At 65.8% G+C, this 220,987-nt stretch carries 244 protein-coding genes, 5 tRNA genes and 1 pseudogene (1 of these 250 cut by a window edge); 119 read left to right on the top strand and 131 right to left on the bottom strand.

The annotated features are described in order from the left end of the window. Positions 1-11: 11 nt before the first annotated feature. Positions 12-88, top strand: a tRNA-Met gene (locus tag CHB77_RS00005). Between the two features lie 137 nt (positions 89-225). Here CHB77_RS00005 and CHB77_RS00010 read toward each other — a convergent pair. The 25 genes from CHB77_RS00010 to CHB77_RS00125 all read right to left on the bottom strand — a co-directional run bounded on the left by CHB77_RS00010 (position 226) and on the right by CHB77_RS00125 (position 25,102). Then, the gene (locus CHB77_RS00010; RefSeq protein ID WP_089386136.1) at positions 226-2,184 is read right to left on the bottom strand and encodes a GmrSD restriction endonuclease domain-containing protein; all 1,959 of its coding nucleotides are present in this window, start codon (positions 2,182-2,184) and stop codon (positions 226-228) included. Positions 2,185-2,296: 112 nt separating this feature from the next. Next, the gene (locus tag CHB77_RS18750) at positions 2,297-2,428 is read right to left on the bottom strand and encodes a hypothetical protein (RefSeq protein WP_278185004.1); all 132 of its coding nucleotides are present in this window, start codon (positions 2,426-2,428) and stop codon (positions 2,297-2,299) included. 22 nt (positions 2,429-2,450) lie between these two features. Continuing rightward, a complete protein-coding gene (locus tag CHB77_RS00020; RefSeq protein WP_423212865.1) occupies positions 2,451-2,696 on the bottom strand; it encodes a hypothetical protein in 246 nt (81 codons plus the stop codon). Continuing rightward, positions 2,693-3,367 carry a YcbK family protein gene (locus CHB77_RS00025; protein WP_089386138.1) on the bottom strand — a complete coding sequence of 225 codons (675 nt, stop codon included), beginning with the start codon at positions 3,365-3,367 and terminating at the stop codon, positions 2,693-2,695. The genes CHB77_RS00020 and CHB77_RS00025 overlap by 4 nt, the downstream gene beginning before the upstream one ends. Positions 3,368-3,439: 72 nt before the next feature. Further along, positions 3,440-3,748, bottom strand: a complete 309-nt coding sequence (locus tag CHB77_RS00030) for a hypothetical protein (protein WP_017998490.1) — start codon at positions 3,746-3,748, stop codon at positions 3,440-3,442. A gap of 33 nt (positions 3,749-3,781) precedes the next feature. Then, the gene (locus tag CHB77_RS00035) at positions 3,782-5,704 is read right to left on the bottom strand and encodes a DUF2793 domain-containing protein (protein WP_089386139.1); all 1,923 of its coding nucleotides are present in this window, start codon (positions 5,702-5,704) and stop codon (positions 3,782-3,784) included. A gap of 21 nt (positions 5,705-5,725) precedes the next feature. After that, the gene (locus CHB77_RS00040) at positions 5,726-9,724 is read right to left on the bottom strand and encodes a baseplate multidomain protein megatron (RefSeq protein ID WP_089386140.1); all 3,999 of its coding nucleotides are present in this window, start codon (positions 9,722-9,724) and stop codon (positions 5,726-5,728) included. A gap of 9 nt (positions 9,725-9,733) precedes the next feature. Further along, positions 9,734-10,180: an NlpC/P60 family protein gene (locus tag CHB77_RS00045; protein WP_089386141.1), complete on the bottom strand. Its 447-nt coding sequence runs from the start codon at positions 10,178-10,180 to the stop codon at positions 9,734-9,736. Next, a complete protein-coding gene (locus CHB77_RS00050) occupies positions 10,177-11,061 on the bottom strand; it encodes a DUF2163 domain-containing protein (protein WP_089386142.1) in 885 nt (294 codons plus the stop codon). The genes CHB77_RS00045 and CHB77_RS00050 overlap by 4 nt, the downstream gene beginning before the upstream one ends. Then, a complete protein-coding gene (locus CHB77_RS00055) occupies positions 11,058-11,684 on the bottom strand; it encodes a DUF2460 domain-containing protein (protein ID WP_089386143.1) in 627 nt (208 codons plus the stop codon). Before CHB77_RS00055 ends, CHB77_RS00050 begins: the two co-directional genes overlap by 4 nt. Next, positions 11,684-14,146: a phage tail tape measure C-terminal domain-containing protein gene (locus tag CHB77_RS00060; protein ID WP_089386144.1), complete on the bottom strand. Its 2,463-nt coding sequence runs from the start codon at positions 14,144-14,146 to the stop codon at positions 11,684-11,686. Before CHB77_RS00060 ends, CHB77_RS00055 begins: the two co-directional genes overlap by 1 nt. Continuing rightward, positions 14,139-14,372, bottom strand: coding sequence for a DUF7697 family protein (locus CHB77_RS18845; RefSeq protein ID WP_425320180.1), 234 nt, complete (start codon positions 14,370-14,372; stop codon positions 14,139-14,141). The genes CHB77_RS00060 and CHB77_RS18845 overlap by 8 nt, the downstream gene beginning before the upstream one ends. Further along, positions 14,369-14,806, bottom strand: a complete 438-nt coding sequence (locus CHB77_RS00065) for a hypothetical protein (RefSeq protein ID WP_089386145.1) — start codon at positions 14,804-14,806, stop codon at positions 14,369-14,371. Before CHB77_RS00065 ends, CHB77_RS18845 begins: the two co-directional genes overlap by 4 nt. A gap of 2 nt (positions 14,807-14,808) precedes the next feature. Beyond that, a complete protein-coding gene (locus tag CHB77_RS00070; protein WP_089386146.1) occupies positions 14,809-15,747 on the bottom strand; it encodes a phage tail tube protein in 939 nt (312 codons plus the stop codon). A gap of 23 nt (positions 15,748-15,770) precedes the next feature. Further along, complete coding sequence (locus CHB77_RS00075) at positions 15,771-16,193, bottom strand: acyl-CoA transferase (protein WP_089386147.1); 423 nt, start codon at positions 16,191-16,193, stop codon at positions 15,771-15,773. Between the two features lie 12 nt (positions 16,194-16,205). Beyond that, the gene (locus CHB77_RS00080; RefSeq protein WP_131023301.1) at positions 16,206-17,054 is read right to left on the bottom strand and encodes an FRG domain-containing protein; all 849 of its coding nucleotides are present in this window, start codon (positions 17,052-17,054) and stop codon (positions 16,206-16,208) included. A 62-nt stretch (positions 17,055-17,116) separates the two neighbouring features. Beyond that, entirely contained in the window at positions 17,117-17,734 is a 618-nt protein-coding gene (locus tag CHB77_RS00085) for a DUF6441 family protein (protein WP_089386149.1), read from the bottom strand. Then, a complete protein-coding gene (locus CHB77_RS00090) occupies positions 17,731-18,045 on the bottom strand; it encodes a head-tail joining protein (protein WP_089386150.1) in 315 nt (104 codons plus the stop codon). Before CHB77_RS00090 ends, CHB77_RS00085 begins: the two co-directional genes overlap by 4 nt. A gap of 11 nt (positions 18,046-18,056) precedes the next feature. After that, complete coding sequence (locus CHB77_RS00095) at positions 18,057-19,079, bottom strand: major capsid protein (RefSeq protein WP_089386151.1); 1,023 nt, start codon at positions 19,077-19,079, stop codon at positions 18,057-18,059. Between the two features lie 28 nt (positions 19,080-19,107). Then, complete coding sequence (locus CHB77_RS00100) at positions 19,108-19,488, bottom strand: head decoration protein (protein WP_089386152.1); 381 nt, start codon at positions 19,486-19,488, stop codon at positions 19,108-19,110. Between the two features lie 41 nt (positions 19,489-19,529). Further along, positions 19,530-20,840, bottom strand: coding sequence for a S49 family peptidase (locus CHB77_RS00105; protein ID WP_089386153.1), 1,311 nt, complete (start codon positions 20,838-20,840; stop codon positions 19,530-19,532). Next, the gene (locus CHB77_RS00110) at positions 20,840-22,351 is read right to left on the bottom strand and encodes a phage portal protein (protein WP_089386154.1); all 1,512 of its coding nucleotides are present in this window, start codon (positions 22,349-22,351) and stop codon (positions 20,840-20,842) included. Before CHB77_RS00110 ends, CHB77_RS00105 begins: the two co-directional genes overlap by 1 nt. A 3-nt stretch (positions 22,352-22,354) precedes the next feature. Continuing rightward, positions 22,355-22,567, bottom strand: a complete 213-nt coding sequence (locus CHB77_RS00115) for a phage head-tail joining protein (protein WP_089386155.1) — start codon at positions 22,565-22,567, stop codon at positions 22,355-22,357. Next, positions 22,567-24,618 (bottom strand): phage terminase large subunit family protein, encoded by a 2,052-nt coding sequence (locus CHB77_RS00120; RefSeq protein WP_089386156.1) that lies wholly within the window; start codon positions 24,616-24,618, stop codon positions 22,567-22,569. Before CHB77_RS00120 ends, CHB77_RS00115 begins: the two co-directional genes overlap by 1 nt. After that, the gene (locus CHB77_RS00125; RefSeq protein ID WP_089386680.1) at positions 24,566-25,102 is read right to left on the bottom strand and encodes a hypothetical protein; all 537 of its coding nucleotides are present in this window, start codon (positions 25,100-25,102) and stop codon (positions 24,566-24,568) included. The genes CHB77_RS00120 and CHB77_RS00125 overlap by 53 nt, the downstream gene beginning before the upstream one ends. Positions 25,103-25,236: 134 nt before the next feature. Here CHB77_RS00125 and CHB77_RS00130 point away from each other — a divergent pair, with 134 nt between their 5' ends. The 3 genes from CHB77_RS00130 (at position 25,237) to CHB77_RS00140 (ending at position 26,450) form a co-directional block, all read left to right on the top strand. Further along, positions 25,237-25,452, top strand: a complete 216-nt coding sequence (locus CHB77_RS00130; RefSeq protein ID WP_036708719.1) for a hypothetical protein — start codon at positions 25,237-25,239, stop codon at positions 25,450-25,452. Between the two features lie 111 nt (positions 25,453-25,563). Continuing rightward, positions 25,564-25,791: a hypothetical protein gene (locus CHB77_RS00135; protein WP_089386157.1), complete on the top strand. Its 228-nt coding sequence runs from the start codon at positions 25,564-25,566 to the stop codon at positions 25,789-25,791. A gap of 95 nt (positions 25,792-25,886) precedes the next feature. After that, entirely contained in the window at positions 25,887-26,450 is a 564-nt protein-coding gene (locus CHB77_RS00140; RefSeq protein ID WP_089386158.1) for a DUF3489 domain-containing protein, read from the top strand. Positions 26,451-26,501: 51 nt separating this feature from the next. Here CHB77_RS00140 and CHB77_RS00145 read toward each other — a convergent pair whose 3' ends face one another. The 15 genes and pseudogenes from CHB77_RS00145 to CHB77_RS00210 form a co-directional block, all read right to left on the bottom strand. Further along, a complete protein-coding gene (locus CHB77_RS00145; RefSeq protein ID WP_074556146.1) occupies positions 26,502-26,699 on the bottom strand; it encodes a hypothetical protein in 198 nt (65 codons plus the stop codon). A 44-nt stretch (positions 26,700-26,743) separates the two neighbouring features. Next, positions 26,744-26,959, bottom strand: coding sequence for a DUF7220 family protein (locus CHB77_RS00150; protein WP_089386159.1), 216 nt, complete (start codon positions 26,957-26,959; stop codon positions 26,744-26,746). After that, a complete protein-coding gene (locus CHB77_RS00155) occupies positions 26,956-28,329 on the bottom strand; it encodes a site-specific DNA-methyltransferase (RefSeq protein WP_089386160.1) in 1,374 nt (457 codons plus the stop codon). Before CHB77_RS00155 ends, CHB77_RS00150 begins: the two co-directional genes overlap by 4 nt. Next, a complete protein-coding gene (locus CHB77_RS00160; protein WP_089386161.1) occupies positions 28,326-29,588 on the bottom strand; it encodes a DNA methyltransferase in 1,263 nt (420 codons plus the stop codon). The genes CHB77_RS00155 and CHB77_RS00160 overlap by 4 nt, the downstream gene beginning before the upstream one ends. 444 nt (positions 29,589-30,032) lie before the next feature. Then, positions 30,033-30,821 (bottom strand): hypothetical protein, encoded by a 789-nt coding sequence (locus CHB77_RS17910; protein ID WP_131023299.1) that lies wholly within the window; start codon positions 30,819-30,821, stop codon positions 30,033-30,035. Positions 30,822-31,258: 437 nt separating this feature from the next. Continuing rightward, positions 31,259-34,285: a type I restriction endonuclease subunit R gene (locus CHB77_RS00170; RefSeq protein ID WP_089386163.1), complete on the bottom strand. Its 3,027-nt coding sequence runs from the start codon at positions 34,283-34,285 to the stop codon at positions 31,259-31,261. Between the two features lie 9 nt (positions 34,286-34,294). Further along, positions 34,295-35,599, bottom strand: coding sequence for a restriction endonuclease subunit S (locus CHB77_RS00175; RefSeq protein WP_089386164.1), 1,305 nt, complete (start codon positions 35,597-35,599; stop codon positions 34,295-34,297). After that, the gene (locus CHB77_RS00180; protein WP_089386165.1) at positions 35,599-37,989 is read right to left on the bottom strand and encodes a type I restriction-modification system subunit M; all 2,391 of its coding nucleotides are present in this window, start codon (positions 37,987-37,989) and stop codon (positions 35,599-35,601) included. The genes CHB77_RS00175 and CHB77_RS00180 overlap by 1 nt, the downstream gene beginning before the upstream one ends. A 190-nt stretch (positions 37,990-38,179) precedes the next feature. Further along, positions 38,180-38,848 carry a hypothetical protein gene (locus CHB77_RS00185; protein ID WP_089386166.1) on the bottom strand — a complete coding sequence of 223 codons (669 nt, stop codon included), beginning with the start codon at positions 38,846-38,848 and terminating at the stop codon, positions 38,180-38,182. Continuing rightward, on the bottom strand, positions 38,845-39,417 hold the full coding sequence (locus tag CHB77_RS18565; RefSeq protein WP_242626504.1) for a DNA methyltransferase: 573 nt from the start codon (positions 39,415-39,417) through the stop codon (positions 38,845-38,847). Before CHB77_RS18565 ends, CHB77_RS00185 begins: the two co-directional genes overlap by 4 nt. 43 nt (positions 39,418-39,460) lie before the next feature. After that, positions 39,461-39,928: pseudogene (locus CHB77_RS18570) on the bottom strand (DNA cytosine methyltransferase); the annotation flags it as partial. 5 nt (positions 39,929-39,933) lie between these two features. Further along, positions 39,934-40,941: a helix-turn-helix domain-containing protein gene (locus CHB77_RS00195; RefSeq protein WP_089386168.1), complete on the bottom strand. Its 1,008-nt coding sequence runs from the start codon at positions 40,939-40,941 to the stop codon at positions 39,934-39,936. Then, positions 40,938-41,333 carry a VRR-NUC domain-containing protein gene (locus CHB77_RS00200; protein ID WP_089386169.1) on the bottom strand — a complete coding sequence of 132 codons (396 nt, stop codon included), beginning with the start codon at positions 41,331-41,333 and terminating at the stop codon, positions 40,938-40,940. The genes CHB77_RS00195 and CHB77_RS00200 overlap by 4 nt, the downstream gene beginning before the upstream one ends. Then, on the bottom strand, positions 41,330-41,569 hold the full coding sequence (locus CHB77_RS00205) for a hypothetical protein (protein WP_089386170.1): 240 nt from the start codon (positions 41,567-41,569) through the stop codon (positions 41,330-41,332). Before CHB77_RS00205 ends, CHB77_RS00200 begins: the two co-directional genes overlap by 4 nt. Continuing rightward, positions 41,566-41,814, bottom strand: coding sequence for a helix-turn-helix transcriptional regulator (locus tag CHB77_RS00210; RefSeq protein ID WP_089386171.1), 249 nt, complete (start codon positions 41,812-41,814; stop codon positions 41,566-41,568). Before CHB77_RS00210 ends, CHB77_RS00205 begins: the two co-directional genes overlap by 4 nt. A 622-nt stretch (positions 41,815-42,436) precedes the next feature. On the opposite strand from CHB77_RS00210, the gene CHB77_RS00215 reads away from it, so the two are divergent. After that, on the top strand, positions 42,437-43,039 hold the full coding sequence (locus CHB77_RS00215; RefSeq protein WP_089386172.1) for a hypothetical protein: 603 nt from the start codon (positions 42,437-42,439) through the stop codon (positions 43,037-43,039). A 3-nt stretch (positions 43,040-43,042) separates the two neighbouring features. On the opposite strand, the gene CHB77_RS00220 is transcribed toward CHB77_RS00215, so the two are convergent. Continuing rightward, entirely contained in the window at positions 43,043-44,314 is a 1,272-nt protein-coding gene (locus CHB77_RS00220) for a tyrosine-type recombinase/integrase (RefSeq protein ID WP_089386173.1), read from the bottom strand. A gap of 308 nt (positions 44,315-44,622) precedes the next feature. Here CHB77_RS00220 and CHB77_RS00225 point away from each other — a divergent pair, with 308 nt between their 5' ends. Then, positions 44,623-45,219, top strand: a complete 597-nt coding sequence (locus CHB77_RS00225) for a hypothetical protein (protein WP_089386174.1) — start codon at positions 44,623-44,625, stop codon at positions 45,217-45,219. Positions 45,220-45,258: 39 nt separating this feature from the next. Here CHB77_RS00225 and CHB77_RS00230 read toward each other — a convergent pair whose 3' ends face one another. Then, positions 45,259-46,200: a lysozyme inhibitor LprI family protein gene (locus tag CHB77_RS00230; protein WP_089386175.1), complete on the bottom strand. Its 942-nt coding sequence runs from the start codon at positions 46,198-46,200 to the stop codon at positions 45,259-45,261. Between the two features lie 591 nt (positions 46,201-46,791). Here CHB77_RS00230 and CHB77_RS00235 point away from each other — a divergent pair. From CHB77_RS00235 to CHB77_RS18850, 4 genes are all read left to right on the top strand, one after another. After that, complete coding sequence (locus tag CHB77_RS00235) at positions 46,792-47,118, top strand: helix-turn-helix domain-containing protein (RefSeq protein WP_089386176.1); 327 nt, start codon at positions 46,792-46,794, stop codon at positions 47,116-47,118. A gap of 112 nt (positions 47,119-47,230) precedes the next feature. After that, positions 47,231-48,136, top strand: coding sequence for a reverse transcriptase family protein (locus CHB77_RS00240; RefSeq protein WP_131023298.1), 906 nt, complete (start codon positions 47,231-47,233; stop codon positions 48,134-48,136). Between the two features lie 628 nt (positions 48,137-48,764). Continuing rightward, on the top strand, positions 48,765-49,157 hold the full coding sequence (locus CHB77_RS17915) for a hypothetical protein (RefSeq protein ID WP_131023297.1): 393 nt from the start codon (positions 48,765-48,767) through the stop codon (positions 49,155-49,157). A 36-nt stretch (positions 49,158-49,193) separates the two neighbouring features. Beyond that, positions 49,194-49,286, top strand: coding sequence for a VPLPA-CTERM sorting domain-containing protein (locus tag CHB77_RS18850; RefSeq protein WP_089386179.1), 93 nt, complete (start codon positions 49,194-49,196; stop codon positions 49,284-49,286). On the opposite strand, the gene CHB77_RS00255 is transcribed toward CHB77_RS18850, so the two are convergent. The 28 genes from CHB77_RS00255 to CHB77_RS00385 form a co-directional block, all read right to left on the bottom strand. Further along, positions 49,283-51,568, bottom strand: a complete 2,286-nt coding sequence (locus tag CHB77_RS00255) for a hypothetical protein (protein ID WP_089386180.1) — start codon at positions 51,566-51,568, stop codon at positions 49,283-49,285. The two genes, CHB77_RS18850 and CHB77_RS00255, sit on opposite strands and share 4 nt — an antisense overlap. Before the next feature lie 2 nt (positions 51,569-51,570). Then, on the bottom strand, positions 51,571-52,770 hold the full coding sequence (locus CHB77_RS00260; RefSeq protein WP_131023296.1) for a hypothetical protein: 1,200 nt from the start codon (positions 52,768-52,770) through the stop codon (positions 51,571-51,573). Between the two features lie 78 nt (positions 52,771-52,848). Then, on the bottom strand, positions 52,849-53,271 hold the full coding sequence (locus tag CHB77_RS00265) for a putative Ig domain-containing protein (RefSeq protein WP_089386182.1): 423 nt from the start codon (positions 53,269-53,271) through the stop codon (positions 52,849-52,851). A 2-nt stretch (positions 53,272-53,273) separates the two neighbouring features. Then, on the bottom strand, positions 53,274-53,780 hold the full coding sequence (locus CHB77_RS00270; RefSeq protein ID WP_089386183.1) for a hypothetical protein: 507 nt from the start codon (positions 53,778-53,780) through the stop codon (positions 53,274-53,276). After that, complete coding sequence (locus CHB77_RS00275) at positions 53,780-54,703, bottom strand: contractile injection system protein, VgrG/Pvc8 family (protein ID WP_089386184.1); 924 nt, start codon at positions 54,701-54,703, stop codon at positions 53,780-53,782. The genes CHB77_RS00270 and CHB77_RS00275 overlap by 1 nt, the downstream gene beginning before the upstream one ends. A 43-nt stretch (positions 54,704-54,746) precedes the next feature. Further along, complete coding sequence (locus tag CHB77_RS00280) at positions 54,747-54,956, bottom strand: tail protein X (protein ID WP_089386185.1); 210 nt, start codon at positions 54,954-54,956, stop codon at positions 54,747-54,749. Further along, on the bottom strand, positions 54,953-55,375 hold the full coding sequence (locus CHB77_RS00285; protein WP_089386186.1) for a phage tail protein: 423 nt from the start codon (positions 55,373-55,375) through the stop codon (positions 54,953-54,955). The genes CHB77_RS00280 and CHB77_RS00285 overlap by 4 nt, the downstream gene beginning before the upstream one ends. Next, entirely contained in the window at positions 55,368-57,401 is a 2,034-nt protein-coding gene (locus CHB77_RS00290) for a tape measure protein (RefSeq protein WP_089386187.1), read from the bottom strand. The genes CHB77_RS00285 and CHB77_RS00290 overlap by 8 nt, the downstream gene beginning before the upstream one ends. Further along, a complete protein-coding gene (locus CHB77_RS00295) occupies positions 57,394-57,522 on the bottom strand; it encodes a GpE family phage tail protein (RefSeq protein WP_089386188.1) in 129 nt (42 codons plus the stop codon). The genes CHB77_RS00290 and CHB77_RS00295 overlap by 8 nt, the downstream gene beginning before the upstream one ends. Before the next feature lie 26 nt (positions 57,523-57,548). Continuing rightward, the gene (locus tag CHB77_RS00300; protein WP_089386189.1) at positions 57,549-57,854 is read right to left on the bottom strand and encodes a phage tail assembly protein; all 306 of its coding nucleotides are present in this window, start codon (positions 57,852-57,854) and stop codon (positions 57,549-57,551) included. Between the two features lie 14 nt (positions 57,855-57,868). Next, a complete protein-coding gene (locus CHB77_RS00305) occupies positions 57,869-58,366 on the bottom strand; it encodes a phage major tail tube protein (protein WP_089386190.1) in 498 nt (165 codons plus the stop codon). 10 nt (positions 58,367-58,376) lie between these two features. Then, positions 58,377-59,561 (bottom strand): phage tail sheath C-terminal domain-containing protein, encoded by a 1,185-nt coding sequence (locus CHB77_RS00310; protein WP_089386191.1) that lies wholly within the window; start codon positions 59,559-59,561, stop codon positions 58,377-58,379. Between the two features lie 13 nt (positions 59,562-59,574). After that, positions 59,575-60,000, bottom strand: a complete 426-nt coding sequence (locus tag CHB77_RS18235; protein WP_089386192.1) for a hypothetical protein — start codon at positions 59,998-60,000, stop codon at positions 59,575-59,577. Further along, the gene (locus CHB77_RS00320; protein WP_089386193.1) at positions 59,997-61,001 is read right to left on the bottom strand and encodes a hypothetical protein; all 1,005 of its coding nucleotides are present in this window, start codon (positions 60,999-61,001) and stop codon (positions 59,997-59,999) included. The genes CHB77_RS18235 and CHB77_RS00320 overlap by 4 nt, the downstream gene beginning before the upstream one ends. Then, the gene (locus CHB77_RS00325) at positions 61,001-61,717 is read right to left on the bottom strand and encodes a phage tail protein I (RefSeq protein ID WP_089386194.1); all 717 of its coding nucleotides are present in this window, start codon (positions 61,715-61,717) and stop codon (positions 61,001-61,003) included. Before CHB77_RS00325 ends, CHB77_RS00320 begins: the two co-directional genes overlap by 1 nt. Beyond that, on the bottom strand, positions 61,714-62,601 hold the full coding sequence (locus tag CHB77_RS00330) for a baseplate assembly protein (protein WP_089386195.1): 888 nt from the start codon (positions 62,599-62,601) through the stop codon (positions 61,714-61,716). The genes CHB77_RS00325 and CHB77_RS00330 overlap by 4 nt, the downstream gene beginning before the upstream one ends. Next, a complete protein-coding gene (locus tag CHB77_RS00335) occupies positions 62,598-62,936 on the bottom strand; it encodes a GPW/gp25 family protein (RefSeq protein ID WP_089386196.1) in 339 nt (112 codons plus the stop codon). Before CHB77_RS00335 ends, CHB77_RS00330 begins: the two co-directional genes overlap by 4 nt. Beyond that, entirely contained in the window at positions 62,933-63,139 is a 207-nt protein-coding gene (locus tag CHB77_RS00340) for a hypothetical protein (protein ID WP_089386197.1), read from the bottom strand. Before CHB77_RS00340 ends, CHB77_RS00335 begins: the two co-directional genes overlap by 4 nt. Continuing rightward, entirely contained in the window at positions 63,136-63,567 is a 432-nt protein-coding gene (locus tag CHB77_RS18240; RefSeq protein ID WP_165456182.1) for a phage baseplate assembly protein V, read from the bottom strand. Before CHB77_RS18240 ends, CHB77_RS00340 begins: the two co-directional genes overlap by 4 nt. After that, positions 63,564-64,118 (bottom strand): hypothetical protein, encoded by a 555-nt coding sequence (locus CHB77_RS18245; RefSeq protein ID WP_165456181.1) that lies wholly within the window; start codon positions 64,116-64,118, stop codon positions 63,564-63,566. Before CHB77_RS18245 ends, CHB77_RS18240 begins: the two co-directional genes overlap by 4 nt. Then, positions 64,115-64,555: a phage virion morphogenesis protein gene (locus tag CHB77_RS00350; protein ID WP_089386198.1), complete on the bottom strand. Its 441-nt coding sequence runs from the start codon at positions 64,553-64,555 to the stop codon at positions 64,115-64,117. Before CHB77_RS00350 ends, CHB77_RS18245 begins: the two co-directional genes overlap by 4 nt. Further along, positions 64,555-65,001, bottom strand: coding sequence for a gp436 family protein (locus tag CHB77_RS00355; protein WP_089386199.1), 447 nt, complete (start codon positions 64,999-65,001; stop codon positions 64,555-64,557). Before CHB77_RS00355 ends, CHB77_RS00350 begins: the two co-directional genes overlap by 1 nt. A 158-nt stretch (positions 65,002-65,159) precedes the next feature. Beyond that, entirely contained in the window at positions 65,160-65,522 is a 363-nt protein-coding gene (locus tag CHB77_RS00360) for a hypothetical protein (RefSeq protein WP_089386200.1), read from the bottom strand. An 11-nt stretch (positions 65,523-65,533) separates the two neighbouring features. Beyond that, the gene (locus CHB77_RS00365) at positions 65,534-66,454 is read right to left on the bottom strand and encodes a Mu-like prophage major head subunit gpT family protein (RefSeq protein ID WP_089386201.1); all 921 of its coding nucleotides are present in this window, start codon (positions 66,452-66,454) and stop codon (positions 65,534-65,536) included. Between the two features lie 7 nt (positions 66,455-66,461). After that, positions 66,462-67,418, bottom strand: a complete 957-nt coding sequence (locus tag CHB77_RS00370) for a phage protease (RefSeq protein ID WP_165456180.1) — start codon at positions 67,416-67,418, stop codon at positions 66,462-66,464. 830 nt (positions 67,419-68,248) lie between these two features. Next, positions 68,249-68,833 (bottom strand): hypothetical protein, encoded by a 585-nt coding sequence (locus CHB77_RS00375; protein ID WP_089386203.1) that lies wholly within the window; start codon positions 68,831-68,833, stop codon positions 68,249-68,251. Beyond that, complete coding sequence (locus CHB77_RS00380; protein WP_089386204.1) at positions 68,800-69,816, bottom strand: hypothetical protein; 1,017 nt, start codon at positions 69,814-69,816, stop codon at positions 68,800-68,802. Before CHB77_RS00380 ends, CHB77_RS00375 begins: the two co-directional genes overlap by 34 nt. 86 nt (positions 69,817-69,902) lie before the next feature. After that, positions 69,903-69,979 (bottom strand) — tRNA-Arg (locus CHB77_RS00385). A gap of 98 nt (positions 69,980-70,077) precedes the next feature. Here CHB77_RS00385 and CHB77_RS00390 point away from each other — a divergent pair. The 9 genes from CHB77_RS00390 to CHB77_RS00430 all read left to right on the top strand — a co-directional run bounded on the left by CHB77_RS00390 (position 70,078) and on the right by CHB77_RS00430 (position 78,193). Next, a complete protein-coding gene (locus CHB77_RS00390; RefSeq protein ID WP_089386205.1) occupies positions 70,078-71,097 on the top strand; it encodes a LacI family DNA-binding transcriptional regulator in 1,020 nt (339 codons plus the stop codon). Positions 71,098-71,118: 21 nt separating this feature from the next. Then, a complete protein-coding gene (locus CHB77_RS00395; protein ID WP_242626503.1) occupies positions 71,119-71,943 on the top strand; it encodes a S49 family peptidase in 825 nt (274 codons plus the stop codon). A gap of 424 nt (positions 71,944-72,367) precedes the next feature. Further along, the gene (gene uvrC, locus CHB77_RS00400) at positions 72,368-74,230 is read left to right on the top strand and encodes an excinuclease ABC subunit UvrC (protein ID WP_089386207.1); all 1,863 of its coding nucleotides are present in this window, start codon (positions 72,368-72,370) and stop codon (positions 74,228-74,230) included. A 262-nt stretch (positions 74,231-74,492) separates the two neighbouring features. Further along, entirely contained in the window at positions 74,493-74,870 is a 378-nt protein-coding gene (locus tag CHB77_RS00405) for a hypothetical protein (protein WP_089386208.1), read from the top strand. Between the two features lie 69 nt (positions 74,871-74,939). Then, a complete protein-coding gene (pgsA, locus tag CHB77_RS00410; RefSeq protein WP_089386209.1) occupies positions 74,940-75,572 on the top strand; it encodes a CDP-diacylglycerol--glycerol-3-phosphate 3-phosphatidyltransferase in 633 nt (210 codons plus the stop codon). Next, positions 75,562-75,813 (top strand): molybdopterin converting factor subunit 1, encoded by a 252-nt coding sequence (gene moaD, locus CHB77_RS00415; RefSeq protein WP_089386210.1) that lies wholly within the window; start codon positions 75,562-75,564, stop codon positions 75,811-75,813. The genes pgsA and moaD overlap by 11 nt, the downstream gene beginning before the upstream one ends. Before the next feature lie 5 nt (positions 75,814-75,818). Further along, positions 75,819-76,253 carry a molybdenum cofactor biosynthesis protein MoaE gene (locus tag CHB77_RS00420; RefSeq protein ID WP_089386211.1) on the top strand — a complete coding sequence of 145 codons (435 nt, stop codon included), beginning with the start codon at positions 75,819-75,821 and terminating at the stop codon, positions 76,251-76,253. Next, on the top strand, positions 76,247-76,756 hold the full coding sequence (locus CHB77_RS00425; protein ID WP_242626502.1) for a hypothetical protein: 510 nt from the start codon (positions 76,247-76,249) through the stop codon (positions 76,754-76,756). Before CHB77_RS00420 ends, CHB77_RS00425 begins: the two co-directional genes overlap by 7 nt. Positions 76,757-76,822: 66 nt before the next feature. Next, positions 76,823-78,193 carry a glutamate--cysteine ligase gene (locus CHB77_RS00430; RefSeq protein ID WP_089386212.1) on the top strand — a complete coding sequence of 457 codons (1,371 nt, stop codon included), beginning with the start codon at positions 76,823-76,825 and terminating at the stop codon, positions 78,191-78,193. 6 nt (positions 78,194-78,199) lie between these two features. Here the strand turns inward: CHB77_RS00430 and CHB77_RS00435 are convergent, their stop codons facing one another. The 3 genes from CHB77_RS00435 to CHB77_RS00445 are packed head-to-tail and all read right to left on the bottom strand — an operon-like array spanning position 78,200 to position 80,895. Then, complete coding sequence (locus tag CHB77_RS00435; protein WP_089386213.1) at positions 78,200-78,919, bottom strand: outer membrane beta-barrel protein; 720 nt, start codon at positions 78,917-78,919, stop codon at positions 78,200-78,202. Continuing rightward, on the bottom strand, positions 78,916-80,379 hold the full coding sequence (locus CHB77_RS00440; protein WP_089386214.1) for a metal-dependent hydrolase family protein: 1,464 nt from the start codon (positions 80,377-80,379) through the stop codon (positions 78,916-78,918). The genes CHB77_RS00435 and CHB77_RS00440 overlap by 4 nt, the downstream gene beginning before the upstream one ends. Positions 80,380-80,385: 6 nt before the next feature. Then, positions 80,386-80,895 carry a hypothetical protein gene (locus CHB77_RS00445; protein WP_089386215.1) on the bottom strand — a complete coding sequence of 170 codons (510 nt, stop codon included), beginning with the start codon at positions 80,893-80,895 and terminating at the stop codon, positions 80,386-80,388. A 409-nt stretch (positions 80,896-81,304) separates the two neighbouring features. Between CHB77_RS00445 and CHB77_RS00450 the strand changes: the two genes are divergently transcribed. Further along, complete coding sequence (locus tag CHB77_RS00450; protein ID WP_131023295.1) at positions 81,305-81,676, top strand: hypothetical protein; 372 nt, start codon at positions 81,305-81,307, stop codon at positions 81,674-81,676. Positions 81,677-81,786: 110 nt separating this feature from the next. Next, on the top strand, positions 81,787-82,821 hold the full coding sequence (locus tag CHB77_RS00455; protein WP_089386217.1) for an SGNH/GDSL hydrolase family protein: 1,035 nt from the start codon (positions 81,787-81,789) through the stop codon (positions 82,819-82,821). Here CHB77_RS00455 and plsY read toward each other — a convergent pair. From plsY to ccmI, 7 genes are read right to left on the bottom strand one after another with little or no spacing between them, the layout of a single operon-like run. Then, on the bottom strand, positions 82,818-83,396 hold the full coding sequence (gene plsY / locus CHB77_RS00460) for a glycerol-3-phosphate 1-O-acyltransferase PlsY (protein ID WP_089386218.1): 579 nt from the start codon (positions 83,394-83,396) through the stop codon (positions 82,818-82,820). The genes CHB77_RS00455 and plsY overlap by 4 nt on opposite strands. After that, positions 83,393-84,664 (bottom strand): dihydroorotase, encoded by a 1,272-nt coding sequence (pyrC, locus tag CHB77_RS00465; protein ID WP_089386219.1) that lies wholly within the window; start codon positions 84,662-84,664, stop codon positions 83,393-83,395. The genes plsY and pyrC overlap by 4 nt, the downstream gene beginning before the upstream one ends. Beyond that, positions 84,661-85,641, bottom strand: a complete 981-nt coding sequence (locus CHB77_RS00470) for a DUF4268 domain-containing protein (RefSeq protein ID WP_089386220.1) — start codon at positions 85,639-85,641, stop codon at positions 84,661-84,663. The genes pyrC and CHB77_RS00470 overlap by 4 nt, the downstream gene beginning before the upstream one ends. Next, complete coding sequence (locus CHB77_RS00475) at positions 85,638-86,600, bottom strand: aspartate carbamoyltransferase catalytic subunit (RefSeq protein WP_089386221.1); 963 nt, start codon at positions 86,598-86,600, stop codon at positions 85,638-85,640. Before CHB77_RS00475 ends, CHB77_RS00470 begins: the two co-directional genes overlap by 4 nt. 59 nt (positions 86,601-86,659) lie before the next feature. Further along, positions 86,660-86,827 (bottom strand): DUF1289 domain-containing protein, encoded by a 168-nt coding sequence (locus CHB77_RS00480; RefSeq protein WP_089386222.1) that lies wholly within the window; start codon positions 86,825-86,827, stop codon positions 86,660-86,662. Then, on the bottom strand, positions 86,824-87,294 hold the full coding sequence (ruvX, locus tag CHB77_RS00485) for a Holliday junction resolvase RuvX (RefSeq protein ID WP_089386223.1): 471 nt from the start codon (positions 87,292-87,294) through the stop codon (positions 86,824-86,826). The genes CHB77_RS00480 and ruvX overlap by 4 nt, the downstream gene beginning before the upstream one ends. Next, positions 87,291-88,502: a c-type cytochrome biogenesis protein CcmI gene (gene ccmI, locus CHB77_RS00490; RefSeq protein ID WP_089386224.1), complete on the bottom strand. Its 1,212-nt coding sequence runs from the start codon at positions 88,500-88,502 to the stop codon at positions 87,291-87,293. Before ccmI ends, ruvX begins: the two co-directional genes overlap by 4 nt. Before the next feature lie 151 nt (positions 88,503-88,653). Here ccmI and CHB77_RS00495 point away from each other — a divergent pair, with 151 nt between their 5' ends. The 9 genes from CHB77_RS00495 (at position 88,654) to der (ending at position 98,509) form a co-directional block, all read left to right on the top strand. Then, on the top strand, positions 88,654-89,916 hold the full coding sequence (locus CHB77_RS00495) for a sarcosine oxidase subunit beta family protein (protein ID WP_089386225.1): 1,263 nt from the start codon (positions 88,654-88,656) through the stop codon (positions 89,914-89,916). Positions 89,917-90,007: 91 nt separating this feature from the next. Then, the gene (locus tag CHB77_RS00500; protein ID WP_089386226.1) at positions 90,008-90,229 is read left to right on the top strand and encodes a hypothetical protein; all 222 of its coding nucleotides are present in this window, start codon (positions 90,008-90,010) and stop codon (positions 90,227-90,229) included. Between the two features lie 152 nt (positions 90,230-90,381). Beyond that, the gene (locus CHB77_RS00505; RefSeq protein WP_089386227.1) at positions 90,382-90,732 is read left to right on the top strand and encodes a sarcosine oxidase subunit delta; all 351 of its coding nucleotides are present in this window, start codon (positions 90,382-90,384) and stop codon (positions 90,730-90,732) included. Next, a complete protein-coding gene (locus CHB77_RS00510; protein WP_089386228.1) occupies positions 90,729-93,659 on the top strand; it encodes a sarcosine oxidase subunit alpha family protein in 2,931 nt (976 codons plus the stop codon). The genes CHB77_RS00505 and CHB77_RS00510 overlap by 4 nt, the downstream gene beginning before the upstream one ends. Beyond that, a complete protein-coding gene (locus tag CHB77_RS00515; protein ID WP_089386229.1) occupies positions 93,652-94,170 on the top strand; it encodes a sarcosine oxidase subunit gamma in 519 nt (172 codons plus the stop codon). Before CHB77_RS00510 ends, CHB77_RS00515 begins: the two co-directional genes overlap by 8 nt. A 96-nt stretch (positions 94,171-94,266) precedes the next feature. Next, positions 94,267-94,866 carry a superoxide dismutase gene (locus CHB77_RS00520; RefSeq protein ID WP_089386230.1) on the top strand — a complete coding sequence of 200 codons (600 nt, stop codon included), beginning with the start codon at positions 94,267-94,269 and terminating at the stop codon, positions 94,864-94,866. Between the two features lie 124 nt (positions 94,867-94,990). Further along, positions 94,991-95,659: a hypothetical protein gene (locus CHB77_RS00525; RefSeq protein ID WP_089386231.1), complete on the top strand. Its 669-nt coding sequence runs from the start codon at positions 94,991-94,993 to the stop codon at positions 95,657-95,659. A gap of 43 nt (positions 95,660-95,702) precedes the next feature. Continuing rightward, positions 95,703-97,028, top strand: a complete 1,326-nt coding sequence (locus tag CHB77_RS00530) for a PQQ-like beta-propeller repeat protein (RefSeq protein WP_242626501.1) — start codon at positions 95,703-95,705, stop codon at positions 97,026-97,028. Then, the gene (gene der, locus CHB77_RS00535) at positions 97,025-98,509 is read left to right on the top strand and encodes a ribosome biogenesis GTPase Der (protein WP_089386233.1); all 1,485 of its coding nucleotides are present in this window, start codon (positions 97,025-97,027) and stop codon (positions 98,507-98,509) included. The genes CHB77_RS00530 and der overlap by 4 nt, the downstream gene beginning before the upstream one ends. Here der and CHB77_RS00540 read toward each other — a convergent pair. From CHB77_RS00540 to CHB77_RS00550, 3 genes are all read right to left on the bottom strand, one after another. Further along, positions 98,506-99,252 (bottom strand): hypothetical protein, encoded by a 747-nt coding sequence (locus CHB77_RS00540; protein WP_089386234.1) that lies wholly within the window; start codon positions 99,250-99,252, stop codon positions 98,506-98,508. The two genes, der and CHB77_RS00540, sit on opposite strands and share 4 nt — an antisense overlap. A 72-nt stretch (positions 99,253-99,324) precedes the next feature. Further along, positions 99,325-100,617, bottom strand: a complete 1,293-nt coding sequence (serS, locus tag CHB77_RS00545; protein ID WP_089386235.1) for a serine--tRNA ligase — start codon at positions 100,615-100,617, stop codon at positions 99,325-99,327. 67 nt (positions 100,618-100,684) lie between these two features. Further along, on the bottom strand, positions 100,685-101,032 hold the full coding sequence (locus CHB77_RS00550) for a thioredoxin domain-containing protein (RefSeq protein WP_089386236.1): 348 nt from the start codon (positions 101,030-101,032) through the stop codon (positions 100,685-100,687). Positions 101,033-101,096: 64 nt separating this feature from the next. Here CHB77_RS00550 and meaB point away from each other — a divergent pair, with 64 nt between their 5' ends. The 3 genes from meaB to rpmB all read left to right on the top strand — a co-directional run bounded on the left by meaB (position 101,097) and on the right by rpmB (position 103,606). After that, the gene (gene meaB / locus CHB77_RS00555) at positions 101,097-102,065 is read left to right on the top strand and encodes a methylmalonyl Co-A mutase-associated GTPase MeaB (protein ID WP_089386683.1); all 969 of its coding nucleotides are present in this window, start codon (positions 101,097-101,099) and stop codon (positions 102,063-102,065) included. 50 nt (positions 102,066-102,115) lie between these two features. Continuing rightward, positions 102,116-103,180 carry a bifunctional transcriptional activator/DNA repair enzyme AdaA gene (locus tag CHB77_RS00560; RefSeq protein WP_242626500.1) on the top strand — a complete coding sequence of 355 codons (1,065 nt, stop codon included), beginning with the start codon at positions 102,116-102,118 and terminating at the stop codon, positions 103,178-103,180. Positions 103,181-103,318: 138 nt separating this feature from the next. After that, complete coding sequence (gene rpmB / locus CHB77_RS00565) at positions 103,319-103,606, top strand: 50S ribosomal protein L28 (RefSeq protein ID WP_089386238.1); 288 nt, start codon at positions 103,319-103,321, stop codon at positions 103,604-103,606. A 155-nt stretch (positions 103,607-103,761) separates the two neighbouring features. On the opposite strand, the gene CHB77_RS00570 is transcribed toward rpmB, so the two are convergent. Continuing rightward, a complete protein-coding gene (locus tag CHB77_RS00570; RefSeq protein ID WP_089386684.1) occupies positions 103,762-106,017 on the bottom strand; it encodes a heavy metal translocating P-type ATPase in 2,256 nt (751 codons plus the stop codon). A 399-nt stretch (positions 106,018-106,416) separates the two neighbouring features. On the opposite strand from CHB77_RS00570, the gene CHB77_RS00575 reads away from it, so the two are divergent. Continuing rightward, a complete protein-coding gene (locus tag CHB77_RS00575; protein ID WP_089386239.1) occupies positions 106,417-106,977 on the top strand; it encodes a L,D-transpeptidase in 561 nt (186 codons plus the stop codon). 1 nt (position 106,978) lies between these two features. Then, complete coding sequence (gene mnmH / locus CHB77_RS00580; protein ID WP_089386240.1) at positions 106,979-108,028, top strand: tRNA 2-selenouridine(34) synthase MnmH; 1,050 nt, start codon at positions 106,979-106,981, stop codon at positions 108,026-108,028. Between the two features lie 62 nt (positions 108,029-108,090). Here mnmH and CHB77_RS00585 read toward each other — a convergent pair whose 3' ends face one another. The 10 genes from CHB77_RS00585 to CHB77_RS00630 form a co-directional block, all read right to left on the bottom strand. Then, entirely contained in the window at positions 108,091-108,891 is an 801-nt protein-coding gene (locus CHB77_RS00585; RefSeq protein WP_089386241.1) for a purine-nucleoside phosphorylase, read from the bottom strand. Next, positions 108,875-109,927: an ABC transporter permease gene (locus tag CHB77_RS00590; RefSeq protein ID WP_089386242.1), complete on the bottom strand. Its 1,053-nt coding sequence runs from the start codon at positions 109,925-109,927 to the stop codon at positions 108,875-108,877. The genes CHB77_RS00585 and CHB77_RS00590 overlap by 17 nt, the downstream gene beginning before the upstream one ends. Further along, entirely contained in the window at positions 109,927-111,024 is a 1,098-nt protein-coding gene (locus tag CHB77_RS00595; protein WP_089386243.1) for an ABC transporter permease, read from the bottom strand. The genes CHB77_RS00590 and CHB77_RS00595 overlap by 1 nt, the downstream gene beginning before the upstream one ends. 5 nt (positions 111,025-111,029) lie before the next feature. Further along, the gene (locus tag CHB77_RS00600) at positions 111,030-111,527 is read right to left on the bottom strand and encodes a hypothetical protein (protein WP_131023294.1); all 498 of its coding nucleotides are present in this window, start codon (positions 111,525-111,527) and stop codon (positions 111,030-111,032) included. Between the two features lie 62 nt (positions 111,528-111,589). Beyond that, entirely contained in the window at positions 111,590-113,203 is a 1,614-nt protein-coding gene (locus CHB77_RS00605; RefSeq protein ID WP_089386245.1) for an ABC transporter ATP-binding protein, read from the bottom strand. 1 nt (position 113,204) lies between these two features. Then, positions 113,205-114,188, bottom strand: coding sequence for a BMP family lipoprotein (locus tag CHB77_RS00610; RefSeq protein WP_089386246.1), 984 nt, complete (start codon positions 114,186-114,188; stop codon positions 113,205-113,207). Between the two features lie 79 nt (positions 114,189-114,267). Then, positions 114,268-114,687 carry a GNAT family N-acetyltransferase gene (locus tag CHB77_RS00615; RefSeq protein WP_089386247.1) on the bottom strand — a complete coding sequence of 140 codons (420 nt, stop codon included), beginning with the start codon at positions 114,685-114,687 and terminating at the stop codon, positions 114,268-114,270. After that, positions 114,684-115,271, bottom strand: a complete 588-nt coding sequence (gene tsaB, locus CHB77_RS00620; RefSeq protein ID WP_089386248.1) for a tRNA (adenosine(37)-N6)-threonylcarbamoyltransferase complex dimerization subunit type 1 TsaB — start codon at positions 115,269-115,271, stop codon at positions 114,684-114,686. Before tsaB ends, CHB77_RS00615 begins: the two co-directional genes overlap by 4 nt. Further along, the gene (locus CHB77_RS00625; RefSeq protein ID WP_089386249.1) at positions 115,264-115,821 is read right to left on the bottom strand and encodes a NifU family protein; all 558 of its coding nucleotides are present in this window, start codon (positions 115,819-115,821) and stop codon (positions 115,264-115,266) included. Before CHB77_RS00625 ends, tsaB begins: the two co-directional genes overlap by 8 nt. A 67-nt stretch (positions 115,822-115,888) precedes the next feature. Beyond that, positions 115,889-116,344, bottom strand: coding sequence for a universal stress protein (locus CHB77_RS00630; protein WP_089386250.1), 456 nt, complete (start codon positions 116,342-116,344; stop codon positions 115,889-115,891). Positions 116,345-116,497: 153 nt separating this feature from the next. Here CHB77_RS00630 and CHB77_RS00635 point away from each other — a divergent pair, with 153 nt between their 5' ends. After that, entirely contained in the window at positions 116,498-117,241 is a 744-nt protein-coding gene (locus CHB77_RS00635; RefSeq protein WP_423212864.1) for a sugar transferase, read from the top strand. Here CHB77_RS00635 and truA read toward each other — a convergent pair. The 10 genes from truA to tsaD form a co-directional block, all read right to left on the bottom strand. After that, complete coding sequence (gene truA, locus CHB77_RS00640) at positions 117,238-118,017, bottom strand: tRNA pseudouridine(38-40) synthase TruA (RefSeq protein ID WP_089386251.1); 780 nt, start codon at positions 118,015-118,017, stop codon at positions 117,238-117,240. The two genes, CHB77_RS00635 and truA, sit on opposite strands and share 4 nt — an antisense overlap. Before the next feature lie 6 nt (positions 118,018-118,023). After that, the gene (locus CHB77_RS00645) at positions 118,024-118,986 is read right to left on the bottom strand and encodes a 5-bromo-4-chloroindolyl phosphate hydrolysis family protein (protein WP_089386252.1); all 963 of its coding nucleotides are present in this window, start codon (positions 118,984-118,986) and stop codon (positions 118,024-118,026) included. 156 nt (positions 118,987-119,142) lie between these two features. Beyond that, a complete protein-coding gene (gene lpxK / locus CHB77_RS00650; RefSeq protein WP_089386253.1) occupies positions 119,143-120,129 on the bottom strand; it encodes a tetraacyldisaccharide 4'-kinase in 987 nt (328 codons plus the stop codon). Beyond that, positions 120,126-121,289 (bottom strand): 3-deoxy-D-manno-octulosonic acid transferase, encoded by a 1,164-nt coding sequence (locus CHB77_RS00655; protein ID WP_089386254.1) that lies wholly within the window; start codon positions 121,287-121,289, stop codon positions 120,126-120,128. The genes lpxK and CHB77_RS00655 overlap by 4 nt, the downstream gene beginning before the upstream one ends. Positions 121,290-121,318: 29 nt before the next feature. Next, a complete protein-coding gene (locus CHB77_RS00660) occupies positions 121,319-121,570 on the bottom strand; it encodes a DUF4170 domain-containing protein (protein ID WP_089386255.1) in 252 nt (83 codons plus the stop codon). 140 nt (positions 121,571-121,710) lie between these two features. Beyond that, a complete protein-coding gene (locus tag CHB77_RS00665) occupies positions 121,711-122,337 on the bottom strand; it encodes a VPLPA-CTERM sorting domain-containing protein (RefSeq protein ID WP_165456179.1) in 627 nt (208 codons plus the stop codon). Positions 122,338-122,717: 380 nt separating this feature from the next. After that, positions 122,718-123,140 carry an EVE domain-containing protein gene (locus CHB77_RS00670; RefSeq protein WP_089386257.1) on the bottom strand — a complete coding sequence of 141 codons (423 nt, stop codon included), beginning with the start codon at positions 123,138-123,140 and terminating at the stop codon, positions 122,718-122,720. Then, on the bottom strand, positions 123,140-123,415 hold the full coding sequence (locus CHB77_RS00675) for a YciI family protein (RefSeq protein ID WP_089386258.1): 276 nt from the start codon (positions 123,413-123,415) through the stop codon (positions 123,140-123,142). Before CHB77_RS00675 ends, CHB77_RS00670 begins: the two co-directional genes overlap by 1 nt. Further along, positions 123,412-124,353 carry an NAD(P)H-dependent glycerol-3-phosphate dehydrogenase gene (locus CHB77_RS00680; RefSeq protein WP_089386259.1) on the bottom strand — a complete coding sequence of 314 codons (942 nt, stop codon included), beginning with the start codon at positions 124,351-124,353 and terminating at the stop codon, positions 123,412-123,414. The genes CHB77_RS00675 and CHB77_RS00680 overlap by 4 nt, the downstream gene beginning before the upstream one ends. After that, entirely contained in the window at positions 124,350-125,420 is a 1,071-nt protein-coding gene (gene tsaD / locus CHB77_RS00685) for a tRNA (adenosine(37)-N6)-threonylcarbamoyltransferase complex transferase subunit TsaD (protein WP_089386260.1), read from the bottom strand. Before tsaD ends, CHB77_RS00680 begins: the two co-directional genes overlap by 4 nt. 67 nt (positions 125,421-125,487) lie before the next feature. Between tsaD and CHB77_RS00690 the strand changes: the two genes are divergently transcribed. The 5 genes from CHB77_RS00690 to CHB77_RS00710 all read left to right on the top strand — a co-directional run bounded on the left by CHB77_RS00690 (position 125,488) and on the right by CHB77_RS00710 (position 130,243). After that, a complete protein-coding gene (locus CHB77_RS00690; protein ID WP_089386261.1) occupies positions 125,488-126,150 on the top strand; it encodes a uroporphyrinogen-III synthase in 663 nt (220 codons plus the stop codon). Positions 126,151-126,240: 90 nt separating this feature from the next. Next, the gene (locus CHB77_RS00695) at positions 126,241-127,680 is read left to right on the top strand and encodes a hypothetical protein (protein ID WP_089386262.1); all 1,440 of its coding nucleotides are present in this window, start codon (positions 126,241-126,243) and stop codon (positions 127,678-127,680) included. A gap of 9 nt (positions 127,681-127,689) precedes the next feature. Then, positions 127,690-129,465 (top strand): heme biosynthesis protein HemY, encoded by a 1,776-nt coding sequence (locus tag CHB77_RS00700; RefSeq protein ID WP_089386263.1) that lies wholly within the window; start codon positions 127,690-127,692, stop codon positions 129,463-129,465. A 73-nt stretch (positions 129,466-129,538) separates the two neighbouring features. Continuing rightward, positions 129,539-129,614 (top strand) — tRNA-Thr (locus tag CHB77_RS00705). Between the two features lie 86 nt (positions 129,615-129,700). Beyond that, positions 129,701-130,243, top strand: a complete 543-nt coding sequence (locus CHB77_RS00710; protein WP_089386264.1) for a hypothetical protein — start codon at positions 129,701-129,703, stop codon at positions 130,241-130,243. A 59-nt stretch (positions 130,244-130,302) separates the two neighbouring features. Here the strand turns inward: CHB77_RS00710 and CHB77_RS00715 are convergent, their stop codons facing one another. After that, positions 130,303-131,193: a DNA adenine methylase gene (locus tag CHB77_RS00715; RefSeq protein ID WP_242626499.1), complete on the bottom strand. Its 891-nt coding sequence runs from the start codon at positions 131,191-131,193 to the stop codon at positions 130,303-130,305. A gap of 123 nt (positions 131,194-131,316) precedes the next feature. On the opposite strand from CHB77_RS00715, the gene CHB77_RS00720 reads away from it, so the two are divergent. Continuing rightward, positions 131,317-132,192 carry a DUF7687 domain-containing protein gene (locus tag CHB77_RS00720; RefSeq protein WP_176430297.1) on the top strand — a complete coding sequence of 292 codons (876 nt, stop codon included), beginning with the start codon at positions 131,317-131,319 and terminating at the stop codon, positions 132,190-132,192. On the opposite strand, the gene CHB77_RS00725 is transcribed toward CHB77_RS00720, so the two are convergent. The 3 genes from CHB77_RS00725 to metG form a co-directional block, all read right to left on the bottom strand. After that, positions 132,190-132,263, bottom strand: a tRNA-Leu gene (locus CHB77_RS00725). The two genes, CHB77_RS00720 and CHB77_RS00725, sit on opposite strands and share 3 nt — an antisense overlap. 201 nt (positions 132,264-132,464) lie before the next feature. Then, positions 132,465-133,385, bottom strand: coding sequence for an arginase (gene rocF / locus CHB77_RS00730; RefSeq protein WP_089386265.1), 921 nt, complete (start codon positions 133,383-133,385; stop codon positions 132,465-132,467). Further along, positions 133,382-135,100, bottom strand: coding sequence for a methionine--tRNA ligase (gene metG, locus CHB77_RS00735; protein ID WP_089386266.1), 1,719 nt, complete (start codon positions 135,098-135,100; stop codon positions 133,382-133,384). Before metG ends, rocF begins: the two co-directional genes overlap by 4 nt. 148 nt (positions 135,101-135,248) lie before the next feature. Between metG and CHB77_RS17925 the strand changes: the two genes are divergently transcribed. The 3 genes from CHB77_RS17925 to CHB77_RS00750 all read left to right on the top strand — a co-directional run bounded on the left by CHB77_RS17925 (position 135,249) and on the right by CHB77_RS00750 (position 136,442). After that, positions 135,249-135,572, top strand: a complete 324-nt coding sequence (locus CHB77_RS17925; protein ID WP_131023292.1) for a hypothetical protein — start codon at positions 135,249-135,251, stop codon at positions 135,570-135,572. Positions 135,573-135,676: 104 nt separating this feature from the next. Further along, positions 135,677-135,877, top strand: a complete 201-nt coding sequence (locus CHB77_RS00745; RefSeq protein WP_165456177.1) for a hypothetical protein — start codon at positions 135,677-135,679, stop codon at positions 135,875-135,877. Between the two features lie 76 nt (positions 135,878-135,953). Next, a complete protein-coding gene (locus CHB77_RS00750) occupies positions 135,954-136,442 on the top strand; it encodes a BLUF domain-containing protein (RefSeq protein ID WP_165456176.1) in 489 nt (162 codons plus the stop codon). 74 nt (positions 136,443-136,516) lie between these two features. On the opposite strand, the gene CHB77_RS00755 is transcribed toward CHB77_RS00750, so the two are convergent. Continuing rightward, positions 136,517-137,116, bottom strand: coding sequence for a GcrA family cell cycle regulator (locus CHB77_RS00755; protein WP_089386270.1), 600 nt, complete (start codon positions 137,114-137,116; stop codon positions 136,517-136,519). 115 nt (positions 137,117-137,231) lie between these two features. Here CHB77_RS00755 and CHB77_RS00760 point away from each other — a divergent pair, with 115 nt between their 5' ends. From CHB77_RS00760 to CHB77_RS00775, 4 genes are all read left to right on the top strand, one after another. Next, positions 137,232-138,065 (top strand): ABC transporter permease, encoded by an 834-nt coding sequence (locus CHB77_RS00760; RefSeq protein ID WP_242626498.1) that lies wholly within the window; start codon positions 137,232-137,234, stop codon positions 138,063-138,065. A 141-nt stretch (positions 138,066-138,206) separates the two neighbouring features. Continuing rightward, positions 138,207-139,373 carry an aspartate aminotransferase family protein gene (locus tag CHB77_RS00765; protein WP_089386272.1) on the top strand — a complete coding sequence of 389 codons (1,167 nt, stop codon included), beginning with the start codon at positions 138,207-138,209 and terminating at the stop codon, positions 139,371-139,373. Between the two features lie 154 nt (positions 139,374-139,527). Continuing rightward, positions 139,528-140,454: an ornithine carbamoyltransferase gene (gene argF, locus CHB77_RS00770; protein WP_089386273.1), complete on the top strand. Its 927-nt coding sequence runs from the start codon at positions 139,528-139,530 to the stop codon at positions 140,452-140,454. Between the two features lie 116 nt (positions 140,455-140,570). Beyond that, a complete protein-coding gene (locus CHB77_RS00775) occupies positions 140,571-142,589 on the top strand; it encodes a PhoX family protein (protein ID WP_089386274.1) in 2,019 nt (672 codons plus the stop codon). A 66-nt stretch (positions 142,590-142,655) separates the two neighbouring features. Here CHB77_RS00775 and CHB77_RS00780 read toward each other — a convergent pair whose 3' ends face one another. Then, a complete protein-coding gene (locus CHB77_RS00780) occupies positions 142,656-144,251 on the bottom strand; it encodes a phosphoenolpyruvate carboxykinase (RefSeq protein WP_089386275.1) in 1,596 nt (531 codons plus the stop codon). Between the two features lie 208 nt (positions 144,252-144,459). Here CHB77_RS00780 and CHB77_RS00785 point away from each other — a divergent pair, with 208 nt between their 5' ends. The 6 genes from CHB77_RS00785 (at position 144,460) to CHB77_RS00810 (ending at position 147,712) form a co-directional block, all read left to right on the top strand. Continuing rightward, on the top strand, positions 144,460-144,870 hold the full coding sequence (locus CHB77_RS00785) for an HPr kinase/phosphorylase (protein ID WP_089386276.1): 411 nt from the start codon (positions 144,460-144,462) through the stop codon (positions 144,868-144,870). A 32-nt stretch (positions 144,871-144,902) separates the two neighbouring features. Then, positions 144,903-145,907, top strand: a complete 1,005-nt coding sequence (rapZ, locus tag CHB77_RS00790) for an RNase adapter RapZ (RefSeq protein WP_089386277.1) — start codon at positions 144,903-144,905, stop codon at positions 145,905-145,907. Further along, positions 145,904-146,326: a PTS sugar transporter subunit IIA gene (locus CHB77_RS00795; RefSeq protein ID WP_089386278.1), complete on the top strand. Its 423-nt coding sequence runs from the start codon at positions 145,904-145,906 to the stop codon at positions 146,324-146,326. Before rapZ ends, CHB77_RS00795 begins: the two co-directional genes overlap by 4 nt. Continuing rightward, entirely contained in the window at positions 146,323-146,601 is a 279-nt protein-coding gene (locus CHB77_RS00800) for an HPr family phosphocarrier protein (RefSeq protein ID WP_089386279.1), read from the top strand. Before CHB77_RS00795 ends, CHB77_RS00800 begins: the two co-directional genes overlap by 4 nt. Next, entirely contained in the window at positions 146,602-147,216 is a 615-nt protein-coding gene (locus CHB77_RS00805; RefSeq protein WP_089386280.1) for a TetR/AcrR family transcriptional regulator, read from the top strand. It abuts the gene before it with no gap. A gap of 82 nt (positions 147,217-147,298) precedes the next feature. After that, positions 147,299-147,712 (top strand): DUF2852 domain-containing protein, encoded by a 414-nt coding sequence (locus CHB77_RS00810; protein ID WP_423212863.1) that lies wholly within the window; start codon positions 147,299-147,301, stop codon positions 147,710-147,712. Between the two features lie 31 nt (positions 147,713-147,743). Here CHB77_RS00810 and betC read toward each other — a convergent pair whose 3' ends face one another. From betC to CHB77_RS00855, 9 genes are all read right to left on the bottom strand, one after another. Further along, on the bottom strand, positions 147,744-149,237 hold the full coding sequence (gene betC / locus CHB77_RS00815; protein ID WP_089386688.1) for a choline-sulfatase: 1,494 nt from the start codon (positions 149,235-149,237) through the stop codon (positions 147,744-147,746). 1 nt (position 149,238) lies between these two features. Further along, the gene (gene choX, locus CHB77_RS00820; protein ID WP_089386282.1) at positions 149,239-150,168 is read right to left on the bottom strand and encodes a choline ABC transporter substrate-binding protein; all 930 of its coding nucleotides are present in this window, start codon (positions 150,166-150,168) and stop codon (positions 149,239-149,241) included. A gap of 88 nt (positions 150,169-150,256) precedes the next feature. Then, on the bottom strand, positions 150,257-151,132 hold the full coding sequence (locus CHB77_RS00825; RefSeq protein ID WP_089386283.1) for a 3-hydroxybutyryl-CoA dehydrogenase: 876 nt from the start codon (positions 151,130-151,132) through the stop codon (positions 150,257-150,259). Positions 151,133-151,276: 144 nt separating this feature from the next. Next, on the bottom strand, positions 151,277-152,203 hold the full coding sequence (locus CHB77_RS00830; RefSeq protein ID WP_089386284.1) for an electron transfer flavoprotein subunit alpha/FixB family protein: 927 nt from the start codon (positions 152,201-152,203) through the stop codon (positions 151,277-151,279). After that, positions 152,203-152,961: an electron transfer flavoprotein subunit beta/FixA family protein gene (locus CHB77_RS00835; RefSeq protein ID WP_089386285.1), complete on the bottom strand. Its 759-nt coding sequence runs from the start codon at positions 152,959-152,961 to the stop codon at positions 152,203-152,205. The genes CHB77_RS00830 and CHB77_RS00835 overlap by 1 nt, the downstream gene beginning before the upstream one ends. Positions 152,962-153,089: 128 nt before the next feature. After that, a complete protein-coding gene (locus CHB77_RS00840; protein WP_089386286.1) occupies positions 153,090-153,662 on the bottom strand; it encodes a cob(I)yrinic acid a,c-diamide adenosyltransferase in 573 nt (190 codons plus the stop codon). After that, positions 153,662-153,862 (bottom strand): twin transmembrane helix small protein, encoded by a 201-nt coding sequence (locus tag CHB77_RS00845; protein WP_089386287.1) that lies wholly within the window; start codon positions 153,860-153,862, stop codon positions 153,662-153,664. The genes CHB77_RS00840 and CHB77_RS00845 overlap by 1 nt, the downstream gene beginning before the upstream one ends. Before the next feature lie 27 nt (positions 153,863-153,889). Next, positions 153,890-154,708, bottom strand: a complete 819-nt coding sequence (locus CHB77_RS00850) for an SDR family NAD(P)-dependent oxidoreductase (protein ID WP_089386288.1) — start codon at positions 154,706-154,708, stop codon at positions 153,890-153,892. Beyond that, positions 154,705-155,196 carry an SH3 domain-containing protein gene (locus CHB77_RS00855; RefSeq protein ID WP_089386289.1) on the bottom strand — a complete coding sequence of 164 codons (492 nt, stop codon included), beginning with the start codon at positions 155,194-155,196 and terminating at the stop codon, positions 154,705-154,707. Before CHB77_RS00855 ends, CHB77_RS00850 begins: the two co-directional genes overlap by 4 nt. A 125-nt stretch (positions 155,197-155,321) precedes the next feature. Here CHB77_RS00855 and parC point away from each other — a divergent pair, with 125 nt between their 5' ends. Continuing rightward, on the top strand, positions 155,322-157,562 hold the full coding sequence (gene parC, locus CHB77_RS00860; protein ID WP_089386290.1) for a DNA topoisomerase IV subunit A: 2,241 nt from the start codon (positions 155,322-155,324) through the stop codon (positions 157,560-157,562). A 250-nt stretch (positions 157,563-157,812) separates the two neighbouring features. Here parC and CHB77_RS00865 read toward each other — a convergent pair whose 3' ends face one another. The 4 genes from CHB77_RS00865 to CHB77_RS00880 form a co-directional block, all read right to left on the bottom strand. Continuing rightward, a complete protein-coding gene (locus tag CHB77_RS00865) occupies positions 157,813-158,712 on the bottom strand; it encodes an SDR family oxidoreductase (RefSeq protein WP_089386291.1) in 900 nt (299 codons plus the stop codon). A 54-nt stretch (positions 158,713-158,766) separates the two neighbouring features. After that, the gene (locus tag CHB77_RS00870; protein WP_089386292.1) at positions 158,767-159,351 is read right to left on the bottom strand and encodes a cytochrome b/b6 domain-containing protein; all 585 of its coding nucleotides are present in this window, start codon (positions 159,349-159,351) and stop codon (positions 158,767-158,769) included. Beyond that, a complete protein-coding gene (locus CHB77_RS00875; RefSeq protein WP_089386293.1) occupies positions 159,351-159,806 on the bottom strand; it encodes a c-type cytochrome in 456 nt (151 codons plus the stop codon). Before CHB77_RS00875 ends, CHB77_RS00870 begins: the two co-directional genes overlap by 1 nt. Before the next feature lie 121 nt (positions 159,807-159,927). Continuing rightward, positions 159,928-160,848, bottom strand: coding sequence for a DUF533 domain-containing protein (locus CHB77_RS00880; RefSeq protein WP_089386294.1), 921 nt, complete (start codon positions 160,846-160,848; stop codon positions 159,928-159,930). Between the two features lie 209 nt (positions 160,849-161,057). Between CHB77_RS00880 and tuf (CHB77_RS00885) the strand changes: the two genes are divergently transcribed. The 5 genes from tuf (CHB77_RS00885) (at position 161,058) to CHB77_RS00905 (ending at position 165,385) form a co-directional block, all read left to right on the top strand. After that, positions 161,058-162,233 (top strand): elongation factor Tu, encoded by a 1,176-nt coding sequence (tuf, locus tag CHB77_RS00885; RefSeq protein WP_089386295.1) that lies wholly within the window; start codon positions 161,058-161,060, stop codon positions 162,231-162,233. Between the two features lie 211 nt (positions 162,234-162,444). After that, complete coding sequence (locus CHB77_RS00890; protein ID WP_089386296.1) at positions 162,445-162,735, top strand: ribbon-helix-helix domain-containing protein; 291 nt, start codon at positions 162,445-162,447, stop codon at positions 162,733-162,735. Positions 162,736-162,819: 84 nt separating this feature from the next. Then, positions 162,820-163,215: a VOC family protein gene (locus CHB77_RS00895; RefSeq protein WP_089386297.1), complete on the top strand. Its 396-nt coding sequence runs from the start codon at positions 162,820-162,822 to the stop codon at positions 163,213-163,215. 60 nt (positions 163,216-163,275) lie between these two features. Next, entirely contained in the window at positions 163,276-163,797 is a 522-nt protein-coding gene (locus CHB77_RS00900; protein WP_089386298.1) for a Twin-arginine translocation pathway signal, read from the top strand. A gap of 13 nt (positions 163,798-163,810) precedes the next feature. Beyond that, complete coding sequence (locus CHB77_RS00905; protein ID WP_089386299.1) at positions 163,811-165,385, top strand: GMC family oxidoreductase; 1,575 nt, start codon at positions 163,811-163,813, stop codon at positions 165,383-165,385. Between the two features lie 147 nt (positions 165,386-165,532). Here the strand turns inward: CHB77_RS00905 and CHB77_RS00910 are convergent, their stop codons facing one another. Continuing rightward, on the bottom strand, positions 165,533-166,036 hold the full coding sequence (locus tag CHB77_RS00910; RefSeq protein WP_089386300.1) for a ferritin-like domain-containing protein: 504 nt from the start codon (positions 166,034-166,036) through the stop codon (positions 165,533-165,535). A 160-nt stretch (positions 166,037-166,196) separates the two neighbouring features. Here CHB77_RS00910 and CHB77_RS00915 point away from each other — a divergent pair, with 160 nt between their 5' ends. The 19 genes from CHB77_RS00915 to tuf (CHB77_RS01000) all read left to right on the top strand — a co-directional run bounded on the left by CHB77_RS00915 (position 166,197) and on the right by tuf (CHB77_RS01000) (position 189,043). Then, positions 166,197-168,044 carry an ABC transporter ATP-binding protein gene (locus tag CHB77_RS00915; RefSeq protein ID WP_089386301.1) on the top strand — a complete coding sequence of 616 codons (1,848 nt, stop codon included), beginning with the start codon at positions 166,197-166,199 and terminating at the stop codon, positions 168,042-168,044. A 61-nt stretch (positions 168,045-168,105) separates the two neighbouring features. Next, positions 168,106-168,486, top strand: coding sequence for an acyl-CoA thioesterase (locus CHB77_RS00920; protein WP_089386302.1), 381 nt, complete (start codon positions 168,106-168,108; stop codon positions 168,484-168,486). Positions 168,487-168,541: 55 nt separating this feature from the next. Continuing rightward, a tRNA-Trp gene (locus CHB77_RS00925) sits at positions 168,542-168,617 on the top strand. Positions 168,618-168,726: 109 nt separating this feature from the next. Beyond that, positions 168,727-170,370, top strand: coding sequence for a site-specific DNA-methyltransferase (locus tag CHB77_RS00930; RefSeq protein WP_089386303.1), 1,644 nt, complete (start codon positions 168,727-168,729; stop codon positions 170,368-170,370). Positions 170,371-170,435: 65 nt separating this feature from the next. Next, on the top strand, positions 170,436-170,633 hold the full coding sequence (gene secE, locus CHB77_RS00935) for a preprotein translocase subunit SecE (RefSeq protein ID WP_089386304.1): 198 nt from the start codon (positions 170,436-170,438) through the stop codon (positions 170,631-170,633). Positions 170,634-170,808: 175 nt separating this feature from the next. Then, positions 170,809-171,345: a transcription termination/antitermination protein NusG gene (nusG, locus tag CHB77_RS00940; RefSeq protein ID WP_089386305.1), complete on the top strand. Its 537-nt coding sequence runs from the start codon at positions 170,809-170,811 to the stop codon at positions 171,343-171,345. An 86-nt stretch (positions 171,346-171,431) separates the two neighbouring features. Beyond that, positions 171,432-171,884, top strand: a complete 453-nt coding sequence (gene rplK / locus CHB77_RS00945; protein ID WP_089386306.1) for a 50S ribosomal protein L11 — start codon at positions 171,432-171,434, stop codon at positions 171,882-171,884. Positions 171,885-171,887: 3 nt separating this feature from the next. Continuing rightward, complete coding sequence (rplA, locus tag CHB77_RS00950) at positions 171,888-172,586, top strand: 50S ribosomal protein L1 (RefSeq protein ID WP_089386307.1); 699 nt, start codon at positions 171,888-171,890, stop codon at positions 172,584-172,586. A 231-nt stretch (positions 172,587-172,817) separates the two neighbouring features. Next, positions 172,818-173,333: a 50S ribosomal protein L10 gene (gene rplJ / locus CHB77_RS00955; protein WP_089386308.1), complete on the top strand. Its 516-nt coding sequence runs from the start codon at positions 172,818-172,820 to the stop codon at positions 173,331-173,333. Between the two features lie 64 nt (positions 173,334-173,397). Further along, a complete protein-coding gene (rplL, locus tag CHB77_RS00960; protein WP_089386309.1) occupies positions 173,398-173,772 on the top strand; it encodes a 50S ribosomal protein L7/L12 in 375 nt (124 codons plus the stop codon). Positions 173,773-174,004: 232 nt separating this feature from the next. Next, positions 174,005-178,150 (top strand): DNA-directed RNA polymerase subunit beta, encoded by a 4,146-nt coding sequence (gene rpoB / locus CHB77_RS00965; protein WP_089386310.1) that lies wholly within the window; start codon positions 174,005-174,007, stop codon positions 178,148-178,150. Beyond that, complete coding sequence (locus tag CHB77_RS17930) at positions 178,147-178,455, top strand: hypothetical protein (protein WP_131023291.1); 309 nt, start codon at positions 178,147-178,149, stop codon at positions 178,453-178,455. The genes rpoB and CHB77_RS17930 overlap by 4 nt, the downstream gene beginning before the upstream one ends. Next, entirely contained in the window at positions 178,452-182,687 is a 4,236-nt protein-coding gene (rpoC, locus tag CHB77_RS00970) for a DNA-directed RNA polymerase subunit beta' (RefSeq protein WP_089386311.1), read from the top strand. Before CHB77_RS17930 ends, rpoC begins: the two co-directional genes overlap by 4 nt. A 117-nt stretch (positions 182,688-182,804) precedes the next feature. Further along, the gene (locus tag CHB77_RS00975; protein ID WP_089386312.1) at positions 182,805-183,743 is read left to right on the top strand and encodes a DMT family transporter; all 939 of its coding nucleotides are present in this window, start codon (positions 182,805-182,807) and stop codon (positions 183,741-183,743) included. Next, entirely contained in the window at positions 183,743-184,573 is an 831-nt protein-coding gene (locus CHB77_RS00980; protein ID WP_089386313.1) for a glycosyltransferase, read from the top strand. Before CHB77_RS00975 ends, CHB77_RS00980 begins: the two co-directional genes overlap by 1 nt. A 234-nt stretch (positions 184,574-184,807) precedes the next feature. Next, positions 184,808-185,179: a 30S ribosomal protein S12 gene (gene rpsL / locus CHB77_RS00985; protein WP_022705687.1), complete on the top strand. Its 372-nt coding sequence runs from the start codon at positions 184,808-184,810 to the stop codon at positions 185,177-185,179. 12 nt (positions 185,180-185,191) lie between these two features. Continuing rightward, positions 185,192-185,662 carry a 30S ribosomal protein S7 gene (gene rpsG, locus CHB77_RS00990; protein WP_089386314.1) on the top strand — a complete coding sequence of 157 codons (471 nt, stop codon included), beginning with the start codon at positions 185,192-185,194 and terminating at the stop codon, positions 185,660-185,662. A gap of 18 nt (positions 185,663-185,680) precedes the next feature. Continuing rightward, positions 185,681-187,804 (top strand): elongation factor G, encoded by a 2,124-nt coding sequence (gene fusA, locus CHB77_RS00995; RefSeq protein WP_089386315.1) that lies wholly within the window; start codon positions 185,681-185,683, stop codon positions 187,802-187,804. A gap of 63 nt (positions 187,805-187,867) precedes the next feature. Then, positions 187,868-189,043: an elongation factor Tu gene (gene tuf, locus CHB77_RS01000; protein ID WP_089386295.1), complete on the top strand. Its 1,176-nt coding sequence runs from the start codon at positions 187,868-187,870 to the stop codon at positions 189,041-189,043. A gap of 74 nt (positions 189,044-189,117) precedes the next feature. Here tuf (CHB77_RS01000) and CHB77_RS01005 read toward each other — a convergent pair whose 3' ends face one another. Beyond that, positions 189,118-189,933, bottom strand: a complete 816-nt coding sequence (locus tag CHB77_RS01005) for a type II toxin-antitoxin system death-on-curing family toxin (protein WP_165456175.1) — start codon at positions 189,931-189,933, stop codon at positions 189,118-189,120. A gap of 245 nt (positions 189,934-190,178) precedes the next feature. On the opposite strand from CHB77_RS01005, the gene rpsJ reads away from it, so the two are divergent. The 21 genes from rpsJ (at position 190,179) to CHB77_RS01110 (ending at position 200,396) form a co-directional block, all read left to right on the top strand. Continuing rightward, positions 190,179-190,487 (top strand): 30S ribosomal protein S10, encoded by a 309-nt coding sequence (gene rpsJ, locus CHB77_RS01010; protein ID WP_089386317.1) that lies wholly within the window; start codon positions 190,179-190,181, stop codon positions 190,485-190,487. Between the two features lie 10 nt (positions 190,488-190,497). Next, entirely contained in the window at positions 190,498-191,394 is an 897-nt protein-coding gene (gene rplC / locus CHB77_RS01015) for a 50S ribosomal protein L3 (protein WP_089386318.1), read from the top strand. Further along, positions 191,394-192,014: a 50S ribosomal protein L4 gene (gene rplD / locus CHB77_RS01020; RefSeq protein WP_089386319.1), complete on the top strand. Its 621-nt coding sequence runs from the start codon at positions 191,394-191,396 to the stop codon at positions 192,012-192,014. Before rplC ends, rplD begins: the two co-directional genes overlap by 1 nt. Next, positions 192,011-192,307: a 50S ribosomal protein L23 gene (locus tag CHB77_RS01025; protein WP_089386320.1), complete on the top strand. Its 297-nt coding sequence runs from the start codon at positions 192,011-192,013 to the stop codon at positions 192,305-192,307. Before rplD ends, CHB77_RS01025 begins: the two co-directional genes overlap by 4 nt. A gap of 95 nt (positions 192,308-192,402) precedes the next feature. After that, positions 192,403-193,242: a 50S ribosomal protein L2 gene (rplB, locus tag CHB77_RS01030; RefSeq protein WP_089386321.1), complete on the top strand. Its 840-nt coding sequence runs from the start codon at positions 192,403-192,405 to the stop codon at positions 193,240-193,242. 3 nt (positions 193,243-193,245) lie between these two features. After that, the gene (rpsS, locus tag CHB77_RS01035) at positions 193,246-193,524 is read left to right on the top strand and encodes a 30S ribosomal protein S19 (RefSeq protein WP_089386322.1); all 279 of its coding nucleotides are present in this window, start codon (positions 193,246-193,248) and stop codon (positions 193,522-193,524) included. A 5-nt stretch (positions 193,525-193,529) separates the two neighbouring features. Beyond that, a complete protein-coding gene (rplV, locus tag CHB77_RS01040; RefSeq protein WP_089386323.1) occupies positions 193,530-193,910 on the top strand; it encodes a 50S ribosomal protein L22 in 381 nt (126 codons plus the stop codon). Next, complete coding sequence (gene rpsC / locus CHB77_RS01045; RefSeq protein WP_089386324.1) at positions 193,910-194,626, top strand: 30S ribosomal protein S3; 717 nt, start codon at positions 193,910-193,912, stop codon at positions 194,624-194,626. Before rplV ends, rpsC begins: the two co-directional genes overlap by 1 nt. Positions 194,627-194,638: 12 nt before the next feature. Further along, positions 194,639-195,052: a 50S ribosomal protein L16 gene (gene rplP, locus CHB77_RS01050; RefSeq protein ID WP_089386325.1), complete on the top strand. Its 414-nt coding sequence runs from the start codon at positions 194,639-194,641 to the stop codon at positions 195,050-195,052. 179 nt (positions 195,053-195,231) lie between these two features. Then, a complete protein-coding gene (rpmC, locus tag CHB77_RS01055) occupies positions 195,232-195,438 on the top strand; it encodes a 50S ribosomal protein L29 (RefSeq protein WP_089386326.1) in 207 nt (68 codons plus the stop codon). An 11-nt stretch (positions 195,439-195,449) separates the two neighbouring features. Then, complete coding sequence (gene rpsQ, locus CHB77_RS01060; RefSeq protein ID WP_089386327.1) at positions 195,450-195,695, top strand: 30S ribosomal protein S17; 246 nt, start codon at positions 195,450-195,452, stop codon at positions 195,693-195,695. Between the two features lie 76 nt (positions 195,696-195,771). Next, entirely contained in the window at positions 195,772-196,140 is a 369-nt protein-coding gene (gene rplN, locus CHB77_RS01065) for a 50S ribosomal protein L14 (protein ID WP_010400243.1), read from the top strand. Continuing rightward, positions 196,140-196,445, top strand: a complete 306-nt coding sequence (gene rplX / locus CHB77_RS01070) for a 50S ribosomal protein L24 (RefSeq protein WP_089386328.1) — start codon at positions 196,140-196,142, stop codon at positions 196,443-196,445. Before rplN ends, rplX begins: the two co-directional genes overlap by 1 nt. After that, entirely contained in the window at positions 196,445-197,005 is a 561-nt protein-coding gene (gene rplE / locus CHB77_RS01075; RefSeq protein ID WP_089386329.1) for a 50S ribosomal protein L5, read from the top strand. Before rplX ends, rplE begins: the two co-directional genes overlap by 1 nt. A gap of 17 nt (positions 197,006-197,022) precedes the next feature. Continuing rightward, positions 197,023-197,328, top strand: coding sequence for a 30S ribosomal protein S14 (rpsN, locus tag CHB77_RS01080; protein WP_089386330.1), 306 nt, complete (start codon positions 197,023-197,025; stop codon positions 197,326-197,328). A gap of 9 nt (positions 197,329-197,337) precedes the next feature. Then, positions 197,338-197,736, top strand: a complete 399-nt coding sequence (rpsH, locus tag CHB77_RS01085) for a 30S ribosomal protein S8 (RefSeq protein ID WP_089386331.1) — start codon at positions 197,338-197,340, stop codon at positions 197,734-197,736. Between the two features lie 12 nt (positions 197,737-197,748). Further along, the gene (rplF, locus tag CHB77_RS01090) at positions 197,749-198,282 is read left to right on the top strand and encodes a 50S ribosomal protein L6 (protein ID WP_089386332.1); all 534 of its coding nucleotides are present in this window, start codon (positions 197,749-197,751) and stop codon (positions 198,280-198,282) included. A gap of 12 nt (positions 198,283-198,294) precedes the next feature. Then, positions 198,295-198,654, top strand: a complete 360-nt coding sequence (rplR, locus tag CHB77_RS01095; protein WP_089386333.1) for a 50S ribosomal protein L18 — start codon at positions 198,295-198,297, stop codon at positions 198,652-198,654. Positions 198,655-198,766: 112 nt separating this feature from the next. Next, positions 198,767-199,345, top strand: a complete 579-nt coding sequence (gene rpsE / locus CHB77_RS01100) for a 30S ribosomal protein S5 (protein ID WP_089386334.1) — start codon at positions 198,767-198,769, stop codon at positions 199,343-199,345. A gap of 12 nt (positions 199,346-199,357) precedes the next feature. Beyond that, positions 199,358-199,543 carry a 50S ribosomal protein L30 gene (gene rpmD, locus CHB77_RS01105; protein ID WP_089386335.1) on the top strand — a complete coding sequence of 62 codons (186 nt, stop codon included), beginning with the start codon at positions 199,358-199,360 and terminating at the stop codon, positions 199,541-199,543. A gap of 142 nt (positions 199,544-199,685) precedes the next feature. Beyond that, complete coding sequence (locus CHB77_RS01110; protein WP_089386336.1) at positions 199,686-200,396, top strand: hypothetical protein; 711 nt, start codon at positions 199,686-199,688, stop codon at positions 200,394-200,396. Between the two features lie 4 nt (positions 200,397-200,400). Here CHB77_RS01110 and CHB77_RS01115 read toward each other — a convergent pair whose 3' ends face one another. Then, positions 200,401-201,012, bottom strand: a complete 612-nt coding sequence (locus CHB77_RS01115; RefSeq protein ID WP_089386337.1) for a hypothetical protein — start codon at positions 201,010-201,012, stop codon at positions 200,401-200,403. 203 nt (positions 201,013-201,215) lie between these two features. Between CHB77_RS01115 and rplO the strand changes: the two genes are divergently transcribed. From rplO to CHB77_RS01205, 18 genes are all read left to right on the top strand, one after another. Beyond that, on the top strand, positions 201,216-201,692 hold the full coding sequence (gene rplO / locus CHB77_RS01120; protein ID WP_089386338.1) for a 50S ribosomal protein L15: 477 nt from the start codon (positions 201,216-201,218) through the stop codon (positions 201,690-201,692). A gap of 108 nt (positions 201,693-201,800) precedes the next feature. Next, complete coding sequence (gene secY, locus CHB77_RS01125; RefSeq protein WP_089386339.1) at positions 201,801-203,171, top strand: preprotein translocase subunit SecY; 1,371 nt, start codon at positions 201,801-201,803, stop codon at positions 203,169-203,171. A gap of 36 nt (positions 203,172-203,207) precedes the next feature. After that, a complete protein-coding gene (locus CHB77_RS01130) occupies positions 203,208-203,879 on the top strand; it encodes an adenylate kinase (protein ID WP_089386340.1) in 672 nt (223 codons plus the stop codon). Between the two features lie 157 nt (positions 203,880-204,036). Then, positions 204,037-204,405: a 30S ribosomal protein S13 gene (rpsM, locus tag CHB77_RS01135; protein ID WP_089386341.1), complete on the top strand. Its 369-nt coding sequence runs from the start codon at positions 204,037-204,039 to the stop codon at positions 204,403-204,405. Between the two features lie 14 nt (positions 204,406-204,419). Beyond that, positions 204,420-204,809: a 30S ribosomal protein S11 gene (gene rpsK / locus CHB77_RS01140; RefSeq protein ID WP_089386342.1), complete on the top strand. Its 390-nt coding sequence runs from the start codon at positions 204,420-204,422 to the stop codon at positions 204,807-204,809. Between the two features lie 116 nt (positions 204,810-204,925). Next, positions 204,926-205,942 carry a DNA-directed RNA polymerase subunit alpha gene (locus CHB77_RS01145; RefSeq protein ID WP_089386343.1) on the top strand — a complete coding sequence of 339 codons (1,017 nt, stop codon included), beginning with the start codon at positions 204,926-204,928 and terminating at the stop codon, positions 205,940-205,942. A gap of 107 nt (positions 205,943-206,049) precedes the next feature. After that, on the top strand, positions 206,050-206,469 hold the full coding sequence (gene rplQ / locus CHB77_RS01150; RefSeq protein ID WP_089386344.1) for a 50S ribosomal protein L17: 420 nt from the start codon (positions 206,050-206,052) through the stop codon (positions 206,467-206,469). A 310-nt stretch (positions 206,470-206,779) separates the two neighbouring features. Beyond that, positions 206,780-207,391: a helix-turn-helix transcriptional regulator gene (locus tag CHB77_RS01155; RefSeq protein ID WP_089386345.1), complete on the top strand. Its 612-nt coding sequence runs from the start codon at positions 206,780-206,782 to the stop codon at positions 207,389-207,391. A gap of 62 nt (positions 207,392-207,453) precedes the next feature. Beyond that, a complete protein-coding gene (locus CHB77_RS01160) occupies positions 207,454-208,044 on the top strand; it encodes an acyl-homoserine-lactone synthase (protein ID WP_089386346.1) in 591 nt (196 codons plus the stop codon). 47 nt (positions 208,045-208,091) lie between these two features. Then, positions 208,092-209,408, top strand: coding sequence for a replication-associated recombination protein A (locus CHB77_RS01165; protein ID WP_089386347.1), 1,317 nt, complete (start codon positions 208,092-208,094; stop codon positions 209,406-209,408). A 31-nt stretch (positions 209,409-209,439) separates the two neighbouring features. After that, positions 209,440-209,805, top strand: coding sequence for a fluoride efflux transporter FluC (locus CHB77_RS01170; RefSeq protein ID WP_089386348.1), 366 nt, complete (start codon positions 209,440-209,442; stop codon positions 209,803-209,805). Continuing rightward, positions 209,802-210,854: an RluA family pseudouridine synthase gene (locus CHB77_RS01175; protein WP_089386349.1), complete on the top strand. Its 1,053-nt coding sequence runs from the start codon at positions 209,802-209,804 to the stop codon at positions 210,852-210,854. Before CHB77_RS01170 ends, CHB77_RS01175 begins: the two co-directional genes overlap by 4 nt. Beyond that, positions 210,851-211,507, top strand: coding sequence for an HAD-IA family hydrolase (locus CHB77_RS01180; protein ID WP_089386350.1), 657 nt, complete (start codon positions 210,851-210,853; stop codon positions 211,505-211,507). The genes CHB77_RS01175 and CHB77_RS01180 overlap by 4 nt, the downstream gene beginning before the upstream one ends. Continuing rightward, positions 211,504-212,217 carry an ATP12 family chaperone protein gene (locus tag CHB77_RS01185; RefSeq protein WP_089386351.1) on the top strand — a complete coding sequence of 238 codons (714 nt, stop codon included), beginning with the start codon at positions 211,504-211,506 and terminating at the stop codon, positions 212,215-212,217. Before CHB77_RS01180 ends, CHB77_RS01185 begins: the two co-directional genes overlap by 4 nt. A 165-nt stretch (positions 212,218-212,382) precedes the next feature. Beyond that, positions 212,383-213,399, top strand: a complete 1,017-nt coding sequence (locus tag CHB77_RS01190; protein WP_089386352.1) for an amino acid ABC transporter substrate-binding protein — start codon at positions 212,383-212,385, stop codon at positions 213,397-213,399. Between the two features lie 111 nt (positions 213,400-213,510). Then, positions 213,511-214,767: an amino acid ABC transporter permease gene (locus tag CHB77_RS01195; protein ID WP_165456174.1), complete on the top strand. Its 1,257-nt coding sequence runs from the start codon at positions 213,511-213,513 to the stop codon at positions 214,765-214,767. Position 214,768: 1 nt separating this feature from the next. Further along, positions 214,769-216,223, top strand: a complete 1,455-nt coding sequence (locus CHB77_RS01200) for an amino acid ABC transporter permease (RefSeq protein WP_089386353.1) — start codon at positions 214,769-214,771, stop codon at positions 216,221-216,223. A gap of 11 nt (positions 216,224-216,234) precedes the next feature. Beyond that, positions 216,235-217,023, top strand: a complete 789-nt coding sequence (locus tag CHB77_RS01205; RefSeq protein WP_089386354.1) for an amino acid ABC transporter ATP-binding protein — start codon at positions 216,235-216,237, stop codon at positions 217,021-217,023. Between the two features lie 69 nt (positions 217,024-217,092). Here the strand turns inward: CHB77_RS01205 and CHB77_RS01210 are convergent, their stop codons facing one another. From CHB77_RS01210 to yidC, 5 genes are all read right to left on the bottom strand, one after another. Continuing rightward, the gene (locus tag CHB77_RS01210; protein ID WP_089386355.1) at positions 217,093-217,611 is read right to left on the bottom strand and encodes a SixA phosphatase family protein; all 519 of its coding nucleotides are present in this window, start codon (positions 217,609-217,611) and stop codon (positions 217,093-217,095) included. Positions 217,612-217,690: 79 nt separating this feature from the next. Then, positions 217,691-218,590 carry an acetylglutamate kinase gene (argB, locus tag CHB77_RS01215; RefSeq protein WP_089386690.1) on the bottom strand — a complete coding sequence of 300 codons (900 nt, stop codon included), beginning with the start codon at positions 218,588-218,590 and terminating at the stop codon, positions 217,691-217,693. 90 nt (positions 218,591-218,680) lie between these two features. Beyond that, a complete protein-coding gene (yihA, locus tag CHB77_RS01220; protein ID WP_089386356.1) occupies positions 218,681-219,331 on the bottom strand; it encodes a ribosome biogenesis GTP-binding protein YihA/YsxC in 651 nt (216 codons plus the stop codon). After that, a complete protein-coding gene (locus CHB77_RS01225) occupies positions 219,328-220,089 on the bottom strand; it encodes an MOSC domain-containing protein (protein WP_089386357.1) in 762 nt (253 codons plus the stop codon). The genes yihA and CHB77_RS01225 overlap by 4 nt, the downstream gene beginning before the upstream one ends. Further along, a protein-coding gene (gene yidC / locus CHB77_RS01230; protein WP_089386358.1) for a membrane protein insertase YidC crosses the window boundary here: on the bottom strand, positions 220,086-220,987 show its end. It continues 934 nt past the right edge of the window; 902 of the gene's 1,836 nt are visible here — the last part of the coding sequence; the start codon falls outside the window, past its right edge; its stop codon occupies positions 220,086-220,088. The genes CHB77_RS01225 and yidC overlap by 4 nt, the downstream gene beginning before the upstream one ends.

Raw genomic sequence — 220,987 nt, forward strand, 5'->3', positions numbered from 1 at the left:
GACAACCATGGCGCGGGGTAGAGCAGCCCGGTAGCTCGTCAGGCTCATAACCTGAAGGTCACAGGTTCAAATCCTGTCCCCGCAACCAAAATATCCTGTAAGATCAAATAGTTATAACCCGACGCAAACCGTCGGGTTTTTGCATTGCGAATTCTTGTCAACACCTGGTCAACATTCGACCAGTCCCCCTGAAAAACGGTGCACGCAGCGTTCTGTCCCATGTCGCTATTCCGCCGCAAGGCCGGTGTTCGGTGCATTGAGCCCCTCGACGTAGGACTTGAAGGCCGCGGTCGATGTGAAGCACCGAAACCCCGCGGCGCTGGCCATCGAAATGAGCTCCCCGCTTTCGCCCAGCAGGACCGCCACCGGCTCAGTCAGTTCTTCCTGAACTCCACTCGGCCAGACCAGATCGAAGATGGCACGCTGTTCTCCGGTGTCCGGTTCGACGAAGTCATATGCCATCTGGCCGTGCGCAAGCCCCTGAGCCGCCACCCAAGCATTCAGGGCTTCCAGTTCCTTGGCTTCATCTTCGCTCGCGATGCCGCCCAGAAGCACCCGATCCGTGATCCTGGCTGCCCGAGAACCAGCAAGCCATGACGTGTCGTCGTGCAGCAGGGATGCGAGGCACGTGTTCGTGGCTTCGGCGAGCAATGCTTTGCGAGCTTCCATGAAGTCGCGGTAGTTCTCGATCCGCCAAAGCGCAGGGTCATCGGGGATCCACTGCGAACGCAGCGCGCCGGGGTGTGCGGCCTCGATCTCGGGGAAGTAATCCTCCGGTCGACGGTCCGAGATCGCGAGGTTCGTGTCCTTCGTCAGGAAGCAGAAGTTCGCCAGGGCGTTCACTTCCGCCCGGGCGTAGTTCGCCTCGTACAGCCGCGCGCGTGGGAAGATGTGGTGGACCTCGAGACGGCTCATCTTGCCAAGAAGGTTGTTCTTCAACGGCAGGCCAGTGCCCCAGTCCCGTGCCTCCGTCATGCGGGTGAGCATGTACAGCACCGGATAGAACCGCGCTCCAACACTCCACGAGTGGAAGTGACCAGGTTCGACCCGCAGTCCGCCCTGTGCCAACCGCAGTTCGCCGATCAGCTTGTCCAGATCCCCGCCGCTCTGCTCGAGGATCCCGAGGTCCTTGTCGATGAAGCTCTCGACCGATCCCGAAAAGCGCCCCCACATCCCGGATTGGACGAACCAGAAGAGCAGTTTGTCGCGGGTCTTCGCATCGAGATGGCCGCCCTTGCTGTCCAGATAACGAACCATGACCGGGACGGCGAACTTGGAGAATAGCACGCGGTCGTGGTCTAGACCCAGCCGCCCGCCAATCATGTTCAGCGCAGTGTCGATGTGCTTGACTGCACGCTTCAGGGCGCTGGCGATCTCGTCAGCGCCCTGCGAGTGGAGATAGAGGAACTTTGCCTCGCCCGTCAGGACCGTGTTCACCGACCGCAACAGCCAATCGAGGGTGAAGTCGTAGCCCTCGGAGCGCCAGCGCGCGATGCTGGTTTTCATCGTATCGCGCGCTTCGGGCCAATCTGCGCAAATCTTGGCGAGCGCCAGTTCGCCCTTCGACAGTTTGGTTCCGCCGCTGTTCACTCTATTGAAGATGTCGACCACCACATCGAGGGTCTTGTCGGCACCCGTAACCTCCTCGATGTGGAACGCCTTGTCGCGGATCCCGAGAAGCTGGTTCAAGCGGCCGACATATTCGCCGATCTTCGGAAGATTCTCCGGGTTCTGGCTGAGCGTGGTCAGGAACGCACCGATGCCAGCATTCCCCTTCTGCATGACCTCGGTAACGTCGATCCAGAGCGGATCGTCCCGCATCTTGATCGGTTGGTAAAACTCGAAGTCTTCGCTGGCGAGGTTGAACCTCAGATCCGTGAACGCCTTTGCGTTTCCATCGAAAAAGCGAGGGGGTTTTCCCCGGATCACACCATAGAGCGAGGTGATCCGCTGTTGGCCGTCCAACAGGAGCTTGACGACCCCTGGTGCAAGCTTGCCGTCGCCGCGATGCGTGGCCGTGGACGCGTCCGTCGCCCATACCAGAAGGCTCCCGACAGGATGCCCGCGATACAGCGACTGGAAAAGTCCTCGAACCTGTTCTCGTCCCCAGACATACCCACGCTGGAATTCCGGCAGCGCCATGTGGCCATTGTCGATGTAATCGAGGATCGAGGAAATCTGCATCAAACGCCCAGCGAACGGTTAAACCTATCGCCTAGGATGACCCGGAGCCCATCGTCGTCGCAAGAGGGGAAGCGCCAGAATCTCGAACCCATTTCGGTGCGTGGGTTAATCATTACCTGCATGCCCGCGCCTGATCGCGCATCACGGCGTAGTCGCTGAGCATCCGGACGACGACGGCCCCTTCCGACAGTGTTTCCACCTCGTCGGCGGCGCGGGCCTGATCGGCGGCCGTGTAGTCGACCACGGGTGGGCAGGGCGCGTGGGCTTCAGAACCTGCCATCGCGCAGCCGGTCAGCCAGAGCATCACGATCAGGAGGGCGGCGGGCAGCGGCGTCGAGCATCTGGCGGTGGATGGCATCGTTTCTCTCTCGGGCATCAAGCCGTTCGGCCGCGCGCCCGGCGCGTTCACCGGCGCGGCGCAGATTCAGGAGGAACAGCAGGATCGCTGCGGCGACGAGGATCAGGCCCAGCGCTTTCCGCGCCCGGCCATGGGTCAGAAGCCAGCCGATCACCGCTGGCCCCGTTTCCAGTCGTCAAGCCGGGCGTGGATGGTGACGGCGATGCCGATCAGCGCGATGGCGATCAGCACCCAACGCAGAGTGTCGAGGTAGGGGACCAGCGGCTGGATCGTGGTCTGCGTTTCGGCAAGAACGTCCTGCAGCACTTCAACACCGGCGGCGCCGACGGTGGCAGCCCCAGCTGCACCGCCCCCGCGCAGCGTGCGGCTTTCCGACAGGACTTCGCGCGCGGGCGGCAGTTCCGGGGCGAAGGGCACGGGTCGCGCCGGGAAGGGATCGCCCCAGGACCGGGCAGGCCCGAGGTCGATGTGCATGAAGCCGGAGCGCGGATAGTATCCGAACCCCAGGAAGCCCACCGCCCGCGCCGCAGCCTCGAAGGCTGCGGGATCGTGGTTCGCCATGGCGATGTCGAAGGCGGTGCCCTGAATGTGTTTCGAGGCAGGGGCCCCGCCGACGGCTCGGTTGTGTTCCGGACTGCGATAGGCTGAGCGGATGATCAGCGGCTTGCCGAGGCGGTCGCGCAGGGCCTGCAGCTTGTCCATCGCCTCGGTGTTGATCTTGATCGCGCCGGTGCCGCGACAGGCGATTTCGGCGGCCGAGAAGTTCGGCCAGCGCCAGGCGCTCGCGGGCACGTCGCGCCAGTGGGAGTAGGTCAGGGTGGGCATGGTCAGTTCTCCAAATGAAAAACCCGCCTCTGGGGCGGGGGATGTGGTCGTGGTGGTGTGGTCACCACGCGTTTAGTCGGATCGGCCGCGCTGGAAGGCGTCGAACAGCATGTCGCGCATCGAGCGGATGTCGGTTTCGATCCGGTCGAGGCGGTCGCCATCGACCTTGCGATCTTCGCTGCGCTGCTTGTCGGTGCGGTCGCGTTCGGTGATGAGTTCGCGATCAAGCCGGTCCAGCAGGGCTTCGTTGGTGAAGGCCTTGCGCGTGATCGCCGCGATCAGGGCCATGGTGCCACCGATCAGGGCGGTCAGCGCGGCGGTGATCCCGTGGTCCCGAAAGGCCCGCGCGACCGCGTCGGCGAGTGTTGTCTGGTCGTTCATGATGGTCCTTTCATTGCCGCAGGCTGCGGTTGGTCAGAAATCAGTTTCGAGGTAGACACCGGCGCAGTCGTAGGCGACGGCGGCGGCTGTCGCGCCGGTGTTCAGGAACAGCCGCGGCGACAGGAACTGCGTCGCGGCGGGCAGGTCTGCGGTGATCTCCTGCTCGAAGTTCGCACCCGAGACCTCGTCGACGACGCGCACCCAGACGGAACTGCCGTTCGGCGGTGCCGCGATGAACAGGGTCAGCACCCCGCCCGTGGCAATGGCGAAGGACGCGCCCATGTCGGTGAGTGTCGGCGCCCCGGTGCCGTCGTTCGCGACCAGTTGCCAACGGGTGTGGGTGCCGCGCTGGAAGCCGATGCCGATACAGTTGATGGCGGCGGCCAGCGTCAGGGTGGTGGCCAGCGCGGCCGTCGATCCATAGAGGCCGAAGAATCCCATGCCAGTTGCCTGCAGGGTCGTCAGCGAAATCCGCGTGACGAAGGTCCAGCCGCCGAGGCCCGCCGCGTTCCCGCGCCAGCAGGCCCAGCCTGCGGATCGCTGGTCGGCGACCGAGTCCACGACGGCCGCCGAAGTCAGGCGCCAGCGCCGCATCGAGGCGGCAAGGTTCGTGGCGGCCAGCGTCGGGTGCGAGACGGTGCCGACCGAGGTGATCGGCAAGCCTTCGGTCGTGATCGTGGTGCTGACCGACGGCGACCAGGTCGCGATCCGGTTCACCCCGAAATGCGGCTGGAGCGGAAAGTCCCGGCCAGAGGGGCGCATCACGTCGATCCACGGCGCCCCGGCGCGGTTGCGCGCATAGAGGGCGGCCTTGCCTGCGGGCGGCGGCGATGGCGCTGCGGCCAGACCTGGCAAGACCGTGGGCTGCGGCAGTTCTACCTGACCGCTGGTGCGGTCGATCCTGATCGCCTCGAAAAAGGCCGAGCCATCCGGGCTGACCTTGAAGCTGAAATCGTCATTCCCGAGCAACCCGATGAGGGCGCGGGCCGAGAAGCCGGTCTTGAAGGCGAAGGCCGCGTCATTTCCGGCCGCAGCCTTGTTGACCGTCGCCTCGATCCCGGAGCCTGCGTTGTTCAGGAGCACAGCGGGCGTGTTGACCGACATCCGGTTGTAGCTGTCGGCCGTGGCCCCGCCGAGGCCGAGCAGTTGCGCGGTCAGGTTTGCCTGCGGCATGCCGACCTGCGTGACGGCATTGGCGAATGTGACGGTGGGCGTGTTCACCACCGTGGTGCCGCCTGCGCCAGCCGTAGCAGAGCCGATGTTCACGACCGTGGTCGATCCGGAGGCGCCGCCGGTGCCGAGGTTCACGGTCTTGGTGACGCCGGTGGTCGTCGCCCCGGTGCCCATTCCGTAGGTCGCGGTCGTCGTGGCCGTGCCGATGCTGGCGGACGCTGCCGAGACGGTGACCGTGCCCGAGGCGGTCAGAGTCCCCGAAAACGTCTTGTTGCCGGAGAAGGTCTGCGTGCCTGCGAGGATCGCCAGCTCCGATGAGGTGTTGGGCAGCGTGAAGCTGCACGTGGTGCCTGCGCTGATGCCCGCCAGCGAGAAGGTGGCCTTCTTCGTTGCGTCCGCATCGTTCACCAGGCTGAAGACCGCGTCCGACACGTCGCGCAGCTCGCCCACCACCTCCCAGGCGCTGCCGGTCCAGACGAGGAACAGGCCCTCGGCCGCGACCCAGACCAGCCAGCCGGTGCGCGGCACAAGCCGGATCCAAGCGCCGTCGATCCAGAAGGCGATGTTCAGATCCCACCCGGCCCAGAGTCCGCTCGCGCCGGAGGCCACAAGATGGCGGTTGCCGTCGGTGGGGCTGGCCGGGGGCGCGGTGCGCGTGCGGTTGAGGACCGAGAGCTGCACCATAGCATCGAGCAGGCGCAGGGCCTCGTTGTGGGTGACATGCTTCTGCGCCTGGGCGGCCAGGAGGTAAGGCAAGCCCAGATGGGTCGTAGTGTCAGACATGGGGATTCCCGTGGATTGGGATCAGAATTGCAATGTGACCGCGGCGGGGGTGCCGCGGCCGAGGCGGTTCGAGAGCTGGTAGATGCGGAGCGCCAGTGTCTGGCCGGGCTCGAGCGGTGCGCCCCAATCGGCGGTCTGCTGAGCGGTGGTGTAGAGGACGGAGGGCGTGCTGCTGGTCAGCGTCCGCTTGATCGCAGCGCCGTCGAGGATCTGGAGGTCGTAGGACTCAACGTCTTCAGCGAGCGGCACCTCGACCTGTTCCCAGGCATCGGCCACCAGCGCGCGGGATCGGCGCGTCCAACGGATGGTCAGATCGCCCGGGTTGCGGGCCGTTCGCCACGGCTGATCGACATGGACCGGGGCGAAGGGAACAAGGCCCCGGCCGGTCGGTGTGAAGTCCAGCGCGGCGTAACTAGCGTCGCTCACTGCCCGTGCAGCCGGACCCACGCGCCAATTCCACGGCAGTCCGAGATCAGCCTCGGCGATGGGCAGCGAAGACAGCGCTGTGTCGAGGACCACGACCCGCGCCCCCGCGGGCGCCGTGTTACCCATCGCATGTTCCGTCCCGCGCTGGCCGCGTAGGAGGCGGGTCAGGCGGTACCGGCCGGGTGCGATCAGCTCAGCCTGACCCGCCTGCACGATCTCCCATTGGCCAGCGGCGCTCTCGACCGCCAGCGCATTCGCCCCGCCAAACAGCGCGACATCGGTCACGCTTTCCAGCGTCCCGGACAGCAGATCGACCACCAGAGCGTTGCCCAGATCGAAGCGCGAGGTCGGCCCCGGAAAGAGGTCGAAGGCCAGCGTGCCGATCCGCGCCCGACTGCCGAAGGTGGTGAGCAGATTGAACCCATCCGTCGAGGCGCTGCGGAAGACGGCGATCTCGCCGGGCCAGGGGCTGGCATGGGCGGCGATCAGGGGGCGATGGGCGGGCTGGTCCTCGGAAATCTGCGGCAAATCCAGCATCACCACCTCGGGCGTGCCGAAGACGACGGGGCTGGCGAGCGACGCGGGCCGTGGATCACCGGGCGGCAGATCGTAGGCCGCACGGTCCTGACGCACCGCCTCGATCCCGCGCGCTTCGGCATCGGCGACTGACACCAGCCGGAACTCGACCTCCCGGCCGTCATGCGCGAGCCGGATGACATCGGCAGGGTCCAGCGCCAACCGCGAGGGCGGCAGACGGAAGGTGGCGCTTTCCCGGCCGATCCACGCCTCCATCAGTGCTCGGCGGCAGCGGCGTTCGGCCTCCTCGGGCGGGATCGCCATGGGGAAGGACTCGGAAGCGATGCGCGTGGTGTCGACCGTGATGCGGCGCGCTTCCATCAGCGCCGCGTCATAGTCCTCATCCGCCCGGGCGACCTGCCACTTCAGGGACTGGGGCAGTTCGGTCTCCTGCGCGCGGACCAGTTCCAGCGCCTCGCCTTCCCTGCTGGCGACCAGATCATCCACCGCGAGGGTGAGGCTGGATGCCCGACCGCGCATGACGAAGCGGATCATGCCCTCGGTCTCGATGGCGTCGAACCCGAAATGCCGGGCCAGCGTGGAAATCGACGCGCGGGGGCTTTCCAGCGCGCCGATCACATAGCCCTCGACCGCGCCCCAGAGGCCAGAGACGTCGATGAGGTCTTCCGCCAACCCCGCACGCAGGCAAAGGTGGCGCACCAGCGCGGCGAGCGACACCGCGCCCAGCCGTCCGGTCAGCCAATGCCCGAGCCGCCAGTTCGGCCCGTCTGTCCAGATGCCGGTCAGTTCGGGGAAGAAGGGATAGGGCCGCGCGTCCCAGGTCCAGGCGGCGCATTCCGGAACATGGACCATCCGGCCGCCGTAGATGGATGAGGTCGGGTTGTTCGCCCCTTGGCCCCACCAGAGGTAACTGGCCTCGAGATAGGCACGCTGGATCGTGTCATCTCGCCAGCCACGGGAGAAGTATGGGGTGAAGCTCTCGGAGGACTTGGGGTCGAAGAACACGTTCGGCTGGTTGGTGCCCCTGTCGATGGCCGGGCAGCCGAGTTCCGTGAACCAGACGGGCTTCGATTGCGGCACCCATGCGGTCGGCGTGCCGCTTTCCACCCCGCCCGGCCGGTTGAAATGCGCGTTCGACCACCAGGCGCGCAAGTCCTTGTAGCGGAAGACCCACGGCTTGCCTGCGGCTCCGTCGGTGATGGGTGTCCGCAATTGCGCCGACCGGTCGGCCGCCGAAGCATAGAACCAGTCGAAGCCTTCGCCGCCTGCGATGTTGGCCTGCAGATAGCCGCGATCATGGATCGCGGGCCAACCCTGCAGCGCATCGGCATGGTCGAAGCCGTCGCGCCAGTCCGACAGCGGCATGTAGTTGTCGATGCCGATGAAATCGATGTTGGCGTCCGACCACAGCGCGTCGAGATGGAAGAACACATCCCCCGTGCCGTCCCCCGGCTGATGGCCGAAGTATTCCGACCAATCGGAGGCGTAACCCACCTTGGTCCCCGGCCCGAGGATCGCCTTCACATCCGCTGCCAGCGCCTTGAAGGCGGTGACGGCGGGATAGGCACTGGCGCTGGAGCGGATCGTGGTCAGCCCGCGCATCTCGGTCCCGATCAGGAAGGCATCGACCCCGCCCGCGACCGCGCAGAGATGGGCGTAGTGCAGGATCATCCGCCGCAGGCCCCAGTCGCCGGAGGGGCCGGTCCAGCTGACGGTGTCGCCCGACACCGAGAACTGCGCCGGGGTCGCCACGCCGAAGAAGGCCGAGACCTGCGTTGCGGCGGCGGCGGTCTTGTCGGTGGTCCCGACATAGCCTGCCGCCGGGGAACAGGTGATCCGGCCGCGCCAGGGGAAACTCGGCTGGCCCGGCGTCGCGGCATTCGCGCTGTAGGGGTTCGGCAGGGTATTGCCGGGCGGGACGTCCATCAGAAGGAACGGATAGAACGTCACCCGCAGCCCGCGAGCCTTCATCTCGCGGATCGCCTGCACCACGGCAAAGTCGGCAGGCGTGCCGCCATAGACTGGCCTATCCTCGACGTCGCGACTGACGAGATGGGCTGCAGCGCGGGAGACCCCGTTGACCGCCCAGACCTTGGGGCTGGTGACCTTGGTCGCCACCTCCACGCCGGGCTTGATGGTGCAGTTGCCCGCGCGCAGATCGTTGCCGAACCAGGCGACGACGAGGCTGACGCTTTCGACGGCCGGGGCCATGGCCCGCAGCCGATCGAGGGCCACGACGATATCGGCTTCATCCGGCAAGGCGTTCAGGTTCTCGGTCGAGGTGGTGCCGCCGGTCGTCTGGCCGAACACTGTGGTCGTGGCCCCGACTGTCTTGCGGACAGCCTCGGTCGCATAGGTGAACTCGCCCGAGGCCGGGATCATGGTCACCGCCTTGACCAGCCCTTCGGCGGTGTCGGGATCCGCGAGCGGCCGGAACACCTCGAATGAAAGCTGCGGCAGGCGGTTGCCGTAGGTGGCAAGCGCCAGTTCCTCGAAGACGACATAGGCGGTGCCGCGATAGGCGGGGTTGTTGGCGGCGCCCATCTTGGCGGCAATGAAAGGATCGACCGCCTGGTTCTCGTTCCCTGGATACCAGCGCCAGGTGATCCCCGTCATGTCGAGCGGCTTTCCGTCGGCCCAGATGCGGCCGATGCCGGTGATCGGCCCTTCGCAGAGCGCTACGGCGAAGCTGGCGTAGTAGAGGTATTCGGTGGTCTGGACCCTCCCGCCGCCGCCACCCTTGCCGCCGCCTTGCGTCGTGGTCTTGGTCTCCTCGCGGAAATCGGTCGCCCAGATGATGTTGCCACCAATGCGCATGCGGCCATAGAGCCGCGGGATGATCGCGCCTTCCGCAGCCGAGGTGATGCGCAAGCTGTCGAGGCGCTGGCCCTCGATCTTCTGCGCGGGGGCCAGCGAGGACACGATCCAGCTGTCCACCACCGACCCGATGGTGGAGCCGATGAAGCCACCGATGGCTGCGCCAGAGAAGCCGATGATCGCGCCGCCGAAGGCTCCGCCGATGGCGGAACCGACAGCACCTAGGACAAGCGTCGCCATGGGAAAATCTCAGCGTGCAGGAAACAGGAAGGCGAAGGCGATGCGGCGTCGCCAGGAGGGGGATAGCGGTTCCTCGATCACGCCGAGGCGTTCGTAGGCGTGAAGGAAGGTGCCGGGACCGGTGAGGATCCCCACATGCTTGGCGATGGCGCGGGGCACCATCCGGAAGAGGATCAGCGCACCGGGCGGCGCATCTGCGGGTGCGATCTCGGGCATCATCGCCCGCGCCCCATCGGCCAGCACCTCGCGCGGCCCGGTCTCGCCCCAATCCCGGCTGTAGGGCAGGATCGGAAATGGCTCCGGCCCTACCACCTCGCGCCAGACGCCGCGCGCAAGGCCGAGGCAGTCGCAGCCGACCCCGCGCAAACTGGCCTGGTCGTGGTACGGCGTGCCGAGCCACGACCGCGCGACGGCGATGACAAGAGCGGGATCAGCGGTCCGGTGTGATAGGGTCACAGCACCGCCCCCTCATGGCCGCCATCCTTGGTGGCGTAGCGAAGGACTGTGTCTTGCCCTGGGATGTGCGGGAAACCCCGGAAGTTGGCGACATTGGCGAACTTCGCGCTGCAGGTCGCGATCCGCTTGTCGCAACCCGCCTGGACCACGAAGGCGTCCGTCGCCATGATCGGGCGCACCGGCGCTTCGAGCAGGGTCAGGATCGCCACCCCGTCGACGAGGTCGTGCGACAGCACCTCGACCCGCCGCCCGGCATTCGCACCTGTCGACCATGCGACGAGGCCGAAGGCAAACCAGCCCGCCGCGAATGTGCTGAGGCCGGAGGCCGTGAAGGCCCGGTCGCGCAGCACATCGATCACCGCGCCGGACCCCTTGAAGGCCGCGGCCTCGAGGTTCACGCCGCAGCGCACATCGCCCAGCGCCGCATCGCAGCTTGCCTGAAACGTCCGCCCGACCGTCTGTCCGAGGACATGGGCGAGGCTGCGCACCTCGGCCACAAAGGCGAGCCGCCCGCGCCGGATCTGGCCGATGGCCCCGCGCCGAAGGAGTACGCGCTGCGCCGGTGCCGACCAGTTCACGCGCCAGACCTCGACCGCTGCATTGTCCCATCGGCCGTCGAGGATGTCGGTCTCGGTGATGCGGCTCGACGACAGCACGCCTTGCGCGTCCTGCGCGTCGACCGAGAGGTCAGAGCCGGATCGAACCTCGGAAGCGGTCAGCCCGCTTTCCGGTTCGAACTCGGTGCCGTCGAACGACAAGGTCCGGTCGTGGTCCGTGAAGCCGAAGGTCACGCCATCGGCGCGGCTGATCCGCCAGCACCAGGCAAGCGTTGTCGTGCCGTCGTCGAGATGGGCCTGCAGCGCAGGGTTCAGGGACTTCATGTGCGGATTTCCACGAGAGGGATCGAGGTGATCGAGCCGAGCCGTTCGAGATCGAGGGTGACGTCGAGGGCGTCTGTGTCGAAGCGGACGGGGACGTCGAATTCGAAGCCTGCGGTGATGGCCACGCCCAAGGCCGGGGCGGTGGTGAAGGTAATGAGGCCGGTTGAGGTGGAAACCGACCAGCCGGAGGCTTGGGGCGTGCCGTTCAGGGCGATGGTCACCGTTCCGGTGACGGGCTTGGTGATGGCCCGCGTCCAGGACTGCGCGCCCGACGTGTAGCGCTTGGTGAGCTGGAACAGGGTCGTCGTCCCGTTGCCGGTGCCGATGGGTTGATCGCTTGGCCCCGGCGTCTGTGATGGCAGGCTGGACTTGAAATCGGCCCAGTCCTTGAAACGGAAGCCGTGCAGGCGGCCGTTGCGGGCCTCGAAGAAGGCGACGACCGCCGCCAGATCGTCGGCGCGGCGGATGCCATAGGCCACGTCGTAGCGGCGGCGGCTGTTGGCCCAGCTCGCATTGCGTTCCTCGGCCCCGCTTGCCAGTTCGACGATCTGGGTGCGCCGCTCGGGGCCGCCGCGCGCGCCCCGGCTGATGTTGTCCGGAAACCTGACCTCGTGAAACGCCATCACATCCCCCTCCGGCCCAGCGAAACGGCTCGGGCGATATCGCTGGCCACCTGCGTGCGCGATTGGCGGAAGCTCTCGGCGTCGCGGGCGTTGATCGTGACATTGACGGTCGACGCGCCCGCCTGGCCGTACCCCGCCGCCTCGCGCCGGGAGAGAACCCGCTCGCCGCGCTGCAGGATCGCGGGCACCTCGTCGGGCCGCAGCCCAGCCCAACCGCCGTTATGCATGCGAGGGGCATGGGCGAAGGCCAGCGCCGGGACCATCCGGCCGGGACCGGGCGCGCCGACCATCCCGCCCGTGTGCAGGATGTTGGCGAAGATGCCACCCGCACCGCCCAGCGCGCCGGAAAGGGCATTGGCGATGGGGCCGAGGATGAAACGACGAGCCGCGAGCTTGGCGAGATCGGCGATCATCGAGGTGACCAGATCGCGGAAGTCGAGCTTGCCGGTCTTCACGAAGTCGCCGATGGCGTCCTCGGCGCTCTGGAACGCGCCCACCAGCGCGCTGCCGATATCCCCGCCGATGTCGCGCGCCTTGGCGGCGTAGTCGGCCAAAGCAGCGGTGACCGCAGCCCAACCGGTGGCGGCCTGGTCGGCCCCGTCCGCCGCCGCAGCCCCAGCATCCCGCGCGGCGGCCCCGGCACCTCCGGCAGCTTCGGTGGTCTCACCCAGTTCGTTGTTCAGGGCATCAGCTGAAGCAGCCGCATCCGCCAGCGCGGTCTCGGCCTCGGTCCCTGTTCCGTTCACTGCATCCTTCAGCGCCTGCCAGCTGGCGAGCGGCCGACCGGCGGCGTCAGCCAGCATCCCTGCCGCTTCGCGATAGCCATCCGCCCGGGCGCGGGCGTCGTCGGCCATGGCACCGAGCCCGAGATCGGGCGGCTCGAGGTAGGTCCGCGACAGCGCTGCCGAGAAGGCATCGGCGGCGGCGGCACCTGCAGCGGTCGCGGCGCCCTCGAAGGGGTTGCCGATGCGGCCGAGTTCCACCGGGTCGAGGATGCCGATCCGCACGCCACCTTCGCCTGTCGCCCATTCCGGCAGCAAGGCCAGCGCCGCGTTCAGGGTCGCGATGAAGCTGTTGATCCGGGTGACGACGCCGTTCAGCATCGCCTCGACACCAGAGATCAGCCCGTTCGCGGCCTGGAAGGCGAAGTCGCCGATGGCGCCGGGCAGGCTGCCCCAGATCGCGACCGCCGCGTCGTAGGCACCCTGGAAGATCGCCGCCGTCCGGTCACCGAAGCTGACCACGCCTGCGATGGTGCCCTCGAGGGCCGAGAGGCCGGCCGCTTTCAGCCCCTCCCATCCGGCCGCCATGCGCGCCAGCGCCGCGTCGAGTGACAGGCCAATGCGGGACCAGACTTCGCGGGCCAGATCGCCGAGGAGGCGAAACGCCTCGCCCACCCCGCCGACCCGGGCCACCAGCTGCGAGAACTGGTAGACTAGCTCGCCCGCGCCAACGATCAGCGCACCGATGCCGGTGCGGATAAGGGCGCCGCGCAGGAACACGAGCGCCGTGGCCAGGCCGCGCACCGACAGGGCCGCGGCGGCGAGACCCGCCACCCACCGCCCGGCCATGACGGCCGCGAAGGTCGCCGCATAGGACGCCAGGCGTCCAAGGTTGCCGATCAACCCGTCGATGGCCGAGCGCAGGACGCCACCATCGGAGGCGAGGGCCACGAAGGCATTGGCCAGCGCCTCGATCGTCGGGGCCATGGCGACGGCGATGCGGTTCCGGAGACCATCGAACACGAGGGATACGGTGCCCAGCGCCAGTTGCGTGCGGCGCAGGGCTTCGAGCGCGTCACCGTCCAGAACCGCACCCAAATCGGAGGCCTGGTCGCCAAGCCGCGCCATTTCTGCCCCACCATTGCGCAGGAGCGGCAGGAGGCGGGTCGCGTCCGAGGCCATGGCCTCGAGATAGAAGGTCATCTCCTGCTGGCTGAGACCGGCGCGTTCCAGCGTGTCGACGTAGAGTTGCAGCGCCTCGGGGCCGGAGAGGCGCGCGAACTGGTCGGCGGTGACACCGACCCTCGGGGCCACGTTCTCGAAGAAATCCGCCATCGGCCCGCCGCCGGTCTGGAGGAAGTCGCCCACCCGGTCGTTCACGTCCTTCAGGATGTCGGCCAGCTTCTCCTGCTCGATGCCCACCGTCCTCGCGCCAGCCGACCAGCGCTGCAGCGCCTCGGGCGTGGCATTGGCAACCTGCGCGAACTGCCGGATCTGCGCGGCACTCTCGGCGGTGGAGCGGACGATCAGCCCTAGTGAGGCCGTGGCGGCGGCAGCGGCGGCCCCAAGGGCAAGGCCCGCCCGGCGCGCAAAGGCGGCAAGCCTGGTGTTCGCCAGTTCCATCTCGCGCGACAGGCGACCGAAGCCACGGGCCCCGGCCTCACCGACCCCTTCCAGTTCGGCGCGCACGCGGCGTCCGCCCTCCGCCACGAGGCGGACGGAGACCTTCTTCTCAGCCATTCCGGCGTCCTTCCATCTGCTCGTTGAGTTTGAGCACCATCACCGCCTCGATCTCGGGCAGCAGTTCGGCGGCGATCAGGGCATTGACGCCCAGCGCCTGTGCCAGTGCGAGGGCGGCCCCCATGTCCCATCCGATGACGGCACCCGGCGCGATGCGCAGCTGGCCGCCGAGGCGCTGGGTCAGGTCCCAGACCTGCCAGCCCTCGACGGTTTGCGGCCGGTTCAGTCTTGCGGGGCAGTCGGGGCAGGGGCCTGCGCAGGCCGCGCAGTAGCCGTCGCCCCCGCCGAAGGACCAGTCGGCGAGGGCGCGGAGGCGTTTTTTTCTGTGTCCAGCATCAGACCGCGGGCGACGTATTGCGCCTGGAAGGCTTCGAAGACCGGCCAGATTTCCAGCAGGGCGTCGATCCCGGCTGGGCTGACGGGTACGAGGTTGCCGTCATCGTCGCCGACGCCTTCCCATTCCAGGACCGCGCGGCGCGCGACCGCCTTGGCCATGGCGAGCGCCATGTCCTCCTGGCTGGAGCTGTCCGACAGGCCGTCCATCATGGGATCGGCGCGGGCGGAGACCATCAGCGCAGTGGTCAAAGGGGCCACGAGGACGCGCAAGCCGGGCAGGAGGTCCAGCCATTCGGGCCGGTTCGACAGGTTCAGGCGGATCATGGTCAGTATCCCGTGACGGTGTTGACGAGGACTGCAGTGCACATGCGGGCGGGGCTGGTGGCTTTCGCGGCCTGCCAGTCAAAGGTGGCCTGGATGCCCTGGGGCCCGGGGATCTCGATCCGCGGGACCGGCAGGTAGACGGCATGGGCCGTGAAGGTGAAACTGGCGTTCGCCCCGAGGCTGTAGGCGAACTCGAGCTCGCAGGGCGTGCCGTCGATGGCCTGGGTCACCAGCGCAGAGTCGGCGAACCGCACCTCGATCCGGCCGGTCAGGGCCGCCATGCCGGGATCGGCGCCCTCGATCTTGCCGTCGTTGCGGATGGTCTCGATCCGGTCGAGGCCGTTGGCATAGGTGATCTCGGCCGAGACGACATTGCCCAGCGCCGTGCCGTTGCGCTTCACCACCCCGTTGAAATGCCCGAAGCGCTGCAGGCCCAGCGCGGTGGGCGTCCCCGCGGCCGTGGTGGCCGCGATGGTCTCGCCCTGTGCGATCAGACGTGCGGTCGCCGTCAGCAGGCCCGAACGGTTCATCTGCCAGCTGAGCTGGTCCATCACGCAGCCCGCATACATCGCGAAGCGCGGCACCTCGGGCATCGCCACTTCGATGGCCATCGAGGGCAGGGTCCAGTTGCCCGACTGGAAGGTGTGGGTCTTGGGAGTCGTCCCCGTCGTGGTCGGGGCGCCGAAGGCCGCCTTCAGCCAGAAGCCGAAAGCCTCCACATCGATCGGCACCACCACCTCGCCATCGGCGGTGACCGCGTCCTTGATCGGGGCCAGCGGATCGCGGCCATAGCCGAGCAGTTCGCTGTTCAGCAAGGGCTGTTCCGCGCCCAGCGTGGTCCGGGCGAAGGGCATCAGCCGATAGCCGCTGGCGGGCGGGGTGCCGTAGACGGTTTCGAACGCAAGCGCCATCTGCGCCCGCGCGCCGTGTGCGCGTGCCAAGGGGGTCTCCTATGTGGGGGATGTCAGGCCAGAGGGCCGGTGGTGGTGTAGTGCAGGACGACGGTGATCACCGCCGCTTTCAGCGCCGCCGCGCCCTCGATGGGCAGATCGACCGAGGCCGGGGCATTCGGTTCCACCCAGTCACAGAGGCCGCCAAGGGTGCGGTCGGCTTCCAGCGCCCCGCCGATGGCGGCGATCAGGTCGTCGAAGGCGCTTGCCCGGTCGGTGCCCGCCTGGACGACGATCTCCAACTCGGCCCGGTGCTGGTAGTGATAGCGCAGGGGCGACAGAGTCACTTCCGGCTCACCCGGCTGGCCGTCGCGCAGGATGATCAGCCCGGCCGCCGGGATCCGTTCGGGCACGATCTCGTCACGCAGGGTGAGGGCGGCAAGCGGCTGCAGCCGCGCGAGCAGCGCGGTAAGGACGGTTTCGCGGGTGGTGGGCATACGCTATCTAAATCAAGCGCCAACGTGATGGATGGCGCCGACGGTGAAATCTGAATGGGGAACAGATAACAGCATCCCGTAACCCGTATCAAAGTAAGGAGGAGGAAAGAGAGAGCGGACGCCTACCATGCTCCCTGAGCCAAGCCACTTGAACGCGTCAGAGAGGTTGAATCGGATCACGCCGATAATCGCTTCTGAATAATCCATTATTCGGCCGCCCTGCTCGCCCTTTGCCCGAAAGAGCATTCCATGCTGAGAATGAGGCCGCAAGAAAATGGACGGGACCGTAACTCTCAGGTCGATAAGTTCGGTTTTGCGGCTCAACAGCATTCCGCGGCGAGGTTTTCCGCGTCTATCATCGTTGGCGGACAGCAGGATTATGTAGCAATAAGAATCTTCCGTGACTTTTCGTTGGTCGAAATGGAGAAATTCTTTGTGTTTCCCGACCGAGAAAGCTTGATGGGATGCGAACCAGAGCGCGACCCAAACATTGTCCACCACATCGATCCACGTTGTGTGAATTCCGTAATGCTGAAGCAGCGGCTCATGGGCGTAGTCCGGAAATCCTTCGAAAATTCGGCAGTTGGCTCGAAACAATTCCAGCGTGGAGTTAAGTGCTGCATGTCTGTTTGTTTGGGCGGCGTCACTCTTAATTCCGCGGTAAAGCGTTGGTGACAGACCATCATATAGCTTCGATTGGCCTCGCAAGAACACTCGCTCAAATGGTTGCGCTTTGAACTTTGCGTATCCAACGGCTTGAGTGAGCGCATGTGGACTCTCTACGTGCAACACATTCTTGCCTGACGCTTGATCAACCAAATAGCTTGCATCGCGAATAGTCACCTTCTCGAAAACGCTCATTGCGAACCCCACTATCGGTCAGATTTGTAAGGGCTAATCCATCTCGAAGCTCGCGTCGAGAGTCAGACCCACCCCGCCACGATCCTTCCCGGCACGCCGTCGATGGCCTGATCTGCATCCCGCGCCAGATCGAGCCGCTTGCGAAGCTTGACCTGCGGCACGAGGAGAAAGATTGGCACGGTGGTCAGTCCTCGGCCCGTCTTCGCGCGGGATGCCACCGCCCGGCCCTTGCTGTTCAACCGCCCCTCGGCCACCAGCAGGCTTGGGCCCCGGCGGCGGTAGATCAAGCGCAAACGGAGGCCGGTTCGGCGTTCCCATTCGCCGGGTGTGATCCGACCGCCGCGCGTGGATTTTCCTGCGGCGGCGGTGGGGATCGACAGCCAGAACCCGTTGCGCGACCGGATCAGCGGCCCCGTGTCATGCGCGCCGACGATGACCGGGGCGTTCGACCAGACCAGCGCCGCGGCGTTCAGGCTCTCGCTGCCCTTGGGATAGGTGGCCAGCCGGATCGTGTTGCCAAGCCGGGTGCCCAGCCCCGCGCCGGTGATCTGGCCGCGCCAGGCGGATTTGAGGCTTGCGCCCGCCTCGCGCATGGCGGTGGTAACTGCCTTTTCTCCCGCGGCAATTTCCGCCTGCATCAGGGCTGCGAGGTCGGGGCTGATTTCCAGCTTTAGCTTCATGCTGGCCTCAGATCGAGCGTCCAGATCAGCCGCTCGCGATCCCGCAGCGGCTCTCCCTGGATGACATGGCTTTCGGCGCCGATGACGATCACATCGCCCGGGCGCGGGGCGGGCAGGTCTGCCACGCGGACGTCCACAACGGTCGTGTCGCTGACGAAGCGCCCCGCGCCGAAGTCGGTCACGCGATCCGGGGCGCGGCGGATGATGCGGATCGGGCGTTCCTCGGACGTCGTGGCCGAGATCCAGAGGGCCGGTGCCGCCATGGAGGCATGGGTGAAGATGCGGTCCATGGCGGCGGCAAAGACGGACATGGGTAGGTCCGTCAGTTCGAGCTGTGGATCCGGACGGCCAGCCGGGGTCGCTTGTTGACCGGCAGGATCGAGGCCTCGGTCATCACGTCGATCCAGCGGCCCTTCTCGTCGAGATGCTGGCGGGCGTAGAGGGGCAGGCCGATGGTGTTGGCGGTTTCCAGCAGGTTCGCGGGGCCGCCATAGGTGGTGAAGGTGTCCATCGTGCCGAGCGGGAAGGCGATGCCCTCGTTCGCCGGAACTAGCCGTTCGGTGGCCTTGGTGGAGAGGGTGACGGTGCCGGAATATTCCTCGAAGAGGATGCCGGCGAAGGGGAAGTTGCGGCGGACGTCCTCGCGCAGCGGCTGGGCGCCGGTCGAGGCGTAGAACTTGTAGGCCTCCTCGGTCTTCGGATGCGCGATCAGCTTGTCGAAGAACTCGCGGCTGACCAGCGCATGGACCGAGGTCATCGCCTCGCCGAGGAGGTTGTCCTCAATGGCCCGCAGCACCTCGCGCACCTTGCCCTGCACGTTCGTGCCTGCGGTGCCGAGCACGAAGTCGACCGAGATCTGCGCCAGGCCGAATTCGGTGAAGTAGTTGTAGATGGTCGTGCCCGCCCCGTCCTTCACGATGCCGCGGAGCGCGTTCATCTCCATGTATTCGCGGGTCTGGGCGTGCTTGCGGCGCATGAGGAGCAGCTTGCGGTTCATCACCTCGACGAGCGGATCGGCCGCATCGAACGTGCCCAGCGCGGGTTGTCCCTGGATATCGGCAGGCAGGATGACGTCGTCATGCGGGATCCACGGCAGGGCGAAGCTGCGCATCGACCGGCCTTCGCGCGTGCCGACGGTGGCGGGGCCGCCGAGCGGGACAGAGGGGAGAAGGCTGAGGACGCCCTCGTATTGCTCGATGATGACGGACCGTTGGCTGACCCCTTCGAAGCGGAAGAGGCCGATCTGGGCGAGGCGGGTGTAGAGGTTGGGCAGGATGTTGATGGCCTGCGTCATCTCGGCCAGCGAATAGCCGCCAGCGTCGAAGGGATTGCGGATGAGGGTCATGGGGGATGCTCCGGGGGAATGAGGGGGATCAGACGCCGTCGCGGGCGACGATGCCTGCGGCGGCCAGCTGGCCGATCTTGGTGGTGATCTTCGCCGCGTCATCGACGGTGGCGTCGTAGGCGAGGCCCGCGCGCGAGACGATGGCGGGGCCGCGGGCAATGACGATGCCCACCGCGTCCGCCAGCGTGGCATCGACGGCATAGAGCAGGACGGCCGAGGCGGTCTGCGCGCCATCGGTGCCGCCGCTGGTCGCCAGCTTGTATTTGCCGCTGGCGGTGATCCGGCCGAGGACGGCGCCGACAGGGTAGGGCATGCCCGCGAGCAGCGTCACCACCTCGCGGGTGTAGTTGGGGTTGACCTCATATTTGAGGACATCGCCCATGCTGGGCGGTTCCGTCAGGACGGGCATGGTTCAGTCTCCACGATGTTGGGGGATGGGATGCGCCGGGATCAGCGCGAGGCGGCGGCCGACTTCTTCGCGGCCGCGACGATGGGGCTTTCCTTGGCCCCTTGTGCGGGGGCCGTGGCGATGATGCCCGCGGCATCACTGCGCGCGGCGAGATCGGCCAGGACCTTCGCACGCAGCGCCTCGGGCTTCACGCCCTTCGCGACGGCATCGGCGGCATCGATCTGGATGCCGAGCCGGGCGGCCTGCGCGCAGACTTGCGCGACCTCCGCCGCCTCTGCGCGGATGGCTTCGGGCGACATCGCGGCCGCCGCCGTCTGCGGCGGTGCGATTGCCGTGGGCGCGGCCGGTTCCGGCGGGGTGCTGGCAGCAGGCGCGGTCGCAGGCTGCGCATGATCTTCGGGGGCAGTGGTCATCATCAGGCCCTTTCCTCTGGGGGTGGATGTGCCGCGGGGTGCGGCGGCGAAAGCGCGGAAGGCGGTGACGGGATCGGCCACCTCGTCGGCAAGACCGGCGAAGACCGCCGCCTCACCGCGGAACACGGCGGCTTCGGTGCTTAGCGCGCGTAGGGTGTCGAGGCGGCGACCACGACCTTCGGCGACGGTTTCGGCGAAGAGCTGACGCAGGTCTTCCAGCTCGCCCGCGATCCGGGCGCGGACGGTCTCGCGCAGGGGCTGGTAGGGGTTCGCATCGACCTTGCGGGCTCCAGCATGGATCAGCGTGACGGCGATGCCCTTCTGATCGAGCGCCCCGCTCATGTCGCTGTGCATGGCCACGACGCCGATGCTGCCAACTGCCCCGGTACGCGGCAGGATGATCCGCTCGGCCTGGGATGCGAGGGCGTAGGCGGCCGAAAGGGCGTGATCCGCGACGAAGGCATGGATGGGTTTCACCTGACGCGCGGCGCGGAGGCGATCCGCCAGATCGAAGGCCCCCGCCACTTCGCCACCGAAGCTGTCGATGTCGAGGGCGATGCCGCGGATCGCCGGATCGGCAAGCGCCGCCTGCAGCTGGGCCGCGATCCCTTCGTAGGATGTCAGCCCCGAGGATTGCCCGATCCAGGCACCACGATGCACCAGCGTGCCTGCGATCTCGATGACGGCGATCCCGTCCACCACAGCGAAGGGCTGTCTTCCGTTCCGCGCCTGGCGGTTGGTCAGGTCGTCGCCGAGCAGCGATGCGCGGGCAGGCAGGGTGGCTGCTTCGCGATCCTCGGCCATGATCTCCAGCCCCTCGACGCTGATCTCCCGCCCCGTGATCCGGGGACCAAGGCCGGTCACGAAGGCCAGTGCCTTGGCAGGATCCACCATCAGGGGCGTGTTGAAGACGCGCTGGGCGATCTGGGTGTGGTGCATCATGCGTCCTCCGCGCGCCGGGGTTCCCGGTCCTCCCCATCCTCTTCCTGATTGCCGTCCTCCTGCTGATCTCGTTGCTGGCCCTCCGCATCACCCGGCGCAGCGCCGCCGCCTGCCGCCTGTGCGGGTGACCCCGGCCGCCGGAAGTCGAGACCCAGTTCCGCCTCGCGCTTGCGTTCGGCCGCGATTTCCCGGTCGACCTGCTCTGCGTCGTATCCCCGCTCGGCGATGGCCTGTGTGCGGGATTTGAGGCCTGCCTCGATCTGCAGGATCTCCGCCGCGGCGTCCTTCGCCGGGTCGATCCAGTCCCATTTCGTGGGGAGCCAGTCACAGGCGAGGTAGGCACGCCGGTCGGTGGCATAGCCCGGAAAGTCGATGGCGCCCGCCAGCACCGCCGTGTCCATCCAGCGCGTCCAGACCGCCCGGCAGAGCTGGTGAACCATCACCGAATGCTGGAAGGCGGAGATGCGGCGACGGAAGTCGACCAAGGCGATCCGGGTGTTCGAGAAGTTCCCCTTGGCGGTGTCGCCGGTCAGATACCCATAGGGCACGCCCAGCGCAGCGCCGATCTGCAGGAGCGTCCGGTACTGGAAGGGTTCGTAGGTGGACCCGGAATCCGGCGTCGAAGGCGTGGTGACGTCTTCGCCCGGATCAAGGCGCACCACCTGGCCCGGTTCGACCTCTAGATCGTCCTCGGCCGGATCGAGGGCGGTTTCCGGGGCGGGGGAGGTGATGAACATCGCGAACATCGCCGCGGTCTTTTTCCGTTCCAGTTCCGCATCGTCGTAGAGATCGAGGGTGAAGAGCTTCACGACGGCCGCGGCGAAGCGTGTCACGCCCCGCAGCTGGCCCGCCTCGACCGGATCGAGGATGTGGATCACCTCCGAGGCCGGAACTCGAACCGTTTCGCCCGCCAGCCCCGGATCGGTACTGTCGCCCGGATGGCGGCGCAGGAAATGGTAGGCGACGCGCCGCCCGATCCCGTCGAATTCGATGCCCTGCCGGATCGATCCCGCGCCGGGCAACACGCGCGTCATGTCCTGCGGCAGCATTTCCGAGGAGAGCATCTGCAGCTGCATCGGCACGGTCAGCCCGTCCTCCGGCCGTCGCGTGCGGATGCGCAGGAAGACCTCGCCCGCGAGAAACACCTCGCGGGCCGCCCGGCGCTGCAGCCCGAAGAAGTCGGTCAGCCCCTCGGCATCGGCCTCGTCGGTCCAAGCAAGCCAGAGCTTCTGTAGCTCCTCCTTCTTCGCGGCGTCCGCGATCTTCGACGAGGGCTTGATCCCGTCACCGACGACGTGGTTCGCGAAAGCATCGACGGCATTTGCGGCGTAGCCGTTGTTGCGCACGAGCCAGCGCGCCCGGGCGGTGATCGTCTCGCCCGAGGCCGAGATCAGCGTGTTTACATGGGCGCGGGTGGCGCGGAACCCGCGCATGCGACGATGAGACTGTGCGGCGTCGAACCCGCCGATGATGGACCCAAGGCGGGCACGGAAGGCGTCGAAGACCATGGGTCAAAGGCCCTTCGTCGCGACGGTGCCCCAGCGACGGCGGCGGGGCGTCGCAGAGGCGGTGGCGATCCGGCCCTCCAAGTCGCGAACGGCCGCCGCCAGTTCGGCATCCGAGCCATAGGTCACGGTCTTGCCGTCATAGCTGACGCTGCGCAGCCCGGCGAAGCGGGCTTCCTGCAGCGCGGTCAGCAGGGCCTGCATGCGTTCCAGGTCCATCAGTCCCTCATGAAGTTCGGGGTGTAGGCCCGCCGTTTCCGGCGTGGCGTGGTCAGGGTTCCGGCCTTCGGTTGGGCCGGGTCTTGTGTGGCGATGTCGGTTGCGGTGGCCGTGGGCAGGCGCGTTTCCACGCCCGCCTGCGCTTCCAGCCGCCGCCAGGTTGCCTCGTCCCATCGGTCGGCGCCGAGGATCCACGCCGCGGCACGGGCATAGACCCGGCAGTCCAGCGCCTCGTTCCGCTCGCGCATCTTCTGCCATTCCTGATGGGCATAGCCGCGCTTGTTGCGGATGGTGACCAGCTGTTCCGCCACCAGCTGTTTCAGCCATTCTGTGTCCGCCCAGCCGGGCAGGTGGATCGTGCCGGGGGCATCGAGGGCGCCCGAGCCGCGCGCCTCGTCCGAGGGGCGTTCGATCCGCAGGAAGCGGTAGGTCTCCGCCTTGAAAGTCGCGGTCGCGACCGACCAGAGCCGCGCGCCGCGGCGCAGCCGTTTCCCGCCGATGGTGGCGTCAACGAAGGTCGGGCCCGAGACCGGTGCCGACCGGTTGAAGCCCTCAAGCCCCTTCAGGGGCGCTACCTGTTCGAACCCGACCTTGCGCGACCATGCATAGACCGCCGCGGCCTCGTAGCCGGTGTCGATGCCAAGTCTTGCCACGGTCATGAAGGCGCCGTTGGCATGCTGCCAGCTGCGCCCGAGCAGGGCGGTGAGCTTGTCCCAGGCGGCGGGGTCGTCGGGGCCGCCCGGGATGACGATGTGATCGACAAGCCAGCTTTCCATGCCCCGGCCCCAGGCCCAGATGTCGACCTCGATCCGGTCCCTCTGGACGTCGGCCCCGGCCGTCAGAAACAACCCCGCCATGGGCACCGTGCCCGGCTTCCAGGATTCACGCCGATCCGCCAGCCGTTGCCACTCCGGCGCATCGCCCGACTCGACCCATGTCTCGCCCAGCAGCGTGTTGCGCGCGGCGCGCAGCGTCTCGTCCGAACCTTGGGCCGCCAGCCACTCCCGCGCGACGTCGGACCAGCTTTTCCACCCGAGCGGCGAATAGAGCGCCGAGAGATGGAAGCCGATGGCCTTCGGATCCCTGGAAACCGCTGTTGCCCGCCATTCCCCCTTGGCCAGCATCTCGGTCTTGTGGTGCTCGGCGATGGGGCGTTCGCAGCCTTCGCAGTGATAGGCGGCGGTTTCCGGCTTCCCCTTCGCCCAGCGCAGCCGGTCGAATTGCAGCCATTGCATCGTGCCACAATGCGGGCAGGGCACAAAATAGCGCCGCTGGTCGCTGGCCTCGAACTCCCGCTCGATCCGGGACAGCCCCCGGATCGTGGGCGTCGAGACCATGAACACCTTGCGCCGGTGCGAGAAGGTCGTCGTCCGCGCCTCTGCCAGCGTGACCGGATCGCCTTCCTCGTCGGCCGAGGCGGGATAGGCGTCAACCTCGTCGAGGAAGACATAGCGCGCAGGCATCGACCGCAGGCCGGTGGCCGAATTGGCTCCGGTCAAGACCAGGATGCCGCCGGGGAATTCCTTCGACAGCATCGAATTCCCGGCATCGCGCGACCGGGCCGGGTTCACCCGTTCGCGTAGGGCCGGGCTGTCCGCGATCAGTGGATCAAGGCGGCCCCGCGAGGTGCGCTTGGCCAGTTCCAGGCTCGGCAGCACCGCCAGCATCGGCCCCGGCGCGTGATGGATGACGAAGCCGATCCAGTTGTTGCCCGCTTCCGTGGCCCCGACCTGCGCCGCCTTCATGAAGGTGATGCGCTGGGCGGGATGGCCCGGCGACAGCGCATCCATGATCTCGCGCAGGTAAGGGGCCCGGGCGGTGCGATAGCGCCCCGGCTCGGCCGCGCCACGCGACGACAGCCAGCGATGCTGATCCGCCCATTCCGACACCGTCAGGTTCGGATCCGGGCGGAGGCCCTGTCGCCAGACCCGCAGCAGGTCCTCGGCGCCGTCGAAGCCTAGATCGAGGTCGGCCGTCAGATCGTTGTCATCGTCCTCATCATGCAAGCGAGACCCGGAGGTCGGCGAGGGCGTCGAGCTGTTCGCGGACATGGGCTTCCAGCACCCTCTGCATGATCGCGGTCTCGATCGTCACCGATGCCCCGGATTGCCGTTCCACCTCCGCCATGATCTGCGCCGCCATCAGCGCGGCCACCCGTCCGGGCCAGGTCACCCAGACATCCCGTTCCTGCCGCGCCAGGCGAAACACCAGCGTTTCCGCCCGCGCACGGTCGACCAGCGTGCCCTTCTTCTTCTGGACCGCGATCTGCTTGTCCTGCGCGGCATAGACCGTCAGCAGCGTGCGGGCCTTGATGTAGGACGAGGTCTCGCCCGCACCGCTGGCCAGCCCGTCACCACCAAGCGACCTACGCTGCTGGTCGGGAGCCGTCATCTCGGCCCGCCGCACATCCGAGGCCGCGGCGTTGATCGACCCGTCGTCATGGACCACCAGCCGCCCGTTCTTGCGCGCCTTCTGCACCCCGCCGCGCGACAGCCCGGAATGGGCCGCATACTCGCGTTCGCTCATGCCTTTCATGGTGCCGTTGTGCCTGTCAAGATATTGAAAATAAACAGGAAAATACAATCAATCCCGTTGATTGTTTCCCCCTCCGGAGCGATTCTGTCGTCCATCAACAGGCCGCATCGCGCCGATCCCAGGAGGGCTTCACCATGACCACGACCACCATCCGCATCGACTATTCCACCCTTCCCGAGGGCTTCGACCTGAGCCGCCCGGATGCCATTGCCGAGGTCATCGAGCAGGCACTGCGCGAGAGCGGGATCCCGGCCGAGGCGTCCGACGTCCTGTCGCACCTGAAGATCGAACTGCCGACCGCCCAGCTTGGTGCCGCCAGCCGCACGCTGGCCGAGATGCGGCTGATCTGACCGGAGCGATCAGAACGCACTGATATTGCTCCGATTTGCCTACGATCATCCGCCCTGCAGAGCGATGGTGTTCGCACCAGAACGATGCAACTCACCGAAGGATGCCCCGCCATGACCACCCGCCGCGCAGCCGACAATTCCAAAGCCCTCGACGCCTTCATCGCCGCCAAGGCCGAGATCGACACGATGCTGGAGCGCCTGAAGGCCCTGAGCGACGACCACTTCGAGACCCACCCCGACGAGATCAACTGGGGGCATGTCGGCACGCTGAAGCACTATGCGGGCCTGCTGCGCCAGATCACCGACAGCGCCTTCAAGGAAGGCGAACACGCCGCCTGACGCGCCCACACGGCGCGACGGCCGCCCCGTCCGACGACGGGGCTTGCCTCCGTAGAAGGCGCGCACAGCGCGCGCCGCAGCGCCCGGAGGCCCCGATGACCACCCCGTCCGACACCCAATCCCTGATCCTGTCCCGCGCCGCGACCCGGCCCGGCAACCTCGCCCTGCCGCTGCCCGAGGGGCTGGTCGGCGCCGCCGCCAAGATGGTGGTCGGCAAGATGATCGCCCACGGCTGGCTCGAGGAGGTCGAGGCCAACCTGCGCCGCAACGAGCCGATGTGGCGCGAGACCGGCGACGGCCACGGCACCACGCTGATTGCCACCGAGGCCGGGCTGGAGGCCATCGGGATCGAGCCGTTGGCGGCCAGTGCTGTCGCCAGCGCGCGGAAGGCGAAGCCGAAACCGGAACCGGTGCAGACGCCCGACGACACCGCCGCCACGAAACCTGTCGCCATCCGCGCTGGCACCAAGCAAGCGCAGATCATCGCCATGCTCCAGCGCCCCGAGGGCGCAACGGTCGCCGAGATGGTCGCGGCGACCGGATGGTTGGCCCATACCGTCCGCGGCGCCATCTCTGGGGCGCTGAAGAAGAAGCTGCGCCTACCCATCGCCGCGGAGAAGGTCGAGGGCAGGGGGACTGTCTACAAGCTGCCCGCCTGAGCCTTCAACGAATACCACACTGCGCCGCCGCCCCGCCCGGGCGGCGGTTCTTCATTGCCACGACAGAAGATCGCGGGCCGCCGCCTGCAGGATGTCCTGCGCCATCCGTGGCTCGCAAGTGTAGATCCCGCCCGGTTCCGGTTCGCCCACATTGTCCTCGAACCACGCCCGCCCCTCGTCCGAGATCGGACGCAGGACGACGATGGTCCCGTGATCGTTGATTTCGATGTGCTGCCAGCCTTCGGACATGGGACAAGGCTACCAGTCGCGGGCCCGACGCGCCAGCGATCCGGTCAGTCCCGCCGCCAGCGTTCGAACAGCCTGCGCAAGAAATAGCCGCGCAACAGCGATACGCCGGTGAACGCGAGGCCGATGGCCAGCTGATCGCCCAGCGCGATGTGGATGCCGAAGACCGGAAACACCATGATCTGCATTCCGACGGCGAGGGCATAGCCGACGATCACGTTGGTTGCGGCCTCGGCCAGAGACATGCGGCGGGATTGGGTCATGCGCCCTTTCTCGCACGGAGCGCAGGCTTAGTCGCCGCCTCCGCTTCCTTGACCCGGCTGGCTGTCCGCCCTGTCGCAAGTTCCCATCGCCGCACCGCGACGTCACAATAGACCGGGTCCAGTTCCACCGCGATGCAGCGCCGCCCGGTGCGTTCAGCCGCGATCAGTTGGGTGCCGGAGCCGCAGAAGGGTTCGAAAACCAGATCGCCAGGATCCGTGAAGGCCTCCAGCACAGCCTCAACCAGCGCGATGGGAAACACGGCCGGGTGCGATCCGGCGGCGCCCAGCCCGCCCTTGTGGCGCATGATCCGAAAGACGCTGTCCGGAATGCGGTGGCTCTGGATCTCGTTGCCGTAGCCCGTCTTGCGATGGACCGTGCCGTCCGCCCCGCGCAGGCCGCCGCCGCCGAGGGTTTCCCCTGCGTGCTTGCTCTCGACCGTCTTGTTCGGCTTCCGGGGCTGGCGGTTGAAGTGGAAGATGAACTCGTGCGAGGGAGAGAGGCGGCCGTTCCAGTCACCGGGCAGGCCGGGCCCCTGGTCCCAGACATACCAGCCGAAGCGCCGCCAGCCCTGCGCGCGCATCCAGTCAACCCAGCCCTCCCAATAGGGGAGCCATTCGCTGTCGCGATGGACGAGGCCGAGGTTGACCAGCAACTGGGCATCGGCGGTGACCGGTGCTGCGGCGAAGACGCCCTGCATCAGCGCATCCCAATCGCCGACCTTCTCCTTCGCCGCGCCATAGTCGCGCTGCTGGGCGTAGGGCGGGGACGTGAACATCAGCAACGCCTGCCTCCCGTCCATCAGCCGCGCGACCACGGCCGGGTCGGTGGCATCGCCGCAAATCAGCCGGTGATTGCCCAGCGCCCAGATGTCACCGGGTCGGGTGATCGGATCGGGCGGGGCCTCGGGGATATTGTCGGCGGTGTCGTCGTCGATGGGCGCGCGGTCGTCGGCATCGTGCAGCAGCGCGTCCAGTTCGTCCTCGGGGATGCCGATCAGCCCGAGGTCGAAATCCTCGGCCAGCAGCCCGCGCAGTTCTTCAAGCAGCAGCGCCTCGTCCCACCCGCCCAGTTCGGTCAGCTTGTTGTCGGCGATCCGATACGCGCGGCGCTGCGCCTCGGTCAGATGGCCCAGCACGATCACCGGCGCCTCTGCCAGTCCGAGCTGGGTTGCGGCCAGGACGCGGCCATGGCCAGCTATCAACTCGCCATCCGCGGCGACGAGGCAGGGGACCGTCCAGCCGAACTCGGCCATGCTGGCGGCGATCTTCGTGACCTGGTCGGCGTCATGGGTCTTGGCATTCCGGGCGTAGGGCCGGAGACGGGCGAGGGGCCAATGCTCGATCCGGCCGGGCAGGAGGGGCGCGTTCATGCCGCGAGCCTCTTTGCCTTGAGGGCGGCGAAGGTCTCGCCGGTTTCCGCCAGCACCGCCTCTTGGCCGGTGAAGGACTGCCAGCGCTCGATGGCGACATCGACATAGACCGGGTTCAGTTCGACGCCGAGGCATACACGCCCTGTGGTTTCTGCTGCGATCAGCGTCGTACCGGAACCCATGAAGGGCTCGTAGACCGCCTGGCCGGGGCTGGAGTTGTTCAGGATCGGCCGCCGCATGCACTCCACCGGCTTCTGCGTGCCGTGCACCGTGTCGGCATCCTGATCCCGGTTGGCGATCTGCCACAGCGTCGTCTGCTTGCGGTCCCCCGCCCAGTGACCCTTGCCCTTGGCCCGCACCGCATACCAGCAAGGTTCGTGCTGCCAGTGGTAATCGCCCCGGCTGAGGACCAGCCGGTCCTTCGCCCATATGATCTGCGACCGAACGGCGAAGCCCGTGGCTGTCAGGCTGTCCGCCACGGTCGCGGCATGCAGCGCCCCATGCCAGACATAGGCTACGTCGCCGGGGAACAGCGCCCAAGCTTCGCGCCAGTCGGCCCGGTCGTCATTCAGCACCTTGCCGGTGCGTTTGGTCTTGGCAGCGCCCGCCTGGTTGCGCCACGAGGGATCATACTCCACGCCATAGGGCGGATCGGTGACCATCAGCAGGGGGCGCACGGCACCCAGCAGCCGCACGACCACATCGGCAGATGTGCAGTCACCGCAGATCAGCCGGTGCGCACCCAGATGCCACAGGTCACCCGGCACCGACACTGGCGTGACCGGAAGTTCGGGCACATCGTCCTCGCCCTCGACCGGACCATCGTCGCCCAGCGCGTCGGGATCCCGCAGCAGCGCGTCAAGCTCATCGTCGCTGATGCCAAGCAGCGTCAGGTCGAAATCCTCGGCCAGCAGCCTCGCGATCTCGTCGCGCAGCAGGGCTTCGTCCCATTCGCCGAGCTCCGTCAGCTTGTTGTCGGCGATCCGGTAGGCCCGGCGCTCGGCCTCGTCGAGATGGCTGAGCCGGATCACCGGCACCTCGGTCAGCCCGAGCATGGTCGCGGCCAGCACCCGGCCATGGCCCGCGATCAGTTCGCCATCGTCGGCCACCATGCAGGGGACGGTCCAGCCGAACTTGGCCATGCTGGCCGCGATCTTCGCCACCTGGTCGTCGCCGTGCATCTTGGCATTGCGGGCATAGGGGCGCAGCCGGGCAATCGGCCAGGACTCTACCTGGCTCGGCGCGAAGACGAGGTCCATGGGATGGGGCTCAGGATGTGGGGGATGGGAAATGAAAAGCGCCCGCGAGGGGGTTCCTCCGGGCGCAATTCTTCGATGATCAAGGGGTAGGTCAATGGGGGCAGGTCTGTCAACCCGAAAAGTGAAGCCGATTCAACGGCTTCTAATGAATTGGCTTCCCGGGGTGGCTTCCGCCCACCTGGCTTCCCCGGAGGTGGCTTCCCTGGCTTCCCGCCGGGAATCCACCCCGGCCAGCTCCCGACTCCGCAAGCCGCTGATCTGACTCACGAATTCCGGCATCAGGTCGCAAGGTGGCTTCCGCCTGGCTTCCCCGGTGAAACTGCCTCACGCTAGCGAACCGCCGCGCTGCGCCCCCCCGCATACATTCGGGGCCGGGGAGGAACCAGAGGGAGGGGGCAAGAGGAATACGTTGCGGGCGTGCCATGCAGGATGGCACCCTATGGTCTACGACAGGCGTTTGGCAGCGTAGGCGTCATGTATGAAGCCGATTGTTCTAAGTAAGCGGCGATAGAATTCATCAAGGATTTTTGGCAAGTCATAATTTATCTTGAGATCTCGGCCATAGAAATTTGTACGATTCTTGAACGTGTCAAATCGACCATCAGTCATGTCTGGAATCAGAACAAACCTTTCAACCAATCGCGCTCTTTTGAAGTTTTCGTAAACGCGGGCGCTAATGTCCAAGTGGCCGTCATGAACAATTCGATCTCTGATTGAGGATATCATCCAAATCAGTTCATCCTTCACAAATAAGGTGCCTTCTTTTCCGTTAATCCGAAGTTCCTTCTTGTCGATGTATTGCTTTGATGCGCCGCGCAATTTTACAATCTTTGAAAAATCCGCACCGGTGCATTCAGCTTCTAGTGCTAGTTTTACGGCATAATCGAGCATGCTTCTAAGGCGAACAAAGGTCGTTTCAAGATGTGCATGCAAGAGGGCAGTGGCTGCAGAAACTGAAGAGCGAAATCCAACTCTCTCATTCGGAGAATAGATATAGAAAACACTGTCATTGAGAATTCCATAAAATTCTCCAACCACCTGACTTATTTGCGCGCTTGTTCTTTGCAGATTAGTGAGCAGGCCCTGTACATCTTGCAAGTACAGGAACTTGTGAAGCACGGCATCTGGTTGGGATCTGGCCAGAAGCTGTTCGAATCTCTGCTTCGTGACGCGGCTTTCTGGTTCAATACCAGCCATATGAACCCAGTCGGGGATCCGATCATGGTAGATCATGAACTCGACATCAGATACAATTGATCGTCGTATGTGCCCATGCGTTGCAACGCAGAGCTCATCGAAATCAACGTCGACACTCGTATCTGTTCGACGCCAGTATCCTTGAATGTCTTTGAAAAAGGCGGAAGTAAACTCGGGCTGGATAGCTCGGGACGGACGTCCATTGAGATTTTTGATTGGCTTGTCGTCTTCGAGTGAGACTGGCCATCCAGAAATTTTTTTTGGGCTTGTAGCCGTTTGAATGGAGATCTTCGAATAGCCTCGCCGTAGATCTGACTTTCTTGGCATTACAAATGGGGATCACTTTGGTTTTGTTTCTGGTTATGCCATCCTCGCCCAAGATCGGCAGGCCCGTGGTGGCTGATGATGAGCGCGGCGCTTTTCGTTTTTGGGCGAGTATCAGTGTATCCTTGTGTGGGCATGATTTCTCCGCCCTACACCGAATTGGTCATCAGTACCTTTGCGATACTCTGACTCCACGCGGTCTTGAACGCAGGATCTGAGGCGAAGAGCCTGTAAAGCTCCAGTTCTTCCTTTCTACGCTTCAGCATTACTTCCTGCAGCATTTTTTCAAGGGCCAGGCCGCGGTTATATGGGTCACTATTCGCTTCGTACTTTTCAGTGTAGTCGGGGTGCGACCGTATACTGTTCACGACGTTGATAAACTTGACCCGTTGTTCCTCCGGTGTGGCGCTCCATCCCTGAAACCATCGTTCGTTGAAGGACCGAATGATCTCGTCGAGGGGGTCTTTCTCGGGTTCACCATCCCGATAGCCCCGCGGATTGGGGTTCTGGGGTTCGAGTTCGGTTGGGGATGCGTCGAGACCGATCGTGTGGTTCAGTTTGGTCCGCTCCAGGCCATAAGAGGATAGGTCGACGGCCTCCAGCAACTCGTCCAACATGTCCTGGTCCGGATCCTTGATCTTCAGCTTTGGCACCAGGAACTTCAGGAACCAGAAGAGCTTCTCCCATTCCAGAACCTCGAACGGCATGATCGACGCCATCTGGCCATAGATCTTGACGAACTGCCGCGCCTTGATCTTGACGTCGATCTTGTCCTTCTCGGCTAGTTCCAGTTGCTGGTTGAACCGATCGGCCGCCACGTCGATCAACGGGCTGAGCGTCTGAGCATCCTCACCCGCGAAGTAGCGCGTGACGAACTCTTCGACCTCCTGCCATTCGTATACGCCGACCTGGTCAAGCGGTCCCTTCAGCTCGTGAAGGACATTCACATCCGTTGCGGATGAAAGGGTGGTGACAGTGTAGAAGGGGTCGAAGGCCGCCTTGATGTCGGTCACGTCGTTGAAAAAGTCCAGGATGAACAGGTCCTCGGTCCGTTTGCCGAGTTTCGGTGCCGAACGGTTCAGCCGTGACAGCGCCTGCACGGCGAGGACGTACTGCAGCTTTTTGTCCACATACATCGTGGTCAGTTTCGGCTGGTCGAAACCGGTCAGATACTTGTTGGCCACCACCAACAGCCGGTAGTCATCCTCGTCGAACCTGTCCCGCGTGTCGGCTTCGGGAAAGCCGTTCATCTCGGCCTCGGTGTAGGTCACCCCGTCCACGACCTTCTCGCCCGAGAATGCGATCAGCGCCTTGAATGGGTTGCCCCGCTCCGCCAGCAACTTGGTCACGGCCTTGTAATAGCGGATGGCCGCCTCGATGTTTTGGGTGACGATCATCCCCTTGGCCTTGCCGCGCAGCTTCTTCGGCGTCACCACATGTTCGATGAAATGGTCGAGCATGATCTCGGCCTTGGTGTTGATCGTCTGCTGGCTGCGCTCGACATAGGCGCGCAGCTTCTTCTGCGCCTTCTTCGTGTCGAACAGGGGGTTGTCGGCAATCGACTTCTGGATCTCGTAATAGCTCTTATAGGTCGTGTAGTTCGCCAAAACGTTGAGGATGAAGCCTTCCTCGATCGCCTGCTTCATGCTGTAGAGATGGAAGGGCTTGAAGCTGCCATCCGCCTGGCGCTCGCCGAACTTTTCCAGCGTCGTGTTCTTGGGCGTCGCGGTGAAGGCGAAATACGAGGCGTTGCCCCGCATCTTGCGCGACTGCATCGCCGCGAGGATGCGGTCCTGCGGGTCATCCTCGTCCGGGTCCTGATCGCCCGCACCCATCGCGCGGTTCATGTTGTCATGCGCGCTGCCGCTCTGGCCGCTGTGGGCCTCGTCGATGATCACCGCGAACCGCTTGTCACTCAGGTCGGCGATCCCCTCGATGATGAAGGGGAACTTCTGGATCGTGGTGATGATGATCTTCTTGCCGTTCTCCAGCGCCGATTTCAGATCGGCCGACCGCAGCGCCGGGGCGACGATGTTCTTGACCTCGGAGAAGTCCTTGATGTTCTCCCGCAGCTGCTTGTCCAGAAGCCGCCGGTCGGTCACCACGATCACGCTGTCGAACAGCGGCTGGTCCAGCCCCTTGGCGCCCGGAATGCCCAACTTGGCCGGATAGGTCTCGATCAGCTGATAGGCCGTCCAGGTGATCGAGTTCGACTTGCCCGAACCCGCCGAGTGCTGGATCAGATAGCTGTGCCCCACGCCAGTCGTGGCCGCATGGGCCAGCAATCGGCGCACCACCTCCAGCTGGTGATAGCGCGGGAAGATCATCGACTTCTTGGCCAGCGGGTCAGTCGCCTTGCCCTCCAGCAGCACGAAATGCTGGATGATCCCCGCAAGGCTTTCCTTGGTGAAAACCTCTTCCCACAGATAGGCGGTCTTGTGACCATTGGGGTTGGGCGGGTTGCCTTCGCCCTGTTCATGGCCCTTGTTGAAGGGCAGGAAGAATGTCGCGGGCCCGGCCAGTTTCGTGGTCATGAACACCTCGTCGGTGTCCACCGCCATATGCACCAGCGCGCGACCGAACTGCAGCAGGGGCTGGGTGGCGTCGCGGCCGTCGCGATACTGCTTTTGCCCGTGATAGCGGGCGGTCTGGCCTGTCCAGGCGTTCTTCAACTCGATGGTGATCAGCGGCAGCCCGTTGAGGAAGAGGACCATGTCGATCTCTTCGCCCGGGTTGGTCTGCGAATAGCGGACCTGCCGGGTCACGCTGAAGATATTGGCGGCGAAGTTTTCTTGCACCTTGGTGGCCGAGCTGGCCAGCGGCGCGGGATACATCAGCGCAAAGAAGGCGTCATCGACGGCAAGGCCCTTCTTCAGCAGATGCAGCACGCCGTTCTTCTTGATCAGCCGGTCGAAGCGTTCAAGGATCTTGCGCTGCCAGTCGGCAGGATTGCGGTCCTTCAGCTTGGCCAGCTCCTTGCCTTGGGTGGTTTCCAGAAACTCCCAGAACAGCCGGGTGTCGAGTGCGTATTCGGCGTCGAAATCGGCGGGCAGGCCAAGGCGGAATGGGCCGTGGCCTTCGGGGGCGGGGTGGCCGGCCAGTTCCTCGGTTGTCAGGCCCGTCAGGTGCCGCTGGATCGCCTGTTCCAGTGCCACTTCCTTGGTGTTGCTGACCATGATCCCCCCTTACGCCACCTTGATCTTGCCCGTGACCGCCGCGTTGATCAGGCTGGTCTTGTATTCTTTGAGTGCGGCGATCTGGTCTTCTTTAAATGATATGGCCCGATCATATTCGCCATTAAGCCCTTCGAGATGCTCTGTCAGGGCTTGTCGCTCTTCCGGTGGCGGAATCGGAACAGATATCGAATTGAGATTTGAGGTTGTAAGCTGGTTGATTGTCGCGGTCAGAAACGATCCAGCGAGCATCCGGAAAATCTCGCTATTGAGGATCTGAAAGATGTATCGGTTCATTTCAGATCGAAACACAGTGGTGAACGCACCAAAGCTCGCACCGGTGTCATCGTGTGTCGCTAACGCACATTTCCCGATGAGGTCACGACTTCCGTTCCGAGAGCAAATTAGGATGTCATTCGCGCGTATTCTGAGTTTTTCGGGAATGCGCATTCGGACATAGGCGTTGAGTCCGTCCCCGTAGACAAACTTGCCGCTCTTCAGGTTCGATGACCGCAAAACGAGAGTGCCCTCATCCTCGTCACAGAGGTCTTTGGGATCATAAGTCAGGCCAATCACAGCATTTCCAAGATGCTTGAGCCGCTTCACTTCCCAATGCGCGGGGATTTGGCCGATCCAGTCTATACGGCTGTCCTTCATGGGGGCGGAGGGGTTCAGGCCGCGGGTCACGGCCTGTTGGATCAGGATCTGCCGCCGCTCGCGCAACAGCGCGATCTGCTCTTCCTTGATCCGCACCGCCTCGTCCACCTTGGCGCATTTCTCATCCAGAAACGCCGCGATGGCGCGTTGTTCCTCGGGTGAGGGGATGGGCAGGCGCAGGTATTTGAAGTCGTCATAGGACAAGTTCTGCCGCAGCCCTGAGCCCAGAGCGTAGAAAACCTTCTTCACGTCGTAGGAATGCAGCAGGTAATGCAGGAACGCCGGGTCAATCTCGGCCTTAGGTCGAAGGTTGATGTAGGCCGACGTGATGATGCCAGTATCACGCGCCAACCCCGTGCGCAGGCTTGTCATATCGTTTTGCAGATCGGTGCCGCGAATGATTATGTCGCCGGGCTGGACGATCTGGTAGGTCTCGAAGCTTTCCGGCACCAGTCCGGTCAGCTTGTCCTCGTCTTTCACGATCACCCGGCCATAGCTCAGGGAAAGCACGGTGCTTTCCTTCATGCCGGTGTTCTTGTCCTTGTTTTCATACAGACACTGGCGGCCCGGTTCGACGCGCCAGTCTGCGGGCACTTCGCCGATCCACTCGACACCGCTCTCCTTGTAGTTGTCATAGGTCGGCCAGGCGGCGAGCGTCATCACACCGCCTCCGACAGATCGGCGGGCTTCACACCCAGAATATCGGCGATCAGGCCATCGGCCTTTTGCTCCAGCGCCAGAATGTCCCGCGTCACGTCATCCAGGCTGCGCAGCGGCTTGTGGCGGTAGAAATACTTGTTGAAGCTGATCTCGTAGCCGATCTTGACCGTGTCGAGGTTGATCCAGGCCTCGGGCACATGCGGCTTTACCTCGGCCTTGAAATAGCGGTGGATGCTGTCTTTCAGGGCCACCGCCTCGCTGTCGCGCAGGTCGGTGCTGGGGGCGTAGGTCAGGTAACTGCCATCCGGCTGGGCATAAAGGCCGAAGTCGCCCAACTCGTCGATGCCACAGCCAAGCCGCTCTGCCACCGCCTCCAGCTCTGCCTTGGAATAGCGCTGGATGCTGTCGATCACCTTTTCCGCGTCATCGGCATACCAGCTGACGGCGTTCAGGATCGCGTTCTTCTCGGTGGCGGTCAGCTTGATCTTGCGGGCCTTCAGCACCTTGCCGACGTGATCGCGGAAGGCGTTGAAATCCGCCGTCTCTTCGGTGCCTACGGCCTCCATCAGCTGATGGCCGACCCCGATCAGATCGCGCTGGCGCAGCCAGAGCGAGGTGTCGACCAGTTTGCCACGCTGCTTGGCGTTCAGCGCGATCTCCTGCTCCTCGCACCAGGCCTGGATCGCCTTGGCCTGGGCCTTCAGGAAGCCGGGTTCATAGACCTTGTCGCCATGTTCGGCCCACAGATGCTCCATCGGTTCGCGAAGGGATTTGTCGAAGCGCAGAGGTTCCAGCCGTTCGCGCGTGATGCGCGCGCGGCGGCGGTCGGGGCGTTCGATGGTGACCTTGTGATAGCCGAAATCGGTGTTGTCGAAGATTTGCACCGCAATGCCGGTGGGATCGCCGTTCGCGTCAAGCTGCCGTTCGACCGGCTGGAAGGCCATGTAGGCGGCGATGATGTCGTCGATATGTTCCGGGGCGAATTCGCAGTTCTTGTCGCCAAGGTTCTTGCGCAGCTTGCGGAACATCAGGTTGGCGTCGATCAGCTGCACCCGGCCGCGCCGCCCCTCGGGCTTGGCGTTGGTCAGAAGCCAGATGTAGGTGGTGATGCCAGTGTTGTAGAACAGGTTGTTCGGCAGCTGGATGATGGTGTCCAGCATGTCGTTTTCGATGATGAAGCGGCGGATGTTGGATTCGCCGCTGCCCGCGTCACCGGTGAACAGGCTGGAGCCGTTGTGGACGGAGGCGATGCGCGAGCCGATGGGGCTGTTGGCGATGGGCTTCATCTTGCCCACCATCTCCATCAGGAACAGAAGCTGGCCGTCGCTGGAGCGCGGTGTTGCGTCGACGGTTTCCGTCTTGCCCCAATAATCGGTCAGTTCCACCTGGAAGCGCGGGTCGATGACGTCGTTGCCATCCTTGATGTGCTTCAGGTCGCTCTTCCAGCTCTTGCCGTAGGGCGGGTTCGACAGCATGAAGTCGAAGCGATGGCCCGAAAATTCGTCGGTGGACAGCGTCGAGCCGACCTTGATGTTCTCGGGGTTGTTGCCCTTGATCATCATGTCGGATTTGCAGATGGCATAGGTCTCGTCGTTGATTTCCTTGCCATAAAGGTAGACGTCGCCCTTGGCCGCGATGGGGCCTTCGGGTTCCTTGATGTAGTTCTGGGCCTCGGTCAGCATCCCGCCGCTGCCGCAGGCGGGGTCGTAGATTGTCATCACCGGCGGCAACTGGCCGCTGATCGGGTCGAAGATGAGGTGGGTCATCAGATGGATGACCTCACGCGGGGTGAAATGCTCCCCGGCTTCTTCGTTGTTTTCCTCGTTGAACTTGCGGATCAGCTCTTCGAAGACATAGCCCATGCCGAGGTTTGACAGACCGGGCATCATGTTGCCGTCCGGGTCTTCGGCGTCGTGGGGCGTCAGGTTGATGTAAGGCGAAATGAACTTTTCGAGGACGTCGAGCAGGACCTGCTTGTTCGCCATGTGCCGCATCTGCTCGAGCAGCTTGAAGCGGGCGATGATCTCTTTGACGTTGTCGCTGAAGCCGCCGAGATATTCCTCGACGTTGGCCAGCAGGATCTGCTGGTTGTTCGTGGCCGTGGCGTAGAGCTGTTTAAGCGTCCACTTGCTGGTGTTGTAAAACACGTATCCCGAAGCAGCGGTCAGCGGGGCATCATCGAGCTCTGTCGCCTTCATCTCTTCGCGCTGGAAGCGGACTTCCTCCAGGACGGCCGCCTTGGTGGGTTCCAGCAGCGTGTCGAGGCGCCGTAATACGACCATCGGCAGGATAACGTCACGGTACTTGCCGCGCACATAGACGTCGCGCAGGCAATCGTCAGCAATGGACCAGATGAAAGAGATGAGCTTGTTGTGGGCGGCCTGGTTCATGGTTCTACACTGCTGTCCTTACTTTGGCGCCGGAACGGTCAGTGTCGGAAATATCTTCAGAAAACCGAGCCCTTGCAGCGCATAGCTATGTGGCACCCTAGTTCGCATCTGGTGGCCCCGCAACGTCCTACGGTGTTCGGGCGAAAGCAAATCTGCCATCGGTTGAAACTTCGCCGCACGAGATGCCAAATCATTTACAGGAAATCCAAGGCCGCGCCTTCGGCATCGCCACCGTCACCTCGACCTCCCGCAGCATCCCGCCCGCGATCAGCCCCTCGCGGACCCAGCCCAGCGCGTGCCACCAGTCCTCATAACTCCGCCTGGCGGCCTCAATCTGGTGCGGGTGGGGGGAGAAGGTGACCGGGCAGGCTAGGATGTCGATGGTCTTCCAAGTGGCGCGAGCGCCCGGGCCGCGCACGCGGATGCGTTCGGTACCTACGACGATGGCGCCCGCATGTGTGCCATGCTGGTTCTGTTTCACGATGGTCGGCACGCAGCGCGGCACAGCGCCGGGCATCCAGTCCGGGGTCAGCCCGGCGCGGGCCAGTTCGGCGACGCGGATCGCCATGCGCTTGCCGCCGAGGCTGTCGGGGATCCCGGCGACGGTGGCGGCGATCACCTCGGCGTCCTCGTGGGTGTAGCCGCCGATTTTGTGCTGGCCGCCGTCGATCTTGCAGCCCAGCACGGCGCGCTGGAGGAGGACGTATTCCAGGCCGAAGCCGAAACCTTCCTCGGTGACGTCCGGGGGCAGGGGCAGTTCCAGCTGCGCCTGTTCGATCCGGAACGCCCATTCCAGCGCGGCCTGCACGCCCAGCGCGCGTTTGATCCTGGTGCCGCTGACGCGGCCGTGGAAGCTCATGGCTTCAATCCTTCAAGGAAATCCATCTGCGCCGGGCGCTGGGCCGCATCCGTCGGCCGCCAGATCCACGGGCCCGAGGCCATGGGCAGCTGCGAGAGAGCGCCACGCATGTGCCGCTGCCAGAGGGTGAACTCCATTTCCGAGCAGGCGCAGAGCGCGTGCCCGATAGGCCAGCCCATCAGCCATCCGACGAAGAGCGGGTTCAGCCGCCGCCGCGACCTGCCCTTCAGGATCCGCCGCGAGACGACGCGCCCATGCGAGGCAATCATCGAAGCCCAGAGCGGGCGCGAGATCGGGGCGTGCGGCGAGGACCGCGGCCCATCCGGCGAAATCGCCGGGGCCGGGCGGGTGAAGCCCTGCTCCGCCCGGTAGTGCAGCAGGTCCATCCGGGATTTGCCGTCGCTGCGGGTGATGCTGGCCTCGCTCGACCCCTTCCAGTTCTGGGCGGCCGGTGTCGGCCAGTGGTTCGGTAGGGCCGTCGCGATGCCCAGCGCCAGCGCTTCTGCCTTCCGGGTAAAGTCGCTGTTCCCGGCCGGGTTGTAGCGGCCGGTGCCGGGGTGCAGGCTCATCGGTGTGGGCCAGGATGAAGATACGCAGCCGCTCGTGCGGCGCGCCGACCTCTGCCGCCGAGAACAGGCCCGCCGCAGGCATGTAGCCCAATCCCCAAAGCTCTCGCAGGACGGTCTCGAGGCCGAGGGTGACGTGCCCGGCGACGTTTTCGAGGAAGACCCATTCGGGGCGGCACTCGCCGATAACGCGGGCGACATCGGGCCAGAGGTGGCGGGGATCGTCGGCGCCGCCGCGTTTCCCGGCCGCGCTGAAGGGTTGGCAGGGATAGCCTGCGAGGACGGCATCGAAGGCCCCGCGGAAGGGGCGGGCATCGAAGCTGCGCAGGTCGGTCCAGATCGGGGCCGGGGCGAAGTATTCGGCGTGCTGGGCCGCGATGAGGACGGCGCGCGGCCAGTCCTCCCATTCGACGAAGGCGCGGGTGTGATAGCCGGGCTCGGCGAGCATGAGGCCCAGATCAAGGCCTCCGCCGCCTGCGCAGAGGGAGAGTCCGTGCCGGGGACGTGACACCATGCCATTCACCGCACCCCGCGCTCGCGCAGGCGTTGGGCCGTGACCAGCCCCCGGGCCAGCATGGCATCGCGCATGGTGTTGCTGATCGCGCTGACTGGCAGGTAGCGGTCGGAGTTGACGAGTTCGGCGTAGAAGGCGGGCAGGTCGGTGATCGGCTTTGCCGCCGACGCGGGGGCCGCTTTCGGCTTTCGGCGCTTCCGCCCGGCATCCTCGGCCTTGCGCTGGGCGGCGCGCTGCATCGCCCGGTCCAGCGCCTTCGGACCATCGGGCGGTTTGGGGTGTTCCTGGCGGCTGGCCTCGGCCGCGGCGATGATCTCCGCCTCGGTCAGCCCCAGCTCATCGCGCCAGCGCTGCACGTGCAACCGGGGCGGCCAGCCTTGCCACCAGCCGGGCAGGGCGGCGGGGTCGAGGCCGAGTGCCGCGAGCAGGTCCCCGAAAACCTCATCGGAAATTGCCTCGCGCGCTTGCGCGCCCTCCTCCTCCTTTACTGGTTTACTTAGAGGTTCCCTTACAGGGTTAGTGTCCGAAATCCGGACACGGCTTTCGGCATTTTCCGGACACGGCTCGGCCGAAAAATCGGACACGGGACTCGCCTCATCCCCGTGTCCGAAATCCGGACACGGCAAGGCATCGGCCATGGCGTCATCGTCACAAACATCGGTACTGTCGCGGCTTTCTACGCCCTGATCCTGTCCGTGTCCGGTTTCCGGACACGGCACCACAGCCACAGGTGCGAAGCCCGGCTCAAACCCCAGGATGTAGCGGGTGGGCAGCTGGCGCTTGGTCACAGGGTCCAGCCGCGGCACCCGCCGCAGCAGACCCACGGCCTCCAGCTGGCCAAGGTGATCGTTCAGCGTTGATCGGCTGATCTCGCAGTCATGCGCCAGCCGGTCCTGTGAGGGGAAGCAGCCGTAGTCGGGGTTGAACCGGTCGCAGAGGTGCCAGAGCACGATCTTGGTCGTCGGCTTCAATCCGCGCTGCTTGATGGCCCAGTTGGTGGCCTCGTGACTCATGGCGCGGGCCTCCGCGGGGCAGGAGCGATACGCGTGGTGAAGCCTTGATCGGCCAGCGCGCCCAGCGCATCGTCGAGACTGCGCACCAGCGCCCAGCCGAACCCATGCGCCCGCACCGCATCGCGGAACGCCTCCTGTTCCGGCCGCAATCGCCCCTTCGGAGCCTTCAGTTCGAGGAACAGGACGCGGCCGTCGCAGAGCACCATCAGATCGGCGAACCCGGCATGGACGCCCATGCCGACAAGGATCGCCTGGCGCTTCGCCCCGCGGGGCCCGGCCTCGGTCACCTCGTTGGCGCAGTGGTGGATGATGGCGCTGCGGGGCAGGGCGATGCGCAGCGTCTGCACCACGGCACGCTGCAGGTCGGCCTCGGGGGTGCCGCGGCGTTTCATCGCACGGCCCTCCCCTGGTCTTCGCGCTGGGCGCGCCGCACCGGCCGCCGCGCATCAACCACCACCAGAAGGCGCTGGGCATCAGCACGTTCGTCCGGGGTCTCGCCATGTTGGACCAGCACGTTGCAGGCGAGCCGGATCAGGAGATCGCTGTGATGTGCGACATCGGCGAGGACGGCGCGGGCCTCGGCCACGCGGTCGGCGGGCCAGGCGGAACTGCGGGGGTGGATCGTCATGGCCGCCCCCGCGTCTTGCGCACCGGGTGAGCCTGTTCCTGCGCCCTGATCCACTCCTGGATGGCGGCGCGGCGATAGAAGATCTTTCGACCTATGCGTGTGCAGGGCGGACCCTGACGGCGGGCTTCCCACCGCGACAAAGTGTCTGTGGTCAAATCCAGTGCGCGGGCAAGCTGCTCGCGGCTGATCCAGTCGGCCAAAAGGTCAGGGACCTCCTCCACTGGGTCGTTTTGCATGTCCTTCATCGGCTGCTCCGTTCGCCTCGCGCCCCTCTGCCGGGGGCGGTTTCAGCGAAGCAGAGCGTGAGGACCGGAAGACAGGCGGAAGGTGGAACTGGCCGCTATCTCCCAATTCCACCCCTTGTTTTATTGGACTTTCAGCGGATAGCGCGCGACGCGACAGGCGTTGCCGCAGCCTTCGCAGGGCATTCCAAGCGCCGCTTCCTGGCGACGATCCGCGCTTCGTCGACACCGCTCCGACAGCTTGGGGCTGATTGGGCGGCGCTGAGGCGGTTTCGCCGGTTTCGCAGGGACCGGAATTGCCGGAATGGACCATTCCGGTCGGGTTCCGACGGTTCTGGATGATATCCACAAGTTCTTTCTTTGTTCCGGTGCGCCAGTGCAGGATTCTGGTTGATCGTTCGCCTTCAGGATGCGTAGATTCGTGGTTGAGCAGAACATAAGAATCGACAAGGCAACCGAAGCCAGGTGCCGCCCCTCTTGGGGTGGGGTGCCCAATTACAGGCAGTTTTCCTCGACGACGTGGGCTGCAGCCAGTCCACCCGCGTGCTTGGCACGGCGGGTTTTTGTAACCCGCAGTCCGACGGCCCTGGCCGAAGGATGCCGTATGTCTGAGAGGAGTTCGTTCATGCCTTTGCCGCCCGTCGCCTTCTATTCCATCTACGAAATTGCCGTGCGCTGGGGCTGTCCCCCGGCCGATGTCGCGGGCTGGGCGGCAGAGGGCCAGCTGAAGGTCGTCGCAGGCATTCCGCCCGTCAGATGTGGGGATGAAGTCGTGGGGGGCTTGGTCGAGGTGCCCATCGCGGAACTGATGTGCATGTTCAGGCGGTTCGGGCCGAGCGACGATATCGGCCGATTGAGGCGCGTTCTCAAACCCGGCAGCGCGACCTGGGCGCACGTGACCGAACCTTCGGATGGTCTGCCGATCCGCTCGTCAGACCTGCTGGTGGCGTCGGGGTCGTTGCTGCAATTCGAGGAAGAACGCGACCTATTGCGCCGCCCGGCCTCCACCATCGGCGCCAGTCCGCGGTACGATTGGGATTCCATGTACGCGTGGCTGACCGTTTTCCTGTTCGAAAAGGGGGTGCCCGACACCCAGACCGCGCTGGTTGCGCTGGTGCAGGACTGGTTCGTCCAGAATTCGAAGTCGGGGGAAGTGCCGGATGAAAGCACCATCCGCAAGCGGCTGACCTCCCTCTGGCGCAAGCTGCGTGGCGAGGAAACGGTGTGAAGGTCAGGCCGATTTCGGCAAGTCGGTTCCGTCCTGCGCTGCGTCATGCACAAGGCGGGGCCGCGGGCGCAGGAGACTGGCCACCGTATCGACGCCTGCGCGCAAGGGGGAATCCATCAGGTGCGCATAACGCTGGGTGGTCTGCATCTGGCTGTGGCCCAAGAGCTTGCCGATCATTTCCAGCGATGCGCCGCCGCTGACAAGCAGGGAGGCGAAGGTGTGGCGCAGGTCGTGGATGCGGACGTCGGCCAGCCCGGCGTCCTTCTGTGCCTTGGCCCAGAAACGGCGGATTTCACGCACCGGCTGGCCAACCGTCTCGCCGGGGAAGAGCCACGGATTGCCGCTCGGCACCGCCCGCAGGCGCAGGCGCACGATGGCTGCGACGTCCTGCGAGATCGGCACACGGTGGATCTTGCGCTGCTTGGTGGTCGAGGCGGGTTTCGACCAGATGGCATAGTCGAGGTTGAACTGTTCGAACCGCGCGGTCCTGACCTCGCCCACCCGCGCGCCGGTCAACATGCACATGCGGATGATCGCCGCGGCGCGCTGATCCTCGGCTGTATCCAGCACGACCGCCAGCCGGGTCAGTTCTTCGGGCGACAGGAACCGTTCGCGGGCATGTTCAATGCGCCGATGGAACCCCTGCGCGGGGTTGTCCGTCCGCCATTCCCATTCCACCGCCAGCGTGAACATCTTGCGCAGCACCTCGCCCATGCGGTTGGCCCGGATTGGGGTTGGCTTGTGACCCTGCAGCTTTCGGGCGCGGTTGTTGGGCTTTGCCTTGCAGGGGCGGGGGCGGCCCTCTGCCACGAAATCGAGGAACTTCGCGACGTCGGACTTGGTGATCTCCGTCACCAGCCGGTTGCCCCAGGCCGGTTCGACCATCTTCTTCAGCATCGAGAGCTGGTCGCCTGCATTGGTCTTGGCCAGTTTTGGCAGGTGTTCAGCGATGTAACGGTCGATCATGTCGGTGATGCGCGGGGCCCCGCGCCACTCGTCGCGCGCCGCCAGAGGATCCTGCCCTTCGTCGATGGCGCGGCGCAGTTCCTTGGCGCGTTCGCGCGCGGCCGTGACACTCCATTCCGGCCAGCGCCCGATGGTCATCCGCCGCTGCCGCCCTGCGTGCCGGTAGTCGATGGTGAACGTGCGCGCGCCCGAGGCCTGAACCCGGGCGGCGAAGCCGATCACTTCCGTGTCGAAGATCTGATAGCTGACGCCGGGCTTGGGTTCCGCCTCGCGCAGGGTTTTTTCATTGAGTTTCAGTCTCTTGACCATGCATCCCGCCTCCTTGCCCGACGACACAGGCGTAGACCCGCGCCACTATCAAGTCGGACCACGGGGCCGGGACCGGAATACAGGCGGAAGGTGGAATTGAACGCTGGCGGCCAATTCCGGACAATGAAAACAGGGAGTTGGCCGTGCAAGCCCAGCGCGCCGGGTGGCCTGAGATGGGGAATCTTACTGGCATTTGCATCGACCGTTTGATCGAACCCCGCGCATGGGGTAGGCGAACTCGCGGCCTTCGAGCCCAGCGATTAAGTGATACCGCCAGCGGACCGCATAATGACGGAGTAGGATACAAAATGCTTCAACCGACCGAGGCCCCCGGCCAGCTATTCGTGATCGTCATCGACGAGACATATGGAGGGGACGAGGACACTTGGGAATTCGAGAGCGAACGGTATCGGCGTGATTTGGAGCGGGCGTTTGGAACAACTTTCCAAGAGGCGAACGTTGGGCCCGGCGCCGACATCCCAGCCTTTCTCACTGATCTGATCAACGCCAGAGTCCCACTCTGGAGCGCCGCGTTGGTTGTGTTCTTCGCGGGCAAGTCCATTAAGGATAGCTTCGAGGCTTGGATTGAGATGGCCCGCGCCGTCCGAAGCTTCTTCGATCGCCCTGTGATTTTGGCACGGCACGGCGCAGCGGTCCTCGCCATCGAAGCGGCGCTTGCCGAGATGAATGGTATCCCAAAAACAATCCGACTGGTTCGCTACCGGGCCGGGCATCTGGCTGAGGATACGTCGCTCCTTGATGCAAACCTAGGCAACGGAATTGAAGACAGTCCACCTACCCTGAACCTTGGGTACGTGGTGCATCTCTTCGAGATGGAGGTCGACGGCGTGCTTCTCCGCGTGAGCGTCGACGGCAGGCGGGCTACGGTCGCGCGGGTTTCCTGAGCTTTGGTCAGGCCGCCCCGGGTCACCTAAGCATGCTCGTCAGTCCATCCAGCCCTCGATGACGCCCTTCAGCTGAATGATGCGATCCTGCACCAATGCGGATCTCTCTCCAGCCCAAACGAGCGGATACATAGAGCCACCCTCAACCTGCGAAGCGATCAGGGCGGCATGCTGGTCGGCAAAGTCGGACCAAGCCGCGTGAGCATCGCGAAGCATGGAGGCGTCCATGCCAGGAAGAGCCGCAACCCGTTCCAATAGCGCGTTCAGTTCCTCCTCCTCGCCGCGCAGTTTGTCGCCAGCGGCGACATTCATCGCAGTCTGCGTTCGAGGTACTGAGCCATGGAGAACCTCGACAACGGCCCAATCCACCCCGTCGACGAACGTTCGGGCGGCATCAATGAAGGCTGTAAGGTCTGAAAGGTCGAATACGGGATCAGCGGGTAGTTCATGTGTTAGGACGTGGCGAACTTCGAAAAGGCGTGAGAGAGCCACCATCATCGCATTGTAGTTGGTGACGATGGGAGGAAGTGGCCAATCGTCCGACTCCTCTGACCAGCGCGGATGCGCCGCTTTGAGTTTGTGCGCGAAGCCGGGGATCAAGGTGTCCAAGATGGCCAAGATCCCATCAATCCCGTTTAGGGAAACGGAGTGAGCGATGAAGTCGCCGATCGTCAGCTCGCGCCGATTCACGTGTGCGGCGAAGGTCAGATCGATCTTCGCGCCTTTGACGAGTTTTTCCGCGCGTTGGAAGGTGGCTTCGTCGCCATCGACCAGCTCGGCGATCACCTCACGGAGGAAGACTTCAAGGATCGTCACCAATCGGATCGGCACGAACTGAAGGTGCATAGGCGCCAATCCCGCAATGGTACTGACCTCGGCTCTAAGCGCATCGATTTGTGCAGCGAGTTCCTGTCCGAGGCGACGATGTTCCCCGCGTCGGGCGTTCCATTCGATGATCTGCTGATAGGGCGAGCGGTGCATTGTTTCTGCGACATACTTTCTGATCTAATGGCTGATACTTGTCACTCGTTGCGGCAGGCTTCAAGGACGGTTGGCTATTCGCGCCGCTGACGGACATGGTGCTTGGTTGGCCGCACGTTAGCATAAATGGATTATCACCATTGGTGATTATCTATTTGACTGCATGCGTCGAATCGTTCATGATGGCGTGGTGAAGATTGTTCATCCGAGGAGCAGAACCCGTCTTGAGTTGGGGCCGTGAGCCCTGTGGAGGCCGATGGTCTCCGTCTCAATCCCGTAGCTGGCAGGGACCGCGGACGAGCGCCGCACCCGCTGGGCACGGGTGCGGCATGTTCGAGGTAAAACGTCGCTGAACTGACCTTCTTCCCGATGGGCACCGGCACTTTCGCCGGTGGGTAAGAAGGAGACTTTCAGGATGGACAGGAAAAATCGTCACCAGCGGCGGCGCCGCCGGTCTGGCAGGAACCAAGGGTGGCTCTGGCGAGTCGTCGTTCTGCTGGGCCAGGCAACATACTACGTTGTTCGTTTTTGGTTCTGGTTTTCGGACCGAGAGTGAGCGGCGACCTCGAAAATAGCCGATTGGAGGGAACGATGTCTGATGTGAAGCGACCGATGATCAACGACGCCCTTCGCCTGATCCGCCTATACCATGGGTTTTCGCAAGCAGAACTTGCCGAAGAGATTGGACTGTCGCAATCAATGATCTCGGAGATCGAGCGCAATGCCAAGCCAGTCTCGATCGAGGTTCTTGAGCGATACAGCCAAAAGCTCGGGGTGCGGATGTCGCAGCTCATGTTCTTTGCCGAGGAGTTGGAAGGCGAGCCCGTGCAGAAGCGCGGTAAGCTGATCGTCGCGAACCGCGTGTTGAAGCTCCTAGAGTCCTTTTCCCCTAGGGAGCCTGCTGGTGCGGCACAGTAGGAAGCCGCACCCGTACGAGATTTATGGTCTCGAGAGGTCTCCGTTTGCCCAGCGCCCTACCCAACGGGAGGTCGCCGATCTTCTGGGCGAAACCAAAGCTGACCTTATCCGCTTGGCCAATTACAAAGACCAGTTCATCGTGCGCCGCCGGGAAAACATAGGCGGCAAGGATCGGGATCTCGCATATCCGGTGTCGCGGCTTCGTGGCGTGCATGAACGCCTCAAGTTCCATCTCAACAAGGTCCAACAGCCCAGCTATCTCTTTAGCCCGCGTAAGAAGCGGAGCCAGCGGGACAACGCGGCACTGCATCTCGACCAGGATCAGTACCTGACGATGGACGTAAAGCAATTTTATCCGTCAACGACGGAGGAAATGGTGTATCGCTGGTTTGTAGACGAACTCGGGCTGTTCGAGGATGTTGCCGGTCTGCTCACTCGTCTGAGTACCATTGATGGCAAGGCATCCTTCGGCTCGCCGCTCACACCTGTGCTCTGCACCCTTGTCCATCGTCCTTTGTTCGACCGCATCTCCGATATCTGCGGCCATCGAGGACTGCGCCATTCTCTTTGGGTCGACGACTTGACGATTTCTGGAAAATTTGTGCCTGGACAGGTTGTTACGAGCATCCGGGAAGTTATTCGACAGCGCGGTCTACGCTCGCACAAAATCCGATATCGCACGGGTAACCGACCAGTCATGATAACTGGGATCGGCGTCGTCGGCCGGGATCTTCTCGCGCCCAATTCGCTCAACCTCCGCATTAAGCAGTATTGGCAGGATCTGCATGATGCGATGACGGCAGAGGAACGGGCCTCATGCGCCCAACGCCTCCTCAGCCAGCTCGGAACCGTCCGGCATATCGTCGGAACGAAGTCTAACGTGGGGCAGCGAGCGTCCGACCAGATGAACATGCTCAAGCAGAAGCGAGACAAATGGATAAGTGAGGCGAGCCAAGAAGCGTCGAAAAAGAGCGCCGATGAGGCCGCGCCGATGGAGCATGAAGACATACCGTTCTGATCCGGGCGTGGGCTAAGGTTTTTTTGAGCGCGACTGTGTCAGTGCCATCCGGTCGAAGATTGCGTCGGCGGTTACCTGCACCTAGCTGACTCTTAGGTAAGACGTGGCAAAAGGCGTTAACCTCTCCTCGCATCGAGTTCGGTGCCAGGTTTGTGGCCTTCGCTCGTCGGAAGGTAATCTGCTTGGCTTGTCAACGTCTGGTCAACCCTTGAATTCAGTTTCACCGCGTTCGCTTCCGTTGAAATGAGTTGATTTCCGCCGAGTGTCGGTCAGTACCTCAACGAATTCAAAGGCATGCTGTGTAAGTGATTGATTTGATTCACTTTACAGGATCGGCGTGGTTGCGGCTCATAACCTGAAGGCCGCAGGTTCAAATCCTGCCCCCGCAACCAAAATTACCACGCGATAACGGTGACTTACAAGCCGCCCCTCCGGGCGGCTTTTTGCTGTGCAGATTTTAACTCAACACCAACTCAACAAAACCGGTGTAGCGTGACACGAATTTTTGCAGGGCGTGACACGAATATTTGCAGCATCTGAATTTTGTCCGAGACTTCCGCGTCCTGACGATTCCATGATCCCGACTGACAGCCGAGGCGCTGTCGATTCGTAGTAATCGGGGGTTCTCATGGTTCTTAAAACAGGCTTTTCAGCAGCACTTGTAGCGGTTGCGTCAATCGGGTTTGGATCGGCTTCAAACGCGGCCATCCTGTGGACATTCGACGGGACAGTTGTCGATGCAGGCCTCTACTGCGCGTTTCCGGACCCAGACGAAGAATGTCAGCCCGACGAAATGCCGATATTCAATTACGCTCTCGGAGAGACGGGCGTCGCGACCGCGCGTATCCGGGCCGGGGTTGTCACTTTGAACTTCAACGGCTCCGAGCTTTTCAGTGGCGAGGTTGAGCGAATTGGAAACCGCTATAGCAGCTGGATAGATCGCAACCCCTTTGCAGTGCATCTCCTCGAATGGAACGATCGTTCGGGGTTTCTTTATTATGAGAACGACGACGTCCCGTAATTCGAGCGGTTTCAACTGCAGCTGGACAATGTCACCATGTCCCCGATCCCCCTCCCCGCCTCCGCAGCCCTTCTGCCCCTGGGCCTGGGCGCCCTCGCGCTGGTGCGAAGGCGCCGCCGTTCGGCTTAGACCGCAAGCGGCTCCAGGCAGCCCCGCGAGGGGTTCGGGCCACGCAGGCGGCCCAGCAGATCGCGGGGCAACCTGGGCCATTGGTCCGCATCCTGATAGGCCCCGCTTCCGGGCGCAGGGCGGTAGAGCTGCACCATGCCGCCCGGCAGTCCGTTGACCGGGTTGTATTTCGGAAGGCTGGTCATCGGGACAGTGCGATGGTCGAACCCGAAATCCAGGCTGGTTCCCGCAGGCCAGGTCGCGCCGCTGGTGTTGGTGATCGTGATGGCGCTTGCACCGAACGACACCGCGATCTGGCTTGAAACCGCGGTGTAGATGGCCCCTGTGGACGCGGCCTCCTCGCTCGCCGCGTCACTGCCGCCGAACCGGATCCAGTGGTCCCTGTGGCGGGACGGATCGGCGGTGAACATGGCCCGCGCATAGGACGCCGCTTGCCATCCCGCAGGCTGATTGAGGTCGGCATAGGGAATCGTGACCGTTCCCCCAGGGGCGACGGCCGCAGGCAGCCCGGCAGGCCATGTCCCGCGCGCCACGCCGATCTTGTAGCCGCGGTCGACGGGCGCCCAAAGCGCCTCCAGGTCGAACGGCCCGTCGCTGGTCAAACCATCCGCCCTGTTTGGGGTATGGACCACGTTGTTGGCGAAGGTGGCCCGTTTGAAATACACGCCGCCGTCTGCGCCCCCGATCGGAACATAGGCCCCGCTGTAATGGGCGTCGGACACCAGATTGACCACGGTGCAATGCAGGATCGCCACGGCGCTTTCGAGCGAATCCCGATCCAGATCGGGCACCCCTTTCATGCCGATGCTCGATCCGGGCAGCCAGGGGGCATCGGACGCGATATCCGGCCGGATGACCAGGCAGTTTTCGAGCGCCACGCCCCCGTTGCTGTCATTTCCAAACACCCCTCCCTTCCGCGATGCGGGGACGATGATGCTTTCCGACATCCGCCCGTTCAGGGCGCGCTGGGTCGAGGGCGCCCCGCCGATGGCATTGCCCCAGGCGACGCTGCCCTCGATATAGCTGCGGGACACCAGAATCCGGCTGATGGTGTCGTTCTGGTGAATGCGCAGCACCGGCTGCGGGCTGGGCGGCAGGACGGCCCCGTTGCCCGACCATTGCCCTTTGCCATGCCCGGAAAAGGATTCGACGATCATCAGGGCGTTTCGTTGGGATCGCAGCGCCGTGTGATCGTTGCGCATCCCGCGTTCGCCCAGGGATTTTCCGACGCCGTTCATCAGCGCATCCGCGCTGTGAATGCCCTCGCACCCGATAATCAGGAAATGGGACCGATTCCCCGCCGAGGCGTAATAGCCGAAGTTCTGGAAGTTCCTGGCGGAACAGTTCTGGGCCACGAGATAGGACGGCCGCGAGTCCGACGCGCTGTAGGTGTCGTATCCGTTCCCCACGCCGTCCGCCAGGCAGTTCCTGACCGCGAGCCAGCCCGTCACCCAGATCGAGAACGCGGCCGGCAGGGACGCGACGTTGCCCGCCGCGGTGCTTTCGATCGTGCTGTCCCAGGTGCTGCGCACATCGAGGTTTTCCAGGAAGGTGTATTCGACACCCTTTCCCGCCTCGCCGACGACCCGCATGAACGCCACCGCCGATGGGGCGACATTGATGATCGCCCGTGCGGATCCCCCATAGGTGCCGACCGTGAAGCGCCCCATGTTCCAGGCGTTCTGGTTGGCCGCCTCGCTTTGCAAGCGAAAGCCCTCGCTTTCGAACGCCTCTCCCGCCCGGCACAGGATCCGGTGATTGCTGCCCGAGGTCATCGCATAATTCATCGCCGCGTCGAAGGACGCGAAGCGATGGTCCACGTTGTGCGCAGGCGCCCCGGTCCAGGTGCCGCTCGTGCTCACGATCAGGGGAATATACCCGGCGGGATAGGGATTGACCGTGAAGGTGATCGAGGCATAGGCGGTGCGCCCCCAGTAATCCGTGACCGCCACCAGGACCGTATGGGTGCCGGGATCATAGATCCGGCAGACGTGCTGATCCCGCGCCCTATTGGCGTCTCGATGCGCGGGCAGCAGGCGTTCCGGCACATCGAAGGTCGCGCCCGGCATCCCCATGTCCCATTCGCAATGCATCTCGCGAAACGCGGGATCGTAGGTGATGCCGGTGCGCTTCTTGGTGTGCGAAAAGTTCGCCGGGACCGCCTTGAGAATGATAGGTTCCGGCCCCCCATAGGCGAGATTTGCCGGATCGTGGGGGCGGGTGATCTCGATGGCCACACTCGGGGCGGACAGGCGTTTGACGGCTGCGGTGATGCTGCCCATGATTATTGCTCCACGATTTCAAAGAGCGCCGAGACCCAGGAGGTATCGACGGGATAGGTGGCGTTGATCGCGCCCGTGGCGGTGGGACCGTTCTCGAACACGCCATCCGCCAGGGACAGCCAGCCGCCGGCGTTCTGGTCGGTCCCGAACACGCTGCGCTCGCGCCATGCCTGGATCTGCTTGTTGGACAGCTGGCTGATCTGCCGCACGGCGTTGTCCGTGCGCTCGCCGATCACCGCCAGGATCCGGCCGCGCGCTGCCGCGGCGGTGTTCGCCGTGGGGATCGTCAGAACCGTGCCGGTGCCTTTGACCGTGTTTGCAGCTTCCGTGCGGTTGCCCAGATGCCGCAGGACCAGCGACGCGCTGCCCGCGGGGCGATAGACGGCCATCGTCAGCAGGCCCGTGTTCCACGAATCGGGAAGCCGCAATCCCGCCTCGGCCGCGCCGGCCGCGGTCCGGTGGAACACCTCGACCACGGCATCGCCCGTGGCGGCGCCCTGCGCATATCGGCCTTGCTTCGTCCATCCTGCGGGCGCCGGGCTGGCAGCGTCGGCGCCCCGCGTGAGCAGGACGCCGACCGCCAAATCGCCCGCCTGATGCCCTGCGGGCCATTCGGCCGTCAGGTTGCCGATGCCCCAGACAGACTGTCCCATGCCGACAAAGCGGGGCGCCAGGGGATCATCGCCGATCAGGACATTTTCGCGGATGATGTTGCTGACATTGCCCGCCGCGTCGATCACGCCATAGGCGATGCGGTTGCCCAGATCGGTATCGAAGGTGAGGGTCACAGACCCATCGCCCGCAGGCACCGCCACGGATCCGGTCTCGATGACCGGCCCGGACCAGCTGCCGTCGCTGTTCAACGTCGGCTGACCGTCCTCGCCCCAATAGATCGCCCAGCGCAGTGTCCCGCCTTCGGTGATCGAGAAGGACATCGCGCCCGTGTCGATGTCGTAATCCTCCTCGCTGATGATCGGGGCCGCGGTGTCAGTCTGGCCCTGATCCGATGCAGCCACGCTGACCGAGGCGGTCCGGGCGCGGGCGGTATAGCCGCTACGGGTGCCGGTGACGGTGAACGACAGCTCGGTCCGTCCCGTCAGCGCGGCCGTGGTGACGATCTGATCGCCACTGATTTGCACAAGGCCTGCGTCGTCGCCGCCCAGCGTCAGGGCGGTGGCGTCCGTGCTGATGGTTGCTGCCACGGTGCCGACCGGCGACGACTGGGTTACGGCAGACGACGGCGTGACCGTCAGGGCGACCTGCGGCTGGACTGCCACTGTCTAGGAAATGCCGATGCTGGCAAACGCCCCGCTTGGGTCGCTTCCGGTCAAGGTCACGCTGTAGCTGCCCGCCGTCGTCGGGGTGCCTGCGAAAGCCGCGTTTGTTCTGGCAATGCCAGGCGGCGGGGTGCCTGTCATCGCAAAGATCAGCGGATCGCCATCCGGGTCGGAAAACCGGCTTCTGAAATCCGCGCTGTAGGCGGCACCCACGGTGAGCGTATCGGTCGCTGGGGCGGTCGCGGACGGAGAACCGTTCTGCGCCGGCGGATCTGTCGCGGTCGCCGGATCGGGGTTGCTGGCGGTGTTGACGACGACATAGTCGCCGGCGGGAAGGTCCAGGGTGTGGGGCAGCGTGGGGCGCGGGAGCAGGATGAGAGTGTCGCTGTCCCAGTTCCCGTCGGTGATGATGATGCGGTTGACCATGTTCAGTCCTCGGTGATGGTGATGGAGCCCACGCCGCCGGAACCGCCCAGGCGGGCGACGGGCGGCATTGCGAAAATGGTGATGGCGCCGGCGCCGCCCGACACGTCCCAGACAGGGACAGGGGAGCCGCCTCCGACCGTCAGTATCGGGCCAATCACGCGGGATCCGTCGCCCAGGATCTTGATGAGCCGCCCGTCCTCGATGTCCAGATCCATGATCGACAGGGGCAGATCGGCCAGCGCCTCGTCCACGGCAGCCGCCGCATCGCGCGCCGCAGCGATCGCGGCTTCGTCTGCCTCGGCCAGGCTGGCCCTGATCTCGTTCAGAAGGATCTCGCTCCCGTCCGTCATCAGGACGCGCATGCCGCCACCGGGATCGGCAGTCATCGACCGAATGCCGCGTCCGGCCTTGGGTGTGCGATTGGCCGCGTTGACGCAGGCCGCCAGCAGGGCCGCCAGCTCTGCGTCCAGGCCCAGGTTGCGCCATTTCGCAACATCGAATTGCAGCATTACAGGACTCCTCGCTTGGCCTCGACGGCCGTGCGCAGGCCGTCCGAGAGGGTGTGGGTGACGCGCGTCAGATCCCATTGGCCATCGCATTTGCCGGACACGCCCGTCAGGGTCATCCGGGCGCCCGCGATGACCTGGGGCGAAAATCGGGCCAACTCGGCCGAGAAGGTGGTCTGGCCACGCGCCCGCCTGCGGAACTCGGCTTCGGCCGCGCGCCGGGCCTCGGCCTCGGAGGCATGGACATGGCGCAGGGTCGTGGCCGGATCGCCGTCGCCCACCGACACGGTCTGCTTCGCGGCCGCGTCCACATCCGACCAGAGGGCGTCGACCCGGCCGACCTTCTCGCGGCCGTCCTCGGCCCAGGTCCATTCGACCAGGTCGCGGGCGGTCAGGATGCCATTGGGCATCGGATCGCCGCCGACGGTGCTGTCGTCGCCGCGCCGCGACACCAGCAGGGTGCCGCCGGCCGGCTTGGCGGTGGCGTCCAGGGTCTGGGCGATGCGCCGCAGGAAATGCAGGTTGCTTTCGGCGGTCTGGGCCAGATAGGGCCAGCGGATGTCGGCGATCGCGGCGGATACGACCCCGCGCAGCCCGGCCTCGGCCGCGATGGTCCGGACGATCTCGGACAGGGCCTTGTCCTGCCAGGCGCGGGTCCGGGGCGCCCGGATGCCGCCCTTCATGTCGGCGGCGGTGGCCTCGATCGTCAGGCGGCGCACCGGGCCTTCGCCGCCGCGTCCGTCCACGGCGAACTGGCCCATCATGGACAGGCCCGTCTCGCGATACCCCAGCCAGACTTGCAGCAGCGTGTCCATTTCAGGCAGGGCCACCCGGTCCTGGCGATCATCGACGACGATGCGGACCCGGTCGGCGCTTTCGCCGTCCTCGTCCACGATCTCCAGCTCGACCAGCCGGTCCTGGAACACGCCGGTGACGTCCCGGCCATTGGCGGGATCTGGAAGGCCGGCGTCATGTGCGACCCCACAGGCGGATTTCGGACCGGACGGAGGCGGGCGCGGCGTCCGGAAACAGGATGGCCAGCCCGGCCGGATAGACCGGACCTCGCTCGGCCAGGCCCGGATTGAGGTCCAGCACCGCCGTTATCGCGTGTTCCGATCCCAGGTGGACCTTGCAGAGCGCGTCCAGCATGTCGCCGCCGCGGGTGATGACGCGCCTCATCCGAACAGCCCCCCGAGGCCCGCGCGGTCGTCGCCGTAAGCCATCAGCTCCATCGAAAACTCGATCTTGCGGGGGGCGCCATCGGCCAGGAACACGCTCTTGCGCTCCTCGATCGACAGGATCGACCACCGATGCCAGACCCAGCCTAGCCCGTCGACCAGGATCATCGGCTGGCCCAGGCCGGCCATGGCGCGCATCCCTTCGACCTGGCGCAATCCCCCCTTGAAGTGGGGATAAATGACCCCTTCAAGGGTCACTTCGTCGGCGCCGGGGCCGAGGTATTGCAGCGCCGGGGCGCGGCCGATCCGGTCGGCCTGATCCCACCGCCAGGACGCCCGTCGGGTGAACGCCTGATACGCGGCGCGGTTGATCCCGAACCGGTAGGTGCCAAGCGCCATCATGACCAGGCTGCTAAGCATAGGCGCCCCCGTCGTGCAGCGCCGCGCGTCCGTCCCGGTCCAGCCGCCGCAGCACCCGGCCGACCTCGCGGGCGATGTCGCGCGCATCCATCCCCGGCGCGGCGTTGATGGTGATGCCGCCCACGTCGATGCGCGATCCCGCCGGGGACGCGGGCCGCTGCCGCATGGCGCGCAGCTGGCGGTTGGAAATGACCTGGCCGTCCGCATTGAGCACGAACATCTCCTGGCCTTCTTCCAGCCAGCGATAGACGTGGCCGGCGCGGACCGGGCCGCCCAGGGCGCGCGGTCCGGCATAGGGCGTGGCCTCCTGCCCATAGGCCAGCGACGGGGCACGGCGCGCCATCGCGGCCTGCTGACCGGCGGGCGTGGTGTCGCCGTTCCACAGCCGGTCCAGCCAGGCGGGCGGCTCGGGCCAGGTGATCAGGCTGCCGATGTCGATGCGGCCGATCGCGGCGACGATCATGTCCGGGATGCGCCGGAACCAGTCCAGCACATCGGTCCAGGCCTGCCGGATGCCGTCCCACATCGACTTGACCATGGCGTCGCCGGCGCCCAGCAGGTCGACGCCGAAGGCCTCCTCGATCTTGTCGTTCACATAGGTGACGAACCCCGCCAGGGCTTCGACCACCAGCGTGGTCGGGTTGAACTCCTTGAAGGCCGTCCAGAGGCCCTGGAAGAAGCCTTCGTCGAAGGCCGCGCGGACCCGCTCGATCTTGCCCTGGAACCAGGTCACGATCCCGTCCCAGTTTTCGTAGATCGCATAAACGCCGGTCGCGACGGCCGCGATGGCCAGGCCCAGCGGCGTGAGAAACAGGGCGCGTCCCAGCACGGCCAGCACTCGGCCGAAACCCACCAGGATGCGCTGCGACAGGGTCAGCTTGCCGACGTCCTTGACCAAGCCCAGGAAACCGCCCGACACCAGCCCCAGGCCGACCGTCAGCTTGGCAAGACCCATTACCATACCAAGGATCGTCTTGCCGAAGGCCAGGGCGGTGATGGCGATCAGCAGGTTCTGCCAGCCCCCGGTCCATTCGGCCGCAGCCTCCAGCCAGGGATAGACCTGCTGCCACAGCGCCAGGGCCTCGACGCCCATGGCCCAGATGCCTTCCAGCGCCCACATGATCGCACCGGCCGTCTGTTCGGCCCAGCGTTGCAGACGCCCGTCGGCGGCGGCCTGGTTCAGGAAGTCCAGGAACAGTTGCAGCTTGCCTTTGAGAAAGTCGAACAGGCCCGCGTCCATGACCATGACCTGCCAGCGTGACCAGTGATCGATCAGGTTCGAGATGATCCCGTCCCAGGTCTTCGACATGGCCTCGGACGCGCCCTTGTTGCGTTCGGCCAGCGCATCGACCAGCAGCTGGATCTCGGTCCGGCCCAGCTTGCCAGCCGAGGCCATCTCCTGCATCTCGGCCGCGGTCCGGCCCAGCTTCGCGGCCAGCAGATCCCAGACGGGGACGCCGCGTTCCAGCATCTGCAAGGCTTCCTCGCCTTGCAGCTTGCCCTTGGTCCAGGACTGGCCCAGGGCCAGGACCAGGCCGTCCAGCTGCTCGGCGCCGCCGCCGCTGGCGGCCATCGTGTCGACCAGGGCCTGCAAAGACCCGTTCATGGGATCGACGCCGAAGGCCTTCAGCCTGGCATAGGCGCTGATCGTGTCGTTCAGTTCCAAGGGCGTGCGGGTCGCGAACTCCTGGATCCAGGCCATCGCCCGTTCCGCCCCGGCCGACGATCCTTCCAGGTTCTTCAGCTGGACCTTGAACCGTTCCATCTGCGCGGCGGGCCGCACGAAGGCCAGGCCGATCCCGGCCATCACGCCGCCATAGGCCCCGACCGCCAGGGCCGCCCGGCCCGCGCCGCGCGCCACGTCGCCCATGCCGCCCGCCATCAGCCGGGCGCCGCGATCCGCGATCGCCGCGTTGCGGGTCAAGGCCCCCTGGGACATCCGGTCCATGCGGTCGAAGGCCGCACGCGCCGGCCCGGTGGCCCGATCGACCAGCCGCAGGATCAGCGCGATGTTCAGGTCAGCCATCGTCCTCGTTTCCGTTCGGGATGCGCGCCAGGGCACGGCGCCACCAGCCGGCCAGTTCCTCGACACTCATCGGGTCCATGTCCCGCGGCGCCCAGCCAAAGACGGTGGCGATATCCGCCATCGCCTCCTCGACGTCGTCGGGCAGCCCTAGCCCCCCGCCGCCTCGATCGCCTCCATCTCCGCCTGACTGATGAAAAAAACCGACGTCTCCTTCATCAGCGACACGAGGTCGGCCACGTCCAGCGCCTCGATCTCGTCGGGCAGCAGCGACGGCACGGTGATGCGCGGCAGCAGCTGGCAGTAGCTCGCCACATCCATGCGCATCAGTTCGACCATCTTCATGCCGCGCAGCGCGCCGACATCGGGCTTGCGGACGGCGACGCTGGCGATGGTCTCGTCACCGCGCCGGATCGGCTCGGCCAGGGTGATCGGATCGGACAGTTTTGCAGACATGGTTCAAGGCCCCCTTAAATGCCCATGGCGCGGCGCAAGGCCGCCAGTTGGTCGACGCCGCCGACGACGCGCCTGCCGGCCACCAGGTCGATGTCCCAGATGACCTCGTTGTTGATCTCCAGCCGGTACTGGCGGACGTCCCAGGTCAGCTTCAGGGTCGATCCGGTGCCGGGCTTCAGGTCGCCGCCCTCGTGGCCCGTCACCAGACCCGAAACGGTGGCGATGATCGTCTCGGCCGTGGCCGCGCCGTCGGCCCTGGCGGCGGGCCGGAACACGACGCGGGTTTCGGTCCCGATGCGCTTCAGCAGCGCGGGCGACCATTCCGCGAAGGTCGCCTCGGCCGACAGGGCTTCCATGCCCATGTCCTGGCCGATCGGGCCGTCCATGCCCGAGCCGCGATGCGCCTCGGTCTGGATCTTGGGCCAGGGCATCTTGGCCTCGGTGGCCAGCCCGAAATAGCTGATGCCGTCCACGAAGGCGTTGAAGTTGCGGATGGTCTTGGGCAGGGCCATGGCGTTCTCCTCAGTTGACCGCGGCGACCGCGGACACCAGCTCGTCGTAATACGAGCCGTTGCGGAAGGCGCGGAAGGTCAGGCGCTCCAGCGGCGCCCGCGGTTCGATGTCGAAGTCGAGATACAGCTGCCCCGCCTTCAGGGTGGCTTCGGTGTTCAGTTCGGGGTCCAGCCAGCAGTCCCCGCCCAGGAGCGCGCCGCGCGTGACAAGGGTCGTGATATAGTCCTTCACGCTGTCCCGGATGTCGCGCAAGAGCTGCTCGCTGAAGGGCCGGTCCATGGCCCACAGCATTGCGGAGTCGATGCTGTCATAGATCATGTCGGCGGTGCGGCGCACGGACAGGAAGGCCCAGTTGGCGTCGGCGGCGGGCGAACGGTTGCCCCAAGTCCGAAAGCCGTTCTGGTTGACGATCGTGGTGATGCCCTTCTCGTTCATGCGGTTCGATTCCGTCGCCGGATCGGATATGGCGAAACCGACCGGGCGGGCCGTGCCGACGATGCCTTTCAACACCCTGTTCGAATGGGACCACCAGAAACCGCGCGTGGCATCCGAAAACGACAGTGCGCCGGCATGGGTGGCGCTGGCGGGCCGGGTGACGACCGCGCCCGCGCCCTCGTCCCAGACCCGGACGGCGGGTTCGCAATACAGCACCCGCTGCGAGCCGTAGCGGGCGACGTCGGCCACCGCCGCGGCTTCGGTGGTGTTGGGTCCGTCGATGACGGCAACCGCCTTCAGCCGTTCGGCCACCGCGATCAGGGCGGTGGCCACCGGGGACGCCTCGGTCGCCCCGGCAGCGTTCGCGCTGTGGCCCGGCGCGGCCAGGATGCGCGGCGTCGCACCCAGCAGCGGCCGTGCGTTCATCAGCGCCCAGATGCCGGTGGCGGCGGTTTCCGATCCGATCACGGCCGTGACGGTGTCGGCGGGCGTGGCCCCGGCGGCCACGCGCACCACGACCATCGCGGAGACCCCTTCGCGGTAGGCCTGCTGATAGGCGTCCAGCAGCGATCCGGCCGCACCCAGAAGCGCCGCCTGGCGGGGTCCGGCGATCAGCACCGGCATGTCGACCGGGAACAGTTCGTCATCGGCCTCGGGGGCCGTGCCCACGAAGCCGATCAGGGACGAGGCGACGGTGGCGATCGGACGGGTTCCGTTGTCGATCTCGATGACTTCGATGCCGTGCAGGAAATCGGGCATGGCGGGGGTCTCCTTATGCGAAAATAAGCGCGGCGGCGCGGAACAGGTCGTCGATCGCCTCGTCGGGCAGGCCCATCAGGGCGCCGGTGGTGACGATGGCGGGGGACATGCGGCGGAACTCGCTGGCGCTGTCCCAGGCCTCGATCAGGGCCGCGTCGCCGCTGTCGCGGACGGCGGCCTCGGCGGCCTCGAACAGACCCGCGGCCCGCAGCGCGGATCGGGCCTGGAAGCGGGTGGCGGTCCAGATCTCGCGAAGCGCCTCGATGCTGGCGGGCACGACGCGCCAGACGGGCGCCTCGTCGTCGCCGTCGTTGGCCAGATCGGCGACCGGCTCGATGACCTCGCCATAGGCCGCGTGATGGGCGCGGATGCGGTCCGTGACCGTCATGTAGGCCGCGCCGGTCGGCTGGCCGTCGGCGTCAAGAACGGCATGGATCATCTGTAGATCACTCCCGATGGCGTCGTGGTGTTTGTGGCGATGTTGGTGCCGCCGATCGCTCCGGCCGCGGCGATCGTGCCGCCTTGCGCGACGGCGATGTCGGCGCTGCTGTCGGACGCCCCCTTGCGGCAGTTGGCGCTGAAGGCCGCGACGCGACCGGCCAGAGAGCAGTAGATGCCGCTGACCGCGGCGCCGGTCAGGATCGCGCTCTGGCAGTCGGCCGCGCCGCCCTTGTGGCAGTAGACGCCTGACCCGCCCGCGCCGGTCAGGATCGCCTCGTTGACCACCACGACCCCTCCTGCCGAGGCGCGCGCGCCGTCTTCGCCGGCGTTGCGGAAGTCGGCGCCCTGGGCCACGATGGTGCCGCCCGACGTCGCGAACAGGCCATAGCCGCCGGCGCCCTGGATGCCCGCCCCGGCCGTCACCTGCGCATAGCCGCCGACCGAGACCATCAGGCCCACGCGTCCGGTCGCCAGGCCTTCCGTGGACATCACGAACAGGGCGCTGATCTGTGGCAGGACGCCCCCGTTGATCGCCAGGAACGCCGGGTAGAGACCGGTTCCGACGGTGAGCGCGTTGCGCCGGATGATGACCGTGGGCGCGTCGGCGATGATGCGGACCCAGCCGAGGTTGATGCCCCGCACGGTGATCTGCTCGGCCATCTCGTAGCCGGCCAGCAGGCGCACGGTGCCGATGACGGCTTGCGCCCGCAGGCGCGGGGTCATCACCGAAAACACCTCGAGCGCGGCGCCCAGCGTGGCGTATTGTCCGCCCGGCCCGACCGTCAGCTCGCGGGATATGTCGAGCTTGCGTTCCTGCTCGCGGTTGTAGAAATAGCGGGTCCGCCAGGCCAGGACCTGCAATGGCCAGTTCAGCAGGCCCTCGTCGGCGACCGGATTGGGCGGACCGCCCGTGGGGCGCCAGCCGTTCTGCAGCTCGGGCACCTTGTCCACCCAGACATCGGCTTCGCCGATTCCGGGCACGCTTGCCACATCAACCATCAGTGCACCTCATAGTCATAGCTCCTGCCCAATCCGATGTCGCCGCCGATCCGCCACTGATCGTCGCCCAGGGCGAAATACGCCCCGGACAGCGCGATGCCCCGCAAACGGCAGCGCGCCGGTGCGACGCTGGCCAGACGGCCTGCCAGCCGGTCGGCGTCCGCCCGGCGGATCGCGACCGGCACCGCGACCCAGTAATCGGCCCAGTGCGGATCATCGGGGCCTATGGACCAGGTTCCGGTGATCGTCTGGTTCTCGAAGGCCAGGTCGCGGTCCCCGCCGATGCGCAGATCGCCGCGGCCGATGACCAGGATATCGCCCACGGCCCAGGCATCGCGCACGGGCTCCCCCTCGATCCGCGCCCCGCCGACAATCAGGCCGGCATCGCCGATCCGCGGCAAATCCTTGTCTTCGGTGATCGAGGCATTGCCATAGCCCTGCATCGCCAGCGCCTGTTTGACCGACGTCTGGGTGCCCTTGATCCGGTGCAGGTCGAACGACCGGCGCACCACCTCGCGGCGGCGGGCCTCGGGCCAGTCGGGATCCCAGTCGTCGACCGACAGCGCCCAGGCCAGCCAGGGCAGATAGGCCAGCGGGATGGTATCGGGATCCCACATCAGGTTCGCGGGCGTGTCGATCTCGGCCAGCCGGGACATGGCGATCGAGGCGGCGCGCTCCAGGGCGGTGCTGTTCGGGGGCAGCAGGTGATCGGTCATGGCGCCACCCCCGCGGTCAGGGTTACGGCCGTGGCGCGGGCGACGCCGGTGGCGCCCGGATCCACGTCGCCCGCCGGGGACGTCAGGGTCACGGCCTCGACGCCCGCCTGGTGCAGCCGGGCGATCAGCGCGCTGCGGCGCACCGCGCGGCCGACGGCGCGGGCCTCGTCCAGATAGGCGGTGACGGCGGCCTGGGCCGCGGCCCGCGCGATCTCGGCGCCGGGCGATCCGGGCACGATCAGATGGGCCGTGACGGCAAAGTCGGCGAATGTCGGCGCGGCCACGGCCACGTCGTCGCACAGCGGCCGGACCTCCTGCAGGACGGCGGTCACGGCCGCCAGCAGATCCGGCGCCGGGGCGCCGTCATCGTCGTGGGACAGGATCGTGACGACAACCCGGCCGGGCGTCGGGCTGGTGACGCCGGCATCGCGAACGCGGCCGTCCGCGCTGAGCGCGTGATAGACATAGCTGCCGGCGGTCCCCGCGTTGGTCAGGCCTTCGGGCGACATCTGCGCCCGGCGGCGGAGCGCGGCGTCAGTTTCCAGGACGGCCGCCACCGGCGGCACCGCGTCGGGATCGGCCTCGACGATCACCTGCCGTTCGACGCCCGTCAGCGCGGCCAGGCCGTCCAGATCGGCGCCGGTCGAGGTGGCCAGGATCACGGCGCGCACGCTGTCGTTGACGCGCGCGCGCAGCAGCAGCTCGCGATAGGCACCCGCCTGAAGGATCTTGAGGATCGTGCTGCTTTCCAGCTCCAGCTCGCTTGCGGTCTCGGGGGCCAGGGCGATCATGACCTGCTTCATCGCGCCGAGGATCGTCTCGTAATCCAGCGCCTCGACCGCGTCGGGCAAAGGCAAGCGGGACAGATCGACGGGTGTCGTCATGCCGGGCCACCGATCCGGACCGCGACGGACCGGGCCGCGCCGTCCTGCTCGCCGTCCAGCAGGATTTCGAACGCGCCGACCTCGGCCGCGATCAGTTGCACACGCGTCAGCCGAAAGCGCGGCTCCCAGCGGTCGATGGCGTCCGCGCTTTCGGCGAACACATCGATGACGGTTTCGCCGTTCATGGGGGCATCCAGAAGGTCGGGCAGGTTCGACCCATAGTCGCGCCGCATCACGCGGGTGCCCAGGGGCGTGGTCAGGATATCGGCGATCGATTGCGCCAGATGCGCATCGCCGTCGAGCATCCTGCCCGTGTGGCGCGACATGCCGATCATGCGTCGGTCCCGGTCCGGGTCTCGGGCCGGCCCTTGGCGCGGCGCGCCGGCTCGGCCTGGGCGTCCGCGTCGTCCGATACCACCGGATCGACCGGCTCATAGCGCGCCTCGCGCTCGGTCAGGCGCACGACATCGCCCGCCTTCGCGGGGCGGCCGGCGATCCAGGCCTCAGTGCGCACAATGTAATCCCGCTTTTCCGTCATTTCGGTTTTCCCGTGTTATCGGGGCCTCCCTGGACCCCGCCATGCACATGCCCGACCAGCGATATCCCCGAGGCGGTGACATCGCCCGTCACCTCGATCGAGCCCTCTACCCGCATCACGCCGCCGGCCAAGGCGATCAGCGGCACGCCCGCGTCCGACGACGGGGCGTTGCCCGCGAAGATGCCGCACAGGATCACGCCCTGGCCGATGTCGCCGCCGGGGCAGCCGACCAGCACCTGCTCGCCGACCTGGGGCAGCCACCAGAAGGACAGCGCGCCGGCCCGCAGCTGGCCGACCGGCAGGTCCGGCGATTGCAGATCCCCGAAATCGACCCGCGCCCGCGCGGCCCCGGCGTTGACCGCGCTGACCGTGCCGATCATCAGGATGTTGGCGGCGCGGCGGTCGTTCTCGGCGGCGGACCAGCTCATGGGTTGCCCCCGACCAGGACATAGTCGTCCTCGTGCGCGGCGCCGATCCGGGGCGCCCAGCCGACATACAGCTGCGGGGTGATCGGCTCGGGTTCGGGATGGGCCTCCAGCGCGACACGCTGCCGCCAGGTGACGGCCCAGAGCGCGATGCCTTCCTTCAGGACGTCGGTCGTGACCAGCGAATGCTCGGTCAGGTCGGACACCTCGCCCACGCCCTCGGCGTCGATCTCCAGATCCGGCAGGCGGGTCAGCAGGGCCTGGGTGATCGTGGCGGCGGCGGTGTTGCGGTCCAGGCCCAGGGCATCCTTGGTCACGACAAAGGCCGCCAGGTCGACCAGGTAATGGCGGTGGGGACCGGCCAGGGCCTGCGCGACGCGCGTGCCGAACCGCGACACCAGGACGGCGGGCGCGGCGATGCCCAGGCGCTTGACCTCGGCCAGCTCGATCCGGCCGACCACGCCCTTGCAGGTCGCCAGATCGGGCAGCCAGCCCTGCACCTCGGCGGCGACCAGGCCGGGCAGCGTGGCCAGCAGGTCGGGGCGCAGGCTCATTGCAGCATCCCTTCCAGGCCATCGACCACCAGCGCCTCGATCTCGCGGCGGTTCTCGCCCGACAGGCCCAGATACGGGCGGGCGGGGATCGCGCCGTCGTCGGACCCGACCTGGTGGACGCGGCCATAGACCAGGTTGGTGCCGACGATCGCGGCGTCGGCGGTGGAATGATTGGCGATGCTTTCCAGCAGGCCGGGGTTGCCCACATCGACCAGCAGCGAATGACGAGCGGACCGGGTGGCGGCATAGGCGTCCGACCAGGGCGCCCAGGGCGCGCCGTCGGGATCGGTCTTCTCGTCGGCGATCCGGGTCTTGGTCTGCGTGACCATCAGCTCGCCGATGGCGAACACCAAGGTTTCCAGATCCTCGGCCGAAAGCTCGGCCAGGCGGCGGGCGCCGGACAGGTCGGGGGTGACGCTGATGTTGATTCCGGCCATCAGAAATCCCGCATGGCGCCGCGCGTGAACAGGCGCGGGGGTCCGCTGGCCACGATCGGGCGCGGGCCGGTCATCTCGGGGGCGTCGGGATCGGTGGGCGCGTCCGGATCGGCCGGCAGGACCAGCGCGGCCTTGCCTTCGGCGATCCGGCGCAGATGCGCGACCGCGTCCTCGTACCGGCGCCGGTGTTCCTCGGTCAGCACGTCGGCCGACAGCGCCAGGCGATAGACGGCGATGTCGACGCAATGCTGGCGCAGGATGCCCGGCACCGCGGCCAGGGGCAGCGCATGGCGCACGCCTACATGGCTGTCGATCTCGTCCGAGGCCGACACAAGTGCGCGATCCACCGCCGCCGCATCGACTGTGCCGTCGTTGTCGCGATCCGCCACATACAGGGCGGACGGGCCGTAAAGATCGACGATGTCGGGGGCGGTGGCGTAGGACATGGGTTCCTGCGGGTGAAAAGGGTGCCGGTCTCTCCCGGCCGTCACGCCCCCTTACGACGTTCGCGTCCGGGTCCGCCCCCGGCCGGCCTACTCGAACCGCCCATCCGTGCCCTCAATGGCCTATGGGATGGGATCGCGACGGGTTCTTTCGCCTGGGATCACTCGACCGGCTTGACCCCGGCCCAGACCTGATCGCGCAGCTCGGCGGTGATCTGGTCCTTGGCTTCCGGCAGGGCTGCCCGAAGCGCGTCCAGCCTGGGCTTGCCGTCCTTGCCGAAGCTGTCGGCCTCCAGCCCGGCGATCATCGCCTTGAGCCGATCGCCCAGATCGTCGGTCTGGACCTGCGCGATCTCGGCCTCGTCCGGGGCCGGGCCGACATGCAGCATCGGCTCCCCGGCCAGCAGCGCCCATTCGTCGTCGCTGAATTCGGCCTGCTCGACCACGACGCCCGCCTTCGTCCAGCCCCGGCCCAGGCGGAAGAACGGGCCGGGATCGGCGACGGTCTTGACCAGGATCCTCATCGCGCCCTCCCTCACAGCCAGTCCGACACGATCGTGTCGACGGCCTTGTAATGGACGTTGCTTTCGCCGCCCGTCAGGTTGGCCTTGGCGATCAGCTCGTCCGCCGCGCTGCGCAGCGACCGCGGCACGACCAGGACGTTCGGGTTCATGCCCAGCGGCCGCCCGCCATCCGCCTTGAAACCCGCCATGGCGTCGCGGGCCGTCACAAAGTTTGGCACGCTCAGCGCCGCCTTCGAGCAATAGGCCATCTGCCAGAAGCCGTATCCGCCGTTGCAGCGATAGCGGATGCCGTGGACGTAGCGGTCGGCCATGAACACCTGGTCCGAATTGGCCGGGTTGGTCTTGTGCTCGAACTCGGGCTTCGTGCGTTCCTGGAAGATGAAGGGCTTGAGCGGCTTTCGGGTATCCAGCAGATACCAGGCCGGGCCCGGCGCGCCGCCGCCGCTGTCGTAGTTCGACACGGTCGCGGCCGTGCCGGTGCCGTCGACGTTGGGATAGACCGGATGGTCGGTGTCGAAGAAGTACTGCCCGTCATAGCAGGTGGCGGTCGTGCCCGCCGCCATCAGGGCGGCGATGATCTTGTCGGGATGCTGGGCCGCTTCCTGGCCCATGCTCGCCGCCACGGTGCCATAGTGCCCGTATTGATCGTCCTCGATCGCGGTCCGCGCGACGCCCAGGGTGGCCTCGTAGAGGCGGTTCGAGACCTGATAGCCGTGGGCCTTCATGTCGCGCAACACGCGCTCGCCCACCCATTCCTGCAACGTCGGGAAATCGCCCAGCCAGGAATAGGTGTTGGTCGCGGTGCTGGACGGCACCGTGGTTGCGATCCGCTCGAAGACCGCCTCGGCGCGGGCGGCGGCATAGGCGTCCTTGAAGGCCTTTTGCAAGACGGTGTTCAGCGCCACGAGCAGCGCGGGGGTGATGATCGCCATGTTCGGCTTACTCCTTCTTGCCCGCGCCGAAGACGACGGCCGGATCCATGTTCATGGCGCGGCAGACCGCGACCTGTTCGTCGGTGGGACCGGCCGCATCGCCCGGCTTCCTGGCGTCGATGCCCGACCCGGCCGCGATGACCGGGGCCGTGGCCATGGCGGCCTGGAACCGTTCCAGCCCGCCGTCCGACCGGCAGGCGGCCAGGTGGTATTCGCGCGACGCCGGGGCGACCTTGCCGGCGGCGACAGCGGCATCGAGGGCGGAATTGATCGCCTCGTCGCGGCGGGTCTTCTCGGCCGTCTCGAAACCGGCGATCCGGTTCAGGGCCAAGTCGTGATCGGCGCGTGGCACGAACTTGTCCGGATCCGGCATCTTCGCGGCGTTCAGCGCGGTGTCGCGGGTGTCCTTCAGCTTGCCGATGGCCACCACCGCATCGGCGGCACTAGCATTGGCGTTCAGGCCAAGGGCCTCCAGCAGGGCGGGGTCCAGCATCTCGTCGGTCTCCTGTTCGGCGGCGTTCAGCGCGGCCATGTCGAGGTTGGGGTTGTTGGTCAGGCCGGCCGACACGATCGCCAGCACCTCGCCGCTGCGGGGATCGTGGCGGAACGCGGGGCTGAGGTAGCGATAGGCGCGCGAGGCAACGGCCACGCGGCCCTCCTCGGTCCAGTCCATCCGGCCCCAGATCGATCCGTCCCGGCTCTCGATCTCCTCGAACCAGCCGACCGCCGGGGCCGGCTCGCCCTTGGGCGCGCGGATCTGGGTCGAATGCTCGATGTCGATGTGCGGCTTCTGAATGGATGCGTTGAAGGCCGCCGCCACGGCGGCGGGGTCGGACAGCTTCCAGCGCCGGCCGTCGCGGCCGAGGATCCGGGGTCCGGCCGGAATGAGCTGGACCCAGTCCGGCGCGGTGCCGTCCTGGGCGTTGAGGGCGATGCCCTGAAGGGTGGATGAACGTCGTGCCATGCCGATCATCTGGCATGGCCGGACGGCGAAGTGCCCCGTAAAGCACTTCAGGGGGTGGCGAGGATTTCCGGGGGATTTCGGAAGGCCGCGTCAGAGCGCCGTTGAGCGGCCTCTTTGCCCGAATGGTAGCCGCACCTGTGACGGTCCGACAAGGCCCTTCAAACGGTATTCAAATCGCCTCTCAGGGGCCGTTCGGCCGACGAGGGCATGGCACCGTTGCAAAAACCGGCCGGTGCGCCTATGTTCGTGGTGCGCCTGAGCCAATTTTCCCGTCGAACCGGACATGAGCCGTGGGGGATGTGACGTCCCCCCAGGCGCATCAATCCCTCCAAATCTGTCCGCTGCCCAAAAGCCTGCGCAGATAGCGCGCGGACGCCAGCCGATGGCGAGCCACGGCAGATCGGGGTTCTTTTCGACAAAGGCCAGATGCGTGTCGTCCTGATACAGGCCCGGCGGCCCTGCAACCGCGTGCTCGGCGGTCGAGATCCAGCCAGGACGAAGACTCGTGCAACCGCTTCGGTTCGCGTTCCAGCGGTTGGGTCCAGCGTCACGGTCAGGTCGAAGGCGAAGATCACGCGCCACGCGCCCACGGGGCCGACCAAGCCCGGACACTGGACAATGGATGGTTCGCAATCTGACTGTCACGCCATCCACAGGCTTGAGCCAAACGGGCAGGTGGCCACGCAGGTATGACAGAACGCAGCCCGCGAGCAGAAAATAATGAAAATAATCAATAGTTTGATCGATTTTCGGCTGTTCCAGGACCGCCCGCCATCGTCCCTTTCAGACCCACGGCTGGCCAGAAGGCAATGCCGGATTGGCGGGCGCGGTCAGGGGCGCATTCGGTCCAGAGGCACGTTCTGGCCGAAACCGTCCTTTTTGGGAAACATCTGCCGGATGTCTGCCTCGGACGGCGCAGTCTCGGCCAGGGCCTTGCGGGCCTCGTGGATGGCGATGTCCCTTTTGATCGTCAGGACGCGACCAAGGATTTGCGGGATTTGCAGGGCATGGATGGCGGCGGCGGTGGCGGCCAGCAGCGCCAGCGATTGCACGCCCCGCCGCGCGGCATCGGGAACCTCGATCCCGGCAAGGGGAATCGGCCAGGCGATGTCGGGCAGGATCGCGATCAGCATCAGCAGCACCACGGCCACCGCGACAAGCGCCAGGATCAGGAACAGCGTTCGAACCGCCTGTGACAATTCCCGCGCCAGTTCCTCGATCCTCATCACCGACCGTCCCGAGGATGACAGGCTGCCGATGACCAGCGAAACCGTGGGAAGGATGCTGGCCGCGGCCAGCCCCAGAAACGTCACCAGCAGCCGCGACGGATCGCCGATCAGCAGGGGCGGGGGCAGGATCGCCCCAGCCGCGGCGCCTGCGATCAGTGCAACGGCCTTTGATCCTCGAAGCGGCAATCGATTTTCCCGGCAGCGGCCCATTCCCTCAGGGCCTCGACGATCCGCAGCATAGCATCGGTCGGATCAAGAAGGGAGCCTTCGGCTGCAATATCCCTGACGACCGAAAGCTTGACCATGCCGCCCTGTTCCCGCCCGTCGCCGTGCAGGCCGAGATCGGCCGGATCGACGTTGCGCAGCGCCTCGTCGATGGCGGCCCTGGGGATGCGGACCGTGCGCCGCCGGTCCTTGACAAAGACCTTGAGCAGGCCTTCTACCCGCCCCCCGTCCGGCACCTCGGCCAAGAGGCGGGCCAGGGCGTCGTCCTGCCAGCCCATCAGGCGCAGCACGTCAAAGATGGTCGCCCCCGTGTCGCGGGCTTCGCCCGCCGGGCGCCGGAACAGATCGTCCATGGGGTACGGACCGGCATCATTCCGATACCGGGGACGGGCCGACAGGGACAGGTCGCCGATTTCGGACAGCCCTTTTTCCCCGGCGGCCGAAAACCGCGCCAGCAGGACGATCCGTTGCCCAGGATGCAGCTCGCCCGCCTGCCGGAACAGCGCGGTAAAATAGCGTTCCAGGACGGATGCCCTGACCGCCGCGCTTTCGATCAGGCCGACATGATTGCGGTGGACCGCAAAATACAGCACGCCCCTGACGATTCGGGCGCCCTGCCCGACATCGATGTTCTGCACCAGGAATTCGTCCGTGTCGTCGTCCAGCGATTGCAGCACCGCCTGGACATCCGCCCCGGCCCTGAGGTGGATGATCTGCCCGCAAAAGACCGGCCCGTCCCAGGTCGCGGGCGACGACACTTTGTTCAGCACCACATGGCTGCCGTCTCCGTCCAGATCGATCGCCCTCAGCCGTGCATTCTCGCCGATCCGATGACTGTGTGACCGCCGCCGCAAGACATCGACCAGCCTGGTCTTGAGATCCGTGCCGTGCAGCGCGCCATCCGCCTTGCATTCGCGATACTGGATGGTCGCCCGTTTCGGCAAAACGCTGCTCCTGGTTGATTCGAGACAAGTATGACATGCCCAGGTATAGAACAAAACAGGAACACAGAAGATATCCGAGAACGTTCTGGTGACCCCGACAGGACTTGAACCTGTAACCTGCCCCTTAGGAGGGGGCTGCTCTATCCAGTTGAGCCACGGGGCCGCCACTGTTCTTTTGACGGCAGATGCGCGCTTTGGCAAGGTTGTCGCGGGACCGGACGGGCGCTAACATCGGGAAACGCCCTTATCGGACGGAATGGAATGAATACTCCCAGACCCCGCCGCCCGTTGACCCTGCGCGACGTGTCCGAAGCCTCCGGCGTGTCGGAAATGACCGTCAGCCGCGTGCTGCGCAACCGGGGCGACGTGTCCGCCGCGACGCGGGAAAAGGTGCTGACGGCCGCCAAGACGCTGGGATATGTGCCCAACAAGATAGCCGGCGGGCTGGCCAGCCAGCGGGTGAACCTGGTGGCCGTGGTCATTCCGTCTTTGTCGAACTTGGTCTTTCCCGACGTTCTGGGCGGCATTTCGGCGGAACTGGACGACACCGGCCTGCAACCCGTGATCGGCGTCACCAACTATTCCCCCGCGCGCGAGGAGATGGTGCTTTACGACATGCTGTCCTGGCGCCCGTCGGGCGTGATCCTGGCGGGGTTGGAACACAGCAAGGCGTCCCGCGCCATGCTGGGCAATTCCGGCATCCCGGTGGTGGAAATCATGGACGTGGACGGCGAGGGCATCGACACGATCGTCGGCATTTCCCACCGCCGCGCGGGGCGCGAGATGGCGGCGCGGATCTTGGCCGCGGGCTATCGCCGGATCGGCTTTGTCGGCACCCACATGCCCGAGGATCACCGCGCCCGCAAACGCCTGGCCGGGTTCGAAGACGGCCTGGCCGACGCGGGCGTGACGCTGGAGGCGCGCGAATATTACCAGGGCGGGTCAAGCCTGCTGAAGGGGCGCGAACTGACCGAACGGATCCTGAATCGCGCGCCGGATCTGGATTTCCTGTATTTCTCGAACGACATGATCGGGGCCGGCGGGCTGCTCTATTGCCTTGACAAGGGCTATGACATTCCGACCCGCATCGGACTGGCGGGCTTCAATGGCGTCGATCTGCTGGAAGGTCTGCCGGTGCGGCTGGCCACGACCGATGCGCGGCGCGTCGATATCGGGCGCCGCGCGGCGCGGCTGGTCGCGGGCAAGGACAGCATTCCCGAAGATCGCATCATCGCGCTGACCCCGACCTTTCTGCCGGGCGATACCATTCGGGCCGCGTGACGCTTGTGGCAGGGGGCGCCCATGATTAAGTCTGTCGCCATGCGCATTCCCTTTCTTGACCGTCTGACGAACAGGGGGCCCCGCGTATCGGTGATCCGGCTGCATGGCGCCATCGGCATGGCCGGGCGCGGCGGCGCCCTGACCGACGCGGCCCTGGCCCCGGTGATCGAGCGTGCGTTCCGCAAGGGCAAGCCGGTTGCCGTGGCGCTGTCCATCAATTCGCCCGGCGGATCGCCGGTGCAGTCGTCGCTGATCGCCGCGCGGATCCGGCGGCTGTCCCGCGAAACCAAGACCCCGGTCCATGCCTTCGTCGAGGATGTCGCGGCGTCGGGCGGATACTGGCTGGCCTGCGCGGGGGATGACATCTGGGCCGACGAAAGCTCGATCCTGGGGTCGATCGGGGTGATTTCGGCCGGTTTCGGATTCCAGGATCTGATCGCCCGCTGGGGGATCGAACGCCGGGTCCACACGGCAGGACGGTCGAAATCCACGCTGGACCCCTTCCGTCCCGAACGCCCCGAGGACGTGGCGCGCCTGCACACCGTGCTGGAGCCGATCCACCAGGCGTTCAAGGATCATGTGACCGCCCGGCGCGGCGCAAAGCTGGCGGCGGACCGTGACCTGTTCACCGGAGAATTCTGGGCGGGGCGGCAGTCGGTGGATCTCGGGCTGGCTGATGGCATCGCCCATCTGGTTCCCAAGATGAAGGCGATTCATGGCGACAAGACCCGCTTTGTCGTCCATGCTCCGCGCCAGTCGCTGTTCCGCAGGCTTGGCCTGTCGGCGGAAACCGTGCTGGACGCGGCCGAGGAACGCGCGGCCTTTGCCCGCGTCGGCGCCCGATGAGCGTTCGCGCCGTTCTCTTGTTCCTGTTGGTGATGCTGGTGATGGCTCTGCTGCGCGGCCCTGCGTTCCGCCGCGGCGTCCGGCGCCTGTTGGGAATCGGATCCCCTGGCCGTTCACCCAGGCGCCGCCGGGACTGACGCGCGGGCATTTGTCCCCGGCCGGGTAAGGTTCGTTAAGCAAGGGACTGAATCTTCGCGCGTTTCCGCCAGAGGCACCCTTCTTGTAATTTTTCACCGTGAAAACAACAGATTGGAATTTTGCCTAAAAATCAGGCAAAGTCACGGAATTGTAACGATTGCTGGACAGGATCCTCCTGCCTCACAGGACTCTCACAGACTTATCCACAAAGGCGGTGGACAGCTTGCGCCTTGCAATCGCTGCGGGGAACTTGCAGCCCGCCAGAGGAATCACTTTCTTGACGGACATGACCCAGGACAGACCCAGCAAGACCGGCCACGCGCTGATCCAGGATTACCTGCGCCAGCTTGACCGCAGCCCCGGCGTCTATCGAATGCTGGATGCGCAGGGGGGCGTTCTGTATGTCGGCAAGGCGCGCGATCTGCGGGCGCGCGTGTCGAACTATGCCCGGCCCTCGGGCCATTCGGCGCGGATCGCCCGGATGATCCGCGAGACCTGTTCGATGATGTTCCTGACCACGCGCACCGAAACCGAGGCGCTGCTGCTGGAACAGAACCTCATCAAGCAATTGAAGCCGCGCTACAACGTGCTGCTGCGCGACGACAAGTCATTCCCGAACATCCTGGTCGCGAAATCCCACGCCTTTCCGCAGATCAAGAAGCATCGCGGGGCGAAATCCGAAAAGGGCGACTATTACGGCCCCTTTGCCAGCGCGGGCGCGGTCAACCGCACGCTGACGCAGTTGCAGCGGGTGTTCCTGCTGCGCAACTGCACGGACGCGACCTTTGAATCGCGCACCCGGCCCTGCCTGCTGTTTCAGATCAAGCGGTGCAGCGCGCCCTGCGTCGGGCGCGTCTCGGCCGAGGATTACAACGCGCTGGTGTCGGATGCCGAACGGTTCCTGCAAGGCAAGACCACCGTGATCCAGGCCAACCTGGCCCGCGACATGGCGGCAGCGGCCGAGAACATGGAATACGAACGCGCCGCCGCCCTGCGCGACCGGATCAAGGCGCTGACCGCCGTGCAGTCGGTCCAGGCCATCAACCCCAAGCGCGTGGCCGAGGCCGACATCGTCGCCCTGCACATGGACGGCGGCCAGGCCTGCGTCCAGGTCTTTTTCATCCGCGGCAATCAAAGCTGGGGGAACCGCGACTTCTATCCCCGGCTTGGCGGGGTCGAATCCCCGGCCGAGGTGATGCAGGCCTTCCTGCTGCAATTCTACGACGACAAGCCGCCGCCCCGGATGATCCTGCTGTCCCACAGCCCCGAAGAACCTGACCTGACGCAACAGGTGCTGTCCGAGCGCGCCGCCCGCCGCATCGTCATCGGCGTCCCCCAGCGGGGCGAAAAGTCCGATCTGGTGGAAAACGCCCTGCGCAACGCCCGCGAAAGCCTGGCCCGGCGCATGTCCGAAAGCGCCACCCAGCTGCGCCTGCTGGAGGGCGTGGGCGAGGCCTTCGACCTGCCGGCCCCGCCCCGGCGGATCGAGGTCTATGACAACAGCCATATCATGGGCACCAATGCCGTGGGCGGCATGATCGTGGCCGGGCCGGAGGGTTATATCAAAAGCCAGTACCGCAAGTTCAACATCAAGGGGACCGAGATCACGCCGGGCGACGATTTCGGCATGATGAAGGAAATGCTGGGCCGCCGCTTTGCCCGCCTGCTGAAAGAGGATCCCGACCGCCAGTCCGATGCCTGGCCCGACCTGCTGCTGATCGACGGCGGCGCGGGGCAGGTGTCCGTCGTGGACGGCATCCTGGCCGAACTGGGGGTCGAGGATATTCCGGTGGTCGGCGTTGCCAAGGGCATCGACCGCGACCAGGGCAAGGAGGAATTCCACCGCCCCGGCCGCGCGCCTTTCGCCCTGCGCATGAACGACCCGGTCCTGTATTTCATCCAGCGCCTGCGCGACGAGGCGCATCGCTGGGCCATCGGCACCCATCGCGCGAAACGGGCCAAGTCGGTCATGGCCAATCCGCTGGACGAGATCGCGGGCATCGGCGCGGCCCGCAAGCGCGCGCTGCTGGCCCATTTCGGCAGCGCCAAGGCGGTCAGCCGCGCGGGCCTGACCGATTTGCAGGCGGTCGAGGGGATTTCGGCCGCGATGGCGCAAAAGGTCCATGACCATTTCAACGCCCGAACCTGACGCCGCAATGCAGAAATGCACGACGAAACGGCTTGGACGGCAGGGAATGATTTCCCGAAGTTGACGCCCGGTCCGGAACAATGATTTTCGTCCCTGGGCCTGAATTGCGGATAAGTCCTTGCAGATCGCATGTTTGACCATGCGCGGCGATCCCGTCGGAATGCGTGCTGCGCTGCTGCGTGGCAGGGCCGGTAACGTAATACCGCCCTGTTGCGTTTATGTCGCGTTATGGTTGTGACTTGCTCAACCCAAGGAGGCCCCAATGCCCCGCGTGCTTGAACACAGCAGCGTTGACTCACGGACCCCTGCCTTCGATCTGCCAAAGACCTTCGACACCCATGACTGGGACGAGTTCAAGCCCCGCCTTACCGAACTGGAGGCAGTGGTGACCGACAACTATATCAGCGGCAGCGATCCGGTGCTGTGCGTCCGCGACCAGGACGGCCGCAACTGGACCATCGAACTGGCCAGCCGCGCCCGCAACGCCGAAATCGGGCTGAAGGAAAGCGCCGCCCTGCCTGGCGATCCGGTTCGCGTGATCGGCCGCCGCACCCGCCATTTCGGCGAACAGCGCATCAAGGCCGTGCATCTGACCATCGCGGGCCGCGCGTTCGAGATGTATCCCGGCGCGCTTGGCTGAACGGCTGGGGCGGCGCATTTCGGCGCGCCGCCCCTTTCCAAGTCTGGCGGCACCGACTAGCTTGCCTTCATGCGTTGGACCGTCCCCAATATCCTGACCCTTCTCCGGCTGATCGCGGCGCCCGCGGTGCCGCTGATGTTTCTGTATTTCAGCCGCCCCTTTGCGGACTGGGCGGCGCTGGCGCTGTTCATGATGGCCGCCGTCACCGACTGGATCGACGGCTATCTGGCGCGTAGCTGGCAGCAGGAAAGCCGGTTCGGCGCCGCCATGGACCCCATTGCCGACAAGGCGATGGTGGTGATCGCCATCGTGGTCATCACCGGCTATTCCGGCATGAACCCTTGGCTGATCCTGCCCGCCACCCTGATCCTGTTCCGCGAAGTCTTCGTGTCCGGCTTGCGCGAATTCCTGGGGTCGAACGCGCGGCTGCTGAAGGTCACGAAGCTGGCGAAATGGAAGACCACGACTCAGATGGTCGCCATCTCGGTCCTGTTCCTGGGCACGGGGCTGGCCTTTGTCGAACACGGGCGGGCGCCGCTGGTGGGTGAATCGCGGCTGCCCTTTTCGTTCTCGTGGGCGGATCTGGCGACGCAGATGGGGCTGCTGCTGATCTGGATCGCGGCCATCCTGACCGCCTGGACCGGCTGGGACTATTTCGTCAAGGCGCGCCCCTATCTGCGCGAGCCGGGCCATGACGCTTGATGTCCTTTACTTTGCCTGGCTGCGCGAACGCATCGGCCAGCCGCGCGAACGGATCGACACCGACGCCGCCACCGTCCGCGACCTGATCGCGGATCTGGCGGCCCGCGACGACTGGCACGCGGCGGCATTCGCCGATCTTGCCGCCGTGCGCTGCGCCGTGGACCAGCAGCTTGCCGACCTTGACGCCCCCCTGTCCGGCGCCAGGGAGGTCGCGTTCTTCCCGCCCATGACCGGAGGCTGACGGCGATGTCGGCCCGCGTGCAAACCGCGCCCTTCGACCCGGCCGCCGAACTGGCGGGTTTCGGCGCGGGCGCGGGGGCCATCGTGACCTTCACAGGCCTCGTCCGCGACGACACCGGGGCCATGGCCGCGCTGGAGATCGAGCATTACCCCGGCATGACCGAACGGGCGCTGTCCGATTACGGGGCAGAGGCGGCCGGCCGTTTCGACCTGACCGACTGGCGCATCGTCCATCGCCATGGGCGGCTGGCCGTGGGCGAACCGATCATGATGGTTGCCACCGCCGCCCGCCACCGGCAGGCGGCGTTCCAGGCGGCCGATTACCTGATGGACTGGCTGAAATCCCGCGCCCCCTTCTGGAAACGCGAGATTGGCCAGGACGGCATTGCCCGCTGGGTCGATGCCAAGGCCGGCGACGAAGCCGCGCTGTCGCGATGGTGATCCGCCCCGAACTGCGCGCCCGCGTCGCCCGCTGGTCGGAAACCCTGGTCGCCGCCGCAATCCTGCTGGCGGGCCTGTGGCTTTCCCTGCGCGGCGGCTGGTTCTTCGCCGCCCTGGGGGGCTTGGTCCTTGTGGTCGGCCTGTCGCTGCTGATCGGCGCGGTCCGCCGCCTGCCGTTCCGGCGCGGCATCGCGGCCCCCGGCCTGGTCGAGGTGGACGAGGGCGTCATCCGCTATTACGGCGCCGCCGTTCTGGGCGGTGAAATCGCCCTGCGCGATCTGGTGGAAATCCGCCTGCTGCGGCTCAAGGGCCGGGGCCACTGGCGCCTGCGCAACCTTGCGGGAGAGGCGCTGCTGGTGCCCGTCGATGCCGCCGGATCGGATGCCCTGGCCCATGCTTTCACCGCGTTGCCGGGCCTTGACATGGGCGCCGTATCCGCCGCCTTGGCCCATGTCGCCGATCAGTCCGATGCCGTGCGCACCGTTTGGCGGAGACCCGGTTGAGGCGGGTTGACTCGGCCCCCGCCCCGCGTCACCTGTGACCCGCAACGTCTCGAAAGGCCCCGCCTCATGTCGATACCACAACAGGGCGGAGGCCCGATCGAAAGCCGCGACCAGCTTGCCGCCTATATCGCGTCGGGCGAAAAGCCGCGCGAGGCCTGGCGCATCGGGACCGAGCACGAGAAGTTCGGCTATGACAAGGCGCGGCTGCTGCCCTTGCCCTATGACGGGGCCTGTTCCATCCACGCGATGCTGACGGGCCTTCAGGAACGCTTCGGCTGGGCGCCGGTCATGGAACAGGACAAGCTGATCGGGCTGGAACGGAACGGTGCCAACATCAGCCTGGAACCCGGCGGGCAGCTGGAACTGTCGGGCGCGCCGCTGGAAACCATCCACCAGACCTGCGACGAGGTGAACGGCCATCTGGCCGAGGTGCAGGAGATCGCCGACCGAATCGGCGCGGGCTTTATCGGCCTGGGCGCGGCGCCGGTCTGGGGCCAGGACCAGATGCCGATGATGCCCAAGGGGCGCTATCGGCTGATGACCGATTACATGGACCGCGTGGGCACGCTGGGCAAGCAGATGATGTACCGCACCTGCACGGTGCAGGTGAACCTGGATTTCGCCAGCGAAGCCGACATGGTCCGGAAGATGCGCGTGGCCCTGTCGCTGCAACCCGTCGCCAACGCGCTGTTCGCCAATTCGCCGTTCCTGGACGGCAAGCCCAACGGCTGGAAAAGCTGGCGCGCGCATATCTGGCAGAACCTGGACGCCGCGCGCACCGGGATGCTGCCCTTCGTGTTCCGGGACGGCTTCGGCTATGACGCCTGGGTCGATTACGTGCTGAACGTGCCGATGTATTTCGTGTATCGCGACGGCCGGTATATCGACGCCCTTGGCCAGTCGTTCCGGGATTTTCTGGACGGCCGCCTGCCGGCCCTGCCGGGCGAGGTGCCCACGCTGTCGGACTGGGCCGACCACATGACCACCGTGTTCCCCGAAGCCCGCGTCAAGAAATACATCGAGATGCGGGGCGCCGACGGCGGCCCCTGGCGCAGGCTTTGCGCGCTGCCCGCGCTGTGGGTCGGGCTGATCTATGACCAGACGGCGCTGGATGCCGCCTGGGATCTGGTCAAGGGTTGGGACGACGACACCCGAGAGTCCTGGCGGCGCGAGGCCGGGATCCACGCCCTGGACGCGCAGGTGAACGGCGTTCGGATGCGCGATCTGGCGCGGCAGGTGCTGGAGATCGCGGAAGCAGGTCTGAAGCACCGCGCCCGAAGCGGGGCGGGGGGACTGGTCCCGGACGAGACGCATTTCCTGAACGCGCTGAAGGAAAGCGTGGACAGCGGCAAGGTCATGGCCGACGAATTGCTGGACAAATACCATGGCGACTGGGGCGGCGACCTGACCCCGATCTATCGCGAATATTCCTACTAGGCGCGATCAGAACCGCCAGGTCAGGCCCAGCAGCGGGCCGGCCATGGTGGCGTCCACCCGCGTGCCGCCGCTGCGGTAATCCACGTCAAGCCGCCGATAGCCGACCGAGACATAGGCCCGGTCGGTCATCTGGTAATTGACCGTGGCGACGACCTGGGTGGTCTTTTCCGACCCCATGCCGGTGATGCCATAGTCCAGATAGGCGATGGCCGACCATCGCGGCGCCAACCGGTAATTCGCCCGCAATGCCAGGATCGGATCGACGAAATCCTTGTCGCCCGACCGGCTGATCGCCCCGCCCGCGACGGATACCTCGGCCTTGATCTTCCAGGCGCGCACGCCCGCCAGCACGTCCAGGGCAAGGCTGCCGTTGTCGATGGCGCGCCAGCCCGCCGCCAGGGTCAGGGACCGTTGCCGCAACTCGGCCGTCGCCGGAAGGCCCGGCGGGATCAGGCCGGATTTCGAACTGGCCGAATAGCTGAGATCGCCCAGGACGACAAAGCGGTTCCTGCGGGCATAGGCCGACAGGAAGAAGGCCGCGTCCAGATCCTCCAGCACCTCGGAAAAACTCTTGTCGAACTCCAGCGTGGGCGCGCCGGTGAAGGGGGTCACATCGCCCCCCAGGCCCGAGGCCCAGACATAGGGCGTCACTTGGGCGTTCCAGTCCTGCGCCAGGGCAGGCGAGGCGGCCAGCGCGGCGGCGGCAAGGGCGGCAATCCAGATCATATCGAGTCCCCCGAAAGCTCGTTCTTGAACAACCGGCCGTTCTTTACGATCAGCCGCAGGTTGCCGGTATCGTCCAACCAATCCAGGCTCTGTTCCGGATCCCCGTCGATGACCAGCAGATCGGCCAGCGCGCCGGGGGCGATCACCCCCAGCCTGCCGTCATAAGGCGCCCGCGCCCCCGACAGCGCCAGCAGCCGCCCCGCCGCCCCCGTCGCGCGGTGCAGCGCGGCCAGCGGCGACATGAAGCGCGCCAGTTTCGCCAGTTGCCGCCCCTGGCTTTCGCCGCCGCCATACAGGATGTCGCTGCCGAAGGCCCAGTTGACCCGGTGCCTGTCGGCCCATTCGAAGGCGCGCTCGGTTCCTTGGGCCACCTGCTGCTGGGCGGCGATGGCCTTGGGGTCGGTATAGCGGTTCGCATCCTCGTCGGCCAGAAAGGGCTGGATCGACCACCAGGTGTCGGTGTCGGCCATCCTCCGCACGGTATCCTCGTCGGCCAGATGCCCGTGTTCTATGGATTTCACCCCGGCGGCGATGCAGCGGCGGATGCCGGGCGCGGTATAGACATGGGCGCAGACATAGGTGCCCCAATCCGTTGCGGCCTCGACCGCCGCGCGCATTTCCGCTTCGGTGAATTGCAGCGATTCCAGCGGATCGTATTGCGACGCCACGCCGCCGCCCGCGGTGATCTTGATCTGGCTGGCGCCCTTCATCAATTGCTCGCGGGTGCGGCGCAGCACTTCGGGAACCCCGTCGGCCAAGGCCGACATGCCCTGCCGGCTGGCGTAATCGGCCGGATCGCCGGGCATCATCGGCAGGCTGTTCTGGAACCGGAAATCCCCGTGCCCCGAGGTCTGGGAAATGATCGCCCCCGCCGGAAAGATGCGCGGCCCTTCGACCACGCCCCGGTCGATGGCGGCCTTTAGCCCGAAGGCCGGGCCGCCCACGTCGCGCACGGTGGTGAAACCGCGCCTCAGCGTGGCCCCGGCCTCCTGGCCCGCCATCAGGTGCAAGAGGCCGATGTCCTGGGTCATGGCGACGATCTGGCTGACGGCGGCCAGGGTCGTATGCCAATGCGTGTCGATCAGGCCGGGGATGACGGCGCGCCCGCCGCAGTCGATCCGTTCGGCGTCCTGCGGACCCTGGCCGGGGGCGGGCAGGGCGGCGATGCGCCCGCCCTCGATCAGGATCTCCGTCCCCTCGCGCAGGGACAGCTGGTCGCCGTCGAACAGCCGCAGGTTGGTCAGCAGGACGGGCCGGGCCGGACCTTGGGCGCGCACGGGGCGCGGTGCCAGGCCAAAGCCCGCGAACATGCCCACCACCGCCGCCATTCCGCCGATCATCTGGCGGCGGGAAATGTCGGCCTCGATCCGCCGCATGATGGCCAGGGTGGTCGGGCTACCGCAATGGCAGAAATGCAGCTTTCCCGTGACGGGATCGGGCTGGAAACAGGCTTGGCACATGGCGAATCACCGATGGACAGGAACGGCCGATACGCAATTGTTTATAGCATGGTGTCTTGATCGCGATGGCCGGAAACCGTGCAGGCCGGTCCGAAAGGCACGGGCGGCGCCCGCGAGGGTTTCCAGCGCATCGGAGCCATCGCTGCCGGTGGCGCCGCAAACGCCATTCTCTGGCCTGACCGATCCAGGCCGGGCCACCTCGGCCTCGGTTCCGCCGCGCGCCAGCAGGCTGGCCAGGTCGATGGCCGTCCGATGGCCAAGGGGTTGCCGGATCACCGTGTCGGCGGTGGGAAAGCCGTTCGCGTTCACAGAGGCGATGATCCTGGCGTTCCTGGGGTTGTCGAACGGTTGCCGCTGTGCGGGATAGACCACGACCCAGGTGCCGTTGGCGGTGTTGCATCCCCTGAGGAAACCCGGCCCCTCGTCCAGGGCCGGCACCTTGCAGGGGTCGGCCACGTTGGCGGTGCGGGTCGGCGCCGCGTCGTGCAGGGCAATCCATTCGCCGTCGCCGGTCATCCGCACGGCCAGTCCGAGGCAATCCGCGCCGGCTTGTTCGCCAGTTCATACCTGCCCGGCGTTTCTTCGGGCAGGTAACGCCGGCGCCGGGATGGGCGACGACGGGCGCCTCGCCCGTCAGGATGCCGCGGCGGCGGCAAGGGGCATCTACGTCAAGCCATTCCCGATCCGGATGTCGTTGACGGGCTTGGCTGTCCGGCCGCAGCCCGCGCATCCTGGCCATGAAGGTTGCCGATCCTGCGGCAGTTCTGTTCTGCTTTGTCAAAATCGCACGGATTTTGGAATGGCCGGTCAGCGCACGACAAAATGAAGGCGGTCCGTCTTGCGCCAAGGGCGCCGGGGTGGCAGGGCGGGGGAAAACCGACCGACAAGACCGATTGACCTGGGGGCAGCAATGAAAGCGGATGTGATGGTTTGGGTGCAACGGATCGTTGGGGCGGTCTTTGCGGTGGGCGTCGTGGCGCTGATCGGCGCGATCGTCACACAGGTGGGCCAGACCCAAGGGTTTCCGCCCCTGCCGATCTTCTTGGGGGTTCTGGGGATCGTGCTGCTGATCCTGCTGTCGTCGATCTGCCTGGCTTTGGTGTCGCTGGCGATCACCGTCCGGCGCGGGGTCGAGGCGATGGGCAGGGCGGCCGTCCAATCCGGCCCGGTTCCGGCCCGCATCTTCACCGCCCAGCCCCTGCGCGAGGCCGCCCGGCAGGGCGAAGGCACGGCCTCGCCGGCGGGCCACGACCGGCCCATCCGGCCCATGGGCAAGACGCTGGTGGCCGAACGCTGAACGGCGGGGCGCAACCCGCCCCCCGTGAAAATTCCTGGACAGAGCGAAGTTTGCCGTTGTCGGCCTGCGGGATCACCGTCTAGCGTCGGATCAACCAATCCGGGGGTATCATGCGCACGTTCCTGCTGACCATTGCCGTCATCGCCGCGCCGTTCACGGCCCAGGCCTCGACCCTGACCGACACCTTCACCAGTTTCTGGGCGTTGGGCGACAGCCTCAGCGACGATGGCAACCTGCCCCTGCCGGTCTTTCTGGCGACGCGTCCGGACGCGCCCATTTCGGACAGGGAAGGCAAGGCGGCCTTCTATGCGCCGGGCAATGCGCCGCGCTATTCGAACGGCCGGACCTTCGTGGAATACATCGCGGCCGCATTCGATGCCGCCGGACGCAACACCGGCAACTTTGCGCGCGGCGGGGCCGAGGCCGCTGAACCCGCCCTTCCCGGCGATCCGACACCGGGTCTGGCCTTCCAGCGTCAGGAACTGGCCGATGCGTCGGCGGAATTCGGGTCGCGGCCCCTGGTGTCCATCCTGATCGGCGCCAACGACATCTTCGAGGCGCTTGCCAGCGCCGATCCCATCGCCAACGCGATCGGCGCGGCAATCGGGGCCGCCAATGCGGTCGCCGACACCGCAAGGTTCCTGGGCAGGCAGGGGGTGGACGATTTCCTGATCGCCAATCTGCCCGATCTGGGCGCGACCCCCGCCTTTGCGCTGTTCCAGCCCGGCGCACGGATTCTGGCAAGCGCGGCCACCAACGCCTACAACGCGCAGCTTGCCGCTAACATCGCCACGCTCGAGGCCGAGGGCCTGAATGTCATCGACCTGGACATCTATGGCCAGCTGAACAGCATCCTGGCGAATCCCGGCGATTTCGGCCTTGGCAACACGACCCTGCCCTGCGTGTTTCCCAATGCGGGCGTGGCGGCCCTGCTGGGGCAGCAGCCGGTCTGCACCGACCGGCAATCGATTGACCGGCTGTTCTTCGATGCGGTCCATCCGAACGCGATCGCCCACGAGCAGTTCGGGCGGATCGCCCTGGACACCATCGAGGCGGACCTGGCGCCCGTCCCGCTGGCGGGAAGCCTGCCGCTGCTGCTGACGGGGTTGGGGGCGGTTGCGGCGCTGCGGCGCCGACGCGCCTAGCGCCGGCCGATCCGCGGTTCGGTTCCGTCCAGAAGACGGGCGATGTTCGGGCGGTGGCGCACAAAGATCAGCACCGCCATGAACAGGCTGACGGCGATCAGGTCGGCACGCCCCATCCCCCAGGCAAAGACCGGCGCCAAGGCGGCGGCCAGCAGCGCCGACAGGCTGCTGATGCGGCTGACGGCCGCCGTCAGCAGCCAGACCGCGCAGGCGATCAGCCCCAGCGGCCAGTGCAGCGCGATCAGCGTGCCCAGAAAGGTCGCGACCCCCTTGCCGCCCTTGAAGCCCAGCCAGACCGGGAAGCAATGGCCCAGAAAGGCTGCTCCGCCGGCCAGCACCGCCGCCGCGTCGCCACCGACATGGCGCGCAAGCAGGACCGCGATGGCCCCCTTGCCCGAATCCAGCAGCAGGGTCGCCAGAGCCGCGGGCTTGTTCCCGGTGCGCAACACGTTGGTCGCGCCGATATTGCCCGAACCGATCTTGCGCAGATCGCCCAGCCCCAAGGCCCGCGCAATCGCGATCCCAAACGGGATCGAGCCGAGAAGATAGCCGAAAATGCCCCAAAGCGCGATCATGCCTGCCCCCCGAACACACGGCGGCCGCCGACCCAGGTGCCCAAGACCCGGCCCTCCATCCGGGCGCCGTCAAACGGGGTGTTCTTCGATTTGGACAGCAGCGTGAAGCGGTCCAGCACGAAGGGCGCATCCGGGTCGAACAGCACCAGATCGGCGGGGGCGCCGACCGACAGGCGCCCGCCCGGCAGGCCAAGGCGTTTCGCCGGGTTCAGCGACATCGCCCGCCACAATTGCGGCAACGACAGCCCGCCCTGGTGATACAGCCGCATCGCGGCAGGCAGCAGCGTCTGCAACCCGACCGCGCCGGGGGCGGCGGCCTCGAAGGGCAGGCGCTTGGATTCCTCGTCCTGGGGCGTATGAAAGCTGGCGATCACGTCGATCAGCCCGTCTGCCACGGCCTGCACCATGGCCAGCCGGTCATCCTCGGACCGCAGCGGAGGGGTGAAGCGGAAAAAGGTCCGGTAATCGCCCACGTCGTATTCGTTCAGCGTCAGGTGGTGGATCGAGATCCCCGCCGTCACGTCCAGCCCCGCATCCCGTGCGCGGCGCAGGGCGGGCAGGGCACGGGCGGTGGTGATCTGGTCGGCGTGCCAGCGGCACCCGGTCATCGCCGCCAGGGCCAGGTCGCGGTCCAGCCCGATCACCTCGGCCACCGGCGATACGGCGGGGATCCCATAGATCGAGGCGAACTTGCCGCCCGTCGCCGCCGCCCCGCGCGACAGGCCCGCATCCTGCGGATGGCCGACGATCAGCGCGCCCAGGCCCCGCGCATAGGTCATGCAGCGCGACAGCAGCCGTGTATCCGCCACCTGCCGCACGCCATCGGTAAAGGCCACCGCGCCCGCATCGGTCAGAAAGCCGATCTCGACCATCTCGCGCCCCTCGCGCGCCTTGGTTAGGGCGGCCATGTGGCGGATGTTGACCGGCGCATCGCCCGCGCGGCGGGTGACGAATTCCAGCGATTCCGGGGTGTCGATGGGCGGGGCCGTGTCGGGCCGCGCGACGATGGTGGTCACGCCCCCGGCTGCGGCGGCAAGACCCGCGCTGCGGAAGGATTCCTTGTGCCGCTCGCCCGGCTCGCCGATCTTGACGCCCCAGTCGATGATGCCGGGTGCCAGCGTGCGGCCGTCGCAGTCGATGACGGTGGCGCCCTCGGGGGCATCGGCGTTGACGGCCTCGATCACGCCGTCCCGGACCAGCAGGCTGCCGGGGGCGTCGGTCTGCGCCTCGGGGTCGATGAGGCGGGCGTTGGTGAAGTGGAGGGTCATAGGCTATTTTGCCCGCTCAGTTGACGAACCCTTGGTCCAAAAATCCGTTGGAATCGCTCAAGATGATCTGCAAGCCAATGGTGCTGAGCTTTCCAGTCCTTTTCATTTGCAGGATCGACATCAGACTGCATTAAGTAAATTCTTGCAGACTGTCGGCTTGGCAACCGATCCCATTCCAGAGAAATGCCGAACTCGTCCTCAATTTGGTTTTTCTTGGTTTCTAGTTCATCAAACCAATGTTTTGCCATCGAACTTTGCAAAAAAAGACTGATTCTATTACGGCGATCCCGTTGACTAAGCTCTAATTGGATCGAAATATTTGCCCGTCCTACTGGATAATCCATCCAGTGTTGCGGTGCTGCCGTGCGGGGCCGAATCGTAGGATTTCTGGCGCCCAGATGATCGATGAATGCTTGCCAAAATCTTTTATACGTCAGCGCGTTTTCTGAAGGTACACTTTCCTCTCGAATGGTTCGGCGAAGATTGCGGCTCCATTCATTTGGCTCGACAACGATGTTGAATCGTGGTGCAGGTAAGCTGTTCCCGATGCGCCAAAGTTCAAGCTCACACGCAAAGAAGGCCTGGCTGTCATCGGTGATGTCATTTAGCCATTCCAAGGCGGCCTTATGTTCTTGTCTGATTTTTTCGCCAACAAGCACCACAGTTCGCGCCTTCAAACCGCCTCCATAAGTTAATAGTTTTCCTAAATGGTCGTGATCGGACTGGCCAAACTGGCATTCAATTAGAACTAGGGAATTTTCCTGCGAGTTTGTGTCTCGGCAGACAAGATCGGCAGAAAAAGAGCCAACGCCTTTTTCCCGTGCTTCAAGTTGCAGCCCTTCAGGACCGAGTCCAAGAGCTTCGGACAGGATGGAAAGGTTCTCTACCTTGGCCAACCACGGCGTGAAATCTTGAGCTTCCTTTTTCCATATCTCTCGGATGAGGGGAATGCGTTCGAGTTTTCCTAGAGCCGTCACACCATCACCCCCGCCGCCGCCCGGCCCCGTTCCGCGCGCAGGTTCCGCGCCAGCAGGTCCAGGGCGGCCATGCGGACGGCCACGCCCATCTCCACCTGGTCCTGGATCACGCTGCGGTTGATGTCGTCGGCGATGGTGCCGTCGATTTCCACGCCCCGGTTCATGGGGCCGGGGTGCATGACGATGGCGTCGGGGGCCGCGCAGGCCAGCTTTTCGGCATCAAGCCCGAAGCGGTGGAAATACTCGCGTTCCGACGGGATGAAGCCGCCGTCCATGCGTTCCTTTTGCAGCCGCAGCATCATCACCACATCGGCGCCGCGCAGCCCTTCGCGCATGTCCTCGAACAGTTCCACGCCCATCTCTCCGGCGCCGGCGGGCATCAGGGTGGCGGGGCCGATCAGGCGCAGGCGGTTTTCCATCTTGCCCAGCAGCAGCAGGTTCGACCGGGCCACGCGGCTGTTGGCGATGTCGCCGCAGATGGCGACGGTCAGGCGGTGCAGGCGACCTTTGGCGCGGCGGATGGTCAGCGCGTCCAGCAGCGCCTGGGTGGGGTGTTCGTGCCGCCCGTCGCCCGCATTGACGACCGCGCAGTTGACCTTTTCCGCCAGCAGGTTCACCGCCCCCGAATTCGGATGGCGCACCACCAGCAGGTCGGGCTGCATCGCGTTCAGCGTCAGCGCGGTGTCGATCAGCGTCTCGCCCTTTTTCACGCTGCTGTGCGCGACGGCCATGTTCATCACGTCCGCGCCCAGCCGCTTGCCCGCCAGTTCGAAGCTGGCCTGGGTGCGGGTCGAGTTCTCGAAGAACATGTTGATCTGGGTCATCCCCTCCAGCGCGTCGGCATGCTTGACCGTGCGGCGGTTCAGGGCGACGTATTCCTCGGCCAGATCCAGAAGCGTGACGATCTCGGGCGGGGAAAGATGGTCGATGCCAAGCAGGTGGCGGGCGCGAAAGGTCATGGGCGGCCTTTTGGTCGGGGTCGCGTTTCTATCGCAGATGCCCCGCCATGCGGCAAGCATCAGCCACGCTGCTGCTGGCGGGCGGGCAGGTCGGCCATGATCCGGCGGCGCGCTTCCGGCGGCAGCGTGGGCCAGGCGGCGATCTCGTCCAGGGTGCGCAGGCAGCCGGTGCAGACGCCGGACGCCGGGTCGATCACGCAGACCTTGATGCAGGGGGATTCGATCATCCCCGCAGAAACCGCAGCCGGTCCAGCGCGCCTTGCAGGATGTATCCCGCCGCCACCTGGTCGATCACGGCCGCCCGGCGCTTGCGGGACGTGTCGGCCTCCAGCAGGGCGCGTTCGGCCGCCACCGTGGACAGGCGTTCGTCCCAGAAGCCGATGGAGAGATCCGTCAGCCGTTCCAGGTTGCGGGCAAAGGCGCGGGTCGATTGGGCGCGCGGGCCTTCGCTGCCGTCCATGTTCCGCGGCAGGCCCAGGATCAGGCCGACCAGCCCGCGATCCCTGGCAATGGCCAGCAGTTCGGCCGCATCCAACGTGAATTTCTGCCGCCGGATCACGGTCAGGGGGGATGCAACCTGCCGCAGCCCGTCGCTGACCGCGACGCCGATGGTCTTGGTGCCCAGATCCAGTCCCGCGACGGCGCCAACAGGGGACAGGGACAGGGCGAAATCGGCGATCTCGGTATGGATCATTCGGCCAGACCCGCCTTGGTCGCGGCCTGACGCAGCGTGTCCAGGGCGTCGGGCTGTGCGGCAAAGCGCGTCTGCGCCTCGGCCCAGATCATGCGGGCGTGATCGGCCCTGCCGATCACCACCAGCGACGCGATCAGCCGCGCCCATTCCTCGGGGGAGCCGCCCTGCTGCGCCAGACGCGATTCCAGCCCCGACACCATGCCCGCGATCATCTGCTGCCGTTCTTCGGGCGTCATGTCCTGGGCATCCGCCAGCGCATCGGCATCGGGGCCGGGCAGCGGGGCAGGCGGGACGTAATCGGGCTGGCCCGCCAGCCACGCCAGATCCGATATCGCGGCCCGGATCGGCGCAATCCAGGGCGCATCCTCGGGGCCTTCCTCCAGCAGGCGGCGCCAGACGGGAAAGGCCCGGTCGGGGCGGTCGTTCTGCAACTGCAACAGGCCCAGCAGATAGCGGCCCTGAGGATTGGTCGGATCGGTCTGCAAGGCGCGCGCCAAGACGGTTTCGGCCTCGGGGGTGATAAGGCCGCCCGCCGCCTCGACCATCAGGGCTGACAGGCGCACCAGTTCGGCGGCGGATGCCCGGTCGCCACGCAGATCGACCAGCCTTTGCTGGGCCTCGCGCGCGGCGGCCATGTTGCCAAGCCGCATTTCATTGGTGGCCAGCAGCGCCAGACCCTGCGGATCGTCGGGGCTGCGGGCCACCGCTTCGCGCAGTTGCGCGATCAGGGCGGCGAAATCGTCGGGCACGGGGGCAGCCTCGCGCGCGGGCGCTGTGGCTTCGGCCTCGGCCTGGCTGGGGCGGTCCTGATAGACCTGTTCCGCCATGGCGATGCGCTGTGCGATGGGCAGGTCGGCGCGCCCCGGCTGGCCTTCGCCCAGATACAGCGCCACGCCCGCCACGAACAGCGCCGCCAGAACGCCAAGCGCCACAAGCCCGCGCCCTCCCGGACCGCGCGCCGCGCCCTGGGCCAGGCGGCGGTCGGCGTCCAGCACCTTGCGGCCGATCTCGGTCCGCAGGCGTTCGGCATCCTCGGCGGCGATCACCCCGCGGTCCAGGTCGCGCTCGACCTCTCGCAATTGGTCGCGGTAAACCCGCAGATCGAAAGCCGCCGCAGGTTCCGCCGCGCCGTCCCGCGCGCGCAACAGCGGGGCCATGATGGCAAGGCCGACAGCCGCCGTCAGGGCGGCACAGATGATCCAGAACATTCCCGCTCCTTTGTTCCGTTCTGCTTCTAGGACGGTTTGCCCGGCGCGGAAAGGCGCAGCCTGTCGCATTTTGACGTGATCGCGCCGCAACTTGTCTTGAGCCTGCCGCCCGGTCCCGGCATCCTGTGTTCCAGTCCAACGGGGGTTCCTGATGCCGCAACCGCAATCCGGCCGCTATTCCGTCTTTGCCATCGCCCGCCAGGCATTGCGTCAGCACCAGGACTGGAACCGGGCCTGGGCCAGCCCGGAACCGCGCGACCGCTACAAGATCGTGATCGTCGGCGCGGGCGGGCACGGGTTGGCGACGGCCTATTACCTGGGCAAGAATTTCGGCATCACCGACGTCGCGGTGATCGAAAAGGGCTGGCTGGGCGGGGGCAACACCGGCCGCAACACCACGATCATCCGGTCGAACTATCTGCAGGATCCGTCGGCGGCGATCTATGACAAGGCGCTGAAGCTGTACGAGAACCTGTCCCAGGATCTGAACTACAACGTGATGTTCAGCCCGCGCGGCCTTATCATGCTGGCCCAGACGGAACACGAAGTCCGGGGCTACAGGCGCACGGTCTATGCCAACACTCTGCAAGGCGTTTCGACCGAATGGATCGAGCCTGCGCGGCTCAAGCGGCTGGTGCCGATCATCAACATCGACGGGCCGCGCTATCCGGTGCTGGGGGGGCTGTACCAGGCGCGCGGCGGCACGGCGCGGCACGACGCGGTGGCCTGGGGCTATGCGCGGGCGTGTTCCGACATGGGCATGCACATCATCCAGAACTGCGAGGTGACGGGAATCGAAACCGCGGACGGCCAGGTCCGGGCCGTCAATACCGCCAAGGGGCGCATCGCCTGCGGCAAGCTGGCCCTGGTGGTCGCCGGTCATTCGTCGCAATTGGCCGACATGGCGGGTTTCCGCCTGCCCATCGAAAGCGTCGCCCTGCAAGCCATGGTCAGCGAACCGATCAAGCCCTGCATGGACGTGGTGGTGATGGCCAACACCGTCCACGGCTACATGTCCCAGTCCGACAAGGGCGAGATGGTGATCGGCGGGGGAACCGACAGCTACAACAACTTCACGCAGCGCGGGTCGTGGCACCATATCGAGGAAACCGTCCGCGCCCTGATCGAAACCTTTCCCATGATTAGCCGCCTGAAGATGCTGCGCCAATGGGGCGGCATCGTGGACATGACGGGCGACCGCTCGCCGATCCTGTCCGCGACGCCTGTCGGCAACGTCTTCGTCAACTGCGGCTGGGGAACGGGCGGCTTTAAGGCCATTCCGGGGTCGGGCTGGGCCATGGCGGAACTGGTGGCCCAAGGCCGGCCCGGCCCGCTGGCGGCAGCCTTCGGCATGGACCGCTTCCGCGCGGGTCGCTTCATCGACGAATCCGTGGCGGCGGGTGTGGCGCATTGACCGTGGATCGCCAGACCGGACATTTTGCTGGAACCCGAGGGCGATCGGCCTCATTGTCCGATTACCAAAGGTTTAATCGAAAGGGACAAGAATGGCCGAACCCAGCAGCAATCGCATGTATGTCATCATCGGGGCCATCGTCGTGGTGGTGGCACTGCTGTTCTTCTTCATGTCGGGCAGCGACGATCCCGCCGTCGATGCGACCACGACCGCGCCTGACGCGGCAACGGCGCCTGTGCCTGCCGACCCGGCCGTCGATGGCGCCGTCGATGTCGAACCCGCCGCGCCCGCAACCCCGGCGCCGGCCAACTGATCCGCGCCGCGCCGGAACCGACCGGCCGGTGTCTTCTTCACGAAAATATCCGCGGGGGTCCGGGGGCAGCCAGCCCCCGGCCTTCGCTTTCCCGCCATCCGCGGCATTGCCGTGGGTGGCCTTGTCGTGACCACCCAGATACGAGCCGCGCAATGCTGACCCTGACCTGCCCCTATTGCGGCGTTCCCGCCGAGGAAACCGAACTCTCCCCCGGCGGCGAGGCGCATCTGAAACGCGTCGGTCCCGGTGGTACGTCCCAGGAATTCGAGGACTATCTGTTCGCCCGCAAGAATATCAAGGGCGTGCATTTCGAACGCTGGCGCCATGCCTATGGCTGCGGCAAATGGTTCCTGGCCGCGCGCGACACCCATACGATGCAGGTCTTCGGCACCTACAAGGCCCAAACGGCGCACGCCACGGACGAGATCGTCGGCAATGCCCGGCAGGCCCGCCCCGAATGGGTGCCCGACTGGCCCCAACCGTCCGAGGCGGTGGTCGGATGAGCCATACGCCCCCCTTCCGCCTGACCCGCGGCGGCCGCCTGATCGACCGCGCCTGGCAGCTGGCCTTCCGGTTCGACGGCCGCCACTTGCGCGGGGTGCAGGGCGACACGCTGGCCTCGGCCCTGTTGGCCAACGGCCAGATGCTGATGGGCCGGTCCTTCAAGTATCACCGCCCGCGCGGTCCGCTGGCATCTGGGGCCGAGGAACCGAACGCGCTGTTCGGGCTGGGTCAGGGCGGCCGGTTCGAACCGAACCAGCGCGCCAGCACCACCGCGCTTGTCGCGGGCATGGTGCTGCGCAGCCAGAACTGCTGGCCGTCGCTGGACGCCGATGTGGGCGCGGTCAACACCTGGCTGTCGCCGCTGCTGCCGGCCGGGTTCTATTACAAGACCTTCATCCATCCGCGCCCCTTCTGGAAACATGTGTTCGAGCCGATCATCCGGCGCAGCGCGGGCCTGGGGCGCGCGCCGGTCGATCCCGACCCGGACCGTTACGAACAGGCCTACGCCTTTGCCGAAACGGTCGTCGTGGGCGGCGGCATCGCCGGGCTGACGGCGGCGCGGGATGCGGCGGACAGGGGCGGGCGCGTGATCGTGCTGGAACAGAACCCCGTCTGGGGTGGACGCACGCCGACCGATCACGAAAACGGGCAGGGGGCCATCGACGCGGCTCTGGCCGACCTGCGGGGGCGCGACAACGTCACCCTGCGCCGCAACGCCATGGCGACCGGGCTTTACGATCACGGCTACCTGCTGGCGCGCGAGGCGCTGGCCGACCACGATCCGAACCAGGGCATCCCGCGCCAGCGGTTGTGGCGCATCCGCGCGGGCCACGTCATCACCGCCACCGGCGCCCTGGAGCGCCCGCTGTCCTTCGCCTGCAACGATGTGCCGGGGGTCATGCTGGCCTCCGCCGTGCGCGATTTCATCGCCGATTACGGCGTGGCGCCGGGCCGGCGGATCGTGGTCGTCACCAACAACGACGACGCCTATCGCACCGCCCTGACCGCCCAAGGCGCGGGGCTGGAGGTCGTGGCCGTGATCGACGCGCGTCTGCGCGCCACGGGCGATCTGCCGCAGGCGGTCCGGGCCGCGAACATCCCGGTGATGACCGGCAAGGCCATCGCCAAGGTCAAGGGCGGCGCCCATGTCGAGGGTGTGGCCATCTGCGACCATGCGGGCGATGGCCGCGTCACGGGCAGCCTGGAGTGCGACGTGGTGGCGATGTCGGGCGGCTGGTCGCCGGTCGTCCACCTGTACAGCCACTGCGGCGGCAAACTGACCTGGGACGACGCGCAGGCGATGTTCCGCCCCGATCCCGACCGCCCGCCGCTGGGCGCGGACGGCAAGGCCATGGCCACGGTCGTCGGCGCCGCCAATGGCGACCTGCGCTGCGCGGGCGATCTGGAGGGGGCCGAGGGCGCGACCATGCCCGTCTGGGTGATGCCGCAGCGCGCGCCCTACAGGCTGCGCGCCAAGATGTGGCTGGATTTCCAGAACGACGTGAAGGTCACGGATGTGGAACTGGCCGCCCGCGAAGGCTATGCCAGCGTCGAACACGCCAAGCGGTACACGACGCTGGGCATGGCGACCGATCAGGGCAAGGTCAGCAACATCAACGGCCTGGCGGTGCTGTCGAACGCCCTTGACCAGCCGATCCAGGCCACCGGCACCACGACCTTCCGCCCGCCCTATGCGCCGCTGACCCTGGGCGCCATCGCGGCCGAGGCCAAGGGCGAGGCCTTCCAGCCGCTGCGCAAGACGCCCATGCACGACTGGCACATCCGCAACGGCGCGGCCTTCGAACCCGTGGGGCACTGGCGCCGCCCCTACAGCTATCCCCGCGGGGGCGAGGACCGGCAGGGTGCGGTCGACCGGGAAATTCTGGCGGTCAGGACATCGGTCGGCACCCTGGACGCCTCGACCCTGGGCAAGATCGTCGTCAAAGGGCCGGACGCGGGGCGGTTCCTGGACATGATGTACACCAATATGATGTCCACGCTGCCGGTCGGCAAATGCCGCTATGGCCTGATGTGCAACGAGAACGGCTTTCTGATGGACGACGGGGTCGTCGCGCGGCTGTCGGACGATACATGGCTGTGCCACACCACCACCGGCGGGACGGACCGGATCCATGCCCACATGGAGGATTGGCTGCAATGCGAATGGTGGGACTGGCAGGTCTATACCGCCAACCTGACCGAACAGTATGCCCAGATCGCGGTCGCCGGACCCAAGGCGCGCGAACTGTTGCAGCGCCTGCCCGGCACCATCGATCTGTCGCAGGACGCGCTGCACTTCATGCAATGGGCCGAGGGAGAGCTGGCGGGCATTCCCGCCCGCGTCTATCGAATCAGCTTTTCCGGCGAACTGTCCTATGAAATCGCCGTGCCTGCGGGGCGCGGGCTGGAACTGTGGGAAACGCTGCACGAGACCGGGCGCGACCTGGGCATCACCCCCTATGGGACCGAGGCGATGCATGTCATGCGCGCCGAAAAGGGCTTCATCATGATCGGCGACGAAACCGACGGCACGGTGATCCCGCAGGATCTGGGGCTGCACTGGGCGATTTCCAAGAAGAAGCCCGACTATATCGGCAAGCGCGCCCAGGCCCGCAGCTTCATGAAGGACGGGGGCCGCTGGCAGCTTGTGGGCCTGGAAAGCCTGGACGGCCGCGTGCTGCCCGACGGCGCCCATGCGGTCGAACCGGGGACCAACGCCAACGGGCAGCGCCGCACGCAGGGGCGCGTCACCTCCAGCTATCATTCGCCGACGCTGGACCGGCCCATCGCCATGGGACTGGTGCGGCATGGCCCGGCGCGGATGGGGCAGGTGCTGGAGTTTCCCATGCCCTCGGGCGAGGTGATGAAGGCCCGCATCGTCGATCCGGTCTTCTACGACAAGGAAGGAACCCGCCTGAATGGCTGAGGCGCTTGCAACCATCACCCGCGTCGAGGGCTTGGCCATGATCGCCATCCGCGCCGATCTGTCCCGCGCAGGCGACGCCATCGCCGAGGCGGCGGGCCTTGCCATTCCCGGCGCGCCCCGCATCGTCACGGATGGCCGCCGCGCCCTGGGCTGGATGTCGCCCGACGAGTTGCTGCTGGTCCTGCCGACAGCGGATCTGTCCGAGGCGGTGGCGGCGCTGAACGGCGCGCTGACAGGGGAACATGCGCTGGTCGCCGACATGTCGGACGCGCGCGCGGTGTTCGACGTGACCGGTCCCCATGCGGGCGACGTGATCGCCAAGCTGATGCCGGTCGATCTGGACGGCCTGCCCCCCGACGGCCTGCGCCGCTCGCGCGCGGCCCAGACGGCGGCGGCCCTGTGGCGGATCGACGGCGGCTATCGCCTGATCGGGTTCCGGTCCACGGCGGATTACCTTGGCCTGATCCTGAAAAACGCGGCCATTCCGGGCAGCCGGCTGGCCCCGCGCTGATCGCCGCAGGAACCCGCACCAAAGCCTTGCGTTGATGGGGCGAATGCGGGACTGTGCGCCCGACACCAGGCTGAACCCCTTACGAAAGGACAGAAAATGGCTTTCACGCTTCCCGATCTTCCCTATGCGCATGACGCGCTGGCCGAAGGCGGCATGTCCAGGGAAACGCTGGAATACCACCACGACAAGCATCACAAGGCCTATGTGGACAAGCTGAACGAACTGACCGCCGGCACCGAATGGGACGGCAAGCCGCTGGAAGACATCGTCAAGGGCACCTATCAGAAGGGCGCGGTCGCCCAGAACGGCATCTTCAACAACGCCAGCCAGCATTGGAACCACGCCCAGTTCTGGGAAATGATGGCGCCCAAGCCGGTATCGATGCCGTCGGAACTGGAAAAGGCCATCACCGAGTCGTTCGGTTCAGTCGACGATTTCAAGAAGAAGTTCACCGAAGGCGGCGTCGGTCAGTTCGGTTCGGGCTGGGTCTGGCTGGTCAAGGGTGGCGATGGCGGGCTGGACGTCACCAAGACCGAAAACGGCGTGAACCCGCTGTGCCACGGGCAGACCGCGCTGCTGGGCTGCGACGTGTGGGAACACAGCTATTACATCGATTTCCGCAACGCGCGCCCCAAATACCTGGAAAACTTCCTGAACAATCTGGTGAACTGGGAAAACGTCGCCTCGCGCATGTGACCCGGACGATCGTTCCGACAGGCCCGGCACCGCGCCGGGCCTTTTTTGTTGCCGATGCGCGGCATTGGCTTTCCGCGCAGGCCCGGTATAAGACAGGCTGCACGAAAACGGCGGAACGTGGGACATGGCCAACCAGAATGACAATTTCATCGACGAGGTCTTTGACGACCTGCGCCGCGAACGGCTGTTCCGGCTGTTCCGCCGATGGGGCTGGGTGGCTGGTCTGGTCATCCTGGGCATCGTGGCGGGCGTGGTCTGGCGGGAATACAGCCAGGCACGGGCCGACGCGCAGGCGCGGTCCTGGGGCGACGCGATCCTCGCTGCCGAGGCTGCGGGCGATCCTGCCGCGATCATGGGTGTCGATCCCCAGGGTGCGGAACCCCGCCGCGTGTTGGGCGTGCTGCTGGCTGCCTCTGCCTGGGCGGACGACGGCAACCGGGACGATGCGGCGCAGGCGCTGCGCGAGGTCGCGGACGATGCGGCGGCGGGCACGGTCCTGAACGATCTGGCCGAACTGAAGCTGGTGATGCTGCAAGGCGACGCGATGGATCCGGCGCAGCGCGACGACATCCTGTCGCGCCTGTCGCGCACCGGAGCGCCCTTCGAACTGCTGGCCCTGGAACAGAAGGCCATCGCCCTGATCGGCGCGGACCGGACCAAGGACGCGGTCACGCTGATCCGCCAGATCCAGCAAAAGGACGGCCTGACCGAGGCCTTGCGCCTGCGCCTGTCCGAGATGATGATCGCCCTTGGCGCCGAGCCCGAGCCTGCGCCGACCATGCCGGCCGGCTGATGCCCGCAGGCCAATGACGAACACGACGAGGGAGAGGCGAGGAATGACCGCCACGCTGCGACTGACCCTGGCCCTGACGGCCGTGCTTGGCCTGACGGCCTGCGGCGAACGCGAGGTCATTCTGCAAGGCCAGCGGCTGGATCCACTGGCCGTGACCTCTCCTGACGGTCCGGCCATCGAAGGCCCGGCCGCCGTGTCCTCGACCGCGCTGCGGCTGGCGGCGCCGGTGGCCAACGGCGAATGGACCCATCGCGCCGGCAACGCCGCGCACCAGCCGGGCCATCCGGCGATGGGGGCAGGCACGGGCCGAATCTGGACCGCCAATATCGGCCAGGGCGGTGACAAGCGCCATCGCATCAGCGCCGATCCGGTGGTCGGCGGCGGGCTGGTCTTTACCCTGGACAGCCGCACGCGGGTGACGGCCACCACCACCGGCGGCGCCGCGGCCTGGACCAGCGACATCGCCCCCGCCCTGGAAACCCGCGACAGCGTGTCGGGCGGCGGTTTGGCCTATGAGGGCGGGCGCGTCTATGCCACCAGCGGGTTCGGCGAACTGGTGGCGATGGATGCGGCGTCGGGCCGGATCCTGTGGCGCCAGCGGGTCGATGCCCCCATCGGCGGCGGACCGGCGGTGCAGGACGGCGTGGTCTATGTGCTGGGCCGCAACGACATCGGCTGGGCGGTGCGCGCCGCCGACGGCAAGGTGCTGTGGCAGACGGCGGGAACGCCATCCACGGCGGGGGTGATGGGCGTGTCGGTGCCCGCCGTTCAGGGCAGCACGGTGATCTTTCCTTTTGCATCCGGGCAGTTGCTGGCCGCCGACCGGGACACCGGCGCGACGCTGTGGACCGCGCAGATCGGCGGAATGCGCGTCGGCCGCGCGATCGCCAACATCCGCGACGTGACCGGCGATCCGGTGATCGCGGGCGGGATGGTCTATGGCGGCACGTCGTCGGGCCGCATCAACGCCGTCGAACTGGACACCGGGCTTGAGGCGTGGTCGGCGCGCGACGGGGCCAACAGCCCGGTCGTCGTGGCGGGCGGATCGGTCTTTGCCGTCAACGACCAGGCCGAACTGATCCGGCTGGACGCCGCGACCGGCGGCGTGATCTGGCGGGTTCCGATGCCCTACTACACCACCGAACGGGTCCGCAGGCAGGACCGCATCCATGCCCATTTCGGCCCCGTGCTGGCGGGCGGGCGGCTGTTCGTCGTGTCATCGGACGGGGTGATGCGGGTGTTCGACCCGAATTCGGGCAGCCTTGTCGGGCAGGCCGCCATCCCCGGCGGCGCCGCCGCCGCCCCCGCCGTCGCGGGCCGGACGATCTATGTCGTCTCGCGCAGCGGCCAATTGCACGCATTCCGATGACCTTCACACTCGCCATCGTGGGTCGGCCGAACGTCGGCAAATCGACCCTGTTCAACCGTCTGGTCGGCAAGCGGCTGGCCCTGGTGGACGACCAGCCGGGCGTCACGCGCGACCTGCGCGAAGGCGCGGCGCGGCTGGGCGACCTGCGCTTTGTCGTGATCGACAGCGCCGGCCTGGAAATGGCCGACGACGACAGCCTGCAAGGCCGGATGCGCCGCCTGACCGAACGCGCGGTCAACGAGGCCGACATCTGCCTGTTCGTGATCGACGCCCGCGCGGGCGTGACGGCCGCCGACGAATATTTCGCCGACATCCTGCGCCGCCGGTCCAAGCATGTGATCGTCGCCGCCAACAAGGCCGAGGGCCGCGCGGGCGAATCGGGCGCGATGGAGGCCTGGGGCCTGGGCCTGGGCGAACCCTTGCGCATTTCCGCCGAGCATGGCGAGGGGATGGACGATCTGTACCGCGCCCTGGTGCCCCTGTCCGACCGGATCGAGGCGGAACGCCCGGCGCCGGTCGCCGCCGAAACCGACGTGGATCTGTCCGACGCCGATGCCGAGTCCGGCGAAGGGGCCGAGGATTGGCGCCCGTCGGCCGCGCGGCCGCTGCAACTGGCGGTGATCGGGCGTCCGAATGCCGGAAAATCCACGCTCATCAACAAGATCATCGGCGAAGACCGTCTGCTGACCGGACCCGAAGCCGGGATCACCCGCGATTCGATCAGCGTCAGCACGGATTTCATGGGCACGCCCATGCGGATCTTCGACACCGCCGGAATGCGCAAGAAGGCCAAGGTCACCGACAAGGTGGAAAAGCTGTCGGTCGCCGATGGGTTGCGCGCCGTGCGCTTTGCCGAGGTGGTGGTGGTCCTGCTGGACGTGGCCATCCCGTTCGAACAACAGGATCTGCGCATCGCCGATTTCGCGGAAACCGAAGGACGCGCCGTGGTCGTGGCCGCGAACAAGTGGGATCTGGAGGACGACAAGCCGCACAAGCTGAACGAACTGCGCGCCAGTTTCGAAAAGCTGCTGCCGCAACTGAAGGGCGCGCCCCTGGTCACGGTGTCGGCCCGCACCGGCAAGGGGCTGGACCGCCTGCACGCCGCGGTGCTGAAGGCGCACGAGGTCTGGAACCGCCGCATCCCCACCGCGCGGCTGAACCAGTGGCTGGGCGCCATGACCGAAAGCCATCCGCCCCCCGCGCCGGGCGGTCGGCGGATCCGCCTGCGCTACATGACGCAGATCAAGACCCGGCCCCCCGCGTTTATCGTCAAGGCCACCCATACCGACAAGCTGCCCGACAGCTATCAGCGGTATCTGGTCAACGGGCTGCGGGCCGATTTCGACATGCCCGGCACGCCGATCCGGTTGTTTTTCCGCGACCAGGGGGGGGACAATCCCTTCAAGGAAAAGGCCAACAAGATCAACCAGTCGGGCGCGCTGTCCAAGCACAGGAACCGGCAAAAGCCCAAGGACGGCTAGGTCGCGGCGCGCACCAGCACGACGCCCATGCCCGATATGCCGATGATCGCGGCCAGGGCCACGCCGGGGCTGCTGCCCATGGTGGATACGGCCACCGCGCAAAAGGCCCAGATCAGCGCCAGCGAAAAGCTGATCGACGGTCCGATCCGGTCCTGCGCGATCAGGCCGATCACCGCTCCGGGCAGGATTGCCAGGAGGGCGGCTTGCGGCGTTGTCAGCGACAAGGGCGCCCCGATCAGCGTGGCCACCGTGGCGGTTCCCAGCGCAAGGCTCCACCCCGCCAGGAAGCCGGGGGCGGCGCGTGCCTGCCCACGGGCCTGAATCGCGCCGGACAGTGCGGCGCACAACATCATCAGCGCGCCCAGGATCGCCACCGGCGTGTTGACGGTGACGATCCAGGGCCAGATGGCGCCGACCGCCAGGCAGCACGTCAAGGGCAGCCGGGCCGGGTTCCGGGGACCATCAGCGGGCTGGCGGTATTGCTGGATCCCGTCAAGAAGCAGCAGCCCCCACAGCGCGATCAGCAGCGCCCACATCAACAGGCTTTGCGGCTGGACATAAAGCTGCGGCAGGGTCGCGGCGGGTGCGGCCATGGCAATGGGCATCAGGCCATGGGACAACGCCTCGGGCATGACGGGCGGGACGATCTGCACGGCCGGCCGCGTCATGGTCGCAAGCGCGATCCCGCTGGCGACGAACAGCATGGCCGAGGCCAGGTAAAGGATGTTTGCCGCCCGTGCCATGCCAGCCAACGCGCGGTCGGAACCCCGGTTTCTGACCAATATGCCACACAGGGAAATTTTGGGGGGCGCGGGTCAGGCCAGCCTGCCGTCCGCCCCCAGCATCGCCGCCCCGCCCAGATAGGGATGCAGCGCGGCGGGCAGGGCCACCGACCCATCCGCCTGCTGGCCGTTTTCCAGAACCGCGATCAGCGCGCGCCCCACGGCCAGGCCCGATCCGTTCAATGTATGGACGAATTCTGGCTTGCCGGTGACGCTAGACCTGTATCGCGCGTTCATCCGCCGCGCCTGGAAATCGCCGCAGTAACTGACGCTGCTGATTTCCCGATAGCGGTTCTGGCCCGGCAGCCAGACCTCGATGTCATGGGTGATGCGCGCGCCGAACCCCATGTCGCCCGTGCACAGGACGATCGTGCGATAGGGCAGGTCCAGGGCCTCCAGCACCGCCTCGGCGCAGCGGGTCATGCGGTCGTGTTCGGCCAGGCCGGTGTCGGCGTCGGTGATCGACACCATCTCGACCTTTTCGAACTGGTGCTGGCGCAGCATCCCGGTGGTGTCGCGGCCCGCGCTGCCGGCCTCGGACCGGAAGCATTGGCTGTGGGCGACCATGCGGCGGGGCAGGCTGGCGTGATCGACCAGATCGCCGTGGACGGTGTTGGTCAGCGTCACCTCGGACGTGGGGATCAGCCAGTAGCCTTCGCGGGTCCGATAGCTGTCCTCGCCGAATTTCGGCAATTGCCCGGTGCCGACCATCATGTCTTCCAGCACCAGAACCGGGGTCCAGGTTTCCTGAAGGCCGTGTGTCGTCACATGCAGATCCAGCATGAACTGCGCCAAGGCGCGGTGCAGGCGGGCCACGCCGCCCTTCAGCACGACAAAGCGGCTGCCCGACAGTTTCGCGGCGGTTTCGAAATCCATGCCGGGGCGGACGCCCGCGATCTCGAAATGCTCGACGGGATCAAAGTCGAAGTTGCGCGGGCTGCCGTGGCGGCGCAGCTCGACGTTGTCGGCCTCATCCCGGCCGTCCGGAACGCTGTCCAGCGGCAGGTTCGGAATCTCCATCAGCAGGTCGCGCAACCGGCCGTCCAGCAAGGACGCCTCGGCCTGCAACTTGGTCACATCGGATTTCTTTTCGGCCACCAGGGCGCGCAGGCGGTCGAATTCCGCATCGTCGCCACGGGCCTTGGCGGCGCCCACGTCCTTGCTGGCGCGGTTCTGGTCGGCTTGCGCGGTCTCGGCCGCGACGATCCGGGCGCGGCGGTCGGCGTCCAGCGACAGGATGCGGTCCGACATCGGCGCAAGCCCGCGCCGCGACAAGGCGGCATCGAAGGCTGCGGGGTTTTCCCGGATGGCACGAATGTCATGCATGGTCGTCACCGTCGTCTGAAAGCACTGGCCGTTGACTAGCCGATGCGCAGGCCATCGGAAAGCCCGCTTAGTGGGCCTGGTCCAGCAACGCGGACAGGGCGGGATAGAATTGCCGGGCCGTCATGTGGCCTTCCAGGCGCCCGATTTCGGTTCCGCTGTCCAGCAGGATGAAGGTCGGCGTGACGAAGGGCCGCCGCGCAAGGACCAGCCCGTCGGGCCAGGGGCCATAGATGTCCACCCGCTGCAACGGCGCGGCCTGTCCCTGTTCGGATGCGCCATAGCCCGGCCCGATGTTGCGGTTCCAGGCGACGCAATAGACGCAGCCGTTCTTTTCCACCATCAGCAGCCGCAGCGGTCCCGCACTGGCGGGCAGAACGGTCAGGGCCAGGACAAGGGCGGCAAGGGCGCGAATCATGGCGCGATCATCCGGCCCCGGCGGCGGCTTGGCAATCGCCGTCCGGCCCCCTATCCCTGCGGTCATGGACGAGCTTCTGGAACCGTTGACCGCAGGAAACCGCCGCGCCCTGTCGCGGGCGATCACCCTGATCGAATCGACCCGGTCCGATCACCGCGCCCGCGCCGTGGCCCTGCTGGCGGATCTGCCGGACCGGCAGGCGCTGCGGATCGGGCTGTCCGGCACCCCCGGCGTCGGAAAGTCCACCTTCATCGAGGCGTTCGGGACGATGCTGACCGACCAGGGCCTGCGCGTGGCGGTTCTGGCGGTGGATCCCTCGTCCGCGCGGTCGGGCGGGTCGATCCTGGGCGACAAGACGCGGATGGAAACGCTGGCCCGCAACCCCCTGGCCTTCATCCGCCCCACGCCGTCCAGCGCCCAGCTTGGCGGCGTGGCGCGGCGCACGCGCGAGGCGATCCGGCTGTGCGAGGCCGCGGGCTTCGACGTGGTGCTGATCGAAACCGTGGGCGTCGGCCAGTCCGAGACGATCGTAGCCGAGATGTGCGACCTGTTCGTGCTGCTGCTCGCCCCGGCGGGGGGCGACGAATTGCAGGGCGTCAAGCGCGGCATCATGGAAATGGCCGACCTGATCCTGGTCAACAAGGCGGACGGCGACCTGCTGGGCACCGCCCGCCGCACGGTCGCCGACTACGCGGGCGCATTGCGGCTGCTGCGCAAGCGCCCGCAGGATCCCGACGGCTTTCCCAAGGCGCTGCCGGTGTCCGCCGTCACGGGGGACGGGCTGGCCGGGGCCTGGGGTCAGATGCAGGCACTGGCCGACTGGCGGCGCCACGGGGGGCATTTCGCGGCCAACCGCGCGGAACAGGCGCGGCAGTGGTTTCTGGCCGATGTGCGCGCAGGCTTGCTGGCGCGGCTGGACACGCCCGCCGCCCGCGGCCGGCTGGCCCGGCTGGGAACGGCCGTGGCGAATGGCTCCACCCCCCCGGCCGAGGCCGCGCGCGACATGCTGGACTGGCTGTCCCGGCAGAAATAAACGCCCGATTTCGCGGCCCATGAGGCAGGCGAATCGGTTAGGGTCGTGGCATGAAGAAGGTGAGTGCCATGCTGGATCTGCCCGACGACGATATCCTTTACGCTGCCCTGCTGGCGCGCGATCCCGCCTGGGAAGGCCGCGCCCTGGTCGGCGTCACGACCACCGGCATCTTCTGCCGCCTGACCTGTCCGGCGCGCAAGCCGCTGGCCCGGAACTGCCGCTGGTTCGCGTCAGCGGATGCGGCGCGGGCGGCGGGCTTTCGCCCCTGCCGCCGCTGCCACCCGCTTGGCGCCACGGCGGACGGTGATCCCCTGGTGCGCGACCTGCTGGCCCGGCTGGACGAACGCCCGGATCACCGCTGGTCGGAATCCGACCTGCTGGCGCTGGGCCATGATCCCTCGACCGTGCGCCGCGCCTTCCAGCGGCATTTCGGCCAAAGCTTCCTGGACATGGCCCGCGCGGCCCGGTTGCGCGGGGCCGTGGCCAGCCTGACGAAAGGATCGCCGATGATCGAGGCGCAACTGGATGCGGGATTCGATTCGGCCTCGGGGTTCCGGGGGGCCTTCGCCCGGCTGTTCGGGCATCCCCCGCATCGGATGCGGCAGGGATCCGACCTGCGGGCCGACTGGATCGACACCCCGCTGGGCGGCATGATCGCCATTGCCGACGACCAGGCGCTGCACCTGCTGGAATTCATCGACCGCAAGGCCCTGCCCGACGGGCTGCGCCGCCTGTCCGCGCATGTGGGCGGACGGGTGGGCTTGGGCCGCACGCCGGTCCATGACCTGACCGAGACGCGGCTTGCCGCCTATTTCGCGGGAAACGCGCCGCTGTTGCAGGTGCCGGTAAGGCTGCACGGCACGCCGTTCCAGCATCAGGTCTGGCAAGCCCTGCAAACGATCCCGGCCGGGCAGACACGCAGCTATGCCCAGCTTGCCCATGCCATCGGCCGTCCCGCGGCGACCCGCGCCGTGGCCCGCGCCAATGCCACGAACCGCATTGCCCTGGTGGTGCCGTGTCATCGGGTGATCGGCGCGGACGGCACCCTGACCGGCTATGCGGGCGGGCTGTGGCGCAAGGAACGGCTGATCGCCATCGAACGGGGCTATGCCTGATTCCGGGTTGACGGGGGTTCCGGGTTCCATTAGGGACGCGCAAACGGAATTCCGGGCGCTGCCTCGCGGCGCCTTTTCACATTGGGCCGGAACCCTTTGCCGGGACCGCCCGCATAGCAAAGACGAAGGATCAGCACCATGTCGCGCGTCTGCGAACTGACCGGCAAAGGCCCGATGTCCGGCAACAATGTCAGCCACGCCAACAACAAGACCCGTCGCCGGTTCCTGCCGAACCTGAACGAGGTCACGCTGCTGTCGGAAAAGCTGAACCGCGGCTATTCGCTGCGCATCTCGGCGGCGGCGCTGCGGTCGGTCGATCATCGCGGCGGCCTGGATGCGTTCCTGTCCAAGGCGAACGACGCGGACCTGTCGGACCGCGCGCTGAAGATCAAGCGCGAACTGTCCAAGGCGGACGTTCAGGCCTGATCCAGCACCGGCTTTGCCATGCAGCCTCGTCGTTCCCGCGGCGGGGCTTTCGTATGTCCGCGCGGGGCCGTGCCGGGTATCGCCAGGACGGATCGCGGCGGCTGCCCGCCGCAGGATCGCCCCGGATCCTGGACGGGCGGCAACCCCGCGCGCCATCAGCGCATCGCCCGCAGCCGCAGGGCGTTGCCCACGACGGACACCGACGACAGCGCCATGGCCCCGGCCCCCAGCATCGGCGACAGCTGCGGTCCGCCAAAAGGCACCAGAACGCCCATGGCGACCGGAATCAGCGCGGCGTTATAGGCAAAGGCCCAGAACAGGTTCTGCCGGATGTTGCGCATCACCGCCCGCGACAGCCGGATGGCGCGGACCACCCCCGACAGGTCGCCTGACATCAGCACCAGATCGGCCGATTCGATGGCGATGCTGGTGCCCGTGCCGATGGCGATGCCGGTTTCGGCTGCGGCAAGGGCCGGGGCGTCGTTGATGCCGTCGCCCACGAAAACCGATCCCGCGCCCATTCCTTTGATGGCCGCCAGCTTGTCGCCGGGCAGCAGGCCGCCCTGCATGTCGTCGATGCCCAGGTGCCGACCCACCGCCTGCGCCGCGGCCGCAACGTCGCCCGACAGCAAGGCCGTCCGCAGCCCCATGCGGTGCAGGGCCGCGACCGTGTCGGCCGCCTCGGGGCGGATCGGATCCGCCAGGGCAAAGGTTGCGGCATGGCGGCCGTCCACGGCAAGATGGACCGGCGTTTCCCCCCGGCCCGCCGCTCTGTCCGCCACATCGCGCAGCGCGGGCGACGGCGGGATGCCGGATTCGGTCAGCGCGGCGAGGTTGCCGATCAGCAACCGGCGCCCATCGACCACCCCGGACAGCCCGCGTCCTGCGGTGGCCTGCACCTCGGTCGCCGGGGGCAGGTCCACCCCCTGTTCGGCGGCGCCCGCGACGATGGCCGCGCCAAGCGGATGTTCGGACCGGGCCTCGGCCCCGGCCGCAAGGCGCAGGGCGTCCCGCTCGGTGATGCCGTCGGTGTGGATCGCCAGCAGGGCGGGATGGCCCTGGGTCAGCGTGCCCGTCTTGTCAAAGCCGATCAGCCGGGCGTTCGACAGGCGCTGCAACGCCTCGCCCCGGCGGAACAGGACGCCCATCTGCGCGCCGCGCCCGGCGCCGACCATGATCGACACCGGCACAGCCAGGCCCATCGCGCAGGGGCAGGCGATAATCAGCACCGCGACCGCCGCCACGACCGCATGGGCCAGATCCGGGCCAAAGGCCAGCCACAGCAGGAATGTCAGCACGGCAAGCCCGATCACCACGGGGACGAAGACGCGGGTGATGCGGTCCACCACATCCTGCACCGGCAGACGGGCGTTCTGGGCCCCTTCGACCATCCGCACGATCCGCGACAAGGTGGTGTCAGCCCCCGTCGCCGTCACGCGATAGGTCAGCGCGGCCGTTCCGTTCACCGTCCCCCCCGTGACCGGATCGCCGGGCGATTTGGCGGCGGGGACCGGCTCTCCGGTCAGCATGGATTCGTCGATATGGCCCTGGCCTTCGGTGACGATTCCATCAAGGGCGACGCGTTCGCCCGGCGCCAGCAGCACCAGATCGCCCGGCGCCAGGTCGGCCACGGCCAGGCGCGCGGGCTTGCCGTCGCGCAGGACGGTGGCCTGGTCGGGCGCCAGTTCGATCAGCGCGCGGATCGCGGCGCCGGCCTGGCCCTTGGCGCGCGCCTCGAGCCAGCGCCCCATCAGAATCAGGGTGACGATGACTGCCGCCGCTTCGAAATAAACCTGGCGAGATCCGGGCGGGATCAGGTCGGGCAGCAGCACCACGACCGCCGAAAACAGGAACGCCGCCCCGGACCCAAGCGCCACGAGGCTGTTCATCTCGGGGCCGCCGCGCAGAAGGGCGGGAATGCCGGACGCAAAGAACCCCCGCCCCGGCCCGGCCAGGATAAGCGCGGTCAGGATCATCTGCATCCACAGAATCGGCCCGGCGCCGAACAGGCCCAGCAGCCAGTGATGAAAGCCGGGGAACAGGTGGCCACCCATTTCCGCCACAAAAACCGGCAGTGTCAGGGCCAAGGCGGTCAGGAAGGCGCGTTTCTGGGACAGGGCATCGTCATGCCGTGGCTCCGGGACCGTGTCGGGGCGTACGGCGGCGGCGGGATAGCCCAGCTTCGTGACGATCCCGGCAAGGTCGTCCGGGGACAGATCGGGTCCGTGGCGCACCTGGGCGGTTCCGGCCATCAGGTTGACCGAAGCCTCGGCCACGTCGGGACGGACGGACAGCGCCCGCGTGATGCGGCTGGAACAGGCCGCGCAGCTCATCCCTTCGATGGCAAGCTGGGTGACAGTTAGGTTCGGGTGGTCGCCCCCAAGGGGCAGGTCAGTGGAGTGTACGGTCATGGCGGTTTCCTGCATTCATGCGAAAGGGTGCAACGAAGGTCAGGAAACGGGGCGGCGCCTGGGGGCGCGTCGGCGCCTGCCGGGGAAACAGGGCGGCGATCAGGGCGCGGGGGTCGGTGCGCGGGGCGTGACGGGGACGGGCCACCACCGGGCGCGCATCCCGGTGACAGCGGCAGGCGCGATCCCCGCGTCCGCGGCACAGATGGGCGGGCCGCCGCGGGGGGCGGCGCCGGGTCTGGCAGCAGGGAGGCTGAACGGGAACCATATCCGTCAGATGTGGCCAGACCGCCGTGGCGTCAAGGGCCAGCGCCGCGCAAACAGCGTCGTGAGTTGCCATGGGGGGCCTTTCTCCGTTATGGGAAGGCCAGAGCAGAAGAACACGAGATTGACAGGATTGCCATGAATCGCCGTGAGATGATGTCGCTGGCAGTGCCGATACTGGCCGCCGCCTATTTCGCCCCCTCGCTGGCTTTCGCGCAGGATGCCGCCCGCGATCCCTATGCCCCGACCGAGGTCGCCATCCGCAACGATTTCGAGGTGGGCAGCATCGTCGTGGTCAGCAAGGACTTTTTCCTGTATCACGTCATCGCGCCGGGCCGGGCGGTTCGTTACGGCGTCGCCGTGGGCACGGCGGAGCTGGTCTGGAAAGGCCGCGCCACCATCGGCCGCAAAGTCGAATGGCCCAGCTGGACCCCGACGCCCGACATGATGAAGCGCAACCCCGGCCAGTACGGAAAATGGGCCAACGGGATGCCGGGCGGTCCGCAGAACCCGTTGGGCGCGCGGGCGCTGTATCTGTATAACGCCCAGGGCCAGGACACCGCGATCCGCATCCACGGCACCACGGAACCGAATTCGATCGGCCGCGCCGTGTCGAACGGCTGTCTGCGAATGCGCAACGAGGCGGTGATGGGGCTGTTCGATCAGGTGCCCCTGGGAACGCCGGTTTACGTCTATTGACTTGGCGCTGCCGCTGACCCGTGTGGCGGATCCCGCGTTCGCGGGATTCGACGACATCATCGACGTGCGATCGCCTTCGGAATACGCCGAGGATCACCTGCCCGGCGCCATCAACCTGCCGGTGCTGGACGATATCGAACGGGCGCGCGTCGGGACCATCTACAGGCAGGTATCCCCCTTCGATGCCCGCAAGATCGGCGGCGCCATGGTCGCCGCCAATGCCGCGCGCCACATCGCCGGCGCTTTGGCGGACCGGGATGGAGGCTGGCGCGGGCTGATCTATTGCTGGCGGGGCGGGCAGCGGTCGGGCAGCTTTGCCACGATCCTGTCGCAGATCGGCTGGCGGGTGGCGCGGATCGACGGCGGCTACAAGGCGTGGCGCGCGCTTGTGGTGGACCGGGTGCAGAACCGGCCCGTGTCCGCGCCGGTGATCGTGCTGGACGGCAACACCGGCAGCGGCAAGACCGCGATCCTGGCGCGGCTGGCCGCGCGGGGCTGGCAGGTGATCGACCTGGAAGCACTGGCCAACCATCGCGGCAGCCTGTTCGGCGGGCGCCGCCAGGGACAGCCCAGCCAGAAGCTGTTCGAGGGGCGGCTGGCGATTGCCCTTGAAAGGCTGGATCCCGCCCGCCCGGTGGTGGTCGAGGCCGAAAGCAGCCGCATTGGCGCGCTGACGGTGCCCAAGGCCATGTGGCAGGCGATCTGCGCAGCGCCCCGGCTGCGGCTTGACGTGCCGATCGCGGCGCGCGCGGCATTCACCGCCGCAAGCTATGACGACATGGTGGACGATCCGGGGCGGGTCGAGGCGATCCTCGCGGCCCTGGCCCCGTTGCATCCCGGCGACCGCATCGCGGGCTGGCAGGCCTTGACGGCGTCCCGCGACTGGCGGGGACTGGCCGAGGGGCTGCTGCGCGATCATTACGATCCGCGCTATCTGAAACACCGGCTGCGCTATGCCGCGGGGGAACGCGCGGTCGTGCCCCTGGACGATCTGCGCGACCTGGATGCGGCGTCCGCGCGGGTCGAGGCGGCCTTGGCGCGCCTCGCCTGACACCGTTGTTCGCATGGCACGGGCCGGAGCCTCCGGCGGGGATATTTGGGTAAAGAAGACGCTCAGACGTCGCGCAGGAAGCGGCGCAGGATGCGTTCCAGTTTCGCGGCGCCCAACGGGGCCATGGCCTTGGTATGATCGTGGCTGATCGCCTCGTCGGACAGTCCCGCGCCCATGTTGGTGATGACGGATATGGCGGCGCAGCGGATGTTCAGGAACCGGGCCAGGATGATTTCGGGCACGGTGGACATGCCCACGGCATCGGCGCCCAGGATGCGCGCGGCACGGATCTCGGCCGGGGTTTCAAAACTTGGGCCGGAGAACCAGCAATAGACGCCGCCGGGCAGGTCGATGCCCTCAGCCCCCGCGGCAGCCGACAGGGCCGACCGCATGGCGGCGTCATGGGCGTCGGTCATGGGAACGAAGCGGGCGTCGGTCGGCTCTCCGATCAGGGGATTGGTGCCAGCAAAGGCGATGTGATCGTCCAGCAGCATCAGTCCGCCCGGCGGGATGTCGGGGCGCAGCGACCCGGCGGCATTGGTCAGGATCAGCCGGTCGCAGCCCAGCGCGGCCAGCGTTTCCAGCGGCAGCCGCATCGCATCGGCGCGCCCCGATTCATAGTAATGGGACCGGCCGCCGAACACGGCAACGCGGCGGCCTTCCAGCTGGCCGATGACCAGCTGCGGCACATGGCCCGACACGCCCGCATGGGGAAAGCCCGGCAGGTCGTCATAGGGGATCGCCACGCCGTCCACGGTGCCCGACAAGTGGCCCAGGCCCGACCCCAGGATCAACCCGTAGTCCGGCGCCCTATCGCCCGCGCGGTCGCGGATCAGGTGGGCGAGATCACCGCTCCTTGACATAGGGTTCTCCTCCGGCGCGGGGCGGGATGGCGCGGCCGACGAAGCCCGCCAGGATGATGACCGTCAGGATATAGGGCAGCGCGCTCATGAACATCGACGGCACCGTGACGATGCCCAGGTCCAGGTTCGGATAGCGATTGGCGACGGCCTCCAACAGGCCGAACAGGAAGGTCGCGCCAAGCGCCCCCCAGGGCCGCCATTTCGCGAAGATCAGCGCAGCCAGGGCGATGAAGCCGCGTCCGGCGGTCATCTCCTTGACGAAACCCGCCGACAGACCGGTCGCAAGATAAGCCCCCGCCAGCCCGCAGAGCAGCCCGGCGATCGCCACGGCGGCGAAACGCAGGCGCGTCACGGACACCCCCGCCGTATCGACCGAGGCCGGATTTTCGCCCACCGCCCGCAACCGCAGCCCGAAGCGGGTGCGATACAGGATCCACCAGGTCAGCGGCACCATCGCGAAGGCCACATAGACCAGGATCGAATGGCCCGAGATCACATCAGCATAAAGGGGACCGACGACCGGAACCGGACGCAGGGTTTCGGCCAGCGGCAGGGTGATGTCAGTCAGGCGCGGGGCAGCAGCCAGCCAGCCCGCCGTGTCCGGCCCCGTGATTCCCGACAGCCAGCCCCGAAAGGGCGCCGTTTGCGTGTCCAGTTCCGCGCCCGGCGTCAGGCTGGGGGTGCGTCCGCCCAGGCCGAAGATCTTCTGGCCCAGCAGCACCGTCAGCCCGGAGGCAAGGAAATTGATGGCCACGCCCGAGATCAGCTGGTTTCCCCGAAAGGTGATCGAGGCAAGGCCGTGGACCGCCGACAGCATCAGCGACCCCAGCAGCCCCGCGACAAGGCCCAGCCAGACGTTCCCGGTCAGCGCGGCCACCGTGGCGGCGCTGAACGCGGCCATGAGCATCTTGCCTTCCAGCCCGATGTCGAACACCCCGGCGCGTTCGGAATACAGCCCGGCCAGGCAGGCCAGCAGCAGGGGCGTCATCAGCCGCACCGCGCTGTCGAGAATCTGGAGGATGGTGTTCAGGTCCATCAGGCCTTCCTCCGGCCGCGCATCGCCATGAAAATCCGTTCCAGCGGCACCCGCACCATGTTGTCCAGGGCGCCGGTGAACAGGATCACAAGCGCCTGGATGACGATAATCAGTTCGCGCGGAATGCTGGTCCACAGCGCCAGTTCGCCCCCGCCCTGATACAAAAACCCGAACAGCAGCGCCGCCAGGAACACGCCCAGCGGGTGGTTGCGGCCCATCAGCGCCACCGCGATGCCGATGAAGCCCGCGCCCTCGACCGCGTTCAGGACCAGACGCTCGGCCTCGCCCATGACGCTGTTGATGGCCATCAGGCCTGCCAGCCCGCCGGACATCAGCATGGCGATGACGGTGATGCGGACCGGGTTGATGCCCGCATACAGCGCGGCCGGTTCGGATTTGCCGAAGGCCCGGATCTCGAATCCCAGGCGGGACCGCCAGATCAGCAGCCAGACCAGGACGCAGGCGATCACGGCCACGAAAAAGCTGACGTTGACGGGGGTGTTCCTGCCCCATTCAAAGCCAAGGGACAGCGCCATGTCCGACAGCTTGGGCAGCTGCGTGGTTTCGGGAAAGCGGCCGGATGCCGGATCCATGCTGCCCACCGGGCGCAGCAGGTTCACCAGGATATAGTTCAGCGCGGCGGCGGCGATGAAATTGAACATGATCGTGGTGATGACGATGTGGCTGCCGCGCCTTGCCTGAAGCCAGGCCGGGATCAGCGCCCAGGCCGCGCCGAACGCTGCGGCCCCGATCATGGCGGCGGGCAGGGCAAGCGCCCAGTGGGGCAGGGGCAGGGACAGCAGCACCAGGGCCACGCCCAGCCCGCCCATCGCCGCCTGGCCCTCGCCGCCGATGTTGAACAGGCTGGCGTGATAGGCGACCATCACCGCAAGCCCGGTGAAGATGAAGTTCGTGGCGTAATACAGCGTGAATCCCCAGCCATAGCTGGACCCCAGCGCGCCGTCGATCATGGTGGCCAGCGCCTCGACCGGGCTTTCGCCGATGGCCAGGATCACCAGCGCCGAAATGCCCATGGCCAGCACCAGTGAGATCAGCGGCGTCAGCAGAACATCGGCCCATTTCGGCATCTTCTCCATGATCGTCAACCTTTCATGCCGTCGCACAGCGACAGAAACTTGCGGGCATCGGCGATCTGGTCCCAACTGACCGCATCGCCGTTCCCGGCCATGCGCGCCATGGTGCGGGCACGAGGCACGATGCCGTTCGCGCCGGGATAGCCGCGCACGGCCAGCAGGTTCTCCTCGGCCCGCGTCTTGCCCTGGCGCGCCTCGCCCGTGCAGCGGCTGCCGTCGGGCAGGGTGGCGAAGGCGATGGCGACGCGGCCCGTCACCTGGGGCGCGGTTTGCGCCCCGGCGGGCACCTGCACCGGGGCCTGGTCGGCGCAGGCGGTGCCCTGGACGGTCGTCACGCAGCTTGCGGCGAAATCGTTGCGGTAATCGGACCCCCCGACGGGATCGGCCACGGCCCAACTGCCGTCCTGGTTGCGTGCGCGGGTCAGGGCGCGGGCCTCGGCCGCCATCACCAGGCGGTCGGGGGCGTCCCCGCCCGGCCAGATGTCCAGCCGGGGAATCTGGGGCATGGGAACGGCGCTGCAACTTGCAGCCAGCAAAAGAAACGAAAGGCAGGCCATGCGGGCAGGCATTATCGGGATTCTCGGAAAAGGCCCTGGGTCGGTGGATTTGCGGCGGCGTCGACGCCCGCCATCAGCAGGCCCAGATCGCCGGTGGTGGCGTCGCCGGGCAAGCGTTCGCCCATGATGCGGCCGTCGAACATCACGGCAATGCGGTCCGACAGCGACAGGATTTCGTCCAGTTCGACGGAAACCAGCAGGATCGCCTTGCCCGCGTCGCGCAATTCCACGATCCGCCTGTGGATGAACTCGATGGCGCCGATGTCCACGCCGCGCGTGGGCTGGCCGATCAGCAGCAGGTCGGGATTGCGCTCGATTTCGCGGGCCACGACGATCTTTTGCTGGTTGCCGCCGGAAAAATTGCGCGCGGCCAGATCGCAGGTCGGAGGGCGCACGTCGAACCGTTTGATCTTGGCCTCGGCGTCGCGACGGATCGCGTCGCGGTCCATCAGCAGGCCGCGACCGTATTCCGGGGCGTCGTGGTATCCGAAGGCCACGTTCTCCCAGGCGGCAAAATCCATGATGAGACCCTCGACCTGCCGATCCTCGGGGATATGGCCGATGCCCTGACGGCGACGTTCCGCGGCATTGCAGGCCGCCCCGGCCACGGGCACGGGGGCGCCGTTCATTCGTATCGCGCCGGATATCGCGCTGCCCTTTTCGGGGTATCCGCCCAGGATCTCCAGCAGTTGCGTCTGGCCGTTGCCGCTGACGCCTGCGATGCCCAAGATTTCGCCCGCGCGGATGTCCAGATCGATGCCGCGCAGACGTTCCACGCCATCCCCGTCAACCATTCGGAGGCCGCGCACCTCGAGGATCGGCCGGCCGGGCCGGGCCGGGGCCTTTTGCACGTTCAGCAGCACCTTGCGCCCCACCATCAGTTCGGCCAGCTGTTCGGGCGAGGTTTCGGCGGTGCTGACCGATGCCACCATCTCGCCGCGGCGCATCACCGACACGGTGTCGGTGATCTCCATGATCTCGCGCAGCTTGTGGGTAATCAGGATGATCGTCTTGCCCTCGGCCCGCAGGCCTTCCAGGATGCGGAACAGGTGGTCGGCCTCGGCCGGGGTCAGAACGCCGGTCGGCTCGTCCAGGATCAGGATGTCGGCCTGGCGGTACAGCGCCTTGAGGATCTCGACCCGCTGCTGGTGGCCGACCGACAGATCCTCGACCGTCTCGTCGGGATCGACGTTCAGTTCGTAATCCCGCGCCAGTTGCCCCAGCACGCCGCGCGCCTTGGACAGTGACGGGCGCAGCAGGCGCCCGTCCTCGGCGCCCAGGATGATGTTTTCCAGCACGGTGAAGTTCTGCACCAGCTTGAAATGCTGGAACACCATGCCGATGCCGGCGCGGATCGCGGTCTGGCTGTCGGCGATGGTCAGGGGCCGGCCACCCACCAGGATCTCGCCCGCGTCGGGTTTGTAAAAGCCGTACAGGATCGACATCAGCGTGGACTTGCCCGCGCCGTTTTCGCCGATGATGCCGTGGATCGTGCCCTTTTCGACGCGCAGGTCGATGTCGCGGTTGGCCTGCACGGGGCCGAAGGCCTTGGAAATGCCGCGCAGTTCGATGGCCGCAGGGGCGGCCGTGGCCGGCCGCCCCCTTGTTTGCGCCCCTGGGGTCATGTCACTGGACCGGGCAGGTGTTGTCGGTCATATAATCATGAACCATCGTCTCGCCCGAGACGATCCTGGCCCGCGCGTCGTCCACGGCGGCCTGCATGTCCGGGGTAATCAGCGGCTTGTTGTTGTCGTCGATGGCGACGTCCACACCTTCGGCCTTGAGGTCCATGATCTTGACGCCCGGCTGCACGCCGTTGGTGAAGGCGTCATAGACCGCGTTGTCCACGCGTTTCACCATGGATGTCAGCACCTTGCCCGGATGCAGATGGTTCTGGTTGCTGTCCACGCCGACCGACAGGATGCCGCCGTCCGCCGCCGCTTGCAGGATGCCGATGCCGGTGCCCCCGGCGGCGGCATAGATCACGTCGGCGCCCTGGCTGATCTGCGCCTTGGCCAGCTCGCCGCCCTTGACCGGATCGTTCCAGGCGGCGGGGGTCGTGCCGGTATAGTTGATGAGGACCGTGCCGTCGGGCTTGGCGGCCTTGAAGCCCTGGGCAAAGCCGCATTCGAACTTGCGGATCAGCGGAATGTCCATGCCGCCGATGAATCCCACCGTGCCCGACTGCGACGCCATCGCCGCCATGATCCCGGCCAGATAGCTGCCCTGTTCCTCGGTGAAGACGACCGATTGCACGTTGGGCTGTTCCACAACCATGTCGATGATGGCGAATTTGGTGTCGGGGTAATCGGGGGCCACCTGGTTCAGCACGTCGCCAAAGGCGAAGCCGGTCATGACGATGGGGTTGGCGCCGGTTTCGGCCAGACGGCGCAGGGCCTGTTCGCGCTGCGCCTCGGACTGCATCTCCAGTTCCTTGTAGGTGCCGCCGGTTTCCTCGGCCCAGCGTTGCGCGCCCATGAAGGCGGCCTCGTTGAAGGACTTGTCGAACTTGCCGCCAAGGTCGAAGATCAGCGCCGGTTCGGCCAGCGCGGCGGCGCCCGTCAGGGCCGTCAGCGCCACACCCGCAAGCAGCGATTTCGTGGGGGACATAAGTAAACCTCATCCTGTTGTTGCGGGCGATTCAAGCCGCCCGCCGATGGCGCGATTAGGGCGCATCGGCCCTTGGCGGTCAACCGCCTTGTTGGCCGGGTTGCAGGGGCAGGGCCATCACGACGGCGTCCAGATCGGCACCGTAATAGCGCCGCCTGCGCCCCGCGTGTTGCCAGCCTGCCGCACGATAAAGGGCCTGCGCGGGGATGTTGTCGGCCGCGACCTCCAGAAAGGCGCGCAAGGCCCCCCGCCTGCGTGACGTGGCGGCAAAGTCGTCGACCAGATCGCGTCCGATGCCCTGGCGGCGGGCATCGGGCGCAACGGCCAGGGTCAGCAGTTCGGCCTGGTCCGCGACGGCGCGGCCCAGCAGGAAGCCGCGCGGCCGGGACAGAGCAAAGACATGGGGGCTATCCAGGAGGCTGGCGAATTCGGCGCTGTTCCATGGGCGGGGATGGGTGAAGCAGCGCGCGTGCAGCGCGGCAAGCTGGCCGGGTGTCATGGCAGGATCAGCGGCGGGGCATCGCGCGCGGGCGCCGCATCGGCAGGGCGCAGGTACAGCGGCGCCGGGCGCGGGCCGGGATCGGCGCGGCGGGACAGGGCGATGCGCGCAATCGCCACGGCGGGCGGAACCACGGGCGCCGACGGCGCGGGGCCTGGCGGCAGCGAACCGGCCGTGGCCTGGCGCGGCTGGCTTTGGTCGGGGCCGAAATCCTGCCAGACGATCTGATCGGCGCGCAGCGGCAGCACGACCCGGCAGGGGCGGGGCAGGCCGAAGGCGGCGGCCTCGGTCGCGGTCACACCGACCGCCGGAATGTCCAGCGACAGCGCCAGACCGCGTGCCGCCGCGACCGCGATGCGGATGCCGGTGAAATTGCCCGGCCCGATGCCGGTGCCGATCACGTCCAGATCGCGCCAGCCAAGGCCCGCGGCGGACAGAAGCGATTGCAGCAGCGGGAACAGGCGTTCCGTCTGGCCCTTGGACATGTCCTCGGACGCCTGCGCCAGGACGGTCTCGCCCCGCAGCAAAGCGGCCGCGCACTGCGCGGCCGATGTGTCGAAGCCAAGGGCAAGAGGGTCAGGCAACCGGCCGGACCTCGACCACCTCGGGGATGTAATGGCGCAGCAGGTTCTCGATCCCCATCTTCAGGGTCAGGGTCGATGACGGGCAGCCCGCGCAGGCCCCCTGCATGTGCAGATAGACCACGCCCCGGTCGAAGCCGTGGAAGGTGATGTCGCCGCCGTCCTGCGCCACGGCGGGGCGGACGCGGGTGTCCAGCAGTTCCTTGATCTGGACCACGATGTCGGAATCGGGTCCGTCGTGGCTGGCATGGCCCGACTGGTCCGCCGTGCCTTCGACCGATGGGGCGCCGGACTGGAAATGTTCCATGATCGCGCCCAGGATCGACGGCTTGAGATGATCCCACGGCTGGTCGTCGGCCTTGGTCACGGTCACGAAGTCGCGGCCCAGGAACACGCCGCTGACCCCGCCCACCGCGAAGATGCGGCTGGCCAGGGGGGATTTGGACGCCGTGTCGGCCGCGGGAAAATCCGCCGTGCCGCTGTCCAGAACGGTTTCGCCGGGCAGGAATTTCAGCGTCGCGGGGTTCGGGGTGGTTTCGGTCTGGATGAACATGGGCCGGACTCCTTTGGATGGGATATGGCGACGGCGGGCCTGTGGGTCAAGCGTTGCGCAAGGGGTGTCAGGTGATCGCCTCCAGCCGTTCCTTGGAAATGTCGGCGGGCACCAGCGTGATCGGGCAGGGCAGCGTTGCCGCATCGCGCAGCAGCCGCGTCAGCAGCGGGTTCTGAACGGACTTGTCGGAATTCAGGCCGATGGCGACGATGCCCACCTCGGGGTCGTCGTTCAGATGGGCCAGCAACTGTTCGGCCGGGTCGCCCTCGCGGATGACCAGTTCGGGTTCCACCTTGGGGCGCATCCGCATCCATTTAGCGAACACCTCGAAATGCGCCTCGATCCGTTCATAGGCCTCGGCGCGCATCACCTCGGCCACGCCGAAGCCGTGCTGGATCTCGTTCGGGGGGATCACCGCCAGCACCGTGACCGCGCCGCCGGAATTCGACGCGCGCATGGCGGCAAAGCGCATGGCGTTCAGGCTTTCCCGGCTGTCGTCCAGCATGACAAGAAATTTCCGCATCCGCCGCCCTTGATTTGCCCCTGCCGTGCCGACAGTGGCCCCTTTGCCATGGTGGCGCAAGTCATTCGGCGGATCGGCGCCGGGCCGGTTTCCATGCCAGCGTCGATATGCTACCGGGGCACAAAAGAACGAGTTGTTGGCAGGGCAGGCATCGTGACAATCCACCACGACTGGGACAAGACGGGGCCGGCGCGCCTGGCCGTGCCGGAAACAGCCTGGTTCGTGGTCGATGCCTATCACCAGATCAGCAAGCCGTCGCCCCGCCGCAAACGGCTGTTCGACATCGCCCTGGCGGTCATCCTTCTGGTGCCGCTGTCGATCCTGATGGGGGTTGTGGCCTGCCTGGTGCTGATCCAGCAGGGCCGGCCGGTCTTCTACAAGGCACAGCGGATGCGCGCGCCGGGCGAATCCTTCACGCAGCTGAAGTTCCGCACCATGATCGGCGAGGACGAGGATTCCGGCGCGACCGGCGCGCACAAGCACTGGCGCATCACGCCGCTGGGCCATGTCCTGCGCCGCACCCGGATCGACGAACTGCCGCAACTGTTCAACATCCTGCGCGGCGACATGAGCTTTGTCGGTCCCCGTCCGCCCCTGCGCGAATATGTGGAACGTTTTCCGGCCATCTATTCGCAGGTGCTGAAAAGCCGTCCCGGCGTGACCGGGCTGGCAACGCTGATCTATCATCGGCACGAGGACCGCATCCTTGCCCGCTGCAAAAGCGCCGAGGCCACCGAGCTGGCCTATTACCGGCGCTGCCTGCCCGCCAAGCTGAAGATCGACCTGATCTATCAACGCCACCGCGACCTGCGGCTGGATTTGTGGATCATGTGGAACACGCTGAAGATCGTGCTGGGATACAAGGACGAACGGCCCCGCCGCAGGGGCCGCGCCTAGCCCCCGAACGGATCCCGCGGATAGTCCACGCCGCACAGATACAGTCCATGCGGCGGGCAGACCGGCCCGCATTGCGCCCGGTCGCGCGCGGCCAGGGCCGAGGCAACCCGTTCCGGCGCCCAGGATCCGGCACCCACGCGTTCCAGCGTTCCGACGATGGAACGGACCTGATTGTGCAGGAACGACCGCGCCCGCAGGTGAAAGCGGAACTCCTGCCCCTGGGGGACCGCTATCTCCTCGATGCGGATCGCGTCCAGCGTCTTGACCGGGCTTGCCGACTGGCACATCGCCGACCGGAAGGTGGTGAAATCGTGCCGCCCGACCAGATGCGCCGCCGCCCGGCGCATGGCGCCTGCGTCCAGGGGATGCGGCACCTGCCAGACCAGGCCCCGGTCATGGGTCGCGGGCGCGCGGCGGGCCAGCAGGCGGAACAGATAGCGCCGTTCGGTCGCCGAAAACCGGGCGTGGAACTGGGCATCCACCCGTGCCGCAGCCAGCACCGCCACCGGCGCGGGTTTGAGGTGAAAGTTCAGCGCCTCGGCCAGCCGGAAGGGATCCCAGTCGCGCGCCAGATCGCCATGGGCCACCTGGGCGGTCGCATGGACGCCCGCATCGGTCCGCCCCGCCGCCGCGATCCGCGCGCCCGCCGCAAAGCCCCGATCAAGGCGCGCCAAAGCCGATTCGACTGCGCCTTGCACCGACGGATGGTCGGCCTGCGCCTGCCATCCGGCAAAGGGGCGCCCGTCATATTCGATCTTCAACGCGAAACGCGGCATTGCCGGTCAGCGCGCCTTGTCCCGGCCGGGCGTCAGAAGGCCGTCCAGAAAGCGCGCCGTTTCCGTGCGCGGCGCATCCAGTCGACCTGGTTCATCGGACCGTACGCCCTCGCGGGCCAGGCGGTCGCGCAGGACCGAAATTTCGATGTCCAGATCGGTCCGATCGCCTTCCAGCAACCGCTGCGACTTGGCGCTGAAATCCTGTTCCAGATCGTCCAGGAAGGTTTCATAGGATGTCCGGGTCGCGGGATCCCGGGTCTGGCGGTAAAGGTCGGCGAACTTGACCGTCGCGTCCCGCGCGCCGACCAGATAGACCCCCATGTACCGCCGCGCCGCCGACAGATCGCCGGGATTGCTGCGCACCCGGTCGAACAGCTCCTCGACCGTGGCGGCGAAACGGTCGACCCGCGCATCCAGCCAGCGGTCGCCCGCGCGGCGGATCGCGTCGCGCATCTGGGCCAGGTGGGTTTCGGCCTCGTCGATCATCTTCTGGGCGCGGTCCTGCTGGAAGCCGTCGGTGCCCGCCATGCCCTTGTCGCGCATCGGATCGGACCCGAAGGCCAGCCAGTGCAGCACCAGCCCGGTCACGCCCACGGCGCCCGCGCCCATCAGGCTGCCCGGTTCCGCCACGCCGACGCCCAGTCCAAGCCCGGCCAGCACGCCGCCGAACAGCTTGCGCGGAATGGCCGGGCGGCGCGCGACGCGCCGCACCTCATAGGCCGCCTCGGCCGCCAGGCCCTGGCCGGTCATCCACATGGCGCCCGCGATCATGCCGAAGGCCGCAAGGTTGCCCGCCATCCCGGTCGGATCCTGAAAGAACGCCCCGAACAACAGCGGCACCGCCGCCAGCGTGACATATTTGGGGCGTCCCGCCAGCCGATGCCGGATCGGTGCGACCGGAACCGGGTTCAGGTTGCCGTCCTGCCGCCGCATATCGGGGGAAAACCGCCCGCCAAAACGTTGCGCCATGCCCTAGCCCGCCCCGACCGAGGCATAAAGCGTCACAAGCACCAGCAGATAGAAGCTGAGCCTTTGGATGGCCTTTCGCGACATGCCCGTCCTTTCCATGGCGGCCGAACCGGCCTTTCCCGTCCTATATCGGGATTGGTGCGCCGTTTGCAAAGATCAGCCTTGCGGAAACAGCTGGTTCAGCGCGTGGTCAAGAGGCGCCGGATCCTCCAGCGCCAACCGCACCGGCAGGGTCAGCACCTTGGGGCGGAAAGACCGGGGCATCCGGGCCGCGTCCTTTTCCGTGGTGACAAGCTGGGCGCCGGTCAACCGCGATTCCGTTTCCAGCCGGGACAGCAGGGCCGGGGTGAAGGGCTGGTGATCCTCCAGCGCCTCGGCCCGGACCAGATCGGCGCCCAGACCGCGCAGGGTGGCGAAGAATTTTTCCGGGTGGCCGATGCCCGCAAAGGCCAGGATGCGATGGCCGCGCCAATCCAGGCCGGTCTGCAAGGGCGCCAGACGACCGCGCAGATGGGGCGGCGCTGTCAAGGGGACGTCAAGGCGGGCCTGGGAATCCGGCGGACCGATGGACAGCAGCAGGTCGGCGCGGGCCAGGCCGACGGCCACGGGTTCGCGCAGCGGCCCGGCGGGGATGCACAGGCCGTTTCCGAACCCCTTGGCCGCATCGACCACGACCAGCGACAGGTCGTGGGCCAGCGCCGGATCCTGAAAGCCGTCGTCCAGGATGATCGCCCCCGCCCCGGCATCCGCCGCCGCCCGCGCGCCCGCAAGGCGGTCCTTGGCAACCCAGACCGGTCCAAAGGCCGCCATCAGCAAAGGCTCGTCCCCGGTCAGGGTGGCGTCATGGCGCGCCTCGTCGACGCGCAGCGGCCCGTTGGCGCTGCCGCCATAGCCGCGCGAGACGACATGGGCCGCGATGCCCCGCGATTGCAGCTCCTGTTGCAGGTGGATGACCGTCGGCGTCTTGCCGGTGCCGCCCGCGTTCAGGTTGCCCACGCAGATCACCGGCAGGCCGACCCGCGCCCGCGCGCCGTTCGCCAGCCGCCGGGCCGTGGCGCGGGCATAGGCCATTCCCAACGGCGACAGCAGCCGCGCGGCCAGGGCCGGGGGGCGCCGATACCAGAAAGGGGGCGCGCGGTTCATGGCCTGGGCTTTCCGATGGCGTCCAGGACCGGCGCGCAGATCCGCATGGTCACGTCTGCGCCGCCTGTGCTGACGGTCCAGGCGTTGCTGGCCAGCGTCGCGATCAGGTCGGGCTGGGACAGTTCGGCGATGGCCGTCGCCAGTTCGTCGGGGCTGCCGACCTGACGGGCCGCGCCCGCGCCGCCAAGCTGTTGCCATTCGGTCGCAAAGCGTTCGGTGCGCGGGCCGTGGACGATGGCCGATCCCAGGGCCGCCGGTTCGAACGGGTGACGGGCCGCCGCATCGTCGCCCGACAGCGTGCCGCCCAGATAGGTGACGGGGGCCAGGCGATACCACAGCCCCATCTCGGTTGGGCCGTCGGTCAGCATGACGTGAACATCGTCGGTCGGATCCTCGTCCAGGGACCGCCGCGCGACGACAAGGCCGCCGGATTCGATCCGGGCGGCCAGGGGATCGATGCGGTCGGGATCGCGGGGCGCCAGGAACAGCAGCGCCCGGTGGGACTGCGCCAGGGCGGCCAGATGGGCGTCCAGCACGGCGTCCTCCTCGTCCGGGGGGACGGATGCGGCAAGCCAGGCGTGACGGCCGCGCAGCAGCCCCGCCATGATGCTGCGCTCGGCCTCGGAACAGGGCAGGGGATCGCGAATCTCGGCCACCGGCCCGGTCATGGCGACGCGCTTGCGGCCCGCGCCCATGCGCAGGGCGATTGCCTGGCTGGCGGGGTCGGTCACAAGGATCGCCCGCGCCTGGCGCAGCAGCTCGCGCCGCCGGCGGGCGTGCAGCGACCAGCCCGCATCGTCGGGGGCAAAGCGCGCCTCGGCCAGGATCACCGGCACCTCGTGGCGGCTTGCGGCGGAAATCAGCACGGGCGGCAGGTCGGACCCCAGCAGCAGCAGCGCGGCTGGATCGGCCCGCATCAGCGCATTGGCGGCCTGGGGGCCGGGATCGCCCGGATCCAGGATGCGCAGATCGGGCCGGGCGCGCATCAGCCGACGCTGGACCTGCGCAAAGGCTAGCCGCGCATCGGCCGCGACATGCACCAGCAGCAGCGGGCCCGGACCTTGCGGGATCTCTGGCGCGGGGGGGCTGTCCTGCCCCGCCATCCGCCGAAGCTGCATCCACAGCCCCAGGCGCCCGATACCCCATCCGCCCTTGCCCATGGCCGTGCCGTTTATCCGGGTCCGGGCGATCAGCCCTTGACCTTGGGGTCATCGGACGCGCCGGCGGGGGTTTCCTCGTCATGCAGGCGGTGCAGGTGGGCGATGAAATAGCGGGTGTGGGCGCTGTCCACAGTCCGCTGCGCCTCGGCCTTCCAGGCGGCATGGGCGGCCTGATAGTTCGGAAAGATCCCGACCACGTGGATCCGGTCGGCGTCGCGGAACTCGGTTCCCTGCGGGTCGGTCAGTTCGCCCCCGAAGACAAGGTGCAGACGCTGGCTCATGAAGGTCTCCGTCGATGGCGGTTCGCCCGGATCCTAGCCTGCGAACGTCAGGAGATGAAGCGGCAACCCGCACCACTGCGGCCGGAATGCGAAAGGCGCCCGAAGGCGCCTTTCCGAAAGCACGGCAAGGGGTGCCCCACTTAGGCGCTGGTTTTCGCGGCCCGGCGGCGGCGCAGGATACCCATGGCCAGCAATCCCGATCCCAGCAGCGGCAGCCCGGCAGGCAGCGGCACCGGGGCCAGATCGTTCGGTTCCAGATCGGTCTTGATGCTGGCGTCCCCGTTCACACGTTGCGCCCTTACGCCGAAATCGCTGAAAAGCGTGGCCAGCGGCCCGGTGGCCGCGATGTCAAAGACGATCGACTTGACGAAATTGTCCTGCCCGGCGCCGTTGTCGCCCAAGCGGATGATGTAATCGAAGACGCTGCGGCTGCCCGAACCGTTGAAGTTGCAGCCTTGGCCGCACCTGCCCTGTTGGCCGGTGTTGTTGCCAAACAGTTCCAGGGTCGGCATGATCGACTGGTTGTCCGCGCGGGTCGCGCTGACCAACGAAATGTCGCTTTGCGACAGCGACGCTCCGCCAAAGAAGAAGCCCAGACCCAGCAAGTCCGCCGTGCCGACAAGAGTGGACAGGCTGAACCGGAATTTGCCTGGCGATGCGGAATCGTCCACCGTCAAGGAAAATTGCGGGGTGGGATCCGCGTTCGTGAACGTCAACGTCGCGGCATTTGCCGATGCCGCGGCGCCCAGCGAAAGGCCTGCGGTCACAATCAGCGCCTTCAATGTCTTGTGCATCGCCATTACTCCTAAACCCGGCGGGCCGATACAGGCCCGCGACATAACCGCTCACAACGCTTCAAGAGGTATTCTGACGGCCAACCTAGCGATACCGATCCCGCTTGTCCATTGAAATCATTGAACAACCTATGGGTGTAAGGCGGTCCGTCCCAATTTTCCCGGTTGCCTGCCGGAACGTTCCGAAGAACAGGCGATGGCGGACAAGTGCTGGATTGGAAACGGGAAATCACGCCATTTTCAACCGCAGCCATGGACCTATGGAACTTCGCCTTTCCGGACGCCAACGTTGCCGGCCACATTGATCGGCTTCGGCTTTCCCGACAAAAGCGAATCGGATACCGCGCGCCGAATCACGGTGCCTCGGTGTCCGACAGCGCCAGGATCGCCGCCCATTCGCCGTCCGTGACCGGCTGGACCGACAGGCGCGAGTTGTTGACCAGAACCATGCCGCTCAGCGCCGGTTCCCGTTTGGCCCGGTCCAGAGAGACCGGCCGGGCCAACGGTTTCACGGCGCGGATGTCCACGCAGTCCCATTTCGGATCCCCGGACGTGCTGTCGGGATGCGCCTGGGCGGCGACCTGCACGATGCCCACCGCCTCCTTGCCGATGTTGGAATGATAGAAAAGGCCGAATTCGCCCGCCTTCATCGCCCGCATGTTGTTGCGCGCCTGATAGTTGCGCACACCGTCCCATTCCTCGCCCCGGTCGCCCTTGGCGACAAGATCGTCCCAGGAAAACACGTTGGGTTCCGACTTGAACAGCCAATAGGCCATCAGCCGATCACCTTTTTCCATTCGACCACATCCACGCTGTCGAATAGGCCCGCCGATTTGTAGGGATCGTTCGCGGCCCAGTCCCGTGCGGCGGCCAGGTCGTCCGCCTCGAGGATCAGCAGCGAACCGCACATCTGGCCGTTTTCCAGCAACGGCCCGGCCATGCGCACGATGCCCGTGTCGCGGATGAATCCCAGATGCGCCTCGCGCGTGTCCAGGCGGGTTTGCAGGGCGCCGGGCTTGTCCCGGCAGATCACGGCGAACAGGGGCATCATTCCTCCTTGAGGGGGCGGGTCATCAGGTGCTGGGCTGCGTCGTCCACGGTCATCGTTCCTTCGGCCAGCCGGGCGACCATGGCGGCGATGGGCATGTCGCAGGCCATCCGGGCGGCAAGGGCCGCGACCGCGCGGGCGGTGGCCGCGCCCTCGACCGTGGTTGCCGTGTCGAACGGCTGGCGGGCGCCAAGCGCCTGGCCGTACCGGAAGTTGCGCGATTGCGCCGACGTGCAGGTCAGCGTCAGGTCGCCCAGGCCGGACAGGCCGGACAGGGTTTCAGGGCGTGCGCCAAGCCGCGCGGCAAGGCGGGTCATCTCGGCAAAGCCCCGCGTGATGATGGCCGCACGGGCGCTGTCGCCCAGGCCCGCGCCGATGACCACGCCCGCCGCGATGGCGATGACGTTCTTCAGCGCCCCGCCCAGTTCGGCGCCGGCGACATCGGTGGTCCGGTAAAGCCGCAGGACGGGCGTGGACAGCGCGTGTTGCAGGGCGCGGCCCGCATCGGCATCGGCGCAGGCCAGCGTCAGGGCGGTGGGCAGGCCGCGCGCGATGTCGGCGGCAAAGGACGGCCCGGTCAGAACGGCGACCGTGGCCTGCGGGCAGGCATCGGCCAGCAGGGCCGATGGGCCGGTGAGCCGGGTCAGGTCGATGCCCTTGGCGGTGCTGACCAGATGCTTGCCGTCCAGCAGGCGGGCGTGATCGGCCAGAAACCCGCCAAGCGCCTGCGCGGGCAGGGCCAGCACCAGCATGTCGGCCTGGGTTGCGGCGGACAGCTCGTCGGTGACGGCGATCCCGCCGGGCAGGGACACGCCCGGCAGGCGCGGGTTGTCGCGGCCCCAGCCAGTGTCGCGCGCCCACAGCGTAACCGGGCCATTGGCCGACAGCGCCACCGCCAGGGCCGTGCCAAAGGCGCCCGCGCCCAGGATCGCGACGCTCATGCCTTGGCCCCTTTCTTGCCGCCGCCCAGCATCGGGGCGGCATCCCGGTCCAGCGGCCAGCGGGGCCGGGCGGCCAGGTCCATGCCGTCGCGGTGGCCCAGGGTGAACAGTTCCGCCCCAGCCCAGGCGATCATCGCGCCGTTGTCGGTGCACAGCGCCAGCGGCGGGGCCAGGAAGCGCACGCCCGCGTCCCGCGCCACCTGTTCCAACGCCGCGCGGATCGTGCGGTTGGCGGCGACCCCGCCCGCGACGGCCAGCACGGGCACCGGGCTTGCGGCCAGGGCGCGGCGGGATTTTTCGGCCAGAACCTCGGCCACCGCCCCCTGGAAGGCCGCGCACAGGTCGGCGCGGTCGGTCTGGCGCAAGCCGCCCTGGTCCGCGATCAGCTGGTCGCGCAGGCGCAGCGCGGCGGTCTTGAGGCCGGAAAAGGACAGGTCGCAGCCCGGCCGGTCCAACAGCGGGCGGGGCAGGGGGAAACGGTCGGGATCGCCGGTCGCGGCCTCGGCTTCGACGGACGGTCCGCCGGGCTGGGGCAGGGCCAGCAGCTTTGCCAGCTTGTCGAACGCCTCGCCCGGCGCGTCGTCGATGGTGCCGCCCAGGCGGATGAAATCCTGCGGCCCGTCCACGCGCAGGAACTGGCAATGCCCGCCCGACACCAGCAGCATCAGATAGGGAAAGCCGATCCCGTCGGTCAGGCGCGGCGTCAGCGCATGGCCCGCCAGATGGTTCACGCCGATCAGCGGCAGGCCGGCCCCGGCGGCGATGCCCTTGGCGCACATCACGCCCGCCATCACCCCGCCGATCAGCCCCGGCCCCGCCGTGACCGCCACCGCCGTCACGTCGCGCAAGGCCACGCCCGCCCGCGACAACGCCTGTTCAACGACCAGATCCAGCCGTTCCGCGTGGGCGCGGGCGGCGATTTCCGGCACCACGCCGCCGAAATCGGCGTGCAGCGCGGTCTGGCTGCTGACGATGGATGACAGGATCCGCCGGCCGCCCGTCACCATGGCGGCGGCGGTGTCGTCGCAACTGCTCTCGATGCCAAGGAAAATCTGGGTGTCGTCCATGCTCTTGCCGGGCGGGGAAGGGGGGTTTACGCCTGAAGGCCCTTAGCATCGGCCACGGGGTTTGCCAATGTCCAGTGCCCAGCCGCCCATCCTGCTGCTGACCCGTCCGCGGCCGGATTCGCGGCGGTTCGCGGCCATGCTGCCGGACTGGCGGGCCGTGATCGCGCCGGTCCTGCGAATCGTGGCCGTGGACCATGACAGGGCGCGGCTGCGGGATGCGGCGGGGCTGGTCTTCACCTCGGCCCATGCGGTCGGCTTTGCCGGACCGGGGCGGGGCAGGCTGGCGCTGTGCGTGGGCGGGCATACGGCGCAGGCGGCGCGGGCTGCCGGGTTCGACGTGCGGCAGGGAAACGGCTTTGCCGAAGGACTGCTGCCGTTGATCGCCGACGCGCCGGTGCCGCTGATCCATCCCCATGGCTGCCATCTGGCGCGGGAACTGCCGGTGCCGGGGATGGTGGTCTACGATCAGCAGCCCGTCCCGCTGACCGCGCAGGCACGGGATGTGCTGGCGGGGGGCGCGCCTGTCGTGCTGCCGCTTTTCTCGCCGCGCAGCGCCCGGCTGGTGTCGGACGCCGTGCGCGGGGCGCGGGCGCCGCTGTGGCCGGTCGCGATCAGCGATGCGGCGCTGTCACGGTGGTCGGCGCCGGCCGTCGGCCGCGCGGTCGCGGATGCGCCCGATGCCGCCGCGATGGTCCACGCCATTCGCCGCCTGCCGTTGGCGGAACAATGATGCGCAGGGCGGGTTGAGAACCAGCACGCGCCTGATTAGGCTGCGGGCCAAGCGCGGCAATCCTTGCTGCCGCGAAGCCGGGGACATGACGTGAAAAAGCCAGACAAGACCAAAAGCACGGGCGCATCTGACACCGCGCAGGATACGGCGCCCCTGATGTTGAAAAAGGACGCGGCCGACCCTGGTGTGATCGCCCGGACGGACATCGGCGTGGGCGACGGTTCGGCCGCGGTGCCAAAGGCGTCCGGTGTGAAGCCCGTCGAATCGACCCTTTTGGGCGATGCCGCTGGCCAGAACCCTCCGGCCAAGCCCAAAGCAAAGGCTGATCCCGTCAAAACCGGGGCAGGGCCGTTCGATGCCCGGCCGTCCGGCGACGGGACAAGGGATGCCGGGCCGAAGGATACCGGGGCAAAAGACCCCGCGCCGAATGCTGCGCCGGATGATCCCGCGGCGCAACCCGTCCTGCGCGATACGCCGATTCCGGTTTCCGCAACGTCTTCCTCACAGGGGGCAAAGGTTCGAAAGACCGGCTTCTGGCCCGTGTTCCTGGGCGGCGTCGTGGCGGCGGGGCTGGGATCCGCCGCGACGATCTGGGCCTTGCCGCACCTGCCCGCGGGATGGCTGCCCGAACAGCCCGCGGTGCAGGCGCCCCAGGCGGAACCTGTGGATGTCGCCGCCATCCGGGCAGATGCCGTCAGCGCCGCCCAGGCCGCAAGCGCCGAACAGATCGCCGCCCTGCGCGCCGAACTGGCCGCCCAGCCGCAGCCCGATGCCCCGGCGGAACCTGCCGCCGAAATGCCGCCCGCCGCATCGGCCGAGGATCTGGCGGCCCTGCGCCAGCAGATCGAGGCTCAGGCCGAACAGATCAGAGAACTGACGGAACGGCCCCGGATCGATCCCGAAACGGCCCAGCGGGTGCAGGCCCTGGCCGATCAGTCCGAAACCCTGGAACAGCAGATCCAGGCCGCCGCACAGGCCGCGCAGGCCCAGATCAACGAAGCCCAGTCCGAGGCCGAGCGCCTGCAACAGGCCGCCGCCGAAACCACCCGGCGCGCCGAGGCCGTGGCCGCCGTCGCCGCCCTGCAAACTGCCCTGGATCGCGGCGTCAACCCCGACGAGGCGCGGCAGACACTGGAAGGCGCCGGTCTGGACGCGCCCGAGGCGCTGACCCGCGAGGTGCCGGGTCTGGACAGCCTGCAAGCCGGTTTCCCCGAAGCCGCCCGCGCCGCCCTGCGCGCATCCCTGCGCCAGGACAGCGTGGCGGGCAACGGCAATCTGCTGACCAATTTCCTGCGTGCCCAGACCGGCGCCCGGTCCGTCGAGGCCCGCGAAGGATCCGACCCCGACGCGATCCTGTCGCGCGCCGACGATGCCGTGCAGTCTGGCCGCATCGGCGACGCCGTGGCCGAGATCGAGGCCCTGCCCGATCCGGCCAGGACCGTCCCCCCGATGGCCGGGTGGCTTGCCGGGGCCATGGCCTATCGCGATGCGCAGGCGGCCCTGTCCGACCTGTCGGCCCCTTCAAACTGAGGTCCGGGCATGCTGCTTTCCCTGTTGAAAATCCTGTTCTTCTTTGCCGTCGTCCTGCTGGTCGCGCTTGGCGCCGTCAACCTGTCCGAAACCGGCCAGATGCTGCGCATCGAATATGCCGGGACCGAATACGTCCTGACCCCCGTCAAGGCGGTGGTGGCGCTGCTGATCCTGATGGTGCTGGCCTGGCTGGCGTTCAAGGCGCTGGGGCTGGTCCTGGCCTTTCTGCGGTTCCTTGCAGGCGACGAAACCGCCATCAACCGCTATTTCGATCGGTCCCGCGAACGCAAGGGCTATGCTGCCTTGGGCGAAGGAATGCTGGCCGTCGCATCGGGCGAGGGAAAGCTGGCGCAGGACAAGGCCGCCAAGGCCGAAAAATACCTCAACATGCCGCATGTCACGAACCTGCTAACCGCCCAGGCGGCCGAGGTGGCGGGCGACAAGGGCAGGGCCAATCAGGTCTATCGCACCCTGTTGCAGGACGACCGGACGCGGTTTGTCGGCATCCGGGGCCTGATGCGCCAGAAGATCGACGAAGGCGACACCGCGACCGCGCTGCTGCTGGCACAGAAGGCCTATGCCCTGAAACCCAAGCATCGCGAATTGCAGGACACGCTTCTGGATCTGGAGATGCGCCAGCATGACTGGAAGGGCGCGCGGCAATTGCTCAAGGACAAACGCCGTCAGGGCGACCTGCCGCAGGACGTGCATATCCGCCGCGATGCCGTGCTGGCCTTGCAGGAAGCCAGCGAGGTTCTGGCCCAGGGCAATTCGATCAGCGCCCGCGAGGCCGCGATCTCGGCCAACAAGGCGTCGCCCGATCTGATCCCGGCGGCGGTCCTGGCCGCGCGCAGCTATGTCGCGCAAAAGGACTACCGCAACGCCTCGCGCGTGCTGGAAAAGACCTGGTCGGTGCGCCCCCATCCCGACATTGCCGCCGCCTATGCCGAGATCGCGCCGGACGAAACGCCCTCGGCCCGTCTGACCCGGTTCGACCGCCTGGTCGCCAAGAACCCCAACGACGAGGAATCGCGGCTGCTGCGGGCCGAGCTGCTGCTGGCGGCCGAGGATTTTCCCGGCGCCCGCCGCGCGCTTGGCGATCTGGCCGACACGCATCCCACGGTGCGCACCCTGTCGATCCTGGCAGCCGTGGAGCGTGGCGAAGGGGCCGACGACAGCGTCGTGCGCGGCTATCTGGCGCGGGCCCTGACCGCATCGCGCGGGCCGCAGTGGGTCTGCGACAAATGCCACAACGTCATGGCCCACTGGGCGCCCGTCTGCGACAGTTGCGGCGGTTTCGACACGTTGACCTGGCGGGAACCGGAGGATGTCCGATCCGTCGCGACGGCCACCAAGGGCGCCGAAATGCTGCCCTTGCTGGTCGGCCCCCCGAAAGCCGCCCCCGAGGCGTCCGTTCCCGTGGCCGAAGTATCGCCGGCTCCGCAGGCTCCCCGGCCCCCGGAGAACCGTCCCGCAGACCGACCCGTGTCCCGTCGGGTCGAGATTGCGGACGTTGCCCCCGGCATGGTCCCCCGCGAAAGCGACTATGTGACGCTGGAACCGGCAAGCACCGTCACCACGCCCGAGTCCGTGCCTGCGCCGAAAGCCGCGACCCTCGCCACATCCGAAGCCCGGCCCGATGTCGTCGTCATCCAGGCCGAGGCGACCCCGATCGCGGACCCAGACCCAGCGCTTTCCATGCCCCGGCTCGATCCCGTGCCGGTCCGCCCCGATGTGGAACCGCCCGAAGACGCCGAATGGACCGAAGGCAAAGCCCGCCGTTAAATCGGCGTAAAAAACGCCGCGCCCCCCTTTTCCCCCAACGGGGAAGCTGCTATCGGGCGTGGCACAACCAGATGCCGCTGTAGCTCAGCTGGTAGAGCACGTCATTCGTAATGATGGGGTCGGGGGTTCGAGTCCCTTCAGCGGCACCACTTCCGACTGGAAGTGTCAGTTTTCTCAATAACTTCCGTGACATGAAGTCCCTTTCGGTGCACATTGCGGCACACAAGGGGCACACATGGGGCTTGTTTTGAAGCACGTTGAGCGGACCAAGGCAGGGTCTTGGCAGTATCGGCGAAGGGTTCCCAAGGACATCGCGAGAATCATCTCTAAAAGAGAGTTCAAGCGGAAGCTGGGGGATACCGAGAAGGTCGCCCTGTTCGCCTACCCGCAGTATCATGCACAGGTGGAGCGCGAGATAACCAAGGCCCGTCAGCAGGCGGCGCTGGGGGCCGATCCGACCACGGAACGGGAAGCCTATGAAGCGGCCCAACGCTGGGCCCAGGTGATCCTTCCCGAAGGGGCTGGAGTGCAGGACCGCGACCTTGTGGCCGATGGGATAGCCGCCCGCTACAGGATAGACCCCGAGACCGATGAGCCGGTAGGCGCAACCCCTCAGGACCGCCACGCTATCAATCTTCTGCGGGCAACGCAGGGCACCTATCAGGCCCCTCAAGCGACTCTTGCCGATGCCGTGAAGCTGTATCTCAAGGAACGGCTGGGGGATCCCGACGACTACTTTGAGGACATGGTCGCGTTCACCAAGCGGAACGCCGCCTAACCTTGACCCCCGCCTAACGCCTATCGATAGTCCACCGCGCTCAGCGACCTGACTGGTAGTTAGTAGGTCAGTAACAACCGATCCCGGACCTCCTCGGCCTCCAGCGTCTGCCCGCCCATCTGAAAGCGACGCAGCATCGACCGACCCACGTTGACCAAAAGCTCGTGCTCGAACAGCCCGTCCGGGAGGGGGACGTCGCAGTAAACGTCCCCCGACTTCTTCGTCCCGTCGATCGACAGGACCACCCTCACGCCGCGCTCCTTGCAGTCGGCAATCGCGGTCATCAATCGGCCAAGGTCGAAGGCCTGTGCCCCGTAGAGGATCGCTTGCGAGTGCGAGTAGGGTGGGTCGCAGTAGACCACGTCGCCGGGTCCAGCTTCGGCCATGGTCTCGGCGAAGTCTGCTTGCCTGAACGTCGACCCTCGCACCCGACGGCTCCACTCGTCCACCCGCTGGTTGAACGACGCGGGGGTGATGGGACGATGTGGCCCGCAGGGGGTGGACATGTAGCCGTCCGCCTTCCTGAACCTGACTATCCCACCGTAGCAGGACCGCGACAGGAAAAGCAGGTCGGCCCCATTCGGCGAGGCGTTGTAGCTCGCCTTGATCCTCTCGTAGCCCTCTACCGGGTCGCCCTCGGCGTGGACCGCCCACCGCTCACGATACCAAGCCTTGAGCTGCTCCGGGTCGTCGCGTAACGTCTGCCATATCTCTACCAGCGGGGCGAACGCGTCAGTCCCCACTCCAAGCCGGGGTGCCAAGGTCGCCAAGACCCCGCCAGATCCAAGGAAGGGTTCGCGATAGGTCCGCATGTCAGTGGGGAAGTAGGAGATTATCTCGTGGGCGAACTTCTGTTTGTTCCCGATCCACTTCAGTAACTGCGACTTGAATGGGGCCACGTGCGAGCTCCTAATAGGCCCTACGGCCTCAGTGAACATCGCATACTGCATCTTGTTGGCCCCTTGATCGTTTATACTAGGTCTGCGACTTATGCCCCGCCGGGGCTTTCTGTCCAAGTCTGAATATCAGTCGGACTTATCTGCGTAGCCCCCTAACTCGAGGGAGGACGGCTAATGCGACCTGACGAGCGTTTCCTTAACAAGCCGAAGTCGTTCTGGGCTTGCGTCCGCAGCATCAGCCAGACCGGAGGCTATACCCAGCGGGGCGGGAGCAAGAGCGTGAAGGTGCATGATCTTGCCTCGATGAGGGAGGCGTTCAAGGCGCTTGAACTCCGCGACGAGGTCCTCCGCCAGGCAAACGGCAAGCCCACGTCTCTCGCAGCCGAACTCATGGAATACTTCCAATACCGGGCAGATGTCCTGAACAACCACGTTCGGGTCAAGCTCATGGACGTTGACGAGGCACGCCAAGTCTTCTCGGCATTGAATGCGAAGCTCAGGCCCAGCCGGGCCGTGCCGATGAACAAGCAGAAAGGCGAGAAGAAGTCGGAGGCCTACCTGACAGGGATGGTGAACATGCTGATCGAGGCCCACGCCGAGGGACTCCCCTGCAACTACGACCCGCGCTCCCTCACGACCATCACCGAGAACGGTGTGCCCATCCGAACCCTTGCCCGCCGTGTCGATGGGGCCTTCCCGACCACGGTCAACCCCGTCGCAGTTTGGGAGATAAAGGAATACTACTACACGACCACGTTCGGCAGCCGGGTCGCGGACGGCGTCTACGAGTCCCTGCTCGACGGGATGGAGGTCGAGGAGCTGCGCGAGAGCGAGGGGATCGACGTCAAGCACTACCTGATGGTCGACTCGCACTTCACCTGGTGGGAATGCGGCCGGTCCTACCTCTGCCGGATGGTGGACATGCTGCACATGGGCTACGTGGACGAGATCCTGTTCGGCAAGGAGGTCGTGGAGGAGATGCCTCGCATCATGGCCGAGCTCGTCCAGATGGTCAGGGACAAGGGTGGGGTGAAGGCCGAACCGGACTAGGCCCACCGGGACTCGAACCCGGACTGTAGGGTGTTTAAGACCCGTCTCTCTACCGATTGGAGTATGGGCCCAGTCTTCCCGCTTCTAACCCGAGGGAGGCGTGATCCGCAATCCGATCTGGCCTTGACCGGGCCTGATAAGAAGCGACAAGGCACAACGCCTTAGAAACGCTACGCTTCTCTGCGCATACAGCGGGAGTTTAAGTCCCCCGGCTTATTCCGCCACGCCCGCGCATCCCGTCGCTAGCGGGCGGGGGCGCGATTGGCAAGCGTTCAGAAGCTGCGGGTGGGACGGTCGAAGACTTTGCGGCCCATCAGGCTGCCGACCAGATCGACCATCAGCTTGGCGGTGCGGCCCCGGTCGTCCAGAAACGGGTTCAGTTCGACCAGATCCAGCGAGGTCACCAGGCCGGATTCGTGCAGCAACTCCATCACCAGATGCGCCTCGCGGAAGGTGGTGCCGCCGGGGACGGTGGTGCCGACTGCGGGCGCTATGGAGGGGTCCAGGAAGTCCACGTCCAGCGACACGTGCAGCATCCCGTCGGCCGCCCGCACCTGGTCCAGAAATGCCCGCAGGGGCGCCACGATGCCCTGTTCGTCCAGCACGCGCATGTCGTTCACGGTGATGTCGATGTCCAGCATCGCCGCGTGTTCCGCCGGATCGACGCTGCGGATGCCGAACATGCAGATGTTCCGGCCCGGCACCGGATGGGGAAAGGGCGGAAACGGATCGAACCCCGGCAGGCCCAAGGCATAGGCAATGGGCGTTCCGTGCAGATTGCCCGAGGTCGTGGTTTCGACCGTATGGATGTCGCTGTGGGCGTCCAGCCACAGGATGAACAACGGACGGCCCTGCCGATGGGCATGGACCGCCGCCCCGGCCATGGTGCCCAACGCCAGGGCATGATCCCCGCCCATGATGATCGGCAAGCCGTGGGGCAGGGCGTCAGCCACCGCGTCGCGGAGGGCTTTGGTCCAGGCCAGCATTTCAGGCAAGTGGTGGACGGCGGGATTGGCGCAGGTCGCCTGGACCAGGGGGGCGGGGGCAACGTCGCCGCGATCCTCGACCGCGTGGTTCAGGGCGGTCAGCGTCTGGGCAAGCCCGGCCACGCGATAGGCCGCCGGTCCCATCAGGCAGCCAGGGCGGCGCTGGCCTTCGTCGATGGGCGCGCCAAGAAGGATGCAGGGGTTCACTGGCGCACGCCCTTGAATCGCTCTTCCCATTCGGCCCGCTGATCGTCGGTGATCTTGGCGAACAACACGTCGGGCACGGCAAAGGCATGGTCGGGGGGCAGGGCGGTCAGGGCCGCCGCCACATCGTCGGGCCATGCGTCGTCGGTCGTGCCCATCGCGTCCAGCATCGACCGGGCCGCAAAGGGAATGAAAGGCGCGGACAGCACCGCGTAAAGACGGATCAGGTTCAGGCCCAGGCGGACCTGCATCGCCGCCTTTTCAGGGTCGGTCTTGTGCGTGGACCAGGGCGCGGCGGATTGCAGGTACTCGTTGCCCAGCACCCAGATGGCGCGCAACTCTGACGCGGCCTTGCGCACCTCCATCGCGGCCATGTTGCCCTCATAGGCGCGGATGCGGACGGTCAGGGCATCGATCAGCGCGGTTTCCTCGGGGCCATGGTCGCCGCCCTGGGGGACGGTTTCACCGAACTTGGACCGGCAGAACTTGGTGATGCGGCTGACGAAATTGCCCAGAACGTCGGCCAGATCCTTGTTCACCGATTGCTGGAAATTGTCCCAGGTGAATTCGCTGTCGCCGGATTCGGGGGCGTGGGACAGCAGCCACCAGCGCCAGTAATCGGCGGGCAGGATTTCCAGCGCGTGGTCCATGAACACGCCGCGTCCCTGGCTGGTCGAAAACTGGCCCCCATCATAGGTCAGGTAATTGAAGGACTTGATATAATCGACCATCCGCCACGGTTCGCCCGATCCGATCAGCGTGGCGGGAAAGGACAGCGTGTGGAACGGCACGTTGTCCTTGCCCATGAACTGGGTGTAGGTCACGTCCTCGGCCCCTTCGTCGCGGCGCCACCAGCGGCGCCAGGCGCTGTCGGGCAGACCTTGCGCGTCGGCCCATTCGGCGGTCGCGGCGATGTATTCGATGGGCGCGTCGAACCAGACATAGAAGACCTTGCCCTCCATCCCCGGCCAGGGCCGGTCGCCGCGTTTCACCGGCACGCCCCAATGCAGGTCGCGGGTGATGCCCCGGTCCTGCAAGCCTTCGCCGTCGTCCAGCCATTTGCGCGCGATGGATGTGGTCAGGATCGGCCAGTCGGTCTTGCCGTCGATCCAGTCGCTGATCCGGCCCTTCAGCGCGGACTGGCGCAGATACAGGTGCTTGGTTTCCCGCACTTCCAGATTGGTGCTGCCGGAAATCGCGCTGCGGGGGTCGATCAGGTCGGTGGGGTCAAGCTGCTTGGTGCAGTTTTCGCACTGGTCGCCCCGCGCCTTGTCGTAACCGCAGTTGGGGCAGGTGCCCTCGATATAGCGGTCGGGCAGAAAACGGCCGTCGTTGATCGAATAGACCTGCTTTTCGCTGACCTCGGCGATATAGCCGTTGTCGGCTAGGCGCCCCGCGAAATGCTGGGTCAGCGCGCGGTTACGGTCGCTGGACGACCGGCCGTAATGGTCGAAGGACAGGCCGAACCCGGCGGCCAGGGCGGATTGTTCGGCATGCATCCGGGCGCAGTAATCGGCCACGGCCTCGCCCGTCTTGGCGGCGGCCAGTTCGGCGGGGGTGCCGTGTTCGTCGGTGGCGCAGATGAACATCACCTCGTGGCCCCGCGCCCGCAGGTAACGCGCATAGAGATCCGCCGGAAGCTGGGATCCGACAAGGTTTCCCAGATGCTTGATGCCGTTGATATAGGGCAGGGCAGAGGTGATGAGGTGGCGGGCCATGGCAGCGTCCTTTGGGTCGGCGCCTGTTTAGCCGCGATGGAACACAAGGGGAAGTCCCGCCCAGCGGCTGCCAGGGCAAGGCGCCGATTGCGCAACCGGCTTTCCGGCGCCTGCCGGAATAAGGCGGGCCTCGGTGCGCAGGAATTCCATGACACATCGACGGCGGGCCGCGCGGCGGAACGCCGCAACGGCGCAGGGGGCCGCGGCCGCATTTACCACAGCAAGAGCGATCAGCGTTTCGGCCGGGGTCCGATCGCCAACCGCAAGCTCCGTCTGCCGAACCTGCCATACGGTGTTCCGGTGGGGGCTGCTGGCGACGATCCTGTCGTTTCGGGCGCTGAAGCTGTCGCATAGCCTGGTTCCCGCAGCGATCGATCCCGCGCGGCGGCCGCGCGCCATGGGCATCGGCGCCCTGGTCGAGGACAACGGCCTGGACGTGCGGATGGTGCGCGCCTTTGGCCCCCCAGGCTGACCGATCTGGAAAGGGCTGCGGTTGACGATGCGGGCAGGCTGTATGCCACGGCCCCACGACGGCGCTGGAACGGCGATCCCGCCGTGCCGCCCGAACCTGTCGCCTTGCCCGACATCATGACGCTCAACACCGTCGAATCCGTCGATTCGATCAAAGTCGTCGGCGAAGCCCGCCTTCTGGCCATGAGCGACAAGGGCTGCAAGGACAGGAACGAACCTGCCCGCCACCGGATGCTGGATTATGGCCAGCCAGGCCCCTGGCTACACGGCGCAACCGGAATGTGCATCAAAGTTTCACTATCCTGAAAGGCGAGTTGCTGAAGGTTGAATGGATTTCTGGTTGCAGATGATGAAAGATAGGCAAAAGTCGGAAGAATGCCTGATGCAAAAGAATTTCAATCCTGTCGGACCTCTCGCGCGGCAGCCTTTGCCGGATGGTCATCTTTGGAATCCCGTCACCGATGACCGGCTGGGCTATTGCCTTTACCGCAGCATGGCCCGGCCGAAACTGGAACGCGACGACTTGGACGCGATCCTGGACAGGGCGCGCCATCGCAACAGGCTGCATGGCCTGACGGGCTGCCTGCATTTCGAAAACGGCAATTTCTTTCAATGGCTCGAGGGGCCATGGCGGCAGGTTTTCCGGCTGGTCGATATTCTGCGCGACGATGACCGGCACATGAACATGACCGTTCTGGACCAGGGATCGCTGGATCAGCGTCTGTTCACCGATTGGGAAATGCGGTTTTCGGACCGGGAAGCGGCTTCGCTGTTCGACTGGCTGGCCGACTGGGGCAGCCGCATGGACGACGATGGCGGCGTCGATCCCGGTCAGGTCGGCGCGTTCCTGCGATCCGTCAAGACGGTCTGAGCGTCCGGCGCCGACGGACCGCCAGCCCTCTGCCGGACCCATCGGGAAGGCTGCCGGGGAATGTCCCGGCAGGCCTATCGGCGGCGGTCGCGGCGAGAGCTCATGGGCTGGAACGCCACGCTGACGTGGGCATCGCAATAAGGCTTGCCGGATTGGCTGGGCAGGCCGCAGAACCAGAATTTCTCGGTCGCGGGATCGCCGATGGGCCATTTGCAGGTCCGTTCGGTCAATTCCATCAGCGTCAGCTTGCGGGCACGCTTTTCCACCTCGCGCACCGAGGCCAGGGCTTCGGGGCTGATCTCGTTGGCCGAGGGCTGCGGGGGCAGCGGCTGGCCCGCGGGAACGATCGGACGGCGCAGGGCGGGGGTGAAGGCGGGTTGGGTCACGGGTTCCTTTTCCTCGACCGGATCGGCGGGGGCGGGGGCTTCCGGCTGCGGTTCGGGCCGTGCGGCTGGGGCGGGCTTGCGGTCGGCCTTCTTCTCGGCCACGGGCTCGGGGGCGGGCGCCGGGGTTGGCTCGGGTTCGTCGTTGCGGTTCGACAGCCCCAGGCGATGAACCTTGCCGATGACCGCGTTGCGGGTCACGCCGCCCAGTTCCTTGGCGATGGCGCTGGCCGACTGGCCTTCGGCCCACATGCGCTTCAGCGTCTCGACCCGATCATCCGTCCAGGACATGGCTGCCTTTCCGGGCGCGCATGGGCGCCGCCCCATCTTGAAACCTGCGATTGCCCCCGTCAGAAACGGGATGCCGAGATTTAGACGCCGATGCGCAGAAATTCAAGGACCGCCGATGACCCGACCCGTTCCGCCCCGAAGCCCTGGCGCCGATTACCCGGCAATGGGCGTGCGCCGCTTTGGCCGCGTCAACTGGCTGGGCCTGCGGACCCTTGCGACCCGAGAGGTGATGCGCTTCATGGCCGTCTGGCAGCAGACGATCTTTGCGCCGCTGATGACGGCCGCGCTGTTTGTCCTGATCTTCGCCCTGGCGATGGGACAGGGGCGGGGGCAGGTGATGGGCCTGCCCTATCTGGTGTTCCTGGGACCGGGCATCCTGATGATGACGGTGATCCAGAACGCCTTCGCCAACACCTCGAGCTCGATCACGGCGGCCAAGGTGCAGGGCAACATCGTCGACACGCTGATGCCGCCCCTGTCGGCGGGCGAACTGCTGGCGGGCTATCTGGCCGGATCCGTCGCGCGCGCCGGGCTGGTGGCGGCGGTGATCGGCACCGGCATGGTGCTGCTGACGGGAACGGGGATCGCGCATCCCGGCTGGACCCTGGTTTTCGTGGCTCTGGCCGCGCTGCTGCTGGGGGGGCTGGGCATCCTGGCCGGGATCCTGGCGCAAAAGTTCGACCAGATGGCGGCGATCAGCAATTTCATCATCACGCCGCTGTCGTTCCTGTCGGGCACCTTCTATTCCGTCCAGGCCCTGCCCGAACCGTTCCGCACCCTGTCGCACTGGAACCCCGTCTTCTATCTGATCGACGGCGCGCGATACGGCGTCACCGGGGTCAGCGACGCCCCGGTCTGGCGCGGACTGCTGATCGGCACGTCTTGCGCGGCGGTCGTGCTGTGGCTGGCCTGGCGCTGGCTGAAAACCGGCTATCGGATGAAACCGTGATTGCACGGGGGCCGAATCGGCGCTATGGCCGAAACCATGATCGTTCGGACCGCCATCGCCGCCCGTCCCCGACGTTGACGCCACGTCACCGTCCGATCCCGCCTGCCTTTCACATCCGTCCTGCCAATCGGGGAGTCCCCTATGATTTCGCACGTCCTGCCGACCTATAACCGCGCGCCCATCGCCTTTGACCGGGGCGAGGGTTCCTGGGCTATCGCCACGGACGGCAGCCGATACCTTGACCTGGGTTCGGGGATCGCGGTCAACGTGCTGGGCCATGCCAATCCCGATCTGGTCGCCGCGCTGACCGCGCAGGCGGGCCGGATCTGGCATGTGTCGAACCTGTACCAGATCCCGCAGCAGGAACGGCTGGCCGATCTTCTGGTCGAACACACGTTCGCCGATACCGTCTTTGTCACCAATTCCGGCACCGAAGCCGCCGAGCTGGCCATCAAGATGGTGCGCAAGTACTGGCACGACCGGGGCGAGGATCGGACCGAGATCCTGACCTTCGAGGGCGCCTTCCACGGCCGGTCCACCGGTGCCATCGCCGCGGCGGGATCCGAGAAGATGACCAAGGGATTCGGCCCGCTGATGCCGGGTTTCCGCACGCTGCCCTGGGGCGACCACGATGCCTTGAACGCGGCCGTCAGCGACCGGACCGCCGCCGTCATGATCGAGCCGGTCCAGGGCGAGGGGGGCATCCGCCCCCTGCCGGACACCTGCCTGCGGGGCCTGCGCGAGCTGTGCGACCGCCACGGCGCGCTGCTGGTCCTGGACGAGGTCCAATGCGGCATGGGCCGGACGGGCCGGCTGTTCGCCCATGAATATGCGGGGATCGCGCCCGACATCATGATGGTCGCCAAGGGCATCGGCGGCGGCTTTCCCCTGGGCGCGGTGCTGGCGACCGAACAGGCGGCGGCGGGCATGGTCGCGGGCACGCATGGGTCCACCTATGGCGGCAACCCGCTGGCCTGCGCGGTGGGCGCGCGCGTCATGGAAATCGTAGCGGACGATGCCTTTCTGGCGGATGTGAACCGCAAGGCCGCCCTGTTCCGGCAAAAGCTGGAAGGGCTGGTGGCGGCCCACCCGGATATCTTCGAAGGCGTGCGCGGCCAGGGCCTGATGCTGGGCCTGAAATGCAAGGTCGCGCCCACGGATGTCGTCAAGGCGGGCTATGCCCAGCACCTGCTGACGGTGCCCGCCGCCGACAACGCCTTGCGCCTGCTGCCGCCCCTGAACATCACCGACGAGGAGATCGCCGAGGCCGTGGCCCGGCTGGACCGCGCGGCGGCAAGCCTTGCCTAGGACGCGGCCCGTCCCGATCCGGGCCGGCGGCGGGAACTCTCCCTGCCGTCGGCTCGGGCGCCGACGATCATTCATCGTTCGTGTTGGTCACACCGGGCCTTGACCCGGCCCCGTCAAGCGGGCTTCCTTGCCCAAATCGCGAAAGACGACGACGATGAAGCATTTTCTGGACATCCACACCACCGCCAAGGCGGATCTGCGGACGATCATCGACCAGGCCCTGGCCATGAAGATCGCCCGCAACAACCGTCCCAAGGGCGCGCCGGACGACGATCAGCCGCTGGCAGGCCGCATGGTCGCGCTGATCTTCGAAAAGCCGTCCACCCGCACCCGCGTCAGCTTCGACGTGGGGGTGCGGCAGATGGGCGGCTCGACCATGGTGCTGTCGGGATCGGAAATGCAGTTGGGCCATGGCGAGACGATCGCCGACACGGCGCGCGTCCTGTCGCGCTATGTCGATCTCATCATGATCCGCACCTTCGAGGAGGCGACCCTGCTGGAGATGGCGGAATACGCCACGGTGCCGGTCATCAACGGGCTGACCAACCGCACCCATCCCTGCCAGATCATGGCCGACGTGATGACCTTCGAGGAACATCGCGGCCCCATCGCCGGCCGCAAGGTCGTCTGGGTGGGCGACGGCAACAACGTCTGCGCCAGCGTGATCCACGGGGCGGGCCAGTTCGGCTACGACTTCACCTTCAGCGGCCCGCCGCCGCTGGATCCCGAACGCGAGGCGCTGGAATTCGCCCGCGCCCAGGGCGTCCGGGCCGAGATTGTGCGCGACCCGGCCCAGGCCGTCGAAGGCGCCGATCTGGTCATCGCTGATACCTGGGTGTCCATGCACGATCCCCAATCCGCCAAGGAACGCCGCCACAACCAGCTGCGCGGCTATCAGGTCAATGAATCGCTGATGGCCAAGGCCAGGCCCGATTCCCTGTTCATGCACTGCCTGCCCGCGCACCGCGAGGACGAGGTGACAAGCGCCGTCATGGACGGCCCGCATTCGGTCATCTGGGACGAGGCCGAAAACCGCCTGCACGCCCAGAAGGCCGTGATGCGGTGGTGCCTTGGGGTCTGACCAAAGGGACGCCCGCGGCCGTTCCGGCGGGCGTTTCGCCAAAGTTTCACGATCCTGACGCATTGCTGTCGCACCCTGCGCCTAATCGCTGCCCTGCGACCAGCCAGGAGAGCGTGATGCGCGACCAGCAAACCCCCACCACCTTCCGCACCAGCAGGCTGGAGGACGCCGATGGCCCCGGCCTGAACCCGACGGGCAGCCCCACCATGGGCGACATCATCGCCGCGCGTTTTTCCCGACGCGGCTTTCTCAAGGGGTCGATGGCGGTTACGGCGATCTCGGCCACGGTCAGCCCGATCGCGCTGCTGTCGGCCAGTGATGCGCAGGCCGCGTCGACGTCGGCGTTCAGTTTCCCCGAGGTGACGGCGGGCGTGGATGCCGACCACCACATCGCCCAGGGCTATGACGCCGACGTGCTGCTGCGCTGGGGCGACAAGGTGTTCGCCGACGCGCCCGACTTTGACCCGCTAAACCAGTCCGAGGCCGCGCAGGAACGCCAGTTTGGCTATAATAACGACTTCGTGGGCTTCATCCCTCTGGACGGCGCCGACGATCGCGGCCTGCTGGTCGTGAACCACGAATACACCAACGATCACCTGATGTTCCCCGGCATCGTCACGATCCGCGAGGTCGAGGAAACCGCCGAGGACGGCTCTGTTACCACCACCCAGGAAATCGAGGTGGCCGAGGCCGACGAATCGCGGGTGAACATCGAGATGGCGGCCCATGGCGGCACGGTCATCGAGATCCGCCGCGTGGACGGCAAATGGCAGCCGGTGCTGGACGGCGCGCTGAACCGCCGCATCACCGCCAAGACCGAGATGGAGCTGACCGGCCCCGCCGCCGGCCATGCCCGGATGCAGACCCTGGCCGACCCGTCCGGGCGCAAGGTGCTGGGCACCGTCAACAACTGCGCGGGCGGCGTGACCCCCTGGGGCACCTACATCATGGCCGAGGAGAACATCCACGGCTATTTCCTGGGCACCCTGCCCGCAGGCCACCCCGAGGCCGCGAATTACGAACGCCTGGGCATCCCGGATTCCACCTATGCCTGGGGCAACTTCCATGAACGGTTCGATGTGTCCAAGGATCCGAACGAGGCCAACCGGTTCGGCTGGATCGTCGAGGTCGACGTGATGGACCCGGCCTCGACCCCCCGGAAACGCACCGCGCTTGGCCGCTTCAAACACGAGGGCGCGGAAAGCGTGGTCGCCAAGGACGGCCGCGTGGTCTTTTATCTGGGCGACGACGAGCGGTTCGATTATGTCTACAAATTCGTGACAGCGGGCATCTTCAACCCCGACGATCGCGCCGCCAACATGGATCTGCTCGATGACGGCACGCTGTATGTCGCGCGCTTCCACGACGATGGCCGGGTCCAATGGCTGCCGTTGACGCATGGCGACGGACCGCTGACCGCCGCCAACGGCTTTGCCAGCCAGGCCGACGTGCTGATCGAGACCCGCCGCGCCGCCGACCTGCTGGAAGCGACGCCGATGGACCGCCCCGAGGACATCCAGCCGAACCCGCTTACGGGCCGCACCTATGTGATGCTGACCAACAACACCCGCCGCGAGGAGGCGAATGCCGCCAACCCGCGCGTGGACAACGCCTTTGGCCATATCATCGAGATCATCGAGGAGGAGGGCGATTTCACGGCCACGACCGGCACCTGGGAAATCCTGGTGAAATGCGGCGATCCCAGCATCGCCGAGGTCGGCGCGACCTTTTCCACGGAAACCACCGCGAACGGCTGGTTCGGAATGCCCGACAACTGCGCGGTCGATGCCGATGGCCGGTTGTGGGTGGCGACCGACGGCAATTCCATGGCTGACACCGGCCGCACGGACGGGTTGTGGGCGGTGGATACCGAAGGCGAGGCGCGCGGCACCTCTCGGCTGTTCTATCGTGTCCCGGTGGGGGCGGAACTGTGCGGCCCGTTCCTGACCCAGGACATGACCACCTTCTTCGTTGCCGTCCAGCACCCGGCCGACGGCGGCGACGACTGGGACGGCCATGGCCGCCCGTCCTATTACGAGGATCTGTCCACCCGCTGGCCGGACTTCGACGACGCGATGCCGGTGCGTCCGTCGGTCGTGGCGATCACGAAACAGGGCGGCGGCCGGATCGGCTGATTCTGTTGGACCCAAAAGGAAAGGCCGCGCAATCCGCGCGGCCTTTTCCGTTCATCCTTGGCGCGATCAGCCGATGGCGGCCGCGCGGACCTCGTCGTCGATGCCTTCCAGATATTGCGCGAAATTGTCGCTGAACATTCCCACCAGCTTGGCCGCCTGCCTGTCATAGGCGGCGGCGTCGGCCCAGGTCTGGCGCGGGTCCAGCAGCCTGTCCTCGACCCCCGGCACGGACACCGGAACCTCGAAGCCGAAATTCGGATCCTTGCGGAACTGCACGTCGTTCAGGCTGCCGTCCAGGGCGGCGGACAGCAGGGCGCGCGTCGCGGCAATGGGCATCCGCTTGCCGGTGCCGAAGGCGCCGCCGGTCCAGCCTGTGTTGACCAGCCAGCAGCTTGCGCCGTGCTGGGCGATCTTGTCGGCCAGCAGCTTGCCATAGACCTCGGGGCGGCGGGGCATGAAGGGCGCACCGAAGCACGTCGAGAAGGTGGGCGTCGGTTCGGCGATGCCGACCTCGGTGCCCGGCGTCTTGGACGTGAAGCCGGACAGGAAGTGATACATGGCCTGCGCCGGGGTCAGCCGGGCAATGGGCGGCAGCACGCCATAGGCGTCGCAGGTCAGCATGACGACGTTCTTCGGATGCCCGCCCAGGCTGGTCGGCGACGCGTTGCTGATCGCCTCCAGCGGATAGGCGCAACGCATGTTGTCGGTGATCGAGTTGTCCTCGAAATCCAGCTCCAGCGTGTCGGGATCGAAGACCATGTTTTCCACTACGGTGCCGATGCGCGAACAGGTGGCGTGGATTTCCGGTTCGGCCTTGGGCGACAGGTTGATGGTCTTGGCGTAGCAGCCGCCCTCGAAGTTGAAGATGCCCGTGTCGGACCAGCCGTGTTCGTCGTCGCCGATCAGCACGCGCGACGGATCGGCCGACAGCGTGGTCTTGCCGGTGCCCGACAGGCCAAAGAACACCGCGCTGTCGTCGGGATCGCCGATGGCATGGTTGGCCGAACAGTGCATCGGCATGATGCCCTTGGCGGGCAACAGATAGTTCAGCAGCGTGAAGACCGATTTCTTGTTCTCGCCCGCATAGGCGGTGTTGCCGATCAGGATCAGTTTCTTGCTGAAATTCAGCGCGATCACGGTTTCGCTGCGGCAACCGTGGCATTCCGGGTCGGCCTTGAAGCCGGGGCAGTTGATGATGGTGAATTCCGGGACAAAGCGCGCCAGTTCGGCGGCTTGGGGCCGGCGCAGCAGATGGCGGATGAACAACCCGTGCCAGGCCATTTCGGTGACGACGCGCACGTCCAGCCGTTCCGCCGGATCGGCGCCGGCAAACAGATCCTGAACGAAGTAATCGCGGCCCTTCATGTGGTCCAGCATGTCGGCATGCAGGCAATCGAACGCCTCGGGGGACATGGGCTTGTTGTTTTCCCACCAGATCGAGTCTTCCACATCGGGGGTGCGGACCACGAACTTGTCCTTGGGCGAGCGGCCGGTATGCGCGCCGGTGGACACCAGGAAGGTGCCGCCCAGGCCCAGCCTGCCTTCGCCGCGCGCCACGGCCTCGGTCATCAGCGCCGGTTCCAGAAGATTGTAGTAAACCCGGCCGAGGCCCTCGATTCCCTGATCCTCAAGCTTGCACGTTGGGTTTACACGGCTGGTCATGGTCTGAACGCTCCTCGCTCTTTGGGCCTGCAACACTTTCGTGAAACAGTATGGGGCGGCTATAGCATGGCCCAAACAGCAAAAAAGACGTTGGCGCCAACAGTTAGCGGAAACAGAACATGTTATCGCAATCGGGGTGCGTGGGACGTCGTTTATCAACCGGATGTTAGCATGATCGCGTCAGGATGGCCCAGGGAGTGATTCGTACATGCAGCTTCACGCGACCACGATTGCGCTTGGAAATGCCGGCCTGCTGATCCTGGGCGGGGCCGGATCGGGGAAATCGTCCCTGGCGTTGCAGCTGATGGCGGTGGGGGCGCTGCTGGTCGCGGACGACCGCACGGACCTTTCCCGTGCCGGGGGCGCGATCGTCGCCAGCTGTCCGCCCGCCCTGCTTGGCCGGATCGAGGCGCGTGGCATCGGCATTCTGTCTGTGGTTCCGGCGGGGCCGGTCGGGATCGCGCAGATCGTCGATCTGTCGGCCGGACCCGAGGATCGTCTGCCACAGTCGCGCATCTATGATGTGCTGGGCGTGGGCTTGCCCCTTGTCACACACCGGTATCAACCGCATCTTTATGCTGCGCTGCGGCAGCTTCTGTTGGGTGGTCGTGTCGCATGACGGACAAGATGGACTGTGGACAGGCAGGAAAGATGGCCGATCTGGCCGATGATCCCACCCTTTCGAGAACCCTCGGATCGCAGGCGCCCCACGACGGGGTCCAGCGGCTGGTGCTGGTGACGGGGCCGTCCGGCGCGGGCCGATCCACAGCGATCAATGTCCTTGAGGATCTGGGGTTCGAGGCCATCGACAACCTGCCCCTGTCGCTGATCCCCCGGCTGCTGGACGGGCCAAGCCGTCCCGAGCCACTGGCCTTGGGGCTGGACGTGCGCAACCGGGATTTCTCGGCCAGCAACGTGATCGAACTGATCGACCGGCTGACGCGCGATCCGCGCTATGCCCCTGAAATCCTGTTTCTGGACTGCGCTTCCGATGTCTTGGAGCGTCGTTACAACGAGACACGGCGCCGTCATCCCCTGTCCCCCGACAGCGCCCCGGCGGCGGGCGTGATGGCCGAGGTCGATCTGCTGTCGCCGATCCGTGCCCGTGCGGATGTGCTGGTCGATACGTCGGAATTGTCGCCCCACGATCTCAAGGCGGAACTGACCCGCTGGTTCGACACTCGGCCGAACCGCAGGCTCAGCGTGTCGCTGCATTCCTTCAGTTACAAGCGCGGGGTGCCGCGCGGCATCGACATGATGTTCGACTGTCGGTTTCTGACCAATCCACACTGGGAACCGGACCTGCGTTCGCTGACCGGCCGGGATTCCCGTGTCCAAGACCATGTGGCAAGTGATTCGCGCTTTGACCGATTCTTGCAGGGCGTGTGCGACATGATTCTTTTTCTTCTTCCCGCATATGTCGAGGAAGGGAAATCGCACCTTGCGGTCGGTTTCGGCTGCACCGGGGGGCAACATCGTTCCGTCACAATGGTTGAAAAGGTGGCCCTTGCGCTTGCGAAGGCGGACTGGCCGGTGTCAATAAGGCACAGGGAACTTGAACGTCGCATATCGGCGCCGTCGATCCTGGGGGATGCGTCCGGCATCATTCAGGGGGCGGGCCGGATGCGCGACGCTGAACGTGGTGGAACGCGTTGATTGGAATCGTGATCGTGGCGCATGGCGGGCTGGCGCGGGAATACCTCTCGGCGGTGGAACATGTGGTGGGTCCGCAAAGCGGGATCGCGGCCATCGCGATCGAGGACGATCACGACCGCGCCGCCAAGTCGGCCGAAATCCAGGCGGCCGCCAATTCGGTCGATGACGGCAATGGCGTCGTGGTCGTGACGGACCTGTTCGGCGGATCGCCCTCGAACCTGTCGCTGCCCGCCTGCGCGATGCGCGACCGCACCATTCTTTATGGCGCCAACCTGCCGATGCTGGTGAAACTTGCCAAGTCGCGTCACCTTCCCGTGCCGGATGCCGTGGCCTTCGCCAAAGAAGCCGGGCGGAAATACATCAACTCGTACAATGTCCCGGTCGAGGCGGTGCTGAATCCGGGATCGCGTTACGGATGAACGGCCAGATCACGCGCCAGTTGGCCATCATCAACGAAAAAGGCCTGCACGCCCGCGCCAGTGCCAAATTCGTCGATCTTGTCGAACGCTTCGATGCACAGGCCCAGGTGGAAAAGGACGGCATGTCGGTGTCGGGGGATTCGATCATGGGTCTTTTGATGCTGACCGCGCCGCGCGGCAGCCGGATCACCGTGACCACCAGCGGACCCGAGGCCGCCGCCCTGGCCGATGCGCTCGAGGCCCTGGTGTCGGATTATTTCGGCGAAGGCATGTAGGTGCCCGACCGCAAGACCTATCACCACGGCAATCTGCGTCAGGCCCTGGTCGACGCCACCGCCGCGCTGATCCAGGAAACCGGCCCCCTGGCCTTTACCCTGACCGAGGCCGCGCGTCGCGCGGGCGTGTCGCCCGCCGCCCCCTATCGCCATTTCAAGGGCCGCGACGACCTGCTGGAGGAGGTGGCGCGGCAGGGCTTTGTGGATTTTGCGGAACGTCTTGACCGGGCCTTCGACCAGGGCAGGCCGCTTCCGCTGACGGCCTTCATGCGCATGGGGCAGGCCTATCTGGATTTTGCCGCCGAACGGCCCGGCCATTACATGGCGATGTTCGAATCCGGCGTGTCCATCGCAGGCAATGCCGATCTCGCGGCGGCGTCCGATCAGGCGCAGCGCGTTCTGATCCAGGCCGCCGAGGCGATGTCCATGCGGCTGCCCGCCGCCCATCGCCCGCCCGCCCGCATGGTCGCCAACCATATCTGGGCCATGAGTCACGGCGTGGTCGAATTGTTCTCGCGCGGCAAGCCCGGCAGCCGCAGCCCGGTCGCGCCGTCCGAGATGCTGGAAAGCGCGGCCATCATTTATCTTCGCGGACTGGGCCTGATGAGCGAATAAATGTCGCCGGACCGCTTGACGACGGACAGGAACCGCCCATTTATGTAAATGTTATTAACATTAACATGGGAGGTTCCCCCTGATGCACAGCGCATCGTACCGAATGCCCGCCTATCCGCTGCCGTCGCGCGTCCAGGGACCGCTGGTCCGTGCCCGCGACTGGCTGGACGCCCGCGGCAAGCCTGCCTGGATCGTCGCCATGATCCTGGGCTTTGTCATCTTCTGGCCCTTGAGCCTTGCCCTTCTGGGCTATATGATCTGGAGCAAACGCATGTTCGGTTGCAGCACCCGCCGGGCACAGGCCCGTTACCATGCCCCATCCACCGGCAACAGCGCCTTTGACGCCTATCGCGATGAAACGCTGAAGCGGCTGGAGGACGAGCACCGCGAATTCGTGGACTTTCTGCAAAAGCTGCGCGAGGCCAAGGACAAGGCCGAATTCGACCAGTTCATGGAACAGCGCGGCGACAAGACCGACGTCTATCCGGGCGCATGACGGAAAAGGGCCGGGATGACCGGCCCTTTGCTTATTCACCGCGCGGGAAACGCTGGTTTTCCTCCAGCACGTTCAGGTCCATGTGGTTGCGCATGTAACGTTCGGACGCCTGTTGCAGCGGCTGGTGGTCCCAGGGGTAATAGGCCCCGTTGCGCAGGGCCTCGTACACGATCCAGCGGCGGGCCTGCGATTGGCGCACCTCGGCATCATAGGCCTCCAGATCCCACCGCTCCATGGCCATGACGCGGAAATGGCCCAGCGTCACGGCATGGTCGGGATCGCCCGCAAGGTTTGTCCGTTCCTCGGGATCGGTTTCCAGGTCGAACAGCAGGTCGGGATCGGCGTTGCAGGCGACGTATTTCCACCGACCGTCGCGCAGCGCGATCATCGGCGACACGGTGCCCTCTGCCGCGTATTCCATGGGCACGGGACCGCGAGCCGACCCATCCGCCAGGGACCGGCCGTCGGTCCAGGGCGCGATCTCGTCCAGGGACAGGCCCGCCAGTTCGCACAGCGTCGGCAGCACGTCGATGGTGCTGACCGGCTGATCGATCCGTCCCGGCTCCATCCCCGGTGCCGCGATCATCAGCGGCACACGGGCCGAGCCTTCGAAAAAGCTCATCTTGAACCACATGCCGCGATCGCCCAGCATCTCGCCGTGATCGGACAGGAACAGGATGACGGCGTCCTGCCGGGTGCGGTCCAGCACGTCCAGGATTTCGCCGATCTTGTCGTCCACATAGGAAATGTTGGCGAAATAGCCTTGGCGCGCGCGACGGATCTGGTCGGGCGTGATGTCGAAGGCGCGCCAGTCGCAGGCATCCATCAGGCGCTGCGAATGCGGGTCCATCGTGTCATAGGGAATCGCGGCAGGCGGTTCCAGTTCGGGGATGCCGTCATACAGATCCCAGTATCGGCGCCGCGCGACAAAGGGGTCGTGCGGATGGGTAAAGCTGACCGTCAGGCACCAGGGACGGTCGTCGCGCCGGCGCGACAGATCATACAGCTTGCGGCAGGCGTTGAAGGCCACCTCGTCGTCGTATTCGTACTGGTTGGTGATTTCCGCCACCCCCGCGCCGGCGACGGACCCCAGGTTGTGATACCACCAGTCGATGCGTTCGCCCGGTTTGCGATAGTCGGGCGTCCAGCCGAAATCGGCGGGATAGATGTCGGTGGTCAGCCGTTCCTCGAACCCGTGAAGCTGGTCGGGACCGACGAAATGCATCTTGCCCGACAGGCTGGTCTGGTATCCCCCCCGGCGCAGGTGATGGGCATAGGTGGGAATGTCAGAGGCAAATTCCGCCGCGTTGTCATAGACCCGCGTGCGGCGCGGCAACTGGCCGGACATGAAGCTGGCCCGCGCGGGCGCGCACAGCGGGCTGCCGGTATAGGTGTTGGCGAAACGCGTGGACCGTTCGGCCAGCCGTTTCAGGTTCGGAGCGTGCAGGAACGGGGCCGGGCCGTCGGGGAAAAGCACCCCCGACAGCTGATCGACCATCAGGATCAGGATGTTCGGCTTCAAGATGTCACCCGGCAACGGCAGCCTTGACCGCCTCGGCGCCCGGCTGGCCGTCCAGCGTCGTCACACCGTCCAGCCAAGCGTCAATGGCCTGCGGATTCTCGGCCAGCCACTCCCGTGCGGCATCCTTGGCGTCGGCGCCGTCATCCAGGATCTTGCCCATCAGGGCGTTTTCCATCGGCACGTCGAAGACCATCTGGCTGAACAGCCGGGCGGCGTTGGGACAGGCCGCGACCCATTCCTTGCGCGCCAGCGTGTGCACGCTGGCGCCGCCGTAATCTGGGCCGAACTGCGCGTCGCCGCCCGACAGATAGGTGATCTCGATGGCATCGTTCATCGGATGCGGCGCCCAGGCCAGAAAGACGACCGGCGTGTCCGCGCTGCGGCTGACCTGCGCCAGCATCGCCTGTTCGCCGGATTCGACCAGTTCCCAGTCGCCCAGGCCGAATTGGTCCGCGTCAATCATCGCCTGGATCGACTGGTTCGCGGGCGCTCCCGGCTCGATCCCATAGATCTTTCCGTCGAAGGCATCCTTGTTCGCATCCAGATCCGCGAAATCGGCCACGCCTGCCTCGGCGCCCGCCTTGTTGACCGCCAGCGTGAACTTGGCGCCTTCCAGGTTCTGCGTCAGAACGTCGATGGAACCGGCGGCGTCCAGGTCATCGCGGAACTTCTGTTGCGCGGGCATCCAGTTGCCCAGAAAGACATCGGTCTGGCCGCCTTTCAGCGCCTCGTATCCGACGGGCACGGACAGGGTGGCGATGTCCGGGGTATAGCCCAGCGATTCCAGCAGAACCGCCGCAACGCCGTTGGTGGCGGTGATGTCGGTCCAGCCGGGATCGGAATAGCGCACGGTGCCGCAGGTGGCCGCATCGTCGGCAAGGGCGGGCAGGGCTGCCGTCAGCATCAGAACAGCCGTCGTTGCAAGAACCTTCATCGTCTAACCTCCTGTGGATTTTGTTCATCCGATCAATCAAGAACGGATCCCCGTCGCCGTCGCGCCTGAAAGCGACCTGCAAGCCGCCCTAGCGCGTCGGAACCGGCGTGTCGCCGCGATAGTCGTAAAAGCCCCGGCCGGTCTTGCGGCCCAGCCAGCCGGCCTCGACGTATTTGGTCAGCAGCGGGCAGGGGCGGTATTTCGTGTCGGCCAGACCGTCGTGCAGCACGTTCATGATCGCCAGACAGGTATCCAGGCCGATGAAATCCGCCAGTTCCAGCGGACCCATGGGCCAGTTGGCGCCCAGCTTCATGGATTCGTCGATGGATTTGACCGATCCGACGCCTTCATACAGCGTATAGACCGCCTCGTTTATCATCGGCATCAGGATGCGGTTGACGATGAAGGCCGGGAAATCCTCGGCGCTGGCCGAGGTCTTGCCCAGCTTCTCCACGACCTCATGAAGCGTCTTGTAGGTTTCCTCATCGGTGGCGATGCCGCGGATCAGTTCCACCAGCTGCATGACCGGCACCGGGTTCATGAAGTGAAAGCCCATGAACTTTTCCGGCCGGTCGGTGCGGCTGGCCAGCCGGGTGATGGAAATGGACGAGGTGTTCGAGGTCAGGATCGTGTGCGGCTTCAGATGCGGGACCAGATCCTCGAAGATCGCCTGCTTGACGGTTTCGCGCTCGGTCGCGGCCTCGATCACCAGGTCGGTCTGACCCAGGTCGGCCAGCTTCAAGGTCGTCCTGATGCGGGCCATGGCAATTTTCTTGTCATCCGCGGTAATCCTGTCACGGCTGACCTGGCGTTCGAGGTTGCGGTCGATCAGCGACAGTGCCTTGTCCAGGGCATCCTGGCTGATGTCGGTCATCAGGACATCGTATCCGGCAAGCGCGAAGACATGGGCGATGCCGTTTCCCATCTGTCCCGCGCCGATAATGCCAACCGTTTGAACCGCCATTGCCGCCTCGCTGTGTGTTGGCGGGACGATAGGGCCGCGATGACGGTGCTGCAATGCAAAACCGCCCCCGGTGGGGGCGGTCGGATGCCGGGGGACTTCACGTCCCCCGGACCCCCTGCGGGATATTTTCGTGAAGAAGATGCCCTACAGCTTGCCGGTCAGTTCCGGGACCGTCGTGAACAGATCGCCCACCAGGCCATAGTCGGCGATCTGGAAGATGGGCGCTTCCTCGTCCTTGTTGATGGCGACGATGACCTTGCTGTCCTTCATGCCCGCAAGGTGCTGGATCGCGCCCGAAATGCCCACGGCCACATAAAGTTCGGGGGCCACCACCTTGCCGGTCTGGCCGACCTGCCAGTCGTTCGGCGCATAGCCCGAATCCACCGCCGCGCGGGATGCGCCCACCGCCGCGCCCAGCTTGTCGGCCAGGGCCTCGATGATCGCGAACTGCTCCTTGGAGCCGACGCCGCGCCCGCCCGACACGACGCGCCCCGCCGAGGTCAGTTCGGGGCGGTCCGACGCCGCCACCTCGTCGCCCACCCAGGACGACAGGCCCGGATCGTCGGCCAGCGTGGCGTCCGACACCGGGGCGCTGCCGCCCGCGCCCGCCGCGTCGAAGCTGGCCGTGCGGATCGTCATGACCTTTTTCGCATCGCGCGAACGGACCGTCTGGATGGCGTTTCCGGCATAGACCGGACGTTCGAAGGTCTGCGCATCCACGATCCTGGACACGTCGGGGATCACCATGGCGTCCAGCAGCGCCGCCACCCGCGGCATCACGTTCTTGGCGTCCGTAGTCGAGGGCGCGGCGATGTGGTCGTAATCGCCCGCCAGCGACACGATCAGCGCAGCGGTGGGTTCCGCCAGCCTGTGCCCGTAGCGGGCGTCCTCGGCCACCAGCACGCGGGCCACCCCGGCGATGGTCGCGGCGTCCGCCGCCGCGTCGCGGGCGTGCGCCCCCGCGCACAGCACGGTGACATCGCCCAAAGGCGCCAGCGCATGAACCGCCTTGGCGGTGGCGTCGCGGTTCAGCGTCCCGTGGTTCACTTCGCCCAGCAGAAGAACAGCCATCAGATCACCCCCGCTTCTTTCAACTTGCCGACCAGTTCATCGACCGATCCGACCTTGATGCCCGCCTGCCGGCCTTCCGGTTCGCGGGTCGATACGACCTCCAGCCGGGGCGCCACATCGACGCCGTAATCGGCGGCGGTTCTTTCCTCCAGCGGCTTCTTCTTGGCCTTCATGATGTTGGGCAGCGACGCATAGCGCGGTTCGTTCAGGCGCAGGTCGGCGGTCACGATCGCGGGGAGGGCGACGCTGATCGTCTGAAGGCCGCCGTCCACCTCGCGCGTGACCTTTGCGCTGTCGCCGTCGATCTCGACCTTGGAGGCAAAGGCGGCCTGGCCCCAGCCCAGCAGCGCCGCCAGCATCTGGCCCGTGGCGTTCATGTCGTTGTCGATGGCCTGCTTGCCCGCGATCACCAGCCGGGGCTGTTCCTGATCGACCACCGCCTTCAGGATCTTGGCCACCGCCAGGGGTTCGATGTCCTGGTGAACATCGTCGGCCGCCACCACCAGGATCGCCCGGTCCGCGCCCATGGCCAAGGCCGTGCGCAGCGTTTCCGCCGCCTGCTTGACGCCCACGGACACCACCACGACCTCGTCGGCCACGCCCTTTTCCTTCAGACGGATCGCTTCCTCGACCGCGATCTCGTCAAAGGGGTTCATCGACATCTTCACATTGGCCAGATCGACACCCGATCCGTCCGCCTTCACGCGGGCCTTCACGTTATAGTCGATCACCCGCTTCACAGGCACCAGGACCTTCATGGGCTACGCTCCCCTTAATCTCCGATTGTCGGGGAAAGTGTTAGCGACGGATCGGCGCGCGACACAAGACAAAAGCGTCCTTCGACGCAGCGTTTGCGTCGGACATCGTCCGGGCACGGGGCCGGCGTTCAGCGGCTGGCGCCCGGAACCCACAGAATATCGTCCGCCCCGCCGCCATTGGCCACGCGGGCCGCGACGAACAGCCAGTCCGACAGACGGTTCAGATACCGCACCGCCGCCCCGTTGACGTCGCCCCCGGCCGCCAGGCCCGTGGCGCAGCGTTCCGCCCGCCGGGCCACGGTGCGCGACAGGTGCAGATGCGCCGAAAGAACGGATCCGCCGGGCAGGATGAAGCTGCGCAAGGGGTCCAGGGCGGCGTTCATGGCATCGATCTCGGATTCCAGCCGTGTGACCTGCGCGTCGATGATCCGCAGCACGGGATGACCCGCGCGGTGATCCGCGGCCAGGCCCGGCCGGGCCAGATCGGCGCCCAGGTCGAACAGGTCGTTCTGGATCGCCGCCAGCCGGTCCCCCAGATCGCCCGACGCGTGCAGGCGGCACAGGCCCAGCGTGGCGTTCAGTTCGTCCACGGTGCCATAGGCCTCGACGCGGGGATCGTGCTTGGCGACGCGGCTGCCGTCGGACAGGGCCGTGTCCCCCTTGTCGCCGGTGCGGGTGTAGATGCGGTTCAGAACGACCATCAGCGGCCTCCAAGCCAGACGAACAGCATGATGAGCGCGACGGCTGCGGCCTGCGCGATCAGGCGCCAGCGCATCATCCGGTTGCCGTGCTTGCGGTTCCAGTCGCCGCCCTTGGCAAAGCCGCCGATGCCGGTCGCAAGGATCGCAAGCACCGCCAGCATCGCCAGCGCGATCACGTAGAACAGGGGTCCGTCGGTCATGCTATCCGCCTTTCGCTGGTCCGGACCCTATCCGTGGCGGGCGAACCAGTCCAGAGCGCGCGTGGGCAGAAGCCTCCGGGCCGCGCCCGACATCCAGGTCGGCGTGGTGACGTAATAGCGCGGGCGCGGACGGGCGGCGGTCAGCGCATGGGCGATCCGGTCGCTGACCGCGGACGGCGGCAGTTCGAACCGGTCCCTGCCCGAGGGTTCGTAAAGCCGCTTCAGCAGGCTGGCGCGGTATTCATCCGCCCGCGCGCTGTTTCGCCAATCCACCCAGCGTTCGAAATGCGGGACGGCGTTTTCCCGGATGCGGCTGGCGATCGGGCCGGGTTCGATCAGGATGACCTTGACCGGAGTCCCTGCCATTTCCAGCCGCAGTACATCGGTCAGCCCTTCCAAGGCGAACTTGGTCGCGACATAGGGTCCGCGCCACCGGATCCCGATCAGGCCCAGGACCGAACTGATGTTGACGATCCGCCCGCCCTGCCGGCGGAAATGCGGAATCAGCCGGACGGTCAGGTCATGGGCGCCGAACAGGTTGGTTTCGAAGATCGAGCGCAAGGCCCCCCGCGGCATGTCCTCGACCGCGCCGGGCAGGGCGAAGGCGGCGTTGTTGACAAGGGCGTCCAGGGGGCCGCCGGACAGAACCCGATCGGCCAGCCGCGCCACGCTGCCGTCATCAGAGAGATCCAGGTGATGACACTCCATCCCCTCGGCCCGGCGGGCGGCGATGTCGTCGGGCTTGCGACAGGTGGCGACGACCTGCCAGCCCAGCGACTGCATCCGCCGCGCGGCATCCAGCCCGATGCCGGACGAACAGCCGGTAATCAGCACGCGTCCGGTCATGGTGCGGTAGCCGACAGGAATCGGCTCGCGACATAGCCGCTTCGCCCTTCGGCGTCGCGGATGTTGACCCATTCCGCACCCGTCGGTTCCAGGGCCGCGACCGCCGCTCCGCGGCGCAGGGACGTGACCACCCGGTCGCCGGTCGATGGCCCGGCCCGGACGTTCACCCGGTCGCCGGTCACATAAAGGACGGGGCCATCCCCAGCCGCAGGGGCGGGCGCCGGCGTTCGGTCGCCATATTCCGGCGACGGACGCAGAGCCGGGCCAGGAAAACGCTGCACCTGCTGGGGCGTCTGGTCCTCGGCCTGGACGACAACGGGCGTCGGCTGTTCCGGCACCGGGACCGGGGCTGTTCCCGGATCCTGCGCGGCAGGCTGGGGATCGGCCGCAGGGCGGCGTTCGGCGCGCGGGTTGCCGTCGCCCCAGATCGAAAGCGCCAGGAACAATCCCGCCAGCGTCGCCAGCATCAGCGCCCCCAGTCTGATCATGCGACGTCCCCCACCGATCCCTTGGGGATCTTGTTACCTCATGCCGCTGTGCAACGCCAACGCCCGCGCGGCCGTTCCGCGATTCCCGCTGGACCGCGCCGGGCTGGCGCCCTATCTGGTGGCGCATGTCCAGCCTGCCCATCGACCCTGACGACAACACCCAGACCGAACCTCTCAGCCGCGCGATCGGCGAACGGTATCTGACCTATGCCCTGTCCACGATCATGCACCGGGCGCTGCCCGATGCGCGCGACGGGCTGAAGCCGGTCCACCGCCGCATCCTGTATGCGATGCGCGAACTGCGGCTGGCGCCGAACGGCGCGTTCCGCAAGTCGGCCAAGATCACCGGCGACGTGATGGGCAACTATCACCCCCACGGGGACGCCGCGATCTATGACGCGATGGCGCGGCTGGCCCAGGATTTCGCCATGCGCTATCCGCTGGTGAACGGGCAGGGGAACTTCGGCAACATCGACGGCGACAACCCGGCCGCCGCCCGGTATACCGAGGCGCGGCTGGCGCAGGCGTCCGAGGCGCTGATGGACGGCCTGGCCGAGGATGCGGTGGATTTCCGCCCGAATTACGACGGCACCTTGCAGGAGCCGATCGTCCTGCCCGCTGCCTTTCCGAACCTGCTGGCGAACGGCGCGTCCGGAATTGCCGTGGGGATGGCCACCAACATCCCGCCCCACAACCTTCACGAGGTGGTCGACGCCTGCCTGCACCTCATCAAGACGCCGGATGCGCGCGACGACACCCTTGCCGGAATCATCCAGGGGCCGGATTTCCCGACCGGCGGCGTCATCGTGGAAAACCGCGACACCATCGCCGAGGCCTATCGCACCGGGCGCGGCGCCTTTCGCCTGCGCGCCCGCTGGGCGGTCGAGGATCTGGGCCGGGGCGTCTGGCAGGTCGTCGTGACCGAGATCCCCTATCAGGTGCAGAAATCCAGGCTGATCGAACGGCTGGCCGACCTGATCCAGACCAAGCGCATTCCGATCCTGGCCGATGTGCGCGACGAATCGGCCGAGGATATCCGCATCGTCCTGGAACCCCGGACCCGCGGCGTCGATCCCGAACAGATGATGGCCGCGCTGTTCCGCGTGAGCGATCTGGAAATCCGCTTCAGCATGAACATGAACGTGCTGATCGACGGGCGGGTGCCCAAGGTCTGTTCGCTCAAGGAGGTGCTGCGCGCCTTTCTGGACCACCGGCGCGAGGTTCTGGTGCGCCGCGCCCATCACCGGCTGGAACGGATCGCCACCCGGTTGGAGGTTCTGGAAGGCTATCTGATCGCCTATCTGAACCTGGACCGCGTGATCGCCATCATCCGCCACGAGGACGATCCCAAGGCGGTCATGATCGCCGAATTCGCCCTGACCGAGGTGCAGGTCGAGGCGATCCTGAACATGCGCCTGCGTGCCCTGCGCAAGCTGGAGGAGATCGAACTGCGCGCCGAACGCGATGCCCTGCTGGACGAACGCGGGGGCTTGCAGGCGATGCTGGCCGACGAACGCGCGCAATGGGCGCGCATTGCCGACCAGTTGAAAGAGGTGCGCAACCTGTTCGGCAAGTCCAGGCCCGCGGGCCAGCGCCGCACCCGGATCGCCGAGGCGCAGGACATCGCGCCCATCGACCTGGATTCCATGATCGAGCGTGAGCCGCTGACCGTGATCCTGTCCCGGATGGGCTGGATCCGCACGATGAAGGGCCATCAGCCCCTGGACGCCGAGGTCAAGTTCAAGGACGGCGACGGGCCGGGATTGGCGGTCCATGCCGAAACGACCGACAAGCTGATGATCTTCGCCTCGAACGGGCGGTTCTACACGCTGCCCGCCAACAACCTGCCCGGCGGCCGCGGCATGGGCGAACCCTTGCGCCTGATGATCGACCTGCCGAACGAGGCCGAGGTGATCGCCTTGTTCCCCTGGCGCGCCGACCAGAAATATCTGGTGGCGTCAAAGGCCGGGGATGGCTTCATCGTGGGGGCGGGCGACATCCTGGCCCAGACCAAGACCGGCAAGCAGGTGCTGAACGGCGACGCGATGCTGTGCCGCCCGGTCGGCGGCGATCATCTGGCCGTAGTCGGCACGAACCGCAAGATGCTGGTCTTTCCCCTGTCGGAACTTCCGGAAATGGCGCGGGGCAAGGGCGTGAAGCTGCAAAAATACCGCAGCGGCGGCGGGCTGGTGGCCGATGACACCCTGTCGGATGCCGCCTTCATCACCTTGGCCGACGGGCTGCGGTGGCAGGAAAGCGGCGGCCGTACACGGACGGAACCGGATCTGAGCGCATGGCTGGGCAAGCGCGCCGGCAGCGGCAGCATGGCGCCGCGCGGCTTTCCGCGCGACAACAAGTTCAACTGACAAGCAGTTGGCGCCCTTTGGCGGGCGTCGGCCGGGGGCCCTGCCTTGCCCGCCGCAATGCGGCGGGCTTTCCAGGATATCTCAAGCCAGCATGAAAAGCGGTCCCCTGCTGCCTCGACCCTCGCCTCGACCAGCAGGGGACTTTTCTTCGGGACGCTCATCGCCGTCCCACCTTGTATCGTGGGATCCCTGTCAGCCGGAAGATCGTTCGGTCCGGTCAAGGCATCCCCGCTAGAGACAGGAATTCCTTCTACAGGCCCCCGCCGCCGACCGATCCGAAATATTCGCCGGTAATGTAGCTTGCCTCATCAGAGGCCAGCAGGACATAAATCGGCGCCAGTTCGACCGGCTGGCCGGGACGGCCAAGGGGCTGGTTCTTGCCGTGTTCCGACGCTTTTTTCGTTGGCTGGCCGCCCGAAACCTGCAAGGCGGTCCAATAGGGACCGGGACAGACGGCATTCACCCGGATGCCGCGCGGGGCCAGCTGCTTGGCCAAGGACTGCGCGAAGGCGACATTGGCCGCCTTGGTCTGGGCATAGTCGAACAGCAGTTCGGACGCCGAAAACGCCTGCACCGACGACGTGATGATGATCGACCCGCCCGCACCCATGTGCGGCAAGGCCGCACGGGTGATCCAGAAGGGGGCATAGATGTTGGTCTTGATGGTGGCGTCGAAATTCTCGGTCGTCAGATCCTCCAGCCTTTCGCAGAATTGCTGGCGGCCGGCGTTGTTGACCAGAACATCCAGCCCGCCAAGAGCCTCGACCGCCTGGGACACCAGCGTGGCGCAGAAATCCTCGTCCCGCAGGTCGCCGGGGATGGCCACGGCCTTGCGGCCCTCGGCTTCGATCAGGGCAACCACCTTGTCGGCATCTTCCTGTTCGTCGGGCAGATAGTTGATGGCGACATCCGCCCCCTCGCGGGCATAGGCGATGGCCGCCGCCGCGCCGATGCCGCTGTCCCCGCCTGTAATCAGCGCCCGCTTGCCCGTCAGGCGGCCGCTGCCGCGATAGCTGGTCTCGCCATGGTCGGGCAGGGGATCCATCCGGCTGGCCAAGCCGGGAAAGGGCTGTTCCTGTTTAGGGAAGTCGGGCCTAGGCAGGCGAGGGTTCTGAATGGCGCCACTGCGGAAGGGTTGGTCGGTGGACATGGGCTTTCCTTTTCGGTTGCCTTGCCAAACCGCCTGCAACCGCCAGGGTTCCCATCAGCGGCGCCGCACCCATTTCCAGCCGGTAATCATCGGACGCACCAGATCCTCTCGTTTCCATAGGCGATAGAAGACGATGGCGGCCACATGCAGCACGACCAGAACAAAGATCAGGTCTGCGCCCCGATAGTGCCAGCGCAGGGCGGCCCGCGACGTTTCCGAACCGACCTGCGAGGCGAGGGGTCCGACGTTGATATAGTCGTCTGGATCGGCGAACAATCCGCTGCCGACCTGCATGGTCAGGATGGCCAGCATCGCCAGCACCGCCAGCGCGCCGACCGGACTGTGCCCCGGCCAGTTGCTGGGCTGCGGCCGCCCCATGTCCCGAGCATAGGACAGGATGGCGCGTGGACCGCGGACGAACTGGCCGAATCGCGCGGATGCGGGTCCGACGATGCCCCAGATCAACCGAAAGGCCAGCAAGCCGATGATCGCGTAACCAAGCCAGAAATGCAGGGTCATTATCGAGGGGCCGAATTTGCCCAGCAGCCAGTTCGCAATCACCAGCGTTGCAAGCGCCCAATGGAAAGCTCGCAGCGCCGGATCCCAAACCCGCTCCTTGCGCGCGGGTTGGTCCTTCATCAATCGGCCTTGCGGTAATCGTCGTGACAGGCCTTGCAGGCGCCGCCCAGTCTTTGCACCACGGGGCCAAGATTTTCCTGCCCGCCCGCTACGGCAGCGGGGCTGCCTGCGGCGGCTTCGACCAGCCCCGCGAACTTGCTGCGGAAATCGTCAGGATTTTCCCAGATCGCGGGCAAGGCTTCCGATTCGTCGGTGTCCTCGGACGAGGTGCCGTCGATGAACAGGGCGGGGGCGTCGTATTGGGTCAGCGCGACGATGTTGGCGGCGGCGCGGCCGGCTGCGGCCTCGTCATAGGGGATTTCGCCTTTCGCCATCCCCGACAGCGTGCCCATGTTCAAGCCCAGCATCGTCATGAAACCTTGGCGCGCCTCAAGCGCGTCTTCCACCGATTGCGCGGTGGCGACGGCAGGCAGGCCAAGCATGGCAACAAGGACGGCGGCTTTGACGGTCATCATGGCTGTCTCCTGAAAGGCTGGCGTTGATACGGTGCAAGATGCGGGAAACGAAGGCGAAAGCAAATGCGGGATGGTCGCGGCGGAACGGAAAAGGCGGCCCCAGTGGGGCCGCCTGCGGCGGTCACGTATACAGCTTGGCCACACCAACCTCGTTGTGGATGTCGTCGATCGCGGGACGGTCCAGTTTCAGCGCGCGGGCAAGGCGGTCCAGATAGCGCGCCTCGTCCTCGTGGTCGAGATCGATGGCCAGAAGCGACATCAGATAGACCTGCGATTCAAGGCCTTTGGGAACGTCGCGGGCCAAAGCTTCGGCATCCACGGGCGCGGCCATCTGGTCGCGGATGAACTGGCGTTCGTCGTCGTCCAGATCGTCGCCCAATTTGCCCAGAAGACGCTGCTTTTCGGCCTCGTCGATGGTGCCGTCGGATTTCGCGGCCTGGATCATCGCCCTCAGCATCAATCCGGCCACGGCGTTCTGTTCGGGGGTTGGCGCGATCTCGGGTTCGCCCTTGTTGACCACGGCATCGTTGAACAGTTCGCCGAAGCTGGCGTCATTCGTGGGTTGCGAATCCTTCTGCGCCAGACGTCCTGCAACGCCACCGGCAGCCGCGCCGCCCAGAAGACCGCCCAGCAGGTCGCCCAAACCGCCCCCGGTGCCGGCGCTGCGGGTCTTGGAACCGCCGCTCAGTTGGCCCAGCAGATCGCCCAGTCCCCCGCCGCCGCCGGTGCGGGATCGGGTCGTCAGGGTGTCCAGAATCCCGCCCAGCCCGCCGGTCGCCCCCCGAGAGTTCGGCCCGCCATAGCGCGATCCGCTGCCCGGACGACCGCCGCCCAGAACCTGACCCAGCAGATCGTTCAGGCCGCCGCCCGCACCCGGCGTCGTGTTGTTGCGAAACAGGTCGCCCAAAAGCCCGCCGCTGGCCCCGGTCTGCGTGACCGGACCGCCGGGGCGGCCCTGCGGGCGCTGCTGCATGGCGGCGCCCAGGCCTTTGGCAAGAATGACACCGGCCGCCACCCGGCCCAGTGTTTTCATCAGGCTCATGTCGGATCCTCCTTTTGGGGATCGGCGCGGTTGTCCGATCCCGGTCGGTCCCCGAACGAGGGATCGGGGGGATCGGTTCCCGCCACATCCCGGTTCGGCGGGCACGGGCAGCGGAGGTGCCCTTGATTTTTCCGTGATCGGCTTATACATCGCGGCGCACGTCAAATCGGGGCCGTCTCGCCATGCCCCGCGATCAGGAGAGGCCGTAGATGGCAAAGGCAAAGTTTGAACGGACGAAACCGCATGTCAACATTGGCACGATTGGCCATGTTGACCACGGCAAGACGACGCTGACGGCGGCGATCACGAAGTATTTCGGCGAATTCCGCGCCTATGACCAGATCGACGGGGCGCCTGAGGAGCGGGCGCGGGGGATCACCATCTCGACCGCGCATGTGGAATACGAATCGGAGGCGCGCCATTACGCGCATGTGGACTGTCCGGGCCACGCCGACTACGTCAAGAACATGATCACCGGCGCGGCGCAGATGGACGGCGCGATCCTGGTTGTCAACGCCGCCGACGGCCCGATGCCGCAAACGCGCGAGCATATCCTCTTGGGCCGCCAGGTGGGCATCCCCTACATGGTCGTGTACCTCAACAAGGTCGACCAGGTGGATGACGAGGAGCTGCTGGAGCTGGTCGAGATGGAGGTGCGCGAGTTGCTGTCCTCCTACGACTATCCGGGCGACGACATCCCGATCATCAAGGGCTCGGCGCTGGCGGCGATGAACGGCACCGACAAGGAGATCGGCGAGGATTCGATCCGCGCGCTGATCGCCGCCGTGGACGAATACATCCCGACGCCCGAGCGCGCGATCGACCAGCCGTTCCTGATGCCGATCGAGGACGTGTTCTCGATCTCGGGCCGCGGCACGGTGGTGACGGGCCGGATCGAGCGCGGCGCGGTCAACGTGGGCGACGAGCTGGAGATCGTGGGCATCCGCGACACCCGCAAGACCACCTGCACGGGCGTCGAGATGTTCCGCAAGCTCTTGGACCGCGGGGAAGCGGGCGACAACGTGGGCGTGCTCTTGCGCGGCATCGACCGCGACGGGGTGGAGCGCGGCCAGGTGCTGTGCAAGCCCAAGTCGGTCAACCCGCACACCACCTTCGAGGCCGAGGCCTATATCCTGACCAAGGAGGAGGGCGGGCGGCACACGCCGTTCTTCGCGAACTACCGGCCGCAGTTCTACTTCCGCACCACGGACGTGACCGGGACCGTCAAGCTGCCCGAGGGCACCGAGATGGTGATGCCGGGCGACAACCTGAAGTTCGAGGTCGAGCTGATCGCGCCGATCGCCATGGAGGAAAAGCTGCGCTTCGCCATCCGCGAAGGCGGACGTACGGTGGGCGCAGGGGTCGTGTCCAAGATCCTGAAGTGAGCTGACAGGCTTGCAACGGACCACAAGGGGCCGCTTCCGAAAGGGGGCGGCTTTTTTGGTCGGGGGAAAGCCTTGCATTGTCTGAGGACATGCCACGGGCCATGGTCGGATCGCCCGCCCCTGACGGAAGGCTTAAGCCGGATAGGGCATCGTTGACCGTCGCGCGGTTCTGCCGCAAGATCGGATCCGCGAACAGAAGCGGATCAAGCCCGTGTGCCAGATTTTTGCGGGGCAGCACCCCGAGCGTTACGAGACCGTCACCCGCAGGCTGCGGCTGAACGGGCAATCCACCTCGATCCGGCTTGAACGCGCGTTCTGGCATATCCTGGACGACATCGCCGCGCGCGAGGGCGTCTCGACCCCTGCGTTCATTTCCAGGCTGCACGCCGAGGTTCTGGAACTGCATGGAGAGGCCCGGAACTTCACCTCGCTTCTGCGCTGCGCCTGTACCATCCACTTGGGCGAGGAGCAGCATTTCGCCCCCGCCATCGCCGCGGAATAAAATCCGGCTGTAGTAATCCGATACTACCCGCGCCCATCCGCGAATCCCTAGCCTGACCGGAAGAAAAGGCTTCGGAGGCTTGGCATGGCACGATATGTCCACTCGATGATCCGCGTCCTGGACGAGGCGCGTTCGGTCGAATTCTATGACCGATGCTTCGGCCTGACGGTGGCCGAGCGGCTGGATTTCCCGGATTTCACTTTGGTCTATCTGTCCGGCGGCGAAAGCGAGGTCGAGCTGGAGCTGACCGTCAACAAGGGCCGGGCCGAACCTTACGACCTTGGCGATGGCTATGGCCATGTCGCGTTCACCGTGGACGACGTGGACGCCGAACACGCCAGGATCGCGGGCCTGGGCTATGCCCCGCGCAAGCTGGTCGATTTCGCCCCAGGCGGCGAGGTGATCGCGCGGTTTTTCTTTATCGCGGATCCCGACGGCTATCAGATCGAGGTGATCCAGCGGGGCGGCCGCTACAAGTAACGCACGGCGCACGGGGGGAGGGGAGCCCCCGGCCGAACGTCAACACCAGGGGAGGAGAACATGTCCCAATTACGCAAACAGGGCCTGACCCGGCGTGCGCTTCTGGCGCGCGCTGCGGCGGCGGGGGCCTTGGCCATTGCCGGGCCGGGCTTCATCGCGGCGCCCGACGCCGCTTGGGCGGTCGAGGTGAACGCGATAAGCGAGCACGAGATGGCGACGCTGTTGCAGATGGCGCGCGACATCTATCCGCATGACAAGGTCGGCGACCGCTATTACGCCATCGCCGTCAAAAGCTATGATTCCGAGGAGCAGAAGGCCGTGGTCCGGGAAGGGATCGCCCTTCTGGACGCCGCCGCCAAGGAAGCGGGGTTCGTGAACTACCTTGCCGCCGGCTGGGAAGACGACCGGGTCGCGATCCTGCGCGGGATCCAGGACCAGCCTTTCTTTCAGGCCGTCCGGGGCGGGCTGGTGACGGGATTGTACAATCAGAAAGAGATCTGGCCGATCTTCGGCTATGAAGGCGAGTCCTTCTCGCAGGGTGGATACATCGCCCGCGGCTTTGACGACATCGACTGGCTGTAAGCGGGAATCCATCATGGCACAGGCAGCCAAATTCGATCTGAACGACGACGGCGTGGTCGTCATCGTGGGCACCGGAGCGGGGGGCGGGGTGCTGGCCTATGAGCTGGCGCAGAAGGGCATCAAGGTCGTCGCCCTGGAAGCGGGCGGACGCTATTACCCCGAGGATTACATCAACGACGAATGGGACAGCTTCGGCCAGCTGGCCTGGACCGATCCGCGCACGACCAGCGGCGACTGGCGGGTCGCCAAGGATTTTTCCGGCCTGCCCGCCTGGATCGTCAAGGCCGTCGGCGGGACCAGCATCCATTGGGCGGGCGCCTCGCTGCGGTTCCAGGACCATGAATGGAAGGCCCTGACCACCTATGGCGCGGTCGAGGGCGCAAGCCTGCTGGACTGGCCCATCGACCCGGCCGAAATGGCCCCGTGGTACGACAAGGCCGAGGCCAAGCTGGGCGTGACCGGGGTCGGCGGACGGCCGCGCCTGCCGGGCAGCAACAATTACAAGGTCTTTGAAAAGGGCGCCTTGGCGCTTGGGTACAAGGAAGTCCACACCGGAAACATGGCCATCAACAGCGTCGACTACGACGACCGGATGTCCTGCCAGCAGACCGGGTTCTGCTTCCAGGGCTGCAAATGGGGCGCCAAATGGTCCACCGCCTATACCGACATCCCGCGCGGCGAGGCGACCGGTAACCTGGAGGTTCGGGACCACGCCCATGTCGCGCGCATCCTGCATGACGACGGCGGCAAGGTGACGGGCGTCGAATATTTCGACAAGGACGGCAACCTCCAGATGCAGAAAGCGCGGGTCGTCGCGGTCGCCGGCAATTCGTTCGAATCCCCGCGTCTGCTGCTGAATTCGCACAGCTCGATGTTCCCGGACGGGCTGGCCAACCGGTCGGGCCAGGTCGGGCGCAACTACATGCGCCATACGACCGGGTCCGTGTACGGCACCTTTGAAAAGCCGGTACGGATGTGGCGCGGCACGACCATGGCGGGCATCATGCGCGACGAGGCCAGGCACGACCCCTCGCGCGGGTTCGTAGGCGGCTACGAATTGGAAACCCTGTCGCTGGGCCTGCCCTTCATGGCGGCCTTCCTGGATCCCGGCAACTGGGGGCGCGAGTTCACCACGGCGCTTGACAGTTACGAGAACATGGCGGGCCTGTGGATCGTGGGCGAGGACATGCCCCAGGCGGAAAACCGCGTCACCCTGTCCGACACCGAGGACAGGTTCGGCCTGAAGGTCGCCAACGTGAATTTCAGCGACCATCCGAACGACATCGCGATGCGAAACCACGCCTACAAGGTGGGACAGGATATGTACAAGGCGGTGGGCGCGACCCGCACCCTGCCGACGCCGCCCTATCCGTCCACGCACAACCTGGGCACCAACCGCATGTCAGAGCGGCCCGAGGACGGCGTGGTCAACAAGCATGGCCAAGCCCATGACGTGGCCAACCTGTTCATCTCGGACGGCAGCCAGTTCACCACGGGGGCGGCAGAGAACCCGACGCTGACCATCGTGGCCCTGGCGATCCGGCAGGCAGACCACATCGCCAAGGAGATGGCCGCAGGCAACGTCTGATCCTTTCGGCAAAAACCCCCGGTGCCGGCACAAGCCGACGGTTCCGGGGGTGACGTGGCGATGGCCCCGGATGCCTGGGGATATTCGGCGCCCAGAGCGCGGCAGTCGTGAAGCGCAGCCCCGAACGGGGCCGCGGAACCGTTGTCCTTATCGGCCGTCCATCGCTGCCTGATTGACGCCGCCTTCGGCGATGCGGGTCATATGCTCGTCCCCGTCGCGCGTGTTGTCCAGGCATTCCTGCAACTGCGCGCCATCGCCGTCATGGCCCAGGCGGTTGGCAAAGGTGCGCACGCAGCCATAGCCTGCGATCGCGTAATGCGCCAGCCGCTGGTACTGGGTGATGATCGCGGCATCCTGGGTGTCGTCGTCGCCGAAGTCCGTTTCGATGGCGTGCTTGCGGGCCTCGTTCACCAGACCTTCCATCCCCCGGCAATGCTCTCCGGTCGGATCGGTGTCATGAGTGTCGCAAATCTGGGCCAGCGTCTCCATCCCGCGGGCGATGCCCTGGTTGCCGGCGATCAGCGCCTCGGACAGTTCGCGCGATTTGGCGACGCGGCCCATTTCGGTGACGATGGCCATGGATTGCTTGCAGGCGGAATAAAGATCCTTCAACTGATGAAGGTAGAGATCGTTCAGGTTCTTGATGGCCATGATGATGTCCTTTGCGGATGGCAGCCTGTGCTGTGTCCTGCAACGTGCGGCCTGCGCCTTCGTTCCAGGATCGCGCCGGGCTTTGGCTTGACAGCAGGGGGCGAAGGGTGCCAGCACGCGAACCCCTGCCTGATGCCCTTTCACGACAGTCCGGTGGCCGATGTTTCTTTGGTTCGAACGACGCATAGATCCCTATCCGGCCGAAACCCCGGACATGCCGCCGCGGTCGCTGGTGCGCTTTGTCCTGTATTATAGCCGGGGGGCGCTGCCATGGCTGGCGCTGCTGGCCGTCACCTCGTCCCTGATCGCCATGGTCGAGGTCATGTTGTTCGGCTGGCTGGGCGAACTGATCGACCAGTTGTCGCAAACCCCCCGCGATCAGTTCTGGGCCAGCCAAGGTGGGCGGTTGGCCCTGATGGCGGGGGTTCTGCTGATCGTGATGCCGGCGCTGAACCTGCTGGGATCGCTGGTGCTGTATCAGGGGCTGATGGGCAATTTCCCCCAGCGCATCCGCTGGCGGGCGCATCGGTATCTGCTGCGCCAGTCGGTCGGCTATTTCCAGGACGAATTCGCGGGCCGCATCGCCCAGCGGCTGATGCAGACGGCGCTTGCCGTGCGCGAGGTCGCGATGAAGATGACCGATGTCGGCACCTATGTCGCGGTCTATTTCCTGGGCGCGCTGATCCTGGCGGGCAGCCAGGACTGGCGGCTGGCGCTGCCCTTTGTGCTGTGGGTCGCGGCCTATGGCGCGATGCTGTGGCAGATCGTGCCCCGGCTGGGCCGCGTGGCCGAGGCCCAGGCCGATGCCCGCGCCGGCATGACGGGCCGGGTCGTGGACAGCTATACCAACATCGCCACCGTCAAGCTGTTTTCCCATTCCTCGCGCGAGGAAGCCTGGATGCGCGAGGGGATGGACCGCTTTCTGCGCACGGTCCATGCCCAGATGCGCCTGTCCAGCATCCAGGACATCGCGCTGAACACCATCAACGTGGCTCTGGTCGCCTCGGTCGCCGGGGTCGGGCTGTGGCTGTGGTCGAACGGCGTGATCGAGGTGGGCGCGGTCGCCGTTGCCGTGCCCCTGGCGATGCGGCTGAACAACATGGCCCACTGGATCATGTGGGAATTCGCCGCCCTGTTCGAAAACATCGGCACCGTCCGCGACGGCATCGCCAGCCTGGCCCTGCCGCGAGAGGTGCGCGACGCCCCCGATGCCACGCCGCTGGTCCGCGGGCCGGGCGCGGTGCGGTTCGACAACGTGACCTTCCGCTATCGCGGAGTGCAGGGCGCGCGGCCCATGGCGGTGCTGGACGATCTGACGCTGCATGTCGCGCCGGGCGAACGGGTCGGGCTGGTGGGCCGGTCGGGGGCGGGGAAATCGACGCTTATCAACCTGCTGCTGCGGTTCCACGACATCGAAGGGGGCCGCATCAGCATTGACGGCCAGGACATCGCCCATGTCACGCAGGACAGCCTGCGCGCGGCCATTGGCGTGGTGACGCAGGACAGTTCCCTGCTGCATCGGTCGGTGCGCGACAACATCGCCTATGGCCGCCCCGACGCCACCGACGACCAGATCGCCCAGGCCCTGCGCATGGCCGAGGCGCAGGATTTCGTGCCCGCCCTGTCGGACAGCCACGGCCGCCGGGGACTGGACGCCCATGTGGGCGAACGCGGGGTCAAACTGTCGGGCGGCCAGCGCCAGCGCATCGCCATCGCCCGCGTGGCGCTCAAGGACGCGCCGATCCTGGTCCTGGACGAGGCGACGAGCGCGCTCGACAGCGAGGCCGAGGCGGCGATCCAGTCGCGTCTTGACACGCTGATGGCGGGCAAGACCGTGATCGCCATTGCCCACCGCCTGTCCACCATCGCCGCGATGGACCGGCTGATCGTGATGGACCGGGGCCGGATCGTCGAAGGGGGCAGCCACGCCGACCTGCTGGCGCGCGGGGGCCTCTATGCCCGGCTGTGGGCGCGCCAGTCGGGCGGGTTCCTGACGGCGGATGCATGAGGCTTGCGTCATGCCCGCCGCCGTGCGCTGATCGCCAGGCAGCCCCAGCCCGGATTCCGCCATGAGCGACACCCAGCCCCCCGGCATCCCGACGATCCGCACCATCGCCATGCCCGCCGACACCAACCCCGCGGGCGACATCTTCGGCGGCTGGCTGATGAGCCAGATGGACCTGGCCGCCGGATCGGTCGCCGCCCTGACCGCGCGCGGCCGCAGCGCCACCGTCGCGGTCGAGGGGATGAAGTTCCACCGCCCCGTCAAGGTCGGCGACGAGGTGTCGCTGTATGCCGAGATCGTCCAGGTCGGCCGCACCTCGATGCGCATCCGGGTCGAGGCCTGGCGCCGCGAACGCCACGGCGACGACGGCGAACGCGTTACCGAGGCGGTCTTCACCTTTGTCGCCCTGGACGCCAGCGGCGCCGCGCGGCCCGTCACCGCCTGAGCCGCGTTTCCCCGCTTGACGCGCCCGGCGCCAGATCCTATCAGACCGTCACCGCAGGGGTTTAGCTCAGTTGGTAGAGCATCGGTCTCCAAAACCGAGGGTCGTGGGTTCGAGTCCCCCAACCCCTGCCAGGTCTTCCGCACATCGTTGATCGGCACCGCTTGCGCTGGCGGGCGGCTGCGCTAACCTGATCTTCACGATTGATCGGGCATCAAGACCCGATGGGCGGGGGCGGGGGCGATGACGAACCATCTGTTTTACGGCGACAACCTGCGGGTGCTGCGCGACAGCATCGCGGACGAATCCGTGGACCTGATCTATCTGGACCCGCCGTTCAATTCCAACGCCAGCTACAACGTGCTGTTCAAGGGCCCGACCGGCGCCGGCAGCACCGCCCAGATCGAGGCGTTCGACGACACCTGGCACTGGAACGACACCGCCGAGGCCGCGTTCGGCGACGTGGTGCGCGGCGACAACGCGGCGGCGGCGACCATGCTGCGGGCGATGCGGTCGGCTCTCGGCGACAACGACATGATGGCCTATCTGGCGATGATGGCGGTGCGGCTGATCGAACTGCACCGCGTCCTGAGGCCGACCGGCAGCCTGTATCTGCACTGCGATCCGACCGCGAGCCATTATCTGAAGATTTTGCTGGATGCGGTGTTTGGGGCACAGAACTATCGTAATGAAGTTATCTGGCTTCGCTCAAGAAATCCCAAAGGGTCACAGCATGGCGTTAAGCAACTTGGCAAATCAACAGATTCTATTTTTTACTTTGTTAAATCTGCGGCGGCACCCCTTTATCGTGACCGAATTATGCGACCTCTCACGAATGTAGAAATTGAAGAAAAATATGCTTTCATAGATGAAATTGGCCGGTGGGATGACGGTCCGGTAATGCGCTCAGGGAGCATGGGGGAACGTGGAAACCTCGTTTATGAGTATAAGGGATTTACCCCTGGCCCAGCAGGATGGCGCATGGAAATCGAAAAGCTAAAAGAGCTTGATAGAAAGGGGAACTTATACTGGACGTCAACCGGGCGGCCGCGACGAAAGCTTCGGCCAGAAGATGATAAGGGAACAACCGTTAGTAACTATTGGGATGACATCCCCCCGCTGAACTCTCAAGCAAAAGAACGCCTCGGCTACCCCACCCAGAAGCCCGTGGCCCTGCTGGAGCGCATCCTCAACGCCTCGTCCAATCCGGGCGACGTGGTGCTCGACCCGTTCTGCGGCTGCGGCACCACCGTCCATGCCGCGCAAAAGCTGGACCGGCGCTGGATCGGCATCGACGTGACCCATCTGGCCATCGGCCTGATCGAAAAGCGGCTGCGCGACGCCTTTCCCGGCGTGGCGTTCCAGACCCACGGCGTGCCCCAGGACATCGACGGCGCCCGCAACCTGGCCGCGCGGGGGCGCGACGACAAGAATTACTATTTCGAGTTCGAGAAATGGGCGCTGTCCCTGATAAACGCCCAGCCGGGCAACCTGTCGAAAAAGGGCGCCGACAAGGGCATCGACGGCAATCTGTATTTCGGGGCGAAACACGAAGGCCGCGCCGTCGTCAGCGTCAAGGCGGGCGACAATGTGGGCGTGGCGATGATCCGCGACCTGCGCGGCGTGATCGAACGCGAAGGCGCCCAGATCGGCGTGTTCCTGACCCTGACCGAACCGTCCCGCCCCATGGTCACCGAGGCCGCGGGCGCGGGCCAATACACCCTGCCGGGCACCACGATCGCCGTGCCCCGCATCCAGATCGTGACGATCCAGGACGCGATGCGTTTGCGCGACCGGGCCGTGCAGGTGCCCCTGGCCCGCGCCGATACCTTCCGCAAGCCCGCGCGCGAGGAGGACGCCACCCGCCAGTCGCGGCTGGATCTGTAAGGCAGGCTTGAATCGCAGCGCCGTCGCGGCTAGATGAAGCCCTGATTTCCTGCAGGAGCCTGCCCGTGGCCACCAATCCCGTCCAGTTCATCAATCAGGTCCGCGCCGAGGCCGCCAAGATCACCTGGCCGACGCGCCGCGAGGTGATAACCACGACGATCATGGTGCTGGTCCTGGCCGCGCTGTTCAGCGTGTTCTTTTCGCTGGTGGATCTGGGGATCCGGTTCGGGATCACCGAAGGGCTGCGCCTGATCGCCAACTGATCGGGCTTGCATTTCCCGCCGTCCGGGGGTATCTGCCCCCGACTGTCCGGCGAACGGCGTGCATCGAATCCGGTTGCGCGCCGATTTCGATTTTGACGGACGCACAGGAATTCAAGGGGTTGCCTGCGTTGCCGCGGTGATTCCCGCGCAGGAACGAACAGGGGTTTGATCGAACATGGCAAAGCGTTGGTATTCGGTCAGCGTCCTGTCGAATTTCGAGAAGAAGGTCGCCGAGGCGATTCGGCAGGCCGTTTCCGAAAAGGGACTGGACGACCAGATCGACGAGGTTCTGGTGCCGACCGAGGACGTGATCGAGATCCGCCGCGGCAAGAAGGTCACGTCCGAACGCCGCTTCATGCCCGGCTATGTGCTGGTCCACATGGAGATGTCGGACCGGACCTATCACCTGGTGAACTCGATCAACCGCGTCACGGGATTCCTGGGCGCGCAGGGCAAGCCCCAGCCGATGCGCGACGACGAGGTGAACGGGATGCTGAACCGCAGCGCCGATGGCGAAAAGGCCGCGCCGCGCAACCTGATCCGTTTTGACGTGGGCGAAAAGGTGAACGTGACCGACGGCCCGTTCGAGGGATTCTCGGGCATGGTCGAGGAGGTGGACGAGCTGTCCAGCCGGATCAAGGTCACGGTGTCGATCTTTGGCCGGCCGACGCCGGTCGAACTGGAATTCACGCAGGTCGCCAAGACCGCGTGATCGCGCGCGGGAGGTGCCGGTTCTTCGGGATCGGGCCGTACCGCTAAATCGGCCCAGCCGGGCTTGATGACAAAGGAGAAGGCCCCATGGCCAAGAAAGTCGTCGGCAGCCTCAAGCTGCAAATCAAGGCGGGTCAGGCGAACCCGTCGCCTCCCGTCGGCCCCGCACTGGGTCAGCGCGGCATCAACATCATGGCGTTCTGCAAGGAATTCAACGCCAAGACGCAAGAGATGGAGCAGGGCTCGCCCGTGCCCGTCGTCATCACCTATTACGCCGACAAGTCCTTCAGCTTCGAGACCAAGACGCCGCCTGCGTCCTTCCTGCTGAAGAAGGCGGCCGGCCTGAAGCCCGTGGGCAAGCGCAACCGCGCCAAGGGTTCGGACAAGCCGGGCCGCGCCGTTGCCGGTTCCGTGACCGTCAAGCAGGTCCGCGAGATCGCCGAGGCGAAGATGGCCGACCTGTCGGCCAACGATGTCGATCAGGCGATGAAGATCATCCTGGGGTCCGCCCGGTCGATCGGTATCGAGGTGAAAGGCTGAGTCATGGCACAGATTTCCAAGAAGAAAGCCGCCGCGCGCGCCGCCTTTGACGGCAAGGACAACCTGTCGGTCGAGGACGCGATCACCCTGGTCAAGGGCGCCGCGTCCGCCAAGTTCGACGAAACGGTCGAGATCGCGCTGAACCTGGGCGTCGATCCGCGCCACGCCGACCAGATGGTCCGGGGCGTCGTCACGCTGCCCGCCGGCACCGGCAAGGACGTGCGCGTCGCCGTCTTCGCCCGCGGTCCCAAGGTGGACGAGGCCAAGGCCGCCGGTGCGGACATCGTCGGCGCCGAGGATCTGATGGAAACCATTCAGTCCGGCAAGATTGAGTTCGACCGCTGCATTGCGACGCCGGACATGATGCCGCTGGTCGGGCGCCTGGGCAAGATCCTGGGTCCGCGCAACCTGATGCCGAACCCCAAGGTCGGCACTGTGACGGTTGACGTGAAATCCGCCGTCGAGGCCGCCAAGGGCGGCGAGGTCCAGTTCAAGGCCGAAAAGGCGGGCGTGGTCCACGCGGGGATCGGCAAGGTGTCCTTTGACGCCGACAAGCTGGCCCTGAACCTGCGCGCCTTCGTGGAGGCGGTCAGCCGTGCCAAGCCGTCGGGCGCGAAGGGGACATACATGAAGAAGGTCTCGATCAGTTCGACCATGGGGCCGGGCGTGTCGGTGGACGTGGCGTCCGCGACTGCCAACTGAGAATTTCCCGGCCTTCGGGCTGGGAATGGCGGGGCGTGCAGATGCCCCGTCCTGTCCGAGACGGAGGGTGCCGGCCCGATCCTGTATGGGGCTGGCTTAATGTCCTTCCTGAGATGGGGAAGCATTTTTCCGAAGGATTTCTTCGGTGATCTTGCCCTGAGCGGACCCGACCTGCCCCCTGGGGCGGGAAAAGTGAGAGCCGGGGGGAAACCCCCAACTTGGAGTGAAACCGTGGATAGAGCGCAAAAAGAACAGCTGGTCGAGGAACTCGGCCAGATCTTTGAAAGCTCTGGCGTCGTGGTGGTTGCCCACTACGAAGGGATGACGGTTGCCCATATGCAGGATCTCCGCTCGCGCATGCGCGAAGCCGGCGGTTCGGTTCGCGTTGCCAAGAACAAGCTCGCCAAGATCGCCCTGGAAGGAAAGCCTTGCGCAAGCATCGCCGACTATCTGACGGGCATGACCGTAATCACCTATTCGGAGGATCCGACCGCTGCTGCGCGGATCGCCGACAAATACGCCAAGGACAACGATCGTTTCGTGATCCTGGGCGGTGCAATGGGGGATTCGGCCCTGGATCCGGCCGGTGTGAAAGCCGTCGCCTCGATGCCGTCGCGTGAGGAGCTTATCGCTCAGATCGTGTCGTGCCTCGGCGCGCCTGCAAGCAGCATCGCCGGTGCCATTGGCGCGCCTGCAAGCAACATCGCGAGCATCCTTACGACCCTTGAGGAACGTGAGGCTGCGTAAGCAACCCAAGTCCCGCGTGTGGTTGAAAACCCGACGTTGGAACCTTAACTGAAAGAACGGAAAAATGGCTGATCTGAAACAACTCGCTGAACAAATCGTGGGCCTGACCCTGCTGGAAGCCCAGGAACTGAAGACCATCCTGAAAGACGAATACGGCATCGAGCCGGCCGCCGGCGGCGCCGTCATGATGGCTGGCCCGGCCGCTGGCCCGGCGGAAGCCGCCGAGGAAAAGACCGAATTCGACGTCGTTCTGGTCGAAGCGGGCGCCAACAAGATCAACGTTATCAAGGAAGTGCGCGCGATCACCGGTCTGGGCCTGAAAGAGGCCAAGGATCTGGTCGAAGCCGGCGGCAAGGTCAAGGAAGGCGCTTCCAAGGCCGATGGCGAAGAAATGAAGAAAAAGCTCGAAGCGGCTGGCGCCAAGGTCGAGCTGAAGTAATCGGCCTTTCGGCTGGTTGAAACGCAGGCAGGGTCCGGGTTTTCCGGTCCCTGCCGAACCTGTCTTGAAGGGCGGTCCGTGGACGGAGCTTCCTTCAGGGCATGTTCGAGGTTCGGGAGCCGCGCGGTGGGACGCACGGCACGAATTGGACCTTATCCCCCTGCATTCGTAGGCCCGTGTCCTGGGTGCCCCGACCCGGACCGCGCGCGAAGACGAAAGGTGACAAGACCTCATGGCGCAAGCTTATGTCGGCCAAAAGCGTATCCGGCGCTATTATGGCAATATCCGCGAAGTTTTGGAGATGCCGAACCTGATCGAGGTTCAGAAATCCTCTTATGATCTTTTCCTGAATTCGGGCGAAGGCACCGGCCACAATGATGGCGAGGGGATCCAGGGCGTCTTTCAGTCGGTCTTCCCGATCAAGGACTTCAACGAGACCGCGACGCTGGAATTCGTCAAGTACGAACTGGAACGTCCCAAATACGACGTGGACGAATGCCAGCAGCGCGACATGACCTATGCCGCGCCGCTGAAGGTGACGCTGCGCCTGATCGTGTTCGATGTCGATGAGAATTCGGGCAACAAGTCGGTCAAGGACATCAAGGAACAGGACGTGTTCATGGGCGACATGCCCCTGATGACCCTGAACGGGACGTTCATCGTGAACGGCACCGAACGCGTTGTCGTGTCCCAGATGCACCGCAGCCCTGGCGTGTTCTTCGACCACGACCGCGGCAAGACGCATTCTTCGGGGAAACTGCTGTTCGCCTGCCGGATCATCCCCTATCGCGGGTCGTGGCTGGATTTCGAATTCGACGCCAAGGATCTGGTGTTCGCGCGCATCGACCGCCGCCGCAAGCTGCCGGTGACGACGTTGCTCTATGCGCTGGGCATGGACCAGGAAGGCATCATGGATGCCTTTTACGAAACCGTGGATTATTCCCTGCGCCGCGAGGGCCGGTCGCAGGGCTGGGTCACGCGGTTCTTCCCGGAACGCGTCCGCGGCACCCGGCCGTCCTATGACCTGGTGAACGCCGACACGGGCGAGGTGATCGCAAAGGCGGGCGACAAGGTGACGCCGCGCCTGGTCAAGAAGTTGCAGGAAACCGGCGAGGCCCTGAACCTGCTGGTGCCGTTCGAGCGCATCATCGGCCGCTTCGTGTCCAAGGACATCGTGAACGACACCACCGGCTTCATCTATGCCGAAGCGGGCGACGAGATCACGGCGGAATACAACAAGGAAGGCGATCTGAACGGCGGCCTGCTGAAGGTGCTGCTGGACAATGGCATTACCGAGATTCCGGTGCTGGACATCGATCATGTCAATGTCGGCCCCTATATCCGCAACACCATGGCCGCCGACAAGAACATGAACCGCGAAGGCGCGCTGATGGATATCTATCGCGTCATGCGTCCGGGCGAGCCGCCCACCGTCGAGGCCGCGCAGACCCTGTTCAACAGCCTGTTCTTCGACAGCGAGCGTTACGACCTGTCCGCCGTCGGGCGGGTCAAGATGAACATGCGCCTGGATCTGGACGCGCCCGACACCCAGCGGACCCTGCGCCCCGAGGATATCGTGGCCTGCGTGCGCGGGCTGGTCGAACTGCGCGACGGCAAGGGCGAGATCGACGACATCGACCACCTGGGCAACCGCCGGGTGCGGTCCGTCGGCGAACTGATGGAAAACCAGTACCGCGTCGGCCTGCTGCGCATGGAACGCGCGATCCGCGAACGCATGTCGGGCGTCGAGATCGACACCGTGATGCCGCAGGATCTTATCAACGCGAAACCCGCTGCCGCGGCGGTGCGTGAATTCTTTGGGTCCAGCCAGCTGTCGCAGTTCATGGACCAGACCAACCCCTTGTCCGAGGTGACGCACAAGCGCCGCCTGTCGGCGCTTGGGCCGGGCGGTCTGACGCGCGAACGCGCGGGCTTCGAGGTGCGCGACGTTCACCCGACCCATTATGGCCGGATGTGCCCCATCGAGACGCCGGAAGGCCAGAACATCGGCCTCATCAACAGCCTGGCGACCTTTGCCCGCGTGAACAAGTACGGCTTCATCGAAACGCCTTACCGCAAGGTGATCGAGGGGCAGGTTACGGACGACGTGGTGTACATGTCCGCAACCGAAGAAATGCGTCACACCGTGGCCCAGGCCAACGCGACGCTGGATGCCGACGGCCGGTTCGTCGATGAACTGATCTCGACCCGTCAGGCGGGCGATTTCACCTTGAACCCGGTCGATGCCATCGACCTGATCGACGTGTCGCCCAAGCAGCTGGTGTCGGTCGCCGCCGCGCTGATCCCGTTCCTGGAAAACGACGACGCCAACCGCGCGTTGATGGGGTCGAACATGCAGCGTCAGGCGGTTCCCCTGCTGCGCGCCGAGGCGCCGTTCGTCGGCACCGGCATGGAAGCGACCGTGGCCCGCGATTCCGGCGCGGCCATCATGGCACGCCGTGGCGGCGTCATCGACCAGGTGGACGCGCAGCGGATCGTGGTGCGCGCGACCGAGGGTCTGGGCGCGGGCGATGCGGGCGTGGACATCTATCGTCTGCGCAAGTTCAAGCGGTCGAACCAGTCCTCGACCATCAACCAGCGTCCGCTGGTCAAGGTGGGCGAAAAGGTCGTGGCCAATCAGGTCATCGCCGACGGTCCCTCGACCGATCAGGGCGAACTGGCCATCGGCCGGAACGTGGTCGTGGCCTTCATGCCGTGGAACGGCTACAACTACGAGGACTCGATCCTCATTTCCGAGCGGATCCACCGCGACGACGTGTTCACCTCGATCCATATCGACGAATACGAGGTGGCGGCCCGCGACACCAAGCTGGGGCCGGAGGAAATCACCCGCGACATCCCGAACGTCGGCGAGGAGGCGCTGCGCAACCTCGACGAAGCCGGCATCGTCTATATCGGCGCCGAGGTCGGGCCGGGCGATATCCTGGTGGGCAAGATCACCCCCAAGGGCGAAAGCCCGATGACGCCGGAAGAAAAGCTGCTGCGCGCCATCTTTGGTGAAAAGGCTTCGGATGTGCGCGACACGTCCCTGCGCCTGCCTCCGGGGGCCTATGGCACGATCGTGGAAGTCCGCGTCTTCAACCGCCACGGCGTGGACAAGGACGAACGCGCGCTTCAGATCGAGCGCGAGGAGGTCGAGCGTCTGGCGCGCGACCGCGACGACGAGCAGGCGATCCTGGACCGCAACATCTATGCGCGTCTGAAGTCGCTGATCCTGGGCAAGACCGCCGTGAAGGGCCCCAAGGGCATCAAGGCGAATTCCGAGATCAGCAACGACCTGCTGGGCACGCTGTCGCGCGGCCAGTGGTGGCAGCTTGCCGTCAGCGAGGAAGACACCGCCAAGGAAGTCGAGGCGCTGAACCATCAGTACGACGCCCAGAAGAAGGCCCTTGAGGCCCGCTTCGAGGACAAGGTCGAGAAGGTCCGCCAAGGCGACGATCTGCCGCCGGGCGTGATGAAGATGGTCAAGGTCTTTGTCGCTGTGAAGCGCAAGTTGCAGGCGGGCGACAAGATGGCCGGTCGTCACGGCAACAAGGGCGTCGTGTCCAAGGTCGTCCCGATCGAGGACATGCCGTTCCTGGCGGACGGCACCCCGGTCGATCTGGTTCTGAACCCGCTGGGCGTGCCGTCGCGCATGAACGTCGGACAGATCCTGGAAACCCACATGGGCTGGGCATCGCGCGGCCTTGGCATCAAGATCGACGAGGCGCTGGAGGAGTATCGCCGGAAGGGCGATCTGGCCCCCGTGCGCGAGGCGATGCGCATCGGCTATGGCGACGACCTGTATGCCGAGACGTTCGAAGCCATGGAGGACGACCTGCTGGTCGAACACGCGGGCACCGTGCGCACCGGCGTTCCCATCGCCACGCCTGTTTTCGACGGCGCCAAGGAGGCCGACGTGAACGACGCGCTGACGCGGGCCGGTTTCGACACCTCGGGTCAGTCGGTGGTCTTCGATGGCCGCACGGGAGAGCAGTTTTCGCGCAAGGTGACGGTGGGCATGAAATATGTCCTGAAGCTGCACCACCTTGTCGATGACAAGATGCACGCCCGTTCGACCGGGCCTTACAGCCTCGTGACCCAGCAGCCGCTGGGCGGCAAGGCGCAGTTCGGCGGTCAGCGCCTGGGAGAGATGGAGGTCTGGGCGCTGGAAGCCTATGGCGCCGCCTATACCTTGCAGGAAATGCTGACGGTCAAGTCGGACGACGTGGCGGGTCGGACCAAGGTCTATGAGAGCATCGTCAAGGGCGACGACAACTTCGAGGCCGGCGTGCCGGAATCGTTCAACGTGCTGGTCAAGGAGGTCCGGGGTCTGGGCCTCAACATGGAACTCCTGGATGCGGAGGAGGAGGAGTGAATCAGATAGTGCCATGCGGCACACTCATCTTAGCCATTGATGGTGAGGATGAGGACACGCAGGTGAATGCTGATGACATGAGATGGGATTGGTCGTCGCTTGGAAACTATTCAGATAGTTTTCTCGCGTCGTCCAATTATCCAGATGCTACCCATATTGCTGGGGTTTCCTACTTCAAGGATTGCTCAGTAGAATGGTTCCTCACTTCGACATCGCAAAAACATCAATCGCTTATCGGATTTTCTGCGACCGGCTGTACGTTAGCAGGATGTTCGATCGTCTTTAGAAAAAGGGACGAGCAATGAACCAGGAACTTGCCACCAATCCCCTGAACCCGCTGGCCCCGCCGCGGCAGTTCGACGAAATCAAGATCTCGCTGGCCTCGCCCGAGGAAATCCTCGCCTGGTCCTTTGGCGAGGTGAAGAAGCCCGAGACGATCAACTATCGCACGTTCAAGCCCGAGCGGGACGGGTTGTTCTGCGCGCGAATCTTCGGGCCGATCAAGGACTATGAATGCCTGTGCGGCAAATACAAGCGCATGAAATATCGCGGCCTGGTCTGCGAGAAGTGCGGCGTCGAGGTGACCCTGCAAAAGGTCCGCCGCGAACGCATGGGCCATATCGAACTGGCCGCGCCCGTGGCCCATATCTGGTTCCTGAAATCGCTGCCCAGCCGCATCGGCCTGATGCTGGACATGACGCTGCGCGATCTGGAACGGATCCTGTATTTCGAAAACTATGTGGTGATCGAACCGGGCCTGACCGACCTGACCTATGGCCAGTTGTTGAACGAGGAGGAATTCCTCGACGCGCAGGACAGCTATGGCGCCGACGCCTTCCAGGCCGACATCGGGGCCGAGGCGATCCGCGCGATGCTGGCCAACATCGACCTGCAAGCGACGGCCGACCAGTTGCGCGAAGACCTGAAAGAGGCGACAGGCGAACTGAAGCCCAAGAAGATCATCAAGCGCCTGAAGATCGTGGAATCGTTCCTGGAATCGGGCAATCGTCCCGAATGGATGGTGCTGACCGTCATTCCGGTCATTCCGCCGGAACTGCGCCCGCTGGTTCCGCTGGACGGCGGCCGGTTCGCCACGTCCGACCTGAACGACCTGTACCGTCGCGTCATCAACCGCAACAACCGGCTCAAGCGGCTGATCGAGCTGCGCGCGCCCGACATCATCGTGCGCAACGAAAAGCGGATGTTGCAGGAATCGGTCGATGCGCTGTTCGACAACGGCCGCCGCGGCCGCGTCATCACCGGCAACAACCGTCGCCCGCTGAAGTCGCTGTCCGACATGCTGAAGGGCAAGCAGGGCCGTTTCCGGCAGAACCTGCTGGGCAAGCGCGTGGACTTTTCGGGCCGTTCGGTCATCGTGACCGGTCCGGAACTGAAGCTGCACCAGTGCGGCCTGCCCAAGAAGATGGCCTTGGAACTGTTCAAGCCGTTCATCTATTCGCGGCTTGAGGCGAAGGGTCTGTCGTCCACCGTCAAGCAGGCCAAGAAGCTGGTCGAAAAGGAGCGCCCCGAGGTCTGGGACATCCTGGACGAGGTCATCCGCGAACACCCGGTCCTGCTGAACCGCGCCCCCACGCTGCACCGTCTGGGCATCCAGGCGTTCGAGCCGATCCTGATCGAAGGCAAGGCGATCCAGCTGCACCCGCTGGTCTGTTCGGCCTTTAACGCCGATTTCGACGGCGACCAGATGGCCGTGCACGTTCCCCTGTCGCTGGAAGCGCAGCTGGAAGCGCGCGTCCTGATGATGTCCACGAACAACGTGCTGTCGCCCGCCAACGGCGCGCCGATCATCGTGCCGAGCCAAGACATGGTTCTGGGGCTGTATTATGTGTCGATGCAGCGCGACGGCATGAAGGGCGAGGGCATGGCCTTTGCCAATGTGAACGAGGTCGAGCACGCCCTTGCCGCCGGCGAGGTGCATCTGCACGCCAAGATCACCGCGCGCATCAAGCAGATCGACGAGAACGGCAACGAGGTCGTCAAGCGGTATGAGACCACGCCGGGCCGTGTCCGGCTGGGCGCGCTGCTGCCGATGAACGCCAAGGCGCCGTTCGAACTGGTCAACCGCCTGCTGCGCAAGAAGGACGTGCAGGTCGTCATCGACACCGTCTACCGCTACTGCGGACAGAAGGAATCGGTGATCTTCTGCGACCAGATCATGGGTCTCGGCTTCCGCGAGGCGTTCCGTGCCGGCATCAGCTTCGGCAAGGACGACATGGTGGTGCCCGACAACAAGTGGTCCATCGTCGAGGAAGTCCAGGAGCAGGTGAAGGAGTTCGAGCAGCAATATCTCGACGGCCTCATCACCCAGGGCGAGAAGTACAACAAGGTCGTGGACGCCTGGTCCAAATGCAACGACCGCGTGACCGAGGCCATGATGTCCACCATCTCGGCCACCAAGAAGGACAAGACCGGCGCCGAGATGGAGCCGAACAGCGTCTACATGATGGCGCATTCGGGCGCGCGCGGTTCGACCAACCAGATGAAGCAACTGGGCGGCATGCGCGGATTGATGGCCAAGCCCTCGGGCGAGATCATCGAGACGCCGATCATCTCGAACTTCAAGGAAGGCCTGACCGTTCTTGAATACTTCAACTCCACCCACGGCGCCCGCAAAGGCCTGTCGGACACGGCGTTGAAGACCGCGAACTCGGGCTATCTGACGCGGCGTCTGGTGGATGTGGCGCAGGACTGCATCATCCGCGAACACGACTGCGGCACGGAACAGGCGATCACGGCATCCGCCGCCGTGAACGACGGCGAGGTCATCAGCCCGCTGGCCGAACGCGTGCTGGGCCGGACCGCGGCCGAGGATGTGCTGGTGCCGGGCGAGGACGAAATCATCGTCCGCGCCAACGAGGTGATCGACGAACGCAAGGCCGACGCCATCGAACAGGCCGGCGTGCAGTCGGTCCGCATCCGGTCAGCCCTGACCTGCGAATCCGAAGACGGGATCTGCGCGCTGTGCTATGGCCGCGATCTGGCCCGCGGCACGCTGGTCAACATCGGCGAGGCGGTGGGCATCATCGCCGCGCAGTCGATCGGCGAACCCGGCACGCAGCTGACGATGCGGACGTTCCACATCGGCGGCATCGCCCAAGGCGGCCAGCAGTCGTTCCAGGCCGCCTCTCACGAGGGCACGGTCCAGTTCCGCAACGAAAACATCCTGACCAACGCCAATGGCGAACAGGTCGTGATGTCGCGCAACATGCAGTTGCTGATCCTGGACGACCAGGGCCAGGAACGCGCCAGCCACAAGCTGTTCTACGGCAGCAAGCTGTTCGTGAAGGAAGGCGAACGGGTCATCCGCGGCGCCAAGCTGTTCGAATGGGATCCCTATACCCTGCCGATCATCGCCGAAAAGGGCGGCATCACCCGTTTTGTCGATCTGGTGTCGGGCATCTCGGTGCGCGACGAAACCGACGACACGACCGGCATGACGCAGAAGATCGTGACCGACTGGCGTTCGGCGCCCAAGGGCAACGACCTGAAGCCCGAGATCATCGTCATGGACGAGAACGGAGAGCCGGTGCGCAACGAGCAGGGCAATCCGATCAGCTATCCCATGTCGGTGGATGCGGTCCTGTCGGTCGAAGACCAGCAGGAAATCCGCGCGGGCGACGTTGTGGCGCGCATTCCGCGCGAAGGCGCCCGGACCAAGGACATCACCGGGGGTCTGCCCCGCGTGGCCGAACTGTTCGAGGCCCGTCGTCCCAAGGACCATGCGATCATCGCCGAAGTCGATGGCTATGTGCGGTTCGGCAAGGACTACAAGAACAAGCGCCGCATCACCATCGAGCCGTCGGAAGAAGGCGGCACGCCCGTGGAATACATGGTGCCGAAAGGCAAGCACATCCCGGTGCAGGAAGGCGACTTCGTGCAAAAGGGCGACTATATCATGGACGGCAATCCCGCCCCGCACGACATTCTGCGGATCATGGGGATCGAGGCGCTTGCGGACTATCTGATCGACGAGGTGCAGGACGTTTACCGGCTGCAAGGTGTGAAGATCAACGACAAGCACATCGAGGTGATCGTTCGCCAGATGCTGCAAAAGATCGAGATCACCGACAGCGGCGACACGACCCTGCTGAAGGGCGAGCATGTCGAGCGCGACGAGTTCGAGGAAGAAAACGCCAAGAGCGAAGGCAAGGGCGGCCGCCCCGCCAAGGGCGAGCCGGTCCTGCTGGGCATCACCAAGGCCAGCCTGCAGACCCGCAGCTTCATCTCGGCCGCGTCCTTCCAGGAAACGACCCGCGTCCTGACCGAGGCCGCCGTGCAGGGCAAGCGCGACAAGCTGCTGGGGCTCAAGGAAAACGTCATCGTCGGCCGGCTGATCCCGGCCGGCACGGGCGGCGCCACGGCCCGCGTCCGCCGCATCGCGACGGAACGCGACGCCGAGGTGATCGAGGCGCGCCGCGCCGAGGCGGAATCGGCGGCGGCGCTGATCGCGCCGTCGATCGAGGAAGCGTCGTCCGGCATCGCAGCCGACCTGCCCGAGGCGCGCGACGCGGACTGATCGCGTTCGCTACCATCCTGAAAAGGCCCGGCCTTGTGCCGGGCCTTTTCCACGTCTGCTTGTCTTGACAGTTCCGCACGAATGCCCCTCTGTCCCAGTCAACAGGACGAGGTTTCCATGCGCACCCCCATCATGTCGCCGATCCGCCGGATGAAGCCGGCCTCGGTCCGGTACGTGCCCCTGCGGTCCGGCGACAACCTGCGCGGCGCCTTGGTCATGGCCCTGTCCATGGTGGCCTTTGGCCTGAACGACACTGTGATGAAGTTTGTCGCGCAGGATCTGCCCTTGTACCAATCCATCACCCTGCGCGGCGTCATGGTGATGGTGTTCATCGCCGCTGTCGCGCCCCGGCTGGGCGGGCTGTCCCTGAACATTCCGGCGCCCGCGCGCGGACCGATGGCATGGCGGTCGCTGGGCGAGGTCGCCTCGACCGTGTTGTTCCTGAATGCCCTGCAAAACATGGCCATGGGCGACCTGTCGGCGATCATGCAGGCGCTGCCGCTGGTGGTGATGGTCGCGGCCGCGCTGTTTTTCGGCGAAACGCTGGGCTGGCGGCGGATCAGCGCGGTGATCTTCGGGTTTCTGGGCGTGCTGCTGATCCTGCGGCCGGGGGGCGCCGTCTTCGGCGCCTGGGCGGTGGTGGCCCTGGGGGCCATGGCGATGGTGGCCGTGCGCGATCTGGCGACGCGCGGCTTTGACCGCCACATCAGTTCGGCCACCATCGCCTTTTATGCGGCGGCGGGCGTCACGCTGACCGGGTTCCTGCTGAGCCTGGTGCAGGGATGGGTGATGCCCGACCTGATCCAGATCCTGCTGCTGGCGACCGGTGCGGCCATCCTGACCGTCGGCTATGTCACGGCGGTCGCCGCGATGCGGGTGGGCGAGATCTCCTATGTCGCGCCGTTCCGCTATACCTCGCTGCTGGTGGCGATCCTGATGGGGCTGCTGGTCTTTGACGAATGGCCGGATCTGTGGACCTGGGCGGGGTCGGCCATGGTCGTTGCGGCGGGCATCTATACCATCTGGCGCGAGGCGCAGCTGGGCAAGGTCCGCTGATGCGGGTGCAGATGCTGGGCCTGTGCCGGTTTTCCTATCTCGGCCTGCGGGGCTATCAGCGGGATCACCAGACGGTCGCGGAACGGCGGGCGTTTCTGTACGACCCGGACCGGCTGGCCCGCCGCTGGCGGTGGTTCACGACCCTGGCGCTGCCGGGATGGCTGGCCCAGACGGATCCGGACTTCACGCTGGTTATCATGACCGGCCCCGATCTTCCCCAGCCGTATCGGTCGCGCCTGCACGATCTGGCTGCGGCCACCCCCCAGATGCGGCTGGAGATTGTCCCGCCCATGGACCGCCACCTGGACGCCTGCCGCGCAGCGGTTGCCCCGCATGTCGATGCGGGGGCGGATGTCGTGGGCCATTTCCGCCACGACGACGACGACGCGGTGGCGCTGGACTATATCACCCGCGCCCGCCGCGATTTCCTGCGGGTGCGCGGGCTTTGGCGCGCCCACGGGCGCCTGTCGCTGGACCATTCGCGCGGACTGATGTTGCGGGCAGGGGCGGGAGGCGCCCAGTTCGTGCCACGGATCGCGCACAACATGGGCGTTGCGCTGACGGTCTTTCTGCCGCCCGAAGAACCCAAGACCGCGCTGCATTTCAACCATACCAGACTGCCCCTGTGGATGCCGGGGGTGGCGGTCACGCAGCCGTTGATGTTCATTCGCGGCATTCACCCCGACAGCGATTCCGGCGACATCGGCCCCGGCATCGGATACGAGATCGCGGCCGACGACCTGGATCGCCAGCTTGCCTCGCGTTTCGGTCTTGGCCAGGCCGAACTGGACGATCTTGCGCGGGGGGAGGCCCTGGGTGGGTCATGTTGACACCCCTGGCGATTCCCCCTATACGCCGCACACCCGCCGGGAAACCGTTCGGGACCAGAACCTTTTGTGGTCACGATCCGGGCCGGTAACTGCCCCGATCCTCTGGAATTCTTCCCTCCACCCCGGAATCCGGGGACGGATGGGTTTGGCATTTCACGATTCGCGTGACATGCCGTCGAGAAGGGGCGCAACCGACCGGTTGCGAGTATTGACGAAAGCAAGACGGGGAACCGAATGCCGACGATTCAACAGCTGATCCGCAAGCCGCGGCAGCCCAAGGTGCAGCGCAGCAAATCGCAGCACCTGCAAGGATGTCCGCAAAAGCGCGGCGTCTGCACGCGCGTCTACACCACGACGCCGAAGAAACCGAACTCCGCCATGCGGAAGGTCGCCAAGGTGCGCCTGACGAATGGCTTCGAGGTCATCTCCTATATTCCGGGCGAAAAGCACAACCTCCAGGAACACAGCGTCGTGCTGATCCGTGGCGGCCGCGTGAAAGACCTTCCGGGTGTCCGTTATCACATCCTGCGCGGTGTGCTGGATACCCAAGGCGTCAAGGATCGTCGCCAGCGTCGTTCGAAATACGGCGCCAAGCGTCCGAAATAAGGAGAGACATCGATGTCCCGTCGTCACGCCGCTGAAAAGCGCGAAGTCCTGCCCGACGCCAAATTCGGCGATCGCGTGCTGACCAAATTCATGAACAACCTGATGGTTGACGGCAAGAAATCGGTTGCCGAACGCATCGTCTATTCGGCCCTGGATCGCGTTCAGGCCCGTTTGAAACGCGAACCGATCGAGGTCTTTCACGAGGCGCTGGAAAACGTGAAGCCGTCCGTCGAGGTGCGTTCGCGCCGCGTCGGCGGTGCCACCTATCAGGTTCCCGTCGAAGTCCGTCCCGTCCGCCGCGAGGCTCTGGCGATCCGCTGGCTGATAACGGCCGCCGCCAAGCGCAACGAACACACGATGGAAGAACGTCTTGCGGGCGAACTGGCCGATGCGGTGAACGGCCGCGGCACGGCCGTCAAGAAACGCGAAGACACGCACAAGATGGCCGACGCGAACAAGGCGTTCAGCCACTATCGCTGGTAAGGCAAAAGGATTCAGACCATGGCACGCGAATATCCGCTTCAGCGTTATCGCAACTTTGGCATCATGGCCCATATCGATGCCGGCAAGACGACGACGACCGAGCGTATCCTTTACTATACCGGCAAGTCGCACAAGATCGGCGAAGTGCACGACGGCGCCGCGACCATGGACTGGATGGAGCAAGAGCAGGAGCGCGGCATCACGATCACGTCTGCCGCGACCACCACGTTCTGGCAGCGCCAGGAGGATCCGACCACCGAGGGCACCTCGGAGACGAAATACCGCTTCAACATCATCGACACGCCCGGCCACGTGGACTTCACCATCGAGGTCGAGCGTTCGCTGGCGGTTCTGGACGGCGCGATCTGCCTGCTGGACGCCAACGCCGGGGTCGAGCCGCAGACCGAGACCGTCTGGCGCCAGGCCGACCGCTACAAGGTTCCGCGGATCGTGTTCGTCAACAAGATGGACAAGATCGGCGCCGACTTCTTCAACTGCGTCCGCATGATTAAGGACCGCACCGGCGGCATCCCGTGCCCGATCGCCCTGCCGATCGGGGCCGAGGACAAGCTGGAAGGCATCATCGACCTTATCAAGATGGAAGAATGGGTCTGGGAAGGCGAGGATCTGGGCGCGTCCTGGGTGCGCAAGCCGATCCGGGCCGACCTGAACGATCTGGCGCTGGAATGGCGCATGAACCTGATCGAACTGGTCGTCGAACAGGACGACGCCGCAATGGAAGCCTATCTGGAGGGCAACGAGCCTGACGAGGCGACCCTGCGCGCGCTGATCCGCAAGGGCACGCTGTCGCTGTCCTTCTTCCCGGTCACGGCGGGTTCGGCATTCAAAAACAAGGGCGTGCAGCCGCTGCTGAACTCGGTCATCGACTTCCTGCCCTCGCCGCTGGACGTGCCCGCCTATCTGGGCTTCGCGCCCGGCGACGAGAGCGAGACCCGCAATATCGAGCGGAATGCCGATGACGCGCAGCCGTTCTCGGGCCTGGCGTTTAAGATCATGAACGACCCCTTCGTCGGTTCGCTGACCTTTACGCGCCTGTATTCCGGTCAGCTCAAGAAGGGCGACCAGATGCTGAACGCGACCAAGGGCAAACGCGAGCGCGTCGGCCGGATGATGATGATGCACTCGATCAACCGCGAGGAAATCGAGGAAGCCTTTGCGGGCGACATCATCGCGCTGGCGGGCCTCAAGGACACGACCACGGGCGACACGCTGTGCGATCCCGCCAAGCCGGTGGTCCTAGAGACCATGACCTTCCCCGAACCCGTGATCGAGATCGCCGTGGAGCCGAAATCCAAGGCCGACCAGGAAAAGATGGGCCTTGCCCTTCAGCGCCTGTCCGCCGAGGATCCGTCCTTCCGCGTCGAGACCGACATGGAATCCGGCCAGACAATCATGAAGGGCATGGGCGAACTTCACCTCGACATTCTGGTGGACCGCATGAAGCGCGAGTTCAAGGTCGAGGCGAACATCGGCGCCCCGCAGGTGGCCTATCGCGAAACGATTAGCCAGCCGGCCGAGATCGACTATACCCACAAGAAGCAGACCGGCGGCACGGGCCAGTTCGCCCGCGTCAAGCTGAAGATCGACCCGACCGAGCCGGGCGAAGGCTATTCCTTCGAATCCAAGATCGTCGGCGGCGCGGTACCCAAGGAATACATTCCGGGCGTCGAAAAGGGCATCAAGTCGGTGATGGATTCGGGTCCGCTGGCGGGCTTCCCGGTGATTGACTTCAAGGTGGCGCTGCTGGACGGTGCCTTCCACGATGTCGACTCCTCGGTCCTGGCCTTCGAGATCGCCTCGCGCGCTGCGATGCGCGAGGGCCTGCGCAAGGCCGGTGCCAAGCTGCTGGAACCGATCATGAAGGTCGAGGTGGTGACCCCCGAGGAGTACACGGGGTCGATCATCGGCGATCTGACCAGCCGTCGCGGCATGGTCCGCGGCCAGGACAGCCGCGGCAACGCCAACGTCATCGACGCCTTCGTGCCGCTGGCCAACATGTTCGGCTACATCAACAACCTGCGCTCGATGTCGTCTGGCCGTGCGGTGTTCACGATGCAGTTCGACCATTACGAGGCCGTGCCGCAGAACATCTCGGACGAGATCCAGAAGAAATACGCCTGACCGGCGGGGCGGGGCCTTGGTCCCGCCCATCCCTTGAAAAGATGAATTGAGGAGCCCTGCGCGATGGCAAAGGCAAAGTTTGAACGGACGAAACCGCATGTCAACATTGGCACGATTGGCCATGTTGACCACGGCAAGACGACGCTGACGGCGGCGATCACGAAGTATTTCGGCGAATTCCGCGCCTATGACCAGATCGACGGGGCGCCTGAGGAGCGGGCGCGGGGGATCACCATCTCGACCGCGCATGTGGAATACGAATCGGAGGCGCGCCATTACGCGCATGTGGACTGTCCGGGCCACGCCGACTACGTCAAGAACATGATCACCGGCGCGGCGCAGATGGACGGCGCGATCCTGGTTGTCAACGCCGCCGACGGCCCGATGCCGCAAACGCGCGAGCATATCCTCTTGGGCCGCCAGGTGGGCATCCCCTACATGGTCGTGTACCTCAACAAGGTCGACCAGGTGGATGACGAGGAGCTGCTGGAGCTGGTCGAGATGGAGGTGCGCGAGTTGCTGTCCTCCTACGACTATCCGGGCGACGACATCCCGATCATCAAGGGCTCGGCGCTGGCGGCGATGAACGGCACCGACAAGGAGATCGGCGAGGATTCGATCCGCGCGCTGATCGCCGCCGTGGACGAATACATCCCGACGCCCGAGCGCGCGATCGACCAGCCGTTCCTGATGCCGATCGAGGACGTGTTCTCGATCTCGGGCCGCGGCACGGTGGTGACGGGCCGGATCGAGCGCGGCGCGGTCAACGTGGGCGACGAGCTGGAGATCGTGGGCATCCGCGACACCCGCAAGACCACCTGCACGGGCGTCGAGATGTTCCGCAAGCTCTTGGACCGCGGGGAAGCGGGCGACAACGTGGGCGTGCTCTTGCGCGGCATCGACCGCGACGGGGTGGAGCGCGGCCAGGTGCTGTGCAAGCCCAAGTCGGTCAACCCGCACACCACCTTCGAGGCCGAGGCCTATATCCTGACCAAGGAGGAGGGCGGGCGGCACACGCCGTTCTTCGCGAACTACCGGCCGCAGTTCTACTTCCGCACCACGGACGTGACCGGGACCGTCAAGCTGCCCGAGGGCACCGAGATGGTGATGCCGGGCGACAACCTGAAGTTCGAGGTCGAGCTGATCGCGCCGATCGCCATGGAGGAAAAGCTGCGCTTCGCCATCCGTGAGGGTGGTCGGACCGTCGGCGCCGGCGTGGTGAGCAAGATCCTGAAGTGAGGTCGCGCGCGGGGTAAGTCCCCGGCGAAGCGAGAGACACGAGAGGCCCGTCCCGAAAAGGGGCGGGCCTTCTATTACCGGAAGGCTAAACGGCGTAAAGGCTCCTCGTAGTGGCCAATCAGAACCGACAGTGGGTCGGCACCCTTGAAGAAAACCTGCGCATCTACTCCGTTCTCCGGGATGAGCCCTGTCATCTTGCGAACGGTAGAAATGGCGTTTCGAGATACTTCTTTGGACCAACCGGGAAAGCCGATGTGCGCAACACGATTTTCGCCACGGTAAACGTTGATGTAGTTACCTTGGGGGTCGCCTATCGAGCATTGATGCTGGCGCAACAATCCTTGCAGCTCGTTAAAGGTTACAATGTAGGCAATCCGATTATCTTGTCGACGAAACATGGTCCGAAATGTTGATGAGATTTCTTCCACGGTCAGATACTTGCCCCACTTACGTTTGTAGTCGGCAATCTCGACTGTAAAGTCTTCGATCGCTTCAATGTCAACTGATGGCAAGTAGTTGTGCTGCATCATAAAAAAGACGGAGCTAAGAAACGCTGTCCGCTTGTTCCCATCGTGAAAAGGATGGTCGTTGATAAGACCAAATATGAGCGACGACGCAATATCCCATAAGTCATCGTAAACAAACTTACCGCCCGCCGACGCAAGCTGTCGGGATACTGCTGATGACAGCAACCCGAAGTCCTTTGGGCCAAAGCCAGCGATCCCCTCTCCGAGTTGGAGGAAATGATCGCATATCAAATAATGAGCGTCCAAGACGTCTTCGCACGTTAAGTAGGCCCGGTCGCCGCTGTAGTCGATCTCATCAATTTGCGTCAGGTAGTGCGAGTAATGATTAAATAACTTCGGATTTATTGAGTTCTCATCAAGCATAGTCATCCATCCTGACACTGACTAGGGGTCACCTGCGACCAAGTCAGAATAGCAGGTTGACACCCGGGTGCGAAGTTGGGAAAAGCCGTCCATCGTAATCGATCCGCAAAGAATCGGTTGCACCTGACAAGGTCGCCCGCTATGGGGGCGGCCTTGCAGTTTTTGCGATAAGGGTCCGACGCTGGCGCTCGCGTGGTGCGTGGTCAGCCTCTCGACTGAAACCCTCACAGATCGAGGGATGACGAATGCAAAGTCAGAACATCCGGATTCGGCTGAAGGCGTTCGATTACCGCGTGCTGGAGGCCAGCACCCAGGAAATCGTCAACACCGCCAAGCGCACCGGCGCGACCGTTCGCGGCCCGATTCCGCTGCCGAACAAGATCGAGAAATTCACCGTCCTGCGTGGCCCGCACATCGACAAGAAATCGCGCGACCAGTGGGAAATCCGCACCCACAAGCGCCTGCTGGACATCGTCGACCCGACCCCGCAGACCGTTGACGCCCTGATGAAGCTCGACCTCGCCGCCGGCGTGGATGTCGAGATCAAGGTGTAAGGGGGCGATCATGCTGCGTACTGGTATCATCGCCAAGAAACTGGGCATGACCCGGCTGTTCCTGGAAGACGGCCGTCAGGTTCCCGTCACCGTCCTGCAACTGGACAATCTGCAAGTGGTCGATCAGCGCACCGCCGCGCGCGACGGCTATACCGCCGTGCAGCTGGGCGCCGGCGACGCCAAGGCCAAGCGTACGACTGCCGCGATGCGCGGCCACTTTGCCAAGGCCAGCGTCGCGCCCAAGCGCAAGATCGCGGAATTCCGCGTGGCCGAGGAAAACCTCATCAACGTGGGCGAGGAAATCACGGCTGACCATTATTTCGCGGGTCAGTTCGTGGACATCGCCGGCACCTCGATCGGCAAGGGCTTTGCGGGCGCCATGAAACGCCACAACTTCGGCGGTCTGCGGGCCAGCCACGGCGTGTCGATCAGCCACCGTTCGCACGGGTCCACCGGCCAGTGCCAGGACCCCGGGAAGGTGTTCAAGGGCAAGAAAATGGCAGGCCATCTGGGCGCCGTTCGCGTCACCACGCAGAACCTGCAAGTCGTGCGCACCGATGCCGACCGTGGCCTGATTATGGTCAAGGGTTCGGTTCCCGGTTCCAAGGGCGGCTGGGTCACGATCAAGGACGCCGTGAAGAAGGCTGTGCCTGACAACGTGATCTATCCCGCCGCGCTGAAATCGGCTGCCGCCGAAGCCAAGCGCCTGGCCGAAGCCGCCGCCGCCGAGGCCGCCGCCGCCGAGGAAGCCGCCCGCGAGGCCGCCGCCGCCGAAGCCGCCGCCGCCGAGGAGGCTGCGTTGGCCGAAGCGCAGGCTGCGATCGCTGCCGACAAGGAAGCCGCCGATCCGAACGCGGACAAGGCTGCCGACGGCGACACTGCCGCCGCGCCCGAAGGAGACAAGTGATGAAACTTGATGTAATCAAGCTGGATTCCGGCGTCGCCGGGTCGATCGAGCTGGCCGACGACATCTTCGGGCTGGAGCCGCGCGGCGACATCCTGCAACGCGTCGTCCGCTGGCAGCGCGCCAAGGCGCAGGCCGGCACCCATTCGGTGCTGGGCAAGTCGGACGTCAGCTATTCGACCAAGAAGATCTATCGCCAGAAGGGCACCGGCGGCGCCCGCCACGGATCGCGCAAGGCGCCGACCTTCCGTCACGGCGGCACCTACAAGGGTCCGACCCCGCGTTCGCATGCCTTCGACCTGCCCAAGAAGGTGCGGGCCTTGGGCCTGCGCCATGCGCTGTCGGCCAAGGCCACCGCGGGCGAACTGGTGATCGTCGAGGATCTGAACCTGACGGACGCCAAGACTGCCGCGGTTGCCAAGGCCGTTCGCGAAAACGGCTGGAAGCGCGTGCTGGTGATCGACGGGTCCGAGGTCAACGAAGGCTTTGCCCGTGCCGCCCGCAACATCGAAGGCGTGGACATCCTGCCGTCGATGGGCGCCAACGTGTATGACATCCTCAAGCGCGACACTCTGGTGATTACGCGGTCGGGTGTCGAAGCTCTGGAGGCTCGGTTGAAATGAGCGCGAAAGCTGAACATTACGACGTGATCGTCAAGCCGATCATCACCGAAAAGGCCACGATGACGTCCGAAAACAACGGCGTGGTCTTTCAGGTGTCCAAGGATGCCAACAAGCCGCAGATCAAGCAGGCGGTCGAGGCGCTGTTCGGCGTCAAGGTGAAGGCGATCAACACGACCATCACCAAGGGCAAGCAAAAGCGGTTCAAGGGCATCCTCGGCCGCCGCAGCGACGTGAAGAAGGCCTATGTGACCCTGGAGCCGGGCAACACCATCGACGTGTCCACCGGTCTCTGATAACAGGCACGAATCTGCGGCCCTGGATCGACTGGGGCCGCTAATCTTTTGACGACAACGGACCACCCTGGTCCAAAGCAACGGAAGACAGAAAGATGGCATTGAAGTCGTATAAACCGACGACGCCTGGCCAGCGCGGGCTGGTTCTGATCGACCGTTCGGAGCTTTGGAAAGGTCGCCCGGTCAAGGCCCTTACCGAGGGCCTGACCAAGAACGGCGGTCGGAACAACACCGGACGGATCACCATGCGCCGCAAGGGCGGCGGGGCAAAGCGCCTGTATCGCATTGTCGATTTCCGGCGCACCAAGTTCGACATGGCCGCGACGGTGGAACGGATCGAATACGATCCCAACCGCACCGCGTTCATCGCGCTGATCGCCTATGAGGATGGCGAACGCGCCTATATCATCGCGCCGCAGCGTCTGGCCGTGGGCGACAAGGTGATCGCCGGCGCCAAGGTTGACGTGAAGCCCGGCAACGCCATGCCCTTCAGCGGCATGCCGATCGGCACGATCGTCCACAACGTGGAACTGAAGCCCGGCAAGGGCGGCCAGATCGCCCGCTCGGCGGGCACCTATGCCCAGTTCGTGGGCCGCGACGGCGGCTATGCGCAGATCCGGCTGTCCTCGGGCGAACTGCGTCTGGTGCGTCAGGAATGCATGGCCACCATCGGCGCCGTGTCGAATGCCGACCATTCGAACCAGAACCTGGGCAAGGCCGGCCGCAACCGGCACAAGGGCATCCGGCCCAGCGTTCGCGGCGTCGCCATGAACCCGATCGACCACCCGCATGGCGGGGGCGAGGGCCGGACTTCGGGTGGCCGCACGCCGGTCACGCCCTGGGGCAAGGACACCAAGGGCAAGAAGACCCGCAGCAACAAGGCGACCGACAAGTATATCTTGCGTTCGCGCCACGCGAAGAAGAAGGGCCGCTGATCCATGGCACGTTCTATCTGGAAGGGCCCGTTTGTTGATGCCTATGTGCTCAAGAAAGCGGAAAAATCACGCGACTCGGGGAAATCCGAGGTCATCAAGATCTGGTCGCGTCGCTCGACCATCCTGCCGCAATTCGTCGGCCTGACCTTTGGCGTCTACAACGGGCAGAAGCACATCCCCGTTGCTGTCACCGAAGAAATGATCGGTCAGAAATTCGGTGAATATTCGCCCACGCGGACCTATTACGGCCACGCGGCGGACAAGAAAGCCAAGAGGAAGTAAGCGTCATGGGTAAGGAAAACAATCCGCGCCGCGTGGCGGACAACGAGGCGTTCGCGAAAACCAAGATGCTTCGCACCTCGCCGCAGAAGCTGAACCTGGTCGCGCAACTGATCCGCGGCAAGAAGGTGGACAAGGCCCTGGCCGACCTGACCTTCTCGCACAAACGGATCGCGGGCGACGTGAAGAAGTGCCTGCAATCGGCGATCGCCAATGCGGAAAACAACCACAATCTGGACGTCGACAACCTGGTCGTCGCCGAGGCCTGGGTCGGCAAGAACCTGGTGATGAAGCGCGGCCGTCCGCGGGCGCGTGGCCGGTATGGCAAGATCATGAAGCCGTTTTCGGAAATCACCATCAAGGTGCGCCAAGTCGAGGAGCAAGCGTAATGGGTCAGAAGGTCAATCCGATCGGCATGCGCCTCCAGGTCAACCGCACCTGGGACAGCCGCTGGTACGCCGACGACAAGGACTATGGCAATCTGCTGCTTGAAGACCTGAAGATCCGGGACTTCATCAAGACGGAAGCCAAGCAGGCCGGCATCAGCCGGGTCATCATCGAACGTCCGCACCGCAAGTGCCGCGTCACGATCCATGCCGCGCGTCCGGGCGTCATTATCGGCAAGAAGGGCGCCGATATCGAGGTGCTGCGCACCAAGCTGGCGAACTTCACCAAGTCGGAAGTTCACCTGAACATCGTCGAGGTCCGCAAGCCGGAAGTCGATGCCGCCCTGGTCGCGGAATCGATCGCCCAGCAGTTGGAGCGTCGGGTTTCATTCCGCCGCGCCATGAAGCGTGCGGTCCAAAACGCGATGCGCATGGGCGCCCTCGGCATCCGTGTGAACGTCGGCGGCCGCCTTGGCGGTGCCGAGATCGCTCGGACCGAATGGTATCGCGAAGGCCGGGTGCCGCTGCACACGCTGCGCGCCGACATCGACTATGCGCTGGCCGAAGCTACGACCCCTTACGGGATCATCGGGGTCAAGGTCTGGATCTTCAAAGGCGAGATCATGGAGCATGACCCCCAGGCCCGCGACCGCAAGGCCGCCGAGGCCCAGGAAGGTCCGGCCCCCCGTGGTCCGCGCCGTGACCGCGACGCGCGCTAAGGAGCAAACAAGATGCTGCAACCGAAACGGACCAAGTTCCGCAAACAGCACAAGGGCCGGATCCATGGCGAGGCCAAGGGCGGTTTCGCCCTGAACTTCGGATCCTTCGCGCTGAAGGCCACCGAGCCGGAGCGCGTGACCGCCCGCCAGATCGAGGCGGCCCGCCGCGCGATCACCCGCCACATGAAGCGTCAGGGCCGGGTCTGGATCCGGATTTTCCCGGACGTTCCGGTGTCGTCCAAGCCGACCGAAGTGCGGATGGGCAAGGGCAAGGGGGCCATCGACTTCTGGGCCGCCCGCGTCCATCCCGGCCGCATCATGTTCGAGATCGACGGCGTGTCCGACGAGATCGCGCGCGAAGCCCTGCGCTTGGGCGCCAACAAGCTGCCGGTCCTGACCCGCATCGTGGCGCGCGAAGACTGGTGAGTCTGCCATTTGCCGGATGACATGACCCCGCCGGGCGACCGGCGGGGTTTCCCTTTGCCAAAGGGGTTGCAATGACGGGCCGCCCCCTGTATGGGACGGCCTTCATCACGAAACTCCACCGGGAATCAGGGTGGCCCTGCTTGGCAGGGGCTCTCCGGTGATGTTGAAAGGAAAGCGCCATGAAAGCGCAGGAACTGACGTCGAAGACGCCCGATCAGCTGAAAGACCAGCTGGTTGCGCTGAAGAAGGAGGCTTTCAACCTCCGCTTCCAGCAGGCCACCGGCCAGATGGAAAGCACCGCCCGGATGCGCGCGGTCCGCCGCGACGTGGCGCGCGTGAAGACCATCCTGAACCAGAAGGCGGCCGATGCCGCCGCAGCGAACTGAGGAGCGGCCCCATGCCCAAACGCATCCTGCAAGGCCGTGTCACCAGCGACAAGAACGAACAGACCGTCACCGTTCTGGTCGAGCGCCGCTTCAAGCACCCCGTGCTGCACAAGATCGTCCGTTCGTCCAAGAAATACCGGGCGCATGACGAAAGCAACCAGTTCAAGGTGGGCGACGAGGTTCGCATCGTCGAATGCGCGCCCATCTCGAAGACGAAACGCTGGACTGTCCTGACGGACGACGCGGTTTCCGCGTAAGTCCATCATCACAGGTCAGAAATGATCGAAACCCTGGGGCCGCTTCCTGCGGTCCCCAAAGGTCGGGAGAAACCAAATGATCCAGATGCAGACCAATCTGGATGTCGCTGACAACTCCGGCGCGCGCCGGGTTCAGTGCATCAAGGTCCTGGGTGGTTCGCACCGTCGCTATGCGTCGGTGGGCGACATCATTGTCGTGTCCGTCAAGGAAGCCATCCCGCGGGGCCGGGTCAAGAAAGGCGACGTCCGCAAGGCCGTGGTCGTTCGGACCGCCAAGGAAGTGAAGCGCGAGGACGGAACCTCGATCCGCTTCGACCGCAACGCCGCCGTCATCCTGAACAACCAGGGCGAGCCGGTCGGCACCCGCATCTTCGGGCCGGTCGTCCGCGAATTGCGCGCCAAGAACTTCATGAAGATCATCTCGCTTGCGCCGGAGGTGCTGTGATGGCTGCCAAGCTGAAAAAGGGCGACAAGGTCGTCGTGCTGGCCGGCAAGGACAAGGGCAAGCAGGGTGAGATCACCGCTGTCATGCCCAAGGACAACAAGGCCGTCGTCGAAGGCGTCAATGTCGCCATCCGGCACCAGCGTCAGACCCAGACCACCCAGGGCGGACGCACGCCGAAGGCGATGCCGATCGACCTGTCGAACCTGGCGCTGATGGATGCCAACGGCAAAGCGACCCGCGTCGGCTTCCGCATGGAAGGCGACAAGAAGGTCCGTTTCGCCAAGACCACCGGAGACGTGATCTGATGCTGGACGCAACCAAATATACGCCACGCCTGAAAGGCGTCTATCGCGAGTCGATCCGTGCCGCCTTGAAAGAGGAATTCGGCTACAAGAACGACATGCAGATCCCGCGTCTGGACAAGATCGTCCTGAACATGGGCATCGGCGAGGCCGTCAAGGACACCAAGAAGGTCAAGCAGGGCGCCGAGGAATTGTCGCTGATCGCCGGCCAGAAGGCCGTCATCACCAAGGCCAAGACCTCGATCGCGGGCTTTCGCGTGCGCGAGGAGATGCCCCTGGGTGCCAAGGTCACGCTGCGCGGCGACCGGATGTACGAATTCCTGGACCGCCTGATTAACGTGGCGCTGCCGCGCGTCCGTGACTTTCGCGGCGTGAAGGGCACCTCGTTCGACGGCCGCGGCAACTATGCCATGGGCCTGAAGGAACACATCGTGTTCCCGGAAATCAACTTCGACAAGGTCGACGAAGTTCTGGGAATGGACATCATCATCTGCACCACGGCGCCGACCGACGCCGAAGCGAAAGCGCTGTTGAAGCATTTCAACATGCCCTTCAACAGCTGATCGCGGAGGTAAGAGATATGGCAAAGAAATCCATGGTCGAGCGCGAGAAAAAGCGCGAGCGTCTGGTCGCGCAATATGCGGCCAAGCGCGCCTCCCTCAAGGAGGTCATCAACGACCAGTCCCGTCCGATGGAAGAACGGTTCAAGGCCACGCTGAAGCTGGCCGAACTGCCGCGCAATTCGTCGGAAACGCGTCTGCACAACCGGTGCCAGCTTACCGGTCGTCCGCACGCGTATTACCGCAAACTGAAATTGTCGCGGATCATGCTGCGCGAGCTTGGCTCGCAAGGGCAGATTCCCGGCCTTGTCAAATCCAGCTGGTAAGGGGGCACCATGTCGATGAACGATCCTCTCGGCGATATGCTGACCCGCATCCGCAATGCGCAGATGCGCGGCAAATCGACCGTGCGCACCCCGGCCTCCAAGCTGCGCGCTTGGGTTCTGGACGTGCTGAAAGCCGAAGGTTACATCCGCGGCTATGAAGAAAAGACCTCTGACGCCGGCCATGCCGAGCTGGAGATCGGTCTGAAATACCACGACGGCACCCCGGTCATTCGGGAACTGTCGCGTGTGTCGAAGCCTGGGCGCCGCGTTTATGCGGGCGCCAGGGAAATCCCGCAGGTCCGTCAGGGTCTGGGCGTGTCCATCGTCTCGACCCCCAAGGGCGTCATGTCGGATGCAGCGGCTCGCAACGCCAATGTCGGCGGCGAAGTCCTCTGCACCGTGTTCTAAGGAGGGCAGAGAATGTCTCGGATTGGTAAAAAGCCGGTCGCTCTGCCCAAGGGTGTGACGGCCGAGATCAAGGGTCAGACCATCGAAGTGAAGGGGCCGAAAGGCACCCGCAGCTTCACGGCGACCGACGACGTGGATCTGGTGCTGGACGACGGCGCGGTCGCGGTCAAGCCGCGCGGCACCTCCAAGCGTGCGCGCCAGCAATGGGGCATGACCCGGTCCATGGTGGAAAACCTGACGGTCGGCGTATCGGACGGCTTCAAGAAAGAGCTGGAAATCCAGGGCGTCGGCTATCGTGCCACGATGCAGGGCAAGACCCTGAAGCTGGCCCTGGGCTATTCGCACGACGTGAACTTCGAAACGCCGGACGGCGTGACGATCACGGCGCCGAAGCAGACCGAAATCGTTGTGGAAGGCATCGACCAGCAGCTTGTTGGTCAGGTGGCCGCGAACATCCGCGAGTGGCGCAAGCCCGAGCCGTACAAGGGCAAGGGCATCCGCTACAAGGGCGAGTTCGTCTTCCGCAAGGAAGGCAAGAAGAAATAAGGGGCGCATGAAATGGCACTGAAAAAGCAAGAGCTGTTCCAGAAGCGCCGCCTGCGCGTTCGGAACAAGTTGCGGGCGATGTCGAACGGCCGTCCGCGCCTGTCGGTCCATCGTTCGTCGAAGAACATCTCGGTCCAGGTGATCGACGATGTGAAAGGCGTGACCCTGGCCTCGGCCAGCACGCTGGAGAAGGACTTCGGCCTAGTCGGCAAGAACAATGTCGAGGCCGCCGCGAAGATCGGCGCCGCGATTGCCGAGCGTGCGAAGGCTGCAGGCGTCGAGGAGGTCGTGTTCGACCGCGGCGGCTTCATCTTTCATGGCAAAGTGAAGGCCTTGGCCGACGCCGCGCGTGAAGGCGGGCTGAAGTTCTGATTCTGCGGGCGGCGTTCATCACGCCGCCCCGATGATCCGGGGGCGGTCGCCCGATCGCCCACCTGGATTGACATGAACGGCGCGGATCGCGCCACCGTATAAGGAATGCCTTATGGCAGAACGTGAAAACCGTCGGGGCCGTCGCGAGGAACGCGAGGAGAACCCGGAATTCCAGGACCGTTTGGTCGCGATCAACCGCGTGTCGAAAACCGTGAAGGGCGGCAAGCGCTTCGGCTTTGCGGCCCTGGTGGTCGTCGGCGACCAGCGTGGCCGCGTCGGCTTTGGCAAGGGCAAGGCCAAGGAAGTGCCCGAGGCGATCCGCAAGGCCACCGAGCAGGCCAAACGTTCGCTGGTTCGCGTGCCGCTGCGTGACGGCCGCACCCTGCACCACGACATCGAAGGCCGCCACGGCGCGGGCAAGGTCATCATGCGCACCGCCGTTCCGGGCACCGGCATCATCGCCGGCGGCCCGATGCGCGCCGTGTTCGAGATGCTGGGCGTGCAGGACGTCGTTGCGAAATCGCAAGGGTCGCAGAACCCCTACAACATGATCCGCGCGACGTTGGATGGCCTGAAAAAGGAAGCCAGCCCCCGGTCGGTCGCGCAGCGCCGCGGCAAGAAGGTGGCCGACATCCTGCCGCAGGACAACAAGCCGGCTGCCGAAGCCGCCGTTGAAACCGCTGAAGCGTAAGGAGACAGGCGCATGGCAACCATCGTCGTCAAGCAGATCGGCAGCCCGATCCGCCGCCCCGCCATCCAGCGCGAAACGCTGAAGGGCCTGGGCCTGAACAAGATGAACCGCACCCGCGAGTTGGAGGATACGCCTTCGATCCGGGGCATGGTCGCCAAGATTCCGCATCTGGTGACGATCATCGAGGAAAAGCAGTGATCCAAGCGATTGCCTCTGACAAACGCCCCGGAGACATCCGGGGCTTTTTCATGTGTTCGTGTTTCGAAAACGCCTGTTAACCTTTTCCTAACGGTTCCCGTCCTAGGGTCGGCGATGGCTTTGATCCAGCAGGATGGTCGGGGTGCGGCGGTTTCTAGGCGGATGTGTTTTCTGGCTCGTTCTGGCCTCGATTTCCCATGCCGGACCCTGGCCCCGCGATCCGGGTCATTCCTTTCTGGCCTTGTCGGGCGAATTCGACGGGGCCGGGAACGCCTATACGGGATTTTATGCGGAATACGGCCTTGCCCGCCGTCGAACCCTTGGCCTGGAAATCAGCACCACCAATGTCGGCGAGACCGGCGTCATGCTGTGGTATCAGAAATCGCTGGACGGGGGCGAGGGTCCGAACAAGCTGTCTTATTCCATGGGCTTTGGGGTGATCCGCCAGGACGGAAACCTGCTGCCGCAAAGCCAGTTCGCGCTCATGTGGGGGCGCGGGTTTTCGGGTATCTGGGACGGCGGCTGGCTGACGGCCGAGGCGCGGGTCAAAGTGGCCGGCAAGTCCGAGAAGGTCTGGGTCCGGGAGGGTCTGTCCAGCGTCGAATACGCCTATCTGACGCCCGATGCCGTCGCCAAGCTTGACCTGACCCTAGGGGTCCGTCCCATACCCCTTCTGGCCCTGGTCAACCAATTGCGACTCGAATCGCAGAAGGATGCGGAGTTTTCGGCGAAATTGGCCAGTTCCGCAATCTACGATCTTGGCGGTCCTGCCCGGCTGGAGGTGGGCGTGATCGCGCCGCTGATCGGGCCAAGCGAAGCGGCCTTGAAGATCGGCACCTGGCTGGAGTTCTGAGAGCCTAGTCCCGGCAGGCATAGACCGCCCCGCCCACGGCCACGATCGACACCGCCGCCCCGGCCGCGATGGCCGGAGAGGCCGCCAGCGCTGCCGCCGCTCCGCCGATCGACGACAGGACGCCCGAGACATAGCCCTGCGATCCGCCCAGGATGACGGCCCCCGATCCGTCCGGCAGGGCGCGCAGGCCGTTGATCGCCCCCCGCGTAGCCGCGCCGGTGATCGCCACGGCGGCGTTCCGGGTCTGGTTCACGCGCTTGCAGACGGTGCTTGCGGGCTTTTCGCAGCGGCCATAGGCGTCCCTGCGGCCAAGATCATAGCCGATCACGGAATCGCTGGCCTTGTCGTGGCGCAGACAAAACGGGTCGCGCTGTTCGTCGGTCAGGTCTGGGGTCAGGCTGCGCAGCACGACATAACTGGGGCAGGTGTCCCGGCCCCAGGCGGTGAAGAAGACCTCGCGGCGGCTGAAATGATCGCGCAGCCCCGGTTCGTCCTTGTCATAGCCCAGCGGCACGTCCCGGCCGTCGATGCGGGCGACGCACAAGGACGGATCGGCCGCCTGCGCCCCCGTGGGCGGCACCAGAAGAGCAGCAAGAAGAACGGCAAGGCGTCGCATGGCATGATCCCGATCAGATGGTGCCGTGATAAGGCGGCGGCCCGCGACGGCAATTCACATCCGCTTGTGCCCGACCGGGACTTGCCGGACGGAATGCTTGGGTCTATACGCCGCGGGTGCCCTTGGGCACCGATTCACGAAACAGACATGCCGTGTCCGTCCCATCATCGCTTCGGGGACGCGTCCGGCCCAGGAGAAGCGACATGAAACTGCATGAAATCCGCGACAACGACGGCGCGAACCGCAAGAAAAAGCGCGTGGCGCGCGGTCCCGGATCTGGCAAGGGCAAGACCGCCGGCCGTGGCATCAAAGGCCAGAAATCGCGGTCGGGCGTGGCGATCGGGGGCTATGAAGGCGGCCAGATGCCGCTGTACCGCCGTTTGCCCAAGCGCGGCTTTACCAAGCCGAACGCGAAATCCTTTGCCGTCGTGAACCTGGGCCAGATCCAGGGCTTTATCGACGCGGGCAAGATCGACGGCGCCGCCGAACTGACCGAAGACGCCCTGGTCGCGTCGGGTCTGGTGCGCCGCAAGCTGGATGGCATCCGTCTGCTGGCCAAGGGCGAGATCACCCAGGCGCTGACCATTTCCGTCACCGGCGCGTCGAAATCGGCGGTCGAGGCGGTCGAGAAGGCGGGCGGCACAGTGACGCTGCCGGTTCGGGCCGAGGCGGCGGAATAAGCTGTTGATCGGGGCGCCCGCGCCCCATAGATAGCCCTCAGGTTTTCCTGGCGCCGCCGGTCCCCGGAAACGGGTCGGCGGCGCCGTCATGACACGGGACGGAAAAACATGGCGTCAGCCGCAGAACAGATGGCCGCGAACCTTTCATGGAGCGCATTCGGCAAGGCCACGGAACTTCGCCAGCGCATCTGGTTCACGATCGGGCTGCTGATTATCTATCGGCTGGGCACCTATATCCCGGTGCCGGGCATCGACGGCGCGGCGCTGCGCAACTTCATGGATCAGGCGCAGTCCGGCATCGGCGGGATCCTGTCGATGTTCACCGGCGGGGCGTTGGGCCGGATGGGCGTCTTTGCGCTGGGAATCATGCCCTATATCTCGGCCTCGATCATCGTGCAGCTGCTGACCTCGATGGTGCCGTCGCTGGAACAGCTGAAGAAGGAAGGCGAACAGGGCCGCAAGAAGATCAACCAGTACACCCGCTATGGCACGGTGGCGCTGGCGCTGTTCCAGGCCTACGGCCTGGCCAAGTCGCTGGAGGCGGGCGGGCTGGCCCATGATCCGGGCCTGTTCTTCCAGGCGTCGGTGGTCATCACGCTGGTCGGCGGCACCATGTTTTTGATGTGGCTGGGCGAACAGATCACCGCGCGCGGCATCGGCAACGGCATTTCGCTGATTATCTTCGTGGGCATCGTCGCGGAAATTCCGGCCGCGTTGGCGAACTTCTTTGCGCAAGGGCGGTCGGGCGCGATTTCCACCCCGGTGATCCTGGGCGTGATCGTGATGGTCGTCGCGGTGATCGCCTTCGTGGTCTTCATGGAACGCGCGCTGCGCAAGATCCGCATCCAGTATCCCCGGCGCCAGGTGGGCATGAAGGTTTATGACGGCCAGTCGTCGCACCTGCCGGTCAAGGTGAACCCGGCGGGCGTCATTCCGGCGATCTTCGCCAGTTCGCTGCTGCTGCTGCCCATCACGATCTCGACCTTTTCGGGCAACCAGACAGGGCCGATTATGTCCACGATCCTGGCGTATTTCGGGCCGGGCCAGCCGCTGTATCTGGTGTTCTTTGCCGGGATGATCGTGTTCTTTGCGTATTTCTATACCCATAACGTCAGTTTCAAATCCGACGACGTGGCCGAGAACCTGAAGAATCAGGGCGGCTTCATTCCCGGCATCCGTCCGGGCAAGCGGACCGAGGAATATCTGGATTACGTCGTCAACCGTGTGCTCGTGATCGGCGCGGCCTATCTGGCGGCGGTCTCCCTGCTGCCGGAAATCCTGCGCAGCCAGTGGTCGGTGCCCTTTTATTTCGGGGGAACGTCGGTCCTGATCGTGGTGTCGGTGACGATGGACACGATCAGCCAGGTGCAAAGCCATCTTCTGGCCCATCAATACGAAGGGTTGATTGAGAAATCGCAGTTGCGTGGTAAACGCAAAGAAGGAACCGCAAAGCCGCGTCGCGCGCCATCGCGCCGCTAACGGCCCAGAAGGGCTGACGAGGGGGACAGACCATCCATGACGATCAACATCATTCTGCTGGGACCGCCCGGTGCCGGCAAGGGAACGCAGGCCCGCAAGCTGGTCGAGGACCGCGGACTGGTGCAGCTGTCTACTGGCGACATGCTGCGCGCGGCCCGATCCTCGGGGACCGAGATGGGCAAGCGGGTGGCCGAGGTCATGGACCGGGGCCAGCTGGTCACGGACGAGATCGTTATCGGGCTGATCCGCGAAAAACTGTCCGAAGGCGGCAACGGCTTCATCTTCGACGGTTTCCCCCGGACCTTGGCGCAGGCCGATGCGCTGGGGCAACTGCTGGAGGAAACCGGCATGGTGCTGGATGCCGTGGTGGAAATGCAGGTTGACGATGAGGCTCTGGTCCGCCGCATCACCGGCCGCTATACCTGCGGCAATTGCGGCGAGGTGTATCACGACGACACCAAGCCGACCAAGGTCGCGGGGGTCTGCGATGTGTGCGGATCGACCGACCTGCGGCGCCGGGCGGACGACAACGAACACAGCCTCAAGACGCGGCTGCTGGAGTATTACAAGAAGACCTCGCCGCTGATCGGCTATTACTATGCCAAGGGCAAGCTGGCTCCGGTGGACGGCCTGGCGGATATGGACCGGGTTTCGGACCAGATCGCCGCTGTGCTGCCCCTGTCAAGGGAAATCGCCACGGGCACTTGACCCTGGGGGCAACCCCTTATAAGTCACGGCATCTCGCAAGAGAATCATCTGGCTGAGGCCGGTGGATCATCAAGCGGCCCGAAGGCATGGCTTTCGGGCTTTCCGTTGTGAAAAAAGGTTCCGGTGCTACGGAACCGCAACCGATAAAGGAAAACGCGTGGCTCGTATTGCTGGCGTCAACATTCCGACCGGGAAGCGCGTCCCGATCGCTCTGACCTATATCCACGGCATCGGCCCGATGTATGCCGAACAGATCTGCGAAGCCGTCGGCATCGACCGCGCCCGCCGCGTGAACGATCTATCGGACGCCGAAGTTCTGCAAATCCGCGAATACATCGACGCGAACCTGACCGTCGAGGGCGACCTGCGCCGCGAACGTCAGATGAACATCAAGCGCATGATGGACCTGGGTTCCTATCGCGGCCTGCGCCATCGCCGCGGCCTGCCGGTCCGCGGTCAGCGCACCCACACCAATGCCCGCACCCGCAAGGGCCCGGCGAAGCCCATCGCTGGCAAGAAGAAATAAGGGGGTAACGGTTTATGGCACGCGACAAGACCCGCATGAAGCGCAAGGAACGCAAGAACATCGCCACCGGCGTGGCGCATGTGAATTCCAGCTTCAACAACACCAAGATCCTGATCTCCGACGTGCAGGGCAACGCGATCTCGTGGTCGTCCGCCGGCACGATGGGCTTCAAGGGTTCGCGCAAATCGACCCCCTATGCCGCGCAGATGGCCGCCGAAGATGCGGGCCGCAAGGCGCAGGAACACGGCGTCCGCACCCTGGAAGTGGAAGTGCAAGGCCCCGGTTCGGGCCGGGAATCGGCCCTTCGCGCCTTGGCCTCGGTCGGCTTCAACATCACCGCGATCCGCGACGTGACGCCGATCGCGCATAACGGCTGCCGCCCCCCCAAGCGCCGCCGCGTCTGATTTCAGATGAAGATTGCCCGGACCGCGCATCCTTGGCGCGGTTCGGTTTTTCCGTTTTCAACCTCGGGCGTTCCCGGCCACGGACATGGGGCGGGGACAAGTATGGAGGCAAACGCATGATCCACAAGAACTGGGCCGAGCTTATCAAGCCGACGCAGCTGGTCGTCAAGCAGGGCGCGGATGCCACCCGCACCGCCACCCTGGTTGCCGAGCCGCTGGAGCGGGGCTTTGGTCTGACGCTGGGCAACGCGCTGCGCCGCGTGCTGCTGTCGTCGCTGCAAGGCGGGGCCATCACCTCGGTGCAGATCGACAACGTGCTGCACGAATTCAGCAGCGTCGCGGGTGTCCGCGAGGACGTGACGGACATCGTCCTCAACCTCAAGGGCGTGACGCTGAAGATGGATGTGGAAGGGCCGAAGCGCCTGACCCTGTCCGCCAAGGGGCCGGGCGAGGTCAAGGCAAGCGCCATCCAGGAGACCGCCGGGATCACCGTCCTGAACCGCGATCACGTCATCTGCCATCTGGACGACGGCGCCGAACTGAACATGGAACTGACCGTCCAGACCGGCAAGGGCTATGTCGCCGCCGACAAGAACCGTCCCGAGGACGCGCCCATCGGCCTGATCCCGATCGACGCGATCTTTTCCCCGGTCAAGCGCGTCAGCTATGAAGTCACGCCCACCCGCGAGGGGCAGGTGCTGGATTACGACAAGCTGACGATGAAGATCGAAACCGACGGATCGCTGACCCCGGAAGACGCCGTGGCCTATGCCGCGCGCATCGTTCAGGACCAGCTGTCCGTGTTCGTCAACTTCGACGAGCCGGAATCGGCCAATCGCCAGGATGCCGAGGACGGGCTGGAATTCGATCCGCGCCTGCTCAAGAAAGTGGACGAGCTGGAACTGTCGGTCCGTTCGGCCAACTGCCTCAAGAACGACAACATCGTCTATATCGGCGACCTGATCCAGAAGACCGAGGCCGAGATGCTGCGGACCCCGAATTTTGGCCGCAAGTCCCTGAACGAGATCAAGGAAGTGCTGTCGGGCATGGGCCTGCATCTGGGCATGGACGTGGTCGACTGGCCGCCGGAAAACATCGAGGATCTGGCCAAGCGTTTCGACGACCAGTTCTGAGACTTCGGCGGGGGGCGACCCCCGCCGCCTGGGCATCCCGCCCCAAGGAGAGCGGCCCGCCACGCATGGGCTGCCGGACAAAGCAAAAGACGTCATAGGAGATCATCATGCGTCACGCCCGCGGTTATCGCCGCCTCAACCGTACCCACGAGCACCGCAAGGCGCTGTTTGCCAACATGGCCGGTTCGCTGATCGAGCACGAGCAGATCAAGACGACCCTGCCCAAGGCCAAGGAACTGCGCCCGATCGTCGAGAAGCTGATTACGCTGGCCAAGCGCGGCGATCTGCACGCCCGTCGCCAAGCAGCCTCGCAACTGAAGCAGGACCAGTATGTGGCCAAGCTGTTCGAGGTTCTGGGCGACCGTTACAAGGATCGCCAGGGCGGTTACGTCCGTGTCCTGAAGGCCGGTTTCCGTTACGGTGACATGGCGCCCATGGCCATCATCGAACTGGTTGACCGCGATCCGGCCGCCAAGGGCGCCGGTGATCGTGCCCGTGTCGAGGCTGAAACGGCCGACGCCGAATAATCGGCCGCCAGCCTGTTCGAATCAAACGCCCCGCAGCCGACCAGGCTTCGGGGCGTTTTTGATGATGCTGCGATTTTCGGATGGTTTTTGCGCACGGGTGAACTGCATCAAGGCGTGCGCAACGTCATTTCGCTCGTCCGCCGTCAAGGGCATTGCCAGCAGTTGCTGGCAAATGGCAGGGGGAAGGGCAAAAACTCCGCCGGATGACTGCATCTGCGGGATCTCCCATCCCATTAATCATATGGCAAGAAATTTGGGTCACTACTACATTGTACGTTGACGGTAACGAAGGCAATTTGTCTAAAAAGTCATGTCATCACGCGCAGATATCAACGCAGGCCTACGGAAACTGGGGAAAATCGCCCCGGCCGGATACTTTGTCGGCCTGCATATCCGCTTTGCCGCACCCCTGATGCAGTTCCAGACCTATGCCCAGGAATGGTCCGACTTCTATTCTCAGAACGGCTATGCGCTGCGTGACCCGACGATTGCCTGGGGCTTTTCGACAACCGGCGCCTGCCGCTGGTCCAGCCTGCCGATTCCCGATCCGTTCAACATTCTCAAGGACGCAGCCAATCACGGCCTGACTTTCGGGCTGACGGTATCCTGCGGTCCGATCAGTTCACGCACCATCGCCAGCTTTGCGCGCGATGATCGCGAATTCACGGATGACGAGATCGCCGAGATCTCGGCCACGGTACGTCGGCTTCACGACAGCACGGAGCCGCCGGCGAGCCTGACAAAGGCTCAGAAAGAAGCCCTTCGTTGCGTCGCGGAGGGCGATCGTCATGCGGCAGCGGCAGCCAAGCTTGGCATTACCGAAAGCGCGTTCAAGGCACGGCTCATCTCGGTCCGCGAAAGACTGAAAGCACGCACGACAGCCGAAGCGTTGCAACGGGCCAAGGAATACCGACTGTTGTAGGCGCTCGCCCAGGGGACCGTGATGTGGGGAGGGGCCGTCCTCGCACCCCAGGAGTTTTGACCATGCAGACGACCACGCTTTCCTTCTCGAACCTGCACAACCACGGCGAATTGTTCGCCAATCTGTTCCGTGCCCGCAAGCAGAGCTTCATCATCCAGAAGAACTGGGATCTTCCCGAAGCGGAAGACATGGAGTTCGACCAGTACGACACCCCGCAAAGCCGCTGGATCGCCGTCCACGACAAGGGCGAGGTCATGGCGGGCTTTCGCCTGACGCCGACGACGGCGCGCTGCGGGATCTACAGCTACATGATCCGCGACGCGCAGAAGGGCACCCTGGGCGGGTCGATTCCGCGCGACCTGCTGGATGCGGACGCACCGGTGGATGAACAGGTCTGGGAATGTTCGCGCGTTTTCGTCAGCCACGACATTCCGCAAATGTACCGCCGCAAGGTCCACTTCAAGATGGTCGAGGCGATGACGGGATCGGCCCGCGAACTGGGCGCCACGCGGCTGATCGCGCTGACCGGTGCAAACTGGCCCCGCTGGTACGGCCGCTGCGGCCTGGACGCCGAGGCGATCGGCCGCGTCATGTGGATCGACGACGGCCATTTCCAGTGCGTTGCGATCAATCTGGTGCCCAAGATGCATTAACGGCAGGGCTGTTCGCGGCCCCATGTTCGCCGTAGATTGGCGGTGTGATGCCCGATCTGTTCGATGCCAACCCCTTGTCCGATCCACCGCCTGCCCCGGCGGTGCGACCCTTGGCCGATCGTATCCGCCCCGTGCGCATGGGCGATGTGATCGGTCAGGATCAGGTGCTTGGCCCCGAGGGTCCATTGGGGTCGATGCTGGCATCGGGCAGCCTGTCGTCCGTGATCCTGTGGGGACCGCCGGGCGTCGGCAAGACCACCATCGCGCGTCTGCTGGCGGACGAAACCGATCTGGCCTTCGTGCAGATCAGCGCCATCTTTTCCGGCGTGCCCGAACTGCGCAAGGTGTTCGATACGGCCAGGCTGCGACGGCAGCAGGGCCGCGGCACGTTGCTGTTCGTGGACGAGATCCATCGCTTCAACAAGGCGCAGCAGGACAGCTTTCTGCCGCACATGGAGGACGGGACGATCCTTTTGGTCGGTGCGACGACCGAAAATCCATCCTTCGAACTGAACGCCGCGCTGATGTCGCGGTCGCAGGTGATCGTGCTGGAACGCCTGTCGCTGCGCGATCTGGAACTGTTGGCGCAACGGGCCGAACGCGAACTGGGGCGCACGCTGCCGCTGACCGCCCCCGCGCGAGAGGCGCTGTTGGAGATGGCGGACGGCGATGGCCGCGCCGCGCTGAACCTGATCGAACAGGTGGCAGCCTGGAAGATTGACAAGCCGGTAGATCAGCCCGCGATGGCGCAGCGGTTGATGCGCCGGGCGGCGAAATACGACAAGTCGGGGGACGAGCATTACAACCTGATCTCGGCCCTGCACAAATCGGTGCGTGGGTCCGACCCGGATGCGGCGCTGTACTGGCTGGCCCGGATGCTGGAGGGGGGCGAGGATCCCCGCTATCTGGCCCGCCGCATCACCCGCATGGCGGTCGAGGACATCGGCCTGGCCGACCCGGCGGCGCAGCGGCATTGCCTGGACGCCTGGGCGCTTTACGAACGCCTCGGATCCCCCGAGGGCGAACTGGCGCTGGCCCAGGCGGTGGTCTATCTGGCCCTGGCGCCCAAATCGAACGCCGGTTACGTCGCCTACAAGGCCGCGCGGGCCGAGGCGAGGCGCACGGGCAGCCTGATGCCCCCCGCCCATATCCTGAACGCGCCGACGCAGATGATGAAGGATCACGGATACGGCGCGGGCTACGCCTATGACCACGATGCCGAGGATGCGTTCAGCGGCCAGAACTATTTTCCGGACGGGATGAAGCGTCCGGTGCTGTACATTCCGGTCGAGCGCGGATTCGAACGGGAATTGAAAAAGCGTCTGGATTGGTTCGTGTCGCAGCGGCTGAAGCGCGGCGGTTGACTTTGGCCGCCACCAGGGACAAAGGCGTCGGATGATGAATCCCTTTCTTCAAGTCGCGGTCGGCGGCGCCATCGGGTCGGTGGCACGCTTTGGCCTGTATCGCGCGATCCCTGTCCAGGGCTTTCCGCTGGCGACCCTTTTGGTCAATGTTCTTGGCAGCCTGGTCATGGGGCTGCTGGCGGCCCTGCTGGCGCAGCGGGGCGGCGACTGGGCGCCTTTGCTGCTGACCGGCATCCTTGGCGGGTTCACCACCTTTTCCGCCTTTTCCCTGGATTCGCTGACCCTGTGGGAACGGGGGCAGGGGACCGCGATGGCGCTGTATGTGGCGGCATCCGTCCTGTTGTCGCTGGGGGCGGTGTTCGCGGGACTGACCGCCGGCCGGGGGCTGTTCGCATGACCGGCGTCCAGACCATCCGCGTTGGCGGGGACGAAGGCGATCAGCGGCTTGACCGCTGGCTGAGGAAAAAGTTTCCGCAGCTTGGCCAGATCGCTGTCGAAAAGCTGTGCCGCACCGGCCAGATTCGTGTCGATGGCGGACGCGTCAAGCCTGCGACCCGGATCGAGACCGGGCAAGAGGTGCGCATCCCCCCGCTGCCCGATGCCGCCCCGATCCCCGCGCGGGCCAAGGACCGTCCGCTGGGGCCGCGCCTGTCGGACGGCGATCAGCAGATGATCCAGGCGGCCGTGCTGTGGAAGGACGACCACATCATTGCCCTGAACAAGCCGCCGGGCCTTCCGTCGCAGGGCGGCAGCGGACAGGGCGACCGGCATGTCGATGGGCTGACAACGGCGCTGATGTTCGGATACAAGGACCGGCCCAAGCTGGTGCATCGGCTGGACAAGGACACGTCCGGCGTCCTGCTGCTGGCGCGCACCGACCGCGTGGCCCGCGCGTTGTCCGAGGCGTTCCGGGCACGCACCACCCGCAAGATCTATTGGGCGGCGGTGGCGGGCGTTCCCCATCCGCGCATGGGCACGGTCCGCTTTGGCCTGGTCAAGGGCGGCGGGCGGGGCGACAACGAAAAGATGATCGCCGTCCACCCCCGCGATATCGACGCCACCGAGGGCGCCAAGCGCGCGACCACCGATTACGCTGTTCTGGACGCGCTGGGGACGCGGGCCAGCTGGTGCGCGCTGGTGCCGATCACCGGGCGCACCCATCAGCTGCGCGCGCATATGGCCGAATTGGGCCATCCCATCGTGGGCGACGGCAAATACGGCGGCTCGGGGCAGGAAAACCTGGGCGACGGCTGGGGCGCGCAGTTGGGCGGAGAGATCAGCAAGAAGCTGCACCTGCATGCCCGCAGCATCCGCTTCGACCATCCGATCACCAAAAAGCGCATCACCCTGACCGCCCCCTTGCCTGACCACATGGCGCGCACCTGGAAGACGCTGGGCTGGCACGAGAACGACGTGCCCGACGATCCCTTCGCGGATGCCGAATGAAGCTGGTCGTTTTTGATGTCGACGGCACGTTGATCGACAGCCAGCATCACATCCACGGCGCCATGACGGCGGCCTTTCAGGGCGCCGGCCTGCCTCCGCTGCCACGAGAGGCGGTGTTGCAGATCGTCGGCCTGTCCCTGCCGGTGGCGGTCGCGCAGCTTGTCCCCGGCCAGGACGCCGCCACGCAGGCGCGGATCGTGGACGGGTATCGGTCAGCCTTCATGCAGGCCCGGCTGGCGCAGGCGGCGCCGCTGTATCCCGGCGCGCGCGCTTGTCTGGACATGCTTGCCGCGCGGGACGATGTCCTTCTGGCCGTCGCCACCGGCAAGTCGCGCCGTGGGCTGGCCGCGATGATCGAGGCCCACGGCCTGCAGGGCCGGTTTGTCAGCACGCAGACGGCGGACGACCATCCGTCCAAGCCCCATCCCGCGATGTTGCTGCGCGCCTTGAACGAAACCGGGGTGGACGCGGCGGACGCGGTGATGATCGGCGATACCAGCTTTGACATGGACATGGCGCGGGCGGCGGGAATGACCGGGCTCGGGGTCAGCTGGGGCTATCATGGGCAGGACGTGCTGGTCGCGTCGGGGGCGGCCGCGGTCGCGGCGGATTTTGCGGATTTGGGCCGGAAACTGGCAGGGTGGGGGGCATGACGGAATGGAAGGCGCGGCGGTTCTGGAAGGCGTCTTCGGTGCGCCCGGCCGCCGAAGGGTTCGAGATCGCCCTGGACGACCGCCCGCTGCGCACGCCCGGCAAGCTGCCCCTGATCCTGCCCACCGCCGCGCTGGCGCAGGCAGTGGCCGGGGAATGGGACGCGCAGGCCGACGTGATCGATCCCAACACCATGCCGCTGACCCGCGCCGCCAATTCGGCGGTCGAGAAAGTCGCTCCTCAGTTTGCCGCCGTCGTGGACATGCTTGCCGAATATGGCGGCACCGACCTGCTGTCCTATCGCGCCGACCAGCCGGCCGAACTGGTCCGCCGTCAGGCCGAGGCCTGGGATCCGCTGGCCGAATGGGCGGGGACGGCGTTGTGCGCGCCCTTGCGCATCACCCACGGCGTCATCCCGATTGCCCAAGACGCGGATGCGATGGCACGGCTGCACCGGCATCTGGCGGAACTGGACGTTTTCGGCCTGACGGCGCTGCATGATCTCGTGACGCTGCCCGGTTCGCTGGTCCTTGGGCTGGCCGTGCTTCATGGCCGGATCGACGCCGGAACGGCGTTCCGCATCAGCCGCATCGACGAGGATTTCCAGGCCGAACGCTGGGGGCGCGACGACGAAGCCGCCGAGGCCGCCGAACATCGCAGGGCGGCGATGCTGGCCTCCGAACGGCTGTGGCACCTGTCGCGTCGCAGTTGAAACTGTCGGCCGGATGGGCGTCACGCTTGACGCACCAGTCAGTATCGGCACTATGTTGCCTATGTGCGGTCCCGACGGGGCTGCCGCAATAAGCCCGGCCGCCAAGGTCCGGGCGTCGTCGGGGCTGACACACCGTCCTGGACGGCAACCAACAAAGGGGTAGATATGAAGACTTCGGTATTTCTGGGTTCCGTCGCCGCCGCCACGCTGATGGCGGGCGTGGGCATGGCCGACACGCTGGCCGACGTGAAGGCGCGGGGCGAACTGAACTGCGGCGTGAACACCGGTCTGGTCGGTTTCGCCGCGCCGGATGCGAACGGCAACTGGACGGGCTTCGACGTCGATATCTGCAAGGCCGTGGCCGCCGCCGTGCTGGGCGATCCGACCAAGGTGAAATACGTGCCGACCACCGGCCAGACCCGTTTCACCGCCCTGTCGTCGGGCGAGGTCGATCTGCTGGCCCGCAACTCGACCTGGACGTTTTCGCGCGACACGGATCTCAAGCTCGATTTCGTCGGCGTGAACTATTACGACGGCCAGGGCTTCATGGTCAGCAAGGATCTGGGCGTGACGTCGGCCAAGGAACTGGAAGGCGCGACCGTCTGCATCCAGACCGGCACCACGACGGAACTGAACCTGGCCGATTATTTCAAGGCCAACAACATGACCTATTCGCCCGTCAACATCGACAGCAATGCCGAGGGCGAGCAGCAGTACATGGCCGGGGCCTGCGACGCCTACACGACCGACGCATCAGGCCTTGCCGCGACCCGCGCGGCCTTTGCGGATCCCGAAAACCACATCATCCTGCCCGAGATCATTTCCAAGGAACCGCTGGGGCCGGCCGTGCGCCATGGCGACAGCAACTGGGGCGACATCGTGCGCTGGACGCTGTATGCGCTGATCGCGGCCGAGGAATACGGCATCACCTCGGCCAATATCGAGGAACTGACCACCTCGTCCCAGAACCCCGAGGTGCAGCGCCTTCTGGGTACCACCGACGATCTGGGCGCGATGATCGGCCTGGACAAGGAATGGGCCAAGCGCGCCATCATGGCCAGCGGCAACTATGGCGAGATCTTTGCCGCCAACATCGGCGAACAGACCCCGATCGGCCTGGCCCGCGGCCTGAACGCGCAGTGGACCCAGGGCGGCCTGATGTACGCGATGCCCTTCCGCTGAGGGCTTGCCAAGACCTTGGGGGGCGCAACCGCGCCCCCCGACGCATAACAACAAGACCGGTTGCGAAAAAGCTGCCAACACAAGGCAAGACCGGCCGCAGGGGTGTGTAGAATGACGGATCTGTCCGTACCGGCGTCGCCGCCGTTCCGACCAAGCATGCTGATCTATGATCGGCGCTATCGGTCGCTGACCTTCCAGGTGATCGTGTTCATCCTGGTGATGGCCCTGGCCTGGTGGCTGATAAACAACACCATCCAGAACCTGGCGGCCCTGGGCAAGGATTTCGATTTCGGCTTCTTGTGGAGCCGCGCCGGATACGACATCCCGCAGACGCCGATCCCCTATAGCTCGGACGACACGCATCTGCGCGCGGCCTTGGTCGGACTGCTGAACACCCTGATCGTGTCGATCCTGGGCTGCATCGCGGCGACCTTCGTGGGCGTCGTGGCAGGGGTGGCGCGGCTGTCGAACAACTGGCTGATCGCCCGCCTGATGACCGTCTATGTCGAGGCGTTCCGCAACGTGCCCCTGCTGTTGTGGATCCTGATCGTGTTCGCGATCTTCACGGAAATCATGCCGGCGCCGAATGCGTTCCGGGGGGACAATCCGTCCGCCAGCATGATCCTGTTCGACAACGTGGCGCTGACGAACCGGTACACCGCCATTCCGACGCTGGGCATGACGAACGATCCGGGCAGCCTGGATCTGGGCGCGCGGATCACGATCAGCTGGGCCACGCTGGCCTTTGTCGTGGTTCTGGCGGCGGGCTGGATCGCCCGGCGGATGATCGCCACCTGGGCGCAGCAGGTGCAGGACCGGACCGGCAGCCGCCCGACCACCTGGTGGGCCAGTCTGGCGGTCATGACCGTCCCGTCGCTGCTGCTGATCTGGTATTTCGGCCTGCATCTGATTGCGCCGGAACTGCGCGGCTTCAATTTCACCGGCGGCTTGAACGTCCAGAACGGGCTGGTTGCCCTGTGGCTGGCGCTGACGCTGTATACCGGGGCGTTCATCGCCGAGATCGTGCGCGCCGGGATCCTGGCCATCAGCCGGGGCCAGAGCGAGGCGGCCTTTGCCCTGGGCCTGCGTCCCGGACGGACCATGAACCTTGTGATCCTGCCTCAGGCGCTGCGGGTCATCATTCCGCCGCTGATCTCTCAGTACCTGAACCTGACCAAGAACAGCTCGCTGGCGATTGCCGTGGGCTACATGGATCTGAAGGGCACGCTGGGCGGCACCACTCTGAACCAGACGGGGCGGGAACTGGAATCCATCGTTTTGATGATGGGCGTGTATCTGGTTCTCAGCCTGACGATCTCGGCCGGGATGAACGTCTTCAACGCCCGCGTCAAGCTGAAGGAGCGGTGAGATGAGCGATACCCACGCCCAGACCGTTCCCTTTGTCCGCGATACGATGCTGCCGCCGGCGACGCCCCCGGCGGCCCAGTCGGGGGCGGTGCTTTGGCTGCGGACAAACCTGTTCTCCGGTCCCGTGAACACGGTCCTGACCCTGCTGGGCCTTGCAATCGTCTGGTTCCTGGTCAGCCATTTCTGGGACTGGTTCGCCCATTCCGTCTGGAACGCGGGCAGCCTGTCCGAATGCCGCCAGATCATCGCCGAAACCTGGGGCGAGGGCGCGCGCGGCGCCTGCTGGGCGGTCATCCGGGAACGCTGGAACCAGTATGTCTATGGCTTCTACCCGGTCGAGCTTTACTGGCGGCCGACCATGGCCTTTGGGCTGCTGTTCGTGGCGCTGGTGCCGGTGCTGTTTTCGGAATCCATCCGCATCCGCCGGATCGTGCTGGGCCTGACCATCGTGCTGACGCTGTGGCTGATGGCCGCGCTGGGCGCACCGGCTGCCTGGCTGGCCTTTGCCGCCGTGGTCCTGATCGGCGCCCTGGCGATTTCGGAACGAAATGTCGCCTGGCTTCTGGTGTTTTCGATCCTGTATCCGCTGATGGGGGTCTGGTTCCTGTGGGGCGGATCGGCGTGGGGACCGGTCATGGTGCTGGTCGGGCCGATCCTGGGATGGCTGGCATGGCGGCTGCTGGGCCGCCTATCCGGGCTGGTCGCGACGGTTGCCGCGCTGATCGTGCCGCTGGTCTGGTGGATCGGCTTTGCGGGCGGCGCCGCCCGCGATGCCGAGAATCTGGTGTCGCTGGCCATCCCGGCCGTCGCATCGGACCGTTTCGGGGGCTTTCTGCTGTCCATCACCATCGGCATCGCGGGCATCGCCATGTCGCTGCCCCTGGGCATCGTTCTGGCCTTGGCGCGGCGGTCGGACATGTTCCTGGTGAAATCGCTGGCGGTGATCTTTATCGAGTTCATCCGGGGCGTGCCGCTGATCGCGCTGCTGTTCGTCGCATCCCTGCTGCTGAATTACTTCCTGCCGCCGGGCACCACCTTCGACATCATCCTGCGCGTCATCATCATGGTCACGCTGTTCTCGGCCGCCTACATGGCCGAGGTGATCCGGGGCGGGCTGGCCGCCCTGCCCAAGGGGCAATACGAGGCCGCGGATTCGCTGGGCCTGGATTACTGGAAGGCGCAGCGGCTGATCGTGCTGCCGCAGGCGCTCAAGATCAGCATCCCCGGCATCGTGTCCACTTTCATCGGGATGTTCAAGGATACCACGCTTGTGACCTTCGTGGGCCTGTACGACCCGTTGAAGTCCATGTCCGACGCGGTGCGCGCCAGCACAAGCTGGAAGGGCATCTATTGGGAGCCGTATATCTTTGTCGGCTTCATCTTCTTTCTGATCTGCTTTGGCATGTCGCGGTATTCGATGTATCTCGAACGCCGTCTGGCACGCGACCACAGGTAAGGACACCGTTCATGAGCGAAGACATCACCCGCCGAATCGACCGCAGCCACATGCAGGTCAGCGACGAGGTTGCGATCGACATCCGCAACATGAACAAGTGGTATGGATCGTTCCATGTCCTGCGCGACATCGATCTGACCGTGCATCGGGGCGAACGCATCGTCATCGCCGGGCCGTCGGGATCGGGCAAGTCCACCCTGATCCGCTGCATCAACCGGCTGGAAGAACACCAGTCCGGGCATATCGTCGTGGACGGGATCGAACTGACCAACGACATCAAGAACATCGACAAGGTGCGGTCCGAAGTCGGTATGGTGTTCCAGCATTTCAACCTGTTCCCGCACCTGACGGTGCTGGAAAACTGCACGCTGGCGCCGATCTGGGTGCGCAAGGTGCCGCGCAAGCAGGCCGAAGCGACCGCGATGAAGTATCTGGAAAAGGTCAAGATTCCCGAACAGGCAGCCAAGTATCCGGGTCAGTTGTCGGGCGGCCAGCAGCAGCGCGTGGCGATCGCCCGGTCGCTGTGCATGCAGCCCCGCATCATGCTGTTCGACGAACCGACATCGGCCCTGGACCCCGAGATGATTAAGGAAGTCTTGGACACCATGATCGAGTTGGCCGAAGAGGGGATGACGATGATCTGCGTCACGCACGAGATGGGCTTTGCCCAGGCCGTGGCGAACCGGGTGATCTTCATGGACCAGGGCCAGATCGTCGAACAGAACGAACCACGCGAATTCTTCAACAACCCCAGGTCGGAACGCACCAAGCTGTTCCTGAGCCAGATCCTGGGGCATTGAGAAAAGCCGGGGGCAAAGCGCCCCCGATCCCGAGCAGGGCGTTTGTCCCCGAAACGTCGGGAATGCGGCCTAGCGCCGTCCGTCAAGGCGCACGAAATCCATCGTGCTGCCCTGGCCCGGTTCGACCTGCGACCAGTCGTCCACCTGAAAATCCACCACCAGCGTGGCGCCGGTCGGATAGCGGCGGAAATCGGGATCCAGCGGCAGGCGGGCGGGCAGCAAGGCCGCGAATTCCGAAATGCCCGGATTATGGCCCAGCATCATCACCGTCGGCTGCTTTGCGGTTTTGAGAATGGACAGCATCTTTTCGGGACCGGCCTGATACAGACCCGCCTCGATGCGCAGAATGGGGCGCACCTCCAGCGGCGCGCTGGCGATCATGGCCCAGGTTTCGCGGGTGCGGGCGGCGGACGAACACAACACTTCCTCGGGTTCGTACCCGCGCGAGGCCATCCAGTCGCCAAGCGCCAGGGCGGACCGGCGGCCGCGGTCGTTCAACGGGCGGTCGTGATCGGCAAGCGCCGGATCATCCCAAGCCGACTTGGCGTGGCGCGTCAGGATCAGCCGTCGGTGTCCTAGCGGTGTCATTATGCGATCAGCCCTTGTGATGCCCGATGTGAACGCAGCCTGCCATTCCCCCGCGTCTTCGGCAAGGCGATGCGTGGCCTTACAACGACGCCTCGCCCTGACGCAGGCCGCGCGGACGGGTGCTGGGCGGAGTGGACCGGATCAGGCTGCCCGCGCCATGTTCGGTGAACAGTTCCAAAAGGCTGGCATTGGGGACGCGCCCGTCCAGGATCACCACGGCGCGCACCCCATCCTCGAGCGCCTTCAGGGCGGTTTCTGTCTTGGGGATCATGCCGCCCCCGATGGTGCCGTCGGCGATCATGTCGCGCACCTGGTCGGGATGCAATTGGGTCAGCACCTGGCCGGTCTTGTCCTTGACGCCTGCCACGTCGGTCAGCAGCAGCAGGCGGTCGGCCCGCAACGCGCCCGCGATGGCGCCCGCCGCCGTATCGCCGTTGACGTTGAACGTCTCGTTGTCGGCCATGCCGGTGGCGACCGGGGCGATGACGGGGATCAGGCCCGCCTTGTACAGATCGCGGATGATCTGGACGTTCATTTCGATCGGGCGGCCCACGAATCCCAGTTCGGGGTCATCGGCCTCGCAGACCATCAGGTCGTCGTCCTTGCCGCTGATGCCGACGGCGCGGCCGCCCGCGTCGTTGATGGCCTGGACGATACGCTTGTTCACCAGGCCCGACAGGACCATCTCGACCACCTCGACGGTTTCCTTGGTGGTCACGCGCTTGCCGCGCACGAAGGTGCTTTCGATGCCCAGCCGGGCCAGCAGTTCGTTAATCATCGGGCCGCCGCCGTGGCAGACCACCGGGTTCATGCCCACCTGCTTCATCAGAACGATGTCGCGGGCGAATTCGGCCATGGCGTCGTCGTCGCCCATGGCGTTGCCGCCGAATTTCACCACGACGACCGCACCGGAATAGCGTTGCAGATAGGGAAGCGCCTCGGAAAGGGTTCGGGCGGTGGCGGTCCAGTCGCGGTTCATGTTCTGCTTTCTCATCCTTGGCCCCTGTGTGACGGGCGGACCCTAGGACGCATCGCCCCCCCAGTCCAGACGCGTCCGGTCCGGACGCGTTCAGTCGAGGCTGGCGATGATCGCGCGCAGCGTGGCGATGCCCTGTCCCTTGTCGGACGAGGTGACGACGATCTGCGGAAAGGCGGCGGGATGTTTCTGCAATTCTGCCTCGACCTGGGCAATGACGGGGGACAGGGCGCTCGGTCCCAGTTTGTCGATCTTGGTCAGCACGGCCTGGAAAGGCACCGCGGATCGGTCCAGCAAGGTCATGATCTCGTGATCCACGGGCTTTATGCCGTGGCGCGAATCAATCAGGCAGAAGGCCCGGCGCAACGTCGGGCGGCCGGCCAGATAGGATTTCAGCAACGCCTGCCACTTGGCGACGACCGCGACCGGCGCCTTGGCAAAGCCGTAACCGGGCAGGTCCACCAGATAGCTGTGCTCGCCCAGGGTGAAATAGTTGATTTCCTGCGTCCGGCCCGGCGTGTTGGACGCCCGCGCGATTCCCTTGCGTCCGGTCAGCGCGTTGATGAGACTGGACTTGCCCACGTTGCTGCGGCCCGCGAAACAGACTTCGGGACGGTCGGCGGGGGGCAGGCCGTCCATGGCCACCACGCCTTTCAGGAAATCGACCGGCCCGGCGAACAGCAGCCGCGCGGCCTCGGCGGTCTCGTCATCGGGTTCCGGGGCGACGGGGAAGGCGACCTTCATGCCGCCACCGCGTCGCCCAAGGCGATGTCGCCGCCGTTCACGACCTCGGCGAAGATGCCGAAATCGGTATGGCCGTACAGGCGTTCCAGCGTTGCCAGCATGTCGATGTCGCGTTCGCCGGTTTCGGTGTCGGCGGATGTCGCCTCGCAGCGGCCGATGGGGGCGGTGATGCGCAGTTCCACGGCGCCGATGCGGATGACCTGCCCGATCAGGCCGCGTTCGGCCCAGGGGTGCCAGCCATCCACCCACAGGTTGCCGCGCCAGCGATGGATGCCAAGCGTCTGGCCGGTCCTCGACTCAAGATCGGCGAGGCTTGCCAACGACAGGATCGAGATCCAGGGCCATTTCTGGTCCGTCCAGATCGCCGCGCCGCGCACCAGCCGGGTGGGGGCGGGGGCGTTCGTGGGCCACAGCGGGCGCAGCCACGCGATCAGACGGTCGCCATCGGTGTCCGGATCGATGGTCAGGTCGGCCTGCGTCGGCTGGCGCAGGGTCAGGACGCCGCCTGACCAGCCGCCGCTGATCGCCTGGACCTGGGGCGACTGCACGCCGCGCACGAAGCAGGATTTGGGCAGCCAGCGGTCAGGCTGGCCGCCCGTCTGGCCGGCTTGCGCATGGCGTTCGCCCCCCTCGGTCAGCACCGCCCATTCCCGGTCGCCCGGCAGGCGGCGGGCGGCGGTCAGGGTCACGCTGTCCAGCCCCTCTCCGCCGACCGACTTGATCGGATGGCGGCGGATATGGGCCAGACGGGCCGTCACTTGCTGTCCTTGCGCGGGCGCGACGGGATCGACGACTTGATGTTGCCGAAAAAGTCCGGGCGATGGCCGTGCATCGACATGATCGTGTACTGCTGCACGATGGTGATGAGGTTGTTGGTGATCCAGTACAGCACCAGGCCCGACGCGAATCCCCCCAGCATGAACATGAAGATCCAGGGCATCCAGGCAAAGATCATCTTCTGCGCGGGATCGGCGGGGGCCGGGTTCAGCTTTTGCTGCATCCACATGCTGATGCCCAGCACGATCGCCAGCGCCGGCAGCGACAGCGAATGCAGCAGCGTTCCCTGGGCCGGCGGCGCGAACGGCAGCAGGCCGAACAGGTTCAGCAGCGACGACGGATCGGGCGCGGCCAGATCCTGGATCCAGCCGATCCAGGGGGCGTGGCGCAGTTCGATGGTGACGAAGATCACCTTGTAGAGCGCGAAGAAGATCGGGATTTGCAGCAGCACCGGCAGGCAGCCCGCGGCGGGGTTCACCTTTTCGCGCTTGTAAAGCTCCATCATCTCTTTCTGGAACTTCATGCGGTCGTCGCCGGTACGGGCCTTCAGTTCCTCCATCTGAGGCTGCAATTCCTTCATCTTCGCCATCGAGATGTAGGATTTGCGGGCCAGCGGGAAGACCAGGGTCTTGAGGATGAAGGTCAGCGCGATGATCGACCAGCCCATGTTGCCGATCATGCCGTGCAGCCAGTGCAGCAGGCGGAAGATCGGCTTGGTCAGGAAATAGAACCAGCCCCAGTCGATCGAATCCACGAAGCCCTGGATGCCGGGGGTTTCCTGATAGCCGTTGATGACCTCCCACACCTTGGCGCCGGCGAACAGATAGCTGCTGGAGTCGACCTGGGTTCCGGGCGCGACGGTCTGCATCGGATAGCGGG

Origin of the sequence: Paracoccus sediminis, assembly GCF_900188295.1 — a bacterium.
GTDB lineage: Bacteria > Pseudomonadota > Alphaproteobacteria > Rhodobacterales > Rhodobacteraceae > Paracoccus > Paracoccus sediminis.

Bases quoted from the DNA above. Each gene is read 5' to 3' on its own strand.
- CHB77_RS00010 (WP_089386136.1), bottom strand. From the start codon at position 2,184: ATGCAGATTTCCTCGATCCTCGATTACATCGACAATGGCCACATGGCG.
- CHB77_RS00025 (WP_089386138.1), bottom strand. From the start codon at position 3,367: ATGCCCACCCTGACCTACTCCCACTGGCGCGACGTGCCCGCGAGCGCC.
- CHB77_RS00030 (WP_017998490.1), bottom strand. From the start codon at position 3,748: ATGAACGACCAGACAACACTCGCCGACGCGGTCGCGCGGGCCTTTCGG.
- CHB77_RS00035 (WP_089386139.1), bottom strand. From the start codon at position 5,704: ATGTCTGACACTACGACCCATCTGGGCTTGCCTTACCTCCTGGCCGCC.
- CHB77_RS00040 (WP_089386140.1), bottom strand. From the start codon at position 9,724: ATGGCGACGCTTGTCCTAGGTGCTGTCGGTTCCGCCATCGGCGGAGCC.
- CHB77_RS00050 (WP_089386142.1), bottom strand. From the start codon at position 11,061: ATGAAGTCCCTGAACCCTGCGCTGCAGGCCCATCTCGACGACGGCACG.
- CHB77_RS00055 (WP_089386143.1), bottom strand. From the start codon at position 11,684: ATGGCGTTTCACGAGGTCAGGTTTCCGGACAACATCAGCCGGGGCGCG.
- CHB77_RS00060 (WP_089386144.1), bottom strand. From the start codon at position 14,146: ATGGCTGAGAAGAAGGTCTCCGTCCGCCTCGTGGCGGAGGGCGGACGC.
- CHB77_RS00065 (WP_089386145.1), bottom strand. From the start codon at position 14,806: ATGATCCGCCTGAACCTGTCGAACCGGCCCGAATGGCTGGACCTCCTG.
- CHB77_RS00075 (WP_089386147.1), bottom strand. From the start codon at position 16,193: ATGCCCACCACCCGCGAAACCGTCCTTACCGCGCTGCTCGCGCGGCTG.
- CHB77_RS00080 (WP_131023301.1), bottom strand. From the start codon at position 17,054: ATGAGCGTTTTCGAGAAGGTGACTATTCGCGATGCAAGCTATTTGGTT.
- CHB77_RS00085 (WP_089386149.1), bottom strand. From the start codon at position 17,734: ATGAAGCTAAAGCTGGAAATCAGCCCCGACCTCGCAGCCCTGATGCAG.
- CHB77_RS00090 (WP_089386150.1), bottom strand. From the start codon at position 18,045: ATGTCCGTCTTTGCCGCCGCCATGGACCGCATCTTCACCCATGCCTCC.
- CHB77_RS00095 (WP_089386151.1), bottom strand. From the start codon at position 19,079: ATGACCCTCATCCGCAATCCCTTCGACGCTGGCGGCTATTCGCTGGCC.
- CHB77_RS00100 (WP_089386152.1), bottom strand. From the start codon at position 19,488: ATGCCCGTCCTGACGGAACCGCCCAGCATGGGCGATGTCCTCAAATAT.
- CHB77_RS00105 (WP_089386153.1), bottom strand. From the start codon at position 20,840: ATGCACCACACCCAGATCGCCCAGCGCGTCTTCAACACGCCCCTGATG.
- CHB77_RS00110 (WP_089386154.1), bottom strand. From the start codon at position 22,351: ATGGTCTTCGACGCCTTCCGTGCCCGCCTTGGGTCCATCATCGGCGGG.
- CHB77_RS00115 (WP_089386155.1), bottom strand. From the start codon at position 22,567: ATGGACCTGGAACGCATGCAGGCCCTGCTGACCGCGCTGCAGGAAGCC.
- CHB77_RS00120 (WP_089386156.1), bottom strand. From the start codon at position 24,618: ATGTCCGCGAACAGCTCGACGCCCTCGCCGACCTCCGGGTCTCGCTTG.
- CHB77_RS00125 (WP_089386680.1), bottom strand. From the start codon at position 25,102: ATGAAAGGCATGAGCGAACGCGAGTATGCGGCCCATTCCGGGCTGTCG.
- CHB77_RS00130 (WP_036708719.1), top strand. From the start codon at position 25,237: ATGACCACGACCACCATCCGCATCGACTATTCCACCCTTCCCGAGGGC.
- CHB77_RS00135 (WP_089386157.1), top strand. From the start codon at position 25,564: ATGACCACCCGCCGCGCAGCCGACAATTCCAAAGCCCTCGACGCCTTC.
- CHB77_RS00140 (WP_089386158.1), top strand. From the start codon at position 25,887: ATGACCACCCCGTCCGACACCCAATCCCTGATCCTGTCCCGCGCCGCG.
- CHB77_RS00145 (WP_074556146.1), bottom strand. From the start codon at position 26,699: ATGTCCGAAGGCTGGCAGCACATCGAAATCAACGATCACGGGACCATC.
- CHB77_RS00150 (WP_089386159.1), bottom strand. From the start codon at position 26,959: ATGACCCAATCCCGCCGCATGTCTCTGGCCGAGGCCGCAACCAACGTG.
- CHB77_RS00155 (WP_089386160.1), bottom strand. From the start codon at position 28,329: ATGAACGCGCCCCTCCTGCCCGGCCGGATCGAGCATTGGCCCCTCGCC.
- CHB77_RS00160 (WP_089386161.1), bottom strand. From the start codon at position 29,588: ATGGACCTCGTCTTCGCGCCGAGCCAGGTAGAGTCCTGGCCGATTGCC.
- CHB77_RS17910 (WP_131023299.1), bottom strand. From the start codon at position 30,821: ATGATCTACCATGATCGGATCCCCGACTGGGTTCATATGGCTGGTATT.
- CHB77_RS00170 (WP_089386163.1), bottom strand. From the start codon at position 34,285: ATGGTCAGCAACACCAAGGAAGTGGCACTGGAACAGGCGATCCAGCGG.
- CHB77_RS00175 (WP_089386164.1), bottom strand. From the start codon at position 35,599: ATGACGCTCGCCGCCTGGCCGACCTATGACAACTACAAGGAGAGCGGT.
- CHB77_RS00180 (WP_089386165.1), bottom strand. From the start codon at position 37,989: ATGAACCAGGCCGCCCACAACAAGCTCATCTCTTTCATCTGGTCCATT.
- CHB77_RS00185 (WP_089386166.1), bottom strand. From the start codon at position 38,848: ATGAGCTTCCACGGCCGCGTCAGCGGCACCAGGATCAAACGCGCGCTG.
- CHB77_RS18565 (WP_242626504.1), bottom strand. From the start codon at position 39,417: ATGAGCCTGCACCCCGGCACCGGCCGCTACAACCCGGCCGGGAACAGC.
- CHB77_RS00195 (WP_089386168.1), bottom strand. From the start codon at position 40,941: ATGAGTCACGAGGCCACCAACTGGGCCATCAAGCAGCGCGGATTGAAG.
- CHB77_RS00200 (WP_089386169.1), bottom strand. From the start codon at position 41,333: ATGAAACGCCGCGGCACCCCCGAGGCCGACCTGCAGCGTGCCGTGGTG.
- CHB77_RS00205 (WP_089386170.1), bottom strand. From the start codon at position 41,569: ATGACGATCCACCCCCGCAGTTCCGCCTGGCCCGCCGACCGCGTGGCC.
- CHB77_RS00210 (WP_089386171.1), bottom strand. From the start codon at position 41,814: ATGAAGGACATGCAAAACGACCCAGTGGAGGAGGTCCCTGACCTTTTG.
- CHB77_RS00215 (WP_089386172.1), top strand. From the start codon at position 42,437: ATGCCTTTGCCGCCCGTCGCCTTCTATTCCATCTACGAAATTGCCGTG.
- CHB77_RS00220 (WP_089386173.1), bottom strand. From the start codon at position 44,314: ATGGTCAAGAGACTGAAACTCAATGAAAAAACCCTGCGCGAGGCGGAA.
- CHB77_RS00225 (WP_089386174.1), top strand. From the start codon at position 44,623: ATGCTTCAACCGACCGAGGCCCCCGGCCAGCTATTCGTGATCGTCATC.
- CHB77_RS00230 (WP_089386175.1), bottom strand. From the start codon at position 46,200: ATGCACCGCTCGCCCTATCAGCAGATCATCGAATGGAACGCCCGACGC.
- CHB77_RS00235 (WP_089386176.1), top strand. From the start codon at position 46,792: ATGTCTGATGTGAAGCGACCGATGATCAACGACGCCCTTCGCCTGATC.
- CHB77_RS17915 (WP_131023297.1), top strand. From the start codon at position 48,765: ATGGTTCTTAAAACAGGCTTTTCAGCAGCACTTGTAGCGGTTGCGTCA.
- CHB77_RS18850 (WP_089386179.1), top strand. From the start codon at position 49,194: ATGTCCCCGATCCCCCTCCCCGCCTCCGCAGCCCTTCTGCCCCTGGGC.
- CHB77_RS00255 (WP_089386180.1), bottom strand. From the start codon at position 51,568: ATGGGCAGCATCACCGCAGCCGTCAAACGCCTGTCCGCCCCGAGTGTG.
- CHB77_RS00265 (WP_089386182.1), bottom strand. From the start codon at position 53,271: ATGGTCAACCGCATCATCATCACCGACGGGAACTGGGACAGCGACACT.
- CHB77_RS00270 (WP_089386183.1), bottom strand. From the start codon at position 53,780: ATGCTGCAATTCGATGTTGCGAAATGGCGCAACCTGGGCCTGGACGCA.
- CHB77_RS00280 (WP_089386185.1), bottom strand. From the start codon at position 54,956: ATGAGGCGCGTCATCACCCGCGGCGGCGACATGCTGGACGCGCTCTGC.
- CHB77_RS00285 (WP_089386186.1), bottom strand. From the start codon at position 55,375: ATGCTTAGCAGCCTGGTCATGATGGCGCTTGGCACCTACCGGTTCGGG.
- CHB77_RS00290 (WP_089386187.1), bottom strand. From the start codon at position 57,401: ATGGCTGACCTGAACATCGCGCTGATCCTGCGGCTGGTCGATCGGGCC.
- CHB77_RS00295 (WP_089386188.1), bottom strand. From the start codon at position 57,522: ATGGCGGATATCGCCACCGTCTTTGGCTGGGCGCCGCGGGACATGGAC.
- CHB77_RS00300 (WP_089386189.1), bottom strand. From the start codon at position 57,854: ATGTCTGCAAAACTGTCCGATCCGATCACCCTGGCCGAGCCGATCCGG.
- CHB77_RS00305 (WP_089386190.1), bottom strand. From the start codon at position 58,366: ATGGCCCTGCCCAAGACCATCCGCAACTTCAACGCCTTCGTGGACGGC.
- CHB77_RS00310 (WP_089386191.1), bottom strand. From the start codon at position 59,561: ATGCCCGATTTCCTGCACGGCATCGAAGTCATCGAGATCGACAACGGA.
- CHB77_RS18235 (WP_089386192.1), bottom strand. From the start codon at position 60,000: ATGATCCATGCCGTTCTTGACGCCGACGGCCAGCCGACCGGCGCGGCC.
- CHB77_RS00320 (WP_089386193.1), bottom strand. From the start codon at position 61,001: ATGGTTGATGTGGCAAGCGTGCCCGGAATCGGCGAAGCCGATGTCTGG.
- CHB77_RS00325 (WP_089386194.1), bottom strand. From the start codon at position 61,717: ATGACCGATCACCTGCTGCCCCCGAACAGCACCGCCCTGGAGCGCGCC.
- CHB77_RS00330 (WP_089386195.1), bottom strand. From the start codon at position 62,601: ATGACGACACCCGTCGATCTGTCCCGCTTGCCTTTGCCCGACGCGGTC.
- CHB77_RS00335 (WP_089386196.1), bottom strand. From the start codon at position 62,936: ATGATCGGCATGTCGCGCCACACGGGCAGGATGCTCGACGGCGATGCG.
- CHB77_RS00340 (WP_089386197.1), bottom strand. From the start codon at position 63,139: ATGACGGAAAAGCGGGATTACATTGTGCGCACTGAGGCCTGGATCGCC.
- CHB77_RS18240 (WP_165456182.1), bottom strand. From the start codon at position 63,567: ATGAGCTGGTCCGCCGCCGAGAACGACCGCCGCGCCGCCAACATCCTG.
- CHB77_RS18245 (WP_165456181.1), bottom strand. From the start codon at position 64,118: ATGAGCCTGCGCCCCGACCTGCTGGCCACGCTGCCCGGCCTGGTCGCC.
- CHB77_RS00350 (WP_089386198.1), bottom strand. From the start codon at position 64,555: ATGGCCGGAATCAACATCAGCGTCACCCCCGACCTGTCCGGCGCCCGC.
- CHB77_RS00355 (WP_089386199.1), bottom strand. From the start codon at position 65,001: ATGTCCTACGCCACCGCCCCCGACATCGTCGATCTTTACGGCCCGTCC.
- CHB77_RS00360 (WP_089386200.1), bottom strand. From the start codon at position 65,522: ATGAGGATCCTGGTCAAGACCGTCGCCGATCCCGGCCCGTTCTTCCGC.
- CHB77_RS00365 (WP_089386201.1), bottom strand. From the start codon at position 66,454: ATGGCGATCATCACCCCCGCGCTGCTCGTGGCGCTGAACACCGTCTTG.
- CHB77_RS00370 (WP_165456180.1), bottom strand. From the start codon at position 67,418: ATGGCACGACGTTCATCCACCCTTCAGGGCATCGCCCTCAACGCCCAG.
- CHB77_RS00390 (WP_089386205.1), top strand. From the start codon at position 70,078: ATGAATACTCCCAGACCCCGCCGCCCGTTGACCCTGCGCGACGTGTCC.
- CHB77_RS00395 (WP_242626503.1), top strand. From the start codon at position 71,119: ATGATTAAGTCTGTCGCCATGCGCATTCCCTTTCTTGACCGTCTGACG.
- uvrC (WP_089386207.1), top strand. From the start codon at position 72,368: ATGACCCAGGACAGACCCAGCAAGACCGGCCACGCGCTGATCCAGGAT.
- CHB77_RS00405 (WP_089386208.1), top strand. From the start codon at position 74,493: ATGCCCCGCGTGCTTGAACACAGCAGCGTTGACTCACGGACCCCTGCC.
- pgsA (WP_089386209.1), top strand. From the start codon at position 74,940: ATGCGTTGGACCGTCCCCAATATCCTGACCCTTCTCCGGCTGATCGCG.
- moaD (WP_089386210.1), top strand. From the start codon at position 75,562: ATGACGCTTGATGTCCTTTACTTTGCCTGGCTGCGCGAACGCATCGGC.
- CHB77_RS00420 (WP_089386211.1), top strand. From the start codon at position 75,819: ATGTCGGCCCGCGTGCAAACCGCGCCCTTCGACCCGGCCGCCGAACTG.
- CHB77_RS00425 (WP_242626502.1), top strand. From the start codon at position 76,247: ATGGTGATCCGCCCCGAACTGCGCGCCCGCGTCGCCCGCTGGTCGGAA.
- CHB77_RS00430 (WP_089386212.1), top strand. From the start codon at position 76,823: ATGTCGATACCACAACAGGGCGGAGGCCCGATCGAAAGCCGCGACCAG.
- CHB77_RS00435 (WP_089386213.1), bottom strand. From the start codon at position 78,919: ATGATCTGGATTGCCGCCCTTGCCGCCGCCGCGCTGGCCGCCTCGCCT.
- CHB77_RS00440 (WP_089386214.1), bottom strand. From the start codon at position 80,379: ATGTGCCAAGCCTGTTTCCAGCCCGATCCCGTCACGGGAAAGCTGCAT.
- CHB77_RS00445 (WP_089386215.1), bottom strand. From the start codon at position 80,895: ATGACCGGCGACGGCGAATGGATTGCCCTGCACGACGCGGCGCCGACC.
- CHB77_RS00450 (WP_131023295.1), top strand. From the start codon at position 81,305: ATGGTTTGGGTGCAACGGATCGTTGGGGCGGTCTTTGCGGTGGGCGTC.
- CHB77_RS00455 (WP_089386217.1), top strand. From the start codon at position 81,787: ATGCGCACGTTCCTGCTGACCATTGCCGTCATCGCCGCGCCGTTCACG.
- plsY (WP_089386218.1), bottom strand. From the start codon at position 83,396: ATGATCGCGCTTTGGGGCATTTTCGGCTATCTTCTCGGCTCGATCCCG.
- pyrC (WP_089386219.1), bottom strand. From the start codon at position 84,664: ATGACCCTCCACTTCACCAACGCCCGCCTCATCGACCCCGAGGCGCAG.
- CHB77_RS00475 (WP_089386221.1), bottom strand. From the start codon at position 86,600: ATGACCTTTCGCGCCCGCCACCTGCTTGGCATCGACCATCTTTCCCCG.
- CHB77_RS00480 (WP_089386222.1), bottom strand. From the start codon at position 86,827: ATGATCGAATCCCCCTGCATCAAGGTCTGCGTGATCGACCCGGCGTCC.
- ruvX (WP_089386223.1), bottom strand. From the start codon at position 87,294: ATGATCCATACCGAGATCGCCGATTTCGCCCTGTCCCTGTCCCCTGTT.
- ccmI (WP_089386224.1), bottom strand. From the start codon at position 88,502: ATGTTCTGGATCATCTGTGCCGCCCTGACGGCGGCTGTCGGCCTTGCC.
- CHB77_RS00495 (WP_089386225.1), top strand. From the start codon at position 88,654: ATGCCGCAACCGCAATCCGGCCGCTATTCCGTCTTTGCCATCGCCCGC.
- CHB77_RS00500 (WP_089386226.1), top strand. From the start codon at position 90,008: ATGGCCGAACCCAGCAGCAATCGCATGTATGTCATCATCGGGGCCATC.
- CHB77_RS00505 (WP_089386227.1), top strand. From the start codon at position 90,382: ATGCTGACCCTGACCTGCCCCTATTGCGGCGTTCCCGCCGAGGAAACC.
- CHB77_RS00510 (WP_089386228.1), top strand. From the start codon at position 90,729: ATGAGCCATACGCCCCCCTTCCGCCTGACCCGCGGCGGCCGCCTGATC.
- CHB77_RS00515 (WP_089386229.1), top strand. From the start codon at position 93,652: ATGGCTGAGGCGCTTGCAACCATCACCCGCGTCGAGGGCTTGGCCATG.
- CHB77_RS00520 (WP_089386230.1), top strand. From the start codon at position 94,267: ATGGCTTTCACGCTTCCCGATCTTCCCTATGCGCATGACGCGCTGGCC.
- CHB77_RS00525 (WP_089386231.1), top strand. From the start codon at position 94,991: ATGGCCAACCAGAATGACAATTTCATCGACGAGGTCTTTGACGACCTG.
- CHB77_RS00530 (WP_242626501.1), top strand. From the start codon at position 95,703: ATGACCGCCACGCTGCGACTGACCCTGGCCCTGACGGCCGTGCTTGGC.
- der (WP_089386233.1), top strand. From the start codon at position 97,025: ATGACCTTCACACTCGCCATCGTGGGTCGGCCGAACGTCGGCAAATCG.
- CHB77_RS00540 (WP_089386234.1), bottom strand. From the start codon at position 99,252: ATGGCACGGGCGGCAAACATCCTTTACCTGGCCTCGGCCATGCTGTTC.
- serS (WP_089386235.1), bottom strand. From the start codon at position 100,617: ATGCATGACATTCGTGCCATCCGGGAAAACCCCGCAGCCTTCGATGCC.
- CHB77_RS00550 (WP_089386236.1), bottom strand. From the start codon at position 101,032: ATGATTCGCGCCCTTGCCGCCCTTGTCCTGGCCCTGACCGTTCTGCCC.
- meaB (WP_089386683.1), top strand. From the start codon at position 101,097: ATGGACGAGCTTCTGGAACCGTTGACCGCAGGAAACCGCCGCGCCCTG.
- CHB77_RS00560 (WP_242626500.1), top strand. From the start codon at position 102,116: ATGAAGAAGGTGAGTGCCATGCTGGATCTGCCCGACGACGATATCCTT.
- rpmB (WP_089386238.1), top strand. From the start codon at position 103,319: ATGTCGCGCGTCTGCGAACTGACCGGCAAAGGCCCGATGTCCGGCAAC.
- CHB77_RS00570 (WP_089386684.1), bottom strand. From the start codon at position 106,017: ATGACCGTACACTCCACTGACCTGCCCCTTGGGGGCGACCACCCGAAC.
- CHB77_RS00575 (WP_089386239.1), top strand. From the start codon at position 106,417: ATGAATCGCCGTGAGATGATGTCGCTGGCAGTGCCGATACTGGCCGCC.
- CHB77_RS00585 (WP_089386241.1), bottom strand. From the start codon at position 108,891: ATGTCAAGGAGCGGTGATCTCGCCCACCTGATCCGCGACCGCGCGGGC.
- CHB77_RS00590 (WP_089386242.1), bottom strand. From the start codon at position 109,927: ATGGACCTGAACACCATCCTCCAGATTCTCGACAGCGCGGTGCGGCTG.
- CHB77_RS00595 (WP_089386243.1), bottom strand. From the start codon at position 111,024: ATGGAGAAGATGCCGAAATGGGCCGATGTTCTGCTGACGCCGCTGATC.
- CHB77_RS00600 (WP_131023294.1), bottom strand. From the start codon at position 111,527: ATGCCCCAGATTCCCCGGCTGGACATCTGGCCGGGCGGGGACGCCCCC.
- CHB77_RS00605 (WP_089386245.1), bottom strand. From the start codon at position 113,203: ATGACCCCAGGGGCGCAAACAAGGGGGCGGCCGGCCACGGCCGCCCCT.
- CHB77_RS00610 (WP_089386246.1), bottom strand. From the start codon at position 114,188: ATGTCCCCCACGAAATCGCTGCTTGCGGGTGTGGCGCTGACGGCCCTG.
- CHB77_RS00615 (WP_089386247.1), bottom strand. From the start codon at position 114,687: ATGACACCCGGCCAGCTTGCCGCGCTGCACGCGCGCTGCTTCACCCAT.
- CHB77_RS00625 (WP_089386249.1), bottom strand. From the start codon at position 115,821: ATGTTCATCCAGACCGAAACCACCCCGAACCCCGCGACGCTGAAATTC.
- CHB77_RS00630 (WP_089386250.1), bottom strand. From the start codon at position 116,344: ATGCGGAAATTTCTTGTCATGCTGGACGACAGCCGGGAAAGCCTGAAC.
- truA (WP_089386251.1), bottom strand. From the start codon at position 118,017: ATGCCGCGTTTCGCGTTGAAGATCGAATATGACGGGCGCCCCTTTGCC.
- CHB77_RS00645 (WP_089386252.1), bottom strand. From the start codon at position 118,986: ATGGCGCAACGTTTTGGCGGGCGGTTTTCCCCCGATATGCGGCGGCAG.
- lpxK (WP_089386253.1), bottom strand. From the start codon at position 120,129: ATGAACCGCGCGCCCCCTTTCTGGTATCGGCGCCCCCCGGCCCTGGCC.
- CHB77_RS00655 (WP_089386254.1), bottom strand. From the start codon at position 121,289: ATGGGCAAGGGCGGATGGGGTATCGGGCGCCTGGGGCTGTGGATGCAG.
- CHB77_RS00660 (WP_089386255.1), bottom strand. From the start codon at position 121,570: ATGAGCCAGCGTCTGCACCTTGTCTTCGGGGGCGAACTGACCGACCCG.
- CHB77_RS00670 (WP_089386257.1), bottom strand. From the start codon at position 123,140: ATGGCCTATTGGCTGTTCAAGTCGGAACCCAACGTGTTTTCCTGGGAC.
- CHB77_RS00675 (WP_089386258.1), bottom strand. From the start codon at position 123,415: ATGATGCCCCTGTTCGCCGTGATCTGCCGGGACAAGCCCGGCGCCCTG.
- CHB77_RS00680 (WP_089386259.1), bottom strand. From the start codon at position 124,353: ATGAGCGTCGCGATCCTGGGCGCGGGCGCCTTTGGCACGGCCCTGGCG.
- tsaD (WP_089386260.1), bottom strand. From the start codon at position 125,420: ATGGACGACACCCAGATTTTCCTTGGCATCGAGAGCAGTTGCGACGAC.
- CHB77_RS00690 (WP_089386261.1), top strand. From the start codon at position 125,488: ATGTCCAGTGCCCAGCCGCCCATCCTGCTGCTGACCCGTCCGCGGCCG.
- CHB77_RS00700 (WP_089386263.1), top strand. From the start codon at position 127,690: ATGCTGCTTTCCCTGTTGAAAATCCTGTTCTTCTTTGCCGTCGTCCTG.
- CHB77_RS00710 (WP_089386264.1), top strand. From the start codon at position 129,701: ATGGGGCTTGTTTTGAAGCACGTTGAGCGGACCAAGGCAGGGTCTTGG.
- CHB77_RS00715 (WP_242626499.1), bottom strand. From the start codon at position 131,193: ATGCAGTATGCGATGTTCACTGAGGCCGTAGGGCCTATTAGGAGCTCG.
- CHB77_RS00720 (WP_176430297.1), top strand. From the start codon at position 131,317: ATGCGACCTGACGAGCGTTTCCTTAACAAGCCGAAGTCGTTCTGGGCT.
- metG (WP_089386266.1), bottom strand. From the start codon at position 135,100: ATGGCCCGCCACCTCATCACCTCTGCCCTGCCCTATATCAACGGCATC.
- CHB77_RS17925 (WP_131023292.1), top strand. From the start codon at position 135,249: ATGACACATCGACGGCGGGCCGCGCGGCGGAACGCCGCAACGGCGCAG.
- CHB77_RS00750 (WP_165456176.1), top strand. From the start codon at position 135,954: ATGCAAAAGAATTTCAATCCTGTCGGACCTCTCGCGCGGCAGCCTTTG.
- CHB77_RS00755 (WP_089386270.1), bottom strand. From the start codon at position 137,116: ATGTCCTGGACGGATGATCGGGTCGAGACGCTGAAGCGCATGTGGGCC.
- CHB77_RS00760 (WP_242626498.1), top strand. From the start codon at position 137,232: ATGACCCGACCCGTTCCGCCCCGAAGCCCTGGCGCCGATTACCCGGCA.
- CHB77_RS00765 (WP_089386272.1), top strand. From the start codon at position 138,207: ATGATTTCGCACGTCCTGCCGACCTATAACCGCGCGCCCATCGCCTTT.
- argF (WP_089386273.1), top strand. From the start codon at position 139,528: ATGAAGCATTTTCTGGACATCCACACCACCGCCAAGGCGGATCTGCGG.
- CHB77_RS00775 (WP_089386274.1), top strand. From the start codon at position 140,571: ATGCGCGACCAGCAAACCCCCACCACCTTCCGCACCAGCAGGCTGGAG.
- CHB77_RS00780 (WP_089386275.1), bottom strand. From the start codon at position 144,251: ATGACCAGCCGTGTAAACCCAACGTGCAAGCTTGAGGATCAGGGAATC.
- CHB77_RS00785 (WP_089386276.1), top strand. From the start codon at position 144,460: ATGCAGCTTCACGCGACCACGATTGCGCTTGGAAATGCCGGCCTGCTG.
- rapZ (WP_089386277.1), top strand. From the start codon at position 144,903: ATGGCCGATCTGGCCGATGATCCCACCCTTTCGAGAACCCTCGGATCG.
- CHB77_RS00800 (WP_089386279.1), top strand. From the start codon at position 146,323: ATGAACGGCCAGATCACGCGCCAGTTGGCCATCATCAACGAAAAAGGC.
- CHB77_RS00810 (WP_423212863.1), top strand. From the start codon at position 147,299: ATGCACAGCGCATCGTACCGAATGCCCGCCTATCCGCTGCCGTCGCGC.
- choX (WP_089386282.1), bottom strand. From the start codon at position 150,168: ATGAAGGTTCTTGCAACGACGGCTGTTCTGATGCTGACGGCAGCCCTG.
- CHB77_RS00825 (WP_089386283.1), bottom strand. From the start codon at position 151,132: ATGGCGGTTCAAACGGTTGGCATTATCGGCGCGGGACAGATGGGAAAC.
- CHB77_RS00830 (WP_089386284.1), bottom strand. From the start codon at position 152,203: ATGGCTGTTCTTCTGCTGGGCGAAGTGAACCACGGGACGCTGAACCGC.
- CHB77_RS00835 (WP_089386285.1), bottom strand. From the start codon at position 152,961: ATGAAGGTCCTGGTGCCTGTGAAGCGGGTGATCGACTATAACGTGAAG.
- CHB77_RS00840 (WP_089386286.1), bottom strand. From the start codon at position 153,662: ATGGTCGTTCTGAACCGCATCTACACCCGCACCGGCGACAAGGGGGAC.
- CHB77_RS00845 (WP_089386287.1), bottom strand. From the start codon at position 153,862: ATGACCGACGGACCCCTGTTCTACGTGATCGCGCTGGCGATGCTGGCG.
- CHB77_RS00850 (WP_089386288.1), bottom strand. From the start codon at position 154,708: ATGACCGGACGCGTGCTGATTACCGGCTGTTCGTCCGGCATCGGGCTG.
- CHB77_RS00855 (WP_089386289.1), bottom strand. From the start codon at position 155,196: ATGATCAGACTGGGGGCGCTGATGCTGGCGACGCTGGCGGGATTGTTC.
- parC (WP_089386290.1), top strand. From the start codon at position 155,322: ATGTCCAGCCTGCCCATCGACCCTGACGACAACACCCAGACCGAACCT.
- CHB77_RS00865 (WP_089386291.1), bottom strand. From the start codon at position 158,712: ATGTCCACCGACCAACCCTTCCGCAGTGGCGCCATTCAGAACCCTCGC.
- CHB77_RS00870 (WP_089386292.1), bottom strand. From the start codon at position 159,351: ATGAAGGACCAACCCGCGCGCAAGGAGCGGGTTTGGGATCCGGCGCTG.
- CHB77_RS00875 (WP_089386293.1), bottom strand. From the start codon at position 159,806: ATGATGACCGTCAAAGCCGCCGTCCTTGTTGCCATGCTTGGCCTGCCT.
- CHB77_RS00880 (WP_089386294.1), bottom strand. From the start codon at position 160,848: ATGAGCCTGATGAAAACACTGGGCCGGGTGGCGGCCGGTGTCATTCTT.
- tuf (WP_089386295.1), top strand. From the start codon at position 161,058: ATGGCAAAGGCAAAGTTTGAACGGACGAAACCGCATGTCAACATTGGC.
- CHB77_RS00895 (WP_089386297.1), top strand. From the start codon at position 162,820: ATGGCACGATATGTCCACTCGATGATCCGCGTCCTGGACGAGGCGCGT.
- CHB77_RS00900 (WP_089386298.1), top strand. From the start codon at position 163,276: ATGTCCCAATTACGCAAACAGGGCCTGACCCGGCGTGCGCTTCTGGCG.
- CHB77_RS00905 (WP_089386299.1), top strand. From the start codon at position 163,811: ATGGCACAGGCAGCCAAATTCGATCTGAACGACGACGGCGTGGTCGTC.
- CHB77_RS00910 (WP_089386300.1), bottom strand. From the start codon at position 166,036: ATGGCCATCAAGAACCTGAACGATCTCTACCTTCATCAGTTGAAGGAT.
- CHB77_RS00915 (WP_089386301.1), top strand. From the start codon at position 166,197: ATGTTTCTTTGGTTCGAACGACGCATAGATCCCTATCCGGCCGAAACC.
- CHB77_RS00920 (WP_089386302.1), top strand. From the start codon at position 168,106: ATGAGCGACACCCAGCCCCCCGGCATCCCGACGATCCGCACCATCGCC.
- CHB77_RS00930 (WP_089386303.1), top strand. From the start codon at position 168,727: ATGACGAACCATCTGTTTTACGGCGACAACCTGCGGGTGCTGCGCGAC.
- nusG (WP_089386305.1), top strand. From the start codon at position 170,809: ATGGCAAAGCGTTGGTATTCGGTCAGCGTCCTGTCGAATTTCGAGAAG.
- rplK (WP_089386306.1), top strand. From the start codon at position 171,432: ATGGCCAAGAAAGTCGTCGGCAGCCTCAAGCTGCAAATCAAGGCGGGT.
- rplA (WP_089386307.1), top strand. From the start codon at position 171,888: ATGGCACAGATTTCCAAGAAGAAAGCCGCCGCGCGCGCCGCCTTTGAC.
- rplL (WP_089386309.1), top strand. From the start codon at position 173,398: ATGGCTGATCTGAAACAACTCGCTGAACAAATCGTGGGCCTGACCCTG.
- rpoB (WP_089386310.1), top strand. From the start codon at position 174,005: ATGGCGCAAGCTTATGTCGGCCAAAAGCGTATCCGGCGCTATTATGGC.
- rpoC (WP_089386311.1), top strand. From the start codon at position 178,452: ATGAACCAGGAACTTGCCACCAATCCCCTGAACCCGCTGGCCCCGCCG.
- CHB77_RS00975 (WP_089386312.1), top strand. From the start codon at position 182,805: ATGCGCACCCCCATCATGTCGCCGATCCGCCGGATGAAGCCGGCCTCG.
- CHB77_RS00980 (WP_089386313.1), top strand. From the start codon at position 183,743: ATGCGGGTGCAGATGCTGGGCCTGTGCCGGTTTTCCTATCTCGGCCTG.
- rpsL (WP_022705687.1), top strand. From the start codon at position 184,808: ATGCCGACGATTCAACAGCTGATCCGCAAGCCGCGGCAGCCCAAGGTG.
- rpsG (WP_089386314.1), top strand. From the start codon at position 185,192: ATGTCCCGTCGTCACGCCGCTGAAAAGCGCGAAGTCCTGCCCGACGCC.
- fusA (WP_089386315.1), top strand. From the start codon at position 185,681: ATGGCACGCGAATATCCGCTTCAGCGTTATCGCAACTTTGGCATCATG.
- tuf (WP_089386295.1), top strand. From the start codon at position 187,868: ATGGCAAAGGCAAAGTTTGAACGGACGAAACCGCATGTCAACATTGGC.
- CHB77_RS01005 (WP_165456175.1), bottom strand. From the start codon at position 189,933: ATGCTTGATGAGAACTCAATAAATCCGAAGTTATTTAATCATTACTCG.
- rpsJ (WP_089386317.1), top strand. From the start codon at position 190,179: ATGCAAAGTCAGAACATCCGGATTCGGCTGAAGGCGTTCGATTACCGC.
- rplC (WP_089386318.1), top strand. From the start codon at position 190,498: ATGCTGCGTACTGGTATCATCGCCAAGAAACTGGGCATGACCCGGCTG.
- rplD (WP_089386319.1), top strand. From the start codon at position 191,394: ATGAAACTTGATGTAATCAAGCTGGATTCCGGCGTCGCCGGGTCGATC.
- CHB77_RS01025 (WP_089386320.1), top strand. From the start codon at position 192,011: ATGAGCGCGAAAGCTGAACATTACGACGTGATCGTCAAGCCGATCATC.
- rplB (WP_089386321.1), top strand. From the start codon at position 192,403: ATGGCATTGAAGTCGTATAAACCGACGACGCCTGGCCAGCGCGGGCTG.
- rpsS (WP_089386322.1), top strand. From the start codon at position 193,246: ATGGCACGTTCTATCTGGAAGGGCCCGTTTGTTGATGCCTATGTGCTC.
- rplV (WP_089386323.1), top strand. From the start codon at position 193,530: ATGGGTAAGGAAAACAATCCGCGCCGCGTGGCGGACAACGAGGCGTTC.
- rpsC (WP_089386324.1), top strand. From the start codon at position 193,910: ATGGGTCAGAAGGTCAATCCGATCGGCATGCGCCTCCAGGTCAACCGC.
- rplP (WP_089386325.1), top strand. From the start codon at position 194,639: ATGCTGCAACCGAAACGGACCAAGTTCCGCAAACAGCACAAGGGCCGG.
- rpmC (WP_089386326.1), top strand. From the start codon at position 195,232: ATGAAAGCGCAGGAACTGACGTCGAAGACGCCCGATCAGCTGAAAGAC.
- rpsQ (WP_089386327.1), top strand. From the start codon at position 195,450: ATGCCCAAACGCATCCTGCAAGGCCGTGTCACCAGCGACAAGAACGAA.
- rplN (WP_010400243.1), top strand. From the start codon at position 195,772: ATGATCCAGATGCAGACCAATCTGGATGTCGCTGACAACTCCGGCGCG.
- rplX (WP_089386328.1), top strand. From the start codon at position 196,140: ATGGCTGCCAAGCTGAAAAAGGGCGACAAGGTCGTCGTGCTGGCCGGC.
- rplE (WP_089386329.1), top strand. From the start codon at position 196,445: ATGCTGGACGCAACCAAATATACGCCACGCCTGAAAGGCGTCTATCGC.
- rpsN (WP_089386330.1), top strand. From the start codon at position 197,023: ATGGCAAAGAAATCCATGGTCGAGCGCGAGAAAAAGCGCGAGCGTCTG.
- rpsH (WP_089386331.1), top strand. From the start codon at position 197,338: ATGTCGATGAACGATCCTCTCGGCGATATGCTGACCCGCATCCGCAAT.
- rplF (WP_089386332.1), top strand. From the start codon at position 197,749: ATGTCTCGGATTGGTAAAAAGCCGGTCGCTCTGCCCAAGGGTGTGACG.
- rplR (WP_089386333.1), top strand. From the start codon at position 198,295: ATGGCACTGAAAAAGCAAGAGCTGTTCCAGAAGCGCCGCCTGCGCGTT.
- rpsE (WP_089386334.1), top strand. From the start codon at position 198,767: ATGGCAGAACGTGAAAACCGTCGGGGCCGTCGCGAGGAACGCGAGGAG.
- rpmD (WP_089386335.1), top strand. From the start codon at position 199,358: ATGGCAACCATCGTCGTCAAGCAGATCGGCAGCCCGATCCGCCGCCCC.
- CHB77_RS01115 (WP_089386337.1), bottom strand. From the start codon at position 201,012: ATGCGACGCCTTGCCGTTCTTCTTGCTGCTCTTCTGGTGCCGCCCACG.
- rplO (WP_089386338.1), top strand. From the start codon at position 201,216: ATGAAACTGCATGAAATCCGCGACAACGACGGCGCGAACCGCAAGAAA.
- secY (WP_089386339.1), top strand. From the start codon at position 201,801: ATGGCGTCAGCCGCAGAACAGATGGCCGCGAACCTTTCATGGAGCGCA.
- CHB77_RS01130 (WP_089386340.1), top strand. From the start codon at position 203,208: ATGACGATCAACATCATTCTGCTGGGACCGCCCGGTGCCGGCAAGGGA.
- rpsK (WP_089386342.1), top strand. From the start codon at position 204,420: ATGGCACGCGACAAGACCCGCATGAAGCGCAAGGAACGCAAGAACATC.
- CHB77_RS01145 (WP_089386343.1), top strand. From the start codon at position 204,926: ATGATCCACAAGAACTGGGCCGAGCTTATCAAGCCGACGCAGCTGGTC.
- rplQ (WP_089386344.1), top strand. From the start codon at position 206,050: ATGCGTCACGCCCGCGGTTATCGCCGCCTCAACCGTACCCACGAGCAC.
- CHB77_RS01155 (WP_089386345.1), top strand. From the start codon at position 206,780: ATGTCATCACGCGCAGATATCAACGCAGGCCTACGGAAACTGGGGAAA.
- CHB77_RS01160 (WP_089386346.1), top strand. From the start codon at position 207,454: ATGCAGACGACCACGCTTTCCTTCTCGAACCTGCACAACCACGGCGAA.
- CHB77_RS01165 (WP_089386347.1), top strand. From the start codon at position 208,092: ATGCCCGATCTGTTCGATGCCAACCCCTTGTCCGATCCACCGCCTGCC.
- CHB77_RS01170 (WP_089386348.1), top strand. From the start codon at position 209,440: ATGATGAATCCCTTTCTTCAAGTCGCGGTCGGCGGCGCCATCGGGTCG.
- CHB77_RS01175 (WP_089386349.1), top strand. From the start codon at position 209,802: ATGACCGGCGTCCAGACCATCCGCGTTGGCGGGGACGAAGGCGATCAG.
- CHB77_RS01180 (WP_089386350.1), top strand. From the start codon at position 210,851: ATGAAGCTGGTCGTTTTTGATGTCGACGGCACGTTGATCGACAGCCAG.
- CHB77_RS01185 (WP_089386351.1), top strand. From the start codon at position 211,504: ATGACGGAATGGAAGGCGCGGCGGTTCTGGAAGGCGTCTTCGGTGCGC.
- CHB77_RS01190 (WP_089386352.1), top strand. From the start codon at position 212,383: ATGAAGACTTCGGTATTTCTGGGTTCCGTCGCCGCCGCCACGCTGATG.
- CHB77_RS01195 (WP_165456174.1), top strand. From the start codon at position 213,511: ATGACGGATCTGTCCGTACCGGCGTCGCCGCCGTTCCGACCAAGCATG.
- CHB77_RS01200 (WP_089386353.1), top strand. From the start codon at position 214,769: ATGAGCGATACCCACGCCCAGACCGTTCCCTTTGTCCGCGATACGATG.
- CHB77_RS01205 (WP_089386354.1), top strand. From the start codon at position 216,235: ATGAGCGAAGACATCACCCGCCGAATCGACCGCAGCCACATGCAGGTC.
- CHB77_RS01210 (WP_089386355.1), bottom strand. From the start codon at position 217,611: ATGACACCGCTAGGACACCGACGGCTGATCCTGACGCGCCACGCCAAG.
- argB (WP_089386690.1), bottom strand. From the start codon at position 218,590: ATGAACCGCGACTGGACCGCCACCGCCCGAACCCTTTCCGAGGCGCTT.
- yihA (WP_089386356.1), bottom strand. From the start codon at position 219,331: ATGAAGGTCGCCTTCCCCGTCGCCCCGGAACCCGATGACGAGACCGCC.